Raw genomic sequence first — 226,609 nt, forward strand, 5'->3', positions numbered from 1 at the left:
GCGTATCGATCACGGCGACCTGACCGCCCTGCTCTACATTCAGGGCTATCGCAAGAGTGATTTTGTCAGAGCATAATTTCGGCGGGAACCCATCAAGGATCGTATGCCATCATGATCATTGCCGAAACCGAACGCCTCATCATCCGCAACTGGCGCGACGACGATCGTGATCTCGCCTATGAGATCAATTCCGATGACAAGGTGATGGAATTCTTTCCATTTCGCCGCGATCGCACGGAAGCCGATGCATTTTTCGAGCGCGTGCGATCCATGATCGCTGACACTGGTCTTGGCCTCTATGTGTTGGAGCTCAAGGCCAATGGTGAGGCCATCGGATATTGCGGGCTGATGCGGACGGATCATCTGGAGCCGTTCGTCCCAGTAGGAACCGTCGAGATCGGCTGGCGGTTGGTACCGCAGCATTGGGGCAAGGGGTTTGTCAGCGAAGCGGCACGGGCGTTGCTCGCCCATGGCTTCGTGACGCTAGATCTCGATCGGATCGTTTCCTTCGCCGTCCACAACAACGTCAAATCGACGTCCGTCATGGAGCGGATCGGCATGCGTCGTGTCGAGGGCGGTGATTTCGATCACCCCGGCGTTCCCGATACCTATCCGCACCTGAAGCGCCATGTCCTCTACAGCCTGGCCGCCGACGAATGGCGGTCGCGGCAAGCGCCGAGAGGCTGACGCCTACTCCAGCGCCACGGCGATGAAACGCAGGTCACCACTCGGAGACGCGATCATCAGCTGCGCATTGCGCCGGCCTTCCCGCTTCAGGGATGCGACCTTCTCCGAGGCAGCAGTTGGCGTCTGAACGAATTCCTGCGCCACTTCCACGACGACATCGCCGGGCTTCAGCCCCTTCTCGGCTGCGGCCGAACCCGGCGCGACCTCGGTGATGACGACACCGTCGACACTGTCGGCGATGCCGAAGCTCTTGCGGTTTTCGGCGTTCAGGGTGGCGAGTTTCATGCCGAGCACGCTCTGGGCAGCCTGCTGCTGCGGTGCCTGCGGTTGCTGGTCGCCGCCCTGATCCTGACCGTCTATGCCGTCATCGTCATCGTCACCCCCGTCGGGATTGATGACACCGTCATTGCTGCCATTGCCATTGTCGTCCGGCGCGAGCTTCGGCGTCTTGTTCTTGTCGTCGCCACCACTCTTGTCGCTGCTTGCCGCGGCAGCCTGATCGCTGTCCTCAAGCCGGCCGAGCGTGACCTTGACGGTCTGCTGCTTGCCGTCGCGCATGATGACCACGTCGACGGCCTTGCCCACCGGGCTTTCGGCGACGACGCGCGGAAGATCACGCATCTCGTCCACGTCCTTGCCATCGAATTTCAGGATGACATCACCAGCCTTGATCGAGCCGTTGTCGACAGGCCCGCCCTTGATAACGCCGGCCACCAGCGCGCCCTTGGCGCCATCGAGGCCGAGACTGTTGGCGACATCGTCGGTGACCGGCTGGATACGCACGCCAAGCCAGCCGCGTCGGGTCTCGCCGAAATCCATCAACTGCTTGACAACGCCCTCGGCGAGCTCGGACGGCACGGCAAAGCCGATGCCAATGGAGCCACCACTGGGAGAAATGATCGCCGTATTGATGCCGATCACCTCGCCCTTCATGTTGAAGAGCGGGCCGCCGGAGTTGCCCTTGTTGATCGCCGCATCCGTCTGGATGAAATTGTCATAGGGGCCGGCATTGATGTTGCGGCCGCGTGCCGAAACTATGCCGACCGTCACCGAGCCACCGAGGCCGAAGGGATTGCCGATGGCCATCACCCAATCGCCGATCCGCATCTTGGCGGAATCGCCGAACTTCACCGACACCAGCGGCCGCTTCGACTCCACCTTGAGCACGGAAAGGTCGGTCTTGGTATCCGTGCCGATCAGCCGCGCCTTCAGCTTGTTGCCGTTCGGGAAGATCACCTCGATATCGTCGGCGCCTTCGATGACGTGATTGTTGGTGACGATATAGCCCGTGGGATCGATGACGAAGCCTGAGCCGAGCGAGCTGACCTTGCGATTGCTGTTGTCGTTGTTGCGGTTCTTGAAGAAGTCGTTGAAGAAATCCTGGAACGGCGAATTGTCAGGCACCTTGGGGTTTGCCGGGCCATCGCCCTGGTCCTTGACCTTCTGCGACGTCGAAATATTGACCACTGCATCGAGCAGGCCGGATGCCAGGTCAGCAACGGAAGCTGGGCCGGCATTCATCGCCGGGTTGGCGGCAATGGCGGGCGCTGCCGCTGGATTGGTCGCCGGCGCGGTCGAGCCGCCTGTCGGAGCCTGAGCCGGATTGGTCGCGGCCGCTGGCGCCTGATTATCGGAGGTCGAGGGCGCTTGTGCCGTCTGCGCACGCGCCTGTTCGACATTGCCCAGAACGGGACCGGCAATCAGAGCCACGCTGGCCAGAAGAGCGAACGAACGTCTGAAAGACAGGCGAATGGTCAAGGCCATCAGGCATCCTCATCGAGAAAGGGAAATCTTGTATAAGCATCACCATAAGGCGGAATGATGAAGCGTGTAATCACCTTTTTGCGATATCCCCGCGCCTCGGTCCACCCTTTGCAATCATGGTAAAGCCGGCGCGGTTCCACAAAAAACAAGGGGCCGCCAACCGGCAGCCCCTCGAATTTCAGCTATATGTCCCACGTCAATTCGCGGGTGTCGCCATTCACGGCTTAGCCGGTGCCGGCGTGCCCGACGTGGTAGCCGAGCCGACCGAACTGTCGAAATACTTGAAGAACTCCGACTGGTTCGGCGGCAGTACCAGCGTCTTGCCACCAGAGCCAAACGACGTGCGATAGGCTGCCATCGAGCGATAGAACTCGTAGAAGCTCGGATCGCGCGTGGAGGCATCGGCAAAGATACCGTTACGCTCGGCTTCGCCCTGACCACGCAAGATTTCCGAATCCTTCCGCGCATCCGCGAGGATCTCGACAACCTGACGGTCGGCGACGGCGCGGCGGCGCTGGCCTTCTTCGTTACCCCGGGCACGGATCAGTTCCGCTTCCGCCAGACGTTCGGCCTTCATGCGGTCGTAGGTCTGCTGCGACACTTCCTGGGTCAGATCGGTGCGACGGATGCGAACATCCTCGATATTGAGGCCGAGGGTCTCCGCATCGCGGTGCAGGTCGTCACGCACTTCCGTCATCATGGAGGCGCGCTCTTCGGACAGAGCCGCTTCGAAACCGCGCAGACCGTAGACCCGGCGCAGCGACGCGTCGAGGCGGGTTCTGAGACGTGATTCCGCCGCATCGCGATCACCGGATACCGTCTCGCGGAATTTCCGCGCGTCGGTGATCCTGTAGACGACGAAGGCATCGACCTCATAGAACTTGCCGCCCGAAACCTGGACACGGATATTGTCCAGATCGAAGCGCAGCTCCTGATCCTGGATATATTGCACCCGATCGGCATCCATGAAGGCGAAAGGCAGCTTGAAGTACAGGCCCGGCTCGGTCTTGACTTCACGGATCTGGCCGAAGCGCAGAACGATCGCCTGCTCGCGGGCATTGACCACGAAAACCGAGGAATAAACGATCAGCAGCAGCACCGCGAGCGCGATGAGAATGGTTGGCAAACGGCTGGACGTCATTATTTGGCCTCCGGCTGAACTGCAGTTGCAGGCTTGCCGCCCGTCTGCGTCGTGGACTTGCCGAGATCATTCAGCGGCAAGTAGGGCAAGACGCTCTGCTTGTCGTCGATGATGATGCTGTTGGAATTGCCGATAACAGACTCCATGGTTTCGAGGAACAACCGCTTGCGGGTCACATCCGGCGCCTTGACGTATTCGTCGTAGATCGAGATGAAACGCTGTGCTTCACCCTGAGCTTCCTTGACGACACGATCCTTGTAGGCAGCGGCCTCTTCGCGAATCTGGGCGGCGCCACCACGGGCCTGACCCAGCTTCTGGTTGGCGTATTGGTTCGCTTCTTGTACCTGCTGGTCTTCGTTCTGCTCGGCGCGCTGCACTTCGTCGAAGGCATCGGCCACTTCGCGCGGCGGAGACACGTCCTCGATCGGCACGGCATTGATGGAAATGCCGGCACTATAGCGATCCATCGTGTCCTGAATGATGTTTCTCACCTCGACAGCGACCTGCTGACGATTGTCGCGGTAGATGTCCTGTGCGGGACGACGACCGACCACTTCACGCATGGCGCTTTCGGCGACCTGCTGCAGCGTCTCGTCAGGGCTTTCAACCTCGAAGAGATAGGCTTGCGGATTGGTGACGGTATAGAGCACCGAGAACTGAACATTGACGATGTTCTGGTCGCCCGTCAGCATCAGCCCGGCATTGGAGCCGGAACCCGAACGCCCGCCAATATTGCGCTGCTGCTCGGTAACCTTGGCAATTTCGACGCGATCCATCGGCCAGAAATGGAAATGCAGGCCGGGCATGGACACCTCGGCGCGCGGCTTGCCGAACCGCAATTCAACGCCGCGCTCATCCGGCTGAACCGTATAGACGCACTGAATAAGCCAGAATACGGCAATGACCGCCGCGACAATAAGAAAAGCACCGCCATTGAAACCGCCGGGAACAAGCCCCTTCAGCCGGTCCTGGCCACGACGAATAATGTCTTCAAGGTCGGGTGGCCCGCCGCTGCCGTTACCACGAGGCCGGTTCGGTCCCTGCCCCCATGGCCCTTGATTATTTCCGCCGCCTCCGCCGCCGCCGCCCCACGGGCCGCCGCCGCCATTCTGATTGCTCCAGGGCATCAAAACCTCTTTGTTAGTGGACTCCCAGTCATCGCGCTAAACTTTGCCGTTCGCAGTGCGAACTTCACAAGTTGCGGCGATTGTCCCCGTTATAGGTATCGACGCACCTGCTTTCAACGCAACTTCAGGAAGTTAGGCGGATTTATTGGAAAATAATTGAATTCCGCCTGAAGGATTTAGGCTCTCCGTCTGAAATAGCTGACAAAGCGTGTCGGATAATTGTCCTTCTCACCCGCCGGCACGGCAAGCTCGCTATCGACCTGCCAAAGGGCCGGATCGATGGCCGGAAATGAGGTATCGCCATCCACATCGGCCTCGACATGCGTGATCAGCAACCGGTCGGCATGATCCATCGCCTGTCGATAGATCTCGCCGCCGCCGAGGATGCAGATCTCATCCACGCCGCTCTCCACGGCAAGACGCGCCGCGACATCGATGGCATCATCCAACGAATGCACGACCGTCACGCCTTCGGCCGAAAAGCCGCTATCGCGCGTGATCACCACGTTCGGGCGGCCCGGCAGCGGCTTGCCGATCGACTGAAACGTCTTGCGCCCCATGATAACGGGCTTGCCGAGCGTCAGGGCCTTGAAGCGCTTGAGGTCGGACGAAAGCCGCCAGGGCATATCGCCGTCGCGGCCAATGATGCCGTTGCGCGATACGGCAACGACGATGGTTTTGATTGGTTGGCTCATCCTTCTCCCTCGCTCGGCGATCGACAGCCTCATATGCGCGTCGGGCTCACCGCCTTGCAAGCTGATATCCGCCGCTATTCAGGCAAAAATGTCGGTCTAGCTACAATCTCAAGCGCCGCTATTGAGCCGATCCAATTCGCCGGCAAGCACGCCGCCGGCCTCCCGGTCCTCAGCCATCTTGCGATAGAGGCCGGCCATGCCCTTGAAGATCAAGGCGGCGGGATCGTCCTCGCCGAGGAACTCGGCGATCTCTTCCATTTCCGCAACCCAGCGATAGGCCTTCGGATACATGTCCGGGATGCTCTGGGCAAACTTGCGATCAAGATCGGACTGACTTTCCTCGAGTTCCCGTTTCAGGCCCTCATCCGCTCCAGACCGGATCGCGGCAAGCAGCATGGCGGTGCCGAGGCCCGTAACACCTTTGTTGATACCGGCATAACACATCTTCAGTGCCGACGAGGCCCCGATCCCACCATCGATGCGGCGCAGCTGAAGCCCATGGTCGGCAAGGACCCCACTCCTGTTTGCGACATCGCCGCTAACATAGAGTTTGGGGCCTTTCTGGCCGGGCTTCGGCGGCGCGCCGATGATGGATCCGTCCAGCACTTCGCCACAGTCGTTACCGAAAACCGAAGCAACCTGCGCCATCGTCTTCGGCGAGATCGCATTGCAGTCTATGAATGTCGTCGTCCTGCCACGGCGTCGCAACGCGGCAGATAGAAGCTCGGCCACGCCAATGGCCTCTGCGGGGGGAACGATGGAAAGGATGATGTCGGCCTCGATGAGGCGATCCAGCCCGACGGCCTTCATGCCCACCGCCTTGGCCCGTTCGATGGTCGCCGGCGAGCGACCTTCAACATACGTGAGAACGTGAGCGCCACCCTCGACCAATCGCCCCGCGATGGCACTCCCCATCGCACCGGCTCCAATGACTCCGATATCCATCAGCGATCTCCTTCCCCTTGTTTAAAGATGAAGGCTATCTAGGACCTCGCGGAATGCATGGTGGTCAAGGCGCGAAACGACGAGGGATAGCTTCGGTCCTATTCGTAAATAAAAATGGCCCGGGATGTAAGTCAACTTCGCGAGATGAAGAGGCCGCGCGGATCGGCGCCGTGAGAGCGAAGGTCCGGCCTAGAACTCCAAAAGACCTTTCCTGGCGAGGCCAATCGCCTTCATGATCAAGGCCGGGCTCTGCGCGATACCGAGCGGGTCCATTTTCAAAAAGCTGAATATGGCCCCCACGCTCTTGGCACGATCTCGGCGACTGTTGCGCATGATCAGATAGGAGATACCCATTCTCGTCTTGTTGATATGCTCGTCCAGAATTTGCCTGTCGTCGTCGTCGAGCTTGAAACTGGCGCCTACCCTTTTCCAGAACAGAAGGTTGCCGAGCAAGCGGACCAGAACCTTCGGGCTGTCCCAGGAATAAGCGTCGCGATAAACGGAGACGCCCTTATCCCGGTCACCGTTCACATTGCTCGAAAACGTCACCGGCGATCCGCTATTGGCGATCGAAAGCCAGAAGAAATAATCCTCTCCGGAATAGCGCAGATCGGAATCAAACCGCAGATCCCTGAATCTAGAGAACCTGTAAACAACGGTGGACGTCTGCGAGATATATTCTCTGATAAAAGCCTTGAACGCCAATCGCGGCTTGAACTGGAAGATATTCAAAGCGGGCTCGACAATCTCCCAATCGCCGGCACTGGCGGCCCGGCTGAAATACTTGGTTTTCTCGAAAGTCGTGACAGGCCTATCTTCGTAATTGTCGCTGAAATAGAATACGCCTTCGTCGCCAAGCGCCCGCATGGCCGTCCGGAGATGATCTTCAAACCAGACATCATCGGAATCAAGAAAGGCGACAAACTCCGTCTCCGCGGGAACAGCATCAAGCGCGTTGTTTCTGGCCGCTGCCGGGCCGGCATTCTGCTGCGCTATTATTTCAAAACTGACAGTCTCCGGAAACTGAAGATGCGAGATTTCAGACAGCGGGTCTATCGGGGATTCGTCGTTCACAATCAGGATATGAACCCTGACGTCATCCGGCAGCCTCTGGCCAATAATGGATTGTACGGCCGCAGTCAGGAAGCCGCCTTTGCGTTGGAAAAAAGGGATAATGGCAGCAATTTTTTTCATCAAAACCCTTCCATAGACTATATCGCAGAACGCATGTCGAGATAGCGCACGAATACTGTCCGAAGTGTAACGTGCCACAATTACCACGGCGGACGCAACAATCCTTGAAGAAGGTTTGCGCTGATTTTTAATAAGCTAAATTATAGAAGCGGAACCACGGAGATAATAATGCATACTTATCACATCTTTTTATCGATCATGCACTCATGTCGGCCGTATTCAATGTCGATATTCATGTAATATTTCAAATAGAGAGCAAAATTTCGACGGGATTGTTTCCCAAAATTTCCATAGCAAGCAGTATTATTTCCAGAGCCGCGATCACGAATAAGCGTGAGCCCAGTCGCCGTGCAAAATCGGCGCTCGTATTCATTTCCGTGCCTCGGAAACGGAAATGCCGGCAACCTTGCGGTCACCGGCACCCCTTTCATCCCATACCAATCCTAATCGGCAATCCCGACTTCTAGCCGCCAGCGCGTCGTCTGCTCGACCCAGCCGAGATCATCCAGCGAAGACCCGTCCATCAAACAGCTTCCGCGCGGTCCTGACCGTCCCCGCTCCCTTGATCGAACCGTCATCGCCGATATCCAGAAAGACCTCCATCGCGCCGGTCGGATGCTCGATCAGATAGCGGCCATCCGACGGTGCCGTCGCCAATTGCGCGGCAGGGCTGCCTGCCAGGCGCGTCGCGGTCGCAACCGTAACGGCCGCGAGAACGCCGACGGAGGCATGAACCCGGTGCGGAATGAAGCTCCGCGTCGAGATCGCGCCGCCGTACTTTGGTGCCGACACCAGGGTCATCTTCGGGACGGAGGCAGCTTGGGCATCGCCGAGGTTCATCATCGGCCCCGCCTTCAGGCGGATGGCCTCGATCCGGGACTTCAGCTCCGTGTTCGCTTCGATCGCCTCGCGGGTCTCCTCCCCCGTCAGCCCGAAGTCCGCGGCCCGCATGATGACGCAGGGCATGCCGTTGTCGATTAAAGTCGCCTCTATCCCGTCGATGACATCGACCTCGTTGCCGGTCGGCAGCAGCGCGCCACACATCGAACCGGCTATGTTCATGAACAGCAGCGGGACAGCCGCATGGCGGCCCGGAACACCGGCAATTTCCGTAGTGCCGGCATAGTTCACGCGTCCGCCCGGCGTCTCTATCCGAGCGACCGCCACCTCGCCGGAGTTCAGCATATGGATGCGGACTTCGGTGACGCCGTCGTTCGACTTGACCAGACCACGCTCGATGGCTGCCGGCCCGACACCGGCAAGAATATTGCCGCACCCCTGCGCATCGCTGACGAGGGCCTGATCCACGAAGACCTGAAGGAACAGATAGTCCACATCGGCGTCAGTGCGTGTCGAAGGCGAGAGAACCGCGACTTTCGACGTCAACGGATCGGCACCGCCGATCCCGTCGATCTGCCGCGGATCCGGCGATCCCATGATTTTCAGCAGCAGCGCATCGCGCTCGGTGGGATCCGCCGGAAGATGCTCAGCGAGGAAATATGCGCCCTTGGAGGTTCCCCCTCGCATCCACAGGCAAGGGATACCATCCTCATACATATTTCAGCCCCTTTGCCAGCAGGGTCGGCCGCATCCCGTAGATATCCAGCCCGAGTTCCCCGGCGGCAAGCCGCTTGCGCTTGGCATCCTCGTTGGCCAGGCGTGTCTCCGCCGCGATAACCACGGCCTCCGCCTCCTCTCGCTTGACGACGCAAACGCCGTCATCATCGGCGATGATGACATCGCCAGCCTCGATATAGGCGCCGGCACAGACCACCGGCACGTTGACCGAGCCTAACGTCTCCTTGACGGTGCCCTGGGCCGATATCGCCTTCGACCAGACCGGAAAGCCCATCTGCGTGAGATCGCGAATGTCCCGGACGCCGGCATCGATGATAAGACCCTTGCATCCGCGCGCCATCGCCGAGGTCGCAAGCAGATCACCGAAATAGCCGTTGTCGCAGGGCGATGTCGGCGCGAGAACGAGAATATCACCCTGCTTCAGCTGCTCGATCGCCACATGCAGCATCAAGTTGTCGCCGGGAGGAGCCGAGATGGTCACGGCCGAACCGGCAATCTGGGCGCCGGCGTAGATCGGACGCATGTAGCTGGCGAGCATGCCCTTGCGGCCCTGCGCCTCATGCACGGTCGCGACCCCGGCATAGGCCAGCCGGTCGATCACGTCCTGCGAAACCCGGGCAACGTCCTGCACAACAATACCCATTACGCGTCTCCTTGCTTTTTAACCGGGGGCGTCCCGTGGGTGTGGAATGTCTCGATCGTCTTCAAGCCCCAAGCCTGCCCCTTCTTGCGCTCCGTCTCAGTCCAAACCACAGGCTTCCAATCCGGAGCCAGGATCAGGCGTGCGCCGGAATTGGCGAGTTCCACCCGGTTGCCGGCGGGCTCCCAGACGTAGAGGAAGAACGTGCCCTGGATCGCATGCTTGTGCGGGCCGGTCTCGATGTGCACGCCGTTCTCAAGAAAGATGTCGGCGGCGCGCAAGATCTCTTCGCGGCTGTCGGTGGCGTAGGTTACATGATGAAGACGCCCGCCCCCGCCGCCATGCTCTTCGGTGCAGGCAAGATCGTAGGTCTTGTTATTGACGGTGAACCAGCAACCGCCAAGCCTGCCATTGTCGAGCTGGATCATCTCCGTTACGCGCGAACCAAGGCAGGTTTCCATGAAGCGCCTGAACTCGGCAACATCAGAGGCGAGCAGGTTCAGATGATCGAGACGTCGCGGATGGCACCCGCGCGCATGATATCGCTGAGCGACATTCTTCAGCGCCGGCCTTTCATGCTCGGGCGGCGAATAGCGGACCGTGTCCCAATAAATCTCGAACACATGGCCGAACGGGTCCTCGAACCGGAACGCGCGGCCATGGCCGAGATCGCCGTCCACCCAGCCGAGAACCTTGAAACCGCTCGCCTCAATCGCCTTGACGCGCCGTTCCAGGGCGGCCTCGGATGACACGCGGTAGGCGATGTGCCCGACACCGGTGGTGTGATGCCGGGTGAGCTTCAGCGTGTGGAACTCGTAGTCGTCCCAGGCTCGCAGATAGGCCGACTGCTCGTCCTGACCGGCGACCGTCAGCCCATAGACGTTCACGAAGAAGTCGAGGCTTTCCTCGAACTTGTCGGAATACATCTCCACATGCGCCAGATGGGCGATATCAAAGCAGGGTTCCATGTTACGCTCCTCCCGAGAGCTCATTAGAGCTCATCGACCGTACGTGGGAAGACCGACTGAAAACCCTCTGCATATTGTGAGGCACGACCACCCGACTGGCCGCCCGAATTGCGCTGGAAATGATTGGCGCGGTTCTGGGCAACGCGGGTGTAGAATTCCCAGAGATGCTCCTGCCCCTCCATGCATTCGATGGCGGCCCGCTTCTTGTCCCAGACCGACGTGATGTCGAGGAAGACATCGGGCTTCCAGCCCATCTGTTCGGTCTGATGCGGCTCGAACAGGTAAAGCTGCGGCGCGCCGAGCACCTTTTCGCCCGGATTATGACCCCACGCCTGCGCAATCATCCGGGTCTCAAGGGCAACCTGCGTCGCATACATATGGTCGGTATTGTACGGATCGTATTGCGAATGGCTGAGCATGAAGGCCGGCTGCACCTTCCTGATCACATCGACCAGCCGGTACTTATCCTCGTCCGTGAGGCGAAGCGGATAGTCGCCGAGGTCGAAGCTGATGAGATCATGGACGCCAAGCGCCTTGGCTGCCTTTTCCGATTCCGCCCGCCGCGCCGCCTTGACCTGCTCGAGCGTGATGCCCGGCTGCTTCCAGAGCTTGGCGGATTCTCCGCGCTCGCCGAAGGACAGGCAAACGACGGTCACCTTATAACCAAGCTCCGCATGCAGCGCGATCGCGCCGCCGCAGCGCCATACGAAGTCAGCCGCGTGTGCGCTGATGATAAGTGCAGTCTTTTGTTCCGACATGGGATCTCCTTCCGAATTGCGCGTGATTTCACGCCGGAGGGGGTCGTTTGCCAATTTGGATTTGATGCCTCGCCAATAAGTTTTGGCTATAGCCGCGTCGACCGAGGTGCGCTTCCGACAAGGTACCTATAGCTTTTTCTTATGAGGCGACGACCATTTTGAAATGGGCAACTGCCCCGCTTCCCGTCATGGCTAATCACCATTCAAGACCCAAAAGGTCCTGCGAAAGATGCGTTCGGGAGAACCAGCCAGATCTGGCTGCCTCGGAGGAGCGTTATCCGGGACAGGGAGGAAAAATGCTAACCCTTTTATTTGACGGCCTCGCCTATGGCATGCTGCTGTTCGTGCTATCCTGCGGACTGGCCGTCACCCTGGGATTGATGAATTTCATCAACCTAGCGCACGGCGCCTTCGCGATGGCCGGCGGCTATGTCACCGTCATTTTGACGAACAGATGGGGCGTCCCCTTTCTGCTGACGCTACCGATCGCCTTCATTGCCACGGCGATTGCCGGGGTCATTCTCGAAAAGACACTCTACGCGCGTCTCTACGACAAGACGCCGCTCGATCAGGTGCTGTTTTCGATCGGCATCGTCTTCATGGCGGTTGCCGGCATCGACTATGTCATGGGATCGCAGCAGCAGATCCTGAACCTGCCGGACTTTCTGCGCGGCCGCGTCGATGTGCTCGGCGTCGGCATCGGTGTCTATCGCGCCTTTCTCATCCTCGTCTGCGGTGCGCTCGCCGTTGCGCTGCAAATGATCCTTGCCCGTACGCGGTTTGGCAGCCGGCTGCGCGCATCCGTGGATGACCGGCGCGTCGCTCGCGGCGTCGGCATTCACGTCAATACGATTTTTGCCGTGACATTCGCCGTCGGATCCGGCCTCGCTGGCCTTGGCGGCGCGCTTGGCGCCGAGATCCTCGGCCTCGACCCGACATTCCCGCTGAAATTCATGGTCTACTTCCTGATCGTCGTCTCAGTCGGCGGGACCTCGAGCATGTACGGCCCTCTCTGTGCCTCCATCCTGCTCGGCGTCGCGGACGTTCTCGGCAAATATTACGTGCCGTCGCTCGGCGGCTTCATCATTTATATCATCCTCGTGGCGGTACTGGTCGTCCGGCCCCAGGGTCTCTTCGCGAGGGCCGGCTGATGCAGACATCTCATTCCGCAATCCCTGCTCTGAAGCAGCGGGTATCAGACGTCATGAGGCGCTCGGCGCGCTGGAGCGTTCTTGAATTGGCGTTCTGGGCTCTGGCGCTCGCCTCCTGGCTCCTCTTCCCCAACCAGCATCTGATCCTGACCGAGATCGTCGGCTTCTCCATTCTCGCGCTCTCGATCGACCTGATCCTCGGCTATGCAGGCATCGTCTCCCTCGGACAGGCGGCCATGTATGGCGTCGGCGCTTATGCAAGCGGCCTCTTCTCGATCCATGTCACCGGCGAGCCACTGTCGGGACTGGTCGTCGGGGCTCTTTCGGGCGCAGTCGTTGCGTTCCTGACGAGCTTCCTGCTGTTGCGTGGCGGCGACCTGACGCGGCTGATGGTGACGCTCGGCGTCGCCGCCGTCTTTGCCGAAATCGCCAATCAGGCGAACTGGCTGACCGGCGGCGCCGATGGTCTGCAAGGAATTACCATCGAACCGCTCTTCGGCGTCTTCGACTTCGATATCTACGGACATACCGGCTACGCCTACAGCCTCGCCGTGCTGTTCGTGCTATTCCTCCTTGCGCGGCTGATCGTGTCCTCGCCCTTCGGCTATTCGCTGAAGGCGATCCGGGATAATCCGCTGCGCGCTTCCGCTGTAGGCGTTCCCGTCAACGCGCGCCTCGTGGCCATATACACTCTCTCCGGCGCCTATGCCGGGATCGCCGGCGCGCTGTTCACCCAGACGCAACAGTTCATCTCGCTGGATGCACTATCGTTCCAGAAATCCGCCGATAGCCTGATGATCCTGGTCATCGGCGGCACGGGCTATCTTTACGGCGGCATCATCGGCGCCCTGGTCTATGAGCTGATCCAGGACGGACTGTCGTCGCTGACGCCGCAATACTGGCAATTCTGGCTCGGCATGCTGCTGGTCGCCTTCGTCCTCTTCGGCCGTGACCGTCCTCGCCAGCTCATGCTTTCGCTCTCCGCCCGCCTCGCCACCATTCGCGGCAACCTCTTTAGAGGCCGCGCTTCGACCAGGAGGGCACCATGACCGCTGCTGTTCTTGAGACAAAACAGCTCAACAAGATGTTCGGCGCCCTGAAGGCCACGACCGACGTCTCGTTCCGCCTGGAAAGCGGCGCTCGTCATGCGCTGATCGGGCCGAACGGCGCGGGCAAGACGACGCTCATCAATCTTCTGACAGGCGTGCTGACGCCTTCAAGCGGACAGATCCTTTTGAATGGCGAGGATATCTCGTCGCTCAAGCGCGAAAAGCGCGTGCAGCGCGGCCTGGTCCGGACGTTTCAGATCAACCAGCTTTTCGGTGATCTGACCGTCGTGGAAAGCCTGGGCCTCGTCATCAGCGAGCGGCAGGGACATGGCAAAGACTGGTTTCGCCTCGCCGGAAAGCTTCCGGGCATCGAGGACGAGATTGCCGGCCTGGTTCAGGATTTCGGTCTGGATACGGTCCTCGACCAGCCCTGCTCCGGCCTACCCTACGGCAAGCAGCGGCTGCTCGAAATCGCCATGGCGATCGCCTGCAAACCGAAGGTTCTACTTCTCGACGAACCGGCCGCCGGCGTACCGGAAGCCGACCGGCACGAGGTTCTGGCAAGGCTGGCAGCGCTACCCGCGGACGTCTCGATCCTGCTGATCGAACACGACATGGACCTGGTTTTCAATTTCGCCGATCGGATCTCGGTTCTGGTCGCGGGAGCTCTCTTTGCAGAAGGCACCGTCGACGAGATTTCAACGGATCCCCGGGTCAAGGAAGTTTATCTCGGAGGGGCGCACCATGCCTGAGCTCTTGATGTTGGACGGCCTGAAAGCCGGCTACGGCAAGGCCGTCATTCTACACGGCGTCAGCCTTTCCGTGGGGCCGGGCGAAGCGGTGGCCCTTCTCGGCCGCAACGGCGTCGGCAAGACGACGACCCTCAACAGCATTGTCGGCCTGACGCGCTATCACGGCGGCAAAGTCACGGTCAGCGGCCAGAACATCGAGCGCATGACGCCGGAACGTCGCGTCGAGGCGGGCGTCGGCTGGGTGCCGCAGGAGCGCGGCATATTCAGGTCGCTGACGGTCGAGGAAAACATCACGGCCGTCGCCCGCCCCGGCAAATGGAGCCTTCAGGCTGTCTATCTCCTTTTTCCGAGGCTGGAGGAGCGCCGCAACAATTACGGCAACCAACTGTCAGGAGGCGAACAGCAGATGCTCTCGATCGGCCGCGCGCTCGTTCTCAATCCAAAAATATTGCTGCTCGACGAGCCGACCGAGGGATTGGCGCCGATCATCGTCGAGGAGTTGCTTGCCGCCATCCGCCGCATCGTCCGCGACGAGGGCATGGCCGCCATCATCGTCGAGCAACACGCACAGCAGATTCTGGCGATTACCGACAAGGCCGTGATCCTTGAGCGTGGCACGGTCGCCTATTCGGGAAGCAGTGCCGCCTTGGCGCAGGACAGCGCGACCCTGGGCAAATTCCTTGGGGTCGGCGCAGGGGCGTCGGCGGCCGCAACGCCAGCCGCCGGAGAACGAAAACACTGATCGCCCAAGTCCACGCCGGAAAGAGGGCCGGTTTGAACGACATGCACCGCACATAGATTTTTCAACAGGAGGAGAGACATGAGCATTAAGAAACTGGCGCTAGGCGCCGTCGCCGCGATCGGCTTGATCGGGACGCCCGCAATGAGCTTTGCGCAGGACACCGTCAAGGTCGGTGTCGTCATTCCGCTGACCGGCGGCTTTCAGTCCAACGGTCGGCAGATCAGCGCCGCGATCAAGACCTACGTCGCCACCAAGGGCGATACCGCCGGCGGCAAGAAGGTCGAGCTGATCGTCAAGGACGACGGAAGCGCCGCCGACAATGCGCTCCGCCTCTCGCAGGAACTGGTGACCAACGACAAGGTGTCCATCCTGACCGGCTTCGGCAACACACCAGCCGCGCTTTCCGTTGCACAGCTATCCAAGCGCGCTAAGATCCCGCAGGTCATCATGGTGGCCGCGACGTCGTCGATCGTGGATGCGTCGCCTTACATTCTCCGAACATCCTGGACCATCCCGCAAATGGCCAGCGTCATCGGCAAATGGGCTCCGGAAAACGGCGCGAAGAAATTCGTCAGCATCGTCTCCGATTACGGCCCGGGCGCCGACGCGGAGAAGTGGTTCCAGCAGACGATCGAGGCCAATGGCGGCACGGTCATTACAAAGCTGAAGGTGCCGCTTGCCAATCCGGACTTCGCGCCCTTCCTGCAGCGCGCCGCCGATGAAAAGCCGGAAGCGCTGTTCGTCTTCGTTCCGACCGGCGCGGGGGCTGCCTTCATGAAGCAGTTCGTTGAGCGCGGCCTCGACAAGTCCGGCATCAAGGTCATCGCCATGGCCGACGTCACCGACGACGACCTTCTCAACAATATGGGCGATCCGACCATCGGCGTCATCACGGGCGGCCCCTATTCCGCAAACCATGATTCCCCGGAGAACAAGGCTTTCGTGGAAGCCTTCAAGAAGGCCAATGATGGCATGCGCCCCAACATGGTCGCCGTCGCCGCCTGGGATGCCCTCGACCTGATCTACAAGACCCTCGACAAAACCAAGGGCGACGCAAGCGGCCAGACATTCGTCGATGCCGCCAAGGGAATGCAGTTGCAGAGCCCGCGAGGCCCAATCTCGATCGATCCCGCAACCCGCGATATCGTTCAGGATATCTACATGCGCAAGGTCGAGAAGGTCGGTGGAGAATTGTACAACGTCGAGTTCCAGACCTACGACAACGTCAAGGATCCGGCGCACTAAGCGCTGGTCTCGACCCGAGGATCGCGGCGATATCGCGGTCCTCATGATAAGTTTTCGCTATACCTTTGTTTGGCTGAATGTTCGCACGAGGAACCGGCAGCATGTCGACGATTGCACTCATCGGATTCGGGGAAGCCGCGCAGGCCTTCGTCGCTGGCTGGAAGACTGTCGAAGGCAGCCCGATCAAAGCTCCCATCACTACCTTCGATATCAAGATAAAAAGCACCGATCACCGGCGCGGCCTGCTTGATGCCTGCGCACGGCTGGACGTTGCATGTGGCGAAAGCCCGCGCGAGGCGACGAACGGCAAAAGCGCGATCTTCAGCCTCGTGACCGCCGACCGCGCGCTCGAAGCCGCAAAGATGGTTGCTCCCTATCTCGACCGAGGCTCACTTTATCTCGACTGCAATTCCTGCTCGCCTTCAACGAAAGTCGCTGCCGCGAAAATCGTCGAGGAGGCCGGCGCCCGCTACGTCGACGTGGCGGTGATGGCACCGGTCTATCCCGCCCGCCACCGCACCCCTCTCCTTCTGGCCGGCAGCGACGCGGCAAAGGCTGAAGCCTTGCTGACAAGCCTCGGAATGAATGCCCACGTCGCCGGCGACAAGATCGGACAGGCATCCTCGATCAAGATGCTGCGCTCGGTCATGATCAAGGGGTTCGAGGCGCTCACCGCCGAATGTGTATTGGCGGCGCGGCGTGCGGGCGTGGAGGATGCCGTTCTGGCCTCCTTGCAGGCGTCCGATCCGGGGATCGACTGGAAGGCCCGTTCGTCTTACAACCTCGAGCGGATGATGGTGCATGGAACGCGGCGCGCAGCCGAAATGGAAGAAGTGGCGGTAACGCTTCGCGATCTCGGCCTTCCCGACGGAATGGTATCGGCGGCCGTCGACTGGCAGCGCCGAATCGGAAATCTTGGCCTCAGCGCAGCCGATCTCTCGCTGACCCAGCGCGTCGACCTGATACTGGAGCACCTCCTGTCTTGAATTCCGCACAGTCATCAGAGCCGGAGCTACAGCACAATCTTCGCCATCTCAGGGTATTCCTGATGGTCGTCGACACGGCCTCGGTGGCGAAAGCTGCTGAACTATGTCATGTGTCGCAACCGGCCGTGACGCAGGCGCTGTCGAAAATCGAACGCGGCGTCGGCATGGCGCTCTTCACGCGGACCGCCCAGGGATTGTTCGTCAACAAGCAGGGCGAGGTCCTTGCAAAGCGCGTCCGGCGCGCTTTCGGCTATCTTGATCCGGCGCTGTCCGATCTCAGCCCCAGGCTGCGCATCACCGCGACGACGGCGCAGCTTCAGGCGCTGATTGCCGTGCGGGAAATGGAGAATTTTACGCTGGCCGCGCGCCGTCTCGGCCTTGCCCAGCCGACCGTGCACCGCGCCGTCACCCAGCTTGAGCAGGAGGCGGCCCGTCCCCTCTTCGAGCGGACCTCCTACGGCATCGTCGCAACGCGGACGGCCCAGACGCTCGCCCAGGCCGCAAGACTTGCCTTCGCCGAGCTCGCCCAAGCCGAAGCCGATCTTGCGGAAACAGTGTCCGAGGAAGCCGGACGCATCGTAATCGGCGCTATGCCATTGTCGCGATCCTATGTCCTGCCGCAGGCAATCGCCAACTTCCGCGCGCTTCGCCCCAAGATACCGATCCAGGTCGTGGAAGGCCCCTATGCCGATCTTCTGGCCGGGCTCAGACGTGGCGAGATCGATTTCCTGATCGGCGCCCTGCGCGATCCCGCGCCGATCGGCGATGTGGAGCAGCGTGTGCTTTTCACCGACACGCTCGTGCTGGTCGCCGGCCGCGATCATCCGCTGATCGAGAAGGATGATATCGCCCTGGAAGAGCTTGCCTCCTACCCCTGGGTGGTGGGCTTGCACGGAACGCCGATCCGGAAACATTTCGACGCAATGTTCGACAGCCTTGGACACAGCCCTGTGAGCATTGTCGAGTCGGGATCGCTGATCCTCATGCGCGAGCTTTTGGACCGAACCGATCATCTCGGCTGCATCTCCTATTTGCAGGCCGAAGCGGAGCTGACTCGCGGGCTCATCAAGGCCCTGCCCTACAACCTAGACCACACGGCACGACCGATCGGCCTGACGCTACGATCCGGCTGGATGCCGACGGCAGCCCAGGAGCAGTTTCTGGATTTCGTGCGGCAGAGGGTCAGCGGAACGCGCGAGCGATTATAGCCTTTTCTTATAATCCCGGCCGCGAGCTCATAAACAACGTCCATCCGCCCGACCTGAAGGTGAATGGACGCAGCGTCGGCATTGCCCCTCAAGCCAGATAGCGCTTGAACCAGCCTATCGTTCTCTCCCAGGCAAGCTTGGCCGCCGCCTCGTCATAGCGGGGCGTCGAGTCATTGTGGAAGCCGTGATTGACGTCGGGATAGATATGGGCCTCGTAGACTTTGTTCGACGCCTTCAGCGCCGCCTCATAGGCCGGCCACCCCTCGTTGATGCCCTTGTCCAGTCCCGCATAGTGAAGCAACAGCGGCGCCTTGATGCGCGGCACCTCCTCCGCCCTCGGCTGCCGGCCGTAAAACGGCACGGCCGCTGCCAGCTCGGGATAGGCAACGGCGGCCGCATTCGCCACACCGCCGCCATAGCAGAAACCGGTAATGCCGACCTTGCCGGTCGTGGCATCATGCTTCATGAGAAACTCGATCGCGGCAAAGAAGTCGTTCATCAGCTTTTGCGGATCGACCTGCTGCTGCAACTCCCGGCCCTTCTCGTCATTGCCGGGATAACCGCCGACGGAGGTTAGTCCATCCGGCGCAAGCGCGATGAAGCCCGCCTTCGCCACTCGCCGAGCGACATCCTCGATATAGGGGTTCAACCCTCGGTTCTCATGCACGACAACGACCGCCGGCACCTTGCCCTTGGCCGCAGCCGGCCGGACGAAATAGGCACGAACAGTTCCGTTCCCCTGCGACGACGGATAGGTGATGTATTCGGGCAGGATGTCGGGATCGGTAAACTCGACCTGTTGGGCAAGCGCATAGTTGGGGCTCATCAGCCCGAGGATCGCGACAGCGGTCAGGCCACCCACGGCATACTTGCCGGCCCGATCAAGAAACTCGCGTTTCGTGATTTTCCCATGGGCGTAATAGTCGTAGAGTTCCAGCAGTTCCGGATGAAAATCCTTGGCGGTCAGACGTGTCATTGGCGCTCCCCTCATGTCTACGAGGAGCAGCCTAACCACTTAAGCCAGTTCTTGAATTCACTTTTGCGCTATCGCGAAGGATATCCGCGCAGACATCGGAATCTAAACCGCAACCTCCGCGGCGATGGCCGCATGCGGCTCGTAATCGCGAACCTCGAAGTCCTCGATGCGGTAGTCGTCTATGCTGTCCGGCCGGCGGAGCAAGCGCAAGGTCGGGAATGGCCGCGGTTCCCGGCTCAGCTGCTCGCGGATCGCATCGAGATGGTTGAGGTAGATGTGGACGTCACCGCCGGCCCAGACCAGTTCGCCCACGTCCATGTCCACCTGCTGGGCAACCATGGCCAGCAATACGGCCTGCTGGCAGATGTTGAATGGATTTCCCAGAAACAGGTCGCAGGACCGCTGGTAAACCATCAGGCTCAGGCGCGGCCGCCTGGTCTCGCCAGGAGAAGGCAGGTTCGAGACATGGAACTGGTAGACCATGTGGCACGGAGGAAGCGCCATTCCGGCGAGTTCGCCGACATTCCAGGCATGGAAGATCATCCGGCGGCTGCTCGGATTATGCCTGAGCTGGACGATGACCGTCGCGATCTGATCATGCACCTGGCCGTCAGCATCACGCCACTGCCGCCATTGCTTGCCGTAAACGGGGCCTAGATCGCCCCATGTCTCGGCAAAGGCCTCGTCGGCCAGTATCCGCGCCTCGAAATCTTCCTGACTGATGGTCTCGCCCGTCGCCTTGCGATAGGCGGCCAGCGGCCAGTCGGTCCATATCCGCACATTCTGCTTCAGGAGATTGCGAATGTTGGTGTCGCCGGTCAGGAACCAGAGCATCTCCTTGACGGCGAGCTTCCAATAGACCCGCTTGGTCGTGAAGACCGGAAGCTGCCCTTTGGAAAGATCGAAGCGCATCATCGCGCCAAGCCCGCTCAGCGTGCCGACGCCGGTTCTGTCGATCCGGCGATCACCGTTTTCGAGCAGGTGCGCCATCAGGTCGAGATATTGATATTCCGGGTGGCGAACCATTCTGAGCTCCGAGATTTCCGCGAAGGATCCGGGCAACCGCAGAAACAATTGCCTCCGTCGCCGATTCCATTGGCCGCTAATTTAATGGCAAGTCGGTGCAAAACCAACCGCAACCGGGCACAATCCCGGCAATTCTCACCCCCGATGGTCAGCTATCGCTGCAAAGCGATATCCAGGCGACGCATTTATGACAATTGCCCTTCCCTTCGCCCAAGGAAAACACTATATCAGCCTTGCCGGTCTTCGGGCCGGCTATGGCGATAAACGAGCGATGTAATAAACCTATTGGACCCGGGGGCGGTACCCGGCGCCTCCACCAAAAACCGGCCAGACGAGCTTTGCTCCAGACCGGCTTTTGATGGGGGCGAAATAGGATCGACAAGGGCGTAAAGATCGACTTTTTGCTCGGCATTGTACCACCGTTATCGGGCTAAAATTGTAGTTGCAAACGACAACTATGCGGAAGCTCGTCTCGCTGCTTAATCGCAGTGTGACACTTCAAATCAAGTCCTGAAGGTTCGCACCTTAAGGCGGGGTTCGAAGGTACCTGGCAACAGAAACCTTCACCTTCTCCCTATCTTCGATATTATGTATGATCAGGTGATGACTCGCGCGGGGGCTTTCCCGTCTGCGCCCGGCGTGGCATAAGCCTTAGAAAAAACATGGCCAACGAAAGACAGGAAAGCATGGGGCAGGATCATATCCGCTACGACATTTTGGCACAGGACGCCCTGCGTGGAGTTATCCGTAAGGTGTTGACCGAGGTCGGCGCCACCGGTCGTCTGCCCGGTGACCATCATTTCTTCATTACCTTTCTGACCGGAGCGCCCGGCGTTCGCATTTCGCAGCACCTGAAGTCGAAATATCCGGAACAGATGACCATCGTCATCCAGCATCAATTCTGGGATCTGAAGATCACCGAAAGCCTGTTCGAGATTGGCCTTTCCTTCTCCGACGTGCCTGAAAAGCTGGTCGTCCCCTTCAATGCGATTCGCGGCTTCTACGATCCGTCGGTGAATTTCGAGCTGGAGTTCGATGTGCCGCTCGCCGACGACGAGGAAATGCCGACTGGCGAAATCACCGCCTATCCGGTGGCCGCCGAAGGCAGCGAAGAGCCGATGGTGGAAGCCAAGGAAGGCGAAGAGAAAAAACCGGGTTCGGTCGTCTCGCTCGACGCATTCCGCAAGAAGCAATAATGTCCGAGGGGGAGCGCAGGCTTCCCCTTTCTGCATCCTCCGTGGGAACCGTGATGAGTGCCGAAGTCGTCAATCTGCGTCAGTTCCGGAAAAAACAGGCCCGCTCCGAAAAGGAAAAGCAGGCGGAACAAAATCGCATCAGCTTCGGCCGCACCAAGGCGGAGAAGCACCTGACCAAGGCGCTCAACGACAAGGCCAGCCAGACACACGAGGCCGGCCACATAAAGCCGACCAAGACGGACGACTAGCCTGCCGGGCCGAACGAAATCTTTTCGAAATCAGCAGCTTACTTCAGTACTTTGAATCATTTTCAGAATCCCCTCCCCCTTCCGAGCTTTTTGATCGATCCACCGATGATCCGCAAACATTCCGCGACGTTGCATGGCCACCGCACGAGCTTTTCCCTTGAAGACGCGTTCTGGAGCGAGCTGAAGGCCATAGCCAAAGCGCGCGGCACCTCGCTTGCCGCGCTGATCTCCGAAATCGACGACGGTCGCGAACCGGAGAGCAACCTCTCCTCCGCACTGCGACTCTACGTCTTGAAATGGTTGAAAGAACGCGCTTAGCTTGCCGTTCGAACGAATGCGCAAAGAGCGACGGCCCTTCGCTGCAAGACACATTATCTAACGGATGATGTGTCTTATTGGGCGATGCCGGGAAGGCCGTTGAAATTCAGCGGTGCAATCTTTTGCGGCCCTTGTCCGTTGAGAACCGGCAATTGCTGCGCCTTCGCGCGGGCTTCCGCATCGGCCTTCGCCTTGGCCGCAGCTTCCGCTTGCTTCTCGGCCGCGGCTTCGCGCGCCAGTCCCCTTAGGCGCTGCTCTTCAAGGCTCCGCTGCTGTTCGATTGCTGCGTCGCGTTGGCGCTGGGCTTCGCGCATAGTGGCGGTGTATTTGTACAGCGCCACTTCGCGCCGCAGCCGCTGCTTTTCCAACACGCTCGCCTGAAGCCGTTCGACGCGCCGGCGCTCACGCTCAAAGGCGCGCAGCGACAGGAAGCTGGTGATATCGGTGACATTCATCGTTCGGCCAGGGCTTGCCAACGGGCCGGCGAAGTCGAGGCGCAGCGCCGGCTCGGCACCGTTCAACACCTCATTGCCGGCATTGAAATCGATGCCGAGCGACCCGCGCATACGCTCGTCCGGCAGGCTGATCTCGGCGCTGCCCGACAGCTTCGCCACATCATTGCCGGCGCTGAGATTGGTGGCGCGGATGACACCGGTCGAGATGTTGAAGGGGATGCTCATCGCCGGCAATGCCGCCTCGCCGTTGTTGAGCAGCGTCTGTACGATCGGCAGCACCTTGTCGGCGGTAATATCGCCCTGGATCTGGTCCGTCGCCGACAACAGCGGTGGGAGTACCGAGAGATTGAGGCCGCGGACGTGCGTTTCGCCAAGCTTGGCCTCACCCGATCCGCTGGCATTGGCGGCAAGCTCGCTCATGCTCTTGCCACTGGTTTCCATGCTCAGGTCAAGACCAAAGCGGCCAGTGGCCAGCGGCGTGCCATCACGCTGCCAGGCGACGGTCGCAAGATCGCCGTTGGTGAGATTGAGCTTCGTCTGCATCAGCCCGGTGCCGTCGGAATTGGCAAGCATCAGATTGCCGCCGAGTGTGCCGCCATTCCAGGCGCCGGCGATATCGTTCAGCCGCAGCTCTTCGCCCTTGTAAGCAGCGTTAGCACTGAAATTGGAGACCGGGCCGAATATACCCGGCCAAACCTGCTTGGCCGAAAGCTTGATGTTGAGATCGAGCCCATTAAACGTCGGCAGCCCGAGCTTGGCCTTGGTCAGGTTGCCAGTCGCGGCATCCGTCATCGGCCCGTAGATCGCTTCACCCAGCCAGCCAAGATCGGCCTTGTCGAGCGCCAGTTCGCCTGTCGCCTTGATGTTCGGCGACTTGCGATCGAAGGTCAGCGCGCCGGAGACATTATTGTCGGCAAGCTGGCCCTTCATGTTGGAGAGTGCAATCTTGTCGGCATCGAGCACGGCATTCGCCTGAAATTTGACCGGCAGGCCGGTACCCATCTGCGGTATGCCGATGCCATTCATCACGAAATAGGGATCGAGATCGGCGCTGTCGAGCGACAGAGCGATCGTGCCGTTGAGGAAGGTGCTGGGACGGACATCGACCTTGCCATTGGCCATGAACGAGGTCTTGTCCGTCGCAAAAGTCAGCGCCGCATCCGCCGGTTCGGTGCCTTCTGCCGTCACCTTCAGCGTCAGGCGACCATTCGCGTCGGCTTCGACGGGTAGCGGATCGAGCCCCGCCTGCCCGAACAGGATCGAGGTCACCGAATTTTCAAGCGTCGCCTCCAGCGTCGTCGTGCCCTTGCCGGTCAGCGCCAGCAGATCGGACATCCGGTAGTCGAGATTGACGCGGCTGCCGTTGGAAACACCGGCGAGCGTTACCGTCACACCGTCACCTTCGTCACCACCGAGGGATAGCGCACCACGTAGCGCGGTATTGCCGTACCACGCAGCATTGCGCACCAACCGATCCATGACCGGATGATGCGGCAGATGCCGGCTCAGCATTTCGAGGAAAGGACCGGGGTCGGCTGCCTTGAAGGTGATCTCGCCCGATCCCTTGTAGTCCAGCAAAGAGCCATCGCCGCGCCCTGTTGCCGTGATCTCCGCCCCGGCGACATCACGCACCGATAGCTTGTCGAGCGTCAACGCTCCGTCAGTAATCGAAAAGGATGTCTCGACATTGTCGGCCTGTACGCCAAACAGTGCGAACTTGTCCGCCTTCAGATGCGCCGTGATGCGGTGGTCGAGCAAGGCCTCGCCGGCGTCCTGACCGGTGAACATGCCTGTCAGCGCCCTCAGCGCATCGAGGTCCAGCGCATCGCCGCTGAGATCGACGCCAAGCTTTGGCGCCTGCTTATCCGGCGCCTGCCGGTCCAGCTTACCCTTGAGCGTTGCCGACCCGATCGCGATTTCAAGGTTGTCGAAGCGCTGTTCTTCATGCCGCAAGTTGACATCAGCGGAGAAACCGGCCTGCCGCAACTGCCGGATCGATGGATCGACGGAGCCCACCAGCCAGGACGCCAGGCCCGACGGCTGGTTGGAGGCGACGACGAGATTGCCGATGAAATTCGGCTCGCCCTGCAGCATCAGCTTGCCGGTGGCCTCGACCTGCGTGCGCCCCGGCAACATGCCGATCGCATGGTCGATCTTCCAGCCGGTTCCGGCGGGCTCGAGATCCAGCTGCACATCGCGGATGGTCGTGTCGCCGGCAACGATCGCCGGCAGGCGGAATGTCGCCTTGCCGGGCACCTGCGGGATCGGAACCTCGGCGGCAATCGCGATCAGGTTGTTCAGGCGCTGGCGGGCGGAGACGGCGGGATTGCGGTTGGTCTTGCCGTTGGTGCCTTGATTGTTGCCGAGACGATTGACGTCGATCTGCTGACCATCGGCGGTCAGCAGGAATTCCGGCTTCGTGCCGGTATCCAGCGTCGCTTCTCCGGTCACCACGTAAGGATCGTCCGCCGCTCCCACCTCAAGGCGATATTCAGGGATGCGGATGCGCTCGTTGGTCAGCTCGAAACGGCCTTTGACGCGGGGCTGAGCTTGCTCATCCGCGGCTTTACGCGCCTGCTTGTCCTCAATCCCCGCGGTAAAGAGACCGAGATAATCCGGCTTGCGGTCGACCAGCTTCAGCTCGCCGTCGAGATCGACAATGAGAGGATGACGATCCGGATTGAGCCGGGTGCGGACGCGCAGCACGCCACTGTCGTCCGGCTGGCTGCTGGAAATGGTGAAACTGCCGTGCTCGCCATCGAGTGCCGCATCCCCTTCGATCCGCCAGGGACCTGCCAGGGACTTCGCGGACATTTCGGCGTTGAAGCCCGTAATGTGCCGGGTGCGGCCGGATTGCTCATCGATGAACTGGATATCGCCGCCGTCGACATGCACGCTTTCCAGCACCACTGACTTGGCGGGCATTTCCGGCTGGCTGCCGCGCATCCAGTCGAGCGTGCCGTCCTTCAGCAGCCGCAGGCGCACTTTTGGCTCGGAGACGCGCATATCGAAGATCAGCGCTTCGCCGGACAGGAACGGCGCCAATTCGGCATCCATGGAGAACTGAGCGATCTGCACCAGCGGCGTCCCGTCGGCTTCCTGGCCGACGCGGACGTCATGCAATGTCACGGAGGGAAACGGCAGGAGACGGGCATCGACAGTGCCGTGAACGGTCACTTTCTTGCCGATGATACGGCTCGCCTGATCTTCGAAATTCTTGCGAAAATCGGTCCAGTCTATGAAGAGCGGAGCGAGCAGCGCCACGAACAGCACCACTACAAGCAATCCCCCCAGGAAAACCAGGACCCTACCTAACAATGCACACCGTCTCCATTCTGCATTCCGATTACGATATCCAAGGCATCACATATCCAGCCATATAGGCAAAAAGCAGCCTCGATCTTTAGCTAACCCGATCCCCATCCAAACCGCGTCGCGGCTCCCAAGGATAAGGGACTTCGTAGCCTAGCGCCATTCACGCAAGGGGCAAGCCGAGATCATGGAGTATGCCAATTTTCAATGGCCATGAAAGATCTTGCCCGGGTTGAAAATCGCGTCAGGATCGAGAGCATGCTTGACCTGGCGCATCAGATCGACAGCGCCGCCGAGCTCCTGCTCGAGAAACGACATCTTGCCCTGCCCTACGCCATGCTCGCCGGTGCAGGTTCCGTCCATGGCCAGCGCCCGCGCGTTCAGCCGTGCAACGAAGGCTTCGACGACGGCGATGCCTTCGGGCGTCTTGTCGTCGAATAGCACCAGCACATGGAAATTACCGTCGCCGGCGTGCCCGACGATCGGCGCCAGCAATCCGTGTTCCTCGATGTCGGCCTGGGTCTCGGCAACGCATTCGGCAAGCCTTGAGATCGGCACGCAAACATCCGTCGACAGTGCCGCCAGTTCCGGCGCAAGCGCCCGTGCCGCCCAATAGGCGTCGTGGCGGGCCTTCCAGAGCTTGTTGCGCTCCTCGAGATTGCTGGTCCAGAGGAATTCGCCGCCGCCGCATTCCGCCGCAATCTCGGCGAACTGTTCCGACTGCAGCGCGACGGTTTCTTCGGTGCCGTGAAATTCGAGAAACAGCGTAGGCTGCTCCTGATAAGTCAGCCCGGAGTACAGGTTGCAGGCGCGCAATTGGACCGCATCGAGAAGCTCGATCCGGGCGACCGGAATGCCCATCTGGATCGTCATGATGACGGCATCGCAGGCTGCATGGATGGTCGGAAAGGCGCAAGCGCCCCCGGCGATCTTCTGGGGAATGCCTTGCAGGCGCAGCGTCACCGAGGTCAGCACGCCGAGCGTCCCCTCGGAGCCGACGAAGAGCCGGGTCAGATCATAACCTGCGGAGGATTTCCTGGCGCGCCGGGCGGTGCGGATCTCCTCGCCATTGGCGGCGACCACGGTCACGGCCAGCACATTGTCCTTCATCGTGCCGTAGCGCACAGCGTTGGTGCCGGAGGCGCGCGTCGCCGTCATGCCGCCGATCGAAGCATTGGCGCCGGGGTCGATCGGGAAGAACAGGCCGGTATCGCGCAGATAGGTGTTGAGTTGCTCGCGGGTGACGCCGGGCTCGACAGTGCAGTCGAGATCCTCGGCATTCACTTCAAGCACCCGATTCATCCGGCTGAAATCGATGGAAATTCCGCCCTGCGGCGCGTTCACCTGCCCCTCCAGCGAAGAGCCGGTGCCGAAGGCGACAATCGGAACCTTGTGCTCGGCGCAGGCCTTGACGACCGCCTGCACATCCTCGCTCGTCTCGGCAAAGAGCACCCCATCGGGAAGCTGTGTGGGAATATAGGTGGTCGTATGCGCGTGCTGCGCGCGAAAACTTTCGCCGGTCTGGAAACGCTCGCCAAAGGCCTGTTTCAGAATGCCGAGAACGGCAGCAATCCCTGCCTCGTTGCGTATCCCCGCCTTCGCATCAGCCAGAGCCATCGTCCCGAATCTCCCATCAAAAACATATAAGAGCGCGTTAACCTTTTGCGGTTCTATGGGGCATCGGAACGACGCTGTCCAGTCATGAAAATCGCCCGTGGTTTCCACACGGTGCGAGCGCTCGCTTGCGTAAGATCAAGCAGCCTCGATTGCGATCGCCAACACAGGCCAGACAATGTTGGTGGCCAGCAAATATGCTTATTTTTTAAGCAAATACTGACAAAATGTGCATTTGCCGCAAAATTCTCTCCAAGAAAGAGCACGTCTTGAGCGAGCGAACGTGTCCTTCAACCGACTGGCATACCTCTTGCCTGCTGTCCGGCAGTTACACATAGCCATCTTTGGAAGGACATTCGATGAAGCGCAGACAATTGCTCACGGCACTGGGTATGGCGATGCTGGCGATGGGGTCGCTGTCGAGCCCGCACGCAGCCCGGGCGGACGCCTTGAGCGATATCACGTCGCGCGGCACGATCCGCGTTGCCGTTCCCCAGGACTTCCCGCCTTTCGGCAGCGTCGGGCCGGACATGGCGCCCATGGGCTATGACATCGACATGGCAAACCTGATCGGCGAAAAACTCGGCGTGAAGACCGAGCTGGTGCCGGTCACCAGCGCCAACCGCATTCCCTATCTCCAGACCAACAAGGTCGACCTGGTGATTTCGAGCCTCGGCAAGAATGCCGAGCGCCAGGCCGTCATCGACTTCACCGACGCCTACGCGCCCTTCTTCAACGGCGTCTTCGGCCCCGCCGATGTCACCGCCACCAAGCCCGAAGATCTTTCCGGCAAGACGATCGGCGTCACGCGCGGCGCAATCGAGGATCTGGCGCTGACGAAGGTCGCCCCGCAGGACGCGACGATCAAGCGCTACGAAGACAATAACGGCACCATCTCCGCCTTCCTGTCGGGTCAGGTCGACCTGGTCGCCACCGGCAACGTCGTTGCCGCGGCTATCCTCGCCAAAAACCCGCCGAAGAAGCCGGAGATGAAGTTCCTCATCACCAACTCCCCCTGCTTCATCGGCCTGAACAAGAACGAGGCCGACCTGCAGAAAAAGGTCAACGACATCATCGCCGCCGCCAAGGCCGATGGCACGCTCGGCAAGATCTCGCAGAAATGGCTGGGCGCCGACCTCCCCGCCGGCTTCTGATTAACGCAAGCCCGGCCGCGCCTTCATCCGATGGTGCGGCCGGAGCCGAGCGAGGCACCATTTCATGCGCTATCACTTCGACTTCGGCTGGCTCGCCGAATACTATCCGGTTCTGATCAAGGGCGTCCTCGTCACCATAGAGTTGACCCTGGTCGGCGCAGTGGTCGGCATCGCGCTCGGCATTGCCTGCGCCTGGGCGCGGGCTCTGGGTCCGCGCTGGCTCAAGCCGATCGTCGCGACCTATGTTGAGCTAATCCGCAACACGCCGTTCCTGATCCAGCTCTTTTTCATCTTCTTCGGCCTGCCCGGCATCGGCATTCACATGAACGAAGTCACGGCGGCCAATCTCGCCATGATCGTCAATCTCGGCGCCTATAGCTGCGAGATCATTCGCGCCGGCATCCAGGCGACGCCGCGCGGCCAATTCGAGGCCGGCGCCAGCCTGGCGATGACGCCGTTCGAAACCTTCCGCCACGTCATCCTCGTCCCGTCGCTCCAGCGTATCTGGCCGGCCCTGTCGTCGCAGGTCGTCATCGTCATGCTCGGCTCCGCCGTCGTCTCGCAGATCGCCGCCGAGGACCTGACATTCGCGGCGAACTTCATTCAATCGCGCTCCTTCCGCGCCTTCGAAGCCTATTTCGTCTCCACGGCGATCTACCTGCTTCTGGCCATCATCCTACGGCAACTGCTTGCGGCTGTCGGCAATCTTATCTTTCCGCGCAGGGTCCGCCGATGATTCAATTCACCACCTGGGACATCCTGCGCGGCCTGCTGCTCGCCACGCGCTGGACCGTTCTGCTCTCCCTCGTTTCCTTCATCGGCGGCGGCACCGTCGGGGCTATCCTACTGTTCCTGCGCATCGGCAAGAACAAGGCCGCGCGCGTCGCCGTCAAATATTTCGTCGAGCTCTTTCAGGGCACGCCACTGCTGATGCAGCTCTTCCTTGCCTTCTTCGGCCTCGGGCTCTTCGGCATCGACGTGCCGGCTTGGTTGGCTGCTGCTGTTGCCCTGATCCTCTGGTCCTCGGCATTCCTGATCGAGATCTGGCGCGGCTGCGTCGAGGCCGTGGCAAAAGGTCAGTGGGAGGCCTCTGCCAGCCTTGGCATGGGCTACATCCAGCAGATGCGCTACGTCATTCTGCCGCAGGCGCTCCGCATCGCCGTGCCGCCGACGGTCGGCTTCTCCGTGCAAGTGGTCAAGGGTACTGCCCTGACCTCGATCATCGGCTTCGTCGAGCTGTCGAAGGCCGGCACGATCATCACCAACGCGACGTTCCAGCCGTTCACCGTCTACGGCTTCGTCGCCCTTATCTATTTTGCCCTGTGCTGGCCGCTGTCGAAGAGCAGCCAGATCCTGGAAAGGAAACTGAATGTCGCTCATCGAGGTCACTGAGGTCCGCAAAAGCTTTGGCGAGAACGAGGTGCTGAAAGGCATCAACCTCGACGTCGAGCCCGGCGAGGTGATCGCCATCATCGGCAAGAGCGGCTCGGGCAAATCAACTCTACTGCGCTGCATCAACGGGCTCGAAAACATCAATGATGGCTCGATCTCCGTGGCCGGCGCCCAGCTTCTGCCTGACGAACTGCATCTGAAGGCATTGCGGCTGAAGGTCGGGATGATCTTCCAGCAGTTCAATCTCTTCCCGCACCTAAGCGCCGGCCGCAACGTCATGCTCTCGCAGATGGTCGTCAAGAAGACCTCCAAGGTTGATGCCGAGGCAATGGCACGGCGCATGCTCGACCGCGTCGGCCTCGGCCACAAGTTCGATGCCTTTCCCGACGAACTCTCGGGCGGCCAACAACAGCGCGTGGCGATCGCGAGAGCACTTGCCATGCAGCCGATCGCGCTCCTCTGCGACGAGATCACCTCCGCGCTCGATCCCGAGCTGGTGGCCGAGGTTCTCGCTGTTGTCCGAGAGCTCGCCAGCGAAGGCATGACGCTGCTAATGGTGACGCATGAGATGAAGTTCGCCCGCGACGTCTGCTCGCGCGTCGTCTTCATGCATCAGGGCCGCGTCCATGAAATCGGACCGCCGGGCGAGGTCTTCGCCAATCCAAAAACGCCGGAACTCAAGCAGTTCCTCGGCATGCTCTGAGCACTGCCTGAAGGCTGATTATGGGTGCCGCGCCGATAGCCGCGCGGCGCCGACCATCCCGCCCCATGCGCCCGGCGCCATGCCGAACGCCTTCTTGAAATGACGCGTCAGATGGCTTTGATCGGCAAAGCCCGTGGCGGCCGCCACTTCGGCAATCGGCTCGCCATCGCCGATCATCGCCTTGGCCCGCTGCAGCCGCCGCATCAGCAGGAAGCGATGCGGGCTGGTGGCAAAGGCTGCGCGGAAATGGCGTGACAGCGCAAAACGGTCAAGGCCGGTGACGCGCTCCAGCTCCTCCGAGCGAACGCCGCGCATGGCATGCGCCTCCAGATAATCCCGCGCCGTTTTGACCTGGCCCCAGGCGATAAGTCCCAGGGGCTTCTGCGGCAAGCGCGCATGCGAGGCGAGCCCCGTCGCCATCCGCGAGATGAAATCATCGACAAAAAGCTCGTCCAGTTCGCGGTCGAGTTCACCGAGTGCTCCGAGCAGCAAACCGGCAAGACGCTCGTCCTCGATCACCGGCTCATCGACGAAAGGCAAGCCGATGCGCGCCGCTTCCAGACATTGCATCAGCATCGAGGGCTCGAGATAGAGCATGCGGTAGATCAGCCCGTCATCGGTCGCGGCACCACCGTCATGCACCTCGTCCGGATGCAGGATGATCACCCGGCCCGGCAGGCTATAGCGGCGCTCCCCGCGATAGCGGAACGTCTGCACGCCGCGAATGGTGACGCCAAGGGCATAGGTGTCGTGCCGATGCAGATCGAAGGCGTCGCCGTGGAACTGCGCATGAATGCGCTCGATGCCGGGATAGGCGGGCGCCGAGACAATGCGGTTCGCGTCCGGCCCCACGCACAAACGTTCAAGACCCTCAAAGGCCCGACCGGCTATCTCTTCGTGCAATGGCTCATTCCCAGACAGCATGAAAGTGGCTACCGATGTTTGATACCAAAATCGCGATCGTTCTGCGAAACAATCTTCAATCCTGGCAAAAACTGAACGTAACCGCCTTCCTGTCGACCGGAATTGCGGGGCAGTTTCCGGACATTATCGGCGAGCCCTACAGCGATCGCGCAGGCAACCGTTACAATGCCCTGTCGATCCAACCAATGATCGTGCTATCCGCCGATAAAGAAACGATCGCCACCATCCATCGCCGCTCGCTGGAACGCGGCGTCACCTCCTCAATCTTCATCGAGGAAATGTTCGCAACCGGCCATGACGCCGCCAACCGCGCTGTCTTTTCTGAGTTTGCCCCCGAAGACGCCAGGGTCGTCGGCATTGCGCTACGCGCCGACAAGAAGATCGTCGACAAGATCACCAAGGGCGCGACGATGCACGCGTAACAGCAGCCGTCCCTATTACTCAATTCGCTATGGAATGGAGCAAGTAGCGCCGCCGCGCTTTCAAATTCATTCGAAAGACACACCTTTTAGGTGCGCATATTAAAACACACAATCTTCAAACGTAGCATGCTGACATTCTATGTCACTACGCTGCGCTAAATGGGTTCAGCCAAACAATCACCCATGAAAGGATATGACCATGGCTGAACAGACTGGAAATGCCGCCAAGATTGCCCGTGCCTACGTGGACGCGATCGCCAACAAGGACGTCGACACCATCATGGCGATCTCGTCAGAAGATGTCGTCTGCACCTCGCCGATCGGCAAGCTTACGGGCACGCAAGCATTCCGTGGTTTCCACGACGGTTTCGCCCGGATGATCAAGACGATAAGCATTCTTGCCGTCTACGGTGACGATGAACAGGCCGTCGTCGTCTACGACGTCGAAACCCACCCCGTCCCGCACGCAGTCACCGTCGAACTTCTCAAGGTCAGAAATGGCAAGATCGCCTCCACCGAGGTGATCTACGACGCAACGCCATTTGCCGCCTACATGGCGACAGTCAAGCCCCACTGAAGTCATCGCGGAAGGATATCCAGATGATCATCATCGAAACGACGAATCTTTGCGGTCGCCGTGTCATAGGGGCACGGCGATGAAGCGGGTTCAATATCATCAGTATGGCGGACCGGAGTTGATGAAGCTCGAAGACTTCGAACTTCGCGCACCCGGAAAAGGCGAAGTTGCGGCCAAGGTCAAATTCGCCGCCATCAATCCGATCGACTGGAAGGTGCGCAGCGGTTATCTCAAGATGGTGACGGGGAAGAAGTTTCCCCGCGCCATGGGCATTGATTTCTCCGGCATCGTGACATCAGTCGGTCCCGACGTGAGCCGATTCAAGGCCGGCGACGCCGTGTTCGGCCTCGCGCAGATCAAGGATGGCGGCGCACTCGGCGAAGCCGTAATCGCCCCTGAAATCTTCCTTGCCAGAAAACCAGATTCGGTTTCTTTCGAGGACGCGGCCAGCCTGGGAACACCAGGCGTCACGGCCTGGAACGGCCTCGTCGACAAGGCAAAGCTGACGTCTGGCGGGCGTGTATTCGTCAACGGCTGCACCGGCGCCGTCGGTGAGGCAACAGTTCGGCTTGCCCGAATGCTCGGCGCAAGCGTCTCGGGAAGCTGCGGCTCGGCCTCGATGTCCCGCGCCCACGAGCTTGGCGTCCAGCCGGCGTTCGACTACCGGACAACCGATCTTTCGAGGCTCCGCGAACGCTTCGATGTCGTCTACGATACGGCTGGTACCCTGAGCACGGCCGTCGGGCTTGGCCTTCTGCGCAAGGGTGGCGTTTTTCTCGATATCGATCCGACGCCCGGCAAGTTCATCCGCGCGATCTTCGACAGGAAACTCAAGCCTATCATCTGCGCGGCAAGAGCCGATATCCTGGACGGACTTGCTCGCGCCGCCGCCGAAGGGAAGCTCAGGCTTGCAATTGCCGAGATCGTGCCGCTAAGGGACGCGATCCGCATGTTGACGGCCCTCGAAAGCGGTCAGAAAATCAACGGAAAGGCACTGGTTCGCATGGACTGATCAGGACCCTGCTCAAGTCCGCTTCGGAGCGGATTTGAGCATAAGTTGTGCTAGGATATGGCATGTCCCAAAGCCAGAGATTGTTCGACGTTCTCCAGATATTGCGCCGCCATCGTCAGGCGGTTTCCGGTAATTATCTCGCCCAGGAGACCGGCGTATCCTTGCGAACAATCTACAGGGACATTGCGCTTCTGCAGTCGATGGGGGCGGAGATCGAAGGGGAGTCCGGTTTCGGCTATGTCCTGAAACCGGGCTTCATGTTGCCACCACTGATGTTCTCGGAAGAGGAGATCAAGGCGATTGCGCTCGGCGTGCAATGGATTAGCCGGCAAACGGATGAGGGCCTGGCATCGGCGGCCCACAACGCCCTATCCAAGATCGACGCGGTCCTTCCTTCGGAACTTAGGCGCAAATTGATCGACAATGACTTCCATGTCGGCCGCACCATGCTGCCAACGCCGGCGATCGACCTCAAGCTTCTGCGCCAGGCGATGCAGCAGCAGATGAAGCTTCGTATCGTCTACAGGGACTCGAAAGACGCGGATAGCGAGCGAGTCATCTGGCCGATTGCGGTCGCATTCTTCGATTCCAGACGAATCATTGCCGGCTGGTGTGAACTTCGACAGGATTTTCGGATGTTCCGGGCCGATAGGATCCAGCGAACCGAACTCCTGGCGGATCGCTATCCGGGCCAGCGGCGCGAATTAGTTCGGCAGTGGCGGCTGCAGGTAGCCGAAGTCGAGCAGCAAAACGCAACGCCTTGATCATTTCCCCGCAGATCACGACGAGGTTGCTTCAGCAAGCTCGCGGCAAGCCAGACGATGCAACGAAAGGCATTCCACATAAGCCAACGGCCGGGTCGCAAAACCCGGCCGTCTTCGTTTCAAATACTGATGCCAGATCAGCCGTTCTGCGTGATCGGCGCGATCTGGATTTCGACGCGGCGGTTCTGGGCGCGGCCGGATTCGTTGGCGTTGCTGGCAACCGGCTGCGTCGGGCCGAAGCCGACGGCGGAGACGCGGCGCTGGTCGATGCCCTGGCTGCCGAGATAGGAAGCAACCGAGCCGGCGCGGCGTTCGGACAGATCCTGGTTATGCTGCAGGCTGCCGGTCGAATCCGTATGGCCGTTGACGTCGATCAGCGTGCGGTTGAACTTGCGCAACACGATCGCGACCGAGTTCAGCGTTGCGAAGAATTCCGGCTTGATCTCGTCCCGGTCGATATCGAAGGTGATGGCCGACGGCATGTTCAGGATGATGCGGTCGCCGACGCGGGTGACGGAAACGCCAGTGCCCTGCAACTGCGCACGCAGTTCGGATTCCTGCTGGTCCATGTAGTTGCCGATACCGGCCCCTGCGAGCGCCCCGACACCGGCACCGATCAGCGCGGCGTTGCGGCGCGAAGCCGGCGAATGACCGATGAGAAGACCGGCAACCGCACCGACGCCGGCACCGAGCGCAGCGCCCCCCGCCGTGTTGGAGACTTTCTGCTCGCCCGTATAGGGGTCGGTCGTCGTGCATGCATTAAGAAAGGCCGCCGAGACGGCAAGAATGGCAATTTTTTTGATCATGGAATCGTCGCTCTCCGGTTCGATGGTCCGAAGCAGATATGGAGCATTGCGGCAATATGATGAAGCGGAATCTTCACGTTGCCGCGATCGATCTGCCCCGTCATCGCCCAACCGTACATTTCCCCGACGTAGACCCCACGGGAGGGCGCGCCGTGATCTCAAGATTACTCGCCCTATTCCCCTTGAAACACAGGCCCCTGCGCTCAGAAATTCTGGAAAAGCTGGGTCAGCGTATTATAACTCGCATTGGCGATCGACAAGGATTGCAAGCCCAATTGCTGTTGGGTCTGCAACGCCAATAGCTTGCTCGACTGCTGCTCCATGTCCGCATCGACAAGCTTGCCGACGCCGCTGGTGAGCGAATCACTGAGGCTGCTGGCGAATTCGCTCTGCAGGTTGACGCGTGTTTCCAGTGAGCCGAAGGCCGAGCCTATGGTGTTGAGCTGGTGCAGCATGGCGGTGACGGTATTGACCATGTCCGTCAAAGCGCCATTGGTCGTATTCGCGTCGAGCGAGATTTCCACTTGTCCGCTGGTGTCACCATATTTGCTGCTGACCAGTACATAATTCTGGGCCGCACCGGCCTCCGTCGCAAAGGCGGTGGAGGTCAGCACGCCATAGCCGCCAGCACCGCTGGACTGGTCATCGAGGAGATATCGCGCATCCGTCGATACGATGGCGCCATTGGTCGAGGTGACACCCTCGTAGTTCAACATCCCGATTGAAATGCTGCCATCGGTGTTACGAATGATCGAGCCAGGGATCCGATGCGGTTCGGTAGGATCTTCGCCATCCTGAAGCACGATCCAGTTGACGCCGTTGAAGCTCGCGGATTGACCGACGCTGCGAAGCTGATCCTTGAGCTGGATGATCTCGTCATTGAGTTTGGTCTTGTCGACGCTATCCTCATAGGCGCTCACCAGTTTCGAGCGGATCTGGGTAACGATGTCGATGGCGCTGGTGACGCCCGTGGAGGCGGTGCTTACCGTGGCGGAGGCAAGTCCGAGCGCATCCTGCACCGCCGACACCGCGCCGATATCGGTCCGCGTCAAAGTCGAGATCCGCCAATAAGTGGCATCGTCCTTGGCGGTCTGCACACGCAGGCCGGACGACATCTGGCGCTGCGCGACATTCAAATCTGCCTGGGTGTTTCTGAGGACTTCAAGGGCGGTATTGACGGAGGGACTAACCCTGATGAAGGTCGAAAAAATACTCACGACACACGAACTCCGGACGCAACGATACACAGCAGGCACAAGGAGACATTCGAACCATGCCGCGAGCGCTCATGCACGCGGGCCGACCATGTCGGCGAACGTGAGTCCGGCAAAAAACAGCGCCTGAACTCGGGTGGTTACAGGCACCTATGATTAACAATCATGTTTAATAAACAGCTAATCGAAACGGTCGAGTTACTATAAATCTTTGGTTGAAGTCGATTTATCTATTACGCCGAAACATGCGGTTACTCCGCCGCCCTGAGTTTCGTTAGCTTCACCCGCAACGCGGCATCCGACATTTCCTCGTGCAGCCGCTGCTCCTCATGGGCCTGTGGTTTGGCGAAGCGGGCGATCAGGAGATAGGCGACTGGTGTGACATAAAGCGTCACCAGGGTCGCGAAACCAAGGCCGCCGACAATCACCCAGCCGAGCGCAATGCGTGCTTCCGCCCCCGCCCCATGTGCGAACACCAAGGGTACGCCGCCGAGAATGGTGGCGATCATGGTCATCATCACCGGGCGCAGACGCAGCGCACAGGCTCTCTCGATCGCCTCGCGCACGCCCTCGCCCGCATCCCGCAGCTGATTGGCGAATTCCACGATCAGGATGCCGTTTTTCGCCATGACGCCGACCAGCAGCACCAGACCGATCTGGCTGTAGATATTGAGACTGGAGCCGGTAATGACGAGCGCGAAGACGGCGCAGGCAAGGCCGAGCGGCACGGTCGACATGATGATCAGCGACGACAGCACGCTCTCGAACTGCGCCGCCAGCACCAGAAAGATGATGATGATGGCAAAGCCGAAGGTGAGCGCCATGCCGCTGGAATTCTCCTGCAGTGTCGCCGCCTCCGCAAGCGGGATCAGCCGCGCGCCAGGCGGCAGAAGCGGCGCGGCGATCCGCTTCACCTCTTCGACGGCCTGGCCGAGCGACATGTTATTCTTGAGGCCGGCGGTGATTGCCACCGACGCCAGTTGCTGCTCGCGGGTGAGCTGCGGCGCAACCGCCCCCTCCTTCAGGCTGGCGATGACCGACATCGGCACGATCTTGCCGTCGCCGGTCTTCAGGAAGACGTTTTCGAGATCGGTCGGATCGTCGATCGGCCGCATGGTAGACGTCAGAAGCACCGGATAGGCTTCGCCCTTGACGAAGACATCGACGACCGAGCGGCCCTCGAGCAGAGATTGCAGCGCTGTCGACAGGCCGGTGATGTCGACGCCGAGGTCGGAGGCGCGCTCGCGGTCGATTGCAACAGAGACCTGCGCCTGGGTCGGCTCATTGTTAAGACGCGGCGTGTCGAATTGTCCGGTGGCATCCAGCGCCTGCACCAGCTTCAGCGCCGCCTGCGTCAGCGCCTCGTGATCATTGCCCGTCAGCGCCATCTGCACGCCGCTGCCCGCACCGCGAATGCGCAGGCTGTTCGACTGGAAGACATTGCCGCGTACGGCCGGGACGCGGGCCATGGCTCGGTTGATATCGGCAACGATCTCGCTCTGCGTGCGATGACGTTCGCTCCAGGGCGCCAGCGTCAACACCATGAAGCCGGTATTCACCTGCCCGTTCTGGCCCGAGATCGCATACACGTTGCGGATATCGCCGCTCTCCACCAACGGCTGCAGGTTTTCTTCCACGCGCTGCAACTGATCCTTGGTGTAATCGAGGCTGGCGCCCTGCGGCGTCGTCAGCCGGAGCATCACCAGTGCACGGTCCTCATTCGGCGTCAGCTCGCTCTTGACGCCCAGGAAGGCAAAGATCGCCGCGGCTGAAAAGATCGCGCAAAAGGCAATGACCACCAGCGGGGCATTCAGGCAAGCCCCGAGCGTACGGCGATAGCCCCCGGAAAACAGCGCGCCGAAACGGCCGAGCATGCCGTGATCCTCGCGCATCTCCCTGGTCAGCATGCGCGAGGCCAACATCGGACAAAGCGTCAACGCCACGATCGACGACAGGCCGACGGAGAAGGCGAGCACGAAGCCGAATTCCCGGAACAGGCCGCCCACCTGCCCCGGCAGAAAGGATAGCGGAATGAAGACGGCGGCAAGCGTTGCGGTCGTCGCGATGACCGCGAAGAAGACCTCGCGCGTGCCGAGCACCGCCGCCGCGCGCGGACCCATCTTCTCCGATCGACGCCGAACGATATTTTCGAGCACGACGATGGCGTCATCCACCACGAGGCCGGTCGCAAGCACAATTGCCAGCAGCGTCAGGATGTTGATCGAAAAGCCGACCATGTAGAGCGCCGCCAGCGTGCCCGTCAGCGCCACGGGCATAGTGACCGCCGGGATCAGCGTCGCGCGCCAATCGCGCAGGAAGAGGTAGATGACGATGGTGACGATCAGCCCCGAGAGCATCAGCGCCAGCACCACCTCATGGATCGCCCCTTGAATGAACACAGCGTCATCGCTGGTGATGGCAATACGCGTTCCCTCCGGCAGAGATTTCGACAGTTGCGCCACCACGGCTTTCACGCCGTTGGAGATATTCAGCGTGTTCGATTGTGCCTGCCGGATGATGCCAAGGCCGATGCCCTGCACGCCGTTAGAACGCAACGCAGTGGTTCCGTCGCGGGGGCCGAGTGTCACGGTCGCGACATCGGAGAGCCGGACGCGGTCCTTGACGATCAGCCGCGAGAAATCCTCGGGCGTCTGCAGCGCGGCCGTGGCGCGCACGACGATATCCTGCCGGTTGCTTTTCAGCGATCCCGCAGGCACATCGAGCGCGGCCGTTGCCAGCGCCGTCGTCAGGTCGCCGATCGTCAGCCCTCGCCCGGCAAGCGCTCCCTGATCGACATCGATGCGGAAGACTTTCTCCTGGTCGCCATAAAGCTCCACGTCGGCAACGCCGTCGACGGACGCCAGCCGGTCGGTGATCTCGTTGTCGACAAGCTGCGTCAGGTCGTCCATAGTCAGCGTATTCGAGGTGACGGCCAGACGCATGATCGGCTGCGAATCCGAATCCGCCTTGACGATCTGCGGCGCATCCGCCTCGTCGGGCAGCTGCTCGGTAATGCGGCCGATCGCATCGCGAACGTCATTGGCGGCAACCGAGAGATCTATGGCGTCGGAAAATTCAAGCGTCACCCGGCTCTGACCGAAGGATGAGCTCGATGAGACCGATTTCAGGCCGCTGACGCGGGCGACCGCACCCTCGATAACCTTGGTCAGCTCCTGATCCACCGTCTGCGGCGCAGCGCCGTCGAACATGGTTCGCACCGTGACCACCGGACGGTCGACATCGGGCAATTCACGCACCTCGACACCGAAATAGGCGGCAAGGCCGGCAACGACCATCAGCGTATTGAAGACCAGCGCCAGGATCGGCCGACGCACGAATAGCGCGGTAAAAGCCTGCTTGCCGGAGCCAGCGCCAGTTCCGGCCCCATCGCCGGTATCGTTGCCATGCCCCATCATTGCGTGACGGCCTCCGTGGCCTCGGCGACTTCGCGGGCAAAGCGCACGCCGCCGCCCTCGGTCACGCGCTGCAATCCCTCGGTGACAATCCGGTCGCCGTCCTTGAGATCGGCCTGGACCAGCACCGCATCCGGATTACGCTGCACGACATTGACACGCACCTTGGACGACTTGGCCTCGACCACGCGCCAAACATAGGAGCCTTCGCCGTCCCACTGCACCGACAATGGATCAACGGAGGGATAGGTTTCACCCGCAAAGCGCATGCCGACATTGAAGGACATGCCGGCGCGCAGCTCGTCCGTGGTATTGTCGATACGGGCGCGGATCCGCAAGGTACGGCTGGCGCCATCGACGCGGTTGTCGACCGCCTCGACCACGCCGGAGAACAACCGTCCCGGCCGCGCCACCGACGTCGCCTCGACCGGCTGATCGACCTTGACCGTATTGGCGAACCGCTCCGGCACCCAGTAATCGACCAGGACTTCCGAGCGATCGTCGAGCGTGACGATGCTGGTCGTCGTCGTGACGTTGTCGCCGATAACGACCGGAACGATACCCACGATGCCATCGATCGGCGCGACGATATCGCGACGCTTCAGCGCCAGCTCGGCCGATTGCAGCGCCAGTCTTGCGCCCTGCTCGGCGATCTCCGAGTCGAAAACATCCATGCGCGACACGCTGGATTTGATGGTGTGATAGAGCTGCGACTTCTCGACGGCGCTCTTCAAAGCCACCTCCGCCTGACCACGAGCGATGATCTGCTCGTCATCGTCGAGGCGGGCCAGCACCTGCCCCTGCTTTACATGATCGCCGGACTTGATGAGGATCTCGCGGATCGTGCCCGTTGCCTGCGGCATGACGACGACGGAACGGATGGCATCGCCGGTGCCGATGGCGCTCAGGCGATCATTGACCACGCCGCTGACCACAGCCTCGGTCACCACCAAGGGCGTATCGGCGCCACGCCGCGCGCCGCCATTCGCTGCCTTCTCACCCTTGGTGCTTTCGCCAGGCGCAACCGTCGCCACGACGGTTTCAGGGACGCCAACTGCCCGCAATAATCCCGCCGTGCCGGGCACAAAAACCACGACAGCGGCAATGCCTGCCGCTAGCAAGAGAAAAGACAAGGAAAGCTGCTTCCAGGCGGTCATGTACGTCTCCGGCTCATTGTGTCAGAGGCGATGAAATCGCGTCGTCAGTTTAATATAGCCTCGTCACGTCAAGCGCACTGACTGAGACCAAGTATCGGGCAAGCGGCGATATAACGCAGGATTGTGCCCGATTTGTTGCACTATCGTTTTTTTGAACATATGCGGCAAGCTTTGCCGCGCATTATGACAAAGTTGTAATTTTGGCGGAGACAACGAGGCATTTCATTCACATCTCCACATCCTCGTTCAGACGCGGGAATAGCCTCTTAGTAACTCTCATACACCTGTGAATGTGCACTTTTTGTTCTATTTTCGGGCCGTTTCTTTTGCCTTTCAGGGCAGAATCATTACATTGAGCCGCATGACCATCGGACATGACGACATTCCTTTCTTCGACGAGGAGCCGGAACACCTGGTTCCACGCCGGCCCGCGCCAGCGCCGAGCCCTGCCAGCGTAGGCGGTGGCATTGCGGCCCGCGCCATGGCGGCGCGCGACGGCGGCCGGCGACCCGACTATCTCACCGGCCTCAACCCGGAACAGACGGAAGCGGTCGAGACGCTGGACGGGCCGGTTCTCGTGCTCGCCGGCGCCGGCACCGGCAAGACGCGCGTGCTGACGACCCGCATCGCCCATATCCTCTCCACCAACCGTGCCTTCCCCAGCCAGATCCTCGCCGTCACCTTCACCAACAAGGCCGCCCGCGAGATGAAGGAGCGTGTCGCCCTGCTCGTCGGCGGTGCGGTCGAAGGCATGCCCTGGCTCGGCACGTTCCACTCGATCGGCGTCAAGCTGCTGCGCCGTCATTCCGAGCTGGTCGGTCTCTCCTCCAGCTTCACCATTCTCGACACCGACGACGTCATCCGGCTGATCAAGCAGCTGATCCAGGCTGAAGGCCTCGACGACAAGCGCTGGCCGGCCAAACAATTCGCCGGGATGATCGACACCTGGAAGAACAAGGGCCTCAGCCCCGCCGATATTCCCGAGGGCGACGCCCGCGCCTTTGCCAACGGCAAGGGCCGCGAACTCTATGCTGCCTACCAGAACCGCCTGAAGACGCTGAACGCCTGCGACTTCGGCGACCTTTTGCTGCATCCGATCAACATGTTCCGGCAGAATCCGGATGTGCTGAAGGACTATCATCAGCGCTTCCGCTACATCCTTGTCGACGAGTATCAGGACACCAACACGGCACAATATATGTGGCTGCGCCTCTTGGCGCAGCGGCCGAAGGGCGAGTTGCAGAATGTCTGCTGCGTCGGCGACGACGACCAGTCGATCTACGGCTGGCGCGGCGCGGAAGTGGACAATATCCTGCGCTTCGAAAAGGATTTTCCCGGCGCCAAGGTGATCAAGCTGGAGCGCAACTACCGCTCCACCGAACATATTCTCGGCGCCGCCGCCCACCTCATCACCCATAATGAGGGCCGCCTCGGCAAGACGCTGTTCACCGATCGCTCCGATCCCGACGACATCAAGGTGCAGGTGCACGCCTCCTGGGATTCCGAGGAGGAAGCCCGCGCCATCGGCGAGGAGATCGAGCAGCTTCAACGCAATCAGCACAAGCTGAACAATATGGCGATCCTGGTGCGCGCCTCCTTCCAGATGCGCGAATTCGAAGACCGTTTCGTCACGCTCGGCCTCAATTACCGTGTCGTGGGCGGCCCGCGCTTCTACGAGCGCCTCGAAATCCGCGACGCCATGGCCTATTTCCGCCTCGTCTGCCAACCGGCCGACGATCTCGCCTTCGAGCGCATCGTCAACACGCCGAAGCGCGGCCTTGGCGATACCACGGTGCGCGCGCTGCACGACTATGCCCGCGTCCGCGATATCCCGATGTTGGCGGCATCGGCCGATATCATCGAGACCGACGAGATGAAACCGAAGCCGCGCAAGGCTTTGTTCGACGTCGTGCAATCTTTCCGCCGCTGGCAGGGCCTGCTCGAAAACACCCCGCACACCGAACTCGCCGAGCAGATCCTCGAAGAGTCCGGCTATACCGACATGTGGAAGAACGACAAATCAGCGGAGGCCCCCGGACGGCTGGAAAACCTGAAGGAACTCATCCGCTCGATGGACAGCTTCGAATCCATGCGCGGCTTCCTCGAGCACGTCTCGCTCGTGATGGATGTCGAGCAAAACGAGAACCTCGATGCCGTGTCGATCATGACGCTGCACTCCGCCAAGGGCCTGGAATTCGAAACCGTTTTCCTGCCCGGCTGGGAGGAAGGCCTGTTCCCGCACCAGCGCTCGCTCGACGAGAGCGGCCGCGCCGGGCTGGAGGAAGAACGCCGCCTCGCCTATGTCGGCCTCACCCGCGCCAAGCGCCGCTGCCACATCTGGTTCGTCTCCAACCGCCGCATCCACGGGTTATGGCAATCGACCATCCCGTCGCGATTCCTCGATGAACTGCCGGTCACCCATGTCGAAGTCGCCGAAGTCGAGCAATCCTACGGCGGTTACGGCCGCGGCGGCTATGGCCAGTCGCGCTTCGACAAGGCCGAGCCCTTCGCCAACTCCTATTCCACCCCCGGCTGGAAACGCGCCCAGGCCAACAAGACCGACGCCACCCGCGACAACTGGGGCTCCCGCTCCGGTCACGCGGTAGAGCGCATCGGCTACGGCGAAAGCGGCCCCAAGACCCGCACCATCGACGGCGAACTCATCGCCAAATCCACCTCCACTGAGCCCTCAAAATTCTTCGTCGGCGACCGCGTATTCCACATCAAGTTCGGCAACGGCAATGTCTCCGGCGTCGAGGGGAATAAGCTGACGATCGAATTCGATCGGGCGGGGCAGAAAAGGGTGTTGGATGGGTTTGTGGAGAGGGTGTGAGGAAGTTGCGCTTCTGGTTTAGAACCAGAGGGTCGAACGGCTCAACCAAAAACGGAGAACGCGCGCTGCACTCTCTGTGTCTCTCCGCAGCTCCCACACACTCCGTTATCCTCGGGCTTGAACCGAGGATCCAGGCACAAGCATTTCGACACGGCGTCTGACTTCGCTTTGGACAGCAGGTGGGGAACGCTAGTTGCGATGCTGGAAGCATGGCATCTGGTCGAGAACGCCAATCCGGATTGGCGCGACTTATATTATGAGTTGTGGTGAAAGCATTATCAGCCTCCCACCTCCGACATTGCTGCATTGCAAAATCCACATCGCTAGTACGCTACCAATCAGGGCCTAATCGATTATATCGATCTAACGGCTTCGAATGATCGTGCCTCCCGCGATCCCTTCGGCAAGCCGTTGTCAGTCTGCCGTTCGGCGCATTCCGGGTTCCCCCCGATCGACAATCGAAAGCTGGCAAAAACAATAATCGAGGATAAAAAAATGGCTGGCATAGCAACAAGCTCTGCGTCCGCCGGCGGTCGCGCTTCCGCGCACCAGGGCCAGGGTAATTATCAATTCGCGCTTATCGCACTCACCTCACTCTTTTTCATGTGGGGCTTCATCACCTGCCTGAACGACATTCTGGTGCCGCACCTGAAAAGCGTCTTTCAGCTCAACTACACCCAGTCGATGCTGATCCAGCTCTGCTTCTTCGGCGCCTATTTCATCGTGTCGCTGCCCGCCGGCGCACTGGTGAAGCGCATCAGCTATAAATGGGGCATCGTCGTCGGCCTCGTCATCGCCGCCATCGGCTGCGCGCTGTTCATCCCGGCCGCAAGCTACCGCGTCTACGCCCTCTTCCTGGGTGCCCTCTTCGTGCTCGCCGCCGGCGTCACCATCCTGCAGGTTGCGGCCAATCCTTACGTCACCGTGCTCGGCCCGCCGGATACCGCCGCGAGCCGCCTGAACCTGACCCAGGCCTTCAATTCGCTCGGCACCACCATCGCCCCGATCTTCGGCGCCATGCTGATCCTCTCGGCCGCAACGGTCGCGGCCACCAACGCGACGCCGGAACAGCTCGATGCCATCAGGCTTGCTGAAGCCGGCGCGGTGAAGCTCCCCTATCTGATGCTTGGCGCAGCCTTCCTGCTGCTCGCCGCAATCTTCGCGGCGCTCAAACTGCCGGATGTCGAGGATGAGGAAACCATCGAGCCCATGCGCGGCGGCGGTTCGGCCTGGCAGTATCGCCACCTTGTCCTCGGTGCTGTCGGCATCTTCCTCTATGTCGGCGCTGAAGTCAGCATCGGCAGCTTCCTCGTCAACTTCCTCAGCCAGCCGGACATCGCGCATTTCTCAGAAGCCGAAGCCGCACATTACGTCTCCTATTTCTGGGGTGGCGCCATGATCGGCCGGTTCATCGGCTCGCTGGTCATGCGCCATGTCGACGACGGCAAGGCGCTGGCCTTCAATGCCATCATCGTCGCCATCCTGCTTCTGGTAACCGTGCTGACAACAGGCCATGTCGCCATGTGGTCGGTGCTGGCGATCGGCCTGTTCAACTCGATCATGTTCCCGACGATCTTCAGCTTGGCGCTGCATGGCCTCGGCAAATATACGAGCCAGGGATCCGGCATCCTTTGCCTCGCCATCGTCGGCGGTGCTGTTCTGCCGATGATCCAGGGCGGACTTGCCGACACCATCGGCATCCACCTCGCCTTCCTGATGCCGATCGTCTGCTACGTCTACATCGCCTTCTACGGCCTCAAGGGCCACAAGCCCTCGTAACTGTTCGAAAACCATTGCGCCGCGCCTGATCATCAGGTGCGGCGCAAAAGGCTTGATCCGCAGCGCAACGCTTGGCATCGTGCAGTGCAACAGAAGCGGAAGGACAGGCCTCATGAAAGCATTGCTGCTGATCGACATCCAGAACGGTTTCTGCCCCGGCGGCCATCTCCCGGTTCCAGAAGGCGATCAGGTGGTCCCTGTTGCCAACAAGCTCATCGACAGCGGCAAATACGACATGGTCCTTGCCTCGCAGGACTGGCACCCGGCCGGCCATGGCAGCTTCGCCTCCGCCCATCCCGGCAAGAAGCCCTTCGAAATGGGCATGCTCTCCGGCAAGCCGCAAATGATGTGGCCGGACCATTGCGTCCAGAATACCGAGGATGCCCGGCTTCACCCCGCTCTCCATGTCGACGGCATCGATTTCATCCAGCAGAAGGGCCAGAAGCCGGATGTCGACAGCTATTCCGCCTTCCGCGACAATGATCAGGCGGCGCTGACCGGCCTTGCCGCGCAGCTGCGCGCCGAGGGCGTGACCGAACTCGATCTCTGCGGGCTGGCGACCGACTATTGTGTGAAATTCTCGGCGCTCGACGCCGTCGAAATGCTGCCGGGCGTTACCGTTCGCTTCATCGAGGATGCAAGCCGCGGCATCGATCCAGCCGGCGTTCAAGCGGCTATCAACGAGATGCGGACGCGCGGCGTCACCATTATCAGCAGCAAAGATGCGCTTGCTTAAAATCTCTTATCCCAGGCTAAAGCTTCTCTAAAGAAAATAGCGCAAACTATTCTCGATATTAGAGAATATGGATATTCGCGTGCAGTCGATCACCATCAACGGCCGTTTTCTTGGCCAGCCTCTATCGGGCGTGCAGCGCTTTGCGCGCGAGCTGACGCTGGCGCTCGACCGCAAGATCGCCGCCGGTGCCGTACCCGCCGCACTGAAGGGCGTAAGCTGGCGGCTGGCTGTGCCGCGCGACACGCCGGTCGATATCGAATTCTCGGCCATATCGGTCGATGCCTTCGGCTCCGGTCCCGGCCATGTCTGGGAGCAGACGGCGCTGCTTGCCCGCTCGAGAGGCGGCCGGCTGATCGGCTTCGGCGGCAGCGGCCCGCTGCTGCATCGCCGGCAAGTCGTGATCATCCATGACGTGACGATCTTCCGCCATCCGCAATCCTTCAAGCGCAGCTACCGGCTTCTGCACCGCGCGCTCGGCGCGGTCCTGACCCGTACCGCGAAGATCGGCACCGTCTCGGACTTCTCCCGCCAAGAGCTGGCCTCCGTCTTCCGCGTTCCGGCCGAGGGCATCGATGTCGTCTACAATGCCGTCGATCACTTCGCCGCCATCGAGCCGGACGAAACGATCATCCAGCGCCTGGGCCTCACGAAGAACGGCTTCTTCCTGCTGGTCGGCACGATGAAGCCGAACAAGAACCTCGATTTCGCCATCCGCGCCTTCGAAGCACTTGGCGATCCCGATCAAAAGCTGGTGGTCGTCGGAGGCACCGCACCGACCGTGTTCAAATCGGACGGCCCTCAATCCAACGAGCGCATGCTCTTTCCCGGCCGGCTGAGCGATGCGGAGATCGCCGCACTCGAACGCCATGCCACCGCCTTCGTCTTCCCGAGCCTCTATGAGGGCTTCGGCATTCCGCCGCTGGAGGCCATGACGCAGGGCTGCCCGGTGCTTGCGGCCGATATCCCCGCCGTGCGCGAAGCCTCAGGTACCGCAGCGCTCTATTTCAATCCGACGAAACAGGATGGGCTGGTCGCAGCCATGCGCCGGATCGTCGACGACGAGGCGTTGCGCGCGGATCTTCGCCAAAAAGGGCACGAGAATGTCGCCCGCTTCTCCTGGGACAACAGCGCCGACAAAGTGCTTAAAATGCTCGAAGAGCTCTAAGCTACGACGCCATCCGTGGACGGAACATCGTCACGAAGTAGCTGTAGAGGCCGAGCAGGCAGAAGACACCGCCACCGATAATCCCTGCACCGACCGATATCCACAGCGAATAGTCGAAGCCAGCGGTCGCAAGGACCGGCACGGCAAGCCCGACGGCGGAAAGCACGACCGGCTGCCAGACGAAATCAAACGGCAATGCCATCAGCACCTTCCCGCCGATCATCATCGCGATCAGCGCCCCGACCATACCGCCCGCCATCAGCGCGCCGTCGCTGAAGGAATGAAGATAGCCGCCCGCCAAAGCCCCGGCATTGAGCAGCACGCAATCCACCACCGCCAACAGGAAGATTGCCGGCAACCGATGGCGCAGATGCGCCGGCGTCGGCAGCATATTCAGCGTCAAAGCCCGGCAGACAGCAAGGCCGGTGACGAATGGCGCGGCACTGAGAAAACCGTCGCGCAGACCGGATGCAATGACGAAATGACCGACCGGTTGCAGCAGCGCGAAAATCCCGGCCGCCGTCATCAGCGTGAAACCCGAAAGCAACGAATAATAGCCGCCAAGTTGTCGCCTGAACGCCGGCGTCGCGCCCTCGCGATCATAGGTCGCGACCACATCGGGATATTGAATGGCCTGCAGAGCCGCGACAATCAGCACGAAGGGCCGCTGCAGCAGATCGAGCGCCAGCAGCGCGCCTGCGGCACCGCCCGCCCCCAATACCGCCGTCAGGATCGATTTCAGCCCAAGCGGCGCCAGAAGCCCAATAACCGAGGCACCGGCCGCGACACTGCCGTAAACGAAATGTTTTCGCACCAGCCGCGGCTGGAAGCTCGCCGCCTCGCGCAGGCTGTTGCGGGTGAGAAACATCGCCAGGACGCTATAGGCGACATAGCCGCCGAGCAAACCGGCCACCGTTGAGGTGAAATTCGGCGCAATCGCCGCACCGGCCAGCGTGCCAATAGCCAGAATGGTGGCGCGCGAACCCTGCAGGCGTGAAAAAGCGTGAAACTCCTGGCGGAAGCGCAGCATGGTCAGATGCAGGTCGCTGCCCCCCTGAAGGATGACCACCAGGCTGCCAAGTACCGCGATCTCGGGCGACACCGAAAAAAAGATCGACGCACCGGCAAGAAGAATGCAGATCACCGCGCAAGCGGCAAATTCGATGCTCAACGCCGTACGCTCCGCCGCCTCGCTGCCGGGCGCCTGGCCGGGATAGAAGCGGCTGCAGGCAAAGCGGATCCACTCGAAACAGAAGATCGCCGCAAACTGGCTGATGGAGATGAACAGCGAATAGGCGGCATAATCCGCCGGCGCCAACAGATGCGCCACCGCGATCAGCAGCCCGAAGGCAGTCGCTGCCTGATAAAAATATGCCGCCAATGCCACGATCTTCGCCATAGCGGCAGCTAACAGTAAAAGATTGAGAAAAACGCTAATCTTGGAGGGATAATTCTAAAGCGTATGGCGGCCGTGATCAGTGGCAAGGCAGTTGGGTGACTGCTTTGCGTTGATACCGTTGAAAAAGCGGCTGGAGCCTCAATCATGAGGAAGCACAATACAATTTCCCGACCTGCAGAGGGCCGCTCAGAGAGCAAACAGAACCAGAATGAGCGCAATCGGGCTGGAGGTTCCAAACAGAACAAAAACAACGGCACATACGCCAGCATATATCAGCCAGAACAGGCTAAATGTTGTTCTCGCACCAAGCATGCAAACGAGGAGGTTCAGAACGAGTACGACGATCCCAAGAAATAGAGACGGACCTGCACCAACTGAACGCAGGATGAGTGGCAATACGCCTAACGAAGCTGCTATTACCAACAACGAACCTTGGCTCTTCAAGTCCATGAAACTTCCTTAAATAACCGCAAAAACTGCAGGCAGTTCAACGCCATATGATCGGACACCGTATCGGTACAAATCGGTGTAAAACGTTAAAGCTTCTTGTTACTGCCGCCTGGAACGCAAACCCCTTGAATTGCCTTTTTGCACTGCACACGTTAGAAGAGCCCGCCAAATCGAAGGGTGGGAGGCGGACAGGCGTTGGGTGGCGCGGTTCGTGGAGGAGTGTCAGCATGGAAACGATCAGCACGATAGCCGCATTGCGCGAGCGCCTTGCCGCGCATCGCAGGGCCGGCAGAAGCATCGGCCTGGTGCCGACAATGGGCTATCTGCATGCCGGTCACATGGAGCTGGTCTCCCGCGCCCGGGCGGAAAACGACATCGTCGTCGTCTCGATCTTCGTCAATCCTCTGCAATTCGGCGCCAATGAGGATCTGGCAAAATATCCGCGCGATCTCGATCGAGACAGCGCCATGCTGCGCGATGGCAAGGTCGATTTCATTTTCGCGCCCGGTGTCGCCGACATGTATCCCCGGCCGATGGAAACGGTCGTCGACGTGCCGAAGCTCGGCATGGAGCTGGAAGGCGCGGTTCGCCCGGGTCATTTCGCCGGCGTTGCCACAGTCGTCACCAAGCTTTTCAACATCGTCCAGCCCGACAGCGCCTATTTCGGCGAGAAGGACTATCAGCAGGTGGCGATCATCCGCCGTATGGTGGAGGATCTCGCCCAGTCGGTCCGTGTCGTGCCGGTGCCGACCGTCCGCGATACCGATGGCCTGGCGCTATCCTCGCGCAACGTCTACCTCTCGGCGGAACAGCGCGCCGCCGCCGTCATCGTGCCGAAAGCTCTCGCGGAAGCCGAACGGCTCTATAGCGAGGGCGCCGACGATCCCATCGCTTTCGAAGCGGCACTGCGCGAGTTCATCGCCAGCGAACCGCTGGCAACGGCCGAAGTTGCCGCCGTTCGCCATCCCGATACGCTGGAGCCGCTGACAAACCTGCAGGGTCAGCCCATCCTCGTCGCCCTCTTCGTGCGCATCGGCGCGACCCGCCTGCTCGACAACCACATCATCGGCCGCAAGCAGGCCGCCAGCGAAAAGGCGGCCTGACATGAGCGCGACAGGACTGACCAAACGCAATACCACCTCCCAGATCGAGGCGATGAAGGGCACACGCCCGATCGTCAGTCTGACGGCCTATACGACGCCGATTGCCCGGCTGCTCGACCCGCATTGCGACCTGCTTCTGGTCGGCGATTCCCTCGGCATGGTGCTTTACGGGATGGAATCGACGGTCGGCGTGACGCTGGAGATGATGATTGCGCATGGCCAGGGCGTCATGCGCGGCGTCCAAAAGGCCTGCGTCATCGTCGACATGCCCTTCGGCTCCTATCAGGAATCGAAAGAGCAAGCCTTCCGCAATGCCGTGCGGATCCTGAAAGAAACCGGTTGCGACGGTGTCAAGCTGGAGGGCGGTGAGGAGATGGCCGAGACCGTCGCATTCCTGACCGCTCGCGGCGTTCCGGTCTTCGGCCATGTCGGGCTGATGCCGCAGCAGGTGAAAACGGCGGGCGGCTATCGCGCACTCGGCCGTTCGGAAGAAGAAGCCGAGAAAATCCGGCGGGATGCGAAAGCGATCGAGCAAGCCGGCGCCTTCGCGCTTCTCGTCGAGGGCACTGTCGAAACGCTTGCTCGCGAGATCACCGCTTCGGTCGGCATCCCCACCATCGGCATCGGCGCCTCCCCCGCCTGCGACGGCCAGATCCTCGTCTCCGACGACATGCTCGGCCTCTTCAGCGATTTCAAACCTCGCTTCGTGAAGCACTTTGCCGAACTGGCGCCGACGGTTTCAAAGGCAGCGGAAGCCTATGCGGAGGAAGTCAAGGCGCGGACGTTTCCGGGACCGGAACATACGTTCCAACCGAAGAAATAGAGCCGATCAGCGCTTCTCCGCCTCCCTCTCCAGCAGATAGATCGCCTCGCCAAAATCCTCCATCTTGGTCATCAGCGCCGCATGGGCATCGCGCAATCCCTGATTGTAGAAATGCGGGCCGATTTCGGTGGTGAAAAAGTCGAGCAGGAATTCAGCCGGCAGCACGCCGAGCGTCTGATCGAGTTCGTCGGCAAAGTATTTCTGAAGGCGGACCACGATCGCGGCCTTTTCTTCCTTCGGGAAGGTGATTTTCTTCATCGATGACACCCAGGCGTTTCGTGGACATATCCCATCGGCTGTTCAACGGAATCGATTGTCCTATCAAGGAAATTGAATTGCCGATGGTCCCTGCCCAGCTTACAGCTCCTCCGTGCGCCGCGCATCCCACCGGACGCGCAAAGCCAGTTGTATTTTTGCTCCGCACATAGCCCGTTAAATCCACGCGGATTTAGCGGGCTATGTGTTGGGCTTTCCATGAAGGACAGAGCGGACCATGAGTCGCGCGGATTTTTTTGAGGGCCTGAAGGGCGGCACTCCGGTCGCCATCGCGGCGGCACCATTCGGCGCGTTGTTCGGCGCCCTGGCGCACGACCAGGGCATGTCGCTCGGCGAACTCACCCTGATGAGCGGCACCGTCTATGCCGGCGCCAGCCAGATGGTGGGCATCGATCTCTTCGGCCACAACGTTCAGGCTTGGTTGATCGTGCTGTCGATTCTGGCGGTCAATTTCCGCCATGTGCTCTATTCGGCCGCGATCGCCCGCTATATCCGGCATTTCTCGCCGGTCCAAAAATTCTTCACCTTCTTTCTGCTGGTCGATCCACAATTTGCCGAAACGGTCAAGCGCCATGAGAGCGGCAAACCTGTCACCTTCGCATGGTATCTGGGTTTCGCCGCCGTCATTTATGTCGTCTGGGTGGCGCTGAGCCTCATCGGCGGCTTGCTCGGCAGCATGATCGGAGACCCCAAGGCGATCGGCCTCGATATCCTGTTGCCGGTCTATTTCCTCGGCATCGTCATCGGCTTCCGCAAGCGTGACAATTTCCTGCCCGTGGTGATCGCCAGCGCCGGTGTCTCGGCCATCGCCTATCGCTATGTCGGCTCGCCCTGGCATGTCAGCATCGGCGCGCTCGCGGGTGTCGCCCTCGCCGCCATGCTGCCGCCGGTGAAGGCGAACCGCAAACCCGACCTCGTCAACGAACATCACGAGGTCTGACCATGTTCGATTTCGACTTGCATATGGTCCTGCTGATCCTCACGGCCGCCGTCGTCACCTTCCTGACGCGCATCGGCGGCTACATCCTGATCGTTAAGATGACCCGCATTCCGCCGCGCGTGGAAGCCGCGCTGAACGCCGTGCCCGCCGCCGTGCTGACAACCCTCGTCGCCCCCGCCTTCTTCAACGGTGGCTGGGACACGAAGGTGGCGATGTTCGCCGCGCTATTGGTCGGCCTGCGGTTTTCATCGACCTTCATGTTGATCGCGGGATGGGTCGTCGTGATGGCGTGGCGGCATTTTGCTGGAATCTGATACCTTCTCCCCGGCAGGGAGAAGGTAAGTTGCTTCAATGGCTTAATTCCAGCGTCGCATTCTCAAGCCAGGCCCTGATATCCGGATCGTGGATCAGCGGCATCAGCGCTTCACGAGTCCGGGCGTGATAGTCGTTCAGCCAATGCAATTCGTCATGGGTCAGCAGCTCCGGAAGGATAACGCTGCGGTCGATCGGGCAGAAAGTCAGCGTTTCGAAGCCGAGCATCGGGATATCGCCGCCTTCGATCTCCTCGGGATCACGAATATAAATCAGATTTTCGATGCGGATGCCGAAGTGACCGGGGCGATAATAGCCGGGCTCGTTCGACAGGATCATGCCCGGGAGCAGTTCCTGCGTCGATAGCCGCGAGATGCGCTGTGGCCCCTCATGCACCGAGAGATAGGAGCCGACGCCATGGCCGGTGCCATGGGCGAAGTCGACGCCGGATTTCCACAGCGCGATACGCGCCAACGGATCGAGATCGCAGCCACGCGTACCCTTGGGGAAACGGGCCGTGCTGATGGCGATCATGCCCTTCAGTACCAGCGTGAACAGCCGTTTCTGCTCCTCGGGAACAGTGCCGATGCCGACTGTGCGGGTGATATCGGTGGTACCGTTGATATATTGCGCCCCGGAATCGATCAGGAACAGCTCGCCAGCCTCGATCAACCGGTCTGTCTCCGTCGTCACGCGATAATGCATGATGGCCGCATGCTCCCCGGCACCGGAGATGGTGTCGAAGGAAATATCCTTGAGCGGGTTCTGCATGCTCTGGCCGACGCGGGCGCGGCTTGCTTCCAGCCGTTCGGCAGCGGCGATCTCCGTCACCGTGCCCGGTTTGCTGGTCTCCAGCCAATAGAGGAATTCGACCATGGCGGCCCCATCCTGCAGATGGGCGGCGGCTGAACCGTTGATTTCGGCGGCATTCTTGCGGGCGCGCGGCAGCTTGGCCGGATCCGTGCCCTCCACCACCTCGCCACCTTCGCGGCGGATGATATCGGTCAGCGCATAGGAGGCCAGATCGGGATCGACCAGGATACGCCCGCCATTCGCGGAGGCAGCAGCCAGCCGCTTGACGAGTTCGGAAGGCGGAAGCTGCTTGCAGATCTGCGTGAGGTAAGCCTCCGCCTCGATCTTGGTCTTGCGCTTGTCGAGGAAAATTTCCGCCTCGCCCTCGGCATAGATGATGGCGCGCGCCAGCGGATGCGGCGTATGCGGCACGTCGTTGCCGCGAATATTGAAGATCCAGGCGACCGAGGACGGATCGGTGATCAGCACCGCCTTGAGGTTCTTCGCCTTCAGATCGGCCGCAATGGTCGCCAGCTTGTCCCGCGCCAAAATACCGGCCTGCCCGATATCCTGAATGATGACGCCGCCAAGCGGTTCGGCCGGGCGGTCGCTCCAGAGCTTGTCGAGCGGGTTATGCGGCAGAAACACCAGCTTGCCGTCGATTTCCGTCAGAGCCTTTTCCAACCGCCGGACTTCAGCGCCGGTATGCAGCCACGGATCGATGCCGAGCTTGAACCCTTTTTTTGCATGACGAGGCAGCCAGACATGCGGCGGCTCGTCGACGAGATCGCCGCCGGTGAACACCGATCGGTCCACCTGCTCGGCCAGCTGCGTCACATAGCGACCGTCGACGAAAACAACGGCCTGCGACTGTGTCACGAGCGCAACACCTGCCGATCCGGTAAATCCCGTCAGCCAGGCCAGGCGCTCCGAACATTTGGGCACATATTCACCCTGATATTCGTCGGCACGGGGCACAAGGAAGCCGTCAATGCCAAGATCGCTGAAGGCGGCGCGCAGGCCGGTGACGCGCTCGCGACCGAATTGCGGGGTGGACGTGACGTCGAAAGACTGGAACATGGCTTAATCCGAAAATGACCCGAGAATCCGCGAAACTGAGCGGCAACAGCATGTTAGAGCATGATCACGGCAAGTGCGACACGATTTTCATTGGAGAGCACGCACGAATAAGCAGGCGGGAATTTCCAGCCGAGGTGCTTGTCGCCACTGCGAGTCGCCCGTTAACGATTTCGCCCATTTCGTGAGCAACCGAGATCGATTGTGACATCATAGCGGCAGGCAATATGCATTAATTGCATAGCTCCCATGAAGCATACCCCCTGCCACACAAGAGGGCGAGTCGCTATATGGAGCGCATCAAACGGGGTTCACGAAGAGCCCGCTCGAAAAGGACAATGAAAATGCCTATCTCTCGCTCCGCATATGTTAGCCCGGCACTGGCTGGCGAGCGGCGCACCGTACGCCACTCCATCGGCGCGCTTCGTCAGCTCGAAGTCGAAACGTCGAAGGTCATCGCCGCAAGCCGTGGCGGTCGCTACTAATCATTACAAGAGCTAGCGTTCCTATTGGATCGGACCGGGACTCCTCCTCCCACCCGGATCGAACCAGAACGGTAGAGCCCGCTTGAGCACTCCTCCACACGCTCGCGGGCAAGATCGGTCAAATGCCGATCTGCAAGGCGGTGCTTCGGCACCGCCTTTTGCGTTTTAAGCACCTTGAAAAGCCACTCCCAAATGAAGATGGACCGGCTCAGGGCCGGTCGAGATGGATGGTGACCCAGCCGTTGCGCCAGATGGTGCGGACATGGCGCATCTTCGCGCCATTATAGGCCGCTAGCACCTTCCAGCGCTGTGTGGCGAGGATGCCCGAGAGAATGACCGAGCCGCCGGGTGCCAGATGAGCGACCAGCTGCGGCGCCATTTTGATCAGCGGCCGGGCCAGAATGTTGGCGATGATCAGATCGAAAGGCCCATGGCGGGAAAAGGCCGTGGAGTGAAAGCCAGGTGCTGTTTCCAGCGTGATGCCGGAGGCGATGCCGTTGCGGCGGACATTCTCGCGGGCAACACGGACGGCGATCGGATCGATATCGGTGGCGAGAACCGGGATATTGCGCAGCTTGCGCACACCGATCGCCAGCACACCGCTGCCGGTGCCCAAATCAAGCGCATTGCGCACCCGCCGGCTGGCAAGCACCGTTTCGATCGTCTCCAGGCAACCCGCCGTCGTGCCGTGATGGCCTGTGCCAAACGCCTGGCCGGCATCGATCTCGATGGCGATATCGCTCGAGCCAATCTTGTCGCGGTCATGGGAACCATGCACCAGAAAGCGCCCGGCGCGGACCGGCTTCAAGCCCTCCAGAGACTTGGCGATCCAATCGACATCGGGAATGACTTCCTTTTTGATGACAAGCTCGGGAAAGGTCGGCTTCAGCAAAGCCGCAAAACGCGCGCGCACATCGTCTTCGTCATCCGCATAGAGATAGATCGACGCTTCCCAGATGTCGCTCTTCTCATCGATCTCGCTGGTCGCAATCGGCAATTCTTCATCTTCGAACACCGGCGTCATCAGATCGAGAACCAGTTCGGACTTTTTCTCGGTCGTCGTCACGTAAAGGCGGATTTCACTCAACTCTTCGCTCTCTCTTGCTCTTATTCAGCCCAGTCGATCCACGGTGGCTTCGGCGTATCATAGCCGGCAACGCCATGAAGCAGCCTGCGTCGGAACGGCCCAAAACCCAGAAGCTGCGGCGCGAGCAGATTGCGCATCGCGATCGCAAGCCCATTTTCCATGGTGATCAGGCGGGTCAAACCATAGGTCTGCTTCAGCACCTGCTTCACGGCCGGAATTCTGAGCGCCGAATACTCCTCTTCGCGCCCTTCCGCAATGAGCCAGGCGAGCCAACAGGCATCCTCTATGCCGAGATTCATGCCGCGAGCGCCCGCCGGGGAGTGAATATGGGCCGCATCACCCGCCAAGAACACATTGTCCTTGGCCATCGGCTCGACATGGCGGAAATGAATGCGGAACTGCGAGACCCAGATCTTCTCGGCAACCACATCCGGATGAACGATGCGGCTTTCGAAATCCTCCTGCGTCGAGATATAGCGCAGGACATCGGAAGACACCGGCAGACGCCCGATCATGCCGGGATCGCAAAGCGTGATCTCAACGAAATGCGTGTCCACCGGTCTGGCATAGCGAAAATCGGCGATATAGAAATAAGCCTCCAACGCCTCGCCGGGGAAACCGGCGCCGAGCGCCTTGCGCACCGCAGAATGCGCCCCGTCGGCACCGATCAGTATATCGGGACGAACAGTTTCCATGCTGCCATCGGCGCGTCGCAGCGTCACTTCCGGCTTCCGAGTATCGGCGATCATCTCCGCCACGACCGCGGTCTGCCACTCTGGCGCGATACCATAGGCGGCAAGCGCCTCGATCAGCAAGCGTTCGGTCGCCCCTTGCGCCAGACAATGAATGGCGCCAAAGCGGCCCGGCACCTCCCCTGTACCGACATCGGCAAGGGTCTTTTCCCCCGACCGGATACGGAAATGTGCGACCGGTTGAGCAGCGGTGAGAATATGCTCGGCCACACCGGATGGCGAAAGCAACGTCAATGTGCGGGCATTGATACCGAGAGCCCGGCTCTCTTCCAAGGGCGTCGCCCCCTGGCCATCATCGATAATGCGAGGCGCAAAGCCGCGGCGGGCCAATTCGAGCGCTGCGGTCAGGCCAGCCGGACCCGCACCCGCAATCAGGATGGACTTGGATTTCCTCTCTCCCCCGGCCCTATCCTCCATGGGCGCCCTATCCCTTCTTGATCAGGTTCTCCAGCTTCTTGACCGCAATATCCGGATCCTCCTGATAGGCGATCGTACCGGCGAAGCGGCCGGAGGCGTCAAGCAGGAAGACCGAGGCGGTGTGATCCATGGTATAATCGCCGTTCGGATCCTTCTCGTCGAGCGGAACTTTCTTGGCGTAGACCCGGAAGCCCTTGACCATGTCCATCACCTTGGCGGGATCGCCGGAAATCCCGGTGATGCGGTTCGAGACGTTGGACACATACTGGTTCATGATCGCCGGCGTATCACGCTCCGGATCAACAGTGACGAAATAGGCATTGAGCTTGGTACCGTCAGGATCGACCTTCTGCATCCAGCCGTTCATCTCGAACAGGGTGGTGGGGCAGACGTCAGGGCAATGCGTATAGCCGAAGAACAGCGCCGTTGGCTTGCCGCGAAAGGCCTGCTCGCTGACCGGCTGGCCATTCTGCGCCGTAAGGGTAAACGGCACCCCATAGGGGCCTTCGGCTGCCGCCTCCGGTGTCTTGCTGCCCCCGAAGGTCAACCATCCCAGCACTCCGGCCATGATCAACACGGCCACCCAGACAACAATCCGCACTGTTTTCATCGCTGCTTCTTCCCCACCACGCCCGGCTAACACTCGGCATGCGAGACGGCGGGCGATCATTGCCCGGGTGTAACGGGTCGCACCGGGAGACGCAATTCAAGAAGATGTTTTCGCAAGTACCGGAATTCGTCCTCGCGTTAAAGCAATCCTAACCAGTCCGCGCCAACATCAAATCCAATAGGCGAAGTCAGATTCGCCGGCCGCAGGGCCTGCGGCAGATCCATCTTTATTCAGAAGGGCATGACGCCCGCCGAAGCAGCCGAGCGCCTTCGAGCGCCAAAGCCTTCGGATGCTGTAGCAGCATTGAACCGCTCCAGCCGATCCCCCTTGCAATCGCCATTGCCGCGTGCCGCCGGCGCCAAACGGGAAGTCCTTGACCATGACGAATGCCATCAAACAATCGGGCGCCTATCTGGAGATCGTCTCCTTCCATCTTGGCGGCCAGGAATTCTGCATCGACATCATGGCCATCCGCGAAATCCGCGGCTGGGCGCCGGTGACACCGATGCCGCATACGCCGCCCTATGTGCTTGGCCTCATCAACCTGCGCGGCGCGGTGATCCCGGTCATCGACATGGCCTGCCGTCTCGGCATGAAAATGACCGAGCCGTCCGAACGCTCCGCCATTATCGTCACCGACATCGCCGGCAAGCTCGTCGGCCTGCTGGTCGAGCAGGTGTCCGACATGATGACCATCAAGAGCGAAGACCTGCAGCCGCCACCGGAAATCATTCCGGAAGCACAGCGGGCTTTCTGCCGCGGCATCGTGGCAAGGGAAAAGACAATGGTCTGCTTCCTCAACCTCGACACCGTCATCGCCGAGCAATTGGCGCAGGCAGCCTGATCCGGGAAAATAGCTCCAACCAAAATCGCCCTGAAGCGGCTGCTTCAGGGCGATCGTGTTATTAAGCCGACGCCAACAGGGGTGTAGCCGGCGCGGGCGGATCATGCAGGCCGTGAACGGATGGAAGTGGCACTCCCACGTTCGCCCATAAAATTGCACCAAAATGACGCAATGCGGAAGCATTTAAGTGAGTTTGGCAACTAAAAGGCTAAACTTTTTTTGGTACAATCCACTTCATGGTTGTTCAACCAGCTGCCAAGCAATCTCAGTTGGGCTTGCCGTTCTTCCAGGTCACGGTCTGACCGAACAACGGGATAGTGGAAATCGCCATCTTCGCCGAGCCGTTGGTCAACTCGCGCGAATGAATAAGATAGACCAGCGTATCGTTCTTCTTGTCGTAGATCCGCGTGACCACCAGCTTCTTCCAGATCAGCGACAGCCCGGCGCGAAACACTTCCTCTCCGCCTTGCGATAGGTTGATATCGCCGATCGAGATCGGGCCGGTCTGCTGGCAGGCGATCGAATTGTTGGAGGGATCTTCGAACCAATTGCCCTTTCTCAGCCGGTCGATGACGCTGCGGTCGAAATAGGTGACGTGACAGGTGACGCCGGACACGCCCGGATCGGGCACGGCATCGACCAGAATATCATTGCCGGTCCAATCCACTCCGACCTTGCCGACGACCTCGGCGGATGCGGAAACAGGTGCCAGCGCCAGGAACGAGGCGGCAAGAGCAGCAGGCAACTTCAAAGACGTCATCAATCATCCTCCGACATGCGCCACCGGGAGTTCAGGCGGCATTGCTAAAGTAAGATAGCGCTCGGGGGATGCAAGAGAGCAAGATGATCGCCCCCACTCTTCTTAGTTTCCGCTCGGCCCCCCAAGACTGGAAACAACCTCGCGCGGTATGGCAAGTCTGTTGACTTCGAAGCAAAAGCACCGGAAGCTGGCGGCATGATCGCAAACGGCGCCACCATGATGCATCTTATCACCACCTCACCCCTTGCAGGGCGAGTGGAAGCAGCGTTGCGTTAAGCTGACTGCGATCCCCTTCAACCCTGCCGAGGCGAGCAGGGTTTGAAGTCCTTGCTCTCCTCTTGAACCTCAAGGAGAGCCAAATGAATTCAGGACAGCAAGAACCGGACCAGCGACAACCACGAAAAGCCGTTGGAGTGGAGATCCGAGCCGCAGCTCCATCCGACGCTGAGGGCATCGCCCTTATTGCCAATCTGCCCGGCTTTCGTGCCGGCACACTCCGCCTGCCCTTTCAGAGCATCGAGGAAACCCGGCAATGGCTTGAAAAGCCGACACCTGGCGCGATCAGCCTTGTCGCTTTGCTCGCGGGACAAATCGTCGGCAATGCCGGCTTGCGCCGCAACGCCGGCCGACAGATCCACGTCGGACACATTGGAATGGGTGTCCACGACGATTTTACTGACCGCGGCATCGGTTCGGCGCTGTTTGCGGCCCTCGTCGACGCCGCCGACAACTGGCTGGCGATCAAGCGCCTGGAACTGACCGTCTTTGTCGACAACGGGCCTGCTATCGGGCTCTATGAGAAATTCGGCTTCGAGACCGAGGGAAGACTCAAAGCCTTTGCGTTTCGCAACGGCAAGTATGTGGATGCCTTCACGATGGCGCGGATCAAAATGTGAGCGGGGATCGGCGGCGATCCATGGATCTGCCGCCGGTCAATCACCCGCCGATCAATTCCAGCCACTCATCCTCGGTCATGACCTGCACATTGAACTCCCGCGCCTTGTCCAGCTTCGAACCGGCGCCGGGTCCCGCCACGACGATGTCGGTCTTTTTCGAGACCGAGCCGGAGACCTTGGCGCCGAGGCTCTCGGCCTTGGCCTTGGCTTCATCGCGTGTGAATTTTTCCAGCGAGCCGGTGAAAACCACCGTCTTGCCGACGACCGGGCTACCCGAGGTGGTCGGCTGCTCGGCCTCCTGCGGCCGTACCTCGTCAAGCAGCTTCGAGATCACCTCGACGTTGCGCGGCTCCTTGTAGAATTCGACGACGGCGCGGGCGACCACTTCGCCGATGCCTTCTATATTGTTGAGGTCGTTCCACGCGTCGCCCGCAAGCGGGGCGGCTTCCTTCATCCCAGCCTCAAAGGCTTCGTAGGTGCCATAGGAGCGCGCCAAGAGCTTCGCCGTGGTCTCGCCGACATGGCGAATGCCGAGCGCGAAGATGAAGCGATGCAGGGCGATATCGCGCCGCTCGTTGATGGCCGCATAAAGCTTGGAAACGCTGACCTTGCCGAAGCCATCGATATTCTCCAGCTTGGTCAGCGATGACTGCTGCCGCTTCTCCAGGGTGAAGATATCGGGCGCGGTGCGGACCTGCAGCGCCGGGTCGTCGCTTTCGAAGAAGAAATCGATCTGCTTCGAGCCAAGACCCTCGATGTCATAGGCATTGCGCGAAACGAAATGCTTCAGATGTTCCGTCGCCTGCGCCCGGCAGATAAAGCCGCCGGTGCAGCGCGTCACCGCATCGACCTTACCGGTCTTCTCATTGATATCGCGTACCGCATGGCTGCCGCAGACCGGGCATGTCTTGGGGAACTCGTAGGCGACGCTCGACGCCTCCCGCTTCTCCAGCACGACATCGACGATCTGCGGAATAACATCGCCGGCACGCTGCACGATCACCATATCGCCGACGCGGATATCGCGGCCGTCGCGGATCGGTTCACCCTTGTTGCCGATGCCCTTGATGTAGTCGGCATTGTGCAGTGTCGCATTGGTCACCACGACGCCACCAACGGTAATCGGCTCCAGTCGCGCGACCGGCGTCAGAGCGCCCGTCCGGCCGACCTGGATGTCGATATCAAGCAACCGGGTCAACGCCTGTTCAGCCGGGAATTTATGTGCTGTCGCCCAGCGTGGCGAGCGCGAGCGGAAGCCGAGGCGCGCCTGCAATTCCAGGCTGTCGACCTTGTAGACGACGCCGTCGATATCATAATCGAGGTCCGGGCGCTGAAGGCCGATCTCGTCATAGTGAGCGAGAATATCGGCGACCGAGTTCAGCCGTTTCATCAACGGATTGACCGGGAAACCCCATTTCCCGAATGTCTGCACCATGCCGAACTGTGTGTCAGCCGGCATGTCGGACATTTCCCCCCAGGCATAGGCGAAGAACTTCAGCTTGCGGCTGGCCGTCACCTTGGCGTCGAGCTGACGCAGCGAGCCGGCCGCGGTGTTGCGCGGATTGACATAGGTCTGCTTGCCCTCCGCCTCCATCTGCGCGTTTAGCGCCAGGAAATCGCTCTTGGCCATATAGACTTCGCCGCGTATCTCGACGACTGCGGGCGCGCCGGCCGGCAGCGTCTGCGGTATCTCCTTGATGGTGCGGATATTGGCGGTGACGTTTTCCCCGGTCGTGCCATCACCGCGCGTCGCAGCACTCACCATCCGGCCATTCTCGTAGCGGATCGACATCGAGAGCCCATCGATCTTCGGCTCGGCGGTGAAGGCGATAGAGTTGTCGGGCAACCGGCCGAGGAAGCGATAGACGCCGGCGACGAAATCCTGCACGTCTTCCTGCGAGAAAGTATTGTCGAGCGACAGCATCGGCCTTGCGTGCACGACAGGCATGAAGGTTTCGGACGGCGCAGCACCAACCCGCCGCGATGGACTGTCGGCGCGAACGAGTGCTGGAAAGCGCGCTTCGATGGCATCGTTGCGCCGCTTCAGCGCATCATATTCCGCATCCGAAATCTCCGGCGCGTCGTTGCCGTGATAAAGCGCGTCATTGCGCGCGATCTCGGCTGCCAGATAGGCAAGCGCAGCGGCTGCCTCTTCTTCGGTCAAATCTTCGACGGGCTTCTGTTCGCTGCTCATGGATTCGCACTCCCGGATTTCCGAGATGTTTTAGTGAAAATTTGCAGAATGGGAAGTGCGTAGGATGAGGCTTGACGCTCTCAGCCGTTGCCCGCCAACAGTCGCTTGGCCGCCGCCCTCGCCTCTTCGGTAATCGACGCGCCGGCAAGCATGCGGGCGATTTCCTCGGTGCGATCCGTGGGCGCCATGGTGGCGACGCGGGTGGAGATCTTTTCGGAACCGTCGGCAACCGGCCCCTTGGAGATCAGGAGATGCGTGGCAGCGCGCGCCGCAACCTGCGGCGCATGGGTGACGGAAAGCACCTGCACGCGATCGGAAAGCCTCTTGAGCCTCTGGCCAATCGCGTCGGCCACCGCACCGCCAACACCGGTGTCGATTTCGTCGAAGACCAGCGTCGGCGCCGAACCGCGATCGGCCAGCGCCACCTTCAGCGCCAGCAGGAAACGCGACAGTTCGCCGCCGGACGCGACTTTCGTGATCGGTCCCGGACGCGTGCCCGGATTGGTCTGCACATGAAATTCGATGACATCGATGCCCTCGGCCGTGGCCCCTTCGGCATCCGTGGTGATTTCCACCATGAAGCGCGCCCGTTCCAGCTTCAGCGCCGGCAGTTCGGCCATGACGGCGGCGGCAAGCGCCTCACCGGCATGATGACGCTTTTCGGAGAGGCTGTGCGCGGCGGCATCATAGGCCGCCTTGGCGACGGCCAGTTCGGCATCCAGCCGTGCCAGCCGCTCTTCTCCGGCATCGAGATCGGCGAGATCGGCAATCATCTTCACGGCCAACGCCGGCAGCTCCGTCACCGGCACGGAATATTTGCGCGAAGCGGCGCGCAGTGCAAACAACCGCTCCTCGACCCGTTCCAGTTCACGCGGATCGTATTCGGTCTTGCGGAGAGCCGCTTCCACTTCCATCTGCGCATTGGAAAGCTGGTCCAGCGCCGCATCCAGCAGGGCTACCGTGTCTTCAAGCAGGCCCGGCGCCTCATGGCTCTTACGCTCCAGCCGGCGTACCAGCGAGGCGATATGGGGCACCGGAGAGGCATTGCCATTCAGGAATTCGGAAGCTTCGGCGATGTCGCCGGCAATGCGTTCGGCTTTCATCATCCGCGAGCGCTTCTCGGCCAGCTCATCCTCTTCGCCATCCTGCGGCGACAGCTTCTCCAGCTCCTCGACCGCCGCGCGGATATAATCGGCTTCGCGGGCGGCATTTTCCACCTGCTCGCGCTGCTTCCTGAGCGTCCGCTCGGTGTCGCGCCAGACCTTGTAGAGCCGCCCGACACCCTGCACGTCCTCGGCAATACCGGCGAAAGCGTCGAGCAGCATGCGATGCGCGTCGGTGTCGACCAGAGCGCGATCGTCATGCTGTCCATGAATTTCGACGAGGAGCTGGCCGGCCTGGCGCATCAGCTGAACGCTGAGCGGCTGGTCATTTACGAAAGCCTTGGTGCGGCCGTCGGCGGATTGGGTGCGACGGAAAATCAGGTCGCCATCGTCGTCGATGCCGTTTTCGCGCAGAAGCTTGCGAGCGGCATGCTGCATGCCAACATCGAACACCGCGGTCACCTGACCGCGTTCCTCGCCATGGCGTACGAGATCGCCATCGCCGCGCCCGCCAAGGGCCAGCGACAGACTGTCAAGCAGGATGGATTTGCCCGCGCCCGTCTCGCCGGTCAGCACCGAGAGCCCGGTCTCGAAGGCAAGATCCAGCCGCTCGATCAAGACGATATCGCGGATCGAAAGCTGGATCAGCATGCGCGCTCAATCTCACGTCCCAAGAAGAAGTTTCTTGCCCGCCTTCGAAATCCAGGAGCCTTCGTTTTCATTCGGCGAAAGGCCGCCAGTCTTCAGAAGCTTGAAGGAATCGGCGTACCAACGGCTATCCGGATAGTTGTGACCCAGAACCGCGGCTGCCGTCTGTGCTTCCTGAACGATGCCCATGGCATAATAGGCTTCAACCAGGCGAGCCAGAGCCTCTTCGATCTGATTCGTCGTCGGGTATTGCTCGATGACAATACGGAAGCGGGAGATGGCCGCAAGGTAATCCTTGCGCTCAAGATAGTAACGGCCGATCTGCATTTCCTTGCCGGCGAGCTGGTCGCGGGCAAAACGGATCTTGGCCTGCGCATCGCTGACATATTGCGAGCTCGGATAGTTGGTGACGACCTTGCTCATCGCCTCGATCGTCTGCTGCGCCGCGCGCTGATCCTGCGTTACGCTGACGATCTGCTTGGCATAGGACGAACCAACGAGATACTGCACGTAATCGGCATCTTCAGAGCCGGGATATTGCTTGAGATAGCTATTACCCGACTGCACGGCGTCGTCGTAACGGCCGGTGCGATACTTGACGAAGGTGCTCATCACCAGCGCCTTGCGCGCCCATTCGGAGAACGGCTGCTGCTGGTTGATGGCGTCGAACTTACGTCCGGCTTCCGCCATGTTGCCGGCCTTGATGTTAGCAAGGCCTTGATTATAGAGGGTTTCCGGCGGATCGGTCTCGACACCGAGCTTACTGATGTCGATGTCCTTGTCCGTATTGCAACCAGTTACCACCGCACCGGTACCGGCCAGGAGAAGCGATACGAGCAAAGCCCGTGCTGTAATCTTCATGCTTTCAGACCCTGAAAAACCCATCGGATGACTGTCCCACTAGCCGTTGTTGCGGAAACGGCGTTCTCTCGCTGGCGTTTCTAGCCGCAAAAGCACCATCAGGGCAACGCAATGATGAAGCATTAACGCATTTTTGTGGCAAAGCCCGCCGAATGGCAGGCTTTAATCGTTGTATCGACAAGAGATTTCTTTCCGGGACACCCGATTGCGAGAAAGTGCTCGACCTCCAGGCGCCACCCGCGAATCTCCTGTCAAAAAAAGAGCCGCCCCCTTGCGGGAGCGGCGACTTTACTCACCTGGATTTCTGGAGGTCACGCCGACCAGGGAGCGAATTCGGCAGCATTCACGGTGACGAAATCGCGGCTGTGTGCGCGCTGACGCGGGGCCGAGGTTTCGACGACATCATAGGCGGACGGATCGCTCAACAGCGCCTTCAGTGCGTTTGCATTCATGCGGTGACCTCCGCGATAGGAACGGTAGCAGCCAATGAACTGCGTGCCGGCCAGCGCCAGATCACCAACGGCGTCCAGCGTCTTGTGGCGGACGAACTCGTCCTTGGCATAACGCAGGCCTTCGACATTGATCACCGTGTTGTCGTCGGAGATGACGACGGAATTTTCCAGCGAAGAGCCGAGTGCATGACCGGAAGCCCAGAGCCGCTCGACATCACGCATGAAGCCGAAAGTACGGGCGCGCGACAGCTCCTTCTTGAAGGTCTCGGCAGTCATGTCGCCTTCCCACTTCTGGCGGCCGATCAGCGGGCAATCGAAGTCGATCTCGACTTCGAAGCGCGTACCGTCATAGGGGCGGAATTCGCACCAGGAACCGCCGGCTTCGATACGAACCGGCTTGGTGACGCGAATGTAGCGGCGCTTGACGCCGAGCGAAACGATGCCGACCTGCTCGATGGCTTCGATGAAAGGATAGGAGCTGCCGTCCATGATCGGCATTTCCGCGCCGGTGACTTCGACGATGACATTGTCGAGGCCGATCGCGTAGATCGCCGCCATGACATGCTCGACCGTCGCGACCGAGCGCGCCGGAGAGAAACCGAGAACCGTGCAAAGATCGGTATTGCCAACCTGCGAGGAAACCGCGCGCAGTTCCGTCACGTCGCCATTGTCATGCATACGCTGGAAAATGACGCCTGTGCCAGCTTCCGCCGGGTAGAACGTGATCGACACGTTGGCGCCGGAATGAACGCCGATACCCGAAAGTGTCACGGGATTTGCAATGGTGGTCTGAAAACCCAGCAATCCGATTGCCATATAAAATCTGCCTTCGTCTGTCTGTACCAAGCCGGGGCGGTCACCTTTGGACCCCTGCCTCATTGCCGGTTCAGTCTGATACCTAGTCCGCGGAAACCACATGCAATTATTGCCGGATGCGATTCCGCAGGCTCGCTTGCCCCTTACATACGCGCGGGGGGATCGCATTCCAAATCACTGTTTCTTTCGCTTTGTTACGAAAGCAGATGATTGAATTTGCTAGGTAATTTTAAGATTAAAGACAGGCCCAAAAAACGAAATCCGGGGCTCGTGAGCCCCGGATTCACCAAACATGGTTAGCATCCTATTAAAAGGATGTCTTGGACCGGATCAGTTCGACTGCCGGCGCAGGAAGGCCGGGATTTCGAGCTGGTCGTCTTCCTGGTTCGTCATACGAGCCTGCGGAACCTGACGGCCCTGGTCATCGAGCTGGCCACGACGCGGCGCGTAGAGGCTGGCCTCCGGCGACGGTGCGCGGCGCTGCTGCGGGGCAGCAGCCGGAGCCGAAGCCGTCATGTCGTTGAAAGCCGGGTCCTCGTCGCGGCGGCCGAGCGAATTGGTGATTCGCTTCAGCAGGCCCATCGGACCACGCTCCTCGGCAGCCTGAGCGGTAACCGGCTGAGCGCGATGCTCCATCTCGGCCTTAACGACCGGCGGAAAATCCTCGACCTTCGGCATGCGGACCTGCTCGACAGCCTGCCGAACGATCGGCTGCTGCATCACAGGCTGCTGGTACGCGGCCGGCTGGGGCTGCGGCTGAACCGGAGCCTGACGCACCGGCTGAGCCTCGGGTGCGGCTGCGAAGATGCGGCTCTGCGGACGGAAGCTTTCCTCCTGAACGACAGGCTGCTGCTGCATGACCGGCTGCGGAGCGGGAACCTGACGAGCTCCCATCTGGATTTCCAATTCGCGTTCCATGTCGGCTTCCGCCATGCGAATGGTCTGCGCGATCGGATCAACGGCTCTCGGAGCCGGTGCAACAGGAGCCTGGTTGACCTGAGCCTGTGCGGTATGGGCCTGCGCGACATGGGCAGGCTGGGCTGCGGCCGCTGCCGGAGCGGCGGCCGCGGAGGGACGGATAGCCGGCTTTGCGACCGGGCGGAATTCCATATTCCGTTCGGCAGCTTCGTTCATCGCGCGATCGATACCGGTCGCAACGACGGAGACGCGGATGATGCCTTCCAGCGATTCGTCGAAAGTGGCGCCGAGGATGATGTTGGCGTCCGGATCGACTTCTTCGCGGATGCGGGTCGCAGCTTCGTCGACTTCGAAGAGCGTCAGGTCACGGCCGCCGGTGATCGAGATCAGCAGGCCCTGCGCGCCCTTCATCGAGGTTTCGTCGAGCAGCGGGTTGGCGATAGCCGCTTCCGCAGCCTGCATCGCGCGGCCCTGGCCGGAGGCTTCGCCGGTCCCCATCATTGCGCGGCCCATTTCGCGCATGACCGAACGGACGTCGGCGAAGTCGAGGTTGATAAGACCTTCCTTCACCATCAGGTCGGTGATGCAGGCAACGCCCGAATAGAGAACCTGGTCGGCCATCGAGAACGCGTCGGCGAAGGTCGTCTTGTCATTGGCGATGCGGAACAGGTTCTGGTTCGGAATGACGATCAGCGTGTCGACCGACTTCTGCAGTTCCTGGATGCCCATTTCAGCAAGCCGCATGCGGCGGCCGCCTTCGAAGTGGAACGGCTTGGTGACGACGCCGACGGTCAGGATACCCTTGTTGCGGGCTGCCTGTGCAACGACCGGTGCAGCGCCCGTGCCCGTGCCGCCGCCCATGCCGGCGGTGACGAAGCACATGTGGGTGCCGTTCAGGTGGTCGATGATCTCGTCGATGCATTCTTCAGCGGCGGCGCGGCCGACTTCCGGCTGCGAACCAGCACCGAGGCCTTCGGTGACGTTAACGCCGAGCTGGATGATCCGCTCCGCCTTCGTCATCGTCAAAGCCTGTGCATCCGTGTTGGCGACGACGAAATCGACGCCCTGCAAGCCTGCCGTGATCATGTTGTTGACGGCATTGCCGCCACCACCACCAACACCGAACACGGTGATCCGCGGCTTCAGCTCGGTGATATCTGGCTTATGCAGCTTGATAGTCATTGTACCCGTTCCTTCTCTTTATGGCCGCATCGCCACGCCGGCCAATTCACTATATTTCATTCGCCTGACCCCTGCCCGGAAAGCGCTTGTCGCGATCCGGGATCAGGCACTCAGAAACTCTCCTTCAGCCATTGACCAACGCGGCCGATACGGCTGTTGTTACCTCCAAGCGACGAGAGCAGACCGCTGCCCGCCGCGTGTGTCTCCATGTCCGCGACCTGCGGATAGATCATCAGTCCGACCGCCGTCGAAAAGGCCGGGCCCTTGGCCGCCGTCGGCAGACCGGACACGCCCATCGGGCGACCGATGCGGACGTTGCGGGCAAGAATACGCCGTGCCACGTCCGGCAAGCCGGTCAACTGGCTGGCGCCGCCCGTCAGCACGACGCGCTTGCCGACGATCGGGCTGAAGCCCGAGCGCTGGATACGGTCGCGGATCAGCTCCAGCGTCTCTTCGATGCGGGCTCTGACGATGCGCGACACCAGCGCCTTCGGCACCTGTGTCGGCTGGTCGCGTTCATCCTCGCCGATCGGCGGGATGGAAATCAGTTCGCGCTCTTCCGAGGAATTGGCGAGCGCCGAGGCATGCACGACTTTCAGCCGCTCGGCATCCTCGATGCGGGTCGAAAGACCGCGCGCGAGGTCGGTGGTAACGTGATGCCCGCCAAGGCTGACGGCATCGGTATGCACCAGCTTGCCTTCGGCGAAGACCGAGATCGTCGTCGTGCCACCGCCCATGTCGATGGCGGCGCAGCCGAGCTCGACTTCGTCGTCGACGAGAGCCGCAAGGCCACTGGCATAAGGCGTTGCGACCATGCCCTCGACCGACAGATGCGCCCGGTTAATGCAAAGCTCGAGATTGCGAAGCGCTGCCCGCTCGGCGGTCACGACATGCATGTCGACGCCCAGCTCATCGCCGAACATCGCCAGCGGATCGCGAATGCCGCGTTCGCCGTCGAGCGAATAACCGGTTGCCAGCGAATGCAAAATGGCGCGCTCCTGGCGGAGCGACTGCTGGCAAGCGGCGGAAAGAACCTTCTTCAGATCGCTGGATTCAACTTCCTGGCCGCCGAGATCGATGGTGGCCGTATAGATGTCGCTGCCGAGACGACCGGCGGAAACATTGACGATCAGGCTATCGACGGTGAGGCCAGCCATGCGCTCGGCCGCATCGACCGACAAGCGGACAACGTTTTCCAGCGCATCGAGATCGGCGATCACACCGGTCTTGATGCCGCGCGAGCGCTGATGGCCGATGCCGATGATCTCGATATGATGCGTGCGGTTCGGAAGAACCTGGCTTTCCTCGCGCGGCGTAAGCCGGCCGATCATGCAGACGACCTTGGTCGAGCCGATGTCGAGGACCGATACGATATGCGACCGCTTGGAGGACAGCGGCTTCAGACGCGGCAGACCGAAATGGGACGAGTTGAACAAGCTCATGTATCCTGCCCTGCTTTCTTCAAAGCCTTGGTTCTTGCATCCACTGCCGCCTGGCGACGAACCACTGCATCCGGGGTCAATTCAATGGCCATGCGATCGTCGAGACGAAGATCCACGGCGGCGATATCGCGCTGCAACAGGTTCTGGTCCTTGTCGATCCTGGTCAGTCGGGCCAGCGCGCCATCGATATTGTCTTCAGGCAATTTGACGATCACGCCATTGTCGAGATAGAGGTCCCAACGACGGCCGGCGACACGCACGAACGCCTTCACATGGCTGCGGACATCCGGCCATTTGGCAAAGGCTTCATCGATCGATGCCGCGGCCGTTTCCGCATCGCGACCGACGAACAGCGGCAGCTTGGCGAACTTGTTGTCGCGCAGCGGCGCGATCACGCTGCCGTCCTTCTGGATCAGCGACAGTTCGGAACCGTGCTGCCATATGGCGTAAGCCTTGCGCTCCGTGAGCTTCACTTCGATAGCCTTCGGATAGACCTTGCGGACTTCAACGTTCTCAACCCACGGCAAATTGGCAATCTTCTGGCGCGCCGCATCGGCATTGAGCGCCACCAGCGATGTGGTGCCGTCGAGACCGAGAAGCTGCAGGATTTCGATTTCCGAAGTCTGATCGTTGCCGGAAACCTTCACGTCTTCGATGGCAAAGCCGGCAGCCGAAGTCGTCGCCTGCGCGACATCCTGCGCATGACCGCCGATCGACATGCCGTAAAAGCCGGTCGCAGCGAACAGAGCAAGCGCGGAGACCGTACCGGTATGCGCCGGAATATTGACGCGACCCGAACCGAGGCTCACGAGGAAGCGCACGACGCGACGCATCGGCCGCGGCAATACGAATGCATCCTCGACATCATCGATCTCGAGCTGGACACGGTGGCGGGACCGCCTCATATTTTTGACCGTCAGCGCGAACAAGACGAGTCCTCCACCATCCACCGGAGAAATTCACCAAAAGAATAGCCGGCATGAGCCGCCATTTCGGGCAACAACGAGGTAGGCGTCATGCCTGGCTGGGTATTGATTTCCAACCAGATAAGCTCACCCTCCTCAGAGAAGCGATCGTCAAAACGGAAGTCAGACCGGCTGACGCCACGGCAGCCGATAGCTTGATGCGCCCTTAATGCCAATAATTGTATCTTTTGGTAAAGATTCGGTGAAATTTCCGCAGGGATGACGTGTTTTGAACCACCCGCCGCATATTTGGAGTCGTAGTCGTAGAAGCTATGCCCCTGCGGCACGATCTCGGTGACACCAAGCGCCATATCGCCCATGACACCGCAGGTCAGTTCGCGGCCATGGATATAACGCTCGACCAGAACCTCATCGCCATATCGCCACTCCGACGACGTAATGATCTGCGGCGGGTGCGTCTGATCTTCCTTGACAATCACGACGCCGAAGCTGGACCCTTCCCGCACCGGCTTGACGACGTAAGGCGGCAGCATCGGATGCTCGCCGGCAATAGCAAAGCGGTTCAGAACAAGCGAAGCAGCAACGGGAACGCCGGCCGCAGCCGCAACGGTCTTGGCGCGCGCCTTATCCATCGCCAGCGCCGAAGCCATCACGCCGGAATGTGTGTAGGGAATTTGCAGATATTCGAGAACACCCTGGATCGTGCCATCCTCACCAAAGGGGCCGTGCAGCGCATTGAAAACGACATCGGGCTCCAGGTCAGCAAGACGCGCGGATACATCGCGCTCGACGTCGACGCGCGTGACGCGATAGCCTTCGGCTTCGAGGGCATCAGCGCATGCTTTTCCCGAGGACAGGCTGACAGGCCTCTCCGAGGAAAATCCGCCCAAAAGGACAGCCACATGCTTGCCACCCATCAATACCCCCAGTTCACCATCTTCAACTGACGTCCGTTCGGTCCGTCTGGCAGCGATTCTCGCCGCCTCTTCTGTAACCCGATTAGAACGACATTAAGGTTAATGAAGCGTTTACTTTCGTTAACTTTTGACCGCTCTCGCTGAAATCGATTTTCTCGAATCAAATCGACCTAAAGAATTCTGCCATTAGAATCAGAGAGTTGCTACTTTGGAAATATCCGCCTTTAGATTTTTTTAAACAAACAGGCCCGCGACGGGGTATCCGGCGCGGGCCATGGCAAGGGTTATGACACCCTACCCTCAGTCCTTATCGTCGACCAATTTCCAGACGAGGCCACCGATCGCCCCGCCGACGATCGGAGCGACCCAGAACAACCAAAGCTGCTGCAACGCCCAGCCACCGACGAACAACGCCTGCCCTGTCGAACGGGCCGGATTGACCGACGTATTGGTGATCGGGATCGAGATCAGATGGATCAGCGTCAGCGCGAGGCCGATGGCGATCGGTGCAAAACCCGCCGGCACCTTGCTGCTGGTCGAGCCGAGAATCACGACCAGGAAGAACAGCGTCAGGACGATTTCGGCAACCAGTGCCGAAACCAGCGAATAGCCGCCCGGCGAATGTTCACCATAGCCATTGGCCGCAAAGCCTCCGAGCTGGAAATCCGCCTTGCCGCTGGCGATCAGATAAAGCACGGCCGCCGCCGCGATAGCGCCGATCACCTGCGCGACGATATAGGGAATGAGCTGCGAACCTGGGAAACGACCCGCAACCGTGAGCCCGACGGAAACCGCCGGATTGAAATGGCCGCCCGAAACACCGCCGACCGCATAGGCCATGGTGAGTACGGTCAAGCCGAACGCCAGTGCAACGCCCAGAAAACCAATGCCAAGGCCTGGAAACGCCGCTGCGAAGATTGCACTTCCGCAGCCGCCGAATACAAGCCAGAACGTCCCAAGAAACTCCGCAATAAGCTTTTTCTGCATGAACCCCTTCTCCTTTGCCCTAGACCAAAGCGAAAGTTTGCCATTTGCGGAAAATAGAGTCTTTCCCAACCCGCCGATTGGATGCCTACAAAAAGGGCAAACACTCGCCTAACTGCTTGCGACTCAACGATTACGGCTAAATAGTAGCACGCATTTGTTGATTTCTTGCTTTTTAAACATTTGCGCTGAACAAAAATTACGCTAAGGACACGCGTTGCCTGCTGAGGCAGCATTTTAGCATCATAAAAATTGGTGAAACCATGACTGACGCGATATCCCCCTTATCGCCGAGCCCCTCGTCATCGAACAGCGTTGTTGCGAACTCCCCGGCGCGCGTTCTGATCGCGAGCCTTATCGGCACGACAATCGAATTCTTCGACTTCTATGTTTATGCGACGGCGGCGGTTATCGTCTTCCCCAAGCTGTTCTTCCCGGCCAGCGACCCGACCTCGGCGACGCTGCAGTCCTTCGCCACCTTCTCGATCGCCTTCTTCGCACGCCCGATCGGCGCGATGATCTTCGGCCATTTCGGCGACAGGGTCGGCCGCAAGGCAACGCTGGTGGCGGCATTGATGACCATGGGTCTTTCGACCGTGGTGATCGGCCTCCTGCCTGGCTATGAATCAATCGGCATTCTCGCGCCGATCCTGTTGGCGCTTTGCCGCCTCGGCCAGGGTCTCGGCCTCGGTGGTGAATGGGGTGGCGCGGTGCTGCTGGCCACGGAAAACGCGCCGGAGGGCAAGCGTAGCTGGTACGCCATGTTCCCGCAGCTCGGCGCGCCCATCGGCTTCATTCTCTCCGCCGGTCTCTTCCTCATCCTGCGCGAAAGCATGTCGGACGCGGACTTCCTCGGCTATGGCTGGCGCATTCCCTTCCTGCTCAGCTTGCTGCTGGTGGCGGTTGGCCTCTATGTCCGTCTGAAGATCACCGAAACGCCGGAATTCCGCCGCGCCATTGAAAAGGAAGAGCGTGTCTCCGTTCCGATCGTGGTGATTTTCCGCTCGCATTTTCGCAGCCTGGTACTCGGCACCATCATCGCAGTCGCGACCTTCGTGCTCTTCTACCTGATGACGGCGTTTACGCTGAGCTGGGGCACCAGAGCACCCGGCAATGGGCCGCTGCCTTTGGGTCTCGGCTATTCGCAGGGTCAGTTCCTGGTCGTCCAGCTCGTCGGCGTCGTCTTCTTCGGCCTGACGATCCCGATCTCGGGCCTGCTGTCGGACCGCTATTCGCGCCGGCTGATCCTCGGCCTGACGACGGTCGGCATTCTGATCTTCGGCCTGTTCTATTCGTCACTGCTGACTGCCGGCCTCGCCGGTGCCTTCGCCTGCTCGATTATCGGCCTGGCATTGATGGGCTTCACCTACGGCCCGATCGGCGCGGCACTTGCCGCCCCCTTCCCGACGGCGGTGCGCTATACCGGTGCCTCGATGACCTTCAACCTCGGCGGCATCGTCGGCGCCTCGCTGGCACCTTACATCGCCACCTGGCTTGCGACGAACTACGGCCTTGGCTATGTCGGCTACTATCTTGCCGGCGCAGCCGCCCTGTCGCTCATCGGCATCCTGCTGTCGAGCAACAAGGAAATCTGAGGATCTCAGCATAACCAATTGAAAAGGCCGGGTGAAAACCCGGCCTTTTTGTTGAATCGATACATGAGGTCAGAACGAACGGAGCAATCCTACTCCGTCGTGACACCCTGGAACGGGCGAACTTCGCGGCCGGGCATGAAGTTGCCGAGACGCTTGATTTCCCATTCCAGCTTCACGCCGGACTTTTCGAAGACTTCACGGCGAACCTGCTCGCCGAGATATTCGAGATCGTAGCCCGTCGCCTGCTCCATGTTGATCATGAAATTGCAGTGCAGCGACGACATCTGCGCGCCACCGATGACAAGACCCCGGCAACCGGCTTCGTCGATCAACTTCCAGGCGGAAAGGCCGTCAGGATTCTTGAAGGTCGAGCCGCCGGTCTTTTCGCGAATGGGCTGCACAGTCTCGCGATGCGCGCGCACGGCATCCATTTCGGCCCGGATCTTGGTGCGATCTTCGGGATAGCCCTCGAAAAGAACGTGCGTGAAGATCAGGTCGTCCGACGCCGCCGAATGACGATAGGTATAGCCCATCTGGTCATTGGTCAGCACATGCTTCACGCCCTTGCGGTCGACCGCATGCACCTCGATGACGCGTTCGCACGTCTCGGCACCATTGGCGCCGGCATTCATGCGCGCAGCGCCACCGATGCCGCCGGGGATGCCGTAATAGAAATGGAAGCCGCCAATGCCGTTATCCATGGCCATGGCGGCCACATGCTTGTCCGGGCAGATGGCGCCGGCCAGAATGCGGTTCTCGCCGGCAAGCTCCACCGAACCGAAGCCCTTGGCCGAAAGCCGCAGGACAACGCCGGGAATGCCGCCGTCACGCACCAGGATGTTCGATCCCACGCCGACCACCGTCAGCGGCACCTCATCCGGCAGGATTTTCAGAAAATCGATCAGATCATCCGTATCATGCGGCTGGAACATCAGTTCCGCCAACCCGCCGGCGCGAAACCATGTGACGCGATCCATCGGTGCATCCGGCGTCAGCCGACCCCTGATATCCTTTACACTGTCGCCAAGCGACGCCAGAAGCTTTTCTCCATTTACCTGTTTCATGCGGACTTACCCGAGAGGCCTTCCAATTCCTTTGGCAATGATGCTGCCCAATATGTGATGCTACCAGCCCCCAAGAGAACCACAAAATCACCCGGTTGCGCAATCTCTGCAATCAGAGGGGCTAGATCCTCTTGAGACGGTAGATAGCGCGCATCGCGATGACCGCCAGCCTTGATGCGCGATACCAGCTCCTGCGAATCCACGCCCTCGATCGGCTCTTCGCCGGCGGCATAGACCGGTGCGAGGAAAATGCTGTCGGCATCGTTGAAGCAGGCGGCGAACTCTTCGAACAGGCTCGACAGGCGCGTGTAGCGATGCGGCTGATGAACGGCGATGACACGGCCCTTGCACGCCTCGCGCGCAGCCTTCAGCACCGCCTTGATCTCGACCGGATGATGGCCGTAATCGTCGAAGACCTTGACCCCGTTCCATTCGCCGGTCAGCGTGAAACGGCGCTTAACGCCGCCGAAGGAGGCGAGCCCCTTGGCGATGGCCTCATTGGAGATGCCGAGCCGATTGGCAACCGCGATCGCCGCCGTAGCGTTGGAAATATTGTGACGGCCCGGCATCGGCATGACCAGATCCTTGATGTGGATCACCTTGCCCGTGCGGCGCCTGCGGATTTCGATATCGAACAGCGAGCGCGTGCCGTCGATGCGGACATTCGAGAAGCGGACGTCGGACTGCGGGTTCTCGCCATAAGTGATGATCTTGCGATCCTCGATGCGGCCGACCAGGGACTGTACTTCCGGATGGTCGATGCACAGGACGCCGAAGCCGTAGAAAGGCACATTCTCGACGAACTGCCGGAAGGCAGCGCGCACGGCATCGAAATTGCCGTAATGATCGAGATGCTCCGGGTCGATATTGGTAACGACCGCGACATCGGCGGGCAACTTCAGGAAGGTGCCGTCCGATTCGTCGGCCTCGACCACCATCCACTCGCCCTCGCCCATGCGGGCATTGGTGCCATAGGCGTTGATAATGCCACCATTGATGACGGTCGGGTCGAGCCCGCCGGCTTCGAGCAGCGTCGCCACCAGTGAGGTCGTCGTCGTCTTGCCATGCGTGCCACCGATGGCGATGGCATTGCGGAAGCGCATCAGCTCGGCCAGCATCTCGGCGCGGCGCACTACCGGCAGCAACTTTTCGCGCGCGGCGGCGAGTTCCGGATTGCTTTTCTTGATGGCAGTGGAAACAACCACGACCTCGGCGTCGCCAAGGTTTTCGGCCTTGTGGCCGATATGGACCGGGATACCCTTGTCGCGCAGCCGCTGGACGTTGGCGCTCTCCGACTGGTCGGACCCCTGAACGCGATGACCGAGATTATGCAGCACCTCGGCGATGCCACTCATCCCGATCCCGCCGATACCGATAAAATGTACAAGGCCGATGGCCTTCGGCAGCTTCATACGCCTGCCCCCTTGAAGTCTTGAATTGAACGTTTTGCGGCAATAGCCTCAACCATATCGGCAAGCAAGCTTGCCGCATCGGGCTTGCCCGCCTGCTTGGCCGCGGCCGCCATCTTTGCGAGCTTTTCCGGCATCGTCATCGCACCGCGAAGGATGGTCGAAAGCTTCTCCGGCGTAAGCTCGGATTGCGGAATGACCTTGACGCCGCCGGTTGCCGCAAGAGCCGCCGCATTGGCCGCCTGGTCGTGATCCAAAGCATAGGGATAGGGCACGAGTATCGCCGGACGGCCGATGACGGCCAGTTCCGACACCGTCGAAGCTCCAGAACGGCAAAGAACCAAATGGGCCGCACCGATGCGTTCGGCCATGTCGCTGAAGAACGGCGCGATATCGGCGCCCATCTCCAGCTTCCGAGTGCAGCTATTGACCGTCTCCATATCCTCCGGGCGCACCTGCTGCGTGATGCGCAGGCGCTTGCGCAGCGGCTCCTCCAGCAGGCTGATCGCCGTCGGCACTGCCTTGGAAAAATACTGCGCGCCCTGACTGCCGCCGAAGACGACCAGATTGAAGGGATCATCTGGAACCGACGGCACGTAAGGCTGTTTGGCGGCTTCAATGACAGCCGGACGCACGGGATTGCCCGTCGTCACCGTCTTCTCGGGAAAAGCCCCACCGTTCTCCGGCAGGAAACCGCCGGCGATCGCCTGCACGCGCCCGGCGAGCGCCTTGTTGGCGCGGCCCATCACGGCATTCTGCTCGTGGATCATCGCCGCCACCCCCATGCGGGTGGCGGCCAGCAGCGGCGGCACGGTCGGATAACCGCCGAAGCCAACGACACACAGCGGCTTGATGGTGCGGATCAGCTTGCGCGCGGCGCGGATACCAGTCCACAGCGTCCATAGCGACCGGGCAACCTTGATAGGGTTCTTAGAGCCGATCGTCGCCGATGGCACGACATGGATCTCGTCGGCCGGAAACTTGCCGGCATAACGCTCGGCGCGACTGTCGGTGACTAGGTGCACTGAATAGCCGCGCTCCTTCAGCTTGTAGGCCAGTGCCTCAGCCGGAAACACATGGCCGCCGGTTCCGCCGGCGGCAAGCAGGATAATGCCTTTACTCATAATCTTCGCTCCCGCGAATACCCCTCTACGCGGGGCATCTCCCTAATATAGGAAGCCGCCGCGGCCGCGTCATCGAAGCGCGTCATGGTTCCTTCATAAACCGCCATCTTCGCAAATGCGAACAGAGAATGGTCGAAAGCAAGGAGATGGGATTGAGGAGTAAACAGGTCCAACTCGATCACTCCGCCGGCAGCCCATGCGTCACACGGAACTGGGTGCGGTCCTGAGCCCGCTTTTCCGGCCGGTGGCGCGTCAGAGCCAGGATGAAGCCCGCCGTCACGCAGATGGCCGTCATCGACGAACCACCATAGGAGATGAGCGGCAGCGTCATGCCCTTGGCCGGGAGCAGTTGCAGGTTCACGCCGACATTGATGATCGACTGAATGCCGATCTGCAGCACCAGGCCGGCGACGGCAAAGCGGTTGAAGTCGTTCTTTTCCTTGTAGGCGTGCGACAGGCCGCGCAGCACCAGAAAGGCGAAGATGCAGACCAGAACCATGCAGAAGACGGCGCCGAATTCTTCGGCGGCCACGGAGAAGATGAAGTCAGTATGCGCGTCCGGAATAATACGCTTCACGATACCTTCGCCCGGACCGACCCCGAACCAATTGCCGTGGATGATGGCTTCCTTAGCGGTATCGACCTGGAACGTATCGCCCTCGCCGGTCAGGAACTTGTCGACACGAAGCGCCACGTGCGGAAAGACATAGTAAGCCGTCACGAAACCGCCGGCACCTAGGCCACCCAGCACCGAAATCCACAGCCAGGGCATGCCTGCCATGAAGAACATGCCGCCCCAGACGGCGGAGGTGAGGATCGTCTGGCCAAGATCCGGTTGGGCAACGAGAAGGGCTGCGACGATACCGAAAAGGATGATGGCGAAGAGATTGCCCGGAATCTCCGGCTGGCGCGCATGCTCGGCAAACAACCAGGCGCAGACGACGACAAAGGCCGGCTTCATGAATTCCGACGGCTGGACGGAGAGTGAGGCGATATTGACCCAGCGCCGTGATCCCTTGACCTCGATGCCGAAGAACAGAGCGAACAGCATCATCGCCAGCGAGACGATCAGCAGAATAACCGCCGTTCGCCGCACTTGCCGCGGTGTCATGAAGGAGATGCCGATCATCGCCGCAATCGCCGGAACCAGGAACAGGGCATGGCGCTTGACGAAATGGAAGGGTTCAAGCCCGATGCGCTCGGCAACCGCGGGCGACGCCGCGAAGGAGAGCATAAAACCGATACCGATCAGCAGGACGAATAATGCCAGGAACACACGGTCGATGGTCCAGAACCATTCGGCCAAGGCCCCACGCTCAACGCGGCTTACCATATCATTTGCCTCCTGTTGCTGAACCAACCAGCATGGTGACACCCTCAATCGCGGCCACATGGCTGACGAAGGCGTCACCCCTGACTTCGAAATTCTTGTACTGGTCGAAGCTTGCGCAGGCCGGTGACAACATCACCGCCGCCGCGTCATGCTCGTCCTTGTCCGCATCATCGGCCGCATGGGCAACCGCACGCTCCAGCGTGCCGGAAATCTCGTAGGGCACCTGTTCGCCGAGCGTCGCCGCAAAAGCTGGCGCGGCCTCACCGATCAGGTAGGCCTTGGCGATGCGCGGAAAGAGCGGAGCCAACGTCGTGATGCCGCCCTCTTTCGGCAAGCCGCCAGCGATCCAGTAGATGCGATCGTAACTGGAGAGCGCGGGCGCTGCCGCATCCGCATTGGTTGCCTTGGAATCATTGACGAAGACGACGCGACCGCGCCGGCCGACCGGCTGCATGCGATGCTTGAGGCCGGGAAAAGATTTCAGCCCGGCACGGATATCGTTGGCAGACACGCCGACCGCCAGGCAGGCGGCGATCGCGGCGGCTGCGTTCTGGGCATTGTGGCTGCCGCGCAATGTCTGGATACCGTCGAGATTTGCGATCTCCTCGATCGCGCAGATCGACGCCTCGATGATGCGGCTGCCTTCCGCATAGAGCCCGCCCGCCAGCGCATGCCGGCGCGAAATGCGAACAACTCTGGCGCCCGCCCGCTCGATACGGTCGGCGATCAGTGAGGAATAGCTGTCGTCAACGCCGACGATGGCCACGCCGCTGCCGGCGACGAGACGCTCCTTGATGTCGGCATAGTGCTGCATCGTGCCATGCCGATCGAGATGATCGGGGGTCAGATTGAGCAGGATACCGGCGGAAGGGTCGAGTGTCGGGGCCAGATCGATCTGATAGGAGGAGCATTCGACAACGTAATAGCGCTCCGCCTTCGGCGGATCCAACGTCAGAATGGCCGTACCAATATTGCCGCCGAGCTGCGTGTCGCGGCCGCTCGATTGCAGGATATGGGCGATCAACGCGGTCGTGGTGGATTTGCCATTCGTGCCGGTGATGGCAATGAAGGGGCAATCCGGCGCATGCTCGCGCCGCTCGCGGACAAACAGCTCGACATCGCCGATAACCTCGACGCCGGCGGCGCGGGCAAGATCGACCGTCCAATGCGGCTTCGGATGCGTCAGCGGCACGCCCGGCGACAATACGAAGACCGACAGCCCGTTCCAGTCGATGGTTCTAAGATCGGCGACCGGGATCCCCTCGGCCGAAGCCTTCGCCACGCTATCGGGATTGTCGTCCCAGGCAGTCACCTCCGCGCCGCCGGCGACAAGCGCCCGCGCGGTGGCAAAGCCCGAGCCGCCGAGGCCGAACAGAGCGACCTTTTTTCCCTTGAGCGTGGTGACTGGGATCATCGTTGCCTCACCGCAGCTTCAGGGTGGAGAGGCCGATCATCGCCAGGATGACCGCGACGATCCAGAAACGCACGACCACCTGGCTTTCCGTCCAGCCCTTCTTTTCGAAGTGATGGTGGATCGGCGCCATCAGGAAGACGCGACGCCGGGTCAGCTTGAAAAAGCCGACCTGGATGATGACCGAAAGCGCCTCCAGCACGAAGAGACCGCCGATGATCGCCATGACGATCTCATGCTTGGTGGCAACCGCCACCGTGCCGATCAGGCCGCCAAGCGCCAGCGAACCGGTATCGCCCATGAAAATGGCAGCCGGTGGCGCGTTGAACCAGAGAAAACCGAGGCCGGCGCCGATGACCGCACCGAGCACCACGGCCAACTCGCCCGTGCCGGGCACGAAGTTGATCGCCAGATAATCGGCAAAGACGAAGTTACCGGCGAGATAGGCGATGACGCCGAAGGACGCCGCCGCGATCATGACCGGCACGATGGCAAGCCCGTCAAGGCCGTCGGTCAGGTTCACGGCATTGCCCGCCGAAACGATGACGAAAGCACCGAACAGCACAAAGAACATACCGAGATTGAGCATGAAGCTCTTGAAGAACGGGAAGGCGACGGACGAACCGAAGGTCGAGCCGGCGGGACCGGAGGACAAGGCCGTGTTCATCATGAAGTAGACGGCGATCGCGGCGATGATAAATTCGAGACCGAGGCGGGCACGACCGGAAAAGCCCTTGTCGCTCTGCTTCGTGACCTTGAGATAATCGTCATAAAAGCCGATGGCACCAAAGCCGAGGGTCACGAGCAAGGTCGCAACCACGTAGACATTGGCAAGATCGGCCCACAGCAACGACGACACCACAATGCCGGCCAGGATCATCAGCCCGCCCATAGTCGGCGTACCCGCCTTCTTGAAGTGGGTCTGCGGTCCATCGGCGCGAATCGGCTGCCCACGACCCTGGCGCACACGCAGGGAAGCGATGATTCGCGGTCCGAAGAGGAATACGATCAACGCCGAGGTAAACAAGGCGCCGCCTGTGCGGAACGTGATGTATCTGAACAGATTGAGAAATCTGAAGTGGGTACTGAAAAAATGAATATGGTCCGACAGTTCGGCAAGCCAGATCAGCATAAGAGCCCTTTCTAAAGCCCCTGATGGGAGTGGGGCTCCGTGTCGGAGAATGCTGGAAACTTGTCAAGCAAAGCCGTCACGATCTTCCCGAAACCTGTCCCCAGCGACGATTTCACCATCAAGACGTCGCCTGGGGCGACGGAATTGAGTACGAATTCCGCAAGCTCTTCCGTGTTCTCGCGATATTCGACATAAACACTTTCAGGCAGCGCATCCCTGAGCGCCGCCATCTCCGGACCCGCCAGCCAGACATGCTCGATGCCAGCCGCTAGCAGCGGCCCGGCAAGGTTGGCATGTACCCTCTGGGCATAATCCCCCATTTCCAGCATGTCGCCGAGGACGGCGATCCGCCTGCCCGCCCTGCTCCCGACATTCGCATCCGGCGAAGATGTCGCCAGCAGCGCGATAGCCGCGCGCATGGATGCGGGATTGGCGTTGTAACTTTCGTCGATCAGCGTGAAATAGCCGTTGCCGACGATCCGCTTGTGGCGTTGCCCCCTACCCTTTTCGGCCTGCAGGGTCGCGAGCGCGTCGATCGCCTTGTCGAGGTCGGCATCGACCAGCATCACGGTGCCGAGAACGGCAAGCGCATTTTCCGCGATATGCCGCCCTGGCGCGCCGATCGCCACTTCCATCGTCTCGCCGCCGATCGTCAACCACAGAGCCGAATTTTCTTCCGAAGCGTTGAATTCCGCCAGCCGAACATCCGCTTTGGCGTGCTGACCGAAGCTATGCACATGCTCGACACCGGCCGCCAATGCGGCCCGCTCCAGGAACTCGAACTGGTCGTTGTCGCGGTTGAGGATGACATGACCGCCCGGCGCGACGCCGTCAAAAATCTCCGCCTTGGCGGCGGCTATTTCCGTGATGCTCTTGAAGTTACCAAGATGAGCCGGCGCGATCGTGGTGATGATCGCCACATGCGGCTGCACCAGTTTGGCAAGCGGCCGGATCTCCTCCGGATGATTCATACCGACTTCAAAGACGCCGAAATCCGTATCCTCAGGCATGCGCGCCAAAGTGAGCGGCACGCCCCAGTGATTGTTGAAGGAGGCGACGGAGGCATGCACCTTGCCGGATGGCGAGAGCGTCCGGCGCAACATTTCCTTCGTGGTCGTCTTGCCGACCGATCCCGTGACGGCGATGATTTTCGCCTGCGTGCGCTGGCGCGCGGCAACACCCAATCTCCCGAGCGCGGCTAGAACGTCGTCGACAACGATCTTCGGCACGGTCAGCCGACCCATGGCCGGCAGCCGCGCCTCGCTGATGACGATCATTGCCGCGCCATTGGCCATTGCCAGATTCGCATAGTCATGGCCATCGACCCGATCGCCCTTGATGGCGAAGAAAGCTTCGCCGGGCTTGATCGAGCGGCTGTCGATGGAAATCCCCGTAATGCCTTCAGGCATCGCCCCGAAGGAGCGGCCCACAATGGCGGCGATCATGTCTTCAGTTGTCCATAGCCAGCTCAAGACTTTACCTCCTCCAATGCTTTGCGCAGTTCGGCATGGTCGGAGAAGGGCAGCGTAACGCTGCCGATCGTCTGACCTTCCTCGTGCCCCTTGCCCGCGACAATCAACGTGTCACCGGACGTCAGCATGCTAACCGCCGCACGGATCGCTTCGGCGCGATCAGCGATCTCGGTGGCGCAGGATGCCGCCGCCATGATCTCGGCGCGGATCGCCGCCGGCTCTTCCGAGCGCGGATTGTCATCGGTGACGATGACCACGTCGGCCAGACGGCAGGCGATTTCCCCCATGATTGGCCGCTTGCCGCGATCGCGGTCACCGCCGCAACCGAAGACGACAATGATGCGCCCGGTGGTGAATGGCCGTACCGAGGTCAGCACATTTTCCAGCGCATCCGGCTTATGGGCATAATCGACATAGGCAAGCGCGCCGTCATGGGTATGACCGACAAGCTCCAGCCGGCCGGCCGCGCCCACGAGCTTCTCAAGCGCCGCCATGGCAACCGGCGCGGCAACACCGGTGGATATCGCAAGGCCCGCCGCAACAAGCGCGTTGGCGACCTGGAAATCGCCGGCCAGCGGAATATGAATCTCGAAAATATCGTCGCCGACATGCACTTCGGCAATCTGCTTATGACGGAAATGCTCGACGCGCTTCAACGCCAGGAATTCACCCTTGCGGCCGACGGTGCGTATGTCCTGCCCGGTATCGCGAGCAGCGGCAATCGCCTGTTCCGACCATGGATCATCGGCAAAGATGACCGCCGGCGAACCCTTCGGCAACAGATCCCGGAACAGCCGCATCTTGGCGGCCATGTAATCCTCGACTGTCGGATGATAATCCATGTGGTCACGGCCAAGATTGGTAAAGGCGGCAGCCGCTAGCCTGACACCATCGAGGCGGAATTGGTCGAGGCCATGGCTTGAAGCTTCCATCGCCGCATGGGTCACCCCTTCGCCAGCAAGCGCTGCGAGCAGTTGGTGCAGCGACACCGGATCGGGCGTGGTCAGCGAGCCATAATCGTTGCGCGTCGGCGATACGACGCCGGTCGTGCCGATCATCGCAGCCGGATGACCGGCATATGCCCAGATCTGCCGGGTGAAGGAAGCAACCGAGGTCTTGCCCGCGGTACCTGTCACGGCAACCATCGTTTCGGGCTGCTTGCCATAAAAGCGCGAAGCGGCAACGGAGAGAAAACGGCGCGGTTCGGCAACGGTCAAAAGCGGCACGCCAGTTACGGCCGCGCCATGACCGGCGATCACGACGGATGCACCACGGGAAACGGCATCGGCGATGAAACTTGCGCCGTCAGCCTTCGTGCCGGCAACAGCGACAAACGCCATGCCCGGTGCAACCTTGCGACTGTCGGCGGAAAGGCCAGTTATCTCGAGATCGCCAAGAGCCCCGCCGACCTGTCCGTTGAGTTCCGGAAACGTATTTCCGGCAATGTCCCGCAAGTTCATCGAATATACTTTTCGTTTTTGATCAGTCCGCCCTCTCGCGAATCGACCCGTGTATTCTTTCACGCTTAATAAGACACCAGCAAGGCCGAGTTATCTTTTCCAAAGCTGGGCTGGATTCCGAGGATCGGCGCGGCCCTTGCGATGATATCGCGAGCAATCGGCGCCGCCGTATAGGCCGAGATCGTGCCGCCATGTTCACCGGTCTTCGGCTCGTCGCAGAAGGTCATGATAATGTATTGCGGATTGTCGATCGGGAACGCCGCCAGGAAGGTGTTGAAGTTCAGCGTATTCGAATAGCGGCCGTGGACGACCTTGTCGGCCGTGCCGGTCTTGCTGCCGACGTCGTAACCCGGAACGCGGGCAGCGCGACCAGATCCCTTGGAACCATTGAAGTCGAGCAGGAAGCGGACGTTGTCGCTGGTGCTCTTCTTGATGACGGTTTTCGCAACCTCATCGGCCTCGGAGCGGTTGCGCGGCAGGAAGGTGGGGTCGATCAGCTTGCCGCCGTTGACAAGGGCGGCACCAGCAACGGCTGTCTGCAGCGGGGTTGTGGAGACGCCGTGGCCGAAGGAAATGGTGATCGAGTTGATCTTCTTCCACACGCGCGGCTGGCTCGGCATCTTCACTTCCGGCAGCTCGGTGTGCAGCTTGGTGAGCAGCCCTATGCGCGTCAGAAACTCCTTGTGACCGTCGATGCCAACGAGATCGGCGATCTTTGCCGTGCCGATGTTGGAGGAGTACTGGAAAATTTCCGGAACAGTCAGCACGCGACGCTGGCCATGGAAATCCTTGATGGTGAAGCCGCCGATGCGGATCGGGTTGGTGGCATCGAAGGCGTCACGCATCGTGACCTTGCCGGAATCGAACGCCATCGCCATGGTGAACGTCTTGAAGGTCGATCCCATTTCGAACGTGCCGTTCGTCATGCGGTTGAGCCAGCCTTCCGAGGCGCTCTCGTTCGGATAGTTGGGATCGAAATCGGGAGCCGACGCCATCGCGATCACTTCGCCGGTGTGAACGTCGAGTACTACCGCCCCGGCGCCCTTCGCCTGGAAATTATTGACGGCGTTGACAACGGCATCATGGACGATGTCCTGCACGCGCAGATCGATCGAAAGCTTGACCGGCTGCAACGGCTGAGAGTTGGTCATGCCGGCGGCGGCGAGATCGGCAAGCCCCTGGTCGTCGATGTATTTCTCCATCCCGGCAACGCCGCGATTGTCGATGTTGACGTAACCGAGAATGTGAGATGCGGTGGAGCCGCCCGGATAGAAGCGGCGCTTCTCTGGACGAAAACCGATACCGGGAATACCGAGCGCCAGAATCTGGCTCTGCTGCTTCGGCGTCAGCTGACGGCGAAGCCACGCGAAGTGTGAGGTCTTCACCGCAAGCTTCTTGTAGGTGCCCTTGGTGTCGAGATCGGGCAGCACGGTGCGCAATTCCTCGACCGCCTCGTCGGGGTCGATGATCTTGTTCGGCTCGGCAAATAGCGACACGGTACGGATATCGGTCGCAAGCAATGCGCCATTGCGGTCGACGATATCGGGCCGCGACGCCATCAACCGGTCCGGCGGCAGGATGCTCGACGTCGTATCCGGCGCCGTCATGGCAAACTGGGCAAGGCGTCCGCCGATGATGCAGTAAACAACGGTAAAGCTTGCGACCAACAGAACGACACGGCTCTTGGCCTGATTGGACTTGCGCTTGCGGACGCCTTCAAAGGTTGAATTTCCGAGGCCGCCGCTCGGGCGATTATTGCCGTCGGTGGAGAAATGCGCCTTGCTTTTCAAGACCATGATGCGCGAAAGAAAAGACATCACTCGTTCACCGATCCCGTTGAGATATTGTCGACATCCTGCTTCTTGCGCTTCGCCAGCGACGGCTGCTTCGTAGCTGGGCGCGGTGCGGGAGCCGAGGCGACATCGGCAATCGCCTTCCTGATCTCCGCGTCAGTGCTGTCGCCGCCCTTCGCCGCTGCGGCAGCAGCCACCTTGCCGCCGCTCGTCTTGGCGACACCGGCCTTGGCAGTCCCCGCCTTCGTGTCATCCTTGGCATCGGCGACGACTTCCGGGGGAAGCTGGCTGCGCAACATCGGCAATTCGCTCGGCTGCACGATCGCGGTCGAGAGCGTCGGCTGCAGCTTGAGTTCGGTATTGTAGGTGTTGACCAGCCGTTCCAGGCGGTTCGGCTGAACGACCAGCGCCCAATCCGCTTTCAGAAGCTCGATCGTGTCCTTCTCCAGCTTGATCTCGGATTCAAGGCGGTGAACCTCCTCGAGCTTCAGCTCGGCACGATGTTTGATCGTGTAGGTAACGCTGGCCATCGCCGTCATGACGCCAATCAGAACGATGTCAAAAGTTCTCAGCATATCAACCTCCGAGCTTTCCGAGACTAGCGAGATTGGGCAGATCGAAGATGGAAAGATCGGCCGCCTCGGCCTGAACACCGGTGCGAAGGCCGGCGCGCAGCTTGGCCGAACGTGCCCGCGGATTGATCTCCGCCTCCGCATCGCTTGCCGAAATCATCGGCTTGCCGATCGGGTCGAAGGTCGCCAGCCGCTCATGCATCACTGGCATATGGCGCGAACCACCGGCCCGGCCGGAGCGATCGGCAAAGAACTTCTTGACGATGCGATCTTCCAGCGAATGGAACGTCACCACAACCAGACGCCCGCCAGGCTTCAACGCCCGTTCGGCGGCAAACAGCGCCTGCGCCAGCTCGCCAAGCTCGTCATTGACGAAGATGCGCAATGCCTGGAAGACGCGAGTGGCCGGATGGATCTTGTCCTTGGCCTTTCGCGGCGTGACGATTTCGATCAGACCGGCGAGATCTCGGGTCGTGACGAAAGGCGCTTCGGCCCGGCGCTTTTCGATCGCATGAGCGATCCGCGGAGCCTGCTTCTCCTCGCCGAGAAAGACGAAGATACGGATGAGATCGGCAAGCTTAGCGTGATTGACGACATCGGCCGCCGACACGCCGCTTGCCGACATACGCATGTCGAGCGGCCCGTTCTTGCTGAACGAGAAACCGCGCTCGGCCTCGTCGAGCTGCATGGAGGAGACACCGATATCGAGCACGACGCCATCAAGCCCGCCCTGCGGCGCATGATCGGCGAGCTGCGAAAACTGCGATTGGATGAGCGTGAGATGACCCGCATGCGCGGCGACCATCGCCTGGCCGGCTGCGATTGCTGTCGGATCGCGATCCAGCGCAATCACATCAGCGCCAGCCGCCAGGATGGCCGATGTATAGCCGCCAGCACCGAACGTGCCATCCAGAATGAGCCTGCCGGGAGCAGGCGCCAGCGCCTCGAGCACTTCCTTGAGAAGAACCGGAATGTGGCGAACCGGTCCGCCATCGGCATCAGTCAAACCTCCGCCTGAATTCGCCACCATTCCGTTTCCCCGTTCTATTCCGAGCGCCGCCCCGCCAGCTTGCGCTCCTCTCGTGCCTGCGCCTGCAAGGCCTGAAAAGCCTCCGGCTGCCACAGTTGAAAATGATCCGCCCGACCGACAAAGGTCACCTCGGTGGTGATACCGGTGAAGTCGCGGATAAAATCCGTGACCATCAACCGCCCTTCCGCATCGAGCTTCATAAAGACCCCGCCCCCGTGAATGAGGAGCGACATCTGGTTCGCCGCCGGCGAAAACGGATCGTCCGCCGCAATCTGCCGCTCGAACCGGTCGAGCAGATCGAGGCCGCCGACGCTGATCGCCGGAAACACAAAATCCTGGAAACAGTACAGCTCCTGGATATCGCGCTCCACCAGCACGGACCGAAACGCCGCCGGGACGGAGACACGACCCTTGGCATCGATCCTGTTTGTCGCATTCGACAGGAAGCGGTTCATGACGCGAAACACCCGTTCCCCATGACCTACGGGCAACTACTCGCCCACAGACACAGCCAAAATCGGACACAGCTTCGCAAGCCGAAAGAACGAACACTCTTCCGACGCCTCCTTGAAGGGAGGGATCATGGCTTTGCGATGAATGGGCACTGATTTGCCCTTGTGCAATGTGCTTTTGGGATACCATGGGACCATATGGGCGTCAATGGGATGAAGCCACACAGACGTGGCCACAGCCTAAATATTCATAAGCCGTTAAGTTTAACGAATGGTTATGATCGCCCTGAACAGATGCTCCAAAACGGTTTGTTTTCACAGGTGAAAACGCTTCCTCCGGGCATGGCCGAAAGGCTGAGAACCAAGGCTTTCGATCGCCTGAAAAATGTTTCGCGAGCCCGGATGACAAGGCATCGGCGACGCGAAGGATGATTTGCCAGTTGGCCTGTAAGCCGGGTTCTGTATGGCTCCGACCGAGGCCGGAACGTGGCAGCCATTCATCTGGGACGACGCTTGCGCGCCGCCTCATGCAACCCACCCGGATGACCGGCCCGGAAACGGGCTGGAGCGCTTTCGCGCTCCGCGTCATCCCTATTCGGTTTTGCTCCCGGTGGGGTTTACCGTGCCGTCGCTGTTTCCAGAGACGCGGTGGGCTCTTACCCCACCCTTTCACCCTTACCCGATCCGAGGATCGGGCGGTTTGCTTTCTGTGGCACTTTCCCTGAGGTCGCCCTCGCCGGACGTTATCCGGCACCGTGTTTCCGTGGAGCCCGGACTTTCCTCCCCCTACCGCCTTTCGGCATTGGTAAAGCGCGGCTGCCCGGCCAACTGGCAGAGGCTCATTAACCGAGACCGCCGGCAATTGCCACCGAAATATATGGCTTTATCCCAGCTTCGCCCTAGGCGCGGAAATGTGCAGAGAAATCCGTGCGGTAGCCGTCGTCCTTGATTCGACCTTCGAGCAGCAGCTTGGCGCCAAGCCTGCCGATCTCGTCCGAACTCTTGGCCGCCGTGCCGCAGCCGCCGGTCAGAACCGCCACGCGCGGCGAAGAGGTGTAGCCGATCATGGGATAGCCGGTCGGCGAATAGGAAACGGCGCAGGAGTTGGTCAGTGAGGATGGCCGGGTCACGCCGGGGACCAGTTCGTGGAAAATCCGCGCCAGGTGATCGCGCGCCTTATCGCGACCGGCTGTGCGAAACCATGCGCGCAGCTCCGGCTCGTTGTTGAACTGGAGGTCATCCGGATCGCCGCCGATCTTCATGTAGTACTTGCCATCGGGATAGCGGATCGGCGGCAGCATATAAATGCTGTCGGCATCGTCGAGCGTCTTGGAGATCAGCGACGGCATCGCCGACATCGCCTCGGCTTCATCCTTGCTGACCTCGAAGAAAGTCACCGTACGGCCATAAACCTTCATCTCAACTGGTTGCGGCAACAGATTCTCCGCAATGGAGAAACCGCCGGCGGCAAGCAGGACTTTCTCGGCGCGAAACGTCTCGCCCTCCGCCGTGGTGACGACCGCCAGACCACCTTCATCGCGGATCGAGACGGCGGTCTGCTTGACGACCTTGGCACCCGCCTTTTCCGCCAGCAGCGACTGCGCCTTCACCAGCCGCCGTGGACTGATGTGGCCGGCGCCCTGCGGCTCGTGGACACCTTCGCTGTCCTGCGCGAAGGAGAAAAAGGGAAATTTCGCCTTCAGCCCGGCATCGTCCAAAAGCTCCGTCTGCACGCCCAGCCGCGACGCCGCATCGATGACGTCACCGACATAGGCATCGGCGCCACCCCGCTTCGGACCGACGACAAGGCAGCCCGCCGGCGAATAGAACTGGATACCGCTGTCGCGCTCGATCTCGGCATAGCGGGCGATCGAGCGGTTTGCGAGCCGCGCCCAATCGGCGTCGGGATCGATGGTGCGGGTGATGCGGCCTTCGTCATAGTGACTGCCGAACACGCCCTGATGGCTGGCCCGGTCTTCCGGTTCGTCAGGGCCGATGACAGCGATACCGTCCGCTTGCCTGGCCAGATGGCGGGCGGCAGCCGCCCCCATCATTCCCCGCCCGACGACGATGAACCTGAAATCCGCTGCCATGTTACGTCCCTCGCGAATGATCACGCGTTCGATAACATGGAAAGCGATTCCGCTCTATTCGCAATCCCACTGGAAAACGGGCTTAGTCGAGCAGCGCCAGTACCTTGCCGCAATATCTCTTGGAAATCGGATTCATGCGGGTCGCGCCGTGGCCGGCATTGTACTTGAGAATGGTATTGCAGGTCGGGCCGCCACCGAGATCCTGTGCCATGGCAAGGTATTTCATGCCGAACTTGATGTTCGTCTCGGGATCGTAAAGACCCTTGGTGCTACCGGAATAACCCATCAGCCGCGCCGTCGCGGGCTTGATCTGCATCAGGCCGATCTCGCCGGCGCTGCCACGCGTTCTCGGATTGAAATTGCTTTCGATCTGGACGACCGCGGTCGCAAGTTCGACCGGCACGCCGTTCTGCTTGGCGTATTTGGTAATCAATGCCGAATAGGCTTTTCGTCCGGTGAAGGAGTTTTCCACGTCGCGCAATTCCGCGGGGACACCCGATATCGGATAGTTGGCCGTGCGCTTGGTGATCCGCAGTGAAACGGTCTCGGTTTTTTCGCCACGCGGGCCGGCAAAGGCAGAATCGTATCCTGTCAGCAACACGCTCACGCACGCTGCCGCCGCAACAATCAAATTTTTCATGTAGTCTTTTGTCTCCAGGCGTGGGATCGCGGATGGCGTTCACCATCAGTCCGGCGGGAGGCAAAAAGAGCCGCCGGAGGGCACGGTCCCCGTTGTTTGTTTACGGCCGCGCGACACACAAACTAAACTTGCACGGCCGCCGTTCAGCAAGCGCCGTTAGACCAGTGCAATGCGGAAATAATAGGGAAATCATGTGGCGCCGCAGCACCTTACGCATTTTCCGCGCAAGAGCTGACCTGCAACTGCAAGCAAAGGACCGCTTGAATCAGGAAAACCGAGGCAGGCTGGAGAGCAGGCGATGCAGCGTGTCGATGGTCGAAAAATCGGCGATCCCGTCCACTCGTTCCGGGCGGAAATGACGCTGGAAGGCCTGGATATCCCCTTCCAGCTTGGTGGAGAATTCACCTGTGATTTCAGTTCCATAACCATAAAGCGAGAGCATGGACTGCAACGCCTCGATCGGCTGACCGACATCGCCCTTCTGGAAGAACCGTCCGCCGGTGATCGGCGCCGGCTCGACCCAATGGCCGACACCCGCCGCGGCCAGTCGCGCCCATGGGAATTTTTCGCCCGGATCCACCTTGCGAACAGGGGCGACATCGGAGTGTCCAAGCACCCGTTCGGGCGCGATTGCCCAGCGTTGGCCGCAATCACGACACAGTTCGATGACCGCTTCGACCTGCGCATCGGGGAAATCCGGCAGGCCGCCCGGATGGCCGGCATTGGCGATTTCGATGCCGATCGATGCTGAATTGATGTCGGCCTCGCCGCGCCACAGGCTTTTGCCGGCATGCCAGGCACGGCGCTCTTCCGGCACGAGCTGGATCACCCGCCCGTCCTCGAAGACGAAGTAATGGCTCGACACCTGGCTTTCGGCGCGACAGAGCCAGTCAAGCGCACCTTCGGCGGTGCCCATGCCCGTATAGTGCAGAAGGATCATATCCGGCTTGCGCCCGCCTTCCCGTTCGCCATGGTTCGGCGACGGCTGCACGCTGGCGCCAGCAAAATCTGCCGGAAAGGAAGTCATGCGGCGCGGCGTTCTCTCTCGATTTCCTCGTAGGCGGCGTTAAGAGCCGCCATACGCTCATTGGCGATGACGTGGAACTCCTCCGGCACGCCCCGCGAAACGAGACGATCGGGATGGTTTTCATAGACCAGGCCGTGATAGCGGCGGCGAATGGTGGTGAAATCATCCTGAGGCGAAACGCCCAACACCTTGTAAGGATCGCGGCCATCGGCGCTGACGTGGCGCGCCATGATCTGCTCGAAGCGCTGCTCGCTCATATGGAAGATCTGCGCGACGTGCTGAAGGAAAGCCATTTCCTTCTCATGGATCAGGCCATCAGCCTTGGCGATATGGAAAAGGCCGTCAAGCACATCTTCCAGGACCGGACAATTGGCGGCGCAGGTGACGCAGAGCGACGACAGCCGTTCGGCATAGGCCTCGTAACCGGCGACGTCCTGACGCGCCAGATTATAAAGGCGCGCAACGTTCTTTGCCTGATCCTCCGGGAATTCGAAGATCTCGCGGAAGGCATTGACCTCGTTTTCGGTCACAACGCCATCGGCCTTCGCCATCTTGGCGGAAAGCGCAATGATGGCGACGGAAAAGGCCACCTTGCGGCGGGTTTCCGGGTCGCCTTCGAACAGCGTGCGAATGGCCTCGACCACAGCCGACAGGGCATTGCCAGCGGTGCTGCCAACGGCATTCAGCAACTTTTCCCAAAACGACATCACGGCCTTAATCATCCTTCCTGATAGGAAACACGTTGATCAAATAATGGTTGCAATTGCAAGCTGCCCATTGGTCGCAAGGCCGAAAACACTTTTCACAATTCAGTAATGATACCGTGTTCGATACCGTCGTTTTCAAACTCATGCGACTGGGAATAATCCCTGTGGCGATAACCGACAAAGGGCGATTTTCTTAAATTCTTTACTTTACAGCCATGCCCGCCTGTCGCATCCATTCCGACGGCACTCACCGAAATGATGCAGTACGGCTGCAAGGAGGATCCCCATGGCCAAACAGAAAGTCGCAATGCTCACCGCAGGCGGATTGGCGCCCTGTCTCTCTTCCGCTGTCGGCGGCCTGATCCAGCGCTATACCGACGTGGCGCCCGATCTCGATCTCATCGCCTACCGCTCCGGTTATCAGGGCGTTCTCTTGGGCGACCGCATCGAGATCACCCCCCGCATGCGCGAGGATGCGTACTTGCTGCACCGCTACGGCGGCTCGCCGATCGGCAATAGCCGCGTCAAGCTCACCAACGCCGCCGACTGCGTCAAGCGTGGTCTGGTCAAGGAAGGCGAAAATCCACTGCGCGTCGCCGCCGAGCGCCTCGCCTCCGATGGCGTCACCATTCTGCACACGATCGGTGGCGATGACACCAACACGACGGCGGCCGATCTCGCCGCCTATCTTGGCGCCAATGGCTACGACCTCACCGTGGTCGGCCTGCCGAAGACGGTCGACAATGATGTCGTGCCGATCCGCCAGTCTCTCGGCGCCTGGACGGCGGCCGAAGTCGGCGCGCATTTCTTCGACAATGTCAGCAACGAACAGACGGCCGCTCCGCGCACCCTCGTCATTCATGAAGTCATGGGCCGCAGCTGCGGCTGGCTGACGGCGGCAACCGCGCGCGCCTATATCCAGAAGACCAGCGCCAATGAATATGTCGAAGGCTTCATGACCAATGCCGAGATGAAGAGCATCGACGGCCTCTATCTGCCTGAGATGGCCTTCGATATCGAGGCCGAAGCCGACCGCCTCAAGTCGCTGATGGACAAGACGGGCCATGTGACGCTGTTCGTCTCGGAAGGTGCTGCACTTGAGGCCATCGTCGCCGAGCGCGAGGCCGCCGGTGAGACCATCAAGCGTGACGCCTTCGGCCATGTGAAGATCGACACCATCAATGTCGGCAGCTGGTTCCAGAAGCAGTTCGCCTCCCTCCTCGGCGCCGAACGTTCCATGGTGCAGAAGTCGGGTTATTTCGCCCGCTCCGCGCCCGCCAACGGCGAAGACCTGCGCCTGATCCAAGGCATGGTCGACCTCGCGGTCGAAAGCGCCTTGAACAAGGTATCCGGCGTTACTGGCCATGACGAAGGCCAGCGCGGCAAGCTGCGCACCATCGAATTCCCGCGCATCAAGGGCGGTAAGCCCTTCGATCTGTCCTTGCCATGGTTTGCTGGGGTTATGGATCATATCGGGCAGAAATACACGCAATCCTAATTGACGGATTGCAAATCCAATGTCTTTGCTGGCGGCGAAAAGGAATAGAGGAGGATTCCATGACGATTGAAACCTGGCTCGCTTTCGCCGCCGCATCCTGCATCATGCTGGCGATTCCCGGCCCGACCATTCTCCTCGTGATCTCCTATGCGCTGGGCCATGGTCGCAAGACGGCGCTCGCAACCGTTACCGGCGTAACGCTCGGCGACTTCACCGCGATGACGGCTTCGCTTGCCGGTCTTGGCGCGCTGCTCGCCACCTCGGCGACACTGTTTACAGCCCTGAAACTGGTCGGCGCAGCCTACCTTATGTTCCTGGGAATCAAGCTCTGGCGTGCGCCGATCGTGACCGGTCCGATGGGTGACAATGACAATCTTCCTGAGGAAAAGCCGCTGAAAATCCTGATGCACGCCTATGTTGTAACGGCCTTGAACCCGAAGAGCATCGTCTTCTTCATCGCCTTCGTGCCGCAGTTTCTCGACATGTCGAAGCCATTCCTCCAGCAAACCCTTATTCTGGAAGCCACTTTCCTGACATTGGCGGCTTTGAATTCCTTGGTCTACGTCTTCGTAGCCGACATGGCGCGCGGCTTTATCCGCAAGGCAAGCGTGCAACGCGCCGTCAACCGGACGGGCGGAACCCTGTTGATCGCGGCCGGCGCAGTCACCGCCGGATACCGCCGGATGGCCGCTTGAGGCGGTCCAGGGTTGCGATGGGACCATTCATAGGTTAATGGGAATTCATAAATTTGCTGATCCTGTGACGAAATTGCATCGCAGGACACGGGGTGGTTTTTTCGAAAGTGACAGAATGGTAGCGATTGGATTTCCCAGCCTGAAGCGCAGCGTTGCCTTTTCGGCGATGATGTGCGGCGCTCTTGCGGGGTGCGCAAGCACCCAGCAACAGACGTCCCAGGCCGGGCTCCCGTCGGCACAAACCAACGTGCCGCATCCGAATACAGCCTCGACGACTGGCGCTGTCGCCTCGCCCGTTGGCGGCGTTGCCGTAGCCTCCACTGCTCCTGCAAGCGGCGTGCAGGGCCAGCCCCAGCAGCAGGCAGTCCTGATGAAGTCCGACCGCGTTCAAGCCGGTTCGGTTGGCCAGGGCCAGATCCAGGCAGCCCAGGACCGCATGGGCGCTCCGGCTGCAAATGCTCCCAACGCCGCAAACCAGGGCACGGTTGCCATCGCTGCCGCGACCGGCGCGCCGGTGGCAAACACGTCGCCAGCGGCGGCCTATGCCGCTTCCGACGAACCGCCTATCCCTGCTGTTGTCGCCATCCCGATGCCAAACCCCGCACGTCCCGGCGATAGCGCGCTTCTTCCGGTCTCGAGCTCGGCCTCCGCCGCTCAATCAACCATCCCTATGACGTCGGACGTCGCGGCAATCCGCTCAGTAGCAGTGCCAACACCACGCCCCGATGAAGATGCACCGGTCATGGCGCCGGCCGAAGTCGCCTATGCCGCACCTCAACAGATCGGTGCCTTGCGTTATGCCGACAACCGCATGCGCTACGACTTCAACTTCGACACCAGCGGCCCGACCGTCGTTTCAGCCGTATTGACCACTCCGAATTACGAATCCAACGTGCCGCCTGCGGAAAAGAGCTACGTTACGAAGCTCATCCAGAAATACGCCAAGATCTACGAAATCCCTGAATCGCTGATCCATCGCGTCGTTCATCGCGAGAGCCGTTACGATCCGAAAGCCTATAACAAGGCCGGCTATTTCGGCCTGATGCAGATCAAGTACAACACCGCCAAGTCGATGGGTTATGAAGGCCCGGCGTCAGGCCTGCTCGATGCCGAGACCAACATCAAATACGCCGCGAAATATCTGCGTGGCGCGTGGATGGTCGCTGATAACAAGGCCGAGAACAAGGAAGTCAAGGCCGTTCAGCTCTACGCGCGCGGCTATTATTATGACGCCAAGCGCAAGGGCCTGACGGACGTCGCCAACGGCAATTACTGATCTTGGAGTTTAGATTTGCAAACGCCGGTCGGACCTTAGGTCTTGGCCGGCGTTGTCGCATCCAGGATCTTCTTCAGCAGGATTTGCGGCTTGTAGTCCAGCCAGCTCGGCGTCAATCCCATCCGCACCAGCACAAGATTGGCTGAAGGAACGATGGCGACACTCTGGCCGTCATGTCCGAGCATCCAGAATGTATCCGTCGGCAGGCCGAACTGCGCATCCGAGCCGCCCGGCCCGGCAAGCCAGGCCTGAACCTGCGAATAGACACCTTCCGATGCCTTGGTGGGCGTACGCATCGCGCCGACGAAACCCTCCGGCAACAGTCGCTGGCCTTTCCACACACCATCCTGCAACAGGAACTGCCCGAAGCGCGCCCAGTCGCGAGCCGTCGCATAGAGATAGGAACTGCCGATAAAGGTGCCGCGCTCGTCGGCCTCCAGCACGGCGCTCGACATGCCGAGCGGCGTAAACAAGGCATCGCGCGGATAGGCGATCGCAGTGCTTTCGTTCGGGAGCGTGTTCATCCAAACTCTTGACAGCAGCGTCGCCGTGCCGCTCGAATAGCTGAAACGCTCGCCGGCGGGAGCCTGCTGCGGCGCGTTTGCAGCGATCCCGGTCGAGTCCGGATCGAGATAAAGCATGCGCGTCACATCCGATACAGCACCATAGCTCTCGTTGAAGGTAAGACCGCTCTCCATGCCGAGGAGATCGCTGAGCTTGATGTTCTTGCGGGCATCCCCGCTCCACTGCGGCAGAAGGTTCTGATCGTCGAAGGACATGCGGCCGGTCAGCATCAGCCGGCCGATGATCGCAGCATTGACCGTCTTCGTCATCGACCAGCCGATCAATGGCGTGCCCTTGCCGAACCCTTCACCATAGGACTCCGCGACGATGCGGCCATCCTTGATCACCACGACGGCGCGCATGGACGGGCCGGCAAGATCCGGATTGGTCACGAGCTTTGAGAGCGCCGCGCCGGTCTCACCCTGGTCGCTCGCGACCGCATCTCCATCCGGCCAGGCAGAATCGCGCTTCGGCGCCTTCACCTTGTTCAGGAAGACCGCGCTGCGAGCCGCTTGCAGATCGCCATCCGGCACCGTCACGCAGCCGAGCGCTCCACGATAGAGCGCATAATTCGGCGCAAACATGCCAAGGATACGGGCGGTCACCACCCCCTCCTCCCGATCGACCGAAACCCGGACGAGTTTCAACGCCGGATTGCCCGGCGCCTGCACATCGTCGGCCAACACCTGCTCCGGATCGCGCTTGGCGATAAAGGTGTTCGAGCAGACGATCTTGGCAGCATAACCGTCGCCAACCCTCAGCAATTCAGGCGGAGAAACGGAAAGCCAGACGACGCCACCGGCGACAATGATGAGCAGTAAAAGAACAAGAGCCATAATCGCTCTCGATATCAAGCGCATGCCATACACCTCCAAAGGTATGCGGACACAATCAGGAAACGCTGCAATATGAAAGACCTTCATCATTACAGTTTCGCAAATATCCGCATGACCGCCGCGCAGCCGAACCTACCAACAGCCCACGTCATCAGACTGTAGCATTGCCGGGTTACACGCCCTGAACCTGACAAATTGGTGACAAGACTCAGATGACGGAATTCGCCCCGGAAGCCGGTCTCCACAAGAATCGGAAACTCAAGGACGCTCTGCTACAACACAAGGCCCTGTCCAAGGCCGGCTTTTCCGAACGTCTGTTCGGCATGCTGTTTTCCGGCCTTGTCTATCCGCAGATCTGGGAAGATCCGGATATCGACATGGAGGCGATGGAGCTTCAGCCGCACCACCGCATCGTCACTATCGGCTCCGGCGGCTGCAACATGCTCGCCTATCTCTCGCAGAGCCCCGCCTCGATCGACGTGGTCGACCTCAATCGGCATCACATCGCGCTGAACAAGCTCAAGCTCGCAGCCTTCCGGCTGCTGCCCGGTCATGCCGACCTGGTGCGTTTCTTCGCCACGCCAGGCGTCGACACCAACAGCCAAGCCTACGAAGAATTCATCGCGCCACGGCTCGATCCGGCAACCGCCGCCTATTGGGATGGCCGCGACATATACGGCCGCCGCCGCGTTACGGTGTTCAATCGCAACATCTACAAGACCGGCTTGCTCGGCCGCTTCATCGGCGCGGCGCATGTGCTGGCTCGCCTGCACGGCGTACGTCTCGCCCCTTTGACAGAAGCCCGCACATTGCGCGAGCAGCGTCAGTTCTTCGACAACGAGATCGCGCCGATCTTCGACAGGCCGATGGTACGCTGGCTGCTCGGCCGCAAGAGCTCGCTGTTCGGCCTTGGGATTCCGCCGCAGCAATATGACGAGCTTGCTAGCCTTGCCGGTGACGATTCCATCGCTGGCGTCCTGAAGCATCGTCTGGAAAAATTGGCGTGCCATTTCCCGATGCAGGACAATTATTTTGCCTGGCAGGCCTTCGCGCGCCGCTATGCCGCCCAGCACCAAGGGCCGCTGCCGACCTATCTGAAGCCTGAGCACTACGCCGCCATCCGCGCCAATGCCGACCGCGTCAGCGTGCATCACGCCAACTTCACCGAGCTGCTCGCTTCCAAGCCCGCCGCTTCGCGTGATCGCTATATCCTGCTCGATGCGCAGGACTGGATGACCGACGAACAGCTCAACGAACTCTGGGCGGAAATCACCCGCACCGCCCGCGAAGGCGCCCGTGTCATTTTCCGCACCGCTGCCGAAAAGAGCATCATCGAAGGCCGCCTTTCGACCGCGATCCGCGATCAATGGGTCTATAACGAAGGGCGCTCGCAGGAACTCAACGTACGCGATCGCTCGGCGATCTATGGCGGCTTCCACATTTACGGGAAAAAAGCGTGAGCCAGGCGGATACGGGTCTCGAGACGAATTCGAAGAACCATGCCGGACTGATGGACGGCATGTACCGCTACCAGCGGCACATCTACGACCTGACCCGCAAATACTACCTCTTCGGCCGCGACCGCACGATCGCCCATCTCAACGTGCCCTTCGGCGGCTCGCTGCTTGAGGTCGGCTGCGGCACGGGTCGCAACATGTTGCTGGCGCATCGTCGCTTCCCGTCGGCCAAGCTCTACGGCCTCGACATCTCCCAGGAAATGCTGCTCTCGGCCCGCAACAATTTTCGCGGCTTGAAGCAGATGCCGGACTTCCGCGTCGCCGACGCCACGGCCTTCTCGCCCGCCGATTTCGATGTCGGCGGTTTCGACCGCGTCATGGTCTCCTACGCCCTGTCGATGATCCCCGACTGGAAGAGCGCAATCGATGCGTCACTCGATGCCGTCTCCCCCGGCGGCGAGTTGCATATCGTCGATTTCGGCCAGCAGGAGCGCCTGCCCGGCTGGTTTCGCACGATGCTGAAGGGCTGGCTGAAGAAGTTCCACGTCACCCCCCGCGCCGACCTGCGTACGGTGCTGGAGGAACGGGTTGAGGCCCGCGGCGCCAAGCTGATCTTCGAAGAGATCGGACGGGGTTATGCCTGGAGAGCCGTCGTCATCAAGCCGGCCGCCTAGGCCGAAGACCCGAATTCAGCTCGAAATTTGCCTGCTTGGCGCTTCAAGTATAAGAATTTACTTGAAGATAACGGATTTTTTACGTTGATATGGTGAATAAAGTGGTAAGGCCGGGCTGCAAGCAGCTTGGCCCGCCGCTTCTTTGGATTTTCGGGGACCAGACATTACGGAAGCCAAGCCTTGGGGCAGCAAGATCACTCGCGCCATAACGGGATATCCATGCGCAGGCTTCTGTTGTGCTTACTGCCGCTCGCCCTTTTCCTGAACAGCTGCACGACGGGCTATGATGCCCTGCAGACCGCTTCCATTCCGAAGGCCCGATTCAAGGATACCAAGCCTCAGGATTTCGGCCGTGACCATCCCGAGCGCCATCCCATCCACGGCATCGACGTCTCCAAATGGCAGGGCGATATCGACTGGCAGACGGTCAAGGGCTCCGGCGTTTCCTTCGTCTTCATCAAGGCGACCGAAGGCAAGGACCGGATCGATCCGCGCTTCAGCGAATATTGGCAGGAGGCCAATACCGCCGGCATCGCGCACGCGCCCTATCATTTCTATTATTTCTGCTCGACGGCAGATGAGCAAGCCGATTGGTTCATCCGCAACGTGCCGAAGGATGCCATGGCGCTTCCGCCTGTTGTCGATCTCGAATGGAATCCTGGCTCCCCCACTTGCCGTACGAGACCGGACCCGGAGACGGTCCGGACGGAAGTCAAGCGTTTCATGGATCGCCTGCAAGGCTATTACGGCAAGCGCCCGATCATTTATACCTCGGTCGATTTCCATCGCGAGAACCTTGCAGGTTACTTCAAGGACTATCACTTCTGGGTCCGCTCGGTCGCCAAGCATCCGACGGCGACCTATGCCGACCGTTCCTGGGCTTTCTGGCAGTACACCTCGACCGGTGTCATTCCCGGAATCAAGGGGCCGACGGACATCAATGTTTTCGCCGGTTCCGAACAGAATTGGAACAATTGGCTGGCGGCAGTACAGAAGGAAGGAAATTCTTGAGACTGCCCTAACTTCTCTCTTGCTTCTGTCACAATCTTCTGTGAAAGCGACCCTATTCTATCAGAAAAGAGGATCGCCCATGGACCGCCACACCATTCGACGCAGCGCACTCGCGTTGATCTTCGCTTCAGCCATGGCAAGCGTGGCAATGGCGCAGAGCGCGACCCCTGCCACGCCGTCGAATGCGGAGGGTAGCGGCGCTGCCAAGGTTGCCTGCGGTGGTGACCTTCCCGTTTTCCTCGCGGGCGTCAAGGCTGAAGCCATCGCTGCTGGCGCCGATGCCGCGTCCGCCGACAAGACATTTGCCGGCGCGCAGATCGATCCCAAGGTTCTCGCCATGGACCGTAGCCAGGGTGTATTCCGCCAGACCTTCCTCGAGTTCTCGCAGCGCACCGTGAGCCAGGGGCGCCTCGATATCGGACGCCAGAAATTGAAGCAATATGCCGATGTCTTCGCCAAGGCTGAAAAAGACTATGGCGTGCCCCCCGGTATCATCACCACTTATTGGGCCATGGAAACCGACTTCGGTGCCGTTCAGGGTAATTTCAATACCCGCAATGCGCTGGTCACCCTCTCGCACGACTGCCGCAGACCTGAGTTTTTCCGTCCGCGTTTGATCGGCTTCATCGAAATGGTGCAACATGGCGATGCCGACCCCGATACCATGACGGGTGCCTGGGCCGGGGAAATCGGCCAGACCCAGATGCTGCCCCCCTCGATCATCTCTTACGGCACCGATGGCGATGGCGATGGCCATGTCAATATGAAAACAAGTGCGCCCGACGTCATTCTCACGACAGCGCGGTTCTTCCAAAGTCTGGGCTTCCAGCGTGGCCAGCCGTGGCTGCAGGAGGTAAGTGTGCCCGACAATCTGCCCTGGGAAAAGTCCGGCCTTGGCGGCACGCTCACGGCTGCCGACTGGTTCCAGCTCGGCGTCAAGCCACGCGACGGCAATACGAGTTTCGGTTCACTTACAGCCGCTCTCATCCTGCCGCAGGGCCGCAAGGGTCCGGCTTTCTTGACCTATCCGAATTACAGCGCCTTTCTTGAATGGAACCAGTCGTTCATCTACACGACGTCGGCTGCCTATTTCGCGACCAGATTTGGCGGCGCGCCGCCCTATAATAAGGGAACACCGGAACCTGGCCTGAACGATGTCGACATGAAGGCACTTCAGACCAAGCTCACGGCACGCGGCTATGACGTCGGCAAGATCGACGGTATCCTCGGCTCCGGCACGCGCGTTGCCATCCAGAAGGAACAGTTCCGCCTCGGCCTCCCGGCCGATGGCTGGGCGACGCAGGCGCTGTTGAACGCGCTCTGAGATTTGCTTCTGTTTTTGCGAAAGGCGGCCCTCGGGTCGCCTTTTTTGCTTTTCCGGTAAAGCCCCCGCAGGAAACGGGTGGAGAACCTCTCTCGTATCGCCAGAATAGACGAAAGACGAGGAGAGACGCCCAATGACGACCAACAACGGCATCAACGCACTCACCTGGAGCTTGCTGCTGGCGCTCGGGCTGATCTGGGGTGGCTCATTCTTCTTCGCCCGCATCGCCGTGCACTCCGTCCCGCCATTCACGCTGGTCTTCCTACGCCTGTCGCTGGCGGCTCTGGCGCTGCATCTCTATATCGCCGGTCGCCTCCAGATCTATCATCTGCTGCGAACGCATTGGCGGCAATTCCTTCTGCTCGGCCTGATCAACAACGCCATACCGCATGCGCTGATCTTCATCGGCCAAACGCAGATGGGCGCCGGGCTCGCCTCCATCCTCAACGCGACGACGCCGATCTGGACCGTGTTGATCGGCAATCATTTCACCACGGACGAGAGGCTGACGCCCGCCAAACTTGCCGGCTGCCTGACGGGGCTCGTCGGCACGATCGTGTTGCTCGGTCCTAGCGTAACGAGAAGCACCACAATTCCGCTTTGGGCATTGCTGCTGCCGATTCTTGCAGCGATCTCCTATGGCTTCGCGGCGATCTATGCCAAGCGTTTCAAGGGTATGGCCCCGCCTGTTGTCGCGGCGGGCCAATTGACCGGCTCTTCGATCATCATGCTGCCGACGGCCCTTCTGGTGGATCATCCGTGGAGCCTGGCCATGCCACCGGCTAGCGTTATCGCCGCCATCCTCGGCATGGCGCTGCTGTCCACCGCCCTCGCCTATATCCTTTATTTCCGCATCATGGCGCTCGCCGGCGCTACCAACGCCTCGCTGGTCACCCTGCTCGTACCGCCAAGCGCCATCCTGCTCGGCTTCCTCTTCCTCGGCGAACGACTGGGATTGCCGGAAATCGCCGGCATGCTGCTGATCGGCGCTGGCCTGCTCATACTGGACGGACGGGTTTATGCGAGACTGCGGCCGGGCACGAGCCGCCTATAGCCGAGGCAAGAAGTTATCCGGTGACGCTTCAGCAAAGGACCCGGATATTAACTTTGTTCACGCCTAAATTAACGATGCATTAAATTTCGTGAAAGGGAAATTTTTTCATGATAACAATGACTTGCAATGCGATCCCGATTCAAATTCTGCGCAGCATGCCGCGTTGCAGCATCGAATTCGCTTTCCAAGCGACACATTTCCGACATAGACTCTAACGGTTGACTAAGGAGGAAGACATGGGATTGACGCGATCCATCAACGTCCTAGTAGTCGGTGCAGCCTTTGTATTCGTCGTGACGATGCTTTTCATCTGACGAAGAACGACTGCCGCAGACAACCGAACTCCTGAAAGCAAACAAAACAACTATTCCATTTAAAAAGCGCATGCCGAAGATCCGACATGCGCTTTTTCATGGCTACGTTTCCCGGATTACGTCAGGCGACAGCGCGCGCATCCGCCTTGCGCTGCAGACCCAATCGCTCGAGGACGGCTGAGACGAGCGGCGAACGGTTCATGGTATAAAGATGGAACTCGTGGATACCGCGACGCACCAGATCCCTGATCTGCTCGGCGGCAACATCGGCAGCGACCTTGGCGCGTTCATCGACATTATCATCGAGGCCGTCAAAACGATCGTCCAGCCAGGATGGAATGCTGGTGCCGCAAGCCCCGGCGAAGCGCTTCAATTGCGTGAGATTCTGGATCGGCATGATGCCCGGCACGACCGGGATCTCGATGCCGGCAGCGCGAACGCGGTCGTGATAACGCTCGAAAGCATCATTATCGAAGAAGAACTGGGTCAGCGCCCGGTCGGCGCCATTATCGGCCTTGCGCTTTAGCATGTCGATGTCGGCGGCGGTGTCACGGCTCTCCGGATGCTTTTCCGGATAGGCAGACACGGAAATATCGAAATCGCCGCGCTCGCGCAGGGCCGCCACCAGCTCGGCGGCATTGGCATAACCGTCCGGATGCGGGTGGTAGGCGGAACCGACGCCCGTTGGCGGATCGCCACGCAACGCCACAAAACGGCGAACACCGGTCGCGAGGAAGTCATCGATGACCCGATGGGTGTCTTCACGCGTTGCGCCCACGCAAGTCAGGTGCGAAGCCGTGGTGAACGGCGTCTCGTGGATCATCCGGCGCACGGCAGACAATGTCGGGGCTTTGGTCGTGCCGCCGGCGCCATAGGTTACCGAAACGAATTCCGGCTCCCATTCGCTGAGCTCTTCAACCGTATTCCACAGTTGCGCTTCGGCCTCCTCCGATTTCGGAGGGAAGAACTCAAAGGAAATACGGATGCCACCTTGGCCGTTCTCGTTCTTAGAAGACATATCAAACTCTCCCAGCAAGAATGGGGGATGCCTGTCGGCTCTGTTCAGCAGCGATCAGCAGCCGCGGGTCGCGCGCCAGCCAGATCGTCACCGTCAACCCTGAACCGCCTTCCCTCCCCGAATGAAGGTCCTGCACCTGCTCGACATCAAGCCCCGCTGCTTTCAACCAATCCGACATCATCTGATGGGAGAAACCGAGCCTTAGATGTGCATGTTCATCGCGCAGATATTCCAGCCCGTGCGGTGCCAGATCGATGATCACCAGCCGGCCGCCGGGCCGCAACATCCGCGCCGCCTCGTTGATGGCGATTTCCGGCTGATCCAGAAAATGCAGCACCTGATGGATGGTGATCAGGTCGAAATCCTGCGCCTCGAGCGGCAAATTGAAGATATCGCCATGCCGCACCGAAGCGGCGGTGATGTTCGACCGGTCGAGATTGGCGCGCGCCACGGCCAGCATGTCGCGGCTGGCATCGATACCGACTGCACGGCGATAGTGCCCCGCCAGCAATTGCAGCATCCGGCCGGTGCCGGTGCCGAGATCGAGAAAGGCGTCGATCTGCTGCGGTCCGATCAACTCAATCATCACCTTGTCGACATCTTCGTCGGCGACATGCAGGCGACGCAGCTCGTCCCATTCGGCGGCATTGCGGCTGAAATAGGCCTGCGCCCGCTCGGCGCGAATACGCTTGACGGCGGTCAACCGCTCGCCATCGCGCAGCAATACGGGGTCGCTCTCGGCCGTGTGCCGGAGAAGCTCGCGCGCCAGGATGACCGCCTTGCCGTCCTGCTTCAGACGGAAATAAGCCCAGGCGCCCTCCTGATAGCGGTCGATCAGATTGGCCTCGCCGAGCAGCTTCAGGTGCCGCGAGATGCGCGGCTGCGATTGGCCGAGAATTTCGGTAAGATCGGTGACGGTCAGATCCCCGGCGGCAAGCAGCGCCAGCAGGCGCAGCCGCGTTGGCTCACCGGCCGCCTTCAGCACATCCACCAGATTGTCCAAGCCAAGTTTAACCAGATCCGTCATTCGTCACCCAATCAAGATATAAAGATATCTTTATGTGATTTTGTCGCAATCTGCAAGAGCCAATTCACAGCCGGAAACACTCGGACGTCGGAAATCTGTTAGTATCTGTCGGCGGAGGAATACGAATTTCCCTCGCCTGGATAAAGAAAAACCCCGGACAGGCCGGGGTTCTCGATGGCAGGAAAGCGACAAGCTTATCGTGTCAGGCGCTTGTAGGTCACGCGGCTCGGATTGATGCTGTCAACACCGAGGCGACGCATCTTGTCCTGTTCGTAGTCTTCGAAGTTGCCTTCGAACCATTCGACATGGCTATCGCCTTCGAAGGCGAGGATGTGCGTGGCCAGGCGGTCGAGGAACATGCGATCATGGCTGATGATCACGGCGCAGCCGGCGAAGTTTTCGAGAGCAATCTCGAGCGCGCCCAGCGTTTCGGTATCAAGGTCGTTGGTCGGTTCGTCGAGCAGCAGAACGTTGCCGCCGGCCTTCAGCATCTTGGCAAGATGCACGCGGTTGCGCTGGCCACCGGAGAGGTTGCCGACCTTCTGCTGTTGGTCGCCGCCCTTGAAGTTGAACGTCGCGCAATAAGCCCTTGAGTTCATTTCATACTTGCCGAGCTTGATGACTTCGGCGCCGCCGGAAATTTCCTCCCAGACCGTCTTGCTGCCATCGAGCGCATCGCGGCTCTGGTCGACATAGCCGAGATGAACGCTATCGCCGATGCGGACGCTGCCGCTATCCGGCTTTTCCTGGCCGGTGATCATGCGGAAAAGCGTCGTCTTACCGGCACCGTTAGGACCGATGACGCCGACGATGCCGCCCGGCGGCAGTTTCAGCGACAGACCTTCGATCAGCATCCGGTCGCCATAACCCTTGTTGATGCCTTCCATTTCGATGACCACCTGGCCGAGACGCTCGCCGACCGGAATGATGATCTGCGCATCGCCGGGACGCTGGTTCTCTGCGGCATCGACCAGCTCGTCATAGGCGCGGATACGGGCCTTGGACTTCGACTGACGCGCCTTCGGGCTGGAGGCGATCCATTCCTGTTCGCGTGCGATCGCCTTCTGGCGGCCTGCTTCTTCGCGACCTTCCTGCTGCATGCGCTTTGCCTTCGCCAGCAGGTAGGAAGAGTAGTTGCCTTCATAAGGAATGCCGCGGCCGCGATCGAGTTCGAGGATCCAGCCGGTAACGTTATCCAGGAAGTAGCGATCGTGGGTGATCATCAGCACGGCGCCCGGATAGGCACGCAGATGCTTTTCCAGCCAGGCGATGGTTTCAGCGTCAAGATGGTTGGTCGGTTCGTCGAGCAGAAGGACGTCCGGCTGCGACAGCAGCAGCTTGCACAGTGCCAGACGACGGCGTTCACCGCCGGAAAGGTTGGTGACGTCGGCGTCGCCCGGAGGGCAGCGGAGCGCGTCCATTGCCATCTCCACCTGGCTTTCCAGGTCCCAGAGGTTCTGCGCGTCGATGATGTCCTGGAGCTTTGCGCCCTCTTCCGCCGTCTCGTCGGAATAGTTCATCATCAGTTCGTTGTAGCGATTGAGAACGTCCGTCTTTGCCGCAACGCCTTCCATGACGTTTTCAAGCGCGGTCTTCGCCGGATCGAGCTGCGGCTCCTGCGGCAGGTAACCAATGGTGGCGCCGTCGGCCAGCCAGGCTTCGCCGGTATATTCCTTATCGAGGCCGGCCATGATGCGCAGCACCGTCGATTTACCGGCGCCGTTCGGACCGAGAATACCGATCTTGGCGTCGGGGTAGAACGAGAGATGGATATTCTCGAGAATTTTCTTGGCGCCATAAGCCTTATTCAGACCGGCCATATGATAAATGAACTGACGTGCCATAGCTTGGGTTACTCCACGGGCGGATAACATTGCGAATTGTGCCGCTATGTAGGCGAAACCCCGCTCTCGGGCAACGGCGAAACCTTGTCCGAGAGCTATTTATCCGCGTCAGAGGGGCTTCCGGACGTCAAAAACCGGCTGCATCCACCATGCCCTGATCGCAGCCGAACGACGTGCGGCCGGCACCCTGGATCAGATCCGCGAGCCGCGGCTCACTCCCTTGCGCAGGCTGAATGGCGTCTTCGGAGAGGCCAATCGTCAGTTCCGAGATCACCCGCACCTTGCCGACACGCCGGCAGCTCATCTTCACCCGGTCGCTGGCACCCTCGCCGAAGCTCTTGTCGAAAGCGGCCTTGATCGTATCGGCGTCGAGCGTCTTGCCGATATTCTGCACGAAAAGATCGCGCACAGCGGATGCATTGAGTTCGTCGATCAAACCGGCGGCTCCACCGAAATAATCATCGGCGCTGAGCTTGGTGCAGGTGCCGTGCTTGATCCATTCATGCCGCTCCAGACCGGATTGCGTGCCGGGCATGACCTTATCCAGTGCAGCCTTGGTGTCGGCCGACAGTTCGACAGCCGGGAGATCCTTCCAGTCGCTGCTGCGATCGGCCTGCTTCAGATCATCGGAAACGTCGCAATATTCCTGTCGCATCGGCCAGAGGCCATGCAGCGAAAAATTCTTCGCATCATGATTATCGGAAGACTGGTTGCGGCATTCCGCTTTCTTTTGGTTCGTCTGGCAGAAAGCAGGCTCCCAGCTTGCCGCCAAAATGAACCGCGTCCGGCCCCGACTGTTCTCCTGCGCCACCGCACTCGCCGCCATTACTACCGACAGAACCGCGACCATGCATCCGCGAACCCAATGCCTCATTCCACGTCTCCAGATAGAACAATATGAGAACAAGTAAGCAGTTTGATCGGCCGCGCGCAACCCTGATTCAAAGCCAGCCCGGAGATTTATTTCTGTGCGCTTCGCCAACACTCCATTGCAATCGGCGAGGTGATAACCTTTCGTCTGCGTGAGGAGGAAATGCACATGTTTGCCGAAACGAGGCATCTGGACAGCCCGACGGGCGCGACGCTCGCCTATCATCACCTGCCGGCGCGGGACGAAGCGCATGGCGTCCTTCTCATCAGCCACGGTCTTGCCGAACATTCCCGCCGCTACGAAGGCTTCGCCGAGGCCATGGCGGCACGCGGCTTTCATGTCTACGCCCATGATCATCGCGGCCACGGCGAAACGACGGCCGACGACGCGCCGCTCGGCCGCTTTGCCCGGCGGGATGGCGTCGATATGGTCATTGCCGATGTCCTGGCGATGCGCGAGCTTGCCGCAACCACTTATCCGGACCTGCCAATTATCCTGTTCGGCCACTCGATGGGCGGGCTGATCAGCCTGAACGTCGCGGTGACGCATCCTGATAAATTCGATGCCGCTACGGTCTGGAACTCGAACTTCAACCCCGGTCTCGCCGGGCGCGTGGCGCAGGTCATCCTGAAGACGGAACGCATGCTCAAAGGGTCGGACGTACCGAGCGGGCTGCTGCCGAAGCTGACCTTCGGCGTCTGGGGCAAATCGATCGCCGACCGGCGCACCGAATTCGACTGGCTGTCACGCATCCCCGAGGAGGTGGATAAATATATCGCCGATCCACTCTGCGGCTTCGATGCCTCGGTATCCCTGTGGCTGGATCTCTTCGAACTGACCTTCCGCGCGCCGCAAAAGACCTACCTTGATCGGCTCCGGCGCGACATGCCGATCCATCTGGTGGGGGGCGGACGGGACCCGGCGACAGATAATGGAAAGGCGATGTCCTGGCTGTCAAACCATTTGAAAACGGCCGGCTTCTCGCATATTAGCCTGACCATCTATCAGGACATGCGCCATGAGACGCTGAACGAGATCGGCGCGGCCGCCGCCATTTCCGATTTTGCGGACTGGTGTCGGCAACTGACGGCAAAGGCCTGACCCCTAAGGACTTTTCAAATGAATGCCACCGGCAGTTCCCTGCCCCGTTTTCGTCAGTCTGAGCTGACGTTCGGCCTGTTGATGATGTTCCTATCGGTGATCCTGTCACCGATCATCGACATTTTCGCAAAGCTTGCCGCCACGACCATCCCGCCGGCGGAAGTCACCGCCGCGCGCTTCATTTTTCAGTCGCTGTTCGCCTTGCCGATGATGGCGTTGCGAGGACAATGGGGTCTGTGGTCGCTGCGCCGAAGCGGCGTGCATGCCATTCGTGCCGCAGTGCTGACGCTATCGATGGTTTCCTTCGTCACGACGCTGCAGGTCATGGAAGTGGCCGACGCCATCGCCATTTTCTTCGTCGAGCCGATGATACTGACCATCCTCAGCAGCATCTTCCTGAAGGAGACCATCGGCTGGCGGCGCTATACGGCCTGCGCCGTCGGCTTCTTCGGCGCGATGTTGATCATTCAGCCGAGCTTCGCGGAGGTCGGCTTCGTCGCACTGTTGCCAGTGGTCACCGCACTGTGCATCGCGGTCTACGTAATGATCACGCGCGTCGTCTCGCATAGCGAGGATGCATGGCCGATGCAGTTCCAGACCGGCATATGGGGCACGGTCATCTGCCTCATCCTCCTTGCGATCGGCCAGGGCACCGGTTCGTCGATCATCGATCCCGTCGTACCGGACGGCACCGCCATGCTCCATCTCCTCGGCGTCGGCGTGTCTGCCGCTGTCGCCGGCGTCCTCACCATCTATGCCTATCGTTCCGCCCCGGCCTCGACGCTGGCGCCGCTGCAATATTTCGAGATCGTCTCGGCAACGACCTTCGGCTGGCTGGTGTTCGGCAACTTCCCCGACCTGATCAAATGGGTCGGCATTTTCATCATCATCGGCTCCGGCCTCTATATTCTCTGGCGCGAGCGGCGCTTTGCTTCCAAGCCGGTATCCGATACATCTGAGGTCACTTTCACACCCTAGCCGCCATCCGGATCGACATGACAGCCAATAGCATCAAGAAGCCGCCGCTCACCGGCATCCGCGTCATCGAATTGGCCCGCGTTCTCGCCGGCCCCTGGGCAGGGCAGATGCTGGCCGATCTCGGCGCCGATGTCATCAAGGTGGAAAATCCCGATGGTGGCGACGACACGCGCCAATGGGGGCCGCCTTTCGTCGAGGGCAAGGATGGGGAAAATCTTTCCGCCGCCTACTACCATTCCACCAATCGTGGCAAGCGTTCTGTTATCGCCGATCTCAAGACCGAAGAGGGTCAGGATCTGGTTCGTCGGCTGGTCCTGACCGCCGATGTGGTGATCGAGAACTTCAAGCTCGGCGGGCTGGTAAAATATGGCTTGGACTATGAGAGCCTGAGAAAGATCAATCCCAAGCTGGTCTATTGCTCGATCACCGGTTTCGGCCAGACCGGCCCCTATGCCGGCCTTGCGGGCTATGATTATATCGTCCAGGGCATGTCCGGCTTCATGTCGATCACCGGCGAACCAGACGGGCAGCCGATGAAGGCGGGCGTGGCGATCGCCGATATCTTCACCGGCATTTATGCCGTCTCCGCGATCGAAGCAGCGCTGATCCATGCACTGAAGACCGGCGAAGGCCAGCTTGTCGACATGGCGCTGCTCGATGTGCAATCCGCCGTACTCGCCAACCAGAACATGAACTACCTGATCTCCGGCAAGGCGCCGGTGCGCCTCGGCAATGCCCATCCCAATATCTCGCCCTACGAGGTCGTGCCGACCGCTGACGGCTATCTGATCCTCGCTATCGGCAATGACGGACAATTCCGCCGCCTCTGCGCGATCCTCGGCATCGACGCGCATGCGGATGATGAGCGTTATGCCACCAACAAGGCCCGCGTCGCCCACCGCTATGACGTCCGGGCCTTCATCTCGGCAAAAACGCTGACATGGAACAAGGCGGATCTGCTGAAGGCCTGCGAGGACAATGCCGTACCGGCCGGCGCCATCAATACGATCGAGGATATGTTCGCGGACCCGCAGATCAAGGCTCGCGGCTTGCGGATCGATCTTGAGGATGCCGTGGGCACCGTCATTCCGAGCGTGCGGACGCCGGTGGTCCTGTCGGGGACGCCGCTGTCCTACACGCGGCCAAGCCCGCGCCTTGGCGAACATCAGGAGGAGGTTCTGGCCGAATTGGCGGAACTGGAGGGAAAGGCAAAAGCATGAAACGGACCGGCGGCCAGCTCATCGTCGAGGCTCTGAAGGCAAACGGCGTGCAGCGCATTTCCTGCGTTCCCGGCGAGAGCTTTCTCGCCGTGCTCGACGCTTTGCATGACAGCGACATCAAGGTGCTCGTCTGCCGCCAGGAAGGTGGCGCGGCGATGATGGCGGACGCCTGGGGTCGACTGACGGGTGAGCCCGGCGTCTGCATGGTCACCCGCGGCCCCGGCGCGACCAACGCATCGGCTGGCCTGCACATCGCCCGGCAGGATTCGATCCCGATGATCCTCTTCATCGGCCAGGTGCAGCGGGATGCCCGCGAACGCGAGGCCTTCCAGGAAGTGGAATTCCGCCGCGCCTTCACCGAATTCGCCAAATGGGTCGGCGAGATCGATGATGCCGCCCGCATCCCCGAATTCGTCACCCGCGCCTTCGCCGTCGCAACATCAGGCCGGCCCGGCCCCGTCGTTTTGACGCTGCCCGAGGACATGCTGCGCGACGAGGTCGAAGCTCCATATGCCAAGCCCTATACGCCGGTAGCAGCCCATCCGGGCCGCGCCCAGATCGATGATCTGTGCCAGCGCTTGCTCGCAGCGGAACGGCCGATGGTCATCCTGGGCGGCACGCGCTGGGATGAGGATGCGGTTGCTGGGATCGAAAGCTTCGCCGAACGCTTCAAGCTGCCGGTCGGCTGCTCCTTCCGCCGCCAGATGCTGTTCGATCATCTGCATCCGAATTACGCCGGCGATGTCGGCATCGGCATCAATCCGGCGCTGGCAAAGGAGGTCAAGGAAGCTGACCTGCTGATCCTCCTCGGCGGCCGCTTCTCGGAAATGCCCTCCTCCGGCTATACGCTGATGGACATCCCCTATCCGCAACAGCAGTTCGTCCATATCCATCCCGATCCCTCAGAGCTCGGCCGCGTCTATCGCCCGGATCTGGCGATCTGCACCAGCCCGGCCGATTTCGTCGGGGCTCTGGCTGATCTCGAAGCACCGGGGGAGCCGCGCTGGGCAGAGCGGACGGAGCGCATGCATGCCGCCTATCTCACCTGGTCGAAGACGCCGGAAACGAGCCCCGGAGCGGTGCATATGGGCCGGATCATGGACTGGATCGAGGCCAATACGGCAGTCGATACGATCTTCACCAACGGCGCCGGCAACTATGCCACTTGGCTGCACCGCTTCCATCGTTTCCGCCGCTTCAACACCCAGGCCGCCCCCGCCTCAGGCTCGATGGGCTACGGCCTGCCGGCAGCGGTTGCCGCCAAGCAGCTGTTTCCGGAGCGCGAAGTGATCTGCTTTGCCGGCGATGGCTGCTTCATGATGCACGGCCAGGAGTTCGCGACCGCCGTACAATACGATCTGCCGCTGATCGCGCTGGTCATCAACAACGGCATGTACGGCACCATCCGCATGCATCAGGAACGGGAATATCCCGGTCGCGTCAGCGCCACAGCGCTGAACAATCCGGACTTCGCGGCCCTGGCCCGCGCCTATGGCGGCCATGGCGAAACGGTGAAGGCAACGGAAGATTTCGGCCCCGCCTTCGAGCGGGCGCGCGCCAGCGGCAAGCCGGCAATCGTCGAGATCATGCTCGATCCCGAAGCGATTACGCCTTCCCGCACCTTGACGGAAATTTCGCAAGCAAAAGGCCGGTAAGAACAAACTCACCGGCCTTATAAAACGCATCAGATCGAATTAGTCGATCGCGGCGGTGACGATGAACTCGACCTTGTACTTCGGCGCAGCGAGCTTGGCTTCGCTGGTGGCGCGAGCCGGCGTGTTGGCCGGATCGACCCAGGCTTCCCAGGCGGCGTTCATTTCGGCGAAGTCGGCGATATCGGAGAGATAGATCAGCGTCTGCAGGATCTTCGACTTGCTGGAGCCGGAAGCGGCCAGCAGGCGATCGACTTCGGCCAGAGCCGACTTGCACTGATCCGTGACGCTTGCGCCTTCGCCAACCTGACCGGCGAGGTAAACGGTGTTGCCGTGGATGACGGCGCCGCTCATGCGGGCTCCGACGTCGATACGCTTGATGCTCATGATTTCTCTCCTGATGTTGTCCAGTGACGGGTCACAAACCGGGCGCTGCTCAGCAGCAACGCCCAAAAGCTCTTCTATGTTCGGGAAGCGGCCGTTCAGCCGCGAATATGATGCGTCTTCTGGTAGATCGCGGTCGAACGCGCGCCGGAACGGCAATAGCCGAGCATCGGGCGCGGAAATTCGTCGAGCGCGTCGACCATGCCCTGCACGGCCTCTTCGGTCACGCCCATCGGCCCGACTGGCACATGGGTGATTTCGAGGCCAAGCTCCTTGGCGCGTGCTTCAATGTCGGCGAACGGCGTCTGATCCGGGCTTTCATTGTCCGGGCGATGGCAGACGAGCGACTTGAAACCCAATGCCTTGATCTGGTCGAGATCCTCCAGGCTGATCTGGCCGGAAACCGAGTATTCGTCGTCGATCGGGCGGATATCCATCGTTCGCTTCCTCTATAAAACCGAGGGCTTTGATCTACGCCGCCACAAAGCGAGCGTCAACCGCTGAAGCCCTCAGACGAAGGCAAAGTTGAGTGTAAAACTCCGGGCTTCGCCGGGCTGAAGAATGTTGAATTCGTCTGCTTCCTCCAGCTCGTCGCGCGACACCCAGCGGTGCGATACGGGCTCGATGCCGAAGACATCTGCCGGCGCACGCTGATTGCGCCAGATCTGCAGGAACGGCAGCGTCTCCGTGCCGAATCGTACCCTCAGCGACTTGCCACCGATGGCGGCAATCGGCCCGAGGCTCAATTCGGACCAATCCTTACCCTTCCCCGCTGCCGGCACGCAGAAAATCCCGCCATGCTCCTCGCCGAAAGTCCAGGGAAAGCCGCCATTCTCCAGCATCTGCCCGGAAAGGCGGACGCCGTCATCGAACCATTTGCCGCCGACATTCATGTGATACATCAGAAAGACCGGCATCGCTTCGCTGCTGGTGTTAACGACGCGATCCGTAAGCGAAACCTCGCCTGTCGCGCCATCGATCCGCCAATGGCGTTCCAGCCGCGCCGTGCGGCCTTCAGCAGTGAGAACATCGATATCGGCACGGCACTCGGCATTGCCATCCTCGAACCGGGTCCAGAGGATTTTGGCCGGATGCGAAGAGAAGGAGCCGTGCAACGGATAACGCCTACCTTCGAAAGCACCCGACATCGGCTGTGGATGACGGATATGATCCGGGCCGCAGGTGAAGAGAAAACCTTCCAGGGAATGATCGATGCGCGGGTCGCCGTCATCGGGAATGGCGCGTCCCGGCGCGAGATTGTTGCCGTCGACGACGCAGGCGCCGATATCCAGCACGGAACCCTCGTCCAGCGTCAATTTCGGCCCCGTGGCTGCGGCAAAGTCGATCATGTCTCGCAATTCTCCCTGGTCTGCGTCTGATTGGCCACCCATCCGAAAGTGGTCCCGAAATGGCGCGCGGCAAGAATAAATGGCGATTTCTCTTACCGAACGTTAACTTGACGCCTTCATCACACAAATTTTTATATTTTATTCAGCATGATAATCTTAAATTCCACACTAGTGTCAAAATTACCATGTGTGTGTCGGCCAGCCACCATCCGAGGATTCGACTGACGTGAACCGGTTCCTGAAAATAAGCCTTTCTTTGGCCCTGACGGCCACGGCATCCGCTCTCGCATTGACCGATGCGCAGGCGCAGTATTATCGCGGCGGGAGCAACGATGTCGTTCTGGTTACTCCGGACGGGCGAATCCTCGATCAGTATTCAGAGCAGGATTATGTGAGAACGCGCGATGGGCGTGGCCGGCGCGTCTTGGTCGACCGCTACGGCAATGTCGTCGCCACCGAGATGCGGGCCAGCACCTACTACCCTCAGGCACCGACTGACGACGGCTACAGCGATGGCGGCCGCTATGGCGACACCCAGCTTTCCAACAATGGCGGCTACCGCGACTATCGACAATATCGCGGCGACGGGAGTGACGGCAGCGTCATAACCGGCGGCATCCCTCGCGACAGCTCCATTCAGCGCGTGCCGCTCGACGACCAGGCCCAGCCGAATACGGATGCGCAAACCCAACAGGGTCAGACGAATCCGAACGGTAACGACTACGCATCGATCGATCCGCAGCAGACGCCCGATATTCAGCGCAAGCCTCCGGCCGAACCCGTCATCACGCTGAAGGGCAAGTCGAAGATGGAAATCACGGCGATCGAGGTCTTCCTCGCTCGCCAGGGTATTTCGCCAGGCGCCATCGACGGCCGTATGGGCGGCAATGTCACCAAGGCCATCTACGCCTATCAGCAAATGACCGGGCAGACGCTTGATCCGAAGGATACGGATTCGATCCTCGAGCAGCTGCGCCTGTCGGGCGGCATGCCGATCATCAATTACACGATCACGCCCGCCGACGCCGCCGGCCCTTATGTCGCGTCGATCCCCGAGGACTATGCCGAAAAGGCGCAGATGCCATCGCTCGGCTATACCTCGACCACGGAAATGCTGGCCGAACGCTTCCACATGGATGAAGGCTATCTGAAGGAACTGAACCCGGGCGTCGATTTCACCGTCCCGGGCAGCACGATCAAGGTGGTCAATACCGGACCGAGCAAGACCGGCACTGTCGCGAAGATTCTTGCCGACAAGGGTCGAAAGCAAGTCTTTGCCTATGACGCCAACGGCACCCTGATCGCCGCCTATCCCGCCAGCATCGGCTCGACCGACACGCCCTCGCCGTCCGGCACGGTCACCGTCGAACGCGTCGCCTTCAATCCGGGCTACACCTACAATCCGAAGATCAATTTCAAGCAGGGCGCCAACGACAAGATCCTCGACATTCCGCCCGGACCGAACGGCCCGGTCGGCGTTGTCTGGATGGCACTGTCGAAACCGACCTACGGTATCCATGGCACGCCCGAGCCCTCGAAGATCGGCAAATCGCAAAGCCACGGCTGCGTGCGCCTCACCAACTGGGACGCTACCGCACTCGCCAAGATGGTCAAGCCCGGTGTGGTCGTCGAATTCGTGGATTGATTGCGGCCAGTACAAATAAAAGGGCCACCGGATCAATAATCCGGTGGCCCTTTTTTATTGTGGAGCTTGGCAGCATGCTGCGATCCACTCGAGGCACGGCCGATAGCCGAGCCATTGCTGCCTAGAAGCAATCGGCAAACAGCGCCTTGGTGTTTTCAAGCGTCATCGGCACGGGATTGCCACCGGCGCTGGGGTCTTCGATCGCCATGGCCGAGAGTTCGTCGATCCGATCCGGTGCGATACCCATGGCCGAGAGGCTTTCCGGAACGCCGAGTTCAGCGCGCAGCTGCAACACATAATCGTAGAAGCCGTCGAAACCGCCGGAAATGCCGAGATAGGCCGCCGCGCGGGCGATCTTGTCTTCGATGGCCTTGCGGTTGAAACGCAGGACGGCCGGCATGACGACGGCATTGGTCATGCCGTGATGCGTGTTGTAGACAGCGCCGATCGGGTGCGACAGCGCGTGGATGGCACCAAGCCCCTTCTGGAAGGCGACGGCGCCCATGGCGGCAGCGCTCATCATGTTGGCGCGAGCTTCAAGATCAGTGCCTTCCTTATAGGCGCGCGGCAGGAATTCCTTCACGAGCCGCATGCCTTCCAGCGCGATGCCGGCCGACATCGGATGATAGAAGGGCGAGGAATAGGCTTCCAGGCAATGGGCGAACGCATCCATGCCTGTGCCGGCGGTGATGACCTTGGGCATGCCGACCGTCAGCTCCGGATCGGCGATGACGACGCCCGGCAGGAACTTCGGATGAAAGATGATCTTCTTCACATGCGTCTGGGAATTGGTGATGACGCTGGCGCGGCCGACTTCCGAGCCGGTGCCGGCCGTCGTCGGCACGGCGACGATCGGGGCAATGCCCTCGACATTGGCGCGGGTCCACCAGTCGCCGATGTCCTCGAAATCCCAGACCGGACGCGTCTGTCCCGCCATGAAGGCGACGCACTTGCCGAGGTCGAGGCCAGAGCCGCCGCCGAAAGCGACGACGCCGTCGTGACCGCCATCCTTGAATGCCTTGACGCCGGCCTCGAGGTTCTTCTCGTTCGGATTGGGGTCGACATCAGCGAAGATGGCGCGACCAAGACCGGCATCCTCGAGAATATCCAGCGCCGTCTTGGTGATCGCCATCGAGGCAAGTCCCCGGTCGGTGATCAGCAGCGGCTTCTTGATCCCCAGGCTCTTGCAGGCATCCGCCAGTTCCGTGATCCGGCCGCGACCGAGCTTGAAGGCGGTAGGATAGCTCCAATTGGCTGAGATAGTGCTCATGCTGTTACTTTCTTCAGATGGTAGGATTTCGGGCGTGTCAGATTGTGGAAGCCGATGACGGAGAGCGAGCCGCCTCGGCCGGTTTCCTTGACGCCGGTCCAGCACAGCGCCGGGTCGAGGTAGTCGGCGCGGTTCATGAAAACGGTTCCGGTTTCGATGTCACGGCCGATGCGTGCGGCACGCTCGACATCCTTGGTCCAGAGCGACGCCGTCAGGCCATAGGGGCTGTCGTTCATCAACTCCAGCGCTTCCGCATCGTTCTTCACCTTCATGATACCGACGGCCGGGCCGAAGGTTTCCTCGCGCATGAAGGCCATGGAGTGATCGACATTGACGAGAACCTGCGGCGCGAGATAGGCACCACCGTCATCGGCCGGGAAAAGCTTGGGATCGACCAGCGCCTTGGCGCCCTTGGCGACCGCATCGGCGATCTGCTCGCGCACCACCTTGGCGAAGCGCTTGTGTGCCATCGGTCCGAGCGTGGTTTCCGGATCGAGCGGATTGCCGAGCTTGTAGTTCGACACCCAGGCGACCGACTTTTCGACGAAAGCGTCATAGAGCGATTCATGCACATAGATGCGCTCGATGCCGCAGCAGCACTGTCCGGAATTGAAGGTCGCGCCGTCCATCAGCGTGTCGACGGCGGCCTCCAGGTCGGCATCTTCCATGACATAGCCCGGATCCTTGCCGCCAAGCTCGAGGCCAAGGCTGGTGAAGGTGCCGGCGGCAGCGCGCTCGATCGAGCGGCCGCCTTCGACCGAACCGGTGAAATTGACAAAGTTAAAGCTGCCGGCGGCGATCAGCGCCGAGGTCGTTGCGTGATCGAGAAAGACGTTCTGGAAGACATCGGCGGGAACGCCAACCTCGACAAAGGCCTGCACCAGCCGCTCGCCGACCAGAAGCGTCTGGCTGGCATGCTTCAGAATAACGGTATTGCCAGCCATCAGCGCTGGAGCGACCGTATTGATCGCCGTCATATAGGGATAGTTCCACGGCGCGATGACGAAGACGACGCCATGCGGCTCACGCTCGATGCGCCGCGCAAAATTCGCGCTGTCTTCCACCACCAGCGGCGACAGCGCATCGGCCGCGATCGAGGCGACATAGTTGGAGCGCTCGTTGAAGCCACGATATTCACCGCCATACTTGATCGGACGCCCCATCTGCCAGGTCAGCTCCGGCACGACGACATCGGCCATCTCGTTGAGACGCGCGACCCCCTTCAGCACCAGCTGAACGCGGTCCTCTAGCGGGCGACGCGCCCAATCCTTCTGCGCCTTGCGGGCGCGGGCCACCACGTCCTTGGCGGCTTCCAGCGATAGCGCTGGACGCTCCGCATAAACCTCGCCGTTCACGGGTGATACGCATGTGATCATGGTCATGATCGAAATCCTGTTTTTATAGTCACGAACATATTTTCAGCTGGCCGCGAAGAAGGTTCCCGCAGGCCCTGCGCCGCCGAAAGAAGCGCTTTCCCGCAGCCGTCTTCCCTGCCCTCGCCTGGCGACGAAAATTGGGCAGGGTTCTTAATCAACGGCAGGCTTACGCCCTTTCAAATCCGCGCGCCACCTCCCAATCCGTGATGCGACGGTCATATTCCTCCTGCTCCCATTCGGCAGCGCGGGTGTAGTGGTCGATCACCTCGTCGCCAAAGGCTGCACGCAGCATCTTCGAGCCCGACAGCGCCACTGCCGCGTCGCGCAGCGTGCGCGGAATTTCACGAACCTCGCGGGCACCATAGGCATCTCCGACGAACGGCGCTTCCAGCTCAAGCTTGTTCTCGATGCCATCGAGGCCGGCGGCAATCAGCGCGGCAAAGGCGAGATAGGGATTGAGATCGGAGCCGCCGACACGGCATTCGATGCGGATGCTCTTGGTCTCGGCGCCGCAGAGACGATAGCCCGCCGTGCGGTTATCCGTGCTCCAGATCGCCTTGGTGGGCGCGAAGGTGCCCGCGACGAAACGCTTGTAGGAGTTGATATAGGGCGCGAGGAAATAGGTGATTTCGCTGGCATGGTTCAAAAGTCCGGCGACGTAATGCTTCATCAGCGGCGTCATACCGTGCTCTGCTTCCTTGTCGAAGAACAGCGGCGTCTTGCCATCGGCGCTCCACAGCGACTGGTGGATATGCGACGAGCTGCCGGCGGCGCTGTAGTTCCACTTGGCAAGGAAGGTGATGGCCTTGCCCTTTGCCCAGGCAATCTCCTTGCAGCCGTTCTTGATGATCGCATGGCGGTCGGCCATGGTGAGCGCATCGGCGTAGCGGACGTTGATCTCCTCCTGGCCGGCCGAGGCCTCACCCTTCGAATTCTCGACCGGGATCTCGGCACCCTGCAAGCCCTTGCGGATCGCCCGCATCACATCCTCTTCCTTGGTGGTCTGGAAGATATGGTAGTCTTCGTTGTAGCCGCTCACGAGATTGAGGTTGCGATAGCCCGACTCGCGGGCGCTGTCATAGGTCTGGTCGAACAGGAAGAATTCGAGCTCCGAGGCCATATAGGCCTTCATGCCCAGAGCCTCGAGGCGCTTGACCTGCTTCTTGAGGATGGCGCGCGGCGAATGAGCCACTTCTTCGTGGGTGTGATGGTCGAGCACGTCGCAGAGCACAAGCGCCGTGCCTTCGAGCCAGGGAATACGGCGAAGCGTCGAGAGATCCGGCTTCATCGTGTAGTCGCCGTATCCCTTCTCCCAGCTGGTCGACTTGTAGCCGGAGACGGTTTCCATCTCGATATCGGTCGCCTGCAGATAGTTGCAGCTATGCGTTTCCTTCCAGGCGCTTTCGACGAAGAATTCCGCCTGGAATCGTTTGCCCATCAGGCGGCCCTGCATGTCCACCTGGCATGCCAGAACCGTGTCGATGCGACCCTCGGCCACATCCAGTCTGAGGTCGTCGAGCGTATAGCTAGTGCTCATGTTTGATCCGCCTGAACATTAATGGTGACATCGGACAACAAAACGACATTCCCTGGCGGGAGCAACCCGCATTTCGCGCCGCGTTCGTGCCGGTGAAAGAGGCCGCACGGATGCGGCCTCATGATTTTAGGACGTATGGTCCCGCTCTCAGCTTTCGCCGACAGCCGCTTCCGCAGCAGCAATATCAGCCTTGCGCTTGGCGATCGCATCACCAATCGGCGGGCCTTTGAAACGGCGACGCTCGAAACCGAACCAGACGATTGCCGTCAGCACGAGGAAGCCGACGGTAATGATACCCGCCCAGTCATTCGGCGGCTGAATGCCGAGAACGAAGATGATGATCATCGCAATGACCGTCAGCACGGCAAAGAGCTTGAACAGCCCCTCGCCGAGGTTCCACGGACCCATCTTGTCCCACTTCGACGTGCCCCACGCGAACAGGCCGAGCGTGATCGGGATCGCGAAGGAGAAGAAGAGGAAGATGACGGTGCACGAAACGACGATGCTGTAGACCGGCGTATCGCCGATCGACACCAACGAGGAACCCCAGACGAACAGCACCGAAAGGATCGAACCCGCCCAGATCGCCGAAACAGGCGTACGATATTTCGGGCTGACCTTGGAGAGCGCCTTCGAAGCCGGAAGGCCACCGTCACGCGAGAACGCGAAGATCATGCGCGAGACCGACGTGACTGTCGCCAGGCCGCACAGCCACTGGCTGATGAAGATCAGGAAATACAGGATGTCCTTGACGATCGGGTTCACCTGAGCGTCCATCGCCCAGAAGAACACGTTCCAGCCCTGCTTTGCGGCATCGTCCATGTTCGGCAGCATCAGCACGAAAGAGCACAGCATGATGTAGCCAAACAATGCCGACCAAAGCACGGAGGCAACCATGCCGCGGGGAACGGAATGAGCCGCCTTGACGGTCTCTTCCGACGTATGCGCCGAAGCGTCATAGCCGGTGATCGTATAGATCGGCAGCAGCAGACCGAGAGCGAAGACCCAGAAGGTGGAAACCTGCGGCCAGACCGGAGCGCCGGTCGCCGTGCCGTCGGCAGCAATCGTTGCCACGCCCGAATAGTTCGTGAAGGTGAACAGGCGGGCAAAGTCATAGGACGGTGCTGCGATCAGGCACACGATCGCCAGCGCGATCGACGTTGCAAAGATCAGATAGCCGGAAAAGTCGGTCAGCTTTGCCGTCAGTCCGATGCCCATATGGTTCACCAACGCCTGAAGGCCGGTGATGACGACCAGGAACACCATCCGGACCAACGTCGTATCGGTCATGCCGAAATAGCCACCGAAGGCACCGATGAAGAAATAGTAAGTGCCGACATTGATCGCGCCGAGAACCGTAACGAGACCGAGAAGGTTGAACCAGGCGGTCAGCCAGCCGGTAAAGCGGTTACCGAGGATAGAACCCCAGTGATAGAGCCCGCCCGCTGTCGGATAGGCCGAGCTGATCTGTGCCATCGCGACGGCAAAGACCAGGGAAATAAAGCAACCGACCGGCCAGCCGATGCCGATCGCCGCGCCACCTGCACCTGACGTTGCCTGTGCAAGCGAATTGATACCACCGGAAAGAATACAAATAATCGAAAAGGATACCGCGAAATTCGAAAACGAGCTCATGCGCCGTTCCAACTCCTGGGCATAGCCCATGGAGTGCAGGATATGCACATCCTCTTTCTTGTCTAAGTCTGTGTAATCAGACATGTCATTCCCCCTAAAACCAAGCCTTCCGCGGAATTGCGGAGGACCATATGTCATGTGAGCCACCGGCTTTTTGCCGTATGGCCCGATCGCAGTTGAGCTGCTCCCCGGGGTCTTTTCTTCTTCTAATCAGGCTTCCAGACTGCTCTGGAGAAGCCCTGTCAGATAGTCGGCCACGACCCCTTGGCCGACGTCATCCACGACGAGGTCGTTGCGGACCTCGATCATTACGTTATGCAAACCATTGGCGATCCCATGCAATTTCAGCGTATGGGTAACGCCGTCCTCAGGCCCGTAAGGTTCGTTGCGCTCGGTACGATAGAGCGGCGCCTGAGCCGCCGCATCGAGCATACGATCCGCCAGCCAGCGATCCTCATCGTGAAGAATGCCGAGCTCCACCGCCCGACGCTTGCCATTGTAGACAGGCGTAAAGCTGTGGACAGTGACGATCACGTTTTTTTGTCCCCGGGCCGCCCGCTCTTTCAAAAGTGCCTGAATGCGGTTGTGGAACGGTATGTAAAGCGCCTCGGTCCGTGCCTCCCGATCCGCGGCCCGCAAATGCTGATTGCCGGGGATCGTGTAGATCTCGCTGATTTCCGGCATGGCGCCAGCGCTTTCCGGCGGCCGGTTGCAATCATAGATCAGGCGCGAAAAACGCTGGTGGACCAGTGTTGCATCGAGACTGTCGGAAATTTTCCGAGCAACTGCCAATGCCCCTGGATCCCAGGCAATGTGGCTGGAAAGCGCTTCAGGCGACAGGCCAAGATCGCCGAAGCGTTCCGGCAGCCTGCGAGATGCGTGTTCGCAAATGATGAAAAACGGACTCTTTCCGTCCGGCCGTTCGACCGCGACGCATTCGCCATCCGCTTCCGTCAGAATGCCTTGCTGGGCCAGCATTGAAGGCGCCCCATCGCTACTTAATAAAATATTTATAAGAAAAGAATTCTTCAGGTTTCAGCCACTGTCAACTCCAAACTGAAATTATTTCTTCATTTGTGACATTGACACGAAATGTGACAGCGTTGTTATATCGTCACAGGAGACTGGCATAAGACCGTCCCGGGGAGCTAAAATCGAGTGAGCAATGCGTCGAAGACAGTTTCGGACGTAATCCATGCCCAATTCGACGCGTTGACGCGCGCCGAAAAGCAGCTCGCCAAGAGCCTGCTCGACAACTACCCCGTTTCGGGGTTGGGCAGCATTACGACGGTCGCCGAGAACGCCCGCGTGTCGACGCCGACCGTGGCGCGCATGGTGCAGAAACTCGGCTATAAGGGTTATCCCGATTTTCAGTCGCACCTCCATCACGAGGTCGAGGCGACCATCTCCAATCCGCTGACCAAGCACGACCGCTGGGCATCCAATGCCCCCGGCACGCACATCCTCAATCGCTTCGCCGATGCTATCATGGGCAATCTCCGCCAAACGCTGACGGACATCGATGTCGCGACCTTTGAGAGCGTCGCCGCGCTGTTGTCGGAGCGTAAACGCGGGCTTTATTTCGTTGGCGGGCGCATCACCGGCGCGCTTGCCGAATATTTCTTCACCCATATGCAAGTCATCCGCCCGAACACGACCCTGCTCTCGTCCAACTCCAGCTCGTGGCCGCAATATGTGTTGAACATGAACCCCGGCGACCTGCTCGTGATCTTCGATATCAGGCGCTATGAGCAGGAGATGGTCAATCTCGCTGCCGCCGCCCGCCGCCATGGGGCCGAGATCATCGTCTTCACCGACCAATGGGCTACACCCGCCGCCAAGCATGCCAGACACACGTTTCGCGTGCAAATAGAAGCGCCATCGGCCTGGGATTCCTCGGTCGTCACCCTCTTTATCGTCGAAGCGCTGATCGAAGCCGTGCAGAGTTCGACTTGGGACGAGACGAGCGAGCGCATGAAAACCCTGGAAGGCCTCTTCGAACAGACACGCCTTTTCCGCAAGCTAAGTTAGAGGGAAAAGAAGTATTGAATAACGACCTGCGAATTCGTCAGCAAGACATTGTCCGTCATAGTTCGTGAATAAGAGTAAATCCCTGCATTTGCTGGAAACGCAACTCATTGAATCCGTCACACAACCTTCATGCAACGTCATTAACAGCAACGCCAGACACTGAAAACCTAAAAGGAGGAATACCAGTGATCACGAAAATTCATCGTCTTCTGACGCTCTCCACTGCGATGATCATGGCTTCGACCGCCATCGCGGCTGCTGAACCGAGCGCGGACCTCATCGCTGCCGCCAAAAAGGAAGGCACGCTGACCACCATCGCTCTGCCCCACAACTGGTGCGGTTATGGCGACCTTATCGCAGCCTTCAAGGCGAAGTATGGCATTGAAGTCAACGAACTCAATCCGGACGCCGGTTCGGGCGACGAAATTGAAGCCATCCGCGCCAACAAGGGCAACACTGGCCCGCAGGCTCCCGACGTCATCGACGTCGGCCTCTCCTTTGGTCCGTCCGCCAAGAAAGACGGCCTGATCCAGCCTTACAAGGTCTCGACCTGGGATTCGATTCCGGACAGCGCCAAGGATGCCGACGGCTACTGGTACGGCGATTATTACGGCGTTCTCTCCTTCGTCGTGAACAAGGACATCGTCAAGAACCCGCCGAAGGACTGGGCTGACCTGCTGAAGCCGGAATATGCCAACACGGTATCGCTCGCTGGCGACCCGCGCACGTCCAACCAGGCCGTCCAGGCCGCTTACGCTGCCGGCCTCGCCGCTGGCGAAACGGATGCGACCAAGATCGGCGAAGCCGGCCTGAAGTATTTCGCTCAGCTCAACAAGGCTGGCAACTTCGTTCCGGTCATCGGCAAGTCCGCTTCGCTCGCTCAGGGCGCCACCCCGATCGTCGTCGCATGGGACTATAACGGTCTCGCATGGCGCGACAGCCTGAACGGCAACCCGCCGGTTGAAGTCACCGTTCCGGCTTCGGGCGTTGTCGCCGGCGTCTACGTGCAGGCGATCTCGGCTTTCGCTCCGCACCCGAACGCCGCCAAGCTCTGGATGGAGTTCCTTTATTCCGACGAAGGCCAGGTTGGCTGGCTGAAGGGCTATTGCCACCCGATCCGCTTCAACGATCTTGCCAAGAACGGCAAGATTCCGAAGGAACTCCTCGACAAGCTGCCGCCGGCTGCTGCCTATGAAAAGGCTGTCTTCCCGACGCTCGACGAACAGGCTGCTGGCAAGACCGCCATCACCACCAATTGGGATAGCGTCGTCGGCTCGAACGTACAGTAATCCGACTTGAAATGACCTCCCCGTTTCGACGGGGAGGTTTTCCGTTTTCGATGCCGCAGATTGGGCACTTCATGAGCACCGTCACAACATCAACGATCAGTTCTGCTCCCCTGATCAGCAAGCGCGCCGTCGTCGACTGGCTGGGTATTGCACCCTTCCTGATCTTCGCGCTGCTGTTTCTGATTTTTCCGACGATCTACCTGGTCGCCGGCGCATTTCTGACGCCGGACGGTAGCCTCACGCTCAAGAACATCGCCGATCTGTTCACGCCGTCCATCATGAATTCCTACTGGATCAGTATCAAGGTGTCGGTTGTTTCCGCGCTCGGCGGCGCGCTGATCGGTTTCTATCTCGCCTGGGCATTGGTCATGGGCGGCCTTCCGGCCTGGGTCCGCCATACATTTCTGACCTTTTCGGGCGTAGCCTCCAATTTCGCCGGTGTGCCGCTGGCCTTCGCATTCATCGCCACGATCGGCCGTCTCGGGCTCGTCACCGTGCTGATGGTAGAGTTGTTCGGCTTCAATCTGTACTCGACCGGCTTCAATCTCTACAGCTTCATCGGCCTCACCATCACCTACATGTATTTCCAGATCCCGCTGATGGTGCTGATCATTACGCCGGCGCTTGATGGCATGAAGAAAGAATGGCGCGAAGCCGCCTCCATTCTCGGTGCCACCAACGGGCAATATTGGCTGATGGTGGCACTGCCTATCCTGTGGCCAAGTCTGCTCGGCACGACGCTGCTGCTGTTTGCCAACGCTTTCGGCGCGATCGCGACAGCCATCGCACTGACCGGCAGCTCGCTCAATATCGTGCCGATCCAGCTCTACGCGCAAATTCGCGGCGACGTGCTGCATAATGCCAATCTCGGCTATGCCATGGCGCTCGGCATGATCGTCATCACCGGTATCTCGAACGTCATCTACATTCTCATGCGTATGCGCGCTGAACGGTGGCAAAAATGAAACTGCAAAAATTCTTTGCCTGGATCGCGGTTGCCATCGGCGCCTTCTATTTCATCGTACCGCTGATCGGCACGCTGGAGTTCTCGTTGCGCATGCGCCGCAACGCCTACAGTTTTGATGCCTATACCTCGGTCTTTTCCGATCCGAACTTCCTTTATGCCTTCGGCTATTCCATGCTGATGGCCGTGCTGACCATCATTTTCGGCATGCTGCTTGTCGTGCCGACGGCCTATTGGGTTCGTCTGCGCCTGCCGCAAATACGCCCGCTGGTGGAATTCATCACCTTGATGCCGCTGGTCATCCCGGCGATCGTCATCGTCTTCGGCTATTTGCGTCTCTATAACTCGTCGTCGATCCTGCCGCTGACGGGCTATAATCAAACGACGAATATCCTGCTCGTGTGCTCGTACATTGTGCTGTCCCTGCCCTACATGTATCGTTCGGTCGATACGGCGATGCGTACGATCGACATCGGCACGCTGACCGAAGCCGCAGAAAGCCTGGGTGCCAGCTGGACGACCATCATGTTCAAATGCATCTTCCCGAATGTCATGAGCGGTGTGCTTTCCGGCGCCTTCATCACGCTCGCGATCGTCATGGGTGAGTTCACCATGGCCTCGCTCCTCAATCGTCCGGCATTCGGCCCCTATATGCAGCTCGTCGGCGCCAACCAGGCCTATCAGTCCTCAGCGCTGGCGATCATCGCACTCGCCATAACCTGGCTCAGCATGGGCTTGCTCCAGCTGGTCTCCCGTTTCTCAAAATCCGCTCCGATTAAGGCGTAAGGCTCCCCACCATGGCTTTTCTCGAACTCACCCATCTCAAAAAATCCTTCGGCGAGGTTCAGGTCGTTCACGACTTCACCATGCACATCGAGAAGGGAGAATTCATTTCCTTCCTAGGACCGTCGGGCTGCGGCAAGACGACCGTGCTGCGCATGATCGCCGGCTTCGAAAGCCCGACCGCCGGGACCCTGACGATCAACGGCAAGGACCAGCGCCCGCTGAAGCCGAACCAGCGCAATATCGGCATGGTGTTCCAGGCCTATGCGCTGTTTCCGAACATGACCGTGCACGACAACGTCGCCTTCGGCCTCAAGGTCGCCGGCATGGCCAAGCCCGACATCGACAGCCGAGTCAAAGAAATGCTGGGCCTGATCAAGCTCGATCATCTTGCCGACCGTTATCCCTACCAGATGTCCGGCGGCCAGCAGCAGCGCGTGGCGCTCGCCCGCGCCATCGCCGTCAAGCCGCAGGTGTTGCTGCTCGACGAACCGCTCTCGGCGCTCGACGCCAAGATCCGCGTATCGCTGCGCGAGGAAATCCGCGCCATCCAGCGCCAGCTCGGTATCACCACCGTCTTCGTGACGCACGATCAGGAAGAAGCCCTGTCGATCTCCGATCGCATTGTCGTCATGAACGGCGGCCGCGCCGACCAGATCGGCACGCCCTACGAAATCTACAACACCCCGGCCACCCGCTTCGTCGCCTCCTTCGTCGGCACGTTGAACCTGATCGAAGGCAAGGTCGTCGATCCGGACAATAACCGCATCATGATCGGCGATCAGGGCGTGACGCTGAAGCAGTCGGTCACGGCTTACAAGCCGGGCGACACCGTATCGCTGGCGCTGCGCCCGGAAGCGGGCTCTCTGGCTGAATCGGCCAAAGGCGACACCGCGCTGACCGGCGAAGTCTCCTCGGCGCATTTCCTCGGTTCGGTCATCCGCACGCGCATGAATGTCGGCGGCAACACCATCTCCTTCGACATGTTCAACAGCCCTGGCCTGTTGCCACCCAGCGTCGGTGAAAAGGTGACATTGCGCTTCGCCTCCTCCGATCTGCTGGTCATCCAGGACTGATCGACGTCTGTTGGACAAATTTTTCACAAGCGCCGGGTTAATCACCCGGCGTTTTTCTTTGATTTCTGCTGCGCTGCACTTATATTCCGATCGTTCTCAGGGCGGGGTGAGATTCCCCACCGGCGGTATGGAGACTTGTCTCCGAGCCCGCGAGCGCCTTCCAGACAATGGAAGGGTCAGCAGATCCGGTGAGAGGCCGGAGCCGACGGTATAGTCCGGATGGAAGAGAGCAAGCAGGGTCGATGGCTCCTCCGCGCGAGGAGTTCGGCGGCCTTGCGTGTTCGCCCAAGGGATATTGAGTTAAACCCTTGAAAGGCAGAGTTCATGACTATCTCCATTTCCACACAACCGGGCCGCATTGCACTGATCCGGGCTCGCTGGCATGCCGACATCGTCGATCAAAGCGTCGATTCCTTTGTTGCCGAATGGCAGAAGACCGAGGGCGCCTCCCCCATCGACATCTTCGATGTGCCCGGCGCCCTGGAAATCCCGCTGCATGCCCAGACGCTCGCCCGCAACGGCCGCTATTCGGCCATCGTCGCCACGGCTTTCGTGGTCGACGGCGGCATCTATCGCCACGAGTTTGTTGCCAATACCGTTCTCGACGCGATGATGCGCGTCCAGCTCGACACCGGCGTTCCGATCCTCTCGGCCGTCCTGACGCCGCATCATTTCCAGGAATCGGAAGCGCATATCCAGTTCTTCAAGGAGCACTTCGTTCTCAAGGGCCGCGAAGTCGCAAACTCCTGCCGGCAGATCCTTGCCGAGCGCGCCAAGCTGCTGCCATCGGTAACGGTCTGAGCTAAGATGATGGAGGCGCGGCAAAAGTCCGCCTCCATTTTTCCGTTGGGGAGTACCGCATGACCGTTCTGCGCATCATTCCCAATCTCCACGCAGCCGATCCGGCGAGCGCCCGTCTTTTTTACGGCGACCTGCTGGGCCTCGATATCGTCATGGATCACGGCTGGATCCTCACCTTCGCCTCCGACGCGCCAACCGTGCCGCAGATCAGCGTCGCCAGCGAAGGCGGCTCCGGAACCATCGTCCCCGATCTTTCCATCGAGGTCGATAATGTCGATGAGCTTTTCGCACGCGCCCAATCGATGCAGTTCGATATCGTCTACGATCTGACCGACGAACCCTGGGGTGTCCGGCGCTTCTACGTCCGCGATCCGCTCGGCAGCATCGTGAACATTCTGTCCCACCGATAGGACGCCTACCCCAAGTCGACCTTGAAGGTCACTCGCTCCGCCGACCACACCGTTTCTGCATAGGCTATCGGCGCGCCGGAAGCATCGACATCCACCTTGAGGACCATCAGTATCGGCACCGATTTCGGCTGCCGCAACAGCCGCGCCTCTTCGCCAGTCGGCATGCGCGCCTCGATTTCGGTCGACAGGCGCTCGTAGTCGCGAACACCGTAGCTTGCCAGTGCCGCCGTGATCGTCGGATATTGCAGCCGTGCCTTGTCGAAATCAGGAAAACGCTCCGCCGGATAGTAGGTATCACCGAGCTCTATGGGAACGCCATCGGCGGTCATCACACCGCGGCGATGGATGACCGACACGCCGGGAACAAGCTTCAGCCGCACCGCCACACGCTCGGACGCCGGAATGATCTCGTGGATCAGAAGTTCGCCGCCGGGCTCGAAGCCCTGCTCGATGAGATTCTTGGAAAACCGGGTCTTCTTCGAGAGCGTATAATCGATAGCACCCTTGTGCACGAACGTGCCACGCCCCTGCTCGGCACGCACCAATCCCCGCTGCTCCAGATGCCCGAGCGCCTGACGGACGGTAAAGCGGCTGACGCCGAAGCGCTCCATCAGCTCCGGTTCTGTCGGCAATTTGGCACCTGCGGCAAACGTCCCGGCGGCAATATCCGCCGCCAGGATCTCGCCGATCTGATGCCAGAGAGCACTGCCGCCCTTGCGATCGATCGTCTCCATGTCACACGCGCTTTTCGAGCCGGAACAACAGCTTGTATTCGGCGGGATAAGCCAGAGCGTCAAGAATGCTCGGATAATATTTGCGGTCCTTCGAACCACTCACGAAGCCATCATAGCCGAAGCGCCTGACGGAGACATCGAAGCCGGCCGCGACGAAGGCGTCGATGTAATCCTGCGGGGACCGGTCCTGTACCGGCGCATTGCTGTTGCCGCCGATCAGCTCCCGCCATTTCGGCCAGAGCGGCATTTCATTGTGGCAGCCGGTGACAGCATAATAGACACCGCCGTTGCGCATGACTTCGAACATCTGCTCGGCATGCCGCTTCAAATCCGGCAGCAGATAGACGACCTCATAGCTGAAGGCGGTATCGAAGCTATCGGCAAAGGGAGAGAGATCGGTCGTGACGTGAAACTGCAATGGCATATTGCCCTTGGCGGCGTCAGCGGCGGCAACGGATTCCGAGGCAATATCGATCCCGACACCACGGCGAAACGGCCGCATAGCATGCAGCAGCCGTAGGAAACCACCGCGATTGCAACCGAAATCCAGAACCGTCTTCGACGAAAAATCGCGCTCTGGCACGGTCTCGATGAAATGCCGCCAAAGCGGACTATGGGATTCCGCCATCGCGATGTCGCCATTTGGTTCGGTATGCCATGTCGCGTAAGTGGAAGCTGCGTTTGTCATAATGCGCTCGCTGTTGGAGTGGACTGAGCGAGAGATAACGCGCCTCTGTGACAGGGATATGAATTCGTCCGGACGACTGGACTACTTGAGGTTGCCGCAAGGCAAATAAAAAGAGGGCTCCGCCAAAACGGAGCCCTTGGCTAAAATGCGAAATACGCATTGTCCGAACAATCGATCTGCTCACCATGTTCCCATGAAAGCCGTGCAGGCCAGCAGCACACCCGTCAAAATATTTGCCAGGAACAGGCGGAAATTCACCTCGGGGCGAGCAAGATCGATCCACCAGGTCTGCCAGGCAAGGTGCGCGGCAACGACCAGCATTCCGATGGCGTAAGGCAGCGACATGCCCAACAGCCATCCTCCGAGCGACCATGCAACGACCGTCAAGGCATAGAACACGCCGATCCAGATCTTGCCATTCTGCCCGAATAGGATCGCCGTCGACTTGAGGCCAAGTCGGGAATCGTCTTTCACGTCAACGTAAGCATAGACGGTGTCGTAACCGATCTGCCATGCGATGGCTCCTGCCCACATGAGGACGGCTCCCAGCGGAATATGTCCCGCAAGCTCGGCCCATGCCATGAGCATCCCCCAATTGAACGCCGCGCCAAGGACGGCCTGAGGCCAATGGGTGAAGCGCTTGCAGAGCGGATAGACGAACACGAGTGGCAGAACGCATATCGCGACAAGGCGCGTGTAGGGCGTCAGGAACAGTAGGAGAGAGGCGGCCAATACCAGTTCGATCGCCAGAAAGGCCAATGCCTGTCGTACGCCGATCTGCCCGCTTGCCAAAGGCCTGAAGCGGGTGCGCTCAACATGGCCATCAAACCTTCGGTCGGCAATATCATTGATCGTGGAACCGGCACTTCTCATCAGCAAAGCGCCGAGAGAGAATATGGCCAGTTGCCGGAGGTCGGGAAGCCCATGCGATACCTGGATCAGCGCAGCCCAACAAGGGAAAAGCGTCAGCCATATTCCTACGGGGCGATCCAACCGCGCTAATCGTGTGTATGGCCGCCATGCAGTCGGCAACCGACGATCCACCCAATCGCCCTGGTGAATATCGCTTAAGTCCGGGCGGCGCAAAGTCGTCATGGTGTGATCAAGGCTCCCGTCGCCCAACTCCCAATGAAAACAGGAGTTTTACGACTGAATTTCGCTACGTCGAAAAACCGCACACGATGTCCATCCCGCAAGCGGCTTCGACACCACCATCTACCTTGATTCCGCATTTCAATTAAGGGTTCCGCCGAAACGGAGCCCTCTTTCAATATGCTGGATGCTAGCGGCTAAGCCCTGATAGCCTGACCATTCTCGTCGAAGCGATGCATGTGCGTGGTGTCCGGCGTCGCATAGACCGTTTCGTCCGGCTCATATTGGTGCTCACCGAACAGGCGCACGGTCAAAAGGCCGGTGTGGTCGGATTCGAGATAGATGATGGTGTCGGCGCCGAGATGTTCGACGTGGACGACCTTGGCGGCCCAGGTGCCTTGCTCACGCGACAGAGTGATATGCTCGGGACGGATGCCGATGGTCTTGGCGCCACCCTGTTCGAGCTTTTCCGCCGGAATGAGATTCATCTGCGGCGAGCCGATGAAGCCGCCGACGAAGACGTTGGCCGGGCGATTGTAGAGTTCCATCGGCGAGCCGATCTGCTCGATAGCGCCGGCGTTCATCACGACGATCTTGTCGGCCAGCGTCATGGCCTCGACCTGATCATGGGTGACATAGATCATCGTCGCCTTCAGGCTGCGGTGCAGGCGAGCGATTTCGAGGCGGGTCTGAACGCGCAGCGCCGCATCGAGGTTCGACAGCGGTTCGTCGAACAGGAACAGTTCCGGCTCGCGCACGATGGCGCGGCCGATGGCGACGCGCTGGCGTTGGCCGCCGGAAAGTTCTGCCGGACGGCGGGCGAGATAGGGCTCGAGAGACAGCATGCCCGATGCCTTGGCGACACGGCTCTCGATCTCTTCCTTCGCTGTGCCCGCCTGCTTCAGCCCGAGGCCCATATTGTCCTTCACCGTCAGGTGCGGATAGAGCGCATAGGACTGGAACACCATGGAAATGCCGCGCTTGGCAGGCGGCGTCACCGTCACGTCCTTGCCGTTGATCAGCACAGCACCCGAAGTCACGTCTTCGAGGCCGGCGATGCTGCGCAGCAGGGTCGACTTGCCGCAACCGGAGGGGCCGACGAAGATAACGAACTCCCCGTCCTTTACCTCTAGGTCGATGCCCTTCAACACATCATGTGTGCCATAGGCCTTGCGGATGGATTTCAGTTGAAGCGATCCCACAGTCTTTTATCCTTACAAATAAACGGGCTTGCCGGTGCGTACGCTCTCGTCGGCGGCAAGGCAGATGCGCAGCGATTGAACGGCGTCGGTCATGTGGCGGCCAAGGTCGATATCCTCGCGAATGGCCTTCAGCATGAAGGCCTGCTCCAGGTCGCACAGCTCCTGATGACCTGGCTCGCCATCCATATGAAGGTCCCGATCCGGCCGAATGAACTGGCCGTTCGGCCCGGTCGCGGCGCTATGCAGCCGGATGACGGAGGTCTTGGTGTGCGCGTCGATGTCGTCTGACTTGGCGTTCGGGTCCATGACGATGGACACTGCACCATTCGGCGACATCACATCCTTCACGAAGAAGGCGGTCTCGGACATCATCGGTCCCCAGCCAGCCTCGTACCAACCGACCGAACCATCCTCGTAGATCACCTGCAGATGCCCGTAATTATACATATCCGGCGCTATCTCGTTCGACAGGCGCAGGCCCATGCCGCGCACCTCGACCGGCTTGGCGTCAGTGATCTGGCACATGACATCGACGTAGTGCACGCCGCAGTCGACGATCGGCGACGTCGTCCGCATCAGCGCCTTGTGCGTCTCCCAAGTCGGACCGCTCGACTGCTGGTTCAGGTTCATGCGGAAGACATAAGGGCCGCCGAGCTTGCGGGCCTCGGCAATCAGCCGTGTCCACGAGGGGTGATGACGCAGGATATAGCCGATCACCAGCTTGCGGCCTGCCTTCTTGGCGGCAGCCACGACACGCTCCGCATCCTCGACCGTCGTTGCCAACGGCTTTTCGACGAAGACATCGCAGCCCGCCTCGAAGGCCATGACGGCATAATCGGCATGGCTGTCGGAATAGGTATTGATCGAGCAGAGATCGGGCTTCAGCTCCTTCAGCGCCGTCTCGAAATCCGGATGGATCGTGTAGCCCTGCAACTCCCCCGCCAGCTGCGGGCTGGAGCGGTTGACGAGGCCGACGATCTCGAAACCGGGATTGTTGTGATAGGCGAGCGCATGGCTGCGGCCCATATTGCCAAGACCAGCGACGAGAACGCGGATCGGTTTTTCGGATGCGCTCACTTGACTGCTCCAGAGGTAATGCCGCGAATGAGCTGGCGGGAGAAGATGACGTAAAGCACGAGGATCGGCAGGATGGCGAGCGTCAGCGCCGCCAGCACGGCGTTCCAGTTGGTGACAAACTGGCCGATGAAGATCTGCGAACCGAGCGTCACCGTCTTGGTCGCCTCGCTCGGCGCCAGGATCAGCGGGAACCACAGGTCGTTCCAGATCGGGATCATCGTAAAGACGGCAACGGTCGCCATGGCCGGACGGACCAGCGGCAGCACGAGGCGAAAGAAGATCGCATATTCGGTGAGACCATCGATGCGGCCGGCATTCTTCAGGTCATCCGACACGGTGCGCATGAATTCCGAGAGGATGAAGACGGCAAGCGGCAGGGCCTGCGCCGTGTAGACCAGGATCAGCGCGGTCAGCGTATTGACCAGGCCGGTTGCGACCATGCCCTGCAGAATAGCAACCGTGCCAAGACGGATCGGGATCATGATGCCGATGGCGAGATAGAGCCCCATCACCGTATTGCCGCGGAAACGATATTCCGACAGCGCGAAGGCTGCCATGGCGCCGAACAGCAACGTGAAGATGATCGAGACGATCGTCACGACGAAACTGTTCTGGAAATAGGTGAGGAAACTCCCCTGCCCGAGCACGGTCTGATAGCCGATCAGGCTGAAACTGGACGGCGTCGGGATGCTCAAGGGCGCGCGGAAGATCGAAGCGCGATCCTTGAACGAATTGATGATGGTCAGAAACACCGGAAAAATAGCGACGAGCGTATAGGCGATCAGCGCCAGATGCACGAGGCCGGTGCGGGCAATGGAAGTGCGTGCCTTGGACATGGTCGCCACTCCTCAGAACTGGTAGCGGCGGATGCGCCGCTGGACGATGAAAAGATAAAAGGAAACGCCGGTGAGGATGATCAGGAACATCACCGTCGCGATCGTCGCGCCCATCGAGCGGTCACCGAGCTGTAGCTGGAAACCGAAGAAGACGCGGTAGAGCAGCGTGCCGAGAATATCGGTGGAACCGTCAGGCCCCGCAAGCGCGCCCTGCACGGTATAGACCAGGTCGAAAGCGTTGAAATTGCCGACGAAGGTCAGGATCGAGATGATGCCGATCGCCGGCAGCACCAGCGGCAGCTTGATCTTCCAGAACTGGCTCCAGCCGGTAATGCCATCGCATTCGGCCGCCTCGATAACCTCTTCCGGAATGTTCAACAGCGCCGCATAGATCAGCATCATTGGGATGCCGACATATTGCCAAACCGAGATCAGCGCGACCGTTATCAAGGCTGTCCCCGGCCTACCGAGCCAAGGAGCAAAGAATGATTTGAGACCGACCATGCCCATCAAATCGGGCGCCACGCCCCACAACGGCGACAGGATCAGCTTCCAGATGAAGCCGACGACGACGAAGGAAAGCAGCGTCGGCAGGAAGATGGCGGTACGATAGAAGGCAACGAAGCGCAACTTCGGCAGCGACAGAAGCGCGGCGAGCGCAACACCGATCGGGTTCTGCACACACATATGGATGGCAAAGAAGATCAGGTTGTTGCGCAGCGCATTCCAGAAATCATGCGACCAGCGATCATCCCCGAACAGCACCTTGAAATTGTTGAGACCGACGAAGGTCGTTTGACCATCGACGACGTTGTACAGCGATAGCCGCAGCGTTTCGATCAGAGGCAGGATCATCACGGCCGTATAGACGATCAAGGCCGGAAGAAGAAAAACAAGGATGTGCCAGCGCCTCTGGCGCTTGATCGGAGCCACATCAAATGTGGCGGAAATATCGGCTTCGCTCATGGCTCTCTGCCTGGTTTTACTGGCTACCGATCGGGGCAGCGCAAATGTTCAAATCCGTTCGCTATCCCGGTTTCTCCAGCAGAGCATGGAGAAGCAATGTCGGGCGCGGCACGATACTGATGTTGCGATAGTCGCTGGTTCGACTGCCTGTCGGAACAGGACATGGCGAAGGGGTGAGGAGCTATGAAGCCCCTCACCCGGATTGCGTCACAGCAGGATCACTTCGCCGGCTTGTACCAGCTGTCGAGACCCTTCTGCAGCTTTGCGGCAGCAGCTTCCGGCGTATCCGTACCGTTGATGACGTTGGCGGATTCCGTCCAGGTTTCGTTTTCCAGGTTCGGCGTGCCACGCGACAGGATCTGATAGGTCGACCGAACGGTGGACTTGTGGTTGTCGCGCCAGGAGACGAATTCCTGGGCAAGCGGATCGCTCATCTTCACCGGATGCGAATTCAGGCTGAAGAAGCCCGGAAGCGAATTGGCGTAGATGTTGGCGAACTCGTCGGAAGCGACCCAGCTCAAGAACTTTTTGGCTTCTTCCTGATGCGCGCTCTTGGCGTTCAGGCCGACACCGATATCCGGATGGTCGGAGATGTAGGCCGTGTCACCAGCTTTTGCGACTGGCGGCGGGAAGGCGCCCATCTTGAACTGAGCCTGGGTGTTGAAGAGCGAAATCTCCCACGAGCCGGCCGGATAGATGGCGGCCTTGCCGAGCGTGAAGAGGTTCTGGCTGTCAGGATAGCTCTGAGCTTCGAAGCCGTCGCCGAGATAAGGCTTCCACTTGGCGAGTTCCTTGTAGGGCTCGACCCACGGAGCATCCGTCAGCTTTTCCTTGCCGGAAATCAGAGCCAGACGGCCGTCTTCGCCCTTCCAGTAGTTCGGGCCGATATTCTGGTAGCCCATGGTTGCGGCTTCCCAGAGGTCCTTCGTGCCCATGGCCATCGGGATGTAGGTGCCGTCAGCCTTGATCTTGTCGAGAGCGGCGAAGAACTCGTCGCGCGTCGTCGGAACCTTGAGGCCGAGCTTGTCGAAGGCATCCTTGTTGTAGATGAAGCCGTGGATGACGGACGCCATCGGCACGCAGAAGGTCGACTTGCCGTCATCCGTGCTCCAGGCGGCCTTGGCGACCGGCGAGAAGTTTTCGATGCCCGACAGCGACGTCAGGTCCGCCAGATGCTTCTTGTTGAAGAGATCGAGCGACGCATCGAAGGGGCGGCAGGTGATGATGTCGCCCGCGGAGCCGGCATCGAGCTTCGCGTTCAGCGACGCGTTGTATTCGGTCGGAGCCGTCGGCGAGAAGACGATCTTGATACCCGGGTTCTTGGCTTCGAAAGCGGGGATGATCTTTTCCTGCCAAATCTGCAGGTCGTCGTTGCGCCAGCTTTCAACCGTCAGCGTTACGTCCGCCGCATGCGCCAAGCTGACCGACGTCAGCAGGCTGGATGCGAGGAGCAAGCCTTTCAGAACATTGTTTTTCATTTCCCTCTCCTGTTTTGAGCGCCTGGGGAGGCGCCGTTCTTGGTCTGAAAAATCCGTTGGCATATCCGAGGAAACGGCCAACACACCAACAAGGGTCGCCAACATTGCCAACCCCAAATGCACAAGGGCGCTCGAAGCTGTGCGCCCGACCGGCCCGATCAATCGTGACCTGCCGGACGACCGGACAGAGACACTGGAAACTCAACACACGGGAAATTCATGACGAACACGGTCGCGTGGACCCTCTTGATCCACGCGGCTCCTGACAACGGCAGAGGTCCGCCACCTTCTGCTGGGCCTTCCGGCTATTGTTATTTTGCCGGTTCCGCCGATATCAGTTCGAACTGTTCCCTTGGTAAGAATTAAGTCCAAAAAAATACCAATTGTCCAGCCGAATTTAACTTTTAGACGCGATAAAAACGGATAAAAAAATTTTATTGATATTTTTCAAAGTGATATGCGGAAACAAAAAGCAACGAATTGCCTCTTGGTAAATGGTATTTTTTTGGTATTGTATGAAAAAACAGGGGACGGACAGTATCCGGAGGGTGGAATGGCGGAGTTTTCGATCGGTATCGATGGCGGCGGGACAAGCTGCCGCACTGCCGTAACGGACAGGACGGGCAAAATTCTCGGCACCGGCAAAGCTGGCGCTGCCAATATCCTGTCCGATCTGGAGAACTCCCGGATCAACATCGTTGCGTCCGCCCGGCAGGCCCTTGTTGATGCCGGCCTCGATCCGGGATTGACGGACAAGTTGCCCGCCATCATCGGCACCGCCGGCGCCAATGTCGGGGACTACGGCAAGCGCCTCGAAAAGGCTCTGCCCTTTGCGGAGGCACACGTCGTCACTGATGCGGCGATTGCTCTTCAGGGCGCGCTCGGCGATGCCGACGGCATCATCGGCGCTTTCGGCACCGGCTCCGTCTACAATGCCCGCCGCGATGGCAAGAGCTGGGGAATTGGCGGCTGGGGGTCTGTTGTTGGTGACCAAGCCAGCGGCGCGCGCCTTGGCCGCGACCTGCTTGAGCGTTCGCTTCTGGCGTATGACAAGGTCTCACGCCCCTCACCGCTTACAGAAGCGCTCATGGCCGAATTCAAAGACGATCCCGAACGTGTCGTCGAATTCGCACATGCCGCCAAACCGAAGGATTTCGCGCGCTACGCACCGATGGTCTTTGAATATGCCGAAAAGAGCGACGCAGTCGCCGTCGATATCGTCAAGACTGCGATGAGCGCAATCACCCAGAGCCTTGATGCGCTGCTCTGGCCAGACTGCCCGTCGATCTGCCTCCTAGGGGGGCTTTCGAGGGCATATTACCCCTGGCTCGACACCCGCTATAAGGAGCTTCTCAGGGAGCCGAAAGGTGATGCATTGAGCGGTGCGATGGAACTGGCGGCCAAGCTCCTGCGGGATGACAAAGGGGGCACGCCATGACCGAGGATCTAAGCCGCATCTTCTCGTCTGGGCGCCGGCTTACCGGCGGCACAGGCCCGCTCTACGTCAAGCTGCGCCGAACGCTTGAGGAGGCCGTCAAGATCGGAACGCTGAAACAGGGTGACGCCCTGCCGGCGGAACGCGACATCGCGGAATATGCCGCCGTCAGCCGCGTGACGGTGCGCAAGGCGATCGACGATCTCGTCGCCGAGGGTATCCTCGTCCGCCGACACGGCTCCGGTACCTTCGTCACCAAACCCGTCTCCAAGGTCGAACAGCGCCTGTCGCAGCTGACGTCTTTCACCGAAGACATGGCGCGGCGCGGCATGACGGCGCGTTCGCAATGGCTGCATAAGGGTGTGCACACACCCTCGCCCGACGAAATGATGATCCTTGGCCTAGCCGCCGATACCAAGGTCTCCCGCCTCAGCCGATTGCGCATCGCCGACGATCAGCCGCTCGCCATCGAACATGCCAGCGTCTCTGGCGAGTTCCTGCCCGACCCTTCGATCGTCACATCCTCGCTCTATGCCGAACTGGAGAAACGCCAGGTCCGCCCGGTGCGCGCCGTGCAACGCATCTCCGCCACCAACATGAAGGAAGCCGATGCCGGCCTGCTCGGCGTTCCCGTCGGCGCGGCTGGCTTGTCGATCGAACGCATCTCCTACCTCGGTTCCGGCCGCGCGGTGGAGTTCACACGCTCACTGTATCGAGGCGATGCCTATGACTTTGTAGCCGAGCTAACGATCGCGACAACATAAATCACAAATAGAATCAAAAAGATGCGACCGAAAGATGAATCATCCTCCGGCCGCGCCAATAGTCTGAATCAATTTATCAACACAGAGATCCAAGCCACCGAAACGACTCGCAATTATGCTGCGTCGTCCACGACTGCATCCCGCTTTTCCGGCACATAGTTGAGCACCGGCCCGAGCCAGCGCTCCACCTCCACCACAGGCATCCCCTTGCGGGCTGCATAGTCCTCAACCTGATCACGCTCGACCTTGGCAACGCCGAAATAATAGGACGCGGGGTGACCGATATAGATGCCGGAGACGGAAGAGCCGGGCCACATGGCATAGCTCTCGGTAAGCTTGACGCCGGTCGCTGCTTCAGCATCGAGCAGGCGGAACAAGGTTTCCTTCTCGGTGTGATCAGGCTGAGCCGGATAGCCGGGCGCCGGACGGATGCCGGCATAGGTTTCCGACAGCAGTTCGTCACTGCTGAGGTTCTCATCCGTGGCATAGCCCCAGAACTCACGCCGCACCCGCTCATGCATGCGCTCGGCAAAAGCTTCAGCGAAGCGATCGGCCAACGCCTTGACGAGGATCGAGGAATAATCGTCGTTGGCGCGCTCGAAACGCTCGGCGATGGCGATCTCCTCGATGCCGGCCGTGACGACGAAACCGCCGACATATTCCTCGACGCCACTGGCAACCGGCGCCACGAAATCCGACAGAGCCACATTCGGACGTCCGTCACGCTTCGACAGCTGCTGACGCAGCGTGTAGAAGGTCGCAAGTTCGTCAGAACGAGCTTCATCGGTAAACAGCTTGATATCGTCGCCGACAGCGCCCGCAGGCCAGAAACCGATAACGGCACGCGGACGGAACCAATTCTCCGCGATGATTTTCTCGAGCATCGCCTGTGCATCAGCATAAAGCTGCCTTGCCGCCTCGCCCTGCTTTTCATCCTCAAGGATCGCCGGGAAGCGGCCCTTCAACTCCCAGGTCTGAAAGAACGGCGTCCAGTCGATGTATTTCGCGAGCTCGGCCAGATCGTAGTTCTCGAACACCTTCGTTCCGAAGAACTGCGGCTTCACGGTCTTATAGTTTGCCCAATCCAGCTTCTCGGCATTCGCGCGAGCCCTTGCGATTGGCAAACGCACCTTCTCAGCCTCACTACGGGCATGCGCCGCCGCCACCTTGGCATATTCCGCCTTGATGGTGTCGACATAGCCCTGCTTCGCCTCGGGCGACAGCAATGCCGAGACGACGCCGACAGCGCGGCTTGCGTCGGTGACATAGACCGTCTGGCCCTTCTCATAGCGCGGATTGATCTTCACAGCCGTATGCACGCGGCTGGTGGTCGCGCCGCCGATCAGCAATGGAATATCAAAACCCTGCCGCTCCATTTCCGAGGCGACATGCACCATTTCATCCAGGGAGGGGGTGATCAGGCCGGAGAGACCGATGATATCGACCTTCTCGGCAATCGCGGTTTCCAGAATCTTCGTCGCCGGCACCATGACGCCGAGGTCGATGATTTCATAATTGTTGCAGGCGAGCACGACGCCGACAATATTCTTGCCGATATCGTGCACATCGCCCTTGACGGTCGCCATCAGTATCTTACCAGCGGCCTGGCGTTCGCCGCTACCGCCATTGGCAAGCTTTTCCGCCTCCATGAAGGGCAACAGCACGGCGACGGCCTGCTTCATGACGCGAGCCGACTTCACCACCTGCGGCAGGAACATCTTGCCCGAACCGAAGAGATCGCCGACGACGTTCATGCCGGCCATCAGCGGGCCTTCGATGACATGCAGGGGCCGCGCTACGGTCTGACGGGCCTCCTCGGTATCGGCTTCGATGTATTCGGTGATGCCGTTGACCAGCGCATGTTCAAGCCGCTTTTCGACCGGCCATTCGCGCCAGGCGAGATCCTGCACCTTGGCTTCCCGAGTACCCGCACCGCGGAACCGCTCGGCAACGTCGAGCAACCGCTCGGTGCCATCGGATCGGCGGTTCAGCACCACATCTTCACAGGCTTCGCGCAGCTCGGGATCGATGTTGTCGTAGACCGCAAGCTGACCGGCATTGACGATGCCCATGTCCATGCCCGCCTGAATGGCGTGGTAGAGGAACACGGCATGCATCGCCTCGCGCACCGGCTCGTTGCCGCGGAAGGAGAAGGAGAGGTTCGACACGCCGCCGGAGATATGGACCAACGGCATGGTCTTGCGGATCGTCCGCGTCGCCTCGATGAAGTCGACGCCGTAATTGTTGTGCTCTTCGATGCCGGTCGCGACCGCAAAGATGTTCGGATCGAAGATGATATCTTCCGGTGGCAGTCCGGCTTCTTCGGTCAGGATCTTGTAGGCGCGTGCGCAAATCTCGACCTTGCGCTGGTAGCTATCGGCCTGCCCCTGCTCATCGAAGGCCATGACCACGACGGCCGCGCCATAATTGCGCAGCAGCCGCGCCTGCTTGAGGAAGTTCTCCTCACCTTCTTTGAGAGAGATGGAGTTGACGATCGGCTTGCCTTGCACGCATTTCAGGCCAGCCTCGATGATCGAGAATTTCGAGCTGTCGATCATGACCGGCACGCGGGCGATATCCGGCTCGGCGGCGATCAGGTTCAGGAATTCGACCATCGCCTTCTCGGAATCGATCAGGCCCTCGTCCATGTTGATGTCGATCACCTGCGCGCCGTTCTCGACCTGGTCGCGGGCGACGGCCAGTGCTGCCGTATAGTCGGCATTGGTGATCAGCTTACGGAACTTCGCCGAGCCGGTGACGTTGGTTCGTTCACCGACGTTGACGAAGGGGATGTCCTTGGTCAGCTCGAAGGGCTCAAGGCCGGAAAGCGACATGAATGGGCGATGCGTCGGAAGCTGGCGCGGCGGGTATTTGGAAACGGCTTCAGCGATCGCGGCGATATGCTCGGGCGTCGAGCCGCAGCAGCCGCCGACGATATTGACGAGGCCGTCGCGCGCAAAGCCCTCGACCTGCTCCGCCATCATCTCCGGCGATTCGTCATATTGGCCGAATTCGTTCGGCAGGCCGGCGTTGGGATAGGCGCAGATAAAGGTATCGGCAGCGCCCGAAAGCTCCTGCAGATGCGGACGCATGGCATTGGCGCCGAGCGCGCAGTTGAGGCCGATCGTGAAGGGGCTGGCGTGACGCACCGAGTTCCAGAAGGCCGACGGCGTCTGGCCGGAGAGCGTGCGGCCGGAAAGATCGGTGATCGTGCCGGAGATCATCACCGGCAGGCGGATGCCCTTCGCCTCGAACCGCTCCTCGCAGGCAAAAATCGCCGCCTTCGCGTTCAGCGTATCGAAGATGGTCTCGATCAGGATGATATCGGCGCCGCCATCAATCAGTCCGTCGATCTGCTCGCCATACGCCAGACGCAGATCATCAAAGCTCACCGCACGATAGCCGGGATTATTGACGTCAGGGGAAATCGACGCGGTGCGGTTGGTTGGCCCAATGGCGCCGGCGACGAAACGGCGCTTGCCGTCCTCACGCTCGGCACGGAGCGCTGCCCGACGAACAACGGCAGCACCCTCCTTGTTCAGGTCGTAGACCGCACTCTCCATCTGATAATCGGCCTGGGCGATGCGGGTGGACGAGAACGTATTGGTCTCAAGAATATCCGCGCCGGCCTTGGCATAACGATAATGGATTTCCTCGATGGCATCAGGCTGCGTGAGAATCAGAAGATCGTTGTTGCCCTGCTGATGACAGGCACAGCCAATGAAGCGATCGCCGCGAAAATGATCCTCGTCAAAGCCAAGACCCTGGATCTGCGTGCCCATGGCGCCATCAAGCACAAGAATGCGCTCGCTCGCCGCCTGCCTCAAGGCTGCAAACACCTCGCTGCCGTCGCGCTTCGCTGTTTCCGAACCAAAAAGATTGTCAAACATAAGCGAATTCCCCTGGCCTGATTGCGACTTCGCATCCAGATCACATAAAGATATCTTTATGTCAACATATCTATGCGCTATCGCGCCTTGGCGCAAGAACAATGCTGCTATGATTTGCCGTGCTTCGGAAAAGTTGATGCGATCGACTAAAAATTCCGACAGGGTGGATAAGGCAAAGCCGCCGACACAGTTTCATCCCATAAAGTCATGACAGCGCTTTCAGGCAGCGCTATAGGGCTTACGGCAAAAGTGTCTCAGGAGGATAGCATGAGCATACAGCGTGAAACGGCGGCTCTCGGGAATTGGAGCACGCGTGCCTACCACCGGCGCTGGCTGCTTGACCAGGCAAGCGGGCTTTTCGATTTCTTCCAGTATCGCAGCGTCAATCCCAAGGGTGGATTCTACGATATGGACGATGCCGGCAAGCCGCTGGATGCGGTCAATCCGGTGCGCGGCATTCACTCGACCGCCCGTATGGTGCATTGCTTCGCGATCGGTTCGCTGCTCGGCCGTCCCGGCTCGGAAGATATTGTCGACCACGGTATCAACTATCTCTGGAAGCATTACCGCGATGCCAAGCACGGCGGCTATGTCTGGTCGCTCAACAATGACGGTCCGGTCGATTCCAGCAAGCAAGGCTATGGCCATGCCTTTGTGCTGCTCGCCGCCTCCTCCGCCAAGATCATCGGCCATCCGTTTGCCGACGGCATGCTCGCCGATGTCACCGAAATCCTGAACACGAAATTCTGGGAAGAGAAGCACGGCGCCATCGCCGAGGAATTCAACCAGGATTGGTCGCCGATCGATGGCGGCAGCTATCGCGGCCAGAATTCCAACATGCACCTGACCGAAGCTTTGATGGCCGCCTTCGAAGCGACCGGCAACAAGGCCTATCTCGACAAGGCGGAAAGCATCGCCGATCTCGTCATCCGCCGCTCCGCCGGTTCCGTCGGCTGGCGCGTTGCCGAGCACTTCAACGCCGATTGGGTGCTCGACAAGGACTATCGTGGCAACGAGATGTTCCGCCCATCCGGCACGACACCCGGACATTGGCTGGAATGGGCACGCCTCATCCTGCAACTCTGGTCGCTTGGCGGTCAGCGTCACGACTGGATGCCGGAGGCCGCAAAGGGCCTGTTCTCCCAATCCATGTCACTGGGCTGGGACAATGATAAGGGCGGCTTCTTCTATACGCTGGATTGGGCCGACGTGCCGGCCAAGCGCAACAAGCTCTGGTGGCCGGCCAGCGAAGGCGCCGGTGCCGCGCACTATCTCAACCAGCATCTGCCGAGCGACTTCCATGAGGCAAGCTACCGCAAGATCTGGGGTGCTATCGGCACTTCCTTCATCGACCACCAAAATGGTGGCTGGCACGAGGAACTGACGGAAGATCTTGTTCCCGCCCACACGCTCTTCCCAGGCAAAGGCGATATTTATCACGCCCTGCAGGCCTGCCTCATCCCTCTGTTCCCGGCAACCGGCAGTCTGACGAAAGTCATCGCCGAGGCGGGCGGAAAGATCTAAGATCGAAGGCGGCGCCGCTTCAAGCGCGGCGCCGCAATTATCTTTTACGACAGGCTGAGATTGTGCAGTTCGTGGCCAAGCGTCAGCGCCAGGGCCTCGACAACAAGATTATGGTCTTCACGCTGAGGAAGACCCGACACGGTGACGGCGCCGATGCAGCCCGTGCCGTTAACGAAGATCGGAAAGCTGCCGCCGGAGGCAGCGTAGTCGGCGCTGGAAAGCCCGTTGTCCTCGATGGTCTTGCCCTGCTTTTCCAGCCGTAACGTGCTGGCGTAGCTGCTGCGGAAATAGCGCAGCACCATATTGCGCTTCCGCCGGATCCAATTGGAATTGTCCGGCGTCGAACCAGGCAGAGCAATATAGAAGACCGGCATGGAATGCAGCGTGATGTCGATCGCGACCCCGAGATTGCGCTCGCTGGCAAGATCATGCAGCAACTTACCCAGCACCCAAGCGGTTGAAAGATCGAAAGCGTCGAAACGCAGCGTCTCTTCCTGCAATGCGATGCGGCTGAGGTCCTGGTCGATCGTCATGGAAATCCTTCCTCTAAGATTCGGTCGGCCTATGAAACCCGGGCAAGGCGATTTGTCTACCTATCTCTTCGGCATCTCGAAACCGAGCTGCCATTTCCGGCCGAGCACGAGATCGTACTTTTCAGGCTCAAAAGCCTCGAAGCCGCCACCGGGATAGAAGGTGAGTTCGCCGACATAGACCCAGTCGGCGGAGGCATAGAGATCGACGCGGACAAAATCGATGTCGCGGGCAATCGTCTCGGCGATATGGATCATCTCTTCAAGCCGCGATGGCCGCGCCACTTCGCCCGGATAGAGACCGAGATAATCGGGATCATAGAACGGTAATTTCTGCCAGTCCGGTGTATAATTGCAGGAGTAGCCCCGACCATTTTCCCGGATATCGATCTCGATATGCGAGACCTTGCCGTTGAAGGTGAAAAGCCGGTAGTCCCAAGGAACATGTCCGTCGGCAAGCAACATGGTCTCGATAAGAATGCGAGGCTCAACCCGGCTATAGGCCCACTCCCTATTGTAGGAAGCGTGGTTGATCGCCAGCCACTCCGCCGAAGGGTCGTTCTTCAGCAACTGCTCGATATCGTTCTGCCCATAGAGAAAGCGGCCGACACCGCTCGCATGTGTCGGCTTGACGACGGCGGGCAAAGCGATGGCGGACCAATCGACCTTGGAAAGATCGGTGCCGACCCATTGCGTGGGAATAACATGTTGGCTGCCGACCCGTTCGGCAATCAGCGTCTTGGCACCTGCCTTGTCGACGAAACGTGGAAACAGCGGATTGTGGTCGTAGAGCTTGCGAGCCTGGATTTTATCGGTGAAGGTCTGCGGCAATGTCAGGTTGGGGAACTTGCCGCGAATGGTGAAATATTTGAGCGCACAGTAGGGCCTGTCCGGCAGCGGCGACATCAGCCGCCACAGCAGGTTGCGCGCGCGTTCACCCAATCCCTTCTGCAAATATCCAGGAATGAGGAATGCATCTCGTTCGGCAGTCTTGTCCGTCACGGCAGCGGTCTCAAATTTCAACTTGAACGCTAGTTAGAAGTATCAGTCGGCCTTTAACACAAGGTTATGAGACTGCCCTCATGATTGGTCGTCATGAGTGCCTATACATCAAACCTCTTGAAGAGTTCGCTGATCAGCTTGGCGGCGACGGTGATTTCGCTTGCGGCGGGTTTCGCCAGCAGTGTTATCGCCGCGCGCCTGCTCGGTCCCGCGGGCTCCGGCAAGGTCGCCTATGCGCTCTGGATTGCGACATCCGCCACGGCCCTGGCCGATATGGGCCTGCCCCAGACATTGCTGCGCAATGCTGGCGCACTCTCGGGTGAAGGTGACGCCTGGAAGGCATTGGTGCGCGCGGCATTCCGCAGTTTCATGATATCCGTCGCCATGGTGGGCACCGGCATTCTTTTCTATGCCATGCTCACCTATGCCTATCGCGATGCGCGGCACGCCTGGTTCTGGGTCGTGACGGCGCTGCTGTTCTTGAGCTACGCATTCTACGTCTTTTCAACCGCCATCGCTCGCGGCCGCAATCGGTTCGGACAAACGGCGCGCAGCACGGTTGTCGGTGGCACTCTCCAGATTCCGCTCGTCTTCGCAGGCGCCTGGCTGCTCGGCCCGACGGGAGCGCTGATTGGCTATGTCGCCCGCTATCTGCCGCAGGCATTGCATTTGCGCGGCTATATCGACAAGAGCGTTCCTGCGTCCAGCGAGACATTGACGCCCGAAATGCACCGCTACGGCCGCTACATGTGGCTGAGCGACCTCATCGAGATCCTGGTGCTGTCACGCATCGAATTCCTGTTTCTCGGCTTCTTCTTCTCGTCGACCGGCATCGGCTATTTCGCAGCCGGCCTCGGTCTCGCCGGACTGATCGAGCAAGTCATGTTGCAGATTTCCCCGGCGCTGATCGTCAGCTTTGCAGACGCCCATGCGAAGGGAGATCGGCAGGCGCTGCAGGCGACCTATGGGCGCGTCATCCGTATGGTGGCCCTCGTCATGCTGCCTATCAGCTTCGGCGGCGCGATCATCATGCCCGACCTGATGCCACTCATCTTCGGCAATGCCTTCGAGCCTGCCATTCCGGCCTCGGCAACCTTGCTTGCCTTCGTCTGGCTTGCCGGCCTTTCGGTCATTCCCTGGGGTATGATCAGCGCTTCCGGGCGCAGTGATCTGCTATTGCGCGTCCAGATTATCAGCGGCTTGCTGACAATGCTGCTGCTTGCCGCCATGGTGCCGTTGGCGGGCCTCGAGGGCGCGGCCATTGCTCGCGCGACGATCACCACGCTGACCTTTGTCCTGCTTGCCTGGACCGCATGGAAGAGCGCACACGCCGCTATCCCGCTTGGAGCGGTGGCAAGGACAGTGCTCGCAGCGACCACCTGTGCCGCTTCGGCCGGTATCGCCGTCTACTATCTCGACGGGTTGGCGGCAATTGTAACGGCCATTCCCGTTGGCGGGGTCGCTTACATGCTTGCCGTTCGCATCCTGCGCCTGGTGGAGGCAAGCGATAGCCGATTGCTGATGGATACGATCGGCGGCAAACTGCCAAGGCCGACACGCCCGCTGGTCAACGGCCTACTGACCTTCCTCGCACCGGGCTAAGACGTTTACTTCGTCTCGAAGGCTGCGTCGAGCGTTTGGCGAGCAACATCATCCCAGGTCAAAATTCCCTCACGAAAAGCCGACGAACGCCGCATTTCCAGCGCCATATCGATCTTTTCTCGCCAGGCGATCTCTCCATCCAAGCGATAGGCAACAGCATTGGTACGGGTAAACGGAATCAGGTCAGGCAGGAGGATAGGCAAGCCGCAATAGCTATATTGCGCAAGCTTCAGGCTCGACTCCGCCAGATAGACCTCATTCTTCGTCAAACGGTAGGGTGCGATGCCAAAATCCGCGTGCTGCAAAAACGGTACGATGCTTTCGAAATCCCGCTCACCATAGACAGTGACATTTGGCGGTGCAGAACCGTGCCAATCTGCGCCGAAGACATGGAAATTGACGTCCGATGCCGCCGATGCCATCGCGGCGAGTGTGGCCTCATCGAACAACATGTTACCGATGGAGACGGCATTGCGGCTGCCTGCTGTATAGGGTGAAGGTTGTTCGCGGTCGAACAGCGCCGCATCGACGCCCTGTGGAATAACCCTGACGCGCCCACCCAATGGTAGCAGCGCGCCAAGACGCTCCGAGGGCACGCAGACCGTATCGAAACGTCCGATCGCGGCCGCCTGTATATCCTGCAACACGGGTGCGGCGCCAACGCTCCGGAGCAGATCGCGACAGAAATAGAGCGTTCGCGTCTCGGGATTAAGCCTCTTCGCATAATCGAAAAAGGCAAGTGCTGAACCGCTTTCAATCACCACCAGATCGGCCGAAGCAAGAGCACTCCGGGCAAAGCGCGGCAGGTAATTGCCGTAAAGCCGGAAAAGCATTCCGTTTGCCGCATTCAGAATGCGATTGCCGGAACTGAAGGCATGCAATGGCGGCAGGTAGGCACCCGCCCGGAGATTCGGAGTGACCGTCTCGAACCGGTTTCCCTGACGCTCCGATAGCGCCCGAAAGCGCGGGCGATCCTTCAGCAGGGTTAGCCAACTGTGGCCAATCGTCAGGAAATGGACATCATGCCCCTGTTCCGCCCAGCGGGACGCTACGAAATGGACCGATGCCTTGCGGTAGCCGCGCAGAGAGACATGCGACGTCAGAATGACGATCTTTCGTCGCGGCCCGACGCCGTCTTCCGTCGCCGCTGCTTTTTCCAGCTCTGTCACGGGCAACCTCAACTGCGATTCTCGGTCGGCTTCGCTCATGCCCGACATTCAAATCGTTGATTCAAGCTGCGGCGACGAACCTTCATGTCCGGGGCGCTGATATCCGCAGGCAAAGCCCAATATGCATCGATATGAACCGGAAAGCGTCTAACAGGCGGTTAAAGTGGCGTTATTAAATCAGACAATCGGCATGTGAAGCTTCGCCGGAGCCACCCGATATCGGGGCCGACTATGCTCGGTCACGACATCGCGAAACACCCTGCTCTTGCCCACGAGAGACGAACAGGTCATTGATAGCACTCGAAGATCGCCCGCCGAAGGAGTCCCCGTCATGAACGCAAAATATGCGCTGCCCGCCCTTTTGGCCTGCACTTGCACCAGCGCCATGACCCCGGCCCTGGCCAAGGATCCCGCCCAATTGGTTCTTCGCGACGGTTTCGACGGCACCGATTTCGATCCGGCAGGCCATCTCTACTACCGCGACAATTCCGAACAGAAGGCTGGCAAGGTCGAATTCCAGTCGGAGGTGAAGCGCAGCGGCACCGGCGCGCTGAAACTCAGCGTCAAGCCACTCTGCGCGCCAGGCAAGGCGAATTGCAGCGAGAGAGCGGAAATCTGGGAACGCACCAAATATCGCGTCCCCTACGATCAAGGGGTTTGGTACGGCTTTGCCGTCAAATTCGCCGATCCCATTCCATCGGGCGATCATCGCTATCTGATCGCGCAATGGAAGCGGGAGATCGGGCCGACAGCAAAGGGTGATTTCAGTCCCTTCCTGGCTCTGCGACTGAACAACGGCAAGCTCTTCGCGACGGTCGAAACCAACTATGTCGCCCCGCCAAAGACCTATTCCCACGATGGGGCAAAGGCTTGTGATGGCAACCAGACGCCTGTCTGGTTCCGCTCGGATACCAACCAGATGCGTGCGCTGGTCGCGACCGACAGCAATTGGGGCAAGGACGACGGCCAGGAGTTTACCGGTTGCACGAGTGCCATCACCGTGACCGACCATGGCAACAAGTTGCCGACGCCGGATTCCGGCTGGATCGACTTCGCCATCTATACCAAGCCAGGCCCCGGCGGCACTGGCCATATCGAGATATTCGCGAACGATAAATGGATTGTCACCATCAAGGGACATATCGGCCATGCCGATAAGGGATTGGGCAAGAACCAGTATTTCAAGTTCGGCCCCTATCGTGCCGCCGACACGACGGAATGGACGCTCTACTACGACGATTTCCGCCGTTCCCCCAACTGCGCCGATGTCTTGTCGGATCCGGGTCTTTGCCCGATGAAGTGAGAATTCCCGTCCGTTTTGCCGCAAGCAGCATTGCCGGAAAAACATTGTCGGGGCTAATTCAGATTTTCCTTGGATTCGGCTGAACCTTTTTGCCTCTCGTTGGTTATGCCTAATTCAGAGGAGACTAATGAGATGCTCACCACTCATCGCGATTGCAAACATCACGTCAAGAAAAACGCTATTCCTTCCCTTGGCGAAATCGAAGGACGTGTCGCAGTCCTCGAAGTTGTCGCCCAGTCCGCCCTGACCCATGTTTTTTACGAAGGTCATGTCGATCTGGACGCCACGTTGTTGGTGGAAATTCGAAGGGCCATGCATCACAAGTGCCGGGAGTTGAAACTCGACGGCGAAGACACCGCTTCCGCGCTCTCCTATGCGGAGGAATTGATCGAGGCAGCAGTGGAGGCATCGCATCCGGTCCACCAATGATGCCTTCGCGGCCGCGATTTATTCTTTTGATTATGGTGGCGCTGGCCGTAGCGCTGGGTGTCCTGTTGTTTGTTGAGCCCCATAATGGCAAAGATGGATTCGAAAATCCGACACCACACGCGCCAGACCAGAAACCACAATAGCTCTTTTCGCAAGCACCTGTGCCAATACGAAACTCGGCCTGTATCATATCAGGCTGACGTTAACGCCCGCACACGAAGTTGATTGCAAACTTCCAAAATCAAAGCAGTCTCTGCCCCGCCCCCGCTCAAGTCTGAGCTTCCAACCACGGTGTAGCGAATGTCTATGATGGTCAACTCGCCCCTTTATTCCGACGATGTCGACATCCTCGCCAGCGCGCTCTACGCGTGGTGCGCGGAACGCTGCATCAAACTGCAAAGCCAGGAAGGCCTATCGGCCGCCAATGTAGCGATCAGCCTGTATGAGGCCGGCTATCAGACGCAAGACCAGTTGCTCGGCGCTCTGCATGAATACGAGTTCCATTGAAATTCGTAGCACCGATTCAACCGGGCCTTGATGTTACAATAGTAGGTCTAAGCAGCCTGCGGCCCTGCTCTTCAGAGCCATCACGCCGCGGCGGCAGCCTTCCTCAATACGCTGGCGATGCAATCCCGCTCCTCCAGAATGCCGGACCATTCGTTGTCGTGGAATGAGAAGTCGTAGATCAACGTGAACGGGCCTTTATAGCCAGCAGCGTTGGAGAGTTCGACGCAACGAATATAGTCCTCGGCATCAAGACCGACTTCCGAATAATGCGCCTTGGCATGGCAGAGCTCGGCACGCCCCATGATCCTTGCCAGGTCGGCATATTTCCCCGGACCTTGCCAATTGCCAAAATCACCGTTGAGACCGAGCTTGCCGTCCAGAGCATCAATCACCCGGTTGACCTCGACGGGACCTGGCAGCAACGCAAACCAGTTTTCGATAACAAGGCGGATGCCGGTGCCTGCCAATTGGTCTGCCAGCCGACGGAGGTGCTTTTCCGCGCGACCTAATGTCTCGTCATTCGGCTGCTCCCTGCCGGCGATCACGCGCATATTCTCAGCTCCGAGCGCAACGGCAATCTCGATCCAGCTCGCCATCCAATCGGCATCACGCTCGGCCGTCTCGGGATTGCTGAGATCCCCGTCTTCGATCAGCAGCGTCTGTATCTTCACGCCTGCAGTCTCAAAGGCTTTGCGCAGGTCGGCAATGTAAGCGCCCGAGCGGCTCGGTAAATGAAACGAGCATATCTCGATGCGGAAGATGCCATGCTCCACAAATTGCTTCGGAAGATCGATCAACTCCACCGAGCCTTCACCATAGGTTGGCTGGCGGGCAGGCGTTTTGGTTCCTCCCGGCTTGTAGGGATAAGTGCCGCCAAGGGCACGGTGTAGCGACCATGTGGAAACTGCAAAACGATCCGTCAAATCTGCCGTAAAGGTCATATGTCTCTCCTCCTCTTTCTCTCCCGCAGTATCAGGTGGGCAACCGATATATCAACGCTCGGCCAACCGTTTGATCAGCGTCATCGCCTCGTTCGCCAGACCGATGGTGAGCTCGGACGACGGAAGCGGCTGCGCCAACCTCGCGGACTGACCGGCCCAGAGATTGGTAAAGTCGCCGAAGCCCATCGCCTCCGCCTTGGCGCGCAGTGGCGCCAGCGCGCCACCGGCTGTCGGGAATGCCGGCGCAAGATCCGTGAGCGGCCCAACCTCACACATAATGCGGTTCATCACGCCCCTCGCCGGACGTCCGGTGAAAACATTGGTCAAAGCCGTACTGTCGTCACCAGCATGCTCCAGGGCAGCCCGATGAACCGCAGGAATCTTCGCCTCGGGTGTGAGCAGATAACTCGTACCGATCTGTGCCGCAGAAGCACCCAGCGCAAAAGCAGCTGCAATTCCGCGCCCATCCCCGATGCCGCCGGCGGCGATAACAGGAACTTTGACAGCATCGACGATCTGCGGCACCAGCGCCATCGTACCCACCTGTGTCGCCATATCTTCTGTCAGGAAATTCCCGCGGTGACCGCCCGCCTCGAAACCCATGGCAATCACCGCATCGACACCACGATCGGCAAGCCATCGCGCCTCCGCGACAGTGGTCGCCGAGGAGATGATCTTCGCTCCCGTGGCCCTTACCCGCCCAACCAGCTCCATATCCGGCAACCCGAAATGAAAGCTGACGACCTCAGGCCGATAGGCCTCGACGACCTCGCAAAAAAAGCTGTCGAATGGTGCCCGGCCGCCGGCGGGAACCGGCATGGCCGGATCGAGGCCAGCCTCGATGTAGTAGGGCGCAAGCCGTTTTCGCCATGCCGTTTGTCGCTCAGGATCAATCTCCGGCATGCTATGAGCGAAGAAATTTACATTGATCGGCTTTTTTGTTGCTGCCCTTATCGTATCGAGCGCCAGACGTAGCTGTTCGACATTGTATTGCGCGCTCGGCAACGATCCGAGCCCGCCAGCCTCGCTGACCGCGATCACCATCTCCGGCGATGTTGCTCCAGCCATCGGCGCCTGGATGATGGGAAAGGCAATGCCAAATAGATCAAGGATCCGGGTGTCGGGCCATTGGCTCATCGCGCGCGCCTTTCATCGACAATCTCTGCCAGCCAGCTTTATCAGCCCAGCGGCAACGGCGACAATGATTAGTTCAAATGAAAAACATCACGCGCGAGAATATGAACCAGGGTCGCCCCACAGACCGACCAGTGCATTCCGAAAACATGACACAGAGCGATTGCAAAAGCCACAAACACAAAAAACGCCCTCTCCCGTTAAGGAGAGGGCGAAATAGAGAAATTGCAGGTTCGCGGCAACCTGCCACCTAGCAGCGCTGGATCAGGGCACCGCTTTCCCACCTCTGATCCAGCGTGAGATGCTATCGAAGATCAGGTCGGCGATCCACATGGCACAGACACCGACCACGAAGGCCGTGGCATTCATGGCTGCGACATCCTTTTGCGGCAAAGGCCAATTGACGGCGCGCAGATAGTAAAGTGCCGGCTCTGTCAGATAAGCTGCGGCAAGTGCCCCGCAGATGGGAGAAGCAATGATTTCACGGGTCGTATATCGACGCCGCGACAGGCCACGTAAAATGCCGCCGGAAAGGCCCGCGATGACGACCCCGACCTTGATGCCTAAAGCATCGAGAAATTCGTTCATCGCCATAACCCGCCTCTAAAGATGCTTATTGAAATCAGAAATGCGCTAGTCCCAGCTAAATGATGGCTGAGAAGCACGGCCTCATTTAGTCACTGGCGGTTGTGGTTTCACCAAACCGGAAAGCCCGTCGCGGATGATATTGACCACGATCTTGAGGGTGCCGAGACCGGCAACGGCAAGGGCTGTGAAACTCGGACCAATAGAAGATTGCGAGCATTCCAGCGTGCCATCAGCAAGCTGCGTGCAGCCGGTCGCCAGCAGAATGGCAACCAACAGCGCCGAGAGAGTAATCAGGATATTCAAGGCATTGTGCAGAGCATTGGTGTTGAACATGAGGCTTCCTTCGGAGCTATGAAATGGATTGAGATTATCGAGTGCTACTCGGATACGGCGAGGTTGTTGCCTAAGCCTGCGCTTTCCATGCCATGACACACGGAGTCAGCACGGCGACAAAGAACCGAGTAAAAACACACCGGCAGAAACAATGACTGCTTTATCGGTTGCTGGACTTTTTAGACTTACGGAGAATTATGATGTGCATCAAATCAGCACATCGCTTTCAGCGTCTCGCCGACTTTCCAAGACTAACTAGAGCGAAATGCCAAGCGATTCAGTCTGATAACGAGGAAAGATGGACTCGCCACTCGCAGGGAGAAGAGGAAAAATAGGGGCGCCTTCGATAGGCAAAATAGCTTATGCTGCTGGAATTCTCCACGGCTCACGAATGTGCAGCTTCGAGCGCCGCTGCGAATTTCTTGGCATAGCCGGCGATATCCGCAGCCCGATCGGTGCCATTGATAATCTTGCGCGCACCGGCCCAGTCGGTCACGGTCGCGCTAAAATAGTCGGCAAGCTTTTTACCGGTGAAGCGGCCATTGATCATTCCATCGAATAGAATTTCGACAGTTTTGACCGGATCAAGCGCTTTCTCCGGATCATCAGCGATGCCATATTTCGTGTAGTTATCACGACCTGTTATCTGTACCAGGCCACGCCCACGATAGCGCCAGCCGTCACCACTAGCCTCATTGCCGTTGCCCATGCGCAGCGCATAAGCCCGATTGGCGATGCGCTGCGGTTGTCGGGCATAGGCTGCGGCTTGGGCAGTCGTGAAGTATTTCGGGAAGGTCGCCAGCAAGCCGGCCGTCGAATAGTTCAGATTTTCTGAGATGGCGCACATAGTATTGTCCGTCTCATGATAGGCCGTCGCCAGCATGTAGGCCAGACAACGAGCATCGAAGGGTTTAACCCCCCATGTGGCTAGAATGGCCCCCATGCCGTTGACCTGATTTTGCGACAGCCGCCCGCCGAACAACGACGAGCGGACCGCCGCGAAGAACTTCGCGTGGTCCATGAATTTTGATCCTCGTGGAGAACGATGCCGTCGTACGGCTGCCGCTTACAAAGGCGACTTAGTGCTTGGCGCAAGAACGCTTTCCGCGGTCATGGCGACGTTCTGCACGCCACTTTTCTGGGCATCAACCGCTTCGCCCTCAATCACAATGTCACTATCAGCGGGCATCATTTCGGACTGCACGTCTTGAAGCGCCTTGAACTGATTTTGCGCATCGACGAGCTGAGCAGCAAGAGAGTCGACGGCGTTAGCGAAGCGCTCGATTTCGCCTTGCAAAAACTCATTCTGCTTCTTGAGGGATTCCGCGAGCGTGGACATCAAAGCCCTCCTTGCGAATTCGAGGGCCACGCGAAGGCGTCTATTTCCGCCGTTGTGATGATCGTACCGGCGATGATCTGCTGATCGACCGTGCCTTCAGCGGCAAAGCTCGCCTGGACATGCCCCGCAACCGCATTGGCAACATCCCTGACTTGGGCGGCGGTGAGCTCGACAAAGCCGCTGGTGGTCTTGAACTGCACCGTGACATCGGGATTGGCGTCGACATAGTTGTAAGCGCCAGTGATGAGCGATTGGCTCTGTCGATCGGTCATAACAGACATGCCGTTGAAGACGATGCCGCCCGTTTCGACAGCGTAGCGCTTTGCCGCCGCATAGGCATATAGATCGACAGCGATCGGCTCTGGCGACCAACCGGCAACAACGGCGGAGAGGCTCGGCGACATTTCCGGCCAATCGGCCGCCGTGCTGACCAGGGCGGCTTCCTTGTTGCTGAGTTGATCAAGGATGGCCTCCTTGTCGGCGACCGGCAGATCCGAGGTGATCTTGGCGGCAAGCGCAAGCCAATAATCGGGCACGTTATGAATCTGCTGGCGGCCAAGCCAGAACGCGGCACAGGCCATCCAGCGATCAGCCTTGTTCTCCGATCGGGCGGTAAGCAGCGCCTCGATCATCGGTTCATACATGCTGTCTATACGGTACATGCGATCTCCTTATTTGTAGAGGGTAAGCACTCGGATAGTGCGGTTATTGGCTTTGACGCCCGTGCCTGAATCGACACGGACATCGAAACGGAACGTGGTCGAGGACGAGCTTGCAGGAGGGGTAAAATTGAACTCGTGGGCGAAGTGGCCATAGCCGACAAAAGAAAACGGGACCAAAGCCGTGTAGCCATTGTTGGCACTGTCATAGATCGAGATAATGACCCTGCATGCAACCTGCCCGGAGGCAGCCGTGCCCGACAAGCTGAAAGACGAATGGACAAGGACCGCTGATGTGTTGGTGCCGTGAGGTACACTCAAGCCGGTAATTGGCGTGTCAGACGTACCCACGTCAGCTGGTGGCAGGCCGGAATAATCCACCCGCGAAATCGCCCCCGGAACAATGTTACTTCTGCCTACCTGAAGCGACCCGATGACAGCACTACTGATGTTGACCGCGCCAAGATTGGCGGTAATCGCATCCAGGCTATTGACGGAGATCTTGTTGGCCGTAATCGCGCCATCGACAATAAGCTCCGCACTGACGGCGCGCCGCATGACCGGCCTTGACCAAGCCGCCCCTGCGCCACCTGTCGCGGGTCGACCAATTTGCAGGGCCATAGCGCATCGCGTTTGCCCGCTGGGAATTGTCACCCTTCCCCGCAAAAGCGCCCAGGAGTTTTTGGTCGAAGTAATCGCAGCCTGCACGAAGGTTTGATCGTCGGACGCTGATCCCTTGCAGGTCGCATAGACAGCCGCCGGGTAGTCGAGGTCCCAATTAAGCACCCATACTTCAAATGCATATTGCTGGCCTGGCTGAACAGGAAAGAATTTTGAAACCGCGCCGAACACGCCGTTCGAAATCAAGCGCCATCCCGACGCGTCACCTTGATTGGGGTCGTTGGCAAAATTGAGAAAGCCGGTGGTTGTCCACCCGTCAAGATTGCCTTGAGACCATCCGTTGTCCGCCATGTTGCTGAAGTCGGTAAGGATAAGGCTCTTGGCCGTGATCGCATTGGCCGCGATCTGGTCCGCACCGATCGTGTTCGCCGCCAGCTTGTCGCCTGTGATCGTACCGGCCGAGATCGTGGCGGCCGTGACCGCTCCTGCGGCGATAGTGCCGGCCGTCACCGCATTGGCCGCGATCTTGCCAGCGGTCACGGCATTGGCGGCGATCTTGTCGGTCGTTACCGCGTTCGCGACAATACCGCCGTTGGTGATCATGACGACATCGCCATTGCTCCAAGGCGTCGGCTCCGTAGCTCCGGCCGGGATACGGCAAAGCATCGGCTTGTTGATAAACATATAGCTGTTCGCCTGGTCCGCATTGGTATCGCGCTTGCGGAGCAGAATAGCGGCACAAACCGCACCAGCTGGAGCAGCACCAGCCGTACGAAGACGAGGCCAATTGTCCGGATTAGCCGCATCCGACGAATTTGCTGCATTACTCGCCACGGCGGTATAGCCGAGGACAGAGCCGTCGGCAGCTCGCCATTCGATCCTGAGCTCCGCCGTACAGCGATGCGCTGACAGATAAACGGTGGCTTCCAACCATTCGCCGGCCGTGCACGACACGCCGTATTTGAGCCCATCAATAGCGAGCATGTCCGAATCAGGGCGAACCCAGCGGACATCCGTAACATAGCCGCCCGAGGTGGGAGCGCTATTCTGAAACACCATCAAAGTCGGGTTGTTCTTCCCGGCATAGAGCTCAGATGTGGTCCGAATTCTAACGGAGAGACCGGGGACGGTTCCATTTGATCCATAAGTCCAACAATCCATGCCAGCTGCAAAATTCGCATTCTGCAAGAGGTTCTTGCCCGAGCCGACAGCGAGCGCATCCGTGGTAACTGAGTTGGAGGCAAGCTTATCCGAGGTGATTGCATTAGCAGCGATCTGCGAAGCGGAAACCGCTCCGGCCGCGATAGTGCCTGCCGTCACCGCGTTAGCAGCGATCTTGCTAGCAGTCACAGCATTGGCGGCAAGCTCGTTCGCAGTCACCGCCCCCGCCGCGATAGTGCCGGTCGTGATTGCACCGACTGCGATCTTGGCTGTCGTAATCGACCCCGCATTGATGGTAACGGCAGTCACCGCATTCGCCGCAATCGCGTTGGCCGTGACCGCGCCGGTGGCAATGGTAGTGGCGGTCACCGCATCGACGGCAATCTTGCCAGCAACGATGGAACCGTCGACCAGAAGACTTGCGGACGCTTTGCGCAGCCAGCTCAAACCGCCAAAGGAGATATCGCCATCGGTCAAAGAGCGCTGGACGTAGATCTGCACGCGAGCACCGAAAGCAATGACGGGCGGCGTGATGTTCGCTGAGAACGTCTGAACACCATCGACCGTGTTCGCGGCCGAAGTTGCCGCGCCGATCGTGGCGTAGGTATCCGGGCTCAGTAGCGCACCGTTGGCATCCAACCAGTGAACTCGGACCCAGAAGCCCATTTGAGTACCGGAGGTTCGTACAACCTGGACGGAGGCAAAATACTGCTGGCCGGAAACAACGGCGAAGGGCGAGCCAACCGCGATCGTCAGCCAACTGGAGCCTACCGTATAGCTGTAGTCAATCGACCCCTTACTGGTGAAAGCCTGTGTCGTCGCGGGCGTGATGACACAGCTTGCCAAGGTCGGCCATGACGCCGCCGACTGCATCTGGTTGTCCGGGATTAGGTTCTCCCAATCTTGCAGGACGAGGTTTCTCGCCGTGACGGCGTTGGCAGCGAGATTACCGGTGACGACCGCATTGGCGGCGAGCTTCGACGTTGTGATCACGCCGTCGACAAGCAGGTTTCCGGTATTGCGACGCTGGCAGGAAACAAAGCCGACTGCATAGGAGCCGGCAGTAATGGAGCCACCGGGAAGCAGATCGACCCAGGCATAAGCGGCCCCGGCCGGCACTGTGATCGCCGCCGAACGTTCGACATAGGTGGTATCAGCCGACGTGATTGCGGGTGCGAGCCCTTGATTGACGTAGGTGGTTTTGTCGCCCTGCATGAAGCGGATGCGTGGCGTCAGATTGGCGTTCGGCGTTCCGACAGCTTTGGCGAACACCTGCAAGAAATATTGCTCGCCCGGCACGACCGGAAACACACTGTTATTCCGGGTGAAGTTACCTGATCCGACGCCGATGCTCATATAATAGTTGCCGATATAGGCGTTTGCCGGATCGTTGACGATTGCAACACCCACAGCCGTCTTCACCCAGCTCACACCACCTTCGCCAAAGTTCGGGTTCTCAACACGATTGGTGAAGTCGCCGAGCACCATCTTGTCTGCGGTGATGGCGTTGGCGGCGATCTGGGTCGCGCCGATCGCGCCAGCGGCGATCTGGCCTGCCGTAATCGTGTTGGCGGCAACCTTGTCAGCGGAGACGGCTCCTGCCGCAAGCTCATTGGCGGTCACTGAACCAGCCGCGAGCTTGGGCGTCGAAATCGCCCCGTCGGAAATTTGGGTGCCGACGATCTGTCCCGCAATGTCAGCCGCCGCCGTTGCGGACGTCCAGGCACTGCCGGTGTGACGGTAGAGCTTGTCATCCGTGGTCAGGTAGATCGTCCGCCCCTCGATGTTTCCGGTGGTCGGCAGAACCGAGACGATTTCGACCGGCCGAATACCAGAGGCAAACTTGGTTGCGTCCACAGCAGCGGCGGCGAGCTTGGATGCGCTCACCGAACCGTCTGCAAGCTTGGCAGCATCGATTGCCAGCGCCGCGAGCTTTGAATTGGTGATTGCACTATCCGCGATCTGCGATGACACCAGCGCACCGGTGACCTTGGCAGCGTCGACAGCGGCAATCTGCGCGTTGGTCATTTGTCCGGTAACCTTGCCGGCGGCAAGGCTCTGGATCTGCGCGTCAGCAAGGGTACCATTGATATCCGCCGAGGCGACCGCGGTCGTCCAAGCGCCGAGGTAATAGCGATAAAGCTTGCCGTCCGTGGTCAGATAGACCTGCCGGCCATCAACATTGTTCGTCGTCGGCAGTACCGAGACGATCTCAACCGCCTTGATGCTCGAAGCGAGCTTTGTCGCTTCGATAGCACCATCGGCAAGCTTGGCGGCGGTCACTGCAGCATCGGCAAGCTTGGTGGAAATAACTGCGTTGTTGGCTAGTACCTCCGCCGTCACAGCCTCAACCTGCAACTTCGCAGTAGATACGGCGGCATCCGCAAGCTTGAGATTCGTAACCGCCTCATCCATGATCTTTTCGGCCGTCACTGCCGCGTCGGCGATCTTGGAAGCGACAATCGCATTGTCGAAAACATCACCGCTGGCGATCAGGACATTGGGTGCCTTGACCGCAAGCCAGGCGGACCAGTCCGTGGGACGGTTCGATTTCGGGAGATAGCGCCCCCGCGCCTCATAATCCGTGTTCGGCAAGGTCCACTGGCCGGAGATCAGCCAGGAGAATGGTGACTCATAGCGGGTGCTGTCGCTGTCGAAAACGACGTCGCCAGTCTCCTTCAGCCGAACTTGCACCCACACGCGCTCGACATCGTCCATATCCGGTGCGCAGCTGATCTTGATGGCCGGGCGGCGGTCGATGCCGCCAGCATCCTTCACTGTGCCGGGCTCAACGGTCCATCCGACCATCGGCTGCGACGGCGGCGTGATCGGGCCGATCCAGCCGATGGCGGTGGGCAATTGCAGGCCGCTGTGCCAATCGTAATCGGCGGGATCGACTTCCTTCAGCGTGACGACCGTCAGGAAGTTCGCCTGTGGTTCAACCTTGACGACCAGGAATTTCTTTTCCGCATAGCCGTTGCGTGCTGAGCTCCAGGAGACGACGTCGTTCGGCTCCAGCGGATAGGCGTCCGGCGGCAGCGATATCTGGTGCACGCGGAAGCGCCGGTAGTCCTGGATCATCGCCAGCCCGACGCGCTGCACCTGATTGGCAAAGGGCACGGCCGGAAATTGGATTTGCGCCGGCAGGCGCCGATCGCCATCCTGAGTTTCCAGTTCAGCATTGTAGCGCCCGGGCGCATCCTTCGTCGCCCATTTCTCGCTGGGTTCGGGATAGGTCGCCTCGATGGCATTGTAAGTATCTGAGAGCGAGGGAAAAGGCTCGAAATCCTGCTCCTCGGTGACGACGATATCATCATCTGAGAAAGAATAGACGGCGCCGCCGGGCGTGCTGATGAGCATCTTGAAAACGCCGCCGACTTCGGCCATGCGGCCATTGCAACCCTTCAGGATCTCGGAAATAACGTCGAGCGGTTGTTGATCGCACTGGACCTCGTAACCGGCGCGGAAAGCCGGTTCCTTGCGACCATCGTCGAGTGTTACCGCTGCATCACAGGCATTTGCTGCCGCCATCCAGTTTGCGGCCGGCAGGGAGAAGGCGGCGATGTTTTGGCCGCCATAAACCCATTCCGAACCATGATAGACGCCCCGAGCCAGATTGTAGACCATCGTCGCGGGATTGCTGGTGGGCTCCCAAGTGGCACGATTGTCCCAGCGATGTGCACCATTGCCGCCGGCAGACGAGTCCTTGCGGATATCATAGAACGGAACAGGATGCGGTTGATAAAGGCCGGCGGGAATGCCGGAGAAGAGATCGGTGTTATAGCGAGCAGTGAGGATGACGACCTGGCAGCCGAGGCCGATCATGGTCGACTTCCACGGACGGTCCGGTTCAGCGCCGAATTTTGCCGTGAGGAAGGCATCGGGGCCAGATTGCGTGCCGTCGAGGAACCTGATCCAGAGATAGTCCTTCCTGCCCACGCGGTATTGCAGCACCGGATAGCCGCGCCCGTCGGGATGCGGCTCCTCCCAGAGAACGCCGACCTCCTGGTCGTCGATCCAGACGCTGGTGAGACCGCGCTCACCGGCATAGTTGGGCAGGCTGCCGATTTCGATGACATCCGTGAAATAGGCATTCGGCGTCTTGCCGTCATCGCCCCAGGAGCCGGCATATTTGCGCCGGCCGGCGGTGGCGTAGCTGCCCATGATGAAGGACATGGGATGGTCGTCGCCCATGCTGATCTCGAGCTTGACACCAGCCTGCTGCGGCTGCTCCTTCTTCGCCAGTGCCTTCTCGATCAGCGACAGGCCGACATTCAAGGCAACCGTCAGGATCAGCTTGCCGATGGCGCCGATCGGCAGGAAATTCGCAATCACGCCGATGGCCGCAACAAGAGGGCCGGCATGGGCGGCGTCCGCGATCAGCCAGAAGCCGAGGACGTTCAGGATCAGGATGAGAATTTTCATGGACCGGGCGACCTCGAATGGCGCATGGAAAAGGGTGCGCCGCCGGGGACCGGCAGCGGCATGTCACCAATGGGTGATGAGAAGATTTTAGCGCTTATGCCGGCTCAGCCGACCTTGAAGGCCCTGGTGGCGTCGAGCAGGTCGACGGTGCCGAGGCCGGTTTCGCGCAGCACGAAGACACGCTCGCCATTGACGACGCCAAGCGCATAGCCGAAGGGGCCGTCATGCGGGATGGCGGCGATATCGCCGATATAGGCCTCGCTCGGATGGATCTCCGGCAGCATGGTGGCGACGAGATCGGCGAGATTGTCGAAGCCTGCCGCCTTCATGGTCTTCAGCGCACCGGCGGCGGTCGAATATTCGCCGCGAAACTGCGCGGCGCAATCGACGCCGGTGATCGCCATCACCAGATTGCCCGCCAGCCCCGGCCCGCAATCGTGGCTGCCCCAGGCAAAGGGCGTGCGTTTCAGCCGGTCGATCTCGGCGACGAAACAGGCGCGCCAGTTCTTGACCCTGACAAGATCATCAATCACTTCTGCCCCCATGGGATCTGCCAATTGGCGACGGTGCTGGAATAGAGGCCGAACTCGTCGCCGCTGCGGCGCTTCTGGCCCTCATAGGAGGATTTGGCCGGATTGGTGCGCTCCAGCATGGCGATGGCGGCGGAGATCGCCGATATCTCGACATTGCCGTCCTGCCCGACCGCCGGCGTCTTGATCGGCGCGCCGTCGGCAATGCCTAGAAAGGCGATTTCCGGGGCGGCGCTCGGCTGGCGGGTCACCGTGTCGAAGGCCATGTCGTGGATTTCCACCGGCGCCAGGCGCAGATCGTAGCCCCGCACGAGCTGCTGTGCCACCGGCGCGATCTGGCCGATGGTGATCGTCACCGTCTGGATCGTCAGATCGGCGGTGCGCGCGATCGGGCTCACCTGCAGATTGAGGCCGCCATAATAGGTCCGCGCCTCCGGCAGGCCGGTGATGCCGGAGACGACGGTGATGTTGATATCGTCGTCTCCGGTCCAAAGGCCGATCGGGTTGATGACGCCGGTATCGAAGCTCTTGCCCTTGATCCAGACGAAACGACGGGGCACGAGCCCCCGGTCGCGCGCGCCGGTCAGCGCCGCGAAGAAAGCAGACGTGATGTTTTTCATTTTCTATTTCTTCTGAACGATCTTGAAGGTGGCTTCCGTGGTGATCATGCCGCTTGCCGTGCCGGGGTTGTGGCTGCCCGGCATGATGATGCATTTGCAGGCCGGGAGCAGCAGCACCACGCCCAAGCCGGCGGAAAAGCCGGCCGGCAGATGTGGAAAGACGCCGAAGACGGGGGTCGTGCCCGCGCCATTCGCCGCCACCGTTTCCGACACTTCGAGAAAGGCATAACGGCCGCCATAGCCGATCTGCATCTTGTCGCCGACGGTCAGCCGATAGCCCGAGGGCAATCCCTTGAGGCTGAGCGAGGCATTGTCGGCGCCGAGTGCCGCGATGCTGACGCTGGCCGCCCCAAGCTTCGTTCCGTCGGGATCGGCCTGCGGATATTTCGACAGCGGATCATAAAGAAACAGCGCCTCCTGGGCGCCGTGAAGTTTGCGGATGCGGGCGGCGATCTGTTTCGCCTCCGCATTGTACATGTCGGCCAGCGTCACCGTGCCGGTCCAGAGCGGCGGCGCCAGCTCCGCCTGCCAGACCCGGCCATCGCCGGAGCCGGAAAGCTCGTCATTGCGCTGGATGTCCCAGACGACGCTGGAGATCTTCAGGAGATCGGCAAAGGCCGGCAGGCTATAGGGATAGGAAACGGCCATCAGCGCCTCCGGGGATTGCGGTTGATCTGCGCGACGCGATCGGGAAGCTGCTGATTATAGTCATTCAGCCCCTGCCGCGTCGAAGTCTGCGCCTCGCTCTGGGCGACGTTTTTCACATAGGCCTTCAGATTGCCGTCCTCATCGACGGAAACGCCGACCGTGACATGCACCCCGGAACCGGAGCCGGAGGCTTCGTTCTGATTGCCGGCCTTGAGGCGATGGGTGGGAACGGAGGCATCCGGCTGAACCCTGGCAAATTGCGGCCCGCCCTCGCCGACCACGCCACCGTCGGCATAGCCACGCCGGCCAAGCCGCATCGCCTCGACAACGCCGACGCCGCCAGCGCGCGAAACATCCTTCTGGCTCCAGACGACCTCGCCGGCATGAACGATGCCGGCAGGATCATTGACGCCGCCGGGGCCGGTGTAGCCGCCATCTGCAAACAACCCCGCCGAACCGCTTGCAATAGCGCTCGCCGCCTGCGGCGACCGCGCAAGGATGCCAAGATCCAGCCCGCCGCCTCCGCCGAAGAGTCCGCCAAAGAGCCCACCGCCACCGAACAAGCCGCCGCCGGCGCTGTTGACCTTGAACAGGCTGTTGAGCACATCGTTCAGCAACCTGTCGGAAATCTTGGTGAGCACGGAAATGGCCGCTTTCCCCAGGGATTTCCAAAGGCCTTCGCCATTGCGCAAGCCGCTGACGAGCGTCGAGGCGAAATCGCCGGCAAGTTCACGAGCATATTTGAGCTGTTCATTATAGCGAATGATGCCAGCCGACGCCGAATTCATGTCGACCGGAAGACCATATTGTTTCTGTGTCGAAGCGACCGTCTGATCGACGGTCGAACGACCCATCTGCTCCTGCTGGAACTGGATATCGCCCGAGAGCTTCCCCAGCGCCTGCGCCTCCGCAAGACGCTGATAGGCATCAGCCTGGTCGTTGGCCGCCTTGGTCAATTGCGGCATCTGCGCCAACTGCGCTGCGCCACTTTTCTGAAGACCATCCTGACTTTGCTTCAGTGTGGCGACCTTTGTTTTCACATTTTCTGTCGCGGCAGCGGATTCAGCGGAGGCTTGAGTTCCGAGTTTTGTTTGCTCGGTGTTGGCTTTGGAAGATCTCGTAAGAGCGTCCATGCCTTGCTGAGTGCTCTGGAGCTCGTCTTTTTGGCTGTTTTGAACGCCAATACTGTTCGCGATGGGCTGCTTCGATGCAGCTTCAATCGCAAGAGGGCCTAAGCGAGCGAAAGATGAGAGCGCTGGAAAGAATGTTTCAGCGAGAGTTTCCATTTGAGAAAGCTTGGATTGCTGTTCAGTTGGTCGAGCGGAGGCAGCGCCATTTTGCTCTGACTTTACTTTGGCATTTATTGCTGCTGTTGTTGCGTCAACGTTTTTATTGACCTTCTCATCCACGGCAGCATAATCTCGGTACAATTCAGAATTCTCAACCATGCTAGGCATGGCCTCCTTGAAAAGCTGGGCAAAAGTCTGGAGGTTGACAAACTGTGGATTCTTCTCAGCGTTTTCGGCCAAACTATTCCCAAATGATTGGTATTGCTCTCTCGTTGCTTTTCCCGACAAGATTAGCGGCTTGATTTCATTAAATTGCTTCTCAAGATCAGCGAAGTGCCCTCCCCCGACAAATGAATCCGTGCCGAACTGCATTTCGGCAGCAAGACTCATTGAATTAAACGTATCGCGTACTGCTTTCAGCGGACGATCGGATAGTTTTTTGTAATTTTCTAATGCTTCAACTACACCACTTTCAGTACGACTATTTTCATAATCGGCTTTCATCGCCGGCGTTTCATCAAGACCAAGCTTGCGTACCTGTTCATGCATCTTCGTCCGATCGGCGATATCTTCTTTCGAACTTTCATAACGTTTTGATGGTAAGTTTTGATCAATTTTGTCGGCTACGGAATTAAAAAGGATGTCTGCAAAGAACCCTCGGATACCCGGAACCAGACTGCTACCGCTTTTTATCAACTGACTTGCGAGACTACCCGCTAGGTCGGATGCGTTTTTCCCTTCATCGGCTCGATTCTCAAGGTAGTATTTCATCTCCGGCGATCTGCTATAAGAGGATTTTCCACTTGGAACGGATTGTAATCCATCGCTCACAGGTTGAATATTTCCACCACCATCGCTTGACTTCACGTTCAGGGCAATAAGAGTGCTCGACAACTTGATGGGAGACGATCGATCATTGCCATTCAATTTGCCGATAGTATCACCAACTCTAGCGAGAGAGCCCGCCGCGCCTCTTGCTGCGGTGCTCATCGTTTTTAGTGCGCGACCCGTCACACCGGATACTTTTTCCGCTTGGCCTACAGCAACAACATAATCTCTCACATCGTTACTTGCCGTTTTGATTTCGCTGCTATCAACTTTAATGCTTAGAGTTGCGATATCTGCCACTGGACCACCTTTTGATTTCATGCGAGAGAATACCGCGACGCTACTCGTGGGAGTTTTAATGAAGCTGATTTCCAGCGTGATTGCAGTGCTTGCCGCGTTGTTGTTGCTCTACAGCTTTGGCATCTTTGATCCGCCAATCGTAAAGGCTTGCGAGGCAAATCTGAAAAACTATCTCATAAGGCCATCGAGCTATAAGCGTGATGGCTACATCCTATCAGAAAAGCCGCTGACCAGATCTGAACTTGAGGATCACTACGCGCGCATGTATTCTCGTCTTGATTCTGACTTCAAAAATTTAAGTTCCGATAGACTTGCCAACGTAAAGCAAGATATTAAGGGTTTTCAGCTTGAATCTCTTAAAGCTTTCGAGAAAGGCTCCTTAAATCCGACGATCTATGGTGCAATTATAAAATTCAACGCGGAAGACGATGAAAATAAACCATTAAATACGTTATTAGCATGCGAATATTACTCTAACGACGGAAAAACATCTGAAATGACAGCAGGAGACATATCTCTACTTAAGGCAGATTCTTCCGATTTATATCGCATCGTTCAGTCTGAAGCAGCCCTTTCTCCTGAGAAGAAGCAAATATCCCAGAGACCAATTGCACCTTATCAGGGTTGGTTTCGCGATATTTTCAGATGGCTCATCCATTAAATCACACTAAACAACGTAGAGAATTACGGTGATAGTGCATACAAATAAAAACCCACATTCCAACTAGCGCAATCAACGGCCCGTCTCGCCCGTACCATCATCCCAGACACTCCGCATCAGGTCACCCAACGCGGCAATGGGCGAGCACAGACCTTTTTCAGCGATGACGACTATGTCTTCTATCGCGATCTGTTGGCGCACCATTGTCGCGCCGCCGACGTGGAGGTTTGGAGCTGGGTATTGATGCCGAACCATGTTCATCTCATCCTCGTGCCGACGGATACCGACGGCATTCGCCGGGCTTTGTCACGCGTGCATCGCGCTTATGCCGGCCATATTCATGCAAGGCTGCGCCGCACCGGCCATTTCTGGCAGGGCCGCTTCGGTTGTGTCGCCATGGATGAAGAACACTTGGCGGCAGCGCTCTGCTACGTCGCCTCAATCCAGTCCGCGCACGCCTTGTCGAACGGGCCGCCGATTGGCAATGGTCGAGCGTCCTGACCCAACTTGGACTGGTTGATGATGACGGCGTTACGACTGCCGCTTCGGTACGGGCGCGCTTTCCCGATTTTGCCGCCCTGCTCGCTGCCGGAGAAGAAGAAATGGCATTTTTCCGCACTACGCCGCGCCGAGAGCATCGGCCGCCCCGTCGGCAACTCCGACTTTCTTCGCCGGCTAGAACACATCACCGGCACCAGCCTTACACCAGTCCGTCGCGGCCGCAAGACCAAGAGCACCACTGAGGAAAATTAGTGCACTGTCACCGTAATTCAGGAGGAACAACAATGCGTTATCTTGTCATTGGAATTTTCTTATGCTTGGCCGGTACGAATGCGATTGCCGGCAGAAATCAGGATGCAAATATTTCACCACGCAGTGTCATCGAAGAATCCTTGCACCGATTGACGGCGGCTTACACATGCCGCGATATTTATGGCCCTGGACTTTATCCGTTGGTCCGAGAAGAGGCGAAATCCAAACTGGAAACGATTGGTGCCTCCTCTGAGGCTATCGCCGGTTTATTCGAGAATCTGGAGAAAGTTCTCCAGTCCACGGATGCGATCGGTAAAGTTGACTTTGATGAATGCCTGAAGGGAATAGCCAGAGGACTTTAGCCTGACGGAGCTTGAGATACTAACAGCTGAAGAAACCGCTTAAGTGGCAACACGCAGACCTTTCTCGGCAAAACCGACCGCATATTTTCGAACCAAAATTCGCGCGATACTTGTATTTCTTTGTATATCACCTTAACATCGACACCGCTAAGAGCCAGGATGGACAATGCGCGGATTTATCGCAGTAATATGCCTATGCCTAGTGGGCGGTAGCGCTTTTGCCGTCAGTACCAAAAATAGCGATGCTCGCGCGGACGTGCTGATTAAAGCCCTCTATGACAATTTAAGTGGCACCTACCTATGCCGAAACGTTGCGGGCGTTGACATATACTTGAAAGCGCGTAGCACAGTGGAAGCTACGATGCTGAAATTTTCAAAGAATGCAGACCTCACTCAAAAAGTTCTGGCAAAATGGGAAGGCGAATTCCAAAAGAACTCAAGTTATCAGAACCCTAACATTTCAGTTGATGAATGTAAGGTTTTGCTAAAGGGACGACTTGAGAAACTTAATGCAGCTTTAGATTCCTTTCTGCGGTGACAACGCTTGTTGTTTCGCTTTCGTTGTCAGAACTCGTACTACCCCGCCTCCCGCGCCCTGATCGCCTCCGCCTCTTCCTCCACTACCTGACAATAGCGCCCATCCATCGCCTTCAGCACCGCGATCTCCTCGCGGCGCAGGAGGTTGCCGGTTAGTTGCAGCCAGGCGAGGATTTCCTGGTTTGAAACCGGCGCCGGGCCGGAAAAGCCGGGAGCCTGCGACGTGCGCAGGTCCCAGAACCAGTCCCAGAGCGCATATCCGGCCTCGGGCACCTCGGCTTCCGGGCTCGCCAGCTCGAAAGCCTCGTTGCGCTCGCGGCGGGTCTCGCCGTTCTTGTCGCGCACGCAATCGTAGCGCGCGACGATGCCTACGGCTGCGGCGAGACCTTCGGCAAGCTCCTCATAAAATTTGCGCGGTCCTCCGAGGCGCCAGCCACCTGGTCGTAGATCCAGCCGGCTTCCTCGACGACTTCGCGGGCCTTGTCGAAGGAGAGCACGGGCTGCTCGCCCTTCCACTGCTGCGCGCCCCAATTCCAGGAGGAGATGGAGGCGGCGGCCTTGTCGAGATATTCGGCCTCGACCTTGCTGGTGGTCAGCTTCTTCTTGCGGCTGGCGAGGAAGCGGTCGCTATGCTGGCGGACGATCTTCTTCACCTCGTTGCTCTCGGCCGAGCGGATCATGAAGGAGATGCCGAGCGGCTCTTCGCTGGCCGGATGCAGGAGCTGCAGTTCGAAGAGATCTTCGGAATTGACGAGACTGGAGATATCCAAGGAAACACCTTATCGGTTGACTATGGGAATGGCCTCGCGCCCGGCTGAGCGCGCGCGAGGCTCCGCGAGATCGCGCTTACGGCGCGGTGACGGGATCGACGCGGATCGGCAGCTGGTTGAGGCCGATCTTGAATTTCTCCAGATCGAAATCGTCGGAGCCGCCGCCGGGATAGAGCGGGCCGGAAACGACGCCGCGCGAATAGAAGACCGTGTTGGTCTTGCCCTGCGGCGCATCGTTGCGCTCGACCTTGATCGCCATGTTGTTGATGTTCAGCGGATCGCCGAAGGTGCGCAGGATGATCTGGCCGGCATCGTCGGCGATCGAGGCGACCTCCAGCTCCGGGTCGCCCGCATTGGACACGCCCTTCTGCTTCTGCTGCACCGGCTCGTCGAGGGTATTGTAATTGTTGATGGTGGAGTCGGAACCGAAATCGCCGATATTGCCGACCTTTCCGACCTGCACCCAGGTCAGCGCGGCATAAGCGCTGGCCGTCAGGTCGGTATTCTGGGCGGTCTCGCATACGTAGACCTTGGAGCCCTTCTTCGTGCTTTTATTCGCCATGGATCATCTCTCCGGTTCAAAGGCGGTGTAGGGAATGGTGACCGGTATCTGCACCCGGTCATCATCTTGGATCGGGCCTACGGCCCACGGCTCGCCGCTGATCGTGATCTTCACGCCAGAGGCAAACAGCGTCTTGTTGTTGAAATGGTCGATGACGAGGCCGGCGGCATCGAGTGGCTTGATCAGCCCGCCGCCGGCCTTCCAATAGACCGAAACCTGCAAAAGCCCGCGCTTCTGCTGCGGATCGTCGCCAAGCGTCACCTGCCGCGGCTGGGCGGGCAAGAAGCTGACAGCCAAATAGTTATCCGGCTTACTTTCCCCCGCGGGCGGAAAGGCAATGCCGGGCTGCGCCACCGGCAGCGGCGGGGTAAAGGTCAGCGCCGCCAGATGGTCCAGCAGCGCAGCCAGAATGATTGCGTCCGTCGCCGTCGCCATGCGTCACCCATATTTATGATGTTGAAAGTCTTGAGCGGTCAGTCCGTCTCGCGGACGGCCTGCTCGACAATGTTGCGCCATTCCTGCGCGGCGCGGCGCACCATGCCGTGCCCCGTCTCGCCATCGCGGCCATATTCGACCTCGGCGGCATAGGGCTCGGTAAAGCCCATATAGATCATGCCGCCGAGCGGCACGCTGAGTGTCGCCGGATTGACCGCCTCGGCATCCTCGCCGGAAGCACCTGCCCGCATGACCGGCATTGCGGAGCCGGAAACCTGAAACGAATTCGCCAGCACGCCGCTGGCATCCGGAGTTCGTTCGATGACCGTTTCGGCCAGCAGCCGCGTGGACGTCTGGATCACATCCTCCATCCGCTGCTTGGCCTTTTCGGCCCAGGCGGCGACGGAGGCGGAGAAATCGGAAGAGGCCATTGCTTCAGCCCTTTGAAATGATTCAGATTCGCTCAGATGAACGGGCGCATCTTTTGAAATTCAGAAAGGTCAGGGCGCCATAACGCGCGCGAATCGCGGAAGCGGCGCCTCTATCGGCTACCCTCTCCGTCACCATCCGCTCGATCTCCGGCGACGATGCCAGTCGCTCCAGCGTCTGGATCAGCCGGACAAGCAACCAAAGCGCAAGCACGGCCCTGAAACGGGCAACCGCACTCACCGGCGCACCTGCAGCTGCCAAAGCACCGTGGTTCCACCCGGAGCCAACGGCTGCACATCGACGATCGCGTGCTCCACGCCGGCAATCAGCAACCTGTCGGCAAGCGTCGGCTCGATCGAGAGCCCCGCCGTCGAAAGATAGACCATCCGGTCACCGCGCTGGATCAGCATGCCACCGATATGCGCTTGGGTATGGTCGAGATCGACCAGCATGCAAGAGAAGTCTTCGCTCGTCTGCACGGGGTCGTAGTCCGGGCCGGAAGCCGTGATGCGCCGGAGTTGGCCCTGTTGGCCGAACCTGCCAATCAGCCGCTCCGCCGTCGCGCGGGTTTTCGCATAGTCGAAACCAGCCATCACACCACCAGAATGCCCGGCAGAACCGGACGCAGGAAGGGATAAAGCAGGCCGTCAAGCACCGTCAGCACCGGCCTTGCGGCAGCGATGCTGCCGTCGAGGGAACCGACAGCGGCATACTCCGTCTCCAGCGGCCCGACCTTCTCGCGCTTGACGGTCTGTGCCGCTGTGACCACGGGCGTCAGGCTGCCGGGATCGGCAAGTTCGACCACGGCAACCTCATAGGCAGCATAAGTCACCGGCAGCGGCACGATGTCGTCGGTAATAGCCTCGCCGTTCGCCGTCACAGCCGCCCTGCGTGGCCAGGACAGTGGCTGCTCATAGCCGCCAGCACGAAGACCTGGAAAACGCGGCTCATAAAGGCCATCGACAATCTGCGACCCGCGCACCAGCGCAGCGACGCGGTCATTTTCACCAGCCGCGGCCCAGGCCACATTGCCTCGATCGGCAAAATAGAGATCGGCAGCATCGAGCGTGCCATAGAAAGCTGCGGGCATAAGAGCTCCAGTCTATCAATGAAGAAAGCGGACGCTCCTCCCTCCGCCGAAACGGAGGGAGGACGCTAAACTCACGCCGCCGCCGTGATCTCGTCACCATAGGCCATCGCCGCCGGCAGGCGCACTTCCGTGCCGCCGGTGCGGGCGATGATGCCGGTCTCGAAGCTCATAATCGACTTCTGGCGCGGCTGCAGTACACGGCGCGGCATCGGCAGATGGAAGCGCAGCACCTCGGGATCGCGGCGATAAACAACCATACGCCCGCCGCCATCCTGAGACGCGGTCGCCAACTCGCGCAGCGGCTGGATATCGAGAGGTTGCCCGGTTTCGGCAGTGTAGACATTGCCCCGGCGCAGGAATTCCAGGACGCTGATGTAGCCATCGGTATCAGCAAGTCGCTTGGTGGCGATCAACCGAAATGCCTCCGGCGGCAGACGCAGGCTGTCCACCCACTCGACCTCGCCGGTGCTCGAGCGCACGCCGCCGATCAGATCGTTGACATCACGCAGGATCTGATCCGCCGTCTTGGCCGACCAGAAGGTCGAGGAACTGGCGCCGTCGGCGGCGACATCGACACGCGAGACGTTCGGATCGTTGACGAAGCCGGTCCAACCCTTCTCCGCCGAACCGACCATGGCGACGGAATTCAGCAGCCGCTCGATCTTGTCGGCGGCAAAGATGGCGTTGGAGGCGTTGAGGTCGAGATTGTAGAGCGCGGCCTGATTGACCTCCTCCAGGTTCCATTCCCAACCGGAGCCGATCATTGCGAAATCATGGCTGGCGCTGTCGCGCGTCGATTGGTTGAAGGGCATGTCCGTGCCGGCACCGGAAAGGAACTTCGCCTCGCCCGCGCTGTCGACGGTGAAGAAGGTCGTACCAGCAGCCCATTCGTTGCCCTCGGTGACGACGGGAACATGCAGGCCATAATTGAAGGTCGGATAGCGGCGCTGATAGATCCGCGTCTCGATATTGCGGCCCTGTGCAATGACGAAGGAATAGGCCGCCTGGGCATCGGCGAAATGCTGTCGAACGAACTGGTTCATGGATTAGGCGCTCCTGTGCTTCAGCGAGATTTCGACGATGTCGCCGTTCCCACCGCTCGTGTCGAAGAAACAATCGGGAATGGGACCGACGATGCCGGTGCCGGCCGCGTTGACGTAGGCGTTGGTGGTCGGGTTGTAGTAGACGGCATCGCCGTCAGCGACCGCGCCGCCTGCCCGCACATACATCTGGCCGGAGGTCAGGAAGGCACCGGTGACGAACTGCGCGTAGCCGTCCACCTGTGTCGCGCCGGGCAAAGTGGTCGGCGTCAGCATGGCAATACCGAGGAACTTGCCGCCGGCGGCAAAGGGTGCGACGCCGTGATCAGCGAGGCCGCGCTGGACCGGCTGGCCGAACTTGATGCCAGTGGCATTTTCCACCGTGCGGCTGATCTTGTTGGATTTTTCCTCGGAAGCGATCTGCCCGTGCAGGCCCTTCTGAGGAGCGTTTCCATAGGTGGTCTGATAAGTCGCCATTGAAGCGTCTCCTTTTTCGTTGACCTGGTTAAACGGGGGTGGCCGGCTGATGCGCGGATTGCAGATCGCGCACCATGGCGGCATAGGCGCTGAAGGCCGCCGACATCGATGTCTGCGGCGTCGTGACGCCGTCCTTGACTACGGCGGCAAAGAGATCCGGCGTTTCATGGATCGCATCGGCAAGCATGTCGAAGCGCGCATCGATATAGGCATCCGATCTGCCTTCAACCGCACCTTCACCGATCTTGGTGACGACGACCGCCTTGCGGATCGCCGCATCCGAAAGACCCGACGTCTTCACATCGCCAACGATTGCCCTGGCAAGCCCGATGAGATCGGCGCGCGCTTCGGCCCGCCGTTCAATCTCCACATCGCTCACGAGGCTTGCCTTGGCGGCGTCAAGCTCGGCATCACGGATAGCGATGGCCTTCTGATAGGCCGCATCGGCCACAGCGATCTGGGCCTTGGTATCGGCAAGTTGTTGCTGGAGCTGCGCGACAAGCTCCGAGACTTGATCGCTGACTTCGATCCCGATGCCATCGACGGTAATTGTCTTTGCGGACATCATCCCTTCCTTGTTTTCGTGGTGATCGGAAATGGGGCGTGGGGCTGCGAGAGGAGCGCAGCCCCACGGTGCGGCGGCATCGCCGATGCGGACTTTCGATCCAGCTCGGCCACGGCGCACAATGGCAATATGATTGATGCGAATATTCTTCTGGACAGCGTCATAGGCCTCGCCGGCGGACGTCACGCCGGCGGTGAAATCGAGATCGCAGACATAGCCGGCGGAAAGCTCCTGCTTGCCGCTCTCGATGTCCCGGATCGTCGCCTCGTCGCTGACCATCAGCGGCACACGAATGAAGATGCCCTCACCGGCGATCTCATCGCCGGTCTGCCCGACGGAATACTTCTTCCAGTTCTCCGACGTGACCATCTCCGGCGGGTGCTCATTTGTCACCGGCCGGTGAGCAGCACTCTTCAGCGTATCCTCGGAAAACACTTCCGCGCCGGGCCGATAGACACGCACGGTACGCATCTCCGGCCGGCCGATTTCCGTACCAAGATAATTTTGAATGCCCGTACGGGCGACCCGGGCATCGGCCACAAGATAGCCGTCTCCGGTCCGCCGCGTTCCCGCGACGGTGACAATGTCTGTGAAGTTCATGATTGGATGTTCCTTGGTCGGAGCCGACTTTGGTTGAGACTACGTTGGCTGCATATAATGCGGCAGTGGTAGAGGCGAATGTCTCTTCTGAGGCCGGAGGCCGGGTTGCCTCAATTTAATGTTTTCAAATCCTTAGTGATCTCTTGGACCACTGGCTCGTCCACATGATCATTTGGCTTTTTGGAAAAGTGCCCAATCCGAAAGTGGTTGGTTGCGGAGGACTGTTTCTACACATCCTCACATTCGCTCTACCGTGTGAACCTTGCGGGAATTCGCCCGTTTACCAACTTTTTTAGATTCCTAATCTGGGGGTCGCGCGTTCGAATCGCTGAGTTTTTTATTTGACTGGAGATCAAAGGGCCTGCTTCATGCACATATCCAGACCTTGCATCGCAGGTGAATGATGCGCGGATACTAGGCGACCGAGGCCGTCGTACCGGGAGAGCAATATGTCTGTAAGTTATGTGTTCGAAAAATTTAGTTCTGCCGTCAATCTCATGGCAACGTCAGCTGCGACAATCCAAGATCGTCTTCGCATGGCACATCTAACGTTTCATCCTGCGATGACTAGATGATTTGCCGACTGACGAGATGAAAGATATATACAAGCAGCTAATGGAACAATTGACTGCTATTAAAGACAACGAACTCGGCGCCGTGCCCGCTACTACTGCTCAGATGGGCGACGCCGAGGCAGAGGAGGAGGCTGACAAGATATACAGTCTCCATTGCCAACTTCGGCACTGGTTCGCAGACAATCCCGATAAGCACATATGAAATGACCACCGGTCGATCCAGTGTATTTTTCAAGAAAGCTCGTAAGCTGGACAGGTCGCGAAGATTGCACTTACCCACGCGACCGTGAACTCTTAATTACCGGCATCACCGGGAGTTCGGCTTTGGACTCCCAAGAGAGATGAGCAACCAGTCCGCGAAAATATGGATAAGACGCGAAGCGACCTACTCTCTGTAAATAGGCTTCAAGGTGGGCTTTCGCGACCTCCGGAACACCGCTGTAGACGACAAAATACTGCGCTTCAACTTTAAGAAGCTTCTTCTTGGAGATCGTTACGTTGGTGAACCAAGTAAAATGCCCCCCCAGCGTCTTAGACTCCGCGTCATAGTTGACGGATGTCAGCTCGCCATCGAATGAACGTGAAAGCGGCTTTCCGCCTTCCTCATCCTCTCGCAGCGCCACAAAGTATTCAGGCTTCACTGAAAATTTGAGATCCATCAGGCGGATATCAAGAAGGTCGGCATGCTCAACGATCTGATTGTACGCTTCAAGCGCCTCGGCCTTTGTGACCTCAGTATCACCCTTAGCAAGGCTAACTTCACTCATGCGACAACCGCTTGCTCAAAGAGCTTTTCGGAAAGATTGTCATTAACAACCATAGGTGGTGATTTGCGCGATTTTTTCTCAATAAGCTTCATCAACATATTCGTGGTGGTCGCCGCCGCCGTGCCAGCAGCGTCAACCTCAATAAAGTTTGATTGCATTGAAACTTCGACAGCCATGGCCCATCCAACAGACTTCGCCACCGGTGCGGACGTGCTCCAGGAACCTTGGCGAAAAGTAGCCTCTTTCGCCGGCATGCTATGCCACTCGCAACGCGAGCCAAGCGCACAATAAATCCGAGCAATGGTCTCGATCGTCAGGTTGGCTTCATCACCCAAGATCTGAGAAATCCATGCAGGGCTGACCTTCAGACGGCGCGCCAATTCTGCTTGCGAGACGTTTGCGTCCTTCATCGCACGCAAAATGTCATATTGAATATCTGCTCGAAGCTCCTCGATAGCGAAGATGACGGCTTCGTTTTCATCAGCGGGACCAAATCTCATATTGTCCTCCTGTCACATGTACATTGCCAACTTGCGCGCCGCAGCCTCAAGCATCGCGCGGTCCGCAGCATTTTGCTTTTTTGCAGTATCAATCTCGGTCGCAACAAACACTCCATCCACAGCAAGGCCTCCGTAGACGCGGAGTTGCCATGCCTTGAATGCAGAAATCGCAATCTTTGTTCCGGCTTTCTGGCCCGTGGAGAAGCGGCCTTCGAATTTAAATTTCTCATCATCGAGATATGTATCGCCGTCTTCGGCGAACCGTTTCATCCACTGCAGACACCGACCACGTTGGCGCGCATCTGATTTTTCGAACCTTTTAGCAACTTGCGGCGTCATCATAACTCTATAGCGCTTGCCGACGCACACTTCGATTAGATCTTTCATACTGCGCTCAGCCGCACCATTAAGTTAAAACTTAATTCTTGACAACAAGTGAATCAATACCCGCTGTGAGATTCAGTCGGGGTGGTTAGCTTCACGCAAGCCTTGCCCAATTCCATCCTCCCGAACAGCAATCACCAGCGTAGATTTAAGAATTAATCGCAACGATTGCAACAATTGTATTACTGTGCTCAACCGGATAAGTGCGAAAGCTGTGTAATAAAGGTGTGGTGGCGGCATATATTTATGTTTTCTAGGATACTTACCTTTTCTCACCATCATTCTTGGTAAGGGAGAGGCCGTGAGTTTAAGTCTCTCTGCCAGCCTCATAGCACCCGTGCTGGGGTACTATCGCCTCGGAGTCGATCGGATCTCCGGAGCGGGCAGATCATTCAATAACCGAATCGCTGCCTCCAGCCCCGGCAACGATCCATCCTCGACAAGCGTATTCACCAGCGCCTCGGATAGTGCCTTGCGCGGAATGATCTCCTGCCCGGAAGACGAGCCGAACAGGGTTCGTACCGCATCGGCTTTGGTCTTGAAGATGTCGGCCTTGTCCTTCTCGCTCATCTGCTCCAGCGGCGCCCAGGAGGCGTAGATCTCCGGATCGCGGGCGCCAGTGGCGGAGCGAATGAGGCATTCGTCGAGGCGGGACATGGCAGGCGTGAAGTCGAGTTCCTGGATCGCCTGGATCCGGTCATGGTAGTTCTTCATATCAGCATCGCCGGTGGCGTTGAGACCGGCGGGGGATTGGCCGAGCAGACGGGTGACCGGAATATCGGCAGCGCCGGAGACGATCTGCAGGAAGGCCATGAGGATATCCGTGAGACCGGAAAGCGGGGCACTCTTGCTGTCGTATTCCTCCTCGGCATCGAGGATCAGCGTGCCGTTGACACCCTTGATGGTGTTGGCCAGCGTATAGCGGCGCAGCACGGCATCCTCGTAAGCTTGGTTGCCGATATTGGCCGAGAACTGCGGCACCTTGATAATGTCGATCTTCGCTTCGAAGACGAGGCTGGCGATATTGGCGGCCGTGCTATCGGCATTCTTGATGGCATCCAGGGTCGCGGCAAGCACGCTCTCGCCCCAGCCGAGACTGCCCTGCCCCAGCGCGCCGCCGAAATCCTCGTCCGGCGCCATGGCGCCATTGAAGATCACCAGCCGAGACGGATGGATGGCGACCTGCGCGCCGCTCGCGCCGGTCAGCGTGTAGAATTTCGGCTTGCCATACCATTCCGAAGTAGGATCGCGCTCGATCTCTCCGGCGGCAAGTTGGCGACGCGTCAAGACGGTCAGATGTTTCAACCCACCCTTGCCGACACGCGCGATATCGAGCGGCCGAGAGGGGTCGGCATCGCCGACGCCGATGAACAAAGCCGCCCCGCCGAAAAGGCGCGCTTTTTTCGACGCCTCCAGTACCTTGCCGCGCAGGTTTAGCCGGCGCTCTTCAGCTTCGATCAATCCGATCTGACCGCTCTCGGCCTGCCAGTTGCGCCACTTTCGGCAACTATCCAGAGCCGGAATATCGACGATCTTGCGCGGTAGCCAGGAGCCGCGATAGGCGGCGATGATCTGTTCGTCTGTCAGGATCGGTTGCGCATAGAAGACCGATGCCGCCTTGTCGCGCTCCGTCCCCATGCGAGACGCAAGGCTCACCAGCCCGTCGCGAACCATCGAGAGTACGTGTCCCATGGATTGTCCTTTGGCATGTCTGTGAAAGAGAGGCCCGCGATGCGGGCCTAGAAATTCTTGAAGCTGAAGGACGAGCCGAGCGCCAACTCGTTCAGCGCATCGGCAAAGGCATCCACCTGATCGTCGAACTGCGCATTCGGAAAGGCGCAGATCTCGTCGAGAAACACCTCGTTCCAGTCGCCCCGCAACAGTTTGACATTCCCAGCCTCAGCCTGTGCAGACGCCGGCTTGGCGCGGGTCGCTTTGTCACCAGTGATGAACAAGACCTTTATGGGAAATCCTGCGAGCAGCTTGATCTTCGTCTCCGCATCCGCCTTGCCGGCGGCGCCCGGATCCTGCGGCATGCGGATCATCACCGTCGGCCCGTCCTGTGTCGCCATGTTCTTCAGATTGCGCTCGACCTCCGCCGGCGACCAACGACCACGGGCGATGGTTTCGACGTAAAAAATGCCATCGGCTTCAGCCATGCGCAGGCCCACCGTCCAGTCCGACTGGCGGCCTGGACGCGCTTTAGACGCCGCAAAATCCCAGGCGCGGCAACGTTTGGCGCCCGCCGGCACAGCATCGACAATCTCGAAATCGCCGCGCTGGAACAATCCGCCCGAGCGCGGCGACGGCCGCTGCTGAAACTGACCGGCAACTGCGTAAGAGCCAAGCGGCACCTTGTCCCGTTCCACGACCGCACGCGGAAAACGTTCGGGAAAGAGCAGTTCGCCCTCCTCCGTTCGCGGATCGGCGAAACCGATCGATGTTCGGCAGCGACGCTCCGGCTCGAACTCCATCGGCAGCATCAGATGCTCATAGCCAAGCCCAAGCGACAGGATTGTGCCGGAGACATCCGCCTCGTGGAGCCGCTGCATGACGACGACGATCGCCGAATGCTGCGGGTCGTTAAGCCGCGTCGGCACGGACTCCCGAAAGGTGCGGATGGTTGACAGCCGTTCGGCTTCGGATTCAGCACCGTCGACCGAATGCGGATCGTCGATGATCACTCTGTCGCCGCGCCCGCCCGTCAGCCTTGAAAACGGCACGCCTTGGCGAAAGCCGGTACGCGTATTGGCAAAGGCCATCTCACCCGACCGCGTCAGCTTTACCCGGTCGCCCCAGAGCGTCTGATACCATTCGGAGGCGACGAGATCGCGCATGCGCCTGTTGTCACGCTTGGCATAGTGCTCCGAATAGGACGAGCCGAGATAGCGCAGTTCCGGTCTGTCCCTCGGTCCCCATTCCCATGCCGGCCAGAAGACACCGCAGAGAAGCGACTTCATCGTTCCCGGCGGCACATTGATCAGCAGCCGCGTAATCTCGCCTGACGTTACCGCCTCGAGATGTCGGCAGATCGCATCGATGTGCCAACCATGAACATAGTCCACAGCAGGTTCGACCACATGCCAGGCTTCGCGAACGAAACCGGCGAGCGAACGACATCGCTCCCTAATCCTCTCGGCATCCGCTGCAATCCGCCGGGCAAGCTCAGCCCGCTCGGCATCAGCCCTCCGTTTCGCTTTCTCCTCGCGGATCGCCGCCATCATCGCCGCCGGATCCGGCAAGCGGACCGAAGAGGGTTTCGAGGGTCGCAAGCTGCTCATCCGTGGCGTTGGTTAAGTCTATGGTAAAGCTTTGCCCGCCCTTGGCTCCGTTGCCCGGGCGTTCACTCGGCTTCTGATGAACATAGGATGCGGCAATCTTCGCCATTTCATCCCGTCGTTTCTGATCCGCCTCGTCGTCGCGCATGACTTTCAGCATATAGTCGAGCGGCGTATCGCCGGCGGACACGGTTTTGCGCCGTCGAGCACGCGGCTTGCGCGGCGCGACGGGCTTGTCGGCTGTGGACATGCTGTGTGATTTCCGATGGAACGTTGAAAGGAAACAAACGGCTGAAAGAGAGCCGCTTTCGGTCAACAGTGCGTCGCTGCAACTGTTCTCATCATGCACAAATGAGTACCCCAATTCGGCGCTGTTGGCGACACCCTTGATCGGGAAACTGGCTGCAAGGATTGAGAAATCTTTGATCCACAGCCCGATAATTATTTGAAATTACATTGGAATATTGCATTCTTTCGTCCGACGATCAGAGCAAGAATACTCTCCTTTTCCGTCGAAACGGCGTTAGCATCAGACAAACAAATGACCAAGAAACAGGACCGACACCAGCCCGATCAGGATCTCTCTCATATCCGCACGATACTGTCGCGCGAAGGGGAGCCTATCGACAGCAGCGACAAACCGGAGGAAGCGGCGCAAGCCGTGGCCACGATCGATGCAGCGCAGACTTTCATCGCCGCCCACCTTCCCGTTCTGCCTGTCTCGTCGATTCCGGAGATTCGTCTCCACAAGGCCGGACCGCAAAGCGGCCTACGTCGGCTCGCCGAGCGGGACGAGGCATTCGGCTCACCCTATTGGGCACATTACTGGGGTGGAGGGCTGGTGCTGGCGCGGTATCTTCTCGACCGACCTGATGTCGTCGCCAGCCGCCGCGTGCTCGATCTCGGCGCCGGCTCCGGCATTGTCGGCATAGCCGCCGCAAAGGCGGGGGCAGCCAAGGTGATCGCGGCCGACGTCGACCCCTATGCCATCGCTGCCATGGAGCTAAATGCCGCTATCAACGGCGTGACGATTCTCCCCGTCCTTGCCGATCTAACGACCGGCGAGCCACCTGCCACGGATATCGTCTGCGTCGGCGATCTCTTCTATGAAGCGGCACTTGCCGAGCGCGTCACGATCTTTCTCGACCGTTGCCTGGAGCAAGGCATGGAGGTTCTGATCGGAGATCCATGGCGCGCCCATCTGCCGCGTTCACGGCTGCGCTTGCTGGCGGAATATGCCGTGACGGACTTTGGCGACACGGCGGGAAGCACGAGGTCGAGCGGAGTGTTTGCCTTTGAAGGAGCCCCATCTCGGCAAGACCGGCGCGTTGAGGAGGCATCCTAACGAAAAAGCCCTGGATTCGAACCAGGGCCATTCTCACGAGTTAGGCTTCATCTTCGCTCGCCGCCTGTTTTCTCGCTCCAAACGCTTCGCCAGAGCCGCCAGCTCCGGGCTGGCCGCATCGAACACGGGCTTTGCGTCATCCGGCAACCAGTATGTCTCATGCTTTGCGGCAGGCACCTTTGCTCGCTCAAGACTTCCCGCCGAATTCGGCATCATCGGCGCGACGCGTGACCAATCCGGCTCCTGCAACGCCGGCGAAACCGCGAGCAAAACCTTAGCCACAGCCTGAAACTCGGCCTGAATCCACCGCTCCGCCGTTCGCCTCACCCTTCCTGTCTTTGCGCAGAAATCGCGGAAAGAGCCGGCAACGTACGGTGCTGCAAGGCAAACCGACCATCGGGACAGCAGGATACGACGTTCCTCGTCCCGAACATGCGTCAACAGCCAGCCCTGCAGCACTTCTTCCGCACGACTGATGGCCGCTGCGCTCGGGCGATAGCGGACGCGGATATCCGCGTGATCTCCGGGTTCGGGAAGAACATCCGGCCAAAGCGTCCGCATCCGATCCGGGCGCACACCTCGCACGTCGAGATGCACCATCGTATCCGCAGCCTCAACGAAACGGGCGCGAACGATGAGGCTTAGATCGGCGACCTCCGCCGCATGTTGCGAAAGGTCGTTAAACTGCGAAGCGTTCTGGTACATCAAGGCGTTTCTCCAGTTCCCGGTAAATCAAAATCCGAAGCGTCGCGCGCACCGGCCACGGCCGCCGCGCTACGGCATCCGCGCGCAACACCGCCAGCGCAATATCGTCGAAGGCGGCCAGCAGATCGCCAGGCCGCTGCAATGCCCAATCCTGACGCTGCACCAGGATGTCCGAGACCGCGCCGATGGTGTCCGACCAGAGTTCATCGCGATTGTTGCCGGTCTGGCGAATGCAGCGCAGGACAAAGACGAGGTGGCCGTCGCCATGCTGCCCGCGGATTTCCTGCATGGTACCCCGCGCATGGCTTTGCGCCGGTGCGCGGCGGCGATGGACCGGAACCAGCTTGATGCCGAGGCCGTCAAGAAGAGTGTCGAGCCTGCCTTTGGTCATGGGCGCATCCCCTCCCTTCAACAAGGAAAATTCAAAACGGTCAGCGGCATCATTTCAATCATGCAACCTTCCCATTTTCGGCTTCCGCAGAGGAGCGCCTCGGCTTGAACAAGGCTTCCGCCTTGGACATTCTCTCCACCCTCGCCCCATCCCGCAGCATCGGCGTGTTGAGATAGGCAACGATCGCCTCGCCTGCGGCCGCCTTGGCTGCATCCTGGGTCGAAAAGACGATCGGCTCGCCACGGCTGTCCTTCAGGACGTCGTTGGTGGCGCGATGCACCTTGCGTATCCAGCCGAGATGACCACCGGCGACCGCTTCCGTTCCGATCTGAAATTCATTCATAAAAACCTCCTCTGGCCGCCCCCGGCCAGTTAGTTTGATTAACTTTTGCAAGCAATTCAGACGCTTGTCCGCCGCCGCGCTATGGCAATGATCCCGTCACAGCTTCGCTCCGCGCCGAGCCCCATCCTTGGCGATCCGGAAATGAACCTGATCGCCCTCCGGCGCACCGCTGATGTCGTCACCTTCGCCTGCATATTTCGGCGACGAGACGATCGGCACCAAAGCCGCAAGCACACAGACGAAAAACAGCGACGCACCAATGCACGCGAGAAACCCCTGAACGATCTCACTCATGTGATCGCCTCCGCGTCCTGTTGACACCCGGGCAAACCGCGATCCGACATCTCCACCGGCTCGACACGCTCCTCGCAGGCTTCACAATGTCGCTCGATCACCTCGGCAATCGACAAGGCCCGCCGACAGCCGGGGCACCCCCAGAAGAAGTCGAAATACAATGGGCTGGAACCCAGCCTTCTGCCTTTCCTGATCGAGACCATGCGACCGCTCCTAAAACCACTATTGCCGAGCGGCACCCGCCTCAGCACGTCAGCCTCGCGGCGATTTTCTCCACAGGCATCTTGATAGACACAAATTATGTTGTTATTAATGTCGATGTCAACATGATTTATGTTAATTATTTTGCGAGTGTCTGGTCATGCAGAAATCCATGGGCGAACGACTGAAGGCGGCACGCGAAGCCGCAAATTACTCCTCAGCGACGAAGGCGGCGGAGGCGCTTGGTGTCAGCCTGTCCACCTATCGCGCACACGAAAACGGCCAGAACGAATTCGGCCCTGAAATCGCCGATCGCTATGCCAAGAAATTCGGCACCACCGCCGGCTATCTTCTGACTGGCGAAGGCCCACGCAAGGTAGAGCGGCCAGGGCCACGCATGGTCACCTCCTTCGACCCCGATGAACAATATAATGAAGGGTTCGCCGAGGACGGCGAGAACGTCAGCTACAGCCGGGAGCACTGGCAGTCGAAGATCGAGGGCGCAACGCCGGAGGTTGATGTCAAGCTCGGCGCCGGTAGCGGCATTGTCGGCGAGGTCATCAATCTGCCAGTCGGGGCCGGCAATGTCGCCGGCCACAAAATCATCGCGGAATGGGTGATTCCAGCAGGTTACCTGCGCAACGAGGCGAAGGCATCACCGAACCACACCATCATCATGGAAGTGATCGGCGATTCCATGCAGCCCACCTATATGCCCGGCGATCGCGTCATCGTCGACCTCTCACAGAACCTGATGGTGACGGATACGGTCTATGCCATCAGCGACGGCTATTCCGAACCGCAGATCAAACGCCTTCAGCGCGTCCCCTTCACCCAACCCAGCCAGGTCAAGATCATCTCCGACAACCCGGCACTGGAAACCTTTACGGTCGAGTTGGAGCGACTGACGATCATCGGGCGCATCTGCGGGCATATCGCACGGAAGTAAAGCCGGGCCGCCGCCGCCGCCAGTCATCCGCTGCCACGAGCTTGTCGAAACCAGATACGACAAGATATTCGGCGCGCAGACCCAATTAAACATAGTTTATGTTTATGTGGTTGCTTAAAAACATATAAAATGTTGACATTGATTGTGTCGCGTGCCATCTCTCTTCTCGCGAGCCAATCGCCCGAGACGGAATGAGCCCATGCAAGTTTCAAAATCTTGCATGAAGTCCGCGAAACCGGATCGAGGATCGAGCGAATATGAATGCCGTGTCCCAGTGGGTGGGCACGCAAAAGGAGGGTGCGTATTTCATGTCAGCGAAGTCAGACGCCATGATCGTTGCCTGGACGCTCTACCACCGCGATACGCGGCTACACCGGCCATCGACCGCAGCCGGCCGGCGCAAATGGTTCGCCCGCGCCTTGGCAACAGCCTGGATCTGGGCGCAGCAGCAAGCAGCTGACGCGACCAAGACCGAGGAACAGCATCGTGCCGAGCGACTAACAAGCCTGCGACTGGAGTTGCTGCGCATCGACGCCCGACCATTCGGAATGTCGATTGCAAAGGATCGAACAACGCTCATGGCAGAAATCGATCGCCTGACCGCCCAATCGTCCACGTCGGCAACATGGATGGCAGCTTGATGACACCCAACGATGTCTTCTCCTGCGAATACTCATTCGATGAGCTCACCATCAATCTCTGCGATTGCTGGGAATCAGGCCTGCTCCTCTATGGCCGTGCCGAACTGACCTCGGCCGGTGACGGTTATGACGGTGAGTTTTATGTCTCGGCGATCCGCTTGGATGGCGGAGCGCGGTTAGCGCGGCCAAGTCCGGTTGCAAAGGCAGGCAGCTTCGAGGCCGAGCTGTTCCGGCGCATCGCCTCTGTGATCGAAAACGACAAAACGCTCGCCGGCCGTCACGCTGCCGAACTGTTCGCCTGTGAATATGAACAGTCCATGGAGACGCGTAACGACATGTTTCATAAGATCAAACGGGAACAGGCATTGGAGCCAGTGGCGTGACACTCAAGCAGGCTCAGGCGTCTCTCCATCTCGAAAACGTCGCCGCCTGCCCTCGCCGATGCCCTTCATGGTCAATGAGCTGCCAGACGATGCCATCCTCGATCCAGAAACGCCGACCGGACTTTGCGATCCGTAGTCCACGATAATCGGAAATAAAGCCGTTGCGCGTCACCGCATCCAGCAATTGCTGACGCTCCGCCCGATTGGGAAGCTCCGCGGACAGACGCGACGGCAAGGTCACGAATTCATCCCACGGATATTCGAAACAAGCCTGGCCAGCTCTATTCGCATAGACGAACCGCGGATCTGGATCCGTGTTATGCGCCACAACCACAAAGGGAGCATCCTGATAGAGCCATTCCGGCCCGCGCCCTTGATCGACGAGCGACATCCCGACAATGCGAGCGTAACTTCCAACAAGCAGATCGAAGAATTCGCGATCAAGCGACAGGTCTAAAGAATTGAGCTCGGAACTATCCGCCATCGATGTCTTTCCTATCGGGCTGTCTCCTATTTTATCTAGGCCCACGACACCGGAAATCAAATGGAATCACTCGCTGAAGCGTGTGATTGGTTCGGTTTTGTGGATTTGGAAAAATGGTGGGCCCGGAGGGACTCGAACCCCCAACCAAGCGGTTATGAGCCGCCGGCTCTAACCATTGAGCTACAGGCCCGGCACGACTAGAAGTGATCGTGCATGCAGTTCCGGAGCAATGGTCCCCCGGAAGCCGATCTGGCTCTAACCCAATTCTTCTTTTCCCACAAGGGACTGCCGCAATACCTTCACAATCAATCAGCAAAAACGAATACTGAGGAAACACCAACCAAGGAACGAACCATGCCGATGACGAAAACCAGAGATTTCATTCTTGCCGCTCTGTTCAGCGCGACGCTCCTCGTGCCGGCCGCCCAGGCATTCGCCGAAGACGCCAAACCGCGTGAGGCGATCATCACGGTTACCGGCGAAGGGCACTCGGCGATCGCGCCGGACATGGCAATCGTAACGCTCTCGGTCATCAAGCAGGAAAAGGCCGCACAGGATGCGCTGGACCAGAACAACAAGGCGATGGGCGCCGTGCTCGCGACCTTGAAGGACAGCGGCATTGCCGAGCGCGACCTACAGACCTCAGGCTTTTCGATCCAGCCGCAATATGTCTATCCAGGCGACAAGGACGGCCAGTCACAGCCGCCGACGCTGACCGGCTATCAGGTGAACAATGGCCTGACGGTACGCGTACGCGACCTCTCCAAGCTCGGCACCCTCCTCGACCAGGTCGTCAAGCTCGGCATCAACCAGGGCGGCGATATCCAGTTCACCAACGACAAGCCGGATGCGGCGCTTGAGGAAGCCCGCAAGAACGCCGTGGCTGACGCAGCGGCCAAGGCAAAGACGTTGAGCGAGGCTGCTGGCGTCAAGCTCGGCCGCGTTATTTCGATCAACGAGGGCGCCATCATGGCCCCGCCACAGCCCTACATGCGCCAAGCCATGGCGGCCAAGGCATCTGCCGATAGCTCGGTGCCGGTCGCGAGCGGCGAGAACACCTATAACGCCTCCGTCAGCATCACCTACGCGATCCAACAATAGAGCAATTCCAGGAAAAGTGCGCAGCGGTTTTCCGTCCGGGATTGCGTCAAAACAACAGGCTAGAGTGGTGCACGCTCTAGCCACAAAACAAAACCGCCCTTCGCTCAAGTCCGATGGGACCGAGCAAAGGGCGGTTTCGCGGCCCCCGCCGATAAAGCGAAAGCGTAAACTGTAGGCCCCGGACGCTATACGCGCCCGTCAACCTATTAGCGACCGATCAACGGGCAACCGCGAACATTGGCGAACATCATTGTATCAGGGCCACGACGGGTGAAGCCGTCGACGATAACGCGACGCGGCGTGACGTCAACCACGCGAGCACGGCGCAGGCCATAGCTGCGGGCGACATCCATGGCTTCCCGCGGGTCGCAGCCGCGACGACGATCGAAGCGCGGGTTGTCATAATCCGGCGGTGGCGGCCGATGACGGCCAGGGCCGACGTAGATGTCCAGTCCCTGGGCGGAAGTGGTTTCGACCGTGCCCGACAGCGCGGTTACCGCGATGGCGGCGGCGACCCCCAACTTTGCCAGTAGTTTTTTCATTGTATCCTCCATGGAGTGAAAGGCAGCTCTCTCATGCTTGCCGCATCTCCCGAGTGAGCGCCTGAGGAGTAACGGCCCGACACTGAACAAGTCCAGAATCAACCGCTCATGCCCTATTCAGGTACAACGAAGACAAACCCGATTCCAGAGGCAGATTCGTGGGAAGGCGGAAAAATAAAAGCCGCCCTCTTTCATGAGGGCGACTTTAGTAAGCTTGAAATTACATAGAAGCGACGGAATATCGCCCGTAAACGGTTACGCTACCCCTAGCCTTCCCATCTTAGCGACGGATCAACGGGCAACCCGGCGCGTTGGCGAAAACGATACGGTCCGGACCGCGGCGGCTAAAGCCGTCGACGACGACACGGCGCGGTGTGATGTTACCGATATGGGCGCGGCGCAGGCCCATGGCACGGGCCTTCTGGACGGCCGCGATCGGCGAGCATGCGCGGCCGCGATGATGATCGTAGCGTGCCTGATGGACGCCGGCCGAAAAATCGTTGGCCGATGCGGTCGCAGCCGTGGCGGAGATGGCGCCGAGCGTGATGAGGGCTGCAATGCCTGCCTTTGCAATGAGGCTGATCATGGGTGTTTCTCCTTCAAGTTCTTGGATCGTTGCAATCCCGAAATCCGGTCCCATCAAGTGGTCCGATGCCCTTGGGATTGGAGACACGTTAGGTCAGTCAAGCTGAACCGAACGCGAATTGGCCATTCACAATGTATTCAGGAGCGTTAACAAAGGATTGACGCAAATATCCGTGGGCTCAGGCGGAGAGATGCAGCACGATGTCGCGGCGGTGCGGCCGGTCGCGATGCTCGAAGAGATAAATGCCCTGCCAGGTGCCGAGCACCATCCGACCGCGCGTCACGGGAATGCCAATCGATACCTGCGTCAGCGCTGCCTTGATATGTGCCGGCATATCGTCCGGCCCCTCTGTCGTGTGCACGATCCACCGCATCGAGGGATCGGAAGACGGCGGCACAAGGCGGCGGAAGAAGGCGTTGAGATCAGTCTTCACATCCGGATCGGCATTTTCCTGGATCAGCAGGGAGCAGGAGGTATGGCGGACAAAGACGGTCAGCAGTCCCTCGCCCGCGCCTGAACTTGCCGCACGGACGAAATCCGCCGCCTGCTCCGTGAACTCATAAAGTCCCTGGCCATGGGTGGACAGCGTGATGACGGTTTGTGGCATGGCCTCTTCCCGATAGTGATGCGGTGGAGCACTTGAGGTCGGCCGCAACGGCCGCAAAGTCAAGCCCGCCCCGCCGCCGGCAGACTAGATTTGCAGAAAGATATCGAAGCCGCCATAGATCATGCGCTTGCCATCGAAGGGCATGTTTTCCATCCCGTCTTTCATTCGCGGATCAGCCATGACCTTTTCCAGCACGACATCCCGATGCTGGCGGTTTTCATAGGTAATCCACGAAAAAATCACGACTTCGTCCGCCGTGGCCAGAACGGCGCGTGGAAACGACGTCAGTTCCCCATAAGGCACGTCATCCCCGATCGCCTCGACATAACTGAGCGCACCATGCTCCATCCAGACCTCGCCAGCTGTGTGTGCCAGCGCCTTGTAGGCCTCGATCTTGTCTTTCGGCACGGCAAGAATAAAACCATCCACATAGGGCATATCGGTCTCCTCTGTTCTGTTCTCACTTGCAAAGGACGATCGATGATAACGCGATCCGACATGGGATGCACAGTTCCATCAACAATTAGCGAGGGGATGATTGTGACGATCGAATTCAGGACCGATCCTTATCCCGAAAACGAAGCTCTCAACGCCCTGTGGGCTGCGGCCTGGAATGAACCCGCCGCACGGGACTTCGCGCCAATCCTGTCGAAAAGCCTTGCTCATATCGGCGCCTTTGCCGGAGAGCGTCTTGTGGGTTTCGTCAATGTCGCCTGGGATGGCGGCATCCATGCCTTTATTCTCGACACCTGCGTCTCCCCCGATTTCCGCCGGCAGGGAATAGCAAGCAGCCTTGTCGGAATAGCAACGAAGGCTGCGCGCGAACGCGGCGCAGAGTGGCTGCATGTCGATTTCGAACCGCATCTCGCCAGCTTTTATCGAAACCTGGGCTTTCGAGCGACCGAGGCAGGCTTGATCAAGCTACGCGATTGATAGTGATTGTTCTCAACCAGCCTTATTGACCTGAGATATCAACCAATTGCGAAACAATGCCGTCGATGGGTTCTGCAAGGCATTGAGCGGATAGACCAGATTATAGCTGACGGCTGAGGGCTGGACCTCGATGAAGCAACGCACCAACGTTCTATCCGCTATATCTTCCGCAACAAGCGAGCTGCGCACCAGCGCAAAGCCGAGGCCGTCCCGGCAGGCCTTGAGCATATCTGCGAAGGTTTCGAACAACGGCCCGGCCTCCACCGTTTGCCCGATATCGAAACCTGCGCCTTCGCCGTGATCGGGACCGGTCACCTGCTCGTACCAGCGCTGCCAGTCCAGCACCGTATGCCGCATGCCGGCGTAGCGTAGCAGCGGTGCGGCCCTTATCGCATTGCGCGGCGGCAGTCGTTTGGACAGGCCCGGCGAGCTGACGACAAATTCCTCGTCCGTCAGCAACTCCTCTAGCACAAGCCCGGCGTCGGCCCGCCCGAGCCAGATGGCGAGATCGACGCCATTGGCCCCGAAATCCGGCTTCTGATAGCCGACAGCCATCTTCAACTCGATGTCGGGATAGCGCTGACAAAAATCGGGCAGCCGCGAGGCCAGCCATTGGCTCGAGAACTCCGGCGTCACCGACAATCCCAAGGTGCGGACAGACACGCTCGCCCGCGCCTGATAGAGCGCTTTCTCCAATTGAGAGACCGTCTCCGCGATCGAAGGATGCAGACGCGCGCCAAGTGGGGTCAGGCGCGCACCCGACCGGCCGCGATCGAAAAGCCTGCCACCGATCCAGCCTTCGAGCTGGGCAAGCTGATGACTGATCGCGGTCTGCGTCAGCCCCATCCGCTCGGCCGCGCGCCCGAAGCCACCGGTTTCGGCGACAGCGCAGAATGCCTGCAAGACGATCAACGGTGGAAGCGGCCTCTTATCCATGAAAATCCTTCATGTATTACGGGTAAAAGCTTCATTATACGCCGCAAATTTCCAAGCGTATACCTTTTCATCATAAGGTCAAAAGGTATGCGGAAGATGAGAAATTCTCATGGAAATATTGGGCCGCAAGCTATCCAAAAACGGATCGATCAACTACTGCAAGCACTTCGATGCATGCGGAAATCTCGCCCCGAGGACAAAGCAGCACGCAAGAATGCCCTAAGTCTCAGCAATCATCTCAAACGAGATACCGGGCTGGATCATATCCTAGACGACCAATGAGCCTGCGGGACCACGCGTCGTGTCGGATTGCGCCTCACCCGTTGAGCGTCTTGACCTTGGTCAGATCCGGGAAAATCCGTGTCCAGAGCAGCACCACCGCAATCGTGCCGACACCGCCGATAATGCCGGTGAGGACAGGACCAAAAGCGCTGGCGAGCATGCCGGACTCGAATTCGCCGAGCTGGTTGGATGTACCGATAAACAGCGAGTTCACCGCATTGACCCGACCGCGCATGGTATCCGGCGTCAGGAGCTGCACCAGCGAGCTGCGCACGACGACGCTGACCGTATCAGACGCACCGACAACGAGCAGCGCTGCAACGGAAAGGATGATGTTGGTCGAGAGTGCGAAAACAACGGTCGCGACGCCGAAGATGAAGACGGCGATCAGCATCTTCTTGCCGACGTCGCTCTGCAGCGGCCGCCGCGCCAGCCAGATCGACATGACTAGCGCACCGACGGCTGGTGCCGCGCGCAGCAGGCCCAGCCCCCAGGGGCCGGCATGCAGGATATCGCGGGCGAACATCGGCAACAGCGCCGTGGCGCCGCCGAGCAGAACCGCGAAGAGATCGAGCGAGATGGTGCCCATCATCACCGGCCGGCTCTTGATGAAGGAAACGCCGGCAAAGACCGAGCTCAGCGTCACCGGCTCGCGCGAAGACGGCTGCTGCCGCTCGACACGGATGGAAATGACATTGACGCTCGCAATGACATACAGCACCCCCGACACGAGTAAAGGCGCGACGGGATTGAGGCCGTATAGCAGGCCGCCGAGCGACGGACCGATGATGAAGGCCGTCTGCATCATCGAGGTCGAGGTGGCGATCGCCACTTGCAGCATCGAGGGCGGCACGATGTTCGGCAGCAGCGCCGCCATGGTCGGGCGCTCGAAGGCAGTGGCAGCCCCCATGACGGCAACGGCGGCGAGAATGCCGTGGGGGCCGATCCAATGCTGCCAAACGGCAATGGCCAGCACCAGCGCCGTCAACGCCTCGATCAATTGACAGACAAGACCGATGCGCCGCCGGTCAAACCGGTCCGCGACATGACCGACGATGAAGGTCAGCACCACCATTGGCAGGAACTGGCAAAGGCCGACCAGACCAAGGTAGAAAGCGCTATGGGTCTGATCGTAGATCATCCAGCCCATGGCAACGGTGACGGACTGGAAGCCGATGGAGGAAAAGACGCGGGAGGCGGCGAAGGAACGATATCCGGGATGACCGAGCGCGCTTGTCCGGTCTTGGCTTTGCAGGGTGTCCATTGGTCTTTCTTCGGCTCCGCGCTCAGGGACGCGGAACTATCTTCATGGGAAATATGAGATATTGAGTTGAGTTCCCTGCTCTGCCCGAACACGGCGATTGTCAACCGCGTTTTTGTCTCGATCGGTCTTTCGCTGCAAAAAGCATGAGGCTAGAGATCAAAACGTGGTGAAGAGCGGCTGAGTAGCGCGGTCTTTGCTTGGATTGCCCAGGCGGCGGCAAGCTCCGCCGCAATGGTCTCAATCAGCTTCGGCACATCACGGCCAGCCGCCTCGTGCATCGCCTCGGCAACGATCAGTACCGATCGCGTATCCTCGCGAACAGCGGAAAGGCCACTCTGCCGATTGGTCCAGCGCCGGGCATGCGCCCGATCAGCGTCATCGGCGAAAATCACTTCACGCGGCTCCGGATGCTCCGTCTCGCCGGAGAACGTCAGGTAGGTCTCGCGTCCAGTCGCATGCCTGACCTCGAGATCGCCCGAAATCTTCGCCAGATCGAAGACGGCGATTGGAATGGCGAAAGCGATGGAGATGGCGTTGCAGAGATCGACCAGCGGATGCAGTTGCGGCAGCGAATTTTCCTGACGGAAGCGGCGAAGCAGCGCTTCGGAGGCACAACGATACTGCGTCGGCTTCAGCCCCATCTTCGAAAAGGTACGCCGCCAGGCCTGTATCTCCGGCATCTCACTTTCCGAACCCGCCGCCAGCCGCTCCTCGGCAATGGCGTGGAATTTTGCAACGGGATCCGTGACGTCGGCATTCGCGGTGATCCCTTCGACAAAGAGCGCACCGGGGACCAGCTCGGGGAATTCGCTCCACATCTCGTTCGAATGGCGGAAATGCATGATTTTTCCTTCTGCGCGGTTCTGATTTGCCGCCGCAGAAAAGCCCGTCGTCATCGCCCGGTCTTGAACAAAATTGCAAAAGCCTAGCAAACCGCTGCCGCATAGAGGCCTGGCGATATGCCGAAATTGCGCACGAAGAGGCGTGTCATGTGACTTTGATCCGCAAAGCCGCTGGCAAAGGCCGCCTCGGCCAATGGCGTGCCCACCGCGATCAGCCGCCGCGCTTCGTGGATACGACGCTGCAAGAGATAGGCGTGAGGCGTGAGCCCCGTCGCCTTGGTGAATGCTCGCAGAAACTGAAAATGGCTGAGCCCGCAGGTATCAGCGAGTTCGGCAAGCGTCAGAGGGGCTGAGGGATCGTCCTCGATCAGATCGCGAGCACGACTGATAGAGGCAGGAACGGCAACATCGCGCGATGTCTGCACGCCCTCGCGCATCACAGCGGCAACGAGCGATAACAGTAGCCCATCCCGCAACAGCGCATTCCGTGGCTCAGGGTTGCCGACCAAGAGCGGGAACAGGGCTTTGAAACATGCCGCCACTTGGCTATCGCGGATGACAGGCGACGGAAACTCCACCTCGCCCATGCCACCCTCGCCGATATCGTTCAGCAGATCGCCGATCACCCGCGGATCGAAGTGAAGCATCGTCCACGCCCGGCTTTCGCCGATGGGCATGCCGTCATGCACTTCATTCGGATTGAAACAGATGACATCTCCGGCCTCGGCCCGCACCAGTCCACGCCCGCTGAGCGACGCATGCGCGCCGGATTCGATGACACCGATGCCGAATTGGTCATGCGTATGCTTAGGAAAGCTATATCCCGTTTCGGCTTTCACAGCCCTGATGCCAGCGACATGAGAGCGAAACATTTTGAACTGGCCGGTCTTCATGTGCCTCACCCTTCAACCCTGCTGAAAGCTGTCGGCGAGGCACACGTCACGTCTCTGGCCTCTCCTGCGCGGTCGCCAATGCCGCCTGTGTATTGGCGGTGACGGCGGTCGGCAGAGGCGTGCCTCGCTTGCGCTCACGCGCCAGCGTCAGCAGGCCGGAGAAAATGATGAGCGTGATGCCCAACGCCATCGGCAGGTCGATATCGTCGTTGAAGAGAAGATAGCCGAAGCCGATCGCCCAGATCATCTGGCTATATTGCGGAGGGGCGACGAGGTTCGCCGGCACCATGCGCGCCGCGGTCATCAACAGCACGTTGCCGACCGCACCAAGCAGCCCATAGCTCGCCAGGAACAGCCATTGCCCAGCCGTCGGCATCGACACTTCGGAAAGCATCAGAAGACCGCTGACGATGAGCGTGCCGAAGAGGCCCGCGCCATAAAGCGAAATTCGTTTCTCCTTCGCCCCGAGCGCCCGATTGATGACGATCCCGATCGCAGCCGCCAGGCCACCGAACGCTGCGCAAAGATGACCGATCGAAAGCTCGCGAAAGCCCGGCCGCAGCACGATGAGCACGCCGATAAAACCAAGGATCACCGCCGTCCAGCGCTGCCAGCGCACGTCTTCCTTCAGGAAGACGACCGACAGAATAGTGACGAAGGACGGCAACAGGAACAGCAGCGCAAATGCCTCTGCCATCGACAGCTTGGTGAAGGCGACGATCGAGCATATGGCGCCGGTAGCACCACAGGCAAAACGCAGCATCCAAAGAGGACGGTTCGACGTCCTGACCATATCCACCCAGTCATCGTCGCGCCTCTTCAGGAACGGGACGGCGGCGAAGCCGAAAAGCGCACCGATAAAGGCCACCTGATAAGATGGCAGCGTCCCATGCAGCATCTTGATCGACGCATCGCTGAAGGCAAAGACGGCGTAGGACGCGAATGCCACCAGGACACCGCGAAGCGTGGAATGGCCGGCGGCCAAGGATTTGGAATCGGCAGTGATCGATGTCATCGGATTGAGCAATGCAAAGGGAGGGAAATTGAATCGCGGTGCTGTGAGCAATTGTACGATGAAATGGGCCGAATTTCGATTGGCGCTGAAATAAACTATTGTTTCAAAGCGATGGGACGGGTGTTGCCAGATCAAAACTCAGGCAAGCCAAGCCTATCAAGTTGCCCTCTTGGGACACGTCCGATAACGGCGTGCGAGAAGGCGATCACCTTCAAGGCATCAGCGTCGACCTGGCATGTGAATTTGACTTGCTGCCAGCCCTTGGCAGTTTGAACTACTTGGCCGTTGCCGAAGGAACCGGTGTCCGAAACCATGGCCGGCGACAGCGCAGAATTGACGAAAGAAATCGCATTCAGGTCATGACCGAATTGCAACTTTTCCTCCGATTGGCAAAGATACGAAATGCGCTGGCGTCGCGGCAGCTTTTTCCAGGCATCATAGTCGCTCTTGGACAGCTTGGCCATTTCACTGCCGGAATAGAGTTTCTTAGCCTGTGTGAACTGTCCCTTCTGTCCTCCGGACTTATCCTTAGTGGCTTGCTGTTGCGATTTGACATCGGGTTCGGTGACGAAGGACGTTCCGGTCGCCGGATCGCTTTTATTGTCCGACGCAGCCTGCTCCTTTGACGGCTGCTGCGACTGAGGACCAGCAACGGTCGGCACGGTGATTTGTGGATCAACCTTGCTGTCGGCTGATGACGGCTGTTGCGGGTCGGGCTCGGCGGCATTCGCCTGTTCCGTCTCGGGGTCAGATGTCGCCGCCGCCTTCTCCTGCGTATCCGTGCCATCCTGTTCCGTCACCGGAGCTTCCGGCTGAGCCACTTGCGCGTCCGAAGGCTGGTCCGTTGCAAGCTCCTTCGGCTTCGGCATTGAGGCAGGGTCGCGTGAATCGGGGTCGGCTACCGGCGAAGCAGCCTTGGCCTGCTCGGCGGGCGCAGAGGGGGGGGCCTGCGTTTGTTGCGGCTGCGGATCAGGATCGTTGGCCTGCGATGCGGCATCGGCCTGCGCAGTCTGGGCATCAGAGTCCTTGGCGACCGGCGGCGCTGCGGCTTGCTCTTCGGCTCGGCCATCGTTCGCAGCTGGCGCTTCATCTGCCTGTGCCGAGGCATCCGCCTGCTGTGTGGTCGAGGGATCCTTCTCCTCCCCCTTCATGTCAGGCAGGGGTGTCTCCTCCGCCGTAGCCTGCTGTTCAGGCTTCGGCGTAGGTGTATTGGAGCTTGGATCGCTTGCGGGAGGCGCCGCCTTTTCAGCCTCGGCCTTGTCCTGCTGATCCGATTGCGCCTTGGGATCACCGGGCTTCTGCTCCGGCTGTTTCTGCGCTTCCGCCTGCTGCGTCTTCTCGTTCGGCTTCGGCGTCGGCGTCGGAACCTGGCCGGAAGCCTCCTTCGGCTTCGTTGCGTTCTCCTGTTGCTCCTGCGGCTGCGGCACAAGCTCAACGTTGACATTCTCTTGCGGCGCCGCCTGCGGCGGCATCATCAATGGCCGGAGCAGGAAAATGGCCGCCAGCACGACATGCAGGAGGATCGACAGGACAAAGCCCCGCCCGATCTTCTCATCCTGCTTTGTCACGGCCTGTTCCATCGCTCAGCGAACGGCTCGCCGGACAAGAGCAGCCGATGGGAAAACGCATATCAATTTCATCAGAACCTTACCGAAAACGACAGATCGAGCTGCGACAGACACTCGACATATGGTGGGCAACAATGCGGCCCGAAAGAGGCAATTGCGAAAAGACAGATTGTCAGGCCCTTGGCGGCTCCGCAATGCCCGGCAAACACACCTGCGTGATCGCTCAACGGCTTTGCCGATGCGCCCACAGCTAAAAGAACTCGTCCAGAAGCCGATAATAGTCCATTTTCTCCGCATCCAACTCGGATATCCCGTAAGCCTCCAGGAAGGGCGTAACCAGCGCTTCACCGAAGTTATACACGATACTGCCGCAGGCCAGCGCTATATCCTGATAGCGGTCGGCGACGCCGAGACGGCCGCAATCGATATAGCCGGCGAAACGGTGACCGGCGGCGACAAAGTTCGGCAGGCAGGCATCGCCGTGAGTGACGACGAGGTCTTCCGCTACCGGCCTGCGCTCTTCAAGTTCGCGAAAAAGACTTGCCGCCGCTCGCCCCAATCGCGCCTCATCGAAATCAGTCTCGTCGACGTAGCCGGCGAGCATACGGGCTTTCGCGGCCGCAATCCTTGCTTCCAATCGATGATCGAACGGACAGGCATCGATGCTTATCCCATGAAGATCTCGCAGCGCTTCCGCTAGCATCCGCACGCGTTCCAAGGGTGAGATAGAAGACGCACTGGCGAGATCTGCCCCACCAAGCGCGTCCATCAACAGCCATTCACGCTCGCCGCTGGCTTCATGAGCGATGACCTTCGGGCAGACAAGACCCTGCGCACCAAGCCACCGAAGCCTTGCAACTTCGCCCGCCAATTCACTGAACGGACTGACGATTTCACTCTTGAGATAAAGAGACGGCCGTCCCCCCGCTTCCAAACGGAAAACACTAGCTGAGGAGCGCCCGAGTTCGTCCGCCGCCCAGCGATAACCGAGAAGCAGATCTCGCAGCCGCGCTGGCAAAGAGGTTTCGAGGAGTTCAGGCGGAGCGCTCATCATGGTCCAAGCCTATACTGCGACTTGTTGCTAACAAAAAACCCGGCTCGCTGTCGCGAACCGGGTTTTGATCTCGTAACGGCAGAAACCGCTTAGCTGTCGAGGAACGAGCGCAGCTTGCGACTGCGGCTCGGGTGCTTCAGCTTGCGCAGCGCCTTCGCTTCGATCTGGCGGATACGTTCGCGGGTGACCGAGAACTGCTGGCCGACTTCTTCGAGCGTGTGGTCCGTGTTCATGCCAATGCCGAAGCGCATGCGCAGCACGCGCTCTTCACGCGGCGTCAGCGAGGCCAGCACGCGGGTCGTCGTCTCGCGCAGGTTGGCCTGGATGGCGGCGTCGATCGGCAGAAGCGCGTTCTTGTCCTCGATGAAGTCGCCGAGATGCGAATCTTCTTCGTCACCGACAGGCGTTTCGAGCGAGATCGGCTCCTTGGCGATTTTCAGCACCTTGCGCACTTTTTCAAGCGGCATGGCGAGCTTTTCGGCCAATTCTTCCGGCGTCGGCTCGCGGCCGATTTCGTGCAGCATCTGGCGCGATGTGCGAACGATCTTGTTGATCGTTTCGATCATGTGCACCGGAATACGGATCGTGCGGGCCTGGTCGGCGATCGAACGGGTGATCGCCTGCCGGATCCACCAGGTCGCGTAGGTGGAGAACTTGTAGCCACGGCGATATTCGAACTTATCGACCGCCTTCATCAGGCCGATATTGCCTTCTTGGATGAGGTCGAGGAATTGCAGGCCACGGTTGGTGTATTTCTTGGCGATGGAGATGACGAGGCGCAGGTTTGCTTCGACCATTTCCTTCTTGGCGATGCGCGCTTCGCGCTCGCCCTTCTGCACCATATGCACGATACGACGGAATTCCGAGATGGAGATACCGGTTTCGGTCGCAAGGTTCTGAATTTCCTGGCGGATATCGCGGATCGTGGTGTTTTCGCTCTTGGCGAATTCCTTCCAGCCGCGAGCAGCCAGATTGCCGATCGACTTCATCCAGTTCGGATCAAGCTCGGCGCCCTGATACTGTTCCAGGAAGCTATCGCGCTTGACGCCATAGGATTCGGCAAGACGCAACAACCGGCCTTCGTTCTGCACGAGGCGCTTGTTGATGTCGTAGAGCTGCTCCACGAGAGCGTCGATGCGGTTCTGGTTCAGCGACAGAGACTTGACCGACTTGACCAGCTCATCCTTGAGCTCCTTGTAACGACGCTCTTGCGCCGATGACAGCGTGCCTGATGCCGACAGACGCTGCTCGACCTGCTGGTCCTGCAGCTTGCGCAGCTTCTTGTAGGTCTCTGCGATCGTATCGAGCGTCGTCATCACCTGCGGGCGCAGTTCGGCTTCCATCGCGGCGAGCGAGAGGCTGGATTCGTCCTCGTCCTCTTCCTCCTCCTCGCCCGGCAAGCCTTCGCCGCCGACATCGGTGATGTCGTCATCGCCGGAAGGCGAACGGCCGCGACGGGCCTTTTCCTTCTCTTCGGCGGCCTTGCGGTCCGCCTCGATCTTTTCCGGGCTCTGGAACTGCGGCGCAGCCTTGGCTTCCGGGCCGGAATAGGTGGTTTCGAGATCGATGATCTCGCGTAGCAGCGTCGTGCCTTCGTTGAGTTCGTCACGCCAGATGATCAGCGCCTGGAACGTCAACGGGCTTTCGCAGAGGCCACCGATCATGGTCTCGCGGCCAGCCTCGATGCGCTTCGCGATCGCGATTTCGCCTTCGCGCGACAGGAGTTCGACCGAACCCATTTCGCGCAGGTACATACGCACAGGATCGTCCGTGCGGTCGGTCGGCTCTTTCTTCTTGGCGGTTGCAAGCGCCGAACCGGTGGAAGGAGCGAGTTCGCCGCCTTCCCCATTGTCGTCGTCGCTCGAATCGTCATCGTCGCTGCTGGTTGCCGCGCCCGCCTCTTCGACGTCCTCATCCTCGATGACGTTGATGCCCATATCGGAGAGCATCGCCATCGTATCTTCGATCTGTTCGGACGTCACTTCTTCGGACGGCAGGACGGCGTTAAGCTCGTCCATCGTCACGTAGCCGCGTTTCTTCGCGGCCTTGATCATCTTTTTGACCGCGTCGTCGGAAAGATCGAGAAGCGGGCCATCGGAGGTGCCGTCGCGTTCGACTTCAGCTTCTTCGTTCTCTTTGACCTTGGTTGCCATCTCTATATCGTCGCTTTCCCTGACGCTTAAAACTTATACGCGGTGAATGACCGCTCTGGCCCGGCGCGCCTCGCGCCAGCCCCGAATCACCGACAAAGACCTAACGGAATGACCTTTAATGCCTGATTAACCACGATCGCCGGCACCGGACAGCAAAGCTGGATTGCGTTTGGATTTCCGGCCATGGTATAAATGATCCGCCTGATCCAGTTTACCGTTTTTCCGAGGACAAACGGTGATTCCTATAATTTTTGCTCTCGTCAAGCTTTTCCAGCAAAAAAGCCTGTTAAAATCGTGAAAAAGCCTTATCCACAGGCTCCGCACGCCGGAAACAATTGTTCCCCGTATTTAGGAAGTCCCCGCACGATGACAAGAGCAGCCTTGTCAAACGCTTTCATTTCCGCAGTTTGCGGGCAATACTGATGCCATCAGGTCACAAATAGGTTCAAAACCAGTCCATTACCACCTTGCCGGAGTTGCCGGAACGCATCGCTTCGAACCCATCGCGGAAATCATCGATGCCGATACGGTGGGTAATGACCGGCGAGACGTCGAGTCCCCCCTGAACGAAGGCAATCATCTTGTACCAGGTCTCGAACATTTCGCGGCCATAGATGCCTTTCAGGTTCAGCATCTTGAAGATCACCTTGTTCCAGTCGATCTCGAAGCCGGCGGGCGCGATGCCGAGAATGGCGATCTTGCCGCCATTGTTCATCTTGTCGATCATGTCGCGGAAGGCGGGAGCAGCACCCGACATTTCCAGACCAACGTCAAAACCTTCGGTCATGCCGATCGACTTCATCACATCGGCAAGATTTTCCTTCGAGGCGTCGACGACATGGTCGATACCAAGCTTATGGGCAAGCGCCAGACGGTTCGGATTGATATCGGTGATGACAACCTTGCGCGCGCCGGAGCGCTTGGCGACCATGGCGCCCATGATACCGATCGGACCGGCACCGGTGACCAGCACGTCCTCGCCGACCAGATCGAAGGACAGTGCCGTGTGCACCGCGTTACCGAAGGGATCGAAAATCGCCGCCACTTCATCCGGAATATCGTCGGGGATCGGCACGACGTTGGATTCGGGAATGCAGACAAATTCGCCGAAGGAGCCCGGGCGGTTGACGCCGACGCCGAGCGTGTTGCGACAAAGATGCCCTCTGCCCGCCCGGCAATTGCGACACTTGCCGCAGACGATATGCCCTTCGCCGGAGACGCGTTCGCCGACATGATATTTCGTCACCGCCGAACCGACCTCGGCAATCTCGCCGCAAAATTCATGGCCGACAACCATCGGCACAGGAATGGTCTTTTGCGCCCATTGGTCCCAGTTCCAGATATGCACATCGGTGCCGCAGATCGCCGACTTCCTGACCCGAATGAGAACATCGTTCGGCCCGACCTCTGGAACCGGAACATGCTCCATCCATAGTCCGACTTCAGGCTTCGATTTAACCAGCGCCTTCATCATGTTCGACATGATCTGTCGTCTCCAACCGATTCAAATGATTCCGAGTTCCCGTCCCGCCTCGGCGAAAGCGGCAATCGCCCGCTCCACATCAGCGTGCGAATGCGCCGCCGACATCTGCGTGCGGATACGCGCCTGCCCCTTCGGCACAACGGGGAAGGAAAAGCCGATGACATAGACGCCCTTTTTTAGCATCAGTGCCGCCATCTCCTGCGCCACCTTGGCATCGCCGAGCATGACGGGAATGATCGGATGGTCGGCGCCGGCAAGCGTAAAGCCGAGCTTGGTCATTTCGCTGCGGAAGAACTCGGCATTGCCACGGAGCCGGTTTCGCAGGACGTCGCCGTTGTCGATGAGGTCGAAAACCCTAAGCGAGGCAGCCGCAATGACCGGCGCCAGCGTATTGGAAAAGAGATAGGGGCGCGAGCGCTGCCGCAGCCAGTCGACGATCTCGGCCTTCGCGGCGGTGTAGCCACCTGATGCTCCGCCGAGAGCCTTGCCGAGCGTGCCGGTAATGATGTCGATCCGGCCCTCGACGCCACAATATTCCGCCGATCCACGGCCGTGCTTACCAACAAAGCCGACCGCATGGCTGTCATCGACCATGACCATGGCGCCATATTTCTCGGCAAGATCGCAGACGCCGCCGAGATTGGCGATGATGCCGTCCATGGAGAAGACGCCGTCGGTGGCAATCAGCTTGAAGCGGCTGCCCTCAGCCTTCTTCAGCTCTTCCTCCAACGCCGCCATATCATTGTTGGCATAGCGAAACCGCTTCGCCTTGGAGAGCCGCACACCGTCGATGATCGAGGCATGGTTGAGAGCATCGGAGATGATCGCATCCTCCTCCGACAGCAGCGTCTCGAACAGCCCACCATTGGCGTCAAAGCACGACGAATAAAGGATCGTATCCTCCATGCCGAGAAAAGCCGAGATCCGCGCCTCGAGCTGCTTGTGCTCCTCCTGCGTGCCGCAGATGAAGCGCACCGAGGCCATCCCGTAGCCGTAGCGATCGAGCGCCTTTTTCCCGGCCTCGGCCAGTTCCTCATTGTCGGCGAGACCAAGATAGTTGTTGGCGCAGAAATTCAACACCCGCGCACCGCCGGCAACGGCAATCTCGCCGGCTTGCTTGGAGGTGATGACGCGTTCGGACTTGTACAGCCCCGCATCTTTCAGGCCGGCGAGTTCCGTACGCAAGTGAGATATGAACGCAGAGGTCATGGTCGCATTCCGATGCTGGTCACAGTGCCTAACTGCCCAAGAAATAACACAGGATTAGGCCTCTTGCTGCATCCAGCAGCGGCAAAAATGCGTAGCGTCGTGGCGCTGGCACGATACGGGGCAAGTTCGATATTATCTGTCGAACCGAGCGAAAAACACGCAAGTTCTCTGCCTTGCCCCGCCAATTGCTATTGCAAAAATTACTTGACTGAGTCCACTATTTTGCTGCAAGTCGATGTCGATCTCAGCAGAAAGGGAGAGCCATGAACATATTTCACAGATTCTCCCTCGCGGGCCGGGTCGCACTCGTCACCGGCGGTGGACGCGGCCTCGGATTTGAAATGGCAAAGGCGCTTGCCGATGCGGGAGCGCATGTCATCGTCAATGGACGCACGGCTGCGACGTTGAACAACGCCGTGGACACCATTCGAGCAACGGGCGGCATGGCCGAAGCCGCCGCTTTCGACATTGCCGACCGCGAGGCGCAGCGCGGGGCGATGGCGGATATCGAGAAAAATCATGGTCGACTCGATATATTGATCAACAATGTCGGCGCCCGCGACAGGCGCCAGCTGGCCGATTTCGATGACGAGGCGATCCTCGCTTTGCTCAACACGGATCTCGCCGCCTCGATCATGCTTTCGCGCGATGCCGCCCGCCTGATGAAACAGCGTAATCATGGACGCCTGATCTCGGTCACCTCGATCAGCGGCCAGGTCGTCATGCCCGGCGACTGTGTTTACCCCGCAGCGAAACAAGGGTTGACCGGCCTGATGCGTGGCATGGCCGTGGAATTCGGCCCGTATGGCATCACCAGCAATGCCATCGCCCCGGGCTGGTTCGCAACGGAAACGAATGCGACGATGGCCGCGAATGAAGAGCTCATCCCGTTCGTGCGCCAGCGCATTCCGGTTCAACGCTGGGGGCGGCCGGAGGAGATCGCGGGCGCCGCCCTGTTTCTGGCCAGCGACGCAGCCTCCTTCGTCAACGGCCATGTCCTGACCGTCGATGGCGGCATGACCGTCAGAATGTGAACAGGTGTAGCACCCGAATATCACCGGCCAGTGAAATTCTTGATGACCTTCAAAAACGCATCCCCATAGCGTTCCAGCTTCGCCTGCCCGACGCCTGAAATCCCGAGCAGAGCGTTGCGGCTCGTCGGCTGCTCCGTCGCAAAGGCGATCAGCGTCGTATCCGGGAAAACGACATAGGGCGGCACGCCGAGCTCCTTGGCGATTTTCGTGCGTTCTGCTCTCAGCGCGTCGAACAGCGGCTGTGCCTCGCCCGAGAGGCTCGACTGCCGCTTTTCCATTCGCGCCGCCTTCTTCGCCCCGCGCCTTGCTTCCGGACGATCCTTGCGGAAGAAGACCTGACGTTCGTGCTTGAACACGGCCCTTGCCTCCGCCTCCAGCTTCATCGCGCCAAAGGCGGTGTGATCGACGCTGATAAAGCCGTTTGCCAGCAATTGCCGGAAGACGGATTGCCAGGTGCGGGAGGGAATATCCTTGCCGGCCCCGAAGACCGGCATATTCACATGGCCGAAGCGCTCGGTCTTTTCATTGACCGTGCCTATCAGCACATCGATGACATGGCCGGTGCCGAAGCGTTCGCCGGTGCGATAGACGGCGGCCAGAGCCTTGATCGCCGCTTCCGTCCCGTCCCAGGTCTCGACCGGCTTCAAGCAAGTATCGCAATTGCCGCAACCGCCGCCATGGGCCTCGCCGAAATGCGCCAGGATCGCCTGCCGCCGGCAGCCGGCCGTCTCGCAGACCGCAAGCAACGCATTGAGCTTGGCGCGTTCGACGCGCTTGATCTCGTCCGCCGCGTTGCCCTCATCGATCATTCGCCCCCGCTGGATGACGTCAGCCATGCCGTAGGCCATCCAGACCTCGGAAGGCAGTCCATCGCGTCCGGCGCGGCCTGTCTCTTGATAGTAGGCTTCGATGGAGCCGGGCAGATCGAGATGAGCGACATAGCGCACATTCGGCTTATCGATGCCCATGCCGAAGGCAACCGTCGCCACCAGGCAAAGATCTTCTTCCTTTAGAAACGCGTCCTGATTGGCATCACGAACCGAGCGGTCCATGCCGGCATGATAGGCAAGCGCGCGAACGCCCTGCCCGTTCAGCCATTCCGCGGTATCTTCGACCTTGGCCCGCGACAGGCAATAGACAATGCCGCTATCGCCACGATGACCATCGAGAAAGCGCAGCAATTGCTGGCGCGGCTGGTCGCGCTCGACAATCTCGTAGGCGATATTCGGCCGATCGAAGCTGGTGGTGAAAACCTTGGCGTTATCGAGCCCCAGCCGCTCGATGATATCGTCGCGCGTATGCGGATCGGCCGTTGCCGTCAGTGCGATGCGCGGCACATTGGGAAAGAGTTCCGCAAGCTTGCCGAGGTCGCGATATTCCGGCCGGAAGTCATGTCCCCATTGCGAGACGCAATGCGCCTCGTCGATCGCAAACAGGGCAATCTTCGCCCTGGCGATCATCTGCTGAAACCCATCGGTCAGAATGCGCTCGGGCGTGACATAGAGCATATCGAGCGTGCCGCTGGAGACAGCGCGATAGATATCGCTCGCTTCCTCACGCGACAAAGATGAATTCAATGCCGCCGCGCGGATGCCGAGCTGCTTCATCGCCTCGACCTGATCGCGCATCAGGGCGATCAGCGGCGAGACGACGATGCCGATGCCATCGCGGCAAAGCGCCGGAATCTGGAAGCACAGCGACTTGCCGGCACCTGTCGGAAACAGCACCACTGCATCGCCGCCGGCCACAACATGCTCGACCACCTGCTGCTGCTTGCCGCGAAAGGCGGAATAGCCATAGACCCGCTTGAGGATGTCGAGCGGTGCCGCAGCGGAACTGCGATCCGCAAACAGCGCATTGTCGGCGGAAAACCGCGGTTCCTGTCTATCCGGCTGTGACATCTATCCCCTACTTCCCTGCGGGCCCTTTGATACGGCCGGAAAGCACCCCGAAGCCGTCGATAATCGCTTCCTGGTTTTCCAGCCGCAAGGCTTCGAGCTGCACTTCCTGCAAAGCGCGCATCAACTGTTCAATGAGTTCGCCGTCGCCCTCTTCCGTCGCCTCGGCAACGGCGCGCTCCAGCTCGATCTTATGCCAACGCAGCGCCTTCGAGCGCTTATGGAGCGCGAGCGCCTGGCGGTAGCCCTCGCGCGCATCCTCCATTGCCGCTTCCTCGGTCGCCGTCCAGAGACGGGCATTGCGCACCTGCTGGTCGAGGGTCTTCAGCAAAGCGGCGAAACCCTGTTCTTCCAGCTGTTCGAGCAACCGCTCTCGGCTCAGCTGCTGAGCCGGTATGGTCGCGGCAGCGCCGAGCATGGCAGACCATAGGCGCTGCAATTCGCGGCTCTCGTAGTCGATCGCGGCGATCTCGTCGTATTCATCCTGCAACAGCAACGGATGATTGACGATGGTCACCGCCAGCACGCTTTCGCGCAGGCCGGGAATATCCTGATGGCCCTTGATCATGCCCGAACGCATCAAACGATCAGACGCCTTCGTGCTGACCGCCACCGGTCGATTACCGCCCTGTCCACCACGCCCCCCGAAGGAACGACCGTTGCCGTCGCGGGAAAAACCGCGCCCCTGTTGATTGTCGTTGCGCCGGAACAGCGGCTGGAACAGGCCGTTCAAACGGTCGCGAATATCCTGCTGATAGTGACGGCGGACATTCTCGTCGGCGATAACCGAAACCATCTGCTTCAGCCGCGCTTCAAGCTCGGCGCGCGCCTCCGGTGTGTCGAAGGTGCCGTTGCTGGTTTCGCGGCTCCAGATCATCTCCGCCAGCGGCTTTGCCTGCGCCAGCACCTTATCGAAGGGCGCACGGCCATCATGGCGGACGAGATCGTCCGGATCCTTGCCGTCAGGTAGAAGCGCGAAACGGACCGTTCGGCCGGGCTTGATATGCGGCAGCGCCAAGTCGGCGGCACGATTGGCGGCGCGGATACCGGCACCATCACCATCGAAGCAGAGCATCGGCTGCGGCGTCATCTTCCAAAGGAGTTCAAGCTGGCTCTCTGTCAGCGCCGTGCCGAGCGGCGCGACGGCATTCTCCACGCCTGCCTGATGCAGCGCGATGACGTCCATATAGCCTTCGACGGCGATGATCGTCCCTGAGCCATCATTCCCCTGGGCAGCACGCCGCGCGCGGGTGAAATTGTAGAGCACGTTGCCCTTGTGAAAGAGCTCGGTCTCGTTGGAATTGAGATATTTCGCCGGTGCGTCCGGCGACATCGCCCGGCCGCCGAAGGCGATGACCTTTTCGCGCGAAGACAGGATCGGGAACATGATGCGATCACGGAAGCGATCGTAGGAGACGGGAATATCCGGGCCATGCACCACCAGACCGCAGGCTTCGATCTGTTCTTTGGCAACATCCTTGCTGGACAGAAATTCCTTCAGCGCATTGCGGCTATCAGGTGAATAGCCCAGACGGAAGGTATCGATGGTGCGGCCGGTCAGGCCGCGATCGCGCAGATAGGCACGCGCCCTCGCCCCGTTTGCCGTCTGTAGCTGATCCTGAAAGAACTGCGTCGCCATCTCCATGACGTCGAGCAGCGATGTCCGTTCCTTTTCGCGCTTCGCTTCCATGGGATCGGCGATCGGCATGGGAACGCCGGCCATATCGGCAATTTGCTGCACGGCTTCCGGAAAGCTCAGCCCCTCCAGATCGGTCAGGAAGCGGAAATGATCGCCGGTGACGCCGCAGCCGAAGCAATGGTAACGGCCCTTGCGGTCCTCGCAGTGGAAGCTCGGTGACTTTTCACCATGGAACGGGCAGCAGGCCCAATAGTCGCCGCGCGGCACATTGGTCTTGCGCCGATCCCACGTCACACGGCGGCCGATCACGTCCGAAATGGGAACGCGGTCGCGAATCTCATCGAGAAACGTATTGGAAAATCGCATAATTACCTCTGGCTTGCCCCCTTATAAGCAGGAACAGCGCGCATTGCCACGAGGAACCCTTCACCACGCCCGCTATTCACAGCCCCTCGTGCATAGGTCAACAATCAACCACTCCGATCACAAGACCGTGATTGCAGTGGCGTTGTTAATGTTCCCGCACCCTCCTGAAAAGCGATTTTGACATCATTGACGACAGAAACCGCCACGACTCCCCGCAGCTTTTATGTGCATCTGGAAGGCTGCTTCTCCGCAAAAGGAAAATGATGAAAAAGCAAATACTTGCCCACCACTCCAGCTAACAACAGGAGAGTGCGACAACACCCGCCGCAACCATTGGCCGAAGATCGAGGCGCGCGCGATCTTCCCGCTTGGTGGCACATTTGCGGCATGGTTCGTAAGTCAAACATTATTTTTTTGTAATTTGATTGTTCATGTGCAGCGCAATAGCTTCCATCTCACAGGACGAGACAAGCCGGCGAACAACATGGTTCGCGACGCGACATGCCTAGACGTCCCGACGAACAGGAAGCCACAGGTACAGGTTTTCAGTTTAGGAGATGAAATGCGCGTTCTGCTGGTACCCTTTGCCGCCGCCGCTCTCTTCGCCACAGCTAACTATAGCTCGGCAACGATGACGGATGGCGCAGCACCTGTGGCAGCCACGAACGTACTCTATACGGATGCTGGCTACCAGCTTCCTGTCGATATGAAAGTGCCGGCTCTCAAGGCCGGTGTCAAAGTTCAGATATCCTGGCTGGAATCGCAAGACATGAATTTGCAACAGCAGGTTAGGATCACCAGATAAGATTTAACCGATCCCCAGGTGAGGCACCATCCCTACCCCCGGCGCCGCCTCACCTGGGTGCCTTTGCAATAGACGTTTGATTTTTGGGCCCCACCCTGCGTCATCAAACGGCTGCAAAGCGCAAGAAGGCAGGAGCTCCCCCAGCTCCTGCCTTCTCTATTTTCAGCCTATGTCGATGCAGTACGCCGAGAATCGGACATCGTTTTGGCCGCGCCAGAGCGCGGCCTCGAACAGATAAAATTTACTTCAACAGATCCTTGAGGATCGCCGAAGCCTTGGCGAAATCCATCTGCCCGGCATAGCGTTCGCGCAGCGCCGCAACACACTTGCCCATGTCCTTCAGGCCCTGGGCGCCGAGCTCGGCCACGACGGCCGCGCAAATCTCGCGAACCTTTTCTTCGGAGAGCTGTTCCGGCATGAAGCCCTGTATCACCGTGATTTCCTCACGCTCCTTCTGAGCCAGCTCCGGACGGTCGCCATCGGTATACATCTTCACCGACTCTTCGCGCTGCTTGATCATCTTGGCGAGCAGCTGCAGGATCTCGTCGTCGCTTGCCTGTTCCTTGGCCAAGCCGCGATTGGCGATGTCCTTGTCCTTGATGGCGGCCAGGATCAGGCGCACGGTCGAAAGCCTCGCCGCATCCTTGGCCCTCATGGCATCCTTCTGGGCGTTGGAAAGCGTTTCGCGGATCATGTCTTTAACTCCCTAAGCAGGCCGGCGCCGATCGCCCGGCCTCTCATTTCATGTTGCCAGTCTCATAGACCATGAGCGGCGATCAATGCAATTGCATGCCCGCGGCCAAAACTCGGCGAATTCCCTGGCAGGAAACGAAAACGGCGCATTGACCGGCACGCCTTGTTTGGTTATGTCCAACACCTGCACATTAGATCGATATTAAGGTCTCAAGCCGCGACGCATGTCGCTGGCTGCAATCTGCGACAAACATGGCGGAAGCCCCCGGTCTTTTCAAGGCCGCGCATGACGCCGGAAACGGGATGACAATGACCGCCACAGCTCCATGGACAATTGAAAAGCCGAGTGCCCTGCTCGTTCTCGCCGACGGCACCGTGATCGAAGGCAAGGGCATCGGCGCGACCGGCAAGGTCCAGGCCGAAGTCTGCTTCAACACGGCGCTAACAGGTTATGAGGAGATCCTGACCGACCCCTCCTATCTCGGCCAGATCGTTACCTTCACCTTCCCTCACATCGGCAATGTCGGCACCAACGAGGAAGACGTCGAGGACCTGACGCCCGCCGCCCGGCACGGCGCCGTCGGCGTCATCTTCAAGGCCGATGTCACCGATCCTTCGAACTATCGCGCCGCCAAGCATCTAGACCAGTGGCTGAAGGCCCGCGGCATCATCGGCATGTACGGCATCGACACCCGCGCGCTGACCGCCTGGATCCGTGAAAACGGCATGCCCAACGGCGTCATCGCCCACGACCCGAACGGCGTCTTCGACATCGACCAGCTGAAGGCGGACGCCAAGGCCTGGAGCGGCCTGGAAGGTCTCGACCTCGCCAAGGTCGCCACCTCCGGCCAGTCGTCGCAATGGTCGCAGACGCCCTGGATCTGGAACGAAGGCTATGGCGAGCTGAAGGCTGCCGACGCCAAGTATCACGTCGTCTGCCTCGACTACGGCGTGAAGCGCAATATCCTGCGCCTCTTTGCCGGCCTCGACTGCAAGGTCACCGTGCTGTCGGCAACGGCATCCACCGACGACGTGCTGGCGCTGAAGCCGGACGGCATCTTCCTATCGAACGGTCCCGGCGATCCGGCTGCGACCGGTGAATACGCCGTTCCCGTCATCCAGGATCTGCTGAAGACGGATATCCCGCTGTTCGGCATCTGCCTCGGCCACCAGATGCTCGGCCTCGCGCTCGGCGCCAAGACCGCGAAGATGCATCAGGGCCATCACGGCGCCAACCATCCGGTCAAGGATCACACGACGGGCAAGGTCGAGATCGTCTCGATGAACCATGGCTTCGCGGTCGACGCGAGCACGCTGCCGGAAGGCATTGAAGAGACTCACGTTTCGCTCTTCGACGGCACCAATTGCGGCCTGCGCGTTTCCGGCAAGCCGGTCTTCTCCGTGCAGCACCACCCGGAAGCCTCCCCCGGCCCGCAGGATAGCCACTACCTCTTCCGCCGCTTCGTCAATCTGGTGCGTGAGAAGAAGGGCGAGCCCGCCTTGGCCGAGCGCGCATAAGCAGCGTCCCCATTACCATCAGACAAAAGAAAAGCCCTGGATTGATCGTCAATCCGGGGCTTTTGTCTTTAAGAGTTCGCGATATCGGTTGATCAGGCCTGCAAGCGGCGGCGCCTGACCTCTTCAAGTTCGCTCGTGAGAATTTCCTGCAGGAACTCGAAATCGGACTCACCGAAGGGAACCAGGCCGAATCTCAGCCTGTAACCCCAGTTCTTGTCCTGGGTGAAATCCAGCCAATCCAGCAAAGGGCGGATCGGTTGTTCGGGCACATCAAGCCAGTCGACATCACGGCGATACGCCTTGCCGCATGCCATCTCGCCTTGATAGGGCTCGCCGTCGCGGACATATCCGATCGCCGTGAAGCTTTTAAAGCCGTCCTTGTCGCCCATGGCCACCGACGGAGAATAATAAACGACGCCGTCGCCCGGCTTGATCCGCTTCAGCGGCCCCTGCTTGCCATGATTGACCTGCATGAAACCATGTGTGCGCCCGTAGCGGACATGTGCGGCGCAGGCAACGGCCAACCAGTACGACCTTGCTTTCGGTTCCTCGCGTCGAGGCGAAGCATCGGAATGTGCGAGCATATGCACGACGGTACCGTGGTTCAGAAGTCCATCCAGCGGGAAAAGCGTGGCCTCGCTGTGAGCGCTTGCTTTGTATGTCATGGTCGTCTCCCATCAAATTGGTATGACGCCAATATACGGGATCATGCTGCCAATATCTGTCAGCAGTCTTTCTGACGAAACGCGAAAAATCGGCGGGCTCAGCCCGCCAATTTCTCCGAACGGACCAGAACGTAGAACCGTACGCAAAGCATTGCCGCGGCCGAGGCGAGCCCCAGGAGGAAGCCGACCCATATGCCGACACCACCGAAGCCGAGCGGGAAGGCAAGCAGCCAGGCCAGGAAGAAACCGATCGGCCAATAGGCGATCAACGCCAGGATCATCGGCACGCGCGCATCCTTCAAACCGCGCAGCAAGCCGCTGGCGATCGCCTGCAGACCATCGACCAACTGGAACAGGCCCGCAACGACGATCAGCGGCGCAGCATAGGCAAGCACTTGCGGTGCTTCGGCCGAGGTCACGTCGAGGAACCAGCTTCCGAACCACATCGGCATGGTGGCGAACAGAATACTGCCAAACAGCGAGATGCAGCTTGAAACGATGAGCACGACGATCGCCGCCCGCGTCAGACCGAGGCGATCCCCCTGCCCATGCGCAACGCCGACCCGAACGGTCGCCGCCTGGCTGAGGCCGAGCGGGATCATAAAGGCGATCGACGCCCATTGCAGCGCGATGCCGTGGGCGGCAAGCTCGATCGTGCCGATCTGGCCCATCAGCAGCGACGCCGCCGTGAACAGGCTGACCTCGGCCAGAACCGTGATGCTGATCGGAAAGCCGAGGCGAACCACGTCCCACAATGCGTGCCAATCCGGACGCCAAAGGCGAACGAAGATCTCATAGCGACGCGTCTTTTCGCGGCTCTGAACGAAGGCGACGATGAACAGGAAGCCCGCCGTCTGCACCGCCACCGACACGATGGCGGCGCCGTGCAGCCCGAGCGCCGGCATGCCGAAATGACCGAGCACCAGGCCGTAGGCAAGTATGGCGTTCATCACCAGCATGGCGATGGTGACATAGAGAATGACGCGGGCCATACCGATCGCACTCACCAGCGCGCGGATGACGTTATAAAGCAGCCCCGGCAGCACGGCGTAATGGCCGATGGCGATATATTCGCTGGCAAGCCTCGCCACATCCGGCTTCTGCCCGGCGGCCAGAAGGATCTGCTCGGAATAAAAGAAGGCCGGCTGCGTCAACAGCCAAAAGGCGGTGACGACCCAGATGCCCATGCGCAGCGCCCGGCGCACCGACGTGACATCGCCCTGGCCATAGCCCTGCGCCACCAGAGGCACGACAGCAATGGAAAAACCGGAACCGAAAATCTGGATGGTGAACAGGAACTGGGCGGCCAGAACCATGGCGGCCAGTTGCTCGGCGCCGAGACGGCCAACGATCATCACATCCGTGGTGTTGATGCCAAGCTGCGCCAACTGCGCACCGATCAGCGGTATGCCGAGCGCCAGCGTGGCGCGAACATGCGCAGACCACGAATTGTCATTGTCATGCGCGAACGGGCGCGCAGTTGCCGGCATATCCATCTTGAAAACTCGATTTTAAAAGACGCGCGGACCACTCCTACCCGAGGGGCGCGAACCCGTCGCCTTAGCGCAACTTCAGCGAAAAAGCCAGTTGGCAAAGCCAAGATGCTAAAGAATTCATCAGATCATCAAAATATCTGATGATTATTTAAGCCACTTCCTGAGCGGCCGGTTCCACCACGGCTTTCGGCGCGGCCTTGCGCACCTTGGCGACAAAGACGGCCACCGCAGCCAAGGTCAGGGCCACTGCCATGATGAAGGGTGCGCCGGCAAAAGTGACAGGCGCTTCCGGCGCAGTGAAATAGCGGAAGAGATACGGGAAGAGCAGCGGCCCGATGATCGCGGAAATGCTGGTCAGGCTGCCAAGCGCACCTTGCAACTCGCCCTGCGCCGATGGCGGTACCTTGCTGGCGGCGATGGACCGCAACGGCGCATCCGCCACATTCTCGATGACGGTGAAGACGATGACGGCATAGACCATCCAGCCATGCCAGGCGGAGGCATAACCCATGAGGCCGATGCCGGAGAAAGTCATTCCCAGCAATGCGGTCCTCCACTCACCAAGCACTGGCACGAGCCGCGGCATAACCAAGCCGATGGTGATCGCGGCTCCAATACCGTAGACACCAAGCGAAAGGCCGATCTGCCCCTCGCTCCAGCCGTAGCGATAGGAGGAGATGAAAGCCCATACGGCCGGATAGACGCCGTGCGCCAGCCAATTGAGGAACATGACGACACAAATCCAGCCGACGCCGGAATAGTGCCGCATCTGCCGAAGCGCACCCAAGGGATTGGCGCGCGAAAGCTGGAAAGGACGGCGGTTCTTTGCGTCCAGCGTTTCCGGCAGCAGAAAATAGGCGCAGACGAAATTCAGGAAGGCCACCACAGCAGCCCCATAAAAGGGCACACGCGGGCCGAACTCCCCGAGAAAGCCGCCGATGACAGGCCCGAGCACGAAACCGACGCCGAAGGCCATGCCGATCAAGCCAAAATTCTTGGCACGGTTCTCGTCATTGCTGATGTCGGCGATATAGGCGGAGCAGGTCGAGAAACTCGCGCCACTGATGCCCGCCAGAATGCGGCCGACGAACAATACCCAATAGGTGCCCGCGATGGCACAGATGAGATTGTCGATCGCGAAGGTCAGCACCGAGGCGAGCAAGAGCGGGCGACGACCGAAACGATCACTCAGATTGCCGATCAACGGTGAGAACAGGAACTGCATGCCGGCATAGGCAAGCAGCAGCCAACCGCCTTCAGTCGCAGCCTCGCTGATCGAAGCACCCGTCAGCTCCTCAAGATATTTCGGCATGACCGGCATGATGATGGCAAGGCCGATGACATCGAGGAAAAGAATGAGGAAGACGAGGAACAGGCCTCGGCGTGCAAATTTCTGGTCGATCATGGAGTTTGCCTTTTGGCGGCCCCATCCCCATGAAGAGACAGAACGAGAACGAAAATCAGTGAGTTCCCAATACTTGAAGATTTTGCGCGAAACAATCCGTGAACGCTTCAATCTTTCTGATTTATCGACCGATTTTTTTTGATCTCTTACGCTTGGAACGCCCGTTGCTCCCCAGGCATCCGCCGTCGCTCCAGCCTCAAAAATCGACCAGGCTCCAAGCACAGTAAGCGCGTTAAGATGAGGCAAGAACCATCCCGGTGCCCCTTCTTTCCGCCCCTTCGATAAAACGAGGAGCGGGAAGAAGAGATTGAGAACTCAGACCGGATTGTTCAGCGTATCGCAGTCGCTGAGCTTACCGGAATCGAAGCCCTGCTTGAACCATTTCATGCGCTGCGCGGACGTGCCGTGGTTGAAGCTGTCGGGAACGACATAGCCCTGGCTGCGCTTTTGCAGCGTATCGTCGCCGATCTGCTGCGCGGCATTCAGCGCCTCTTCGAGGTCGCCCTGCTGCAGAATGCCCTTCTGCTGGGTGAACTTGCCCCAGATACCGGCAAAGCAATCGGCTTGCAGCTCGATACGCACCGACATCTTGTTGGCATCCACCTCGTTCATGGTCTGGCGGGCCTGATTGAACCTCGGCAGGATGCCGAGCTGGTCCTGAACATGATGGCCGACTTCGTGCGCAATGACATAGGCCTGCGCGAAATCGCCGGATGCACCGAACTGGTCCTTCATCTGCTGAAAGAAGGCCATATCGAGGTAGACCTTCTGGTCACTCGGGCAATAGAAAGGCCCGGTTGCCGCCGAGGCCGTGCCGCAGGCGGACGGGAAACTGCCCGAGAACAGCACCAGCTTCGGATCGGTGTAGGTCTGGCCCATGGACTTGAAGATGCCGGTCCAGGTGTCCTCGGTATCGGCGAGCACCGTGGCAACGAATTGCTTCATCTCGTCATTGGCGGGCACGGCAGTGCCGCCACTATTGTCGCTCTGCTGATAGCCGGACCCGGAAGTGGAGCCGCCGGTCAGGGCGCCGCTCTGCTGCAGCAGGCCGATGACATCAACACCCATGGCTCTCAGCACCAGGAAAATCACCACCAGGACAATGATAGTGCGGAAACTCAATCCGCCGCCACCTAAACCGCCACCGGGAAAGCGAAACCCGCCGCCGCCAAGAGGACCGCCTCCCGTCGGCGAGGAACCGCGTTCGTCCTCGATATTGTCGGATTGCCGACGTCCCTTCCAGTCCATGGTGCACCTCCGGGCGATACGTTGAATCGATACTCTTTCATACAACTTATATATCGAGGAAGGTACGCAACGCCAGTTCTCCGTGAGAGCATTCTCAAATCAAATGCCGACGCCTCCTTATGTTCATGATGGTAAGCCATGAGAAGAAGATCGCTATGGCGGCGACCATAACAATCAACGGCGGCGCGTCACCGGTAAAGGCCGCCTCAAAAAAGGCTGAAGCGCGACAATGGCAAGCTTTTCGTGGTGATGCACGATGGCATGACTATCCCGATAAGCCGCCCCTATGCCGAGGATGCGCGGCGGCGATTTGGATAGAAGCAGCAAGAGCTGTCGATTCCTGTCGATTCCGTGATTTATGGGGTTCCGTTTGCAAATACATTTGCCTATAAGCCGCTTCTAGCCTGAAAAGACTTGACCATGCGCCCCGGCCGGTGATCTCCCACCCTGGCCGGTTTTTCGCGCAGCCAAAAAACGGATGTGAGCCCATGCCGAAGCGCCAAGATATCAAATCGATCCTCATCATCGGTGCTGGACCGATTGTCATTGGTCAGGCATGCGAATTCGATTACTCCGGCACACAGGCCTGCAAGGCGTTGCGAGAGGAAGGCTACCGCGTCATCCTCGTCAACTCCAACCCGGCAACGATCATGACCGATCCGGGCCTGGCGGATGCGACCTATGTCGAGCCGATCACCCCGGAAGTGGTCGCCAAGATCATCGCCAAGGAGCGCCCGGACGCGCTGCTGCCGACCATGGGCGGCCAGACGGCGCTCAACACCGCGCTGTCGCTGAAGCGCATGGGCGTGCTCGACCGCTACAATGTCGAGATGATCGGTGCCAAGCCGGCCGCCATCGACATGGCCGAAGACCGCGCCCTCTTCCGCGAAGCCATGGCCCGCATCGGCCTCGAAACGCCGCGCTCGATGCTGGCGAACGCCACCGACATCAAGGATGCCGACCGCAAGACACATGAGGCCGAGCGCAGCAAGCTGAAGGCCTCCCTTTCCGGCGCCGAACTCGACAAGGCGCTCGACGAGCTGGAAAACCAGTGGAACCTCGGCGAAAGCGACCGCAAGCAGCGTTACATGAGCCACGCCATGGCGATCGCCGCTCAAGCGATCGATCATGTCGGTCTGCCCGCTATCATTCGTCCTTCGTTTACCCTCGGCGGCACCGGCGGCGGCATTGCCTATAACCGTTCGGAATTCTTCGAAATCGTCGGCGGCGGTCTCGATGCTTCCCCGACCACGGAAGTGCTGGTCGAAGAATCGGTGCTCGGCTGGAAGGAATACGAGATGGAAGTGGTCCGCGACACGGCGGATAACTGTATCATCATCTGCTCGATCGAAAACATCGATCCCATGGGCGTCCATACCGGTGATTCCATCACGGTTGCGCCGGCACTGACGCTGACCGACAAAGAATACCAGATCATGCGTAACGCCTCGATCGCGGTTCTGCGCGAGATCGGCGTCGAAACCGGCGGCTCGAACGTGCAGTTCGCCGTCAACCCGAAGGACGGCCGTCTGGTCGTCATCGAGATGAACCCGCGCGTGTCGCGCTCCTCGGCGCTGGCCTCGAAGGCCACCGGCTTCCCGATTGCCAAGGTCGCGGCCAAGCTTGCCATCGGCTATACGCTGGACGAGCTGGAAAACGACATTACCGGCGGCGCGACGCCCGCCTCGTTCGAACCGTCGATCGACTATGTCGTCACCAAGATCCCGCGCTTCGCCTTCGAAAAATTCCCCGGCGCCTCGCCAGTACTCACCACTGCGATGAAGTCGGTCGGTGAAGTCATGGCGATCGGCCGCACCTTTGCGGAATCGCTGCAGAAGGCGCTCCGCGGCCTCGAAACCGGCCTCACCGGCCTTGATGAGATCGAGATCCCCGGCACCGAGGAAGGCGAAGGCAATCGTAACGCCATCCGCGCAGCCATCGGCACGCCGACACCGGATCGCCTGCGCATGGTCGCCCAGGCGTTGCGCCTCGGCTTGACCCCAGAAGAAGTGCATGAAGGCTGCAAGATCGACCCTTGGTTCATCGCGCAACTGAAGAGCATTATCGACATGGAAGCCCGCATCCGCGAACACGGCCTGCCGGAAGACGCGACCAACCTGCGCATGCTGAAGGCGATGGGTTTTTCCGACGCCCGCCTGGCAACCCTGACCGACAAGCGTCCGAAGGAAGTGGCCGAGCTGCGCAACAGCCTGAACGTTCGCCCGGTCTTCAAGCGTATCGACACCTGCGCCGCCGAATTCGCCTCACCGACCGCCTATATGTACTCGACCTACGAGACGCCCTTTGTCGGCGCCGCCCGCTCGGAAGCTGAGGTTTCCGACCGCAAGAAAGTCGTCATCCTCGGCGGCGGCCCGAACCGTATCGGCCAGGGCATCGAGTTCGACTATTGCTGCTGCCACGCTGCCTTCGCTCTGAAGGATGCTGGCTACGAAGCGATCATGATCAACTGCAACCCGGAAACCGTTTCGACCGACTACGACACCTCGGACCGCCTTTACTTCGAGCCGCTGACCGCCGAAGACGTCATCGAAATCCTCCGCGCGGAGCAGGAGAACGGCGAACTGGTCGGCGTCATCGTCCAGTTCGGTGGCCAGACGCCGCTGAAGCTCGCCGAAGCGCTCGAAAAGAACGGCATCCCGATCCTCGGCACGGCGCCGGACGCGATCGATCTTGCCGAAGACCGCGATCGTTTCCAGAAGCTTCTGATGAAGCTCGACCTCAACCAGCCGAACAACGGCATCGCCTACTCGGTCGAGCAGGCCCGCCTCGTCGCCTCCGAGATCGGCTTCCCGCTGGTCGTGCGCCCGTCCTACGTGCTGGGCGGCCGCGCCATGCAGATCATCCATTCGGAAGGCATGTTGCAGACCTACCTGCTCGACACCGTTCCAGAACTGGTTCCGGAAGACATCAAGCAGCGTTATCCGAACGACAAGACCGGCCAGATCAACACGCTGCTCGGCAAGAACCCGCTTCTGTTCGATAGCTACCTCGCCAACGCCATCGAAGTCGATGTCGACTGCCTGTCCGACGGCACCGACGTCTACGTTGCCGGCATCATGGAGCATATCGAAGAAGCCGGCATTCACTCCGGTGACTCGGCCTGCTCGCTGCCGCCGCGCACACTGTCGCCAGCCATGATCGATGAGCTGGAACGCCAGGCAAAGGCCATGGCCAAGGCGCTGAACGTCGGCGGCCTGATGAACGTACAGTTCGCCATCAAGGACGGCATCGTCTACGTGCTCGAAGTCAACCCGCGCGCCTCGCGTACCGTGCCCTTCGTCGCCAAGACCATCGGCGCGCCGATCGCCAAGATCGCCGCTCGCGTCATGGCCGGCGAAAAGCTGGATGCCGTTTTTGCCGCCTATGGCGAAAAGCCGGATCCGCGCAAGCTCAAGCACATCGCGGTCAAGGAAGCCGTCTTCCCCTTCGCCCGCTTCCCCGGTGTCGACATTCTGCTCGGACCGGAAATGCGCTCGACTGGCGAAGTCATTGGTCTGGATACGGATTTTGCGCTGGCCTTCGCCAAGTCGCAGCTCGGTGCCGGCGTCGAACTGCCGCGTGACGGAACGGTCTTCGTCTCCGTTCGCGACGACGACAAGCCGCGCGTTCTACCCGCCATCCGCATGCTGACAGAGCTGGGCTTCAAGGTGCTCGCCACCGGCGGCACGCAGCGTTATCTGGCCGAACAGGGCATTGCCGCCACCAAGATCAACAAGGTTCTGGAGGGCCGTCCGCATATCGAGGACGCCATCCGCAACCGCCAGGTCCAGCTCGTCATCAACACGACCGACAGCAACAAGGCGATCTCCGATTCGAAGTCGCTGCGCCGCGCGACGCTGATGCAGAAGGTGCCCTACTACACCACCATGGCCGGTGCCGAAGCCGCCGCCATGGCGATCAAGGCGCTGAAGGCCGGCAACCTCGAGGTCCGGACCCTGCAGAGCTATTTCTGAGGCGACCGAGGCTCACGACCGCTGCTTCCCGAGCCTCCGGTCGTTGATTGTGTAAAACTGGCTTTGGCGGGTGCTGACCAAGTTCAGCCTCGCCACAAGTCTTCGAATTCTCTGGAAATCGACTGTCGCAATCTGCTATAGATGACAGAATAATGGCTCAACATGGTTCCGAAGTACCGCTTCGGGACCTGTTTTCTTTTGTGTCTGCGACAGAGCAACACAGGGAGTGAAGGACAAGAAAAATGGTTGAAAAGGTACCGATGACACAGAACGGGTTCGTCAAGCTGCAGGAAGAACTGCGCTGGCGGCAGCAGGAAGAACGCCCGCGAATCATCGAAGCAATTTCGGAAGCCCGTGCCCATGGCGATCTCTCCGAAAACGCCGAGTACCATGCTGCCAAGGAAGCTCAGAGCCATAATGAAGGCCGCATCGGCGAACTCGAAGACCTGACGGCGCGCGCCGAAGTCATCGACCTTACCAAGATGTCCGGCTCGAAGATCAAGTTCGGCGCCAAGGTAAAGCTCATCGACGAGGATACCGAGGAAGAGAAGAGCTACCAGATCGTCGGCGATCAAGAAGCCGACGTGAAGGCAGGCCGCATCTCCATTTCGTCGCCGATCGCCCGCGCGCTGATCGGCAAGGAAGTCGGCGATTCCATCGAGGTCAACGCCCCAGGCGGCGCCAAGGCCTACGAAATCCTCTCCATCTCCTGGGGCTGATCGCCCGTGCGCGATCGTGTCTCATCGCATGCAAGCGATCTCAGCGAGATCGAGGTCATCGCGACGAATTTCAAACGCCGGCTCTCCGGCGTTACATCAACGATCGTGCAGCTCATTCCGAAGCAGATCGAGCTTGGCTGCCATATCGCCACGCTTGGCCCGGGCTTGCCGGAGGATTTGCCGAGGCTCGGCTGGTCGCGGCTGCCCGGTCTCTGGATAAAGCCACGCCGCCATCGCGTGCGTGTTTGGCATGCCCGCCGCAACAATGAAATGCTGGTTGGGCTGCTGCTACGCTCCATGCTGCGTATGCCGCTGAAACTGGTCTTCACCTCGGCGGCCCAGCGCCGCCACACCGGCTATACGCGCTGGCTGATCCGCCGCATGGATGCGGTGATCGCCACCAGCACCCGCTCCGGCAGTTTCCTTGAGGTGCCGCATACCGTCATCCAGCATGGCGTCGACCTCAAGCTGTTCCATCCGCCGGAAGTGCCCGACGACCGGATGGCCGCCAGCGGCCTGCCCGGTACCTATCTGATCGGCTGCTTCGGCCGCGTCCGCCACCAGAAGGGCACCGATCTCTTCGTCAAGGCGATGATCGAGCTTCTGCCCCGCTACCCGGACTGGACGGCCGTCATCTGCGGCCGCGTGACCGCAGAACACCGCGGCTTCGCCGACGAACTGGTGAAGATGGTGGCCGCAGCCGGCCTTACCGACCGCATCCGCTTTCTGGGCGAAGTCGATAGCGTCAGGCCTTGGTATCGTCGTACGACGCTTTATGTCGCCCCTTCCCGCAACGAAGGTTTCGGCCTGACACCGCTGGAGGCCATGGCCTCGTGCACAGCAGTCGTCGCCTCCGACGCTGGCGCCTATGCCGAGATGATCGTGCCGGGAGAAACCGGCGCAATCGTGCCCGCCGGCGATGGCGAGGCGCTGACCCAGGCAATCGCCTTCTATCTGGCCAATCCGGACCAGGCGCTCCAGCAGGGTGAAAATGCCGTGCGTCACGTCCGCAGCGAATTCGCCCTGGAAAAGGAAGCGACGGCGATCGGCGATATCTATCGGCAGCTGCTCGGCTGAGGCGGCAGGCGAGAGCGATTCCAGGAAAAGTGCCGCGCGGTTTTCCGTCCGGAATTGCGTAAAAACAATAGGCCAAATCGGTTCAGTGATTCCGTGGAATCACTGAACCGATTTAGCCGCCGAGATCGATGCGGTTGCGCTCGATGAAATCGATCATCGCCCGATCCTCGACCACATTCTCCTCGATGCTTTTGACGATCGACAGAACCTTGTCCCGATATTTGGTCGGCGAGGTGTCGTAGGCCCATCCGCGCGCCAGCTTCGCCATCAGCTCCTCGCGGGACTTGGTGTAATAGTGATTGAGTTGCAGGAAACGGTTCGAATAGAACTCCGGCGACTTCCGCGCCCGGCGCGTAAACCGCTTTCCGGCATCGTTCGCCGTGAGATCACCGAATTCGCGGGTCTGAAACTGATGCACGCTGACTTCCGTCACCTCGCAGGGATCGACGATACATTTGAAATTGCGGACATCTTCCTTTGATGTCATCGGATCCGCGCCGCGTATCGTGTAGTTCAGCGTCAATGGACCGCCAGGAGGCGTCGCATGCCCACTGGTGGCAAACATGTGCCAGGGCAACGAGACATTCGGGAAATCCCCCACCGCCTCGAGCGCCTGCTCGACCGTGCGCCCTTCCTTCGGCAGCAGAAATTCGTCGACATCGATAAAGGCCATCCAGCGATATGCGCCGCCGAAATTGAGGATGGCATGGGCAAAGACGATGACCTGACCGTTCAGCGTCGTTCCAGTACCCGCGTCCTTCATTCGCCCGGCCCAGGGGATGATCGTCAGCGTGTCGGTATCGAGGAGATCGCGCAGAATTGCGCAGGTCCCATCCGTCGAGCCATTATCGTAAATATAGAAATGGCGAATGCCAACGGCGCGATGGAAACGCACCCATTCCTCGATATAGCGCGCCTCGTCCTTGACGCAGACGGCGATAGCGATCCCGTGCCGGCCCTCTTGAGGCTGTGGCGGGTCGATGGCCAGTTTCTTGGCATCGGCAGTCTTAGGTTTCAGCCACCCCATGCGTCCGTTCCCTGCAACTCAGATCGTCGATGCGGCGGCAAACCTGTCATCATAGCCGAACCCATGTTTCAACAGCGCCGAAACCGGCGAATAATTGACAAATGTCACGCCTCGCTCCGAGGCGATGTCTCTTGCCAGAACAAAATGTTCCAGGATCCGCTCTTCGGCCCGCGCGATGCCGGAAAAAGCGGTTTCATCGCTCGTCTCATAAAAACGTGGCTCACCGGCGTTGGAAATATCGATGCCGAGGAAGCCGATCGTTTTGGGCGAGCAATAAAGCGCGAATTGCAGCGCCGACAGGGCGACCGAGCCCCCCTGGAAAACGCCCAGATCCGGCGCAGAGGAGAAACCAGCAGTGCCGGCTGCGTTGAGCCGCACAAAATCGAGCTTTCCGAGATCGTCTATCAGGCGGCGGCGGGCGCCATAGGGCTTGCTGATATTGTCTATCAGAATAACCGTCTTGTCCGACAGCCAGCGGCTGTCCAGCTCCGAAATCGCCCGCAGCACGGAGACTGAAAACAGGCAGATCATGCCGGGCTTGATCCTGCGCCGCATCATCTCCGAATGCCGCCAGACGAAACGCTCATCCTCTACCGCAACGGCAAGCGGCGCGGCGATCTGCTCGCCGATCAGTCCGATCGCGCCGTTCAGCAGGATGGCGCTCTTCGGCTCCAGCCCCGACAGATCGCAGTCACGGATCGATGGGCCCGAACCGACGATGTAGATGTTTTCGCTCGCCTCGTCCCGCAGCCGATCGCTATTCGAGAGATCGGCGACCTTGGCACGGTGGTAGAACACCTCCCCCACACCGCTCTTGCGAACGATGCCGAGCCCTGGAAACCAGTCCTGCGCGTGAGCGCGCGAACTGCCGAGCAGAGCTCGCGCGCCCAGCTTGACCAACGTTCGGTGCCAGGGGCGGTCCACCATGTCCTTATAGCTCCACGAGACCGAGCTTCTTCACCTGCCGGATGGTCAGCATGGTGCGGACCGTATCGACATGCTCGTTGGCCGTCAGCACTTCGATGACGAAATCCTGGAAGCGGGTGAGATTTTCAGCAACGCAATGCAGTAGGAAATCGCTGTCGCCGGACACCATCCAGGCTTGGCGCACAAGCGGCCACTCCGCCGTCGCACTGGCAAAAGCCTTGAGATTGGCCTCCGACTGATGCTTGAGGCCAACCATGCAGAAAGCAACGAGATCGAAGCCGAGCCTCGGGCTGTTCAGCATGGCATGATAGCCCTCGATGATGCCGGCTTCTTCCAGCTTGCGCACCCGGCGCAGACAGGGCGGCGCGGAGATACCGACTCGATCGGCCAGCTCGACATTGGTCATCCGCCCGTCGCGCTGGAGTTCCCGCAGAATCTTGATATCGATGGCGTCGAGTTCAGCTCGCAGCACTTTTATGGCCTTTCTTTAATTCCCCATCGCCAGCTTCTATATAAAGCGAGGAAATTCGCAAGAAAGTTTCGCTTGCGTAACCGAATCTTACACAAAGCAGATTTGCTCTGTTGGTAATGCAAGGCTGCCCTTGAATAAATGCATGCGGCAATCATAAATGGGTCAGCAGATCGTGAAATCGCCTGCTTCGCCCGTTTGAAGCTGAAGTTCACGACGCGCTGAGATTGAAAGGACTTAAACTATGCCTGCCCGCCACACCAAGGTGCTCATCATCGGTTCCGGCCCCGCCGGTTATACGGCTGCCGTCTATGCGGCGCGCGCCATGCTGGAGCCGGTCCTGATCGCCGGCATGGAACAGGGCGGTCAGCTGATGATCACCACGGATGTCGAAAACTATCCGGGCTTTGCCGATCCGATCCAAGGCCCCTGGCTGATGGAGCAGATGCTGCAGCAGGCCAAGCACGTCGGCGCCGAGATCGTCAACGATCTAGTCACCGAAGTCGACACCAATCAGCGCCCCTTCGTTGCACGCACCGACAGTGGCCAGGTCTGGACCGCCGACACGCTGATCATCGCGACCGGCGCCAAGGCCAAGTGGCTCGGCATCGAGACCGAGCAGCATTTCCAGGGCTTCGGCGTTTCCGCCTGCGCCACCTGCGACGGCTTCTTCTATCGCAACAAGGATGTGATCGTGGTCGGCGGCGGCAACAGCGCAGTCGAGGAAGCGCTCTATCTCTCCAACATCACCAAATCGGTGACGGTGGTGCATCGCCGCGATTCCTTCCGCGCCGAGAAGATCCTGCAGGAGCGCCTGTTCGCCAAGCCGAACGTCAAGATCCTCTGGAATACAGAAGTCGCCGAAATCACAGGCGCGCCGGCCAAGCCGCCGATGCCGCCGTCGGTTTCCGGCGCGCGCCTGCGCGACACCCGCACGGGCGTTGTCACCGACGTGACCATCGACGGCATTTTCGTCGCCATCGGCCACGCACCGGCGACCGAGCTTTTCAAGGGCAAGCTGAAACTCAAGGACAATGGCTACCTCTGGACCGCACCGGATTCGACCGCGACCAGCGTCGAAGGCATCTATGCCGCCGGCGACGTGACCGACGATACGTTCCGACAGGCGATCACCGCAGCGGGGATGGGCTGCATGGCCGCGCTTGAGGCGGAACGTTACCTGACTGGGCACATGCCCGTCGCCGTGGCTGCGGAGTGATATAGCCGATGAGGGGAAGCGGCATGCCATTGGACTGGGACAAGCTGCGTATTTTTCACGCGGCTGCCGAAGCGGGATCGTTCACGCATGCGGCCGACAAACTGCATCTGTCCCAATCCGCCATCAGCCGCCAGGTCAGCGCATTGGAGCAGGATGTCGGCATCAAGCTGTTCCATCGCCATGCCCGCGGCCTGATCCTGACCGAACAGGGCGAATTGCTCTACCGC

212 protein-coding genes, 1 tRNA gene, 2 other RNA genes and 1 riboswitch (2 of these 216 cut by a window edge) are annotated in these 226,609 nt (G+C 59.8%); of the genes, 79 read left to right on the forward strand and 136 right to left on the reverse strand.

Annotation, left to right across the window (positions count from 1 at the left end; translation table 11 throughout):
• Both serB and AC1RO0_RS03235 read left to right on the forward strand, forming a co-directional pair.
• Nucleotides 1–76, forward strand: the final stretch of a protein-coding gene (serB, locus tag AC1RO0_RS03230) for a phosphoserine phosphatase SerB (protein WP_498591509.1). 815 nt of this gene lie to the left of the window's left edge; 76 of the gene's 891 nt are visible here — the last part of the coding sequence; its start codon lies beyond the left edge, outside the window; the stop codon is at nt 74–76.
• Nucleotides 77–111: 35 nt separating this feature from the next.
• On the forward strand, nt 112–687 hold the full coding sequence (locus AC1RO0_RS03235; RefSeq protein ID WP_498591510.1) for a GNAT family N-acetyltransferase: 576 nt from the start codon (nt 112–114) through the stop codon (nt 685–687).
• Between the two features lie 3 nt (nt 688–690).
• Here AC1RO0_RS03235 and AC1RO0_RS03240 read toward each other — a convergent pair whose 3' ends face one another.
• The 10 genes from AC1RO0_RS03240 to AC1RO0_RS03285 form a co-directional block, all read right to left on the reverse strand.
• Nucleotides 691–2,451, reverse strand: coding sequence for a Do family serine endopeptidase (locus tag AC1RO0_RS03240; RefSeq protein WP_498591511.1), 1,761 nt, complete (start codon nt 2,449–2,451; stop codon nt 691–693).
• Between the two features lie 217 nt (nt 2,452–2,668).
• Nucleotides 2,669–3,592 (reverse strand): protease modulator HflC, encoded by a 924-nt coding sequence (gene hflC / locus AC1RO0_RS03245; protein WP_498591512.1) that lies wholly within the window; start codon nt 3,590–3,592, stop codon nt 2,669–2,671.
• A complete protein-coding gene (hflK, locus tag AC1RO0_RS03250; RefSeq protein WP_368514029.1) occupies nt 3,592–4,719 on the reverse strand; it encodes an FtsH protease activity modulator HflK in 1,128 nt (375 codons plus the stop codon). The genes hflC and hflK overlap by 1 nt, the downstream gene beginning before the upstream one ends.
• A 176-nt stretch (nt 4,720–4,895) precedes the next feature.
• Complete coding sequence (locus tag AC1RO0_RS03255) at nt 4,896–5,414, reverse strand: dihydrofolate reductase (RefSeq protein ID WP_498591513.1); 519 nt, start codon at nt 5,412–5,414, stop codon at nt 4,896–4,898.
• A gap of 108 nt (nt 5,415–5,522) precedes the next feature.
• Nucleotides 5,523–6,359 carry an NAD(P)-dependent oxidoreductase gene (locus AC1RO0_RS03260; RefSeq protein ID WP_498591514.1) on the reverse strand — a complete coding sequence of 279 codons (837 nt, stop codon included), beginning with the start codon at nt 6,357–6,359 and terminating at the stop codon, nt 5,523–5,525.
• 189 nt (nt 6,360–6,548) lie between these two features.
• Nucleotides 6,549–7,553, reverse strand: a complete 1,005-nt coding sequence (locus AC1RO0_RS03265; protein ID WP_498591515.1) for a glycosyltransferase family 2 protein — start codon at nt 7,551–7,553, stop codon at nt 6,549–6,551.
• 501 nt (nt 7,554–8,054) lie between these two features.
• Nucleotides 8,055–9,110 carry a 4-oxalomesaconate tautomerase gene (locus AC1RO0_RS03270; RefSeq protein WP_498591516.1) on the reverse strand — a complete coding sequence of 352 codons (1,056 nt, stop codon included), beginning with the start codon at nt 9,108–9,110 and terminating at the stop codon, nt 8,055–8,057.
• Nucleotides 9,103–9,774 (reverse strand): 4-carboxy-4-hydroxy-2-oxoadipate aldolase/oxaloacetate decarboxylase, encoded by a 672-nt coding sequence (locus tag AC1RO0_RS03275; protein WP_498591517.1) that lies wholly within the window; start codon nt 9,772–9,774, stop codon nt 9,103–9,105. The genes AC1RO0_RS03270 and AC1RO0_RS03275 overlap by 8 nt, the downstream gene beginning before the upstream one ends.
• Complete coding sequence (locus AC1RO0_RS03280; protein ID WP_498591518.1) at nt 9,774–10,739, reverse strand: VOC family protein; 966 nt, start codon at nt 10,737–10,739, stop codon at nt 9,774–9,776. The genes AC1RO0_RS03275 and AC1RO0_RS03280 overlap by 1 nt, the downstream gene beginning before the upstream one ends.
• A 23-nt stretch (nt 10,740–10,762) precedes the next feature.
• Nucleotides 10,763–11,497, reverse strand: coding sequence for a PIG-L deacetylase family protein (locus AC1RO0_RS03285; protein ID WP_498591519.1), 735 nt, complete (start codon nt 11,495–11,497; stop codon nt 10,763–10,765).
• A gap of 296 nt (nt 11,498–11,793) precedes the next feature.
• On the opposite strand from AC1RO0_RS03285, the gene AC1RO0_RS03290 reads away from it, so the two are divergent.
• The 7 genes from AC1RO0_RS03290 to AC1RO0_RS03320 all read left to right on the forward strand — a co-directional run bounded on the left by AC1RO0_RS03290 (nt 11,794) and on the right by AC1RO0_RS03320 (nt 18,630).
• Nucleotides 11,794–12,648 (forward strand): branched-chain amino acid ABC transporter permease, encoded by an 855-nt coding sequence (locus AC1RO0_RS03290; protein WP_449087453.1) that lies wholly within the window; start codon nt 11,794–11,796, stop codon nt 12,646–12,648.
• Nucleotides 12,648–13,697 (forward strand): branched-chain amino acid ABC transporter permease, encoded by a 1,050-nt coding sequence (locus tag AC1RO0_RS03295; protein WP_498591520.1) that lies wholly within the window; start codon nt 12,648–12,650, stop codon nt 13,695–13,697. The genes AC1RO0_RS03290 and AC1RO0_RS03295 overlap by 1 nt, the downstream gene beginning before the upstream one ends.
• A complete protein-coding gene (locus AC1RO0_RS03300; RefSeq protein WP_498591521.1) occupies nt 13,694–14,449 on the forward strand; it encodes an ABC transporter ATP-binding protein in 756 nt (251 codons plus the stop codon). Before AC1RO0_RS03295 ends, AC1RO0_RS03300 begins: the two co-directional genes overlap by 4 nt.
• The gene (locus AC1RO0_RS03305) at nt 14,442–15,191 is read left to right on the forward strand and encodes an ABC transporter ATP-binding protein (RefSeq protein ID WP_498591522.1); all 750 of its coding nucleotides are present in this window, start codon (nt 14,442–14,444) and stop codon (nt 15,189–15,191) included. Before AC1RO0_RS03300 ends, AC1RO0_RS03305 begins: the two co-directional genes overlap by 8 nt.
• A gap of 78 nt (nt 15,192–15,269) precedes the next feature.
• A complete protein-coding gene (locus AC1RO0_RS03310) occupies nt 15,270–16,436 on the forward strand; it encodes an ABC transporter substrate-binding protein (protein ID WP_498591523.1) in 1,167 nt (388 codons plus the stop codon).
• 101 nt (nt 16,437–16,537) lie between these two features.
• Entirely contained in the window at nt 16,538–17,422 is an 885-nt protein-coding gene (locus tag AC1RO0_RS03315; RefSeq protein WP_498591524.1) for an NAD(P)-dependent oxidoreductase, read from the forward strand.
• Nucleotides 17,419–18,630 carry a LysR family transcriptional regulator gene (locus tag AC1RO0_RS03320; protein WP_498591525.1) on the forward strand — a complete coding sequence of 404 codons (1,212 nt, stop codon included), beginning with the start codon at nt 17,419–17,421 and terminating at the stop codon, nt 18,628–18,630. Before AC1RO0_RS03315 ends, AC1RO0_RS03320 begins: the two co-directional genes overlap by 4 nt.
• An 88-nt stretch (nt 18,631–18,718) precedes the next feature.
• On the opposite strand, the gene yghX is transcribed toward AC1RO0_RS03320, so the two are convergent.
• Nucleotides 18,719–19,606, reverse strand: coding sequence for a YghX family hydrolase (gene yghX / locus AC1RO0_RS03325; RefSeq protein WP_498591526.1), 888 nt, complete (start codon nt 19,604–19,606; stop codon nt 18,719–18,721).
• A gap of 102 nt (nt 19,607–19,708) precedes the next feature.
• Nucleotides 19,709–20,632 (reverse strand): thymidylate synthase, encoded by a 924-nt coding sequence (locus tag AC1RO0_RS03330; RefSeq protein ID WP_498591527.1) that lies wholly within the window; start codon nt 20,630–20,632, stop codon nt 19,709–19,711.
• 196 nt (nt 20,633–20,828) lie between these two features.
• On the opposite strand from AC1RO0_RS03330, the gene ssrA reads away from it, so the two are divergent.
• The 4 genes from ssrA (at nt 20,829) to AC1RO0_RS03350 (ending at nt 22,394) form a co-directional block, all read left to right on the forward strand.
• Nucleotides 20,829–21,200: a transfer-messenger RNA gene (gene ssrA / locus AC1RO0_RS03335) on the forward strand.
• A 118-nt stretch (nt 21,201–21,318) separates the two neighbouring features.
• Nucleotides 21,319–21,828 carry an SspB family protein gene (locus AC1RO0_RS03340; protein ID WP_498592371.1) on the forward strand — a complete coding sequence of 170 codons (510 nt, stop codon included), beginning with the start codon at nt 21,319–21,321 and terminating at the stop codon, nt 21,826–21,828.
• A 53-nt stretch (nt 21,829–21,881) separates the two neighbouring features.
• Entirely contained in the window at nt 21,882–22,076 is a 195-nt protein-coding gene (locus AC1RO0_RS03345; protein ID WP_498591528.1) for a DUF4169 family protein, read from the forward strand.
• 105 nt (nt 22,077–22,181) lie between these two features.
• On the forward strand, nt 22,182–22,394 hold the full coding sequence (locus AC1RO0_RS03350; RefSeq protein ID WP_007697059.1) for a ribbon-helix-helix domain-containing protein: 213 nt from the start codon (nt 22,182–22,184) through the stop codon (nt 22,392–22,394).
• Between the two features lie 74 nt (nt 22,395–22,468).
• Here AC1RO0_RS03350 and AC1RO0_RS03355 read toward each other — a convergent pair whose 3' ends face one another.
• The gene (locus AC1RO0_RS03355; RefSeq protein ID WP_498591529.1) at nt 22,469–26,167 is read right to left on the reverse strand and encodes an AsmA family protein; all 3,699 of its coding nucleotides are present in this window, start codon (nt 26,165–26,167) and stop codon (nt 22,469–22,471) included.
• A gap of 198 nt (nt 26,168–26,365) precedes the next feature.
• Nucleotides 26,366–27,778: an FAD-binding oxidoreductase gene (locus AC1RO0_RS03360; protein ID WP_498591530.1), complete on the reverse strand. Its 1,413-nt coding sequence runs from the start codon at nt 27,776–27,778 to the stop codon at nt 26,366–26,368.
• A gap of 389 nt (nt 27,779–28,167) precedes the next feature.
• On the opposite strand from AC1RO0_RS03360, the gene AC1RO0_RS03365 reads away from it, so the two are divergent.
• From AC1RO0_RS03365 to AC1RO0_RS03380, 4 genes are all read left to right on the forward strand, one after another.
• Nucleotides 28,168–28,929, forward strand: coding sequence for a transporter substrate-binding domain-containing protein (locus AC1RO0_RS03365; protein WP_498592372.1), 762 nt, complete (start codon nt 28,168–28,170; stop codon nt 28,927–28,929).
• 64 nt (nt 28,930–28,993) lie between these two features.
• Nucleotides 28,994–29,665: an amino acid ABC transporter permease gene (locus AC1RO0_RS03370; RefSeq protein WP_498591531.1), complete on the forward strand. Its 672-nt coding sequence runs from the start codon at nt 28,994–28,996 to the stop codon at nt 29,663–29,665.
• Nucleotides 29,662–30,321: an amino acid ABC transporter permease gene (locus AC1RO0_RS03375; protein ID WP_498591532.1), complete on the forward strand. Its 660-nt coding sequence runs from the start codon at nt 29,662–29,664 to the stop codon at nt 30,319–30,321. Before AC1RO0_RS03370 ends, AC1RO0_RS03375 begins: the two co-directional genes overlap by 4 nt.
• Nucleotides 30,299–31,024: an amino acid ABC transporter ATP-binding protein gene (locus AC1RO0_RS03380; protein ID WP_498591533.1), complete on the forward strand. Its 726-nt coding sequence runs from the start codon at nt 30,299–30,301 to the stop codon at nt 31,022–31,024. Before AC1RO0_RS03375 ends, AC1RO0_RS03380 begins: the two co-directional genes overlap by 23 nt.
• An 18-nt stretch (nt 31,025–31,042) precedes the next feature.
• On the opposite strand, the gene AC1RO0_RS03385 is transcribed toward AC1RO0_RS03380, so the two are convergent.
• Complete coding sequence (locus tag AC1RO0_RS03385) at nt 31,043–31,948, reverse strand: AraC family transcriptional regulator (RefSeq protein ID WP_498591534.1); 906 nt, start codon at nt 31,946–31,948, stop codon at nt 31,043–31,045.
• A 14-nt stretch (nt 31,949–31,962) separates the two neighbouring features.
• Here AC1RO0_RS03385 and AC1RO0_RS03390 point away from each other — a divergent pair, with 14 nt between their 5' ends.
• From AC1RO0_RS03390 to AC1RO0_RS03405, 4 genes are all read left to right on the forward strand, one after another.
• Complete coding sequence (locus AC1RO0_RS03390) at nt 31,963–32,370, forward strand: DUF2000 family protein (RefSeq protein ID WP_498591535.1); 408 nt, start codon at nt 31,963–31,965, stop codon at nt 32,368–32,370.
• 199 nt (nt 32,371–32,569) lie between these two features.
• Nucleotides 32,570–32,947, forward strand: a complete 378-nt coding sequence (locus AC1RO0_RS03395; RefSeq protein WP_498591536.1) for a nuclear transport factor 2 family protein — start codon at nt 32,570–32,572, stop codon at nt 32,945–32,947.
• 79 nt (nt 32,948–33,026) lie between these two features.
• Nucleotides 33,027–33,959 (forward strand): NAD(P)-dependent alcohol dehydrogenase, encoded by a 933-nt coding sequence (locus tag AC1RO0_RS03400; protein ID WP_498591537.1) that lies wholly within the window; start codon nt 33,027–33,029, stop codon nt 33,957–33,959.
• A 62-nt stretch (nt 33,960–34,021) separates the two neighbouring features.
• Nucleotides 34,022–34,723 (forward strand): helix-turn-helix transcriptional regulator, encoded by a 702-nt coding sequence (locus tag AC1RO0_RS03405; RefSeq protein WP_498591538.1) that lies wholly within the window; start codon nt 34,022–34,024, stop codon nt 34,721–34,723.
• Between the two features lie 137 nt (nt 34,724–34,860).
• Here AC1RO0_RS03405 and AC1RO0_RS03410 read toward each other — a convergent pair whose 3' ends face one another.
• The 4 genes from AC1RO0_RS03410 to AC1RO0_RS03425 form a co-directional block, all read right to left on the reverse strand.
• Nucleotides 34,861–35,529 (reverse strand): YiaD family glycine zipper/OmpA-like lipoprotein, encoded by a 669-nt coding sequence (locus AC1RO0_RS03410; protein WP_498591539.1) that lies wholly within the window; start codon nt 35,527–35,529, stop codon nt 34,861–34,863.
• A 203-nt stretch (nt 35,530–35,732) separates the two neighbouring features.
• Complete coding sequence (locus AC1RO0_RS03415) at nt 35,733–36,746, reverse strand: flagellin N-terminal helical domain-containing protein (RefSeq protein ID WP_498591540.1); 1,014 nt, start codon at nt 36,744–36,746, stop codon at nt 35,733–35,735.
• Nucleotides 36,747–36,994: 248 nt separating this feature from the next.
• Nucleotides 36,995–40,159: an efflux RND transporter permease subunit gene (locus AC1RO0_RS03420; protein WP_498591541.1), complete on the reverse strand. Its 3,165-nt coding sequence runs from the start codon at nt 40,157–40,159 to the stop codon at nt 36,995–36,997.
• Complete coding sequence (locus tag AC1RO0_RS03425) at nt 40,156–41,313, reverse strand: efflux RND transporter periplasmic adaptor subunit (protein ID WP_498591542.1); 1,158 nt, start codon at nt 41,311–41,313, stop codon at nt 40,156–40,158. The genes AC1RO0_RS03420 and AC1RO0_RS03425 overlap by 4 nt, the downstream gene beginning before the upstream one ends.
• 361 nt (nt 41,314–41,674) lie before the next feature.
• Here AC1RO0_RS03425 and AC1RO0_RS03430 point away from each other — a divergent pair, with 361 nt between their 5' ends.
• The 4 genes from AC1RO0_RS03430 to AC1RO0_RS03445 all read left to right on the forward strand — a co-directional run bounded on the left by AC1RO0_RS03430 (nt 41,675) and on the right by AC1RO0_RS03445 (nt 47,826).
• Complete coding sequence (locus AC1RO0_RS03430) at nt 41,675–44,146, forward strand: ATP-dependent helicase (RefSeq protein WP_498591543.1); 2,472 nt, start codon at nt 41,675–41,677, stop codon at nt 44,144–44,146.
• Between the two features lie 495 nt (nt 44,147–44,641).
• The gene (gene fucP / locus AC1RO0_RS03435) at nt 44,642–45,925 is read left to right on the forward strand and encodes an L-fucose:H+ symporter permease (RefSeq protein ID WP_498591544.1); all 1,284 of its coding nucleotides are present in this window, start codon (nt 44,642–44,644) and stop codon (nt 45,923–45,925) included.
• A 112-nt stretch (nt 45,926–46,037) separates the two neighbouring features.
• The gene (gene pncA / locus AC1RO0_RS03440; RefSeq protein ID WP_498591545.1) at nt 46,038–46,661 is read left to right on the forward strand and encodes a bifunctional nicotinamidase/pyrazinamidase; all 624 of its coding nucleotides are present in this window, start codon (nt 46,038–46,040) and stop codon (nt 46,659–46,661) included.
• A 79-nt stretch (nt 46,662–46,740) separates the two neighbouring features.
• On the forward strand, nt 46,741–47,826 hold the full coding sequence (locus AC1RO0_RS03445) for a glycosyltransferase family 4 protein (RefSeq protein WP_498591546.1): 1,086 nt from the start codon (nt 46,741–46,743) through the stop codon (nt 47,824–47,826).
• A 1-nt stretch (nt 47,827) separates the two neighbouring features.
• On the opposite strand, the gene AC1RO0_RS03450 is transcribed toward AC1RO0_RS03445, so the two are convergent.
• Both AC1RO0_RS03450 and AC1RO0_RS03455 read right to left on the reverse strand, forming a co-directional pair.
• A complete protein-coding gene (locus AC1RO0_RS03450) occupies nt 47,828–49,213 on the reverse strand; it encodes a hypothetical protein (protein ID WP_498591547.1) in 1,386 nt (461 codons plus the stop codon).
• A 198-nt stretch (nt 49,214–49,411) separates the two neighbouring features.
• Nucleotides 49,412–49,675 carry a hypothetical protein gene (locus AC1RO0_RS03455; RefSeq protein WP_498591548.1) on the reverse strand — a complete coding sequence of 88 codons (264 nt, stop codon included), beginning with the start codon at nt 49,673–49,675 and terminating at the stop codon, nt 49,412–49,414.
• Nucleotides 49,676–49,902: 227 nt separating this feature from the next.
• Here AC1RO0_RS03455 and panC point away from each other — a divergent pair, with 227 nt between their 5' ends.
• Nucleotides 49,903–50,778 carry a pantoate--beta-alanine ligase gene (gene panC, locus AC1RO0_RS03460; protein ID WP_498591549.1) on the forward strand — a complete coding sequence of 292 codons (876 nt, stop codon included), beginning with the start codon at nt 49,903–49,905 and terminating at the stop codon, nt 50,776–50,778.
• Nucleotide 50,779: 1 nt separating this feature from the next.
• On the forward strand, nt 50,780–51,601 hold the full coding sequence (panB, locus tag AC1RO0_RS03465; protein WP_498591550.1) for a 3-methyl-2-oxobutanoate hydroxymethyltransferase: 822 nt from the start codon (nt 50,780–50,782) through the stop codon (nt 51,599–51,601).
• 6 nt (nt 51,602–51,607) lie between these two features.
• On the opposite strand, the gene AC1RO0_RS03470 is transcribed toward panB, so the two are convergent.
• Complete coding sequence (locus AC1RO0_RS03470) at nt 51,608–51,859, reverse strand: DUF2164 domain-containing protein (RefSeq protein ID WP_498591551.1); 252 nt, start codon at nt 51,857–51,859, stop codon at nt 51,608–51,610.
• A 235-nt stretch (nt 51,860–52,094) separates the two neighbouring features.
• Here AC1RO0_RS03470 and AC1RO0_RS03475 point away from each other — a divergent pair, with 235 nt between their 5' ends.
• Nucleotides 52,095–52,817 (forward strand): AzlC family ABC transporter permease, encoded by a 723-nt coding sequence (locus AC1RO0_RS03475; protein WP_498591552.1) that lies wholly within the window; start codon nt 52,095–52,097, stop codon nt 52,815–52,817.
• Nucleotides 52,818–52,819: 2 nt separating this feature from the next.
• Entirely contained in the window at nt 52,820–53,131 is a 312-nt protein-coding gene (locus AC1RO0_RS03480; protein ID WP_498591553.1) for an AzlD family protein, read from the forward strand.
• Nucleotides 53,132–53,165: 34 nt separating this feature from the next.
• On the opposite strand, the gene AC1RO0_RS03485 is transcribed toward AC1RO0_RS03480, so the two are convergent.
• Nucleotides 53,166–55,001 (reverse strand): aminopeptidase P family protein, encoded by a 1,836-nt coding sequence (locus AC1RO0_RS03485; protein WP_498591554.1) that lies wholly within the window; start codon nt 54,999–55,001, stop codon nt 53,166–53,168.
• Nucleotides 55,002–55,342: 341 nt separating this feature from the next.
• Here AC1RO0_RS03485 and AC1RO0_RS03490 point away from each other — a divergent pair, with 341 nt between their 5' ends.
• Nucleotides 55,343–55,483, forward strand: a complete 141-nt coding sequence (locus AC1RO0_RS03490; protein ID WP_368509868.1) for a hypothetical protein — start codon at nt 55,343–55,345, stop codon at nt 55,481–55,483.
• A gap of 208 nt (nt 55,484–55,691) precedes the next feature.
• Here AC1RO0_RS03490 and AC1RO0_RS03495 read toward each other — a convergent pair whose 3' ends face one another.
• From AC1RO0_RS03495 to AC1RO0_RS03505, 3 genes are read right to left on the reverse strand one after another with little or no spacing between them, the layout of a single operon-like run.
• A complete protein-coding gene (locus AC1RO0_RS03495) occupies nt 55,692–56,570 on the reverse strand; it encodes a 50S ribosomal protein L11 methyltransferase (protein WP_498591555.1) in 879 nt (292 codons plus the stop codon).
• Nucleotides 56,571–56,590: 20 nt separating this feature from the next.
• Nucleotides 56,591–57,739: an FAD-dependent oxidoreductase gene (locus tag AC1RO0_RS03500; RefSeq protein WP_498591556.1), complete on the reverse strand. Its 1,149-nt coding sequence runs from the start codon at nt 57,737–57,739 to the stop codon at nt 56,591–56,593.
• A gap of 7 nt (nt 57,740–57,746) precedes the next feature.
• On the reverse strand, nt 57,747–58,349 hold the full coding sequence (locus AC1RO0_RS03505) for an SCO family protein (RefSeq protein ID WP_498591557.1): 603 nt from the start codon (nt 58,347–58,349) through the stop codon (nt 57,747–57,749).
• A gap of 379 nt (nt 58,350–58,728) precedes the next feature.
• Here AC1RO0_RS03505 and AC1RO0_RS03510 point away from each other — a divergent pair, with 379 nt between their 5' ends.
• The gene (locus tag AC1RO0_RS03510) at nt 58,729–59,193 is read left to right on the forward strand and encodes a chemotaxis protein CheW (RefSeq protein ID WP_007697141.1); all 465 of its coding nucleotides are present in this window, start codon (nt 58,729–58,731) and stop codon (nt 59,191–59,193) included.
• A gap of 265 nt (nt 59,194–59,458) precedes the next feature.
• Here the strand turns inward: AC1RO0_RS03510 and AC1RO0_RS03515 are convergent, their stop codons facing one another.
• Nucleotides 59,459–59,953 (reverse strand): CreA family protein, encoded by a 495-nt coding sequence (locus AC1RO0_RS03515; RefSeq protein WP_498591558.1) that lies wholly within the window; start codon nt 59,951–59,953, stop codon nt 59,459–59,461.
• A 359-nt stretch (nt 59,954–60,312) separates the two neighbouring features.
• Here AC1RO0_RS03515 and AC1RO0_RS03520 point away from each other — a divergent pair, with 359 nt between their 5' ends.
• Nucleotides 60,313–60,849, forward strand: coding sequence for a GNAT family N-acetyltransferase (locus AC1RO0_RS03520; RefSeq protein ID WP_498592373.1), 537 nt, complete (start codon nt 60,313–60,315; stop codon nt 60,847–60,849).
• Nucleotides 60,850–60,889: 40 nt separating this feature from the next.
• On the opposite strand, the gene ligA is transcribed toward AC1RO0_RS03520, so the two are convergent.
• From ligA to aqpZ, 9 genes are all read right to left on the reverse strand, one after another.
• On the reverse strand, nt 60,890–63,043 hold the full coding sequence (ligA, locus tag AC1RO0_RS03525) for an NAD-dependent DNA ligase LigA (protein WP_498591559.1): 2,154 nt from the start codon (nt 63,041–63,043) through the stop codon (nt 60,890–60,892).
• Nucleotides 63,044–63,123: 80 nt separating this feature from the next.
• The gene (recN, locus tag AC1RO0_RS03530; RefSeq protein WP_498591560.1) at nt 63,124–64,797 is read right to left on the reverse strand and encodes a DNA repair protein RecN; all 1,674 of its coding nucleotides are present in this window, start codon (nt 64,795–64,797) and stop codon (nt 63,124–63,126) included.
• A gap of 12 nt (nt 64,798–64,809) precedes the next feature.
• A complete protein-coding gene (locus AC1RO0_RS03535; RefSeq protein WP_498591561.1) occupies nt 64,810–65,679 on the reverse strand; it encodes an outer membrane protein assembly factor BamD in 870 nt (289 codons plus the stop codon).
• A gap of 287 nt (nt 65,680–65,966) precedes the next feature.
• Nucleotides 65,967–66,923 (reverse strand): UDP-3-O-acyl-N-acetylglucosamine deacetylase, encoded by a 957-nt coding sequence (gene lpxC, locus AC1RO0_RS03540; RefSeq protein ID WP_153365237.1) that lies wholly within the window; start codon nt 66,921–66,923, stop codon nt 65,967–65,969.
• Nucleotides 66,924–67,253: 330 nt separating this feature from the next.
• Complete coding sequence (gene ftsZ / locus AC1RO0_RS03545; protein WP_498591562.1) at nt 67,254–69,023, reverse strand: cell division protein FtsZ; 1,770 nt, start codon at nt 69,021–69,023, stop codon at nt 67,254–67,256.
• A 110-nt stretch (nt 69,024–69,133) separates the two neighbouring features.
• Complete coding sequence (ftsA, locus tag AC1RO0_RS03550) at nt 69,134–70,465, reverse strand: cell division protein FtsA (protein ID WP_498591563.1); 1,332 nt, start codon at nt 70,463–70,465, stop codon at nt 69,134–69,136.
• Nucleotides 70,462–71,394 (reverse strand): cell division protein FtsQ/DivIB, encoded by a 933-nt coding sequence (locus AC1RO0_RS03555; RefSeq protein ID WP_498591564.1) that lies wholly within the window; start codon nt 71,392–71,394, stop codon nt 70,462–70,464. Before AC1RO0_RS03555 ends, ftsA begins: the two co-directional genes overlap by 4 nt.
• Nucleotides 71,382–72,308 carry a D-alanine--D-alanine ligase gene (locus tag AC1RO0_RS03560; RefSeq protein ID WP_498591565.1) on the reverse strand — a complete coding sequence of 309 codons (927 nt, stop codon included), beginning with the start codon at nt 72,306–72,308 and terminating at the stop codon, nt 71,382–71,384. Before AC1RO0_RS03560 ends, AC1RO0_RS03555 begins: the two co-directional genes overlap by 13 nt.
• Before the next feature lie 300 nt (nt 72,309–72,608).
• Nucleotides 72,609–73,295 carry an aquaporin Z gene (gene aqpZ, locus AC1RO0_RS03565; RefSeq protein ID WP_007697167.1) on the reverse strand — a complete coding sequence of 229 codons (687 nt, stop codon included), beginning with the start codon at nt 73,293–73,295 and terminating at the stop codon, nt 72,609–72,611.
• A gap of 260 nt (nt 73,296–73,555) precedes the next feature.
• On the opposite strand from aqpZ, the gene AC1RO0_RS03570 reads away from it, so the two are divergent.
• Nucleotides 73,556–74,887, forward strand: a complete 1,332-nt coding sequence (locus AC1RO0_RS03570) for an MFS transporter (RefSeq protein ID WP_498591566.1) — start codon at nt 73,556–73,558, stop codon at nt 74,885–74,887.
• A gap of 89 nt (nt 74,888–74,976) precedes the next feature.
• On the opposite strand, the gene murB is transcribed toward AC1RO0_RS03570, so the two are convergent.
• From murB to AC1RO0_RS03655, 17 genes are all read right to left on the reverse strand, one after another.
• Nucleotides 74,977–75,951 carry a UDP-N-acetylmuramate dehydrogenase gene (gene murB / locus AC1RO0_RS03575; RefSeq protein ID WP_498591567.1) on the reverse strand — a complete coding sequence of 325 codons (975 nt, stop codon included), beginning with the start codon at nt 75,949–75,951 and terminating at the stop codon, nt 74,977–74,979.
• Nucleotides 75,948–77,363, reverse strand: a complete 1,416-nt coding sequence (gene murC, locus AC1RO0_RS03580; protein WP_498591568.1) for a UDP-N-acetylmuramate--L-alanine ligase — start codon at nt 77,361–77,363, stop codon at nt 75,948–75,950. The genes murB and murC overlap by 4 nt, the downstream gene beginning before the upstream one ends.
• Nucleotides 77,360–78,484 carry an undecaprenyldiphospho-muramoylpentapeptide beta-N-acetylglucosaminyltransferase gene (murG, locus tag AC1RO0_RS03585; RefSeq protein ID WP_498591569.1) on the reverse strand — a complete coding sequence of 375 codons (1,125 nt, stop codon included), beginning with the start codon at nt 78,482–78,484 and terminating at the stop codon, nt 77,360–77,362. Before murG ends, murC begins: the two co-directional genes overlap by 4 nt.
• Before the next feature lie 178 nt (nt 78,485–78,662).
• A complete protein-coding gene (gene ftsW / locus AC1RO0_RS03590) occupies nt 78,663–79,817 on the reverse strand; it encodes a putative lipid II flippase FtsW (protein WP_498591570.1) in 1,155 nt (384 codons plus the stop codon).
• A gap of 1 nt (nt 79,818) precedes the next feature.
• Nucleotides 79,819–81,231, reverse strand: coding sequence for a UDP-N-acetylmuramoyl-L-alanine--D-glutamate ligase (gene murD / locus AC1RO0_RS03595; protein WP_498591571.1), 1,413 nt, complete (start codon nt 81,229–81,231; stop codon nt 79,819–79,821).
• A 7-nt stretch (nt 81,232–81,238) separates the two neighbouring features.
• Nucleotides 81,239–82,360: a phospho-N-acetylmuramoyl-pentapeptide-transferase gene (mraY, locus tag AC1RO0_RS03600; RefSeq protein ID WP_498591572.1), complete on the reverse strand. Its 1,122-nt coding sequence runs from the start codon at nt 82,358–82,360 to the stop codon at nt 81,239–81,241.
• Between the two features lie 11 nt (nt 82,361–82,371).
• Nucleotides 82,372–83,832 (reverse strand): UDP-N-acetylmuramoylalanyl-D-glutamyl-2,6-diaminopimelate--D-alanyl-D-alanine ligase, encoded by a 1,461-nt coding sequence (locus AC1RO0_RS03605; protein ID WP_498591573.1) that lies wholly within the window; start codon nt 83,830–83,832, stop codon nt 82,372–82,374.
• Nucleotides 83,829–85,292 (reverse strand): UDP-N-acetylmuramoyl-L-alanyl-D-glutamate--2,6-diaminopimelate ligase, encoded by a 1,464-nt coding sequence (locus tag AC1RO0_RS03610; protein ID WP_498591574.1) that lies wholly within the window; start codon nt 85,290–85,292, stop codon nt 83,829–83,831. Before AC1RO0_RS03610 ends, AC1RO0_RS03605 begins: the two co-directional genes overlap by 4 nt.
• Nucleotides 85,293–85,357: 65 nt before the next feature.
• Entirely contained in the window at nt 85,358–87,109 is a 1,752-nt protein-coding gene (locus AC1RO0_RS03615; protein WP_498591575.1) for a peptidoglycan D,D-transpeptidase FtsI family protein, read from the reverse strand.
• Nucleotides 87,109–87,660: a cell division protein FtsL gene (gene ftsL, locus AC1RO0_RS03620; RefSeq protein ID WP_498591576.1), complete on the reverse strand. Its 552-nt coding sequence runs from the start codon at nt 87,658–87,660 to the stop codon at nt 87,109–87,111. The genes AC1RO0_RS03615 and ftsL overlap by 1 nt, the downstream gene beginning before the upstream one ends.
• A gap of 1 nt (nt 87,661) precedes the next feature.
• The gene (rsmH, locus tag AC1RO0_RS03625) at nt 87,662–88,687 is read right to left on the reverse strand and encodes a 16S rRNA (cytosine(1402)-N(4))-methyltransferase RsmH (RefSeq protein ID WP_498591577.1); all 1,026 of its coding nucleotides are present in this window, start codon (nt 88,685–88,687) and stop codon (nt 87,662–87,664) included.
• A gap of 14 nt (nt 88,688–88,701) precedes the next feature.
• Nucleotides 88,702–89,142: a division/cell wall cluster transcriptional repressor MraZ gene (gene mraZ / locus AC1RO0_RS03630; protein WP_498591578.1), complete on the reverse strand. Its 441-nt coding sequence runs from the start codon at nt 89,140–89,142 to the stop codon at nt 88,702–88,704.
• 429 nt (nt 89,143–89,571) lie between these two features.
• An RNA gene (gene rnpB / locus AC1RO0_RS03635) (RNase P RNA component class A) lies at nt 89,572–89,971 on the reverse strand.
• 67 nt (nt 89,972–90,038) lie between these two features.
• On the reverse strand, nt 90,039–91,232 hold the full coding sequence (locus AC1RO0_RS03640) for an NAD(P)/FAD-dependent oxidoreductase (protein WP_498591579.1): 1,194 nt from the start codon (nt 91,230–91,232) through the stop codon (nt 90,039–90,041).
• An 82-nt stretch (nt 91,233–91,314) separates the two neighbouring features.
• On the reverse strand, nt 91,315–91,872 hold the full coding sequence (locus AC1RO0_RS03645; RefSeq protein WP_498591580.1) for a lytic transglycosylase domain-containing protein: 558 nt from the start codon (nt 91,870–91,872) through the stop codon (nt 91,315–91,317).
• A gap of 265 nt (nt 91,873–92,137) precedes the next feature.
• Complete coding sequence (locus AC1RO0_RS03650; RefSeq protein ID WP_498591581.1) at nt 92,138–92,899, reverse strand: N-acetylmuramoyl-L-alanine amidase; 762 nt, start codon at nt 92,897–92,899, stop codon at nt 92,138–92,140.
• A complete protein-coding gene (locus AC1RO0_RS03655; protein WP_007697218.1) occupies nt 92,896–93,606 on the reverse strand; it encodes a J domain-containing protein in 711 nt (236 codons plus the stop codon). Before AC1RO0_RS03655 ends, AC1RO0_RS03650 begins: the two co-directional genes overlap by 4 nt.
• 286 nt (nt 93,607–93,892) lie before the next feature.
• On the opposite strand from AC1RO0_RS03655, the gene AC1RO0_RS03660 reads away from it, so the two are divergent.
• The 3 genes from AC1RO0_RS03660 to AC1RO0_RS03670 all read left to right on the forward strand — a co-directional run bounded on the left by AC1RO0_RS03660 (nt 93,893) and on the right by AC1RO0_RS03670 (nt 97,075).
• A complete protein-coding gene (locus AC1RO0_RS03660; RefSeq protein ID WP_498591582.1) occupies nt 93,893–95,104 on the forward strand; it encodes a pyrophosphate--fructose-6-phosphate 1-phosphotransferase in 1,212 nt (403 codons plus the stop codon).
• 59 nt (nt 95,105–95,163) lie between these two features.
• Nucleotides 95,164–95,799, forward strand: a complete 636-nt coding sequence (locus tag AC1RO0_RS03665; RefSeq protein ID WP_498591583.1) for a LysE family translocator — start codon at nt 95,164–95,166, stop codon at nt 95,797–95,799.
• A 115-nt stretch (nt 95,800–95,914) separates the two neighbouring features.
• Nucleotides 95,915–97,075, forward strand: coding sequence for a transglycosylase SLT domain-containing protein (locus AC1RO0_RS03670; protein WP_498591584.1), 1,161 nt, complete (start codon nt 95,915–95,917; stop codon nt 97,073–97,075).
• A 35-nt stretch (nt 97,076–97,110) separates the two neighbouring features.
• Here AC1RO0_RS03670 and AC1RO0_RS03675 read toward each other — a convergent pair whose 3' ends face one another.
• Nucleotides 97,111–98,499: a serine hydrolase domain-containing protein gene (locus AC1RO0_RS03675; RefSeq protein ID WP_498591585.1), complete on the reverse strand. Its 1,389-nt coding sequence runs from the start codon at nt 98,497–98,499 to the stop codon at nt 97,111–97,113.
• A 188-nt stretch (nt 98,500–98,687) separates the two neighbouring features.
• Here AC1RO0_RS03675 and AC1RO0_RS03680 point away from each other — a divergent pair, with 188 nt between their 5' ends.
• The 5 genes from AC1RO0_RS03680 (at nt 98,688) to AC1RO0_RS03700 (ending at nt 103,995) form a co-directional block, all read left to right on the forward strand.
• Nucleotides 98,688–99,935 (forward strand): BtaA family protein, encoded by a 1,248-nt coding sequence (locus AC1RO0_RS03680; protein WP_498591586.1) that lies wholly within the window; start codon nt 98,688–98,690, stop codon nt 99,933–99,935.
• Nucleotides 99,932–100,606 (forward strand): class I SAM-dependent methyltransferase, encoded by a 675-nt coding sequence (locus AC1RO0_RS03685; RefSeq protein WP_498591587.1) that lies wholly within the window; start codon nt 99,932–99,934, stop codon nt 100,604–100,606. The genes AC1RO0_RS03680 and AC1RO0_RS03685 overlap by 4 nt, the downstream gene beginning before the upstream one ends.
• Nucleotides 100,607–100,825: 219 nt before the next feature.
• Nucleotides 100,826–101,617 (forward strand): glycoside hydrolase family 25 protein, encoded by a 792-nt coding sequence (locus AC1RO0_RS03690; RefSeq protein WP_498591588.1) that lies wholly within the window; start codon nt 100,826–100,828, stop codon nt 101,615–101,617.
• Nucleotides 101,618–101,696: 79 nt separating this feature from the next.
• Nucleotides 101,697–102,941 (forward strand): lytic murein transglycosylase, encoded by a 1,245-nt coding sequence (locus AC1RO0_RS03695; protein ID WP_498591589.1) that lies wholly within the window; start codon nt 101,697–101,699, stop codon nt 102,939–102,941.
• A gap of 133 nt (nt 102,942–103,074) precedes the next feature.
• A complete protein-coding gene (locus AC1RO0_RS03700) occupies nt 103,075–103,995 on the forward strand; it encodes a DMT family transporter (RefSeq protein ID WP_498591590.1) in 921 nt (306 codons plus the stop codon).
• Between the two features lie 435 nt (nt 103,996–104,430).
• On the opposite strand, the gene metF is transcribed toward AC1RO0_RS03700, so the two are convergent.
• The 4 genes from metF to AC1RO0_RS03720 form a co-directional block, all read right to left on the reverse strand.
• Nucleotides 104,431–105,327 (reverse strand): methylenetetrahydrofolate reductase [NAD(P)H], encoded by an 897-nt coding sequence (gene metF / locus AC1RO0_RS03705; RefSeq protein ID WP_498591591.1) that lies wholly within the window; start codon nt 105,325–105,327, stop codon nt 104,431–104,433.
• Between the two features lies 1 nt (nt 105,328).
• Nucleotides 105,329–106,354, reverse strand: a complete 1,026-nt coding sequence (locus tag AC1RO0_RS03710; protein ID WP_498591592.1) for an ArsR/SmtB family transcription factor — start codon at nt 106,352–106,354, stop codon at nt 105,329–105,331.
• 194 nt (nt 106,355–106,548) lie between these two features.
• A complete protein-coding gene (gene ettA, locus AC1RO0_RS03715) occupies nt 106,549–108,198 on the reverse strand; it encodes an energy-dependent translational throttle protein EttA (RefSeq protein ID WP_498591593.1) in 1,650 nt (549 codons plus the stop codon).
• A 127-nt stretch (nt 108,199–108,325) separates the two neighbouring features.
• The gene (locus AC1RO0_RS03720; protein WP_498591594.1) at nt 108,326–109,072 is read right to left on the reverse strand and encodes a ribonuclease T2 family protein; all 747 of its coding nucleotides are present in this window, start codon (nt 109,070–109,072) and stop codon (nt 108,326–108,328) included.
• Between the two features lie 165 nt (nt 109,073–109,237).
• Here AC1RO0_RS03720 and AC1RO0_RS03725 point away from each other — a divergent pair, with 165 nt between their 5' ends.
• From AC1RO0_RS03725 to AC1RO0_RS03740, 4 genes are read left to right on the forward strand one after another with little or no spacing between them, the layout of a single operon-like run.
• Entirely contained in the window at nt 109,238–110,170 is a 933-nt protein-coding gene (locus tag AC1RO0_RS03725; protein ID WP_498591595.1) for an alpha/beta fold hydrolase, read from the forward strand.
• 18 nt (nt 110,171–110,188) lie between these two features.
• Nucleotides 110,189–111,148, forward strand: coding sequence for a DMT family transporter (locus AC1RO0_RS03730; RefSeq protein ID WP_498591596.1), 960 nt, complete (start codon nt 110,189–110,191; stop codon nt 111,146–111,148).
• 17 nt (nt 111,149–111,165) lie between these two features.
• The gene (gene caiB, locus AC1RO0_RS03735) at nt 111,166–112,368 is read left to right on the forward strand and encodes a succinate--glutarate CoA-transferase (RefSeq protein WP_498591597.1); all 1,203 of its coding nucleotides are present in this window, start codon (nt 111,166–111,168) and stop codon (nt 112,366–112,368) included.
• Nucleotides 112,365–114,023: a thiamine pyrophosphate-binding protein gene (locus AC1RO0_RS03740; RefSeq protein ID WP_498591598.1), complete on the forward strand. Its 1,659-nt coding sequence runs from the start codon at nt 112,365–112,367 to the stop codon at nt 114,021–114,023. The genes caiB and AC1RO0_RS03740 overlap by 4 nt, the downstream gene beginning before the upstream one ends.
• 39 nt (nt 114,024–114,062) lie before the next feature.
• Here the strand turns inward: AC1RO0_RS03740 and AC1RO0_RS03745 are convergent, their stop codons facing one another.
• From AC1RO0_RS03745 to AC1RO0_RS03755, 3 genes are all read right to left on the reverse strand, one after another.
• Nucleotides 114,063–114,407, reverse strand: coding sequence for a RidA family protein (locus AC1RO0_RS03745; protein ID WP_498591599.1), 345 nt, complete (start codon nt 114,405–114,407; stop codon nt 114,063–114,065).
• 95 nt (nt 114,408–114,502) lie between these two features.
• Nucleotides 114,503–114,841 carry a protein tyrosine phosphatase family protein gene (locus AC1RO0_RS03750; RefSeq protein WP_498591600.1) on the reverse strand — a complete coding sequence of 113 codons (339 nt, stop codon included), beginning with the start codon at nt 114,839–114,841 and terminating at the stop codon, nt 114,503–114,505.
• 72 nt (nt 114,842–114,913) lie between these two features.
• Complete coding sequence (locus tag AC1RO0_RS03755; protein WP_498591601.1) at nt 114,914–115,753, reverse strand: DUF4432 family protein; 840 nt, start codon at nt 115,751–115,753, stop codon at nt 114,914–114,916.
• Between the two features lie 226 nt (nt 115,754–115,979).
• On the opposite strand from AC1RO0_RS03755, the gene AC1RO0_RS03760 reads away from it, so the two are divergent.
• Nucleotides 115,980–117,398, forward strand: a complete 1,419-nt coding sequence (locus AC1RO0_RS03760) for a L,D-transpeptidase (RefSeq protein ID WP_498591602.1) — start codon at nt 115,980–115,982, stop codon at nt 117,396–117,398.
• A 121-nt stretch (nt 117,399–117,519) separates the two neighbouring features.
• On the opposite strand, the gene AC1RO0_RS03765 is transcribed toward AC1RO0_RS03760, so the two are convergent.
• The 5 genes from AC1RO0_RS03765 to AC1RO0_RS03785 form a co-directional block, all read right to left on the reverse strand.
• Complete coding sequence (locus AC1RO0_RS03765) at nt 117,520–118,668, reverse strand: iron-containing alcohol dehydrogenase (RefSeq protein ID WP_498591603.1); 1,149 nt, start codon at nt 118,666–118,668, stop codon at nt 117,520–117,522.
• The gene (locus AC1RO0_RS03770) at nt 118,665–120,050 is read right to left on the reverse strand and encodes an aldehyde dehydrogenase family protein (protein WP_498591604.1); all 1,386 of its coding nucleotides are present in this window, start codon (nt 120,048–120,050) and stop codon (nt 118,665–118,667) included. Before AC1RO0_RS03770 ends, AC1RO0_RS03765 begins: the two co-directional genes overlap by 4 nt.
• Nucleotides 120,051–120,210: 160 nt before the next feature.
• Nucleotides 120,211–121,581 carry a glutamine synthetase family protein gene (locus AC1RO0_RS03775; RefSeq protein WP_174161413.1) on the reverse strand — a complete coding sequence of 457 codons (1,371 nt, stop codon included), beginning with the start codon at nt 121,579–121,581 and terminating at the stop codon, nt 120,211–120,213.
• A gap of 147 nt (nt 121,582–121,728) precedes the next feature.
• Nucleotides 121,729–123,300 (reverse strand): amino acid permease, encoded by a 1,572-nt coding sequence (locus tag AC1RO0_RS03780; protein WP_498591605.1) that lies wholly within the window; start codon nt 123,298–123,300, stop codon nt 121,729–121,731.
• Between the two features lie 126 nt (nt 123,301–123,426).
• On the reverse strand, nt 123,427–124,194 hold the full coding sequence (locus tag AC1RO0_RS03785) for an N-formylglutamate amidohydrolase (protein WP_498591606.1): 768 nt from the start codon (nt 124,192–124,194) through the stop codon (nt 123,427–123,429).
• 180 nt (nt 124,195–124,374) lie between these two features.
• On the opposite strand from AC1RO0_RS03785, the gene AC1RO0_RS03790 reads away from it, so the two are divergent.
• From AC1RO0_RS03790 to AC1RO0_RS03820, 7 genes are all read left to right on the forward strand, one after another.
• Nucleotides 124,375–125,247, forward strand: coding sequence for a MurR/RpiR family transcriptional regulator (locus AC1RO0_RS03790; protein WP_368511126.1), 873 nt, complete (start codon nt 124,375–124,377; stop codon nt 125,245–125,247).
• A 185-nt stretch (nt 125,248–125,432) separates the two neighbouring features.
• Nucleotides 125,433–126,536, forward strand: coding sequence for an ABC transporter substrate-binding protein (locus AC1RO0_RS03795; RefSeq protein ID WP_498591607.1), 1,104 nt, complete (start codon nt 125,433–125,435; stop codon nt 126,534–126,536).
• Between the two features lie 71 nt (nt 126,537–126,607).
• Nucleotides 126,608–127,501, forward strand: a complete 894-nt coding sequence (locus AC1RO0_RS03800; RefSeq protein ID WP_498591608.1) for an ABC transporter permease — start codon at nt 126,608–126,610, stop codon at nt 127,499–127,501.
• The gene (locus tag AC1RO0_RS03805; RefSeq protein WP_007694062.1) at nt 127,498–128,286 is read left to right on the forward strand and encodes an ABC transporter permease; all 789 of its coding nucleotides are present in this window, start codon (nt 127,498–127,500) and stop codon (nt 128,284–128,286) included. Before AC1RO0_RS03800 ends, AC1RO0_RS03805 begins: the two co-directional genes overlap by 4 nt.
• 11 nt (nt 128,287–128,297) lie before the next feature.
• Complete coding sequence (locus AC1RO0_RS03810; RefSeq protein ID WP_498591609.1) at nt 128,298–129,359, forward strand: ABC transporter ATP-binding protein; 1,062 nt, start codon at nt 128,298–128,300, stop codon at nt 129,357–129,359.
• A gap of 88 nt (nt 129,360–129,447) precedes the next feature.
• Nucleotides 129,448–129,594: riboswitch (FMN riboswitch) on the forward strand.
• Between the two features lie 89 nt (nt 129,595–129,683).
• The gene (locus AC1RO0_RS03815) at nt 129,684–130,160 is read left to right on the forward strand and encodes a 6,7-dimethyl-8-ribityllumazine synthase (RefSeq protein ID WP_153365189.1); all 477 of its coding nucleotides are present in this window, start codon (nt 129,684–129,686) and stop codon (nt 130,158–130,160) included.
• A 59-nt stretch (nt 130,161–130,219) separates the two neighbouring features.
• A complete protein-coding gene (locus AC1RO0_RS03820; RefSeq protein ID WP_498591610.1) occupies nt 130,220–130,570 on the forward strand; it encodes a VOC family protein in 351 nt (116 codons plus the stop codon).
• 5 nt (nt 130,571–130,575) lie between these two features.
• Here AC1RO0_RS03820 and phnF read toward each other — a convergent pair whose 3' ends face one another.
• The 8 genes from phnF to AC1RO0_RS03860 form a co-directional block, all read right to left on the reverse strand.
• Nucleotides 130,576–131,304, reverse strand: a complete 729-nt coding sequence (gene phnF, locus AC1RO0_RS03825; protein WP_498591611.1) for a phosphonate metabolism transcriptional regulator PhnF — start codon at nt 131,302–131,304, stop codon at nt 130,576–130,578.
• Between the two features lies 1 nt (nt 131,305).
• Nucleotides 131,306–131,992, reverse strand: a complete 687-nt coding sequence (locus tag AC1RO0_RS03830; RefSeq protein ID WP_498591612.1) for a class I SAM-dependent methyltransferase — start codon at nt 131,990–131,992, stop codon at nt 131,306–131,308.
• 180 nt (nt 131,993–132,172) lie between these two features.
• Nucleotides 132,173–133,087, reverse strand: coding sequence for a 4-hydroxybenzoate octaprenyltransferase (gene ubiA, locus AC1RO0_RS03835; RefSeq protein WP_498592374.1), 915 nt, complete (start codon nt 133,085–133,087; stop codon nt 132,173–132,175).
• 194 nt (nt 133,088–133,281) lie between these two features.
• Nucleotides 133,282–134,286 carry an ABC transporter ATP-binding protein gene (locus AC1RO0_RS03840; protein WP_498591613.1) on the reverse strand — a complete coding sequence of 335 codons (1,005 nt, stop codon included), beginning with the start codon at nt 134,284–134,286 and terminating at the stop codon, nt 133,282–133,284.
• 12 nt (nt 134,287–134,298) lie between these two features.
• Nucleotides 134,299–135,363 carry a Gfo/Idh/MocA family protein gene (locus tag AC1RO0_RS03845; RefSeq protein ID WP_498591614.1) on the reverse strand — a complete coding sequence of 355 codons (1,065 nt, stop codon included), beginning with the start codon at nt 135,361–135,363 and terminating at the stop codon, nt 134,299–134,301.
• A complete protein-coding gene (locus AC1RO0_RS03850; protein ID WP_498591615.1) occupies nt 135,360–136,199 on the reverse strand; it encodes a carbohydrate ABC transporter permease in 840 nt (279 codons plus the stop codon). Before AC1RO0_RS03850 ends, AC1RO0_RS03845 begins: the two co-directional genes overlap by 4 nt.
• A gap of 12 nt (nt 136,200–136,211) precedes the next feature.
• Entirely contained in the window at nt 136,212–137,165 is a 954-nt protein-coding gene (locus AC1RO0_RS03855; RefSeq protein WP_498591616.1) for a carbohydrate ABC transporter permease, read from the reverse strand.
• A 218-nt stretch (nt 137,166–137,383) separates the two neighbouring features.
• A complete protein-coding gene (locus AC1RO0_RS03860) occupies nt 137,384–138,643 on the reverse strand; it encodes an ABC transporter substrate-binding protein (protein WP_498591617.1) in 1,260 nt (419 codons plus the stop codon).
• Between the two features lie 553 nt (nt 138,644–139,196).
• Here AC1RO0_RS03860 and AC1RO0_RS03865 point away from each other — a divergent pair.
• Together AC1RO0_RS03865 and AC1RO0_RS03870 are read left to right on the forward strand one after the other, a co-directional pair.
• Nucleotides 139,197–140,081 carry a glucosamine kinase nucleotide-binding domain-containing protein gene (locus AC1RO0_RS03865; RefSeq protein ID WP_498591618.1) on the forward strand — a complete coding sequence of 295 codons (885 nt, stop codon included), beginning with the start codon at nt 139,197–139,199 and terminating at the stop codon, nt 140,079–140,081.
• Nucleotides 140,078–140,842: a GntR family transcriptional regulator gene (locus AC1RO0_RS03870; protein WP_498591619.1), complete on the forward strand. Its 765-nt coding sequence runs from the start codon at nt 140,078–140,080 to the stop codon at nt 140,840–140,842. The genes AC1RO0_RS03865 and AC1RO0_RS03870 overlap by 4 nt, the downstream gene beginning before the upstream one ends.
• Before the next feature lie 113 nt (nt 140,843–140,955).
• Here the strand turns inward: AC1RO0_RS03870 and metH are convergent, their stop codons facing one another.
• On the reverse strand, nt 140,956–144,732 hold the full coding sequence (gene metH, locus AC1RO0_RS03875) for a methionine synthase (protein WP_498591620.1): 3,777 nt from the start codon (nt 144,730–144,732) through the stop codon (nt 140,956–140,958).
• A gap of 267 nt (nt 144,733–144,999) precedes the next feature.
• On the opposite strand from metH, the gene AC1RO0_RS03880 reads away from it, so the two are divergent.
• On the forward strand, nt 145,000–146,256 hold the full coding sequence (locus AC1RO0_RS03880) for an AGE family epimerase/isomerase (protein WP_498591621.1): 1,257 nt from the start codon (nt 145,000–145,002) through the stop codon (nt 146,254–146,256).
• A 44-nt stretch (nt 146,257–146,300) separates the two neighbouring features.
• Here AC1RO0_RS03880 and AC1RO0_RS03885 read toward each other — a convergent pair whose 3' ends face one another.
• A complete protein-coding gene (locus AC1RO0_RS03885) occupies nt 146,301–146,789 on the reverse strand; it encodes a heme-degrading domain-containing protein (RefSeq protein ID WP_498591622.1) in 489 nt (162 codons plus the stop codon).
• A gap of 60 nt (nt 146,790–146,849) precedes the next feature.
• Nucleotides 146,850–147,788 carry an ATP-grasp fold amidoligase family protein gene (locus AC1RO0_RS03890; protein WP_498591623.1) on the reverse strand — a complete coding sequence of 313 codons (939 nt, stop codon included), beginning with the start codon at nt 147,786–147,788 and terminating at the stop codon, nt 146,850–146,852.
• Between the two features lie 93 nt (nt 147,789–147,881).
• Between AC1RO0_RS03890 and AC1RO0_RS03895 the strand changes: the two genes are divergently transcribed.
• The gene (locus AC1RO0_RS03895) at nt 147,882–149,390 is read left to right on the forward strand and encodes a lipopolysaccharide biosynthesis protein (RefSeq protein ID WP_498591624.1); all 1,509 of its coding nucleotides are present in this window, start codon (nt 147,882–147,884) and stop codon (nt 149,388–149,390) included.
• A 5-nt stretch (nt 149,391–149,395) separates the two neighbouring features.
• Here the strand turns inward: AC1RO0_RS03895 and AC1RO0_RS03900 are convergent, their stop codons facing one another.
• On the reverse strand, nt 149,396–150,598 hold the full coding sequence (locus AC1RO0_RS03900; protein WP_498591625.1) for a GumK N-terminal domain-containing glycosyltransferase: 1,203 nt from the start codon (nt 150,596–150,598) through the stop codon (nt 149,396–149,398).
• Between the two features lie 292 nt (nt 150,599–150,890).
• Here AC1RO0_RS03900 and AC1RO0_RS03905 point away from each other — a divergent pair, with 292 nt between their 5' ends.
• From AC1RO0_RS03905 to AC1RO0_RS03915, 3 genes are all read left to right on the forward strand, one after another.
• Complete coding sequence (locus AC1RO0_RS03905; RefSeq protein WP_498591626.1) at nt 150,891–151,862, forward strand: polysaccharide lyase family 20 protein; 972 nt, start codon at nt 150,891–150,893, stop codon at nt 151,860–151,862.
• Nucleotides 151,863–151,994: 132 nt separating this feature from the next.
• Nucleotides 151,995–152,291: a hypothetical protein gene (locus AC1RO0_RS03910; protein WP_007701755.1), complete on the forward strand. Its 297-nt coding sequence runs from the start codon at nt 151,995–151,997 to the stop codon at nt 152,289–152,291.
• 300 nt (nt 152,292–152,591) lie between these two features.
• Nucleotides 152,592–152,798, forward strand: coding sequence for a hypothetical protein (locus AC1RO0_RS03915; protein WP_498591627.1), 207 nt, complete (start codon nt 152,592–152,594; stop codon nt 152,796–152,798).
• A gap of 80 nt (nt 152,799–152,878) precedes the next feature.
• Here AC1RO0_RS03915 and AC1RO0_RS03920 read toward each other — a convergent pair whose 3' ends face one another.
• The 12 genes from AC1RO0_RS03920 to AC1RO0_RS03975 form a co-directional block, all read right to left on the reverse strand.
• Nucleotides 152,879–153,739, reverse strand: coding sequence for a sugar phosphate isomerase/epimerase family protein (locus tag AC1RO0_RS03920; RefSeq protein ID WP_498591628.1), 861 nt, complete (start codon nt 153,737–153,739; stop codon nt 152,879–152,881).
• A 51-nt stretch (nt 153,740–153,790) separates the two neighbouring features.
• A complete protein-coding gene (locus AC1RO0_RS03925; protein WP_498591629.1) occupies nt 153,791–154,876 on the reverse strand; it encodes an NAD(P)H-dependent flavin oxidoreductase in 1,086 nt (361 codons plus the stop codon).
• Between the two features lie 261 nt (nt 154,877–155,137).
• Nucleotides 155,138–155,467, reverse strand: a complete 330-nt coding sequence (locus tag AC1RO0_RS03930) for a hypothetical protein (protein ID WP_498591630.1) — start codon at nt 155,465–155,467, stop codon at nt 155,138–155,140.
• A gap of 75 nt (nt 155,468–155,542) precedes the next feature.
• Nucleotides 155,543–155,794, reverse strand: a complete 252-nt coding sequence (locus tag AC1RO0_RS03935; protein WP_498591631.1) for a hypothetical protein — start codon at nt 155,792–155,794, stop codon at nt 155,543–155,545.
• A gap of 385 nt (nt 155,795–156,179) precedes the next feature.
• Nucleotides 156,180–156,815 (reverse strand): hypothetical protein, encoded by a 636-nt coding sequence (locus AC1RO0_RS03940; RefSeq protein WP_498591632.1) that lies wholly within the window; start codon nt 156,813–156,815, stop codon nt 156,180–156,182.
• A gap of 45 nt (nt 156,816–156,860) precedes the next feature.
• On the reverse strand, nt 156,861–157,133 hold the full coding sequence (locus AC1RO0_RS03945) for a hypothetical protein (RefSeq protein WP_498591633.1): 273 nt from the start codon (nt 157,131–157,133) through the stop codon (nt 156,861–156,863).
• The gene (locus AC1RO0_RS03950) at nt 157,133–157,795 is read right to left on the reverse strand and encodes a DUF4376 domain-containing protein (RefSeq protein ID WP_498591634.1); all 663 of its coding nucleotides are present in this window, start codon (nt 157,793–157,795) and stop codon (nt 157,133–157,135) included. Before AC1RO0_RS03950 ends, AC1RO0_RS03945 begins: the two co-directional genes overlap by 1 nt.
• A 9-nt stretch (nt 157,796–157,804) precedes the next feature.
• On the reverse strand, nt 157,805–163,999 hold the full coding sequence (locus AC1RO0_RS03955; RefSeq protein ID WP_498591635.1) for a phage tail protein: 6,195 nt from the start codon (nt 163,997–163,999) through the stop codon (nt 157,805–157,807).
• 104 nt (nt 164,000–164,103) lie between these two features.
• Complete coding sequence (locus tag AC1RO0_RS03960) at nt 164,104–164,532, reverse strand: DUF6950 family protein (RefSeq protein ID WP_498591636.1); 429 nt, start codon at nt 164,530–164,532, stop codon at nt 164,104–164,106.
• Nucleotides 164,529–165,149 carry a hypothetical protein gene (locus tag AC1RO0_RS03965; RefSeq protein ID WP_498591637.1) on the reverse strand — a complete coding sequence of 207 codons (621 nt, stop codon included), beginning with the start codon at nt 165,147–165,149 and terminating at the stop codon, nt 164,529–164,531. The genes AC1RO0_RS03960 and AC1RO0_RS03965 overlap by 4 nt, the downstream gene beginning before the upstream one ends.
• A gap of 3 nt (nt 165,150–165,152) precedes the next feature.
• The gene (locus AC1RO0_RS03970; protein ID WP_183697241.1) at nt 165,153–165,797 is read right to left on the reverse strand and encodes a hypothetical protein; all 645 of its coding nucleotides are present in this window, start codon (nt 165,795–165,797) and stop codon (nt 165,153–165,155) included.
• A complete protein-coding gene (locus tag AC1RO0_RS03975) occupies nt 165,797–168,214 on the reverse strand; it encodes a hypothetical protein (protein WP_498591638.1) in 2,418 nt (805 codons plus the stop codon). The genes AC1RO0_RS03970 and AC1RO0_RS03975 overlap by 1 nt, the downstream gene beginning before the upstream one ends.
• A gap of 58 nt (nt 168,215–168,272) precedes the next feature.
• On the opposite strand from AC1RO0_RS03975, the gene AC1RO0_RS03980 reads away from it, so the two are divergent.
• From AC1RO0_RS03980 to AC1RO0_RS04000, 5 genes are all read left to right on the forward strand, one after another.
• The gene (locus AC1RO0_RS03980) at nt 168,273–168,875 is read left to right on the forward strand and encodes a hypothetical protein (RefSeq protein WP_498591639.1); all 603 of its coding nucleotides are present in this window, start codon (nt 168,273–168,275) and stop codon (nt 168,873–168,875) included.
• Between the two features lie 192 nt (nt 168,876–169,067).
• Nucleotides 169,068–169,376 carry a transposase gene (locus tag AC1RO0_RS03985; protein WP_498591640.1) on the forward strand — a complete coding sequence of 103 codons (309 nt, stop codon included), beginning with the start codon at nt 169,068–169,070 and terminating at the stop codon, nt 169,374–169,376.
• A gap of 18 nt (nt 169,377–169,394) precedes the next feature.
• Complete coding sequence (locus AC1RO0_RS03990; RefSeq protein ID WP_498591641.1) at nt 169,395–169,628, forward strand: hypothetical protein; 234 nt, start codon at nt 169,395–169,397, stop codon at nt 169,626–169,628.
• Nucleotides 169,629–169,660: 32 nt separating this feature from the next.
• Entirely contained in the window at nt 169,661–169,990 is a 330-nt protein-coding gene (locus AC1RO0_RS03995) for a hypothetical protein (protein WP_498591642.1), read from the forward strand.
• A gap of 166 nt (nt 169,991–170,156) precedes the next feature.
• On the forward strand, nt 170,157–170,528 hold the full coding sequence (locus tag AC1RO0_RS04000) for a hypothetical protein (protein ID WP_498591643.1): 372 nt from the start codon (nt 170,157–170,159) through the stop codon (nt 170,526–170,528).
• 38 nt (nt 170,529–170,566) lie between these two features.
• Here the strand turns inward: AC1RO0_RS04000 and AC1RO0_RS04005 are convergent, their stop codons facing one another.
• The 16 genes from AC1RO0_RS04005 to AC1RO0_RS04080 all read right to left on the reverse strand — a co-directional run bounded on the left by AC1RO0_RS04005 (nt 170,567) and on the right by AC1RO0_RS04080 (nt 182,249).
• The gene (locus tag AC1RO0_RS04005; RefSeq protein WP_498591644.1) at nt 170,567–170,872 is read right to left on the reverse strand and encodes a phage tail assembly chaperone; all 306 of its coding nucleotides are present in this window, start codon (nt 170,870–170,872) and stop codon (nt 170,567–170,569) included.
• 23 nt (nt 170,873–170,895) lie between these two features.
• Entirely contained in the window at nt 170,896–171,297 is a 402-nt protein-coding gene (locus tag AC1RO0_RS04010) for a hypothetical protein (protein ID WP_498591645.1), read from the reverse strand.
• A 76-nt stretch (nt 171,298–171,373) separates the two neighbouring features.
• Nucleotides 171,374–171,859 (reverse strand): hypothetical protein, encoded by a 486-nt coding sequence (locus tag AC1RO0_RS04015; RefSeq protein ID WP_449087500.1) that lies wholly within the window; start codon nt 171,857–171,859, stop codon nt 171,374–171,376.
• 3 nt (nt 171,860–171,862) lie between these two features.
• A complete protein-coding gene (locus AC1RO0_RS04020) occupies nt 171,863–172,294 on the reverse strand; it encodes a phage tail terminator-like protein (protein ID WP_498591646.1) in 432 nt (143 codons plus the stop codon).
• A gap of 38 nt (nt 172,295–172,332) precedes the next feature.
• Nucleotides 172,333–172,725, reverse strand: coding sequence for an HK97 gp10 family phage protein (locus AC1RO0_RS04025; RefSeq protein ID WP_498591647.1), 393 nt, complete (start codon nt 172,723–172,725; stop codon nt 172,333–172,335).
• A 234-nt stretch (nt 172,726–172,959) separates the two neighbouring features.
• Nucleotides 172,960–173,316, reverse strand: a complete 357-nt coding sequence (locus AC1RO0_RS04030) for a hypothetical protein (protein ID WP_498591648.1) — start codon at nt 173,314–173,316, stop codon at nt 172,960–172,962.
• On the reverse strand, nt 173,316–173,813 hold the full coding sequence (locus AC1RO0_RS04035; RefSeq protein WP_498591649.1) for a DnaT-like ssDNA-binding protein: 498 nt from the start codon (nt 173,811–173,813) through the stop codon (nt 173,316–173,318). The genes AC1RO0_RS04030 and AC1RO0_RS04035 overlap by 1 nt, the downstream gene beginning before the upstream one ends.
• A gap of 71 nt (nt 173,814–173,884) precedes the next feature.
• Complete coding sequence (locus AC1RO0_RS04040) at nt 173,885–174,856, reverse strand: DUF2184 domain-containing protein (protein ID WP_498591650.1); 972 nt, start codon at nt 174,854–174,856, stop codon at nt 173,885–173,887.
• 3 nt (nt 174,857–174,859) lie between these two features.
• Nucleotides 174,860–175,330, reverse strand: coding sequence for a structural cement protein Gp24 (locus tag AC1RO0_RS04045; protein WP_498591651.1), 471 nt, complete (start codon nt 175,328–175,330; stop codon nt 174,860–174,862).
• A gap of 28 nt (nt 175,331–175,358) precedes the next feature.
• Complete coding sequence (locus tag AC1RO0_RS04050) at nt 175,359–176,495, reverse strand: DUF2213 domain-containing protein (RefSeq protein ID WP_498591652.1); 1,137 nt, start codon at nt 176,493–176,495, stop codon at nt 175,359–175,361.
• Nucleotides 176,496–177,342: 847 nt separating this feature from the next.
• The gene (locus AC1RO0_RS04055) at nt 177,343–177,837 is read right to left on the reverse strand and encodes a hypothetical protein (protein WP_498591653.1); all 495 of its coding nucleotides are present in this window, start codon (nt 177,835–177,837) and stop codon (nt 177,343–177,345) included.
• Nucleotides 177,834–178,337: a helix-turn-helix domain-containing protein gene (locus AC1RO0_RS04060; RefSeq protein ID WP_498591654.1), complete on the reverse strand. Its 504-nt coding sequence runs from the start codon at nt 178,335–178,337 to the stop codon at nt 177,834–177,836. Before AC1RO0_RS04060 ends, AC1RO0_RS04055 begins: the two co-directional genes overlap by 4 nt.
• 12 nt (nt 178,338–178,349) lie before the next feature.
• Entirely contained in the window at nt 178,350–178,724 is a 375-nt protein-coding gene (locus AC1RO0_RS04065) for a hypothetical protein (RefSeq protein ID WP_498591655.1), read from the reverse strand.
• A 345-nt stretch (nt 178,725–179,069) separates the two neighbouring features.
• Nucleotides 179,070–180,413, reverse strand: coding sequence for a DUF1073 domain-containing protein (locus AC1RO0_RS04070; RefSeq protein WP_498591656.1), 1,344 nt, complete (start codon nt 180,411–180,413; stop codon nt 179,070–179,072).
• A 47-nt stretch (nt 180,414–180,460) separates the two neighbouring features.
• The gene (gene terL / locus AC1RO0_RS04075) at nt 180,461–181,945 is read right to left on the reverse strand and encodes a phage terminase large subunit (protein WP_498591657.1); all 1,485 of its coding nucleotides are present in this window, start codon (nt 181,943–181,945) and stop codon (nt 180,461–180,463) included.
• Nucleotides 181,902–182,249, reverse strand: a complete 348-nt coding sequence (locus tag AC1RO0_RS04080) for a hypothetical protein (RefSeq protein WP_498591658.1) — start codon at nt 182,247–182,249, stop codon at nt 181,902–181,904. The genes terL and AC1RO0_RS04080 overlap by 44 nt, the downstream gene beginning before the upstream one ends.
• A 291-nt stretch (nt 182,250–182,540) precedes the next feature.
• Here AC1RO0_RS04080 and AC1RO0_RS04085 point away from each other — a divergent pair, with 291 nt between their 5' ends.
• Nucleotides 182,541–183,344, forward strand: coding sequence for a class I SAM-dependent methyltransferase (locus AC1RO0_RS04085; protein ID WP_498591659.1), 804 nt, complete (start codon nt 182,541–182,543; stop codon nt 183,342–183,344).
• Between the two features lie 33 nt (nt 183,345–183,377).
• On the opposite strand, the gene AC1RO0_RS04090 is transcribed toward AC1RO0_RS04085, so the two are convergent.
• The 4 genes from AC1RO0_RS04090 to AC1RO0_RS04105 all read right to left on the reverse strand — a co-directional run bounded on the left by AC1RO0_RS04090 (nt 183,378) and on the right by AC1RO0_RS04105 (nt 185,077).
• A complete protein-coding gene (locus AC1RO0_RS04090; protein WP_498591660.1) occupies nt 183,378–184,049 on the reverse strand; it encodes a DUF6362 family protein in 672 nt (223 codons plus the stop codon).
• The gene (locus tag AC1RO0_RS04095; RefSeq protein ID WP_498591661.1) at nt 184,024–184,440 is read right to left on the reverse strand and encodes a hypothetical protein; all 417 of its coding nucleotides are present in this window, start codon (nt 184,438–184,440) and stop codon (nt 184,024–184,026) included. The genes AC1RO0_RS04090 and AC1RO0_RS04095 overlap by 26 nt, the downstream gene beginning before the upstream one ends.
• Nucleotides 184,441–184,498: 58 nt before the next feature.
• Nucleotides 184,499–184,783 carry a hypothetical protein gene (locus AC1RO0_RS04100; protein ID WP_498591662.1) on the reverse strand — a complete coding sequence of 95 codons (285 nt, stop codon included), beginning with the start codon at nt 184,781–184,783 and terminating at the stop codon, nt 184,499–184,501.
• A 96-nt stretch (nt 184,784–184,879) separates the two neighbouring features.
• Nucleotides 184,880–185,077: a hypothetical protein gene (locus tag AC1RO0_RS04105; RefSeq protein ID WP_498591663.1), complete on the reverse strand. Its 198-nt coding sequence runs from the start codon at nt 185,075–185,077 to the stop codon at nt 184,880–184,882.
• Nucleotides 185,078–185,438: 361 nt separating this feature from the next.
• Here AC1RO0_RS04105 and AC1RO0_RS04110 point away from each other — a divergent pair, with 361 nt between their 5' ends.
• The 3 genes from AC1RO0_RS04110 to AC1RO0_RS04120 all read left to right on the forward strand — a co-directional run bounded on the left by AC1RO0_RS04110 (nt 185,439) and on the right by AC1RO0_RS04120 (nt 187,251).
• Nucleotides 185,439–186,227, forward strand: a complete 789-nt coding sequence (locus AC1RO0_RS04110) for a S24 family peptidase (protein ID WP_371112705.1) — start codon at nt 185,439–185,441, stop codon at nt 186,225–186,227.
• A gap of 308 nt (nt 186,228–186,535) precedes the next feature.
• Nucleotides 186,536–186,868 carry a hypothetical protein gene (locus tag AC1RO0_RS04115; protein WP_498591664.1) on the forward strand — a complete coding sequence of 111 codons (333 nt, stop codon included), beginning with the start codon at nt 186,536–186,538 and terminating at the stop codon, nt 186,866–186,868.
• Nucleotides 186,868–187,251, forward strand: coding sequence for a hypothetical protein (locus AC1RO0_RS04120; protein ID WP_498591665.1), 384 nt, complete (start codon nt 186,868–186,870; stop codon nt 187,249–187,251). Before AC1RO0_RS04115 ends, AC1RO0_RS04120 begins: the two co-directional genes overlap by 1 nt.
• Before the next feature lie 13 nt (nt 187,252–187,264).
• Here the strand turns inward: AC1RO0_RS04120 and AC1RO0_RS04125 are convergent, their stop codons facing one another.
• Both AC1RO0_RS04125 and AC1RO0_RS04130 read right to left on the reverse strand, forming a co-directional pair.
• A complete protein-coding gene (locus AC1RO0_RS04125) occupies nt 187,265–187,735 on the reverse strand; it encodes an MEKHLA domain-containing protein (protein ID WP_498592375.1) in 471 nt (156 codons plus the stop codon).
• Nucleotides 187,736–187,849: 114 nt separating this feature from the next.
• A tRNA-Ile gene (locus AC1RO0_RS04130) sits at nt 187,850–187,925 on the reverse strand.
• A 164-nt stretch (nt 187,926–188,089) separates the two neighbouring features.
• Here AC1RO0_RS04130 and AC1RO0_RS04135 point away from each other — a divergent pair.
• On the forward strand, nt 188,090–188,836 hold the full coding sequence (locus AC1RO0_RS04135) for an SIMPL domain-containing protein (RefSeq protein WP_498591666.1): 747 nt from the start codon (nt 188,090–188,092) through the stop codon (nt 188,834–188,836).
• 206 nt (nt 188,837–189,042) lie between these two features.
• On the opposite strand, the gene AC1RO0_RS04140 is transcribed toward AC1RO0_RS04135, so the two are convergent.
• From AC1RO0_RS04140 to AC1RO0_RS04155, 4 genes are all read right to left on the reverse strand, one after another.
• Nucleotides 189,043–189,378 (reverse strand): hypothetical protein, encoded by a 336-nt coding sequence (locus AC1RO0_RS04140; protein ID WP_153365158.1) that lies wholly within the window; start codon nt 189,376–189,378, stop codon nt 189,043–189,045.
• A gap of 280 nt (nt 189,379–189,658) precedes the next feature.
• Nucleotides 189,659–189,964: a hypothetical protein gene (locus tag AC1RO0_RS04145; RefSeq protein ID WP_371108354.1), complete on the reverse strand. Its 306-nt coding sequence runs from the start codon at nt 189,962–189,964 to the stop codon at nt 189,659–189,661.
• Between the two features lie 178 nt (nt 189,965–190,142).
• Entirely contained in the window at nt 190,143–190,571 is a 429-nt protein-coding gene (locus AC1RO0_RS04150; protein WP_498591667.1) for a secondary thiamine-phosphate synthase enzyme YjbQ, read from the reverse strand.
• A gap of 84 nt (nt 190,572–190,655) precedes the next feature.
• The gene (locus AC1RO0_RS04155; RefSeq protein WP_498591668.1) at nt 190,656–191,009 is read right to left on the reverse strand and encodes a DUF1428 domain-containing protein; all 354 of its coding nucleotides are present in this window, start codon (nt 191,007–191,009) and stop codon (nt 190,656–190,658) included.
• Nucleotides 191,010–191,105: 96 nt separating this feature from the next.
• Here AC1RO0_RS04155 and AC1RO0_RS04160 point away from each other — a divergent pair, with 96 nt between their 5' ends.
• Nucleotides 191,106–191,504 (forward strand): GNAT family N-acetyltransferase, encoded by a 399-nt coding sequence (locus AC1RO0_RS04160; RefSeq protein WP_498591669.1) that lies wholly within the window; start codon nt 191,106–191,108, stop codon nt 191,502–191,504.
• A gap of 12 nt (nt 191,505–191,516) precedes the next feature.
• Here the strand turns inward: AC1RO0_RS04160 and AC1RO0_RS04165 are convergent, their stop codons facing one another.
• The 10 genes from AC1RO0_RS04165 to AC1RO0_RS04210 form a co-directional block, all read right to left on the reverse strand.
• Entirely contained in the window at nt 191,517–192,440 is a 924-nt protein-coding gene (locus AC1RO0_RS04165; protein WP_498591670.1) for a LysR substrate-binding domain-containing protein, read from the reverse strand.
• Between the two features lie 316 nt (nt 192,441–192,756).
• Nucleotides 192,757–193,986 (reverse strand): MFS transporter, encoded by a 1,230-nt coding sequence (locus tag AC1RO0_RS04170; RefSeq protein ID WP_498591671.1) that lies wholly within the window; start codon nt 193,984–193,986, stop codon nt 192,757–192,759.
• 149 nt (nt 193,987–194,135) lie between these two features.
• Nucleotides 194,136–194,828, reverse strand: coding sequence for a B3/B4 domain-containing protein (locus tag AC1RO0_RS04175; protein WP_498591672.1), 693 nt, complete (start codon nt 194,826–194,828; stop codon nt 194,136–194,138).
• 83 nt (nt 194,829–194,911) lie between these two features.
• Nucleotides 194,912–195,721, reverse strand: a complete 810-nt coding sequence (locus AC1RO0_RS04180; RefSeq protein ID WP_498591673.1) for an AraC family transcriptional regulator — start codon at nt 195,719–195,721, stop codon at nt 194,912–194,914.
• Between the two features lie 46 nt (nt 195,722–195,767).
• A complete protein-coding gene (locus AC1RO0_RS04185; RefSeq protein WP_498591674.1) occupies nt 195,768–196,736 on the reverse strand; it encodes a DMT family transporter in 969 nt (322 codons plus the stop codon).
• A 131-nt stretch (nt 196,737–196,867) separates the two neighbouring features.
• Nucleotides 196,868–198,304, reverse strand: a complete 1,437-nt coding sequence (locus tag AC1RO0_RS04190) for a DUF930 domain-containing protein (protein ID WP_498591675.1) — start codon at nt 198,302–198,304, stop codon at nt 196,868–196,870.
• A gap of 250 nt (nt 198,305–198,554) precedes the next feature.
• Nucleotides 198,555–199,358: an APH(3')-II family aminoglycoside O-phosphotransferase gene (locus tag AC1RO0_RS04195; RefSeq protein WP_498591676.1), complete on the reverse strand. Its 804-nt coding sequence runs from the start codon at nt 199,356–199,358 to the stop codon at nt 198,555–198,557.
• A gap of 89 nt (nt 199,359–199,447) precedes the next feature.
• A complete protein-coding gene (gene rpoD, locus AC1RO0_RS04200) occupies nt 199,448–201,511 on the reverse strand; it encodes an RNA polymerase sigma factor RpoD (protein WP_007701617.1) in 2,064 nt (687 codons plus the stop codon).
• A gap of 445 nt (nt 201,512–201,956) precedes the next feature.
• Nucleotides 201,957–202,994, reverse strand: a complete 1,038-nt coding sequence (tdh, locus tag AC1RO0_RS04205) for an L-threonine 3-dehydrogenase (protein WP_174052052.1) — start codon at nt 202,992–202,994, stop codon at nt 201,957–201,959.
• A gap of 21 nt (nt 202,995–203,015) precedes the next feature.
• Entirely contained in the window at nt 203,016–204,203 is a 1,188-nt protein-coding gene (locus AC1RO0_RS04210) for a glycine C-acetyltransferase (protein ID WP_498591677.1), read from the reverse strand.
• Between the two features lie 263 nt (nt 204,204–204,466).
• Here AC1RO0_RS04210 and AC1RO0_RS04215 point away from each other — a divergent pair, with 263 nt between their 5' ends.
• Nucleotides 204,467–205,237 (forward strand): SDR family oxidoreductase, encoded by a 771-nt coding sequence (locus tag AC1RO0_RS04215; RefSeq protein WP_498591678.1) that lies wholly within the window; start codon nt 204,467–204,469, stop codon nt 205,235–205,237.
• 20 nt (nt 205,238–205,257) lie between these two features.
• Here AC1RO0_RS04215 and recQ read toward each other — a convergent pair whose 3' ends face one another.
• Both recQ and dnaG read right to left on the reverse strand, forming a co-directional pair.
• Nucleotides 205,258–207,138: a DNA helicase RecQ gene (gene recQ / locus AC1RO0_RS04220; RefSeq protein WP_498591679.1), complete on the reverse strand. Its 1,881-nt coding sequence runs from the start codon at nt 207,136–207,138 to the stop codon at nt 205,258–205,260.
• A gap of 7 nt (nt 207,139–207,145) precedes the next feature.
• Nucleotides 207,146–209,140: a DNA primase gene (gene dnaG / locus AC1RO0_RS04225; protein WP_498591680.1), complete on the reverse strand. Its 1,995-nt coding sequence runs from the start codon at nt 209,138–209,140 to the stop codon at nt 207,146–207,148.
• A 223-nt stretch (nt 209,141–209,363) separates the two neighbouring features.
• Between dnaG and AC1RO0_RS04230 the strand changes: the two genes are divergently transcribed.
• Nucleotides 209,364–209,945 carry a hypothetical protein gene (locus AC1RO0_RS04230; RefSeq protein WP_498591681.1) on the forward strand — a complete coding sequence of 194 codons (582 nt, stop codon included), beginning with the start codon at nt 209,364–209,366 and terminating at the stop codon, nt 209,943–209,945.
• A gap of 241 nt (nt 209,946–210,186) precedes the next feature.
• On the opposite strand, the gene AC1RO0_RS04235 is transcribed toward AC1RO0_RS04230, so the two are convergent.
• Nucleotides 210,187–210,639 (reverse strand): GatB/YqeY domain-containing protein, encoded by a 453-nt coding sequence (locus tag AC1RO0_RS04235; protein WP_498591682.1) that lies wholly within the window; start codon nt 210,637–210,639, stop codon nt 210,187–210,189.
• A gap of 308 nt (nt 210,640–210,947) precedes the next feature.
• On the opposite strand from AC1RO0_RS04235, the gene carA reads away from it, so the two are divergent.
• A complete protein-coding gene (carA, locus tag AC1RO0_RS04240; protein ID WP_498591683.1) occupies nt 210,948–212,156 on the forward strand; it encodes a glutamine-hydrolyzing carbamoyl-phosphate synthase small subunit in 1,209 nt (402 codons plus the stop codon).
• A gap of 92 nt (nt 212,157–212,248) precedes the next feature.
• Here carA and AC1RO0_RS04245 read toward each other — a convergent pair whose 3' ends face one another.
• From AC1RO0_RS04245 to ypfJ, 4 genes are all read right to left on the reverse strand, one after another.
• On the reverse strand, nt 212,249–212,821 hold the full coding sequence (locus AC1RO0_RS04245; RefSeq protein ID WP_498591684.1) for an EVE domain-containing protein: 573 nt from the start codon (nt 212,819–212,821) through the stop codon (nt 212,249–212,251).
• 98 nt (nt 212,822–212,919) lie between these two features.
• Nucleotides 212,920–214,317 carry an MATE family efflux transporter gene (locus AC1RO0_RS04250; RefSeq protein ID WP_498591685.1) on the reverse strand — a complete coding sequence of 466 codons (1,398 nt, stop codon included), beginning with the start codon at nt 214,315–214,317 and terminating at the stop codon, nt 212,920–212,922.
• Between the two features lie 148 nt (nt 214,318–214,465).
• A complete protein-coding gene (locus AC1RO0_RS04255; RefSeq protein WP_498591686.1) occupies nt 214,466–215,722 on the reverse strand; it encodes a TCR/Tet family MFS transporter in 1,257 nt (418 codons plus the stop codon).
• 315 nt (nt 215,723–216,037) lie between these two features.
• Nucleotides 216,038–216,970 carry a KPN_02809 family neutral zinc metallopeptidase gene (gene ypfJ, locus AC1RO0_RS04260; protein ID WP_498591687.1) on the reverse strand — a complete coding sequence of 311 codons (933 nt, stop codon included), beginning with the start codon at nt 216,968–216,970 and terminating at the stop codon, nt 216,038–216,040.
• Between the two features lie 488 nt (nt 216,971–217,458).
• Here ypfJ and carB point away from each other — a divergent pair, with 488 nt between their 5' ends.
• From carB to AC1RO0_RS04275, 3 genes are all read left to right on the forward strand, one after another.
• Nucleotides 217,459–220,944, forward strand: a complete 3,486-nt coding sequence (gene carB, locus AC1RO0_RS04265) for a carbamoyl-phosphate synthase large subunit (RefSeq protein ID WP_498591688.1) — start codon at nt 217,459–217,461, stop codon at nt 220,942–220,944.
• Between the two features lie 242 nt (nt 220,945–221,186).
• Complete coding sequence (gene greA, locus AC1RO0_RS04270; RefSeq protein ID WP_007701580.1) at nt 221,187–221,663, forward strand: transcription elongation factor GreA; 477 nt, start codon at nt 221,187–221,189, stop codon at nt 221,661–221,663.
• Between the two features lie 6 nt (nt 221,664–221,669).
• The gene (locus tag AC1RO0_RS04275) at nt 221,670–222,740 is read left to right on the forward strand and encodes a glycosyltransferase family 4 protein (RefSeq protein WP_498591689.1); all 1,071 of its coding nucleotides are present in this window, start codon (nt 221,670–221,672) and stop codon (nt 222,738–222,740) included.
• 112 nt (nt 222,741–222,852) lie between these two features.
• On the opposite strand, the gene AC1RO0_RS04280 is transcribed toward AC1RO0_RS04275, so the two are convergent.
• The 3 genes from AC1RO0_RS04280 to AC1RO0_RS04290 are packed head-to-tail and all read right to left on the reverse strand — an operon-like array spanning nt 222,853 to nt 225,166.
• Nucleotides 222,853–223,767 carry a glycosyltransferase family 92 protein gene (locus tag AC1RO0_RS04280; protein WP_498591690.1) on the reverse strand — a complete coding sequence of 305 codons (915 nt, stop codon included), beginning with the start codon at nt 223,765–223,767 and terminating at the stop codon, nt 222,853–222,855.
• Nucleotides 223,768–223,785: 18 nt separating this feature from the next.
• Nucleotides 223,786–224,694, reverse strand: a complete 909-nt coding sequence (locus AC1RO0_RS04285) for a WaaZ-like lipopolysaccharide core biosynthesis protein (RefSeq protein ID WP_498591691.1) — start codon at nt 224,692–224,694, stop codon at nt 223,786–223,788.
• A gap of 4 nt (nt 224,695–224,698) precedes the next feature.
• A complete protein-coding gene (locus AC1RO0_RS04290; protein ID WP_007701565.1) occupies nt 224,699–225,166 on the reverse strand; it encodes an Lrp/AsnC family transcriptional regulator in 468 nt (155 codons plus the stop codon).
• Nucleotides 225,167–225,407: 241 nt separating this feature from the next.
• On the opposite strand from AC1RO0_RS04290, the gene trxB reads away from it, so the two are divergent.
• The gene (gene trxB, locus AC1RO0_RS04295; RefSeq protein ID WP_498591692.1) at nt 225,408–226,382 is read left to right on the forward strand and encodes a thioredoxin-disulfide reductase; all 975 of its coding nucleotides are present in this window, start codon (nt 225,408–225,410) and stop codon (nt 226,380–226,382) included.
• Nucleotides 226,383–226,405: 23 nt separating this feature from the next.
• Nucleotides 226,406–226,609: the start of a LysR family transcriptional regulator VtlR gene (locus tag AC1RO0_RS04300; protein ID WP_007701562.1), read on the forward strand. 693 nt of this gene lie beyond the right edge of the window; 204 of the gene's 897 nt are visible here — the first part of the coding sequence; the start codon lies at nt 226,406–226,408; its stop codon lies beyond the right edge, outside the window.

The sequence above is a fragment of the Rhizobium sp. GW821-FHT14E12 genome, from assembly GCF_058803745.1.

What these genes read in the sequence shown, in the direction of transcription:
- AC1RO0_RS03235 (WP_498591510.1), top strand. Translation starts at nt 112, where the DNA reads ATGATCATTGCCGAAACCGAACGCCTCATCATCCGCAACTGGCGCGAC.
- AC1RO0_RS03240 (WP_498591511.1), bottom strand. Translation starts at nt 2,451, where the DNA reads ATGGCCTTGACCATTCGCCTGTCTTTCAGACGTTCGTTCGCTCTTCTG.
- hflC (WP_498591512.1), bottom strand. Translation starts at nt 3,592, where the DNA reads ATGACGTCCAGCCGTTTGCCAACCATTCTCATCGCGCTCGCGGTGCTG.
- hflK (WP_368514029.1), bottom strand. Translation starts at nt 4,719, where the DNA reads ATGCCCTGGAGCAATCAGAATGGCGGCGGCGGCCCGTGGGGCGGCGGC.
- AC1RO0_RS03255 (WP_498591513.1), bottom strand. Translation starts at nt 5,414, where the DNA reads ATGAGCCAACCAATCAAAACCATCGTCGTTGCCGTATCGCGCAACGGC.
- AC1RO0_RS03260 (WP_498591514.1), bottom strand. Translation starts at nt 6,359, where the DNA reads ATGGATATCGGAGTCATTGGAGCCGGTGCGATGGGGAGTGCCATCGCG.
- AC1RO0_RS03265 (WP_498591515.1), bottom strand. Translation starts at nt 7,553, where the DNA reads ATGAAAAAAATTGCTGCCATTATCCCTTTTTTCCAACGCAAAGGCGGC.
- AC1RO0_RS03270 (WP_498591516.1), bottom strand. Translation starts at nt 9,110, where the DNA reads ATGTATGAGGATGGTATCCCTTGCCTGTGGATGCGAGGGGGAACCTCC.
- AC1RO0_RS03275 (WP_498591517.1), bottom strand. Translation starts at nt 9,774, where the DNA reads ATGGGTATTGTTGTGCAGGACGTTGCCCGGGTTTCGCAGGACGTGATC.
- AC1RO0_RS03280 (WP_498591518.1), bottom strand. Translation starts at nt 10,739, where the DNA reads ATGGAACCCTGCTTTGATATCGCCCATCTGGCGCATGTGGAGATGTAT.
- AC1RO0_RS03285 (WP_498591519.1), bottom strand. Translation starts at nt 11,497, where the DNA reads ATGTCGGAACAAAAGACTGCACTTATCATCAGCGCACACGCGGCTGAC.
- AC1RO0_RS03290 (WP_449087453.1), top strand. Translation starts at nt 11,794, where the DNA reads ATGCTAACCCTTTTATTTGACGGCCTCGCCTATGGCATGCTGCTGTTC.
- AC1RO0_RS03295 (WP_498591520.1), top strand. Translation starts at nt 12,648, where the DNA reads ATGCAGACATCTCATTCCGCAATCCCTGCTCTGAAGCAGCGGGTATCA.
- AC1RO0_RS03300 (WP_498591521.1), top strand. Translation starts at nt 13,694, where the DNA reads ATGACCGCTGCTGTTCTTGAGACAAAACAGCTCAACAAGATGTTCGGC.
- AC1RO0_RS03305 (WP_498591522.1), top strand. Translation starts at nt 14,442, where the DNA reads ATGCCTGAGCTCTTGATGTTGGACGGCCTGAAAGCCGGCTACGGCAAG.
- AC1RO0_RS03310 (WP_498591523.1), top strand. Translation starts at nt 15,270, where the DNA reads ATGAGCATTAAGAAACTGGCGCTAGGCGCCGTCGCCGCGATCGGCTTG.
- AC1RO0_RS03315 (WP_498591524.1), top strand. Translation starts at nt 16,538, where the DNA reads ATGTCGACGATTGCACTCATCGGATTCGGGGAAGCCGCGCAGGCCTTC.
- yghX (WP_498591526.1), bottom strand. Translation starts at nt 19,606, where the DNA reads ATGACACGTCTGACCGCCAAGGATTTTCATCCGGAACTGCTGGAACTC.
- AC1RO0_RS03330 (WP_498591527.1), bottom strand. Translation starts at nt 20,632, where the DNA reads ATGGTTCGCCACCCGGAATATCAATATCTCGACCTGATGGCGCACCTG.
- AC1RO0_RS03340 (WP_498592371.1), top strand. Translation starts at nt 21,319, where the DNA reads ATGGGGCAGGATCATATCCGCTACGACATTTTGGCACAGGACGCCCTG.
- AC1RO0_RS03345 (WP_498591528.1), top strand. Translation starts at nt 21,882, where the DNA reads ATGAGTGCCGAAGTCGTCAATCTGCGTCAGTTCCGGAAAAAACAGGCC.
- AC1RO0_RS03350 (WP_007697059.1), top strand. Translation starts at nt 22,182, where the DNA reads ATGATCCGCAAACATTCCGCGACGTTGCATGGCCACCGCACGAGCTTT.
- AC1RO0_RS03360 (WP_498591530.1), bottom strand. Translation starts at nt 27,778, where the DNA reads ATGGCTCTGGCTGATGCGAAGGCGGGGATACGCAACGAGGCAGGGATT.
- AC1RO0_RS03365 (WP_498592372.1), top strand. Translation starts at nt 28,168, where the DNA reads ATGGCGATGCTGGCGATGGGGTCGCTGTCGAGCCCGCACGCAGCCCGG.
- AC1RO0_RS03370 (WP_498591531.1), top strand. Translation starts at nt 28,994, where the DNA reads ATGCGCTATCACTTCGACTTCGGCTGGCTCGCCGAATACTATCCGGTT.
- AC1RO0_RS03375 (WP_498591532.1), top strand. Translation starts at nt 29,662, where the DNA reads ATGATTCAATTCACCACCTGGGACATCCTGCGCGGCCTGCTGCTCGCC.
- AC1RO0_RS03380 (WP_498591533.1), top strand. Translation starts at nt 30,299, where the DNA reads ATGTCGCTCATCGAGGTCACTGAGGTCCGCAAAAGCTTTGGCGAGAAC.
- AC1RO0_RS03385 (WP_498591534.1), bottom strand. Translation starts at nt 31,948, where the DNA reads ATGCTGTCTGGGAATGAGCCATTGCACGAAGAGATAGCCGGTCGGGCC.
- AC1RO0_RS03390 (WP_498591535.1), top strand. Translation starts at nt 31,963, where the DNA reads ATGTTTGATACCAAAATCGCGATCGTTCTGCGAAACAATCTTCAATCC.
- AC1RO0_RS03395 (WP_498591536.1), top strand. Translation starts at nt 32,570, where the DNA reads ATGGCTGAACAGACTGGAAATGCCGCCAAGATTGCCCGTGCCTACGTG.
- AC1RO0_RS03400 (WP_498591537.1), top strand. Translation starts at nt 33,027, where the DNA reads ATGAAGCGGGTTCAATATCATCAGTATGGCGGACCGGAGTTGATGAAG.
- AC1RO0_RS03405 (WP_498591538.1), top strand. Translation starts at nt 34,022, where the DNA reads ATGTCCCAAAGCCAGAGATTGTTCGACGTTCTCCAGATATTGCGCCGC.
- AC1RO0_RS03410 (WP_498591539.1), bottom strand. Translation starts at nt 35,529, where the DNA reads ATGATCAAAAAAATTGCCATTCTTGCCGTCTCGGCGGCCTTTCTTAAT.
- AC1RO0_RS03420 (WP_498591541.1), bottom strand. Translation starts at nt 40,159, where the DNA reads ATGATGGGGCATGGCAACGATACCGGCGATGGGGCCGGAACTGGCGCT.
- AC1RO0_RS03425 (WP_498591542.1), bottom strand. Translation starts at nt 41,313, where the DNA reads ATGACCGCCTGGAAGCAGCTTTCCTTGTCTTTTCTCTTGCTAGCGGCA.
- AC1RO0_RS03430 (WP_498591543.1), top strand. Translation starts at nt 41,675, where the DNA reads ATGACCATCGGACATGACGACATTCCTTTCTTCGACGAGGAGCCGGAA.
- fucP (WP_498591544.1), top strand. Translation starts at nt 44,642, where the DNA reads ATGGCTGGCATAGCAACAAGCTCTGCGTCCGCCGGCGGTCGCGCTTCC.
- pncA (WP_498591545.1), top strand. Translation starts at nt 46,038, where the DNA reads ATGAAAGCATTGCTGCTGATCGACATCCAGAACGGTTTCTGCCCCGGC.
- AC1RO0_RS03455 (WP_498591548.1), bottom strand. Translation starts at nt 49,675, where the DNA reads ATGGACTTGAAGAGCCAAGGTTCGTTGTTGGTAATAGCAGCTTCGTTA.
- panC (WP_498591549.1), top strand. Translation starts at nt 49,903, where the DNA reads ATGGAAACGATCAGCACGATAGCCGCATTGCGCGAGCGCCTTGCCGCG.
- panB (WP_498591550.1), top strand. Translation starts at nt 50,780, where the DNA reads ATGAGCGCGACAGGACTGACCAAACGCAATACCACCTCCCAGATCGAG.
- AC1RO0_RS03470 (WP_498591551.1), bottom strand. Translation starts at nt 51,859, where the DNA reads ATGAAGAAAATCACCTTCCCGAAGGAAGAAAAGGCCGCGATCGTGGTC.
- AC1RO0_RS03475 (WP_498591552.1), top strand. Translation starts at nt 52,095, where the DNA reads ATGAGTCGCGCGGATTTTTTTGAGGGCCTGAAGGGCGGCACTCCGGTC.
- AC1RO0_RS03480 (WP_498591553.1), top strand. Translation starts at nt 52,820, where the DNA reads ATGTTCGATTTCGACTTGCATATGGTCCTGCTGATCCTCACGGCCGCC.
- AC1RO0_RS03485 (WP_498591554.1), bottom strand. Translation starts at nt 55,001, where the DNA reads ATGTTCCAGTCTTTCGACGTCACGTCCACCCCGCAATTCGGTCGCGAG.
- AC1RO0_RS03490 (WP_368509868.1), top strand. Translation starts at nt 55,343, where the DNA reads ATGCCTATCTCTCGCTCCGCATATGTTAGCCCGGCACTGGCTGGCGAG.
- AC1RO0_RS03500 (WP_498591556.1), bottom strand. Translation starts at nt 57,739, where the DNA reads ATGGAGGATAGGGCCGGGGGAGAGAGGAAATCCAAGTCCATCCTGATT.
- AC1RO0_RS03505 (WP_498591557.1), bottom strand. Translation starts at nt 58,349, where the DNA reads ATGAAAACAGTGCGGATTGTTGTCTGGGTGGCCGTGTTGATCATGGCC.
- AC1RO0_RS03510 (WP_007697141.1), top strand. Translation starts at nt 58,729, where the DNA reads ATGACGAATGCCATCAAACAATCGGGCGCCTATCTGGAGATCGTCTCC.
- AC1RO0_RS03515 (WP_498591558.1), bottom strand. Translation starts at nt 59,953, where the DNA reads ATGACGTCTTTGAAGTTGCCTGCTGCTCTTGCCGCCTCGTTCCTGGCG.
- AC1RO0_RS03520 (WP_498592373.1), top strand. Translation starts at nt 60,313, where the DNA reads ATGAATTCAGGACAGCAAGAACCGGACCAGCGACAACCACGAAAAGCC.
- ligA (WP_498591559.1), bottom strand. Translation starts at nt 63,043, where the DNA reads ATGAGCAGCGAACAGAAGCCCGTCGAAGATTTGACCGAAGAAGAGGCA.
- recN (WP_498591560.1), bottom strand. Translation starts at nt 64,797, where the DNA reads ATGCTGATCCAGCTTTCGATCCGCGATATCGTCTTGATCGAGCGGCTG.
- AC1RO0_RS03535 (WP_498591561.1), bottom strand. Translation starts at nt 65,679, where the DNA reads ATGGGTTTTTCAGGGTCTGAAAGCATGAAGATTACAGCACGGGCTTTG.
- lpxC (WP_153365237.1), bottom strand. Translation starts at nt 66,923, where the DNA reads ATGGCAATCGGATTGCTGGGTTTTCAGACCACCATTGCAAATCCCGTG.
- ftsZ (WP_498591562.1), bottom strand. Translation starts at nt 69,023, where the DNA reads ATGACTATCAAGCTGCATAAGCCAGATATCACCGAGCTGAAGCCGCGG.
- ftsA (WP_498591563.1), bottom strand. Translation starts at nt 70,465, where the DNA reads ATGAGCTTGTTCAACTCGTCCCATTTCGGTCTGCCGCGTCTGAAGCCG.
- AC1RO0_RS03560 (WP_498591565.1), bottom strand. Translation starts at nt 72,308, where the DNA reads ATGGGTGGCAAGCATGTGGCTGTCCTTTTGGGCGGATTTTCCTCGGAG.
- aqpZ (WP_007697167.1), bottom strand. Translation starts at nt 73,295, where the DNA reads ATGCAGAAAAAGCTTATTGCGGAGTTTCTTGGGACGTTCTGGCTTGTA.
- AC1RO0_RS03570 (WP_498591566.1), top strand. Translation starts at nt 73,556, where the DNA reads ATGACTGACGCGATATCCCCCTTATCGCCGAGCCCCTCGTCATCGAAC.
- murB (WP_498591567.1), bottom strand. Translation starts at nt 75,951, where the DNA reads ATGAAACAGGTAAATGGAGAAAAGCTTCTGGCGTCGCTTGGCGACAGT.
- murC (WP_498591568.1), bottom strand. Translation starts at nt 77,363, where the DNA reads ATGAAGCTGCCGAAGGCCATCGGCCTTGTACATTTTATCGGTATCGGC.
- murG (WP_498591569.1), bottom strand. Translation starts at nt 78,484, where the DNA reads ATGAGTAAAGGCATTATCCTGCTTGCCGCCGGCGGAACCGGCGGCCAT.
- ftsW (WP_498591570.1), bottom strand. Translation starts at nt 79,817, where the DNA reads ATGGTAAGCCGCGTTGAGCGTGGGGCCTTGGCCGAATGGTTCTGGACC.
- murD (WP_498591571.1), bottom strand. Translation starts at nt 81,231, where the DNA reads ATGATCCCAGTCACCACGCTCAAGGGAAAAAAGGTCGCTCTGTTCGGC.
- mraY (WP_498591572.1), bottom strand. Translation starts at nt 82,360, where the DNA reads ATGCTGATCTGGCTTGCCGAACTGTCGGACCATATTCATTTTTTCAGT.
- AC1RO0_RS03610 (WP_498591574.1), bottom strand. Translation starts at nt 85,292, where the DNA reads ATGAACTTGCGGGACATTGCCGGAAATACGTTTCCGGAACTCAACGGA.
- AC1RO0_RS03615 (WP_498591575.1), bottom strand. Translation starts at nt 87,109, where the DNA reads ATGTCTTTTCTTTCGCGCATCATGGTCTTGAAAAGCAAGGCGCATTTC.
- ftsL (WP_498591576.1), bottom strand. Translation starts at nt 87,660, where the DNA reads ATGCTGAGAACTTTTGACATCGTTCTGATTGGCGTCATGACGGCGATG.
- rsmH (WP_498591577.1), bottom strand. Translation starts at nt 88,687, where the DNA reads ATGGTGGCGAATTCAGGCGGAGGTTTGACTGATGCCGATGGCGGACCG.
- mraZ (WP_498591578.1), bottom strand. Translation starts at nt 89,142, where the DNA reads ATGAACCGCTTCCTGTCGAATGCGACAAACAGGATCGATGCCAAGGGT.
- AC1RO0_RS03640 (WP_498591579.1), bottom strand. Translation starts at nt 91,232, where the DNA reads ATGGCAGCGGATTTCAGGTTCATCGTCGTCGGGCGGGGAATGATGGGG.
- AC1RO0_RS03645 (WP_498591580.1), bottom strand. Translation starts at nt 91,872, where the DNA reads ATGAAAAATTTGATTGTTGCGGCGGCAGCGTGCGTGAGCGTGTTGCTG.
- AC1RO0_RS03650 (WP_498591581.1), bottom strand. Translation starts at nt 92,899, where the DNA reads ATGACTTCCTTTCCGGCAGATTTTGCTGGCGCCAGCGTGCAGCCGTCG.
- AC1RO0_RS03655 (WP_007697218.1), bottom strand. Translation starts at nt 93,606, where the DNA reads ATGTCGTTTTGGGAAAAGTTGCTGAATGCCGTTGGCAGCACCGCTGGC.
- AC1RO0_RS03660 (WP_498591582.1), top strand. Translation starts at nt 93,893, where the DNA reads ATGGCCAAACAGAAAGTCGCAATGCTCACCGCAGGCGGATTGGCGCCC.
- AC1RO0_RS03665 (WP_498591583.1), top strand. Translation starts at nt 95,164, where the DNA reads ATGACGATTGAAACCTGGCTCGCTTTCGCCGCCGCATCCTGCATCATG.
- AC1RO0_RS03670 (WP_498591584.1), top strand. Translation starts at nt 95,915, where the DNA reads ATGGTAGCGATTGGATTTCCCAGCCTGAAGCGCAGCGTTGCCTTTTCG.
- AC1RO0_RS03675 (WP_498591585.1), bottom strand. Translation starts at nt 98,499, where the DNA reads ATGCGCTTGATATCGAGAGCGATTATGGCTCTTGTTCTTTTACTGCTC.
- AC1RO0_RS03680 (WP_498591586.1), top strand. Translation starts at nt 98,688, where the DNA reads ATGACGGAATTCGCCCCGGAAGCCGGTCTCCACAAGAATCGGAAACTC.
- AC1RO0_RS03690 (WP_498591588.1), top strand. Translation starts at nt 100,826, where the DNA reads ATGCGCAGGCTTCTGTTGTGCTTACTGCCGCTCGCCCTTTTCCTGAAC.
- AC1RO0_RS03695 (WP_498591589.1), top strand. Translation starts at nt 101,697, where the DNA reads ATGGACCGCCACACCATTCGACGCAGCGCACTCGCGTTGATCTTCGCT.
- AC1RO0_RS03700 (WP_498591590.1), top strand. Translation starts at nt 103,075, where the DNA reads ATGACGACCAACAACGGCATCAACGCACTCACCTGGAGCTTGCTGCTG.
- metF (WP_498591591.1), bottom strand. Translation starts at nt 105,327, where the DNA reads ATGTCTTCTAAGAACGAGAACGGCCAAGGTGGCATCCGTATTTCCTTT.
- AC1RO0_RS03710 (WP_498591592.1), bottom strand. Translation starts at nt 106,354, where the DNA reads ATGACGGATCTGGTTAAACTTGGCTTGGACAATCTGGTGGATGTGCTG.
- ettA (WP_498591593.1), bottom strand. Translation starts at nt 108,198, where the DNA reads ATGGCACGTCAGTTCATTTATCATATGGCCGGTCTGAATAAGGCTTAT.
- AC1RO0_RS03720 (WP_498591594.1), bottom strand. Translation starts at nt 109,072, where the DNA reads ATGAGGCATTGGGTTCGCGGATGCATGGTCGCGGTTCTGTCGGTAGTA.
- AC1RO0_RS03725 (WP_498591595.1), top strand. Translation starts at nt 109,238, where the DNA reads ATGTTTGCCGAAACGAGGCATCTGGACAGCCCGACGGGCGCGACGCTC.
- AC1RO0_RS03730 (WP_498591596.1), top strand. Translation starts at nt 110,189, where the DNA reads ATGAATGCCACCGGCAGTTCCCTGCCCCGTTTTCGTCAGTCTGAGCTG.
- caiB (WP_498591597.1), top strand. Translation starts at nt 111,166, where the DNA reads ATGACAGCCAATAGCATCAAGAAGCCGCCGCTCACCGGCATCCGCGTC.
- AC1RO0_RS03740 (WP_498591598.1), top strand. Translation starts at nt 112,365, where the DNA reads ATGAAACGGACCGGCGGCCAGCTCATCGTCGAGGCTCTGAAGGCAAAC.
- AC1RO0_RS03745 (WP_498591599.1), bottom strand. Translation starts at nt 114,407, where the DNA reads ATGAGCATCAAGCGTATCGACGTCGGAGCCCGCATGAGCGGCGCCGTC.
- AC1RO0_RS03750 (WP_498591600.1), bottom strand. Translation starts at nt 114,841, where the DNA reads ATGGATATCCGCCCGATCGACGACGAATACTCGGTTTCCGGCCAGATC.
- AC1RO0_RS03755 (WP_498591601.1), bottom strand. Translation starts at nt 115,753, where the DNA reads ATGATCGACTTTGCCGCAGCCACGGGGCCGAAATTGACGCTGGACGAG.
- AC1RO0_RS03765 (WP_498591603.1), bottom strand. Translation starts at nt 118,668, where the DNA reads ATGAGCACTATCTCAGCCAATTGGAGCTATCCTACCGCCTTCAAGCTC.
- AC1RO0_RS03770 (WP_498591604.1), bottom strand. Translation starts at nt 120,050, where the DNA reads ATGACCATGATCACATGCGTATCACCCGTGAACGGCGAGGTTTATGCG.
- AC1RO0_RS03775 (WP_174161413.1), bottom strand. Translation starts at nt 121,581, where the DNA reads ATGAGCACTAGCTATACGCTCGACGACCTCAGACTGGATGTGGCCGAG.
- AC1RO0_RS03780 (WP_498591605.1), bottom strand. Translation starts at nt 123,300, where the DNA reads ATGTCTGATTACACAGACTTAGACAAGAAAGAGGATGTGCATATCCTG.
- AC1RO0_RS03785 (WP_498591606.1), bottom strand. Translation starts at nt 124,194, where the DNA reads ATGCTGGCCCAGCAAGGCATTCTGACGGAAGCGGATGGCGAATGCGTC.
- AC1RO0_RS03800 (WP_498591608.1), top strand. Translation starts at nt 126,608, where the DNA reads ATGAGCACCGTCACAACATCAACGATCAGTTCTGCTCCCCTGATCAGC.
- AC1RO0_RS03805 (WP_007694062.1), top strand. Translation starts at nt 127,498, where the DNA reads ATGAAACTGCAAAAATTCTTTGCCTGGATCGCGGTTGCCATCGGCGCC.
- AC1RO0_RS03810 (WP_498591609.1), top strand. Translation starts at nt 128,298, where the DNA reads ATGGCTTTTCTCGAACTCACCCATCTCAAAAAATCCTTCGGCGAGGTT.
- AC1RO0_RS03815 (WP_153365189.1), top strand. Translation starts at nt 129,684, where the DNA reads ATGACTATCTCCATTTCCACACAACCGGGCCGCATTGCACTGATCCGG.
- AC1RO0_RS03820 (WP_498591610.1), top strand. Translation starts at nt 130,220, where the DNA reads ATGACCGTTCTGCGCATCATTCCCAATCTCCACGCAGCCGATCCGGCG.
- phnF (WP_498591611.1), bottom strand. Translation starts at nt 131,304, where the DNA reads ATGGAGACGATCGATCGCAAGGGCGGCAGTGCTCTCTGGCATCAGATC.
- AC1RO0_RS03830 (WP_498591612.1), bottom strand. Translation starts at nt 131,992, where the DNA reads ATGACAAACGCAGCTTCCACTTACGCGACATGGCATACCGAACCAAAT.
- ubiA (WP_498592374.1), bottom strand. Translation starts at nt 133,087, where the DNA reads ATGACGACTTTGCGCCGCCCGGACTTAAGCGATATTCACCAGGGCGAT.
- AC1RO0_RS03850 (WP_498591615.1), bottom strand. Translation starts at nt 136,199, where the DNA reads ATGTCCAAGGCACGCACTTCCATTGCCCGCACCGGCCTCGTGCATCTG.
- AC1RO0_RS03855 (WP_498591616.1), bottom strand. Translation starts at nt 137,165, where the DNA reads ATGAGCGAAGCCGATATTTCCGCCACATTTGATGTGGCTCCGATCAAG.
- AC1RO0_RS03860 (WP_498591617.1), bottom strand. Translation starts at nt 138,643, where the DNA reads ATGAAAAACAATGTTCTGAAAGGCTTGCTCCTCGCATCCAGCCTGCTG.
- AC1RO0_RS03865 (WP_498591618.1), top strand. Translation starts at nt 139,197, where the DNA reads ATGGCGGAGTTTTCGATCGGTATCGATGGCGGCGGGACAAGCTGCCGC.
- AC1RO0_RS03870 (WP_498591619.1), top strand. Translation starts at nt 140,078, where the DNA reads ATGACCGAGGATCTAAGCCGCATCTTCTCGTCTGGGCGCCGGCTTACC.
- metH (WP_498591620.1), bottom strand. Translation starts at nt 144,732, where the DNA reads ATGTTTGACAATCTTTTTGGTTCGGAAACAGCGAAGCGCGACGGCAGC.
- AC1RO0_RS03880 (WP_498591621.1), top strand. Translation starts at nt 145,000, where the DNA reads ATGAGCATACAGCGTGAAACGGCGGCTCTCGGGAATTGGAGCACGCGT.
- AC1RO0_RS03885 (WP_498591622.1), bottom strand. Translation starts at nt 146,789, where the DNA reads ATGACGATCGACCAGGACCTCAGCCGCATCGCATTGCAGGAAGAGACG.
- AC1RO0_RS03895 (WP_498591624.1), top strand. Translation starts at nt 147,882, where the DNA reads ATGAGTGCCTATACATCAAACCTCTTGAAGAGTTCGCTGATCAGCTTG.
- AC1RO0_RS03900 (WP_498591625.1), bottom strand. Translation starts at nt 150,598, where the DNA reads ATGAGCGAAGCCGACCGAGAATCGCAGTTGAGGTTGCCCGTGACAGAG.
- AC1RO0_RS03905 (WP_498591626.1), top strand. Translation starts at nt 150,891, where the DNA reads ATGAACGCAAAATATGCGCTGCCCGCCCTTTTGGCCTGCACTTGCACC.
- AC1RO0_RS03910 (WP_007701755.1), top strand. Translation starts at nt 151,995, where the DNA reads ATGCTCACCACTCATCGCGATTGCAAACATCACGTCAAGAAAAACGCT.
- AC1RO0_RS03915 (WP_498591627.1), top strand. Translation starts at nt 152,592, where the DNA reads ATGTCTATGATGGTCAACTCGCCCCTTTATTCCGACGATGTCGACATC.
- AC1RO0_RS03920 (WP_498591628.1), bottom strand. Translation starts at nt 153,739, where the DNA reads ATGACCTTTACGGCAGATTTGACGGATCGTTTTGCAGTTTCCACATGG.
- AC1RO0_RS03925 (WP_498591629.1), bottom strand. Translation starts at nt 154,876, where the DNA reads ATGAGCCAATGGCCCGACACCCGGATCCTTGATCTATTTGGCATTGCC.
- AC1RO0_RS03930 (WP_498591630.1), bottom strand. Translation starts at nt 155,467, where the DNA reads ATGGCGATGAACGAATTTCTCGATGCTTTAGGCATCAAGGTCGGGGTC.
- AC1RO0_RS03935 (WP_498591631.1), bottom strand. Translation starts at nt 155,794, where the DNA reads ATGTTCAACACCAATGCTCTGCACAATGCCTTGAATATCCTGATTACT.
- AC1RO0_RS03940 (WP_498591632.1), bottom strand. Translation starts at nt 156,815, where the DNA reads ATGGACCACGCGAAGTTCTTCGCGGCGGTCCGCTCGTCGTTGTTCGGC.
- AC1RO0_RS03945 (WP_498591633.1), bottom strand. Translation starts at nt 157,133, where the DNA reads ATGTCCACGCTCGCGGAATCCCTCAAGAAGCAGAATGAGTTTTTGCAA.
- AC1RO0_RS03950 (WP_498591634.1), bottom strand. Translation starts at nt 157,795, where the DNA reads ATGTACCGTATAGACAGCATGTATGAACCGATGATCGAGGCGCTGCTT.
- AC1RO0_RS03955 (WP_498591635.1), bottom strand. Translation starts at nt 163,999, where the DNA reads ATGAAAATTCTCATCCTGATCCTGAACGTCCTCGGCTTCTGGCTGATC.
- AC1RO0_RS03965 (WP_498591637.1), bottom strand. Translation starts at nt 165,149, where the DNA reads ATGAAAAACATCACGTCTGCTTTCTTCGCGGCGCTGACCGGCGCGCGC.
- AC1RO0_RS03970 (WP_183697241.1), bottom strand. Translation starts at nt 165,797, where the DNA reads ATGGCCGTTTCCTATCCCTATAGCCTGCCGGCCTTTGCCGATCTCCTG.
- AC1RO0_RS03980 (WP_498591639.1), top strand. Translation starts at nt 168,273, where the DNA reads ATGAAGCTGATTTCCAGCGTGATTGCAGTGCTTGCCGCGTTGTTGTTG.
- AC1RO0_RS03990 (WP_498591641.1), top strand. Translation starts at nt 169,395, where the DNA reads ATGATGACGGCGTTACGACTGCCGCTTCGGTACGGGCGCGCTTTCCCG.
- AC1RO0_RS03995 (WP_498591642.1), top strand. Translation starts at nt 169,661, where the DNA reads ATGCGTTATCTTGTCATTGGAATTTTCTTATGCTTGGCCGGTACGAAT.
- AC1RO0_RS04000 (WP_498591643.1), top strand. Translation starts at nt 170,157, where the DNA reads ATGCGCGGATTTATCGCAGTAATATGCCTATGCCTAGTGGGCGGTAGC.
- AC1RO0_RS04015 (WP_449087500.1), bottom strand. Translation starts at nt 171,859, where the DNA reads ATGGCGAATAAAAGCACGAAGAAGGGCTCCAAGGTCTACGTATGCGAG.
- AC1RO0_RS04020 (WP_498591646.1), bottom strand. Translation starts at nt 172,294, where the DNA reads ATGGCGACGGCGACGGACGCAATCATTCTGGCTGCGCTGCTGGACCAT.
- AC1RO0_RS04025 (WP_498591647.1), bottom strand. Translation starts at nt 172,725, where the DNA reads ATGGCCTCTTCCGATTTCTCCGCCTCCGTCGCCGCCTGGGCCGAAAAG.
- AC1RO0_RS04030 (WP_498591648.1), bottom strand. Translation starts at nt 173,316, where the DNA reads ATGGCTGGTTTCGACTATGCGAAAACCCGCGCGACGGCGGAGCGGCTG.
- AC1RO0_RS04035 (WP_498591649.1), bottom strand. Translation starts at nt 173,813, where the DNA reads ATGCCCGCAGCTTTCTATGGCACGCTCGATGCTGCCGATCTCTATTTT.
- AC1RO0_RS04040 (WP_498591650.1), bottom strand. Translation starts at nt 174,856, where the DNA reads ATGAACCAGTTCGTTCGACAGCATTTCGCCGATGCCCAGGCGGCCTAT.
- AC1RO0_RS04045 (WP_498591651.1), bottom strand. Translation starts at nt 175,330, where the DNA reads ATGGCGACTTATCAGACCACCTATGGAAACGCTCCTCAGAAGGGCCTG.
- AC1RO0_RS04050 (WP_498591652.1), bottom strand. Translation starts at nt 176,495, where the DNA reads ATGAACTTCACAGACATTGTCACCGTCGCGGGAACGCGGCGGACCGGA.
- AC1RO0_RS04055 (WP_498591653.1), bottom strand. Translation starts at nt 177,837, where the DNA reads ATGAGTGAAGTTAGCCTTGCTAAGGGTGATACTGAGGTCACAAAGGCC.
- AC1RO0_RS04060 (WP_498591654.1), bottom strand. Translation starts at nt 178,337, where the DNA reads ATGAGATTTGGTCCCGCTGATGAAAACGAAGCCGTCATCTTCGCTATC.
- AC1RO0_RS04065 (WP_498591655.1), bottom strand. Translation starts at nt 178,724, where the DNA reads ATGAAAGATCTAATCGAAGTGTGCGTCGGCAAGCGCTATAGAGTTATG.
- AC1RO0_RS04070 (WP_498591656.1), bottom strand. Translation starts at nt 180,413, where the DNA reads ATGGGACACGTACTCTCGATGGTTCGCGACGGGCTGGTGAGCCTTGCG.
- terL (WP_498591657.1), bottom strand. Translation starts at nt 181,945, where the DNA reads ATGATGGCGGCGATCCGCGAGGAGAAAGCGAAACGGAGGGCTGATGCC.
- AC1RO0_RS04080 (WP_498591658.1), bottom strand. Translation starts at nt 182,249, where the DNA reads ATGTCCACAGCCGACAAGCCCGTCGCGCCGCGCAAGCCGCGTGCTCGA.
- AC1RO0_RS04085 (WP_498591659.1), top strand. Translation starts at nt 182,541, where the DNA reads ATGACCAAGAAACAGGACCGACACCAGCCCGATCAGGATCTCTCTCAT.
- AC1RO0_RS04090 (WP_498591660.1), bottom strand. Translation starts at nt 184,049, where the DNA reads ATGTACCAGAACGCTTCGCAGTTTAACGACCTTTCGCAACATGCGGCG.
- AC1RO0_RS04095 (WP_498591661.1), bottom strand. Translation starts at nt 184,440, where the DNA reads ATGACCAAAGGCAGGCTCGACACTCTTCTTGACGGCCTCGGCATCAAG.
- AC1RO0_RS04100 (WP_498591662.1), bottom strand. Translation starts at nt 184,783, where the DNA reads ATGAATGAATTTCAGATCGGAACGGAAGCGGTCGCCGGTGGTCATCTC.
- AC1RO0_RS04105 (WP_498591663.1), bottom strand. Translation starts at nt 185,077, where the DNA reads ATGAGTGAGATCGTTCAGGGGTTTCTCGCGTGCATTGGTGCGTCGCTG.
- AC1RO0_RS04110 (WP_371112705.1), top strand. Translation starts at nt 185,439, where the DNA reads ATGCAGAAATCCATGGGCGAACGACTGAAGGCGGCACGCGAAGCCGCA.
- AC1RO0_RS04115 (WP_498591664.1), top strand. Translation starts at nt 186,536, where the DNA reads ATGTCAGCGAAGTCAGACGCCATGATCGTTGCCTGGACGCTCTACCAC.
- AC1RO0_RS04120 (WP_498591665.1), top strand. Translation starts at nt 186,868, where the DNA reads ATGACACCCAACGATGTCTTCTCCTGCGAATACTCATTCGATGAGCTC.
- AC1RO0_RS04125 (WP_498592375.1), bottom strand. Translation starts at nt 187,735, where the DNA reads ATGGCGGATAGTTCCGAGCTCAATTCTTTAGACCTGTCGCTTGATCGC.
- AC1RO0_RS04135 (WP_498591666.1), top strand. Translation starts at nt 188,090, where the DNA reads ATGCCGATGACGAAAACCAGAGATTTCATTCTTGCCGCTCTGTTCAGC.
- AC1RO0_RS04140 (WP_153365158.1), bottom strand. Translation starts at nt 189,378, where the DNA reads ATGAAAAAACTACTGGCAAAGTTGGGGGTCGCCGCCGCCATCGCGGTA.
- AC1RO0_RS04145 (WP_371108354.1), bottom strand. Translation starts at nt 189,964, where the DNA reads ATGATCAGCCTCATTGCAAAGGCAGGCATTGCAGCCCTCATCACGCTC.
- AC1RO0_RS04150 (WP_498591667.1), bottom strand. Translation starts at nt 190,571, where the DNA reads ATGCCACAAACCGTCATCACGCTGTCCACCCATGGCCAGGGACTTTAT.
- AC1RO0_RS04155 (WP_498591668.1), bottom strand. Translation starts at nt 191,009, where the DNA reads ATGCCCTATGTGGATGGTTTTATTCTTGCCGTGCCGAAAGACAAGATC.
- AC1RO0_RS04160 (WP_498591669.1), top strand. Translation starts at nt 191,106, where the DNA reads ATGATTGTGACGATCGAATTCAGGACCGATCCTTATCCCGAAAACGAA.
- AC1RO0_RS04165 (WP_498591670.1), bottom strand. Translation starts at nt 192,440, where the DNA reads ATGGATAAGAGGCCGCTTCCACCGTTGATCGTCTTGCAGGCATTCTGC.
- AC1RO0_RS04170 (WP_498591671.1), bottom strand. Translation starts at nt 193,986, where the DNA reads ATGGACACCCTGCAAAGCCAAGACCGGACAAGCGCGCTCGGTCATCCC.
- AC1RO0_RS04175 (WP_498591672.1), bottom strand. Translation starts at nt 194,828, where the DNA reads ATGCATTTCCGCCATTCGAACGAGATGTGGAGCGAATTCCCCGAGCTG.
- AC1RO0_RS04180 (WP_498591673.1), bottom strand. Translation starts at nt 195,721, where the DNA reads ATGAAGACCGGCCAGTTCAAAATGTTTCGCTCTCATGTCGCTGGCATC.
- AC1RO0_RS04185 (WP_498591674.1), bottom strand. Translation starts at nt 196,736, where the DNA reads ATGACATCGATCACTGCCGATTCCAAATCCTTGGCCGCCGGCCATTCC.
- AC1RO0_RS04195 (WP_498591676.1), bottom strand. Translation starts at nt 199,358, where the DNA reads ATGATGAGCGCTCCGCCTGAACTCCTCGAAACCTCTTTGCCAGCGCGG.
- rpoD (WP_007701617.1), bottom strand. Translation starts at nt 201,511, where the DNA reads ATGGCAACCAAGGTCAAAGAGAACGAAGAAGCTGAAGTCGAACGCGAC.
- tdh (WP_174052052.1), bottom strand. Translation starts at nt 202,994, where the DNA reads ATGTCGAACATGATGAAGGCGCTGGTTAAATCGAAGCCTGAAGTCGGA.
- AC1RO0_RS04210 (WP_498591677.1), bottom strand. Translation starts at nt 204,203, where the DNA reads ATGACCTCTGCGTTCATATCTCACTTGCGTACGGAACTCGCCGGCCTG.
- AC1RO0_RS04215 (WP_498591678.1), top strand. Translation starts at nt 204,467, where the DNA reads ATGAACATATTTCACAGATTCTCCCTCGCGGGCCGGGTCGCACTCGTC.
- recQ (WP_498591679.1), bottom strand. Translation starts at nt 207,138, where the DNA reads ATGTCACAGCCGGATAGACAGGAACCGCGGTTTTCCGCCGACAATGCG.
- dnaG (WP_498591680.1), bottom strand. Translation starts at nt 209,140, where the DNA reads ATGCGATTTTCCAATACGTTTCTCGATGAGATTCGCGACCGCGTTCCC.
- AC1RO0_RS04230 (WP_498591681.1), top strand. Translation starts at nt 209,364, where the DNA reads ATGTGCATCTGGAAGGCTGCTTCTCCGCAAAAGGAAAATGATGAAAAA.
- AC1RO0_RS04235 (WP_498591682.1), bottom strand. Translation starts at nt 210,639, where the DNA reads ATGATCCGCGAAACGCTTTCCAACGCCCAGAAGGATGCCATGAGGGCC.
- carA (WP_498591683.1), top strand. Translation starts at nt 210,948, where the DNA reads ATGACCGCCACAGCTCCATGGACAATTGAAAAGCCGAGTGCCCTGCTC.
- AC1RO0_RS04245 (WP_498591684.1), bottom strand. Translation starts at nt 212,821, where the DNA reads ATGACATACAAAGCAAGCGCTCACAGCGAGGCCACGCTTTTCCCGCTG.
- AC1RO0_RS04250 (WP_498591685.1), bottom strand. Translation starts at nt 214,317, where the DNA reads ATGGATATGCCGGCAACTGCGCGCCCGTTCGCGCATGACAATGACAAT.
- AC1RO0_RS04255 (WP_498591686.1), bottom strand. Translation starts at nt 215,722, where the DNA reads ATGATCGACCAGAAATTTGCACGCCGAGGCCTGTTCCTCGTCTTCCTC.
- ypfJ (WP_498591687.1), bottom strand. Translation starts at nt 216,970, where the DNA reads ATGGACTGGAAGGGACGTCGGCAATCCGACAATATCGAGGACGAACGC.
- carB (WP_498591688.1), top strand. Translation starts at nt 217,459, where the DNA reads ATGCCGAAGCGCCAAGATATCAAATCGATCCTCATCATCGGTGCTGGA.
- greA (WP_007701580.1), top strand. Translation starts at nt 221,187, where the DNA reads ATGGTTGAAAAGGTACCGATGACACAGAACGGGTTCGTCAAGCTGCAG.
- AC1RO0_RS04280 (WP_498591690.1), bottom strand. Translation starts at nt 223,767, where the DNA reads ATGGGGTGGCTGAAACCTAAGACTGCCGATGCCAAGAAACTGGCCATC.
- AC1RO0_RS04285 (WP_498591691.1), bottom strand. Translation starts at nt 224,694, where the DNA reads ATGGTGGACCGCCCCTGGCACCGAACGTTGGTCAAGCTGGGCGCGCGA.
- trxB (WP_498591692.1), top strand. Translation starts at nt 225,408, where the DNA reads ATGCCTGCCCGCCACACCAAGGTGCTCATCATCGGTTCCGGCCCCGCC.